Here is a 171,340-nt window from a genome sequence, read left to right as displayed (position 1 = left end):
GTACCGGGATGACCCTCCGCCTTGCGATCGCACGCACCAGACGCCGCGAGGCCGCCCTCCGGGCGAACGACGCGAGTTTGACGACAGGGCCTAGGACGGCACGGCCGCCGGAACCACGGAGGCGAAGAGCCCCAGCAGCCGGGCGACCTCGGTGGCCATCGCCTCGCGGCCCCGGCTCACATAGCGCCGGGGGTCGACGACAGGACCGGCGTCCAGGACGCCGCGCACGGCCTCGGTGAAGACCGCGTTGAGATGCGTCGAGATGTTGATCTTGCGGATACCGGCGGCCGCCGCCGCGGCCAGGGTCGCGTCGTCGGCGCCCGACGAACCGTGCAGGACGAGCGGCACCGGCACCGCGGCGCGCAGCTCCCGTACGAGTTCCAGGTCGAGGCGGGCGGTGCGTTCCGTCATGTGGTGCGAGGTGCCGACCGCCACCGCGAGGGCGTCCACGCCGGTGTCCGTCACGAACCGGGCGGCCTCGGCGGGGTCCGTGCGCACTCCGGGCGCGTGCGCGCCGTCCTTGCCGCCGATCTCGCCCAGCTCCGCCTCCAGGAACACGCCGTGCTCCCGGCAGTGCCGCGCGATCCGGCGGGTGTGGGCGACGTTCTCCTGCCAGGGCAGGGCGGCGCCGTCGTACATCACGGACGTGAAGCCGAGGGCGACCGCCTCCTCGATCAGCTCGGGGCGGGTGGCGTGGTCCAGGTGCAGGGCCGCGGGCACGCACGAGGCCGCGAGAGCGGTACGGGCCGCTGCCGCGAGAGGAGCCAGGGAGCCGTGATGGGCGACGGCGTTCTCGCTGATCTGCACGATCACCGGAAGCCGCGTGCGCTCGGCTCCGATGAGGATGGCCTCCAGCTGCTCGATGAGGGCGACGTTGAAGGCGCCCACCGCCGCGGAGGTGGTGTGGAGCATGTCGTACGGGGTGACCAGAGGCATGGCTGAGTTCCAGGGTCGGTGGCCGGCCGGACGAGCCGGCCCGCCGGGCACGGGGGAGAGGCGGGGACCGCCGAGTCGGGGGAGAGGGGGGCGGCCCCCGCCGGTCATGAGGTCCGGCCTCAGGCGAGGACGACGGACCGGCTCAGGTGGGCGGGGCTGTCGGGATCGCGCCCCGCGTCCTCGGCGAGCCGCACGGCCACGCGCTGGGCGAGCACGAGTTCCGCGAGCGGGTCGAGGCCCGGCCGGCGCAGATGGGCACCCGTGGCCTCGATCCGCTCGGCCAGCTCCTCGGGCAGCGGGGACAGGCTCCACACGGCCCGCCCGGGACCCGCCACGGCGATGGGCCCGTGCCGGTACTCCGGGACCAGGTAGGACTCCGTCCAGTGGGCGGCGGCCTCGCGTACCTTCAGGGCGGCCTCGTGGGCGAGGCCCGCGTGCCAGCCCTCGCCGAGGAACGTGATCTGCTCGGCGCCGAGCAGCTCCGGATCGAGCGGGGCTCCGAGCGCGGTGACGACGTCGGCCCGTGCCTGTTCGACGGAGTGGCCCAAGTGGGCCAGGAGCAGGATCAGTTGCGTGGTCGGGTAGCGGGTCTGGACGACGGACCGCTCGTCGGCCTCCGCCAGCGCGATCACGTCGTGGGCGACGCGGGCGGCCGGGGAGCCGGGCACCGCGGTGATGGTGGTGACGCGGGCGGCCGGGTCGGCGGCGGCCAGCGCGGTGAGGATCTCGGTGGTGGTGCCCGAGCGGGTCAGGGCGATGATCCGGTCGTAGCGCCGGTGCAGCCGGGCCGCCGACGCGGGGAAGGCGTCGGTGGGCCCGTGCCCGGCTTCCTCGCGCAGGTGGGCGTAGGCCTGTGCCATGAACAGCGAGGTGCCGCAGCCGATCACGGCGACGTGCTCGCCCTTGGCGGGCAGCGCCGCGGCGACGTCGGGGAGCAGGGCGAGCGCGCTCTCCCAGCACTGCGGCTGCGTGGCGATCTCTTGGCTGGTGAGGGACATGTGCGTCGGTTCCTGTTCTCGGTCGGAGTGCGGTGCGCCTTGGTGAGGGGGTAACCGGGTCAGCCGTCGGCCAGCGCGGCCCGAAGCGACGGCTGGAGGAGGTCGGCGTGGGCGCGGACCATGTCGTCGCAGAGGCGCCAGATCTGATCCACGGTCAGGGCGGCGGCGGTGGCCGGGTCGGTCATGGCCGCGTGCCGGATGTGCCGCGGTTCGTCGTCGACGGCGGCGCGTACGACGAGGTCGTTCATGCTCAGATACGTGCGGTTGAGGGCGGCCAGTTGCGGCGGCAGGGCTCCGGCGCGGGTCGGCTGGACGCCCGCCGCGTCGACCAGGCAGGGCACCTCGACCACGCCGTGGGCCGGGAGGTTGTCGATCAGGCCGCGGTTGGGGACATTGCCGTACACCGTGCGCGGGGTGCCGGTGACCATGCTGTGGATGATCTGCGGGGCGTACTCCATGGTGCCCTCGACGGTGAGCGGGTCCCCGGCGGCGAGGGCGTCGCGGGTGTGGCGGTACTCGGCGACGTTCTCGTCGACGATGCCGAGGTAGGCGCCGATGGGGAGGCGCAGCCGGTCGACCTCGCTGTCGTGGTGCAGGTACCAGGGCACGTACTCCGAGGAGTGCTCGCTGGTCTCGGTCGGGTAGTAACCGAGCCGCCGGTACATGTCGACGCGCACCCGGCGCCTCAACTGCTCGTCCCGCGCGATGAGTTCGTCGAGGCGGGGGTAGAGGTCGGTGCCCCGGTGCTCGAAACGCAGCACCCAGGCCTGGTGGTTGACTCCTGCGGCCCGGTAGGTGACCTCCTCGTAGGGGACGCCCACGAGCTTGGCCAGGTCCTGCATGGTCCAGTACACCGAGTGACACAGGCCGACCACCTTGGTCAGGCCGGTGGCCTCGGTGAGGTACTGGACGTTCATGGCCATCGGGTTGGTGTAGTTGAGCAGCCAGGCGTCGGGGCAGAGTTCGGCGATGTCCTCGCCGAGCCGCTTGAGGAAGGGGAAGGTGCGCAGGGCGCGGAAGATGCCGCCGATGCCGAGGGTGTCGCCGATGGTCTGCCGCAGCCCGTGGCGGGCGGGGACGTCGAAGTCGGTACGGGTGGACTCGCCCATGCCGATCTGCACGATGTTGATGACGAAGTCGGCGCCCGCCAGGGATGCGCGGCGGTCGGCGTGGGCGGTGATGTGCGCGTCGGCGCCCCGTTCGCGCGCTATGTAGCGGGCCGCGGCCTCGGCGGTGGCCAGCCGCTCGGCGTCGATGTCGTGCAGGGCGATGTGCGCGTTCTTCAGCTCGGGGAAGGCGAAGAGGTCCGCGAGCAGCCCCTGGGTGAAGACGACGCTTCCGGCGCCGATGAAGACGATCTTGGGCTGGGTCATGATGCGTGTGCTCCGGTGCGAGAGATGGCGTGGGTGAGGGCTTCGTCCCAGGTGGGCTGGGCGGCGGTGCCTCCGTGGGCCCGCGTGGACAGAGCTCCGCACACGGCCGCGAACCGCAGGGCCTGGTGCGGGGGCTGGTGCCGGAGCGTGGCGGCGATGAATCCGGCGTCGAAGCTGTCTCCGGCGCCGACCGCGTCGACGGGCGTCACCGGGATGCTGTCCGCGCTGATCAGCGTGCGGCCGTCGTGGCACAGGGCGCCCTGGGGGCCGTTCTTGACGACCACGAGGGGGACGCGCGCGGCGAGGCGCGCGGCGGCCGCCTCGGGGGAGTCCTCGCACCCCGCGAGGCGCATCGCTTCCCGGGCGTTGGGCAGCAGGATGCCGGTCTCCGCGAGGACCGCGTCGAGGGCGGCCCCGTCCCAGCGCCCCGACGGGTCGTCCTGGGTGTCGAGGGACGTCGTGGCGCCGTGCGCCCGGGCGGTGCGCAGCAGTTCCGGCAGATCCTCGGCGAGCTTGGGCTGCAGGAAATACGAGGCCGCGTGGACGTGCCGGCTGGCGGCCAGCAGGTCGGCCGGGACGTCACGGCCGCAGGTCGCGGTGAGGGTGCCGGGCGCGGTGAGGATGGCCCGGTCGTCGCCGCGGGTGAGGACGACGGTCAGCGGAGTCGCACGGTCGGGGTCGAGGGACAGGGCCCGGGTGTCGACACCGTGGGCGGTGAGGGCGTCGCGTATGTAGCGGCCGGCGTCGTCGTCGCCGACGCGCCCCGCGAAGGCCACGCGCAGGCCGAGGCGCGCGGCGCCACAGGCCATGATCGCGGCGGATCCGCCGATGACGAGGGAGCCGGATGGGGTGAGCTGTTCGCGCTGGCCGAAGGCGAGCGGTTCGGTGAGCGGGCCGAGGACGACATCGGGGTTGGCGTCCCCGATGACGAGCAGGTCGTACGCGGTGGGCATCGCGGTCCTTTGAACGGGTGCGGGCGGCGGGTGGTCAGCCCTTGAGGCCGCTGGAGGTGACGGAGCGGATGAAGGCCTTCTGGGCGAAGAGGAACGCGACGAGCACCGGCAGGACCGTCAGGACGTTGCCCGCCATCACCGCGGACCAGCGGGTGTGGTGCTGCCCCTGGAAGGTGGTCAGGCCGAGTTGCAGCGTGTACTGGGTGTCGTGGTTGATGGCGATCAGCGGCCAGCTCAGGTCGTTCCACGTGGTCAGGAAGGTCAGCACGGCGACCGTGGCGAGCGCGGGGCGGGCGAGGGGCAGGACGATGGAGACGATGACCCGCAGCCGGGAGCAGCCGTCGATCCAGGCGGCCTCCTCCAGCTCCCTGGGCAGGGACAGGAAGAACTGCCGCAGCAGGAACACCGCGAACGGTGTGACGAGCGCGGGCACGATGAGCGCGCCGAGCGTGTCGATGAGCCCGAGCTTCTTCATGACCAGGAAGGTCGGGATCATCGTGAGCTGGAACGGGATCGCCATCGTCGCCAGCATCAGCACGAGCAGCAGCCGCGACCCGGCGAACCGCATCCGGGCGAACGCGTAGCCGCCGAGCACGCCGAACACCAGGTTGGAGGTGACGGCGACCGCGGAGACGATCAGCGAGTTCAGCAGCCAGCGAGGGAACATGGCGTTGCCGAGGACGTAGCCGTACCCGCCGAGGTCGATCTTGGAGGGCCAGAGCGCCGGCGGGAAGCGGTTGATCTCGGCGTTGCTCATCAGCGAACTGAGCAGCAGCCACACCAGCGGCACCGCGAACAGCGCGGCCAGCGGCGCGAGCAGCAGGTGCCAGGCGCTGAACGGGAGCCGGACGTGGCGCCGGGCGCTCGGCACCGCCGTCGGACGGGAGGTGACCCGGGACGGCTCGGTCGTGGTCGCGGTCATGAGGCGGCTGCTTTCGTACGAGGGGTGCGCTCGCGGCGGACCACGCGCAGCAGCACGGCCACGGCCATCAGCGCCAGGGCGAGGACATAGGCGGCGGCCGCTCCGTACCCGGCGGTGAACTCCTTGAAGGCCTGCTCCCAGATGAAGTAGACGATCACGGTGGTCGAGCCGAGGGGCCCGCCCTTGGTGGTCACGTAGACGAGGTCGAAGACCTGCAGGGACTGGATGGTCTGCCAGAGCAGCAGGAACACGCTGACCGGTGTGAGCGCGGGCAGTGTCACGTGCCGCAGGATCTGCGCCCGGCCCGCGCCGTCCAGACGCGCCGCCTCCACCAGGGAGTGGTCGACGTCCTGCAGCGCCGCGAGGTAGATGACGGTGCACAGCCCCGTACCGCTCCACAGGGTGATGACGACCAGGATGCCAAGCGCCTGCGAGGGGTCGGTGAGGAAGCCCTGCGGCGAGATGCCCAGGCGGTGCAGGAGGGAGTTGGCCGCGCCGAACTCCGGGTCGAGGATGAAGGAGAACAGCACGCCCTGCGCGGTGGCGGAGATGACGAAGGGGATGAAGAACAGCGTCCGGTAGAGCCCGACGAAGCGGATGCGCCGGTTGAGCACGAGGGCAAGGGCGAGCCCGATGGCGATGCTCAACGGCACGTACAGAACCGTGTAGAGGACGGTGTTCCGCACGGCCTGGTGGAAGTTCGGGTCCTGGCGCAGTGCGTGGTAGTTGTCGAGGCCCACCCAACGGCTGGGCGTGACGAGGTCGTTGGCCTGGAAGGACAGCAGCAGCGACCAGATCACCGGCAGCACGCTCAGGCCGAGGATGACGAGCACGGCGGGCGAGACGAACGCCCAGGCGGTGGCCGCCTCCCTGCGGCGCCGGCGGCGCAGGGCGCGCGGCTCCGGCGGGTGCTGCGGCAGGGTCAGCGGGGTGGGAAGTCGGGGCATGTCAGGTCCTCAACGCGGTATCAGCAGGGCGGCGTTGGACTCCTCGGCACAGGAGCGCACCGCGTCGGCGGGGCTCTTGCGGCCGAGCAGCACGGCGACGATGGCTTGTCCCAGGGCGCGCGAGACGCGCGGGTAGGCCGGGTGCACGGGGCGTACGCGCGCCGAGGTGACCGCCTCGGTGAACACGGACAGGCCGCGCGTACGGGTGGCGTGCTCGCGCCAGGCCGGGCGGTCCTCGCTGCGCCGGCTGAGCGGCAGGCTGCCCGCTTCCGTGTCCCACCGGCTGTCCTGGGCGGGCTGGGCCAGCCACGTGACGAAGGTGCGCGCGGCCCGCACGCGGGCCTCGCCGTTGTCGAACAGCGTCCAGGTGTCGGGCCCGGAGATGGTGATGGGCCGGCGGCTGAAGCTCGGCAGGGGCACGACGTGGTAGTCGACCTTCGCCTGTCCGATGTCCGGCAGCTGCCAGGGGGCGGTCGCCACCATGCCCATCCGGCCGGAGAGGAAGACCTGGTACATCTGCTCGCTGCCCGGCTTGGGGTCGATGTAGACGCTTTCGTCGCGCACCAGGTCCTGGACGACCTCCAGGGCGCGCACGCCCTGCTGCTGGAAGCCGATGCTCCGCCCGTCCCCGGCGATGACGTCGCCGCCCAGGTCCCAGATCAGCGGCCACAGCCGCCACACGGTGTCCTCGTCGCCGGTGCCGGGCCAGCCGGTGCCGAACCGTCCCTCGGCCGCGTCGGTGAGGCGGCGCGCGGTGTCGGTGAACTCCCGCCAGGTCCAGCCCGCCTCGGGCAGGTCGACCCCGGCCTCGGCGAACACCTTCTTGTTGCAGACCACGGCGAGGGCGTCGAGGAGGGCGGGCATCGCGCGGACCCGGCCGTTGACGGTGACGGCCTCGCGGGCCGGCGCGTGGTAGTTGCGCCACGGCGTAGGGCCCTGCCGCACGTGCTCGGTCAGGTCGACCACCTGCGGACTACGGGCCACGCTCGCGAGGTCGGAGCCGAAGACGTACGCGATGTCGGGGTAGGCGCCGGAGGCGAGCGCGGCGGTGATCTTCTGCAGCATGGCGTCGGCCAGCACGCCGCCGCCCATGTCCACGCGGATCTCCGGGTGGGTGCGCTCGAACTCGGCGGCCAGGCTTTTGATGACCTTCGCGGCGGTGTCGTTCTGGCCGTGCCACATCTGGATCGTGACGCGGCCGTCGGTGCCGACCCCGTCGGCGGTGCCCGCGCCGCAGCCGGTCAGGGCGCCACCGGCCACCGCGAGCGCACCGGCGCCGCCGGCGCGCAGCACACCGCGCCGCGACGGTGGGCCGGGCGCTCGGGGGACTGCTGTCATCACTACCTCCAGGTGGGGCGCCCGCGTCGGGCCGGTGGCGGGGAACAGATGAGGTCAAGCGGGAGCGGGAAGGAGCCGCGGGCGTGGAGCGCCGGGTTCCGGGTGTCCGGAACCCGGCGTCCCGCTCAGAGCCCGTCTTTCAGCAGGTCCGGCGGAGGTATCCGCTGCTGCCGACGGGCGAGACCCCGACGTCACGGCGGACGATGCTCAGCCGCTCACCCCAGCCGGCACAGGCCTTGCGCAGGCCATCGGCCGAGTACTCGACGACCAGGACACGATCGCCGAACGCCGCCGTGTACTTCCCGCACTCGTCCCACTGTCCGCACTCCTCGGCGACGGCGAAGTCCAGTCCGGTCTGCTTGCGGTCGGCGGCAAGCTCCGGCGTGTTCTTCTGCGCGATGGCAAGGCCCTTGTCGTGGGCGTGCGCGGACAGGAGCGAGATGAAGGCCTTGGCCTGGCTCGCCTTCAGGTGCTCGGGGAAACGGGTGTAGGTGTCGTAGTTGTCGGGCTCGACGGCCTGGAAGCCCTTGTCGGCACAGGAGTCGATCCACCCGTTGACCTTGGCGGCGATCCGCTTGCGCTTGCCCGCGGTACGGATGTCGAGGACGGCCTCGCCCCAGTCGCCGTCGTAGACGACCTCGCCGTTCGCGTCCCGCAGCAGCAGGTCGGAGTCCCACTCCTTCTCCGCGCCGGGCTGCGCCTGGAAGGCGTTGACGTAGCAGAGGTTGTACAGGCCGCGGGCGGGGGCGGCGCCGCGGTCACGGCTGACGGTCTTCACCCCGGCGGGCGGGGTGTAGGCGCCGCCTATCTGGTAGTCGAACCCGGCATGCGGCGACGGCAGTCGGACGGCGGGCGGTCCTGCCGAGGCGGTGGAGGGGGCGAGCAGGCAGGCCGCCGCGGTGGCCGAGAGGACCGCGGCCGCCGTCATACACCTGCGCACAACACGATTGAGGCTCATCGGTGAGCTCCAGCTGTGGAGGGCACGTCCCCGCCTCGGAACCCGCGAAGGGCCCTGGCGACTCAGTCCGGGCTTGTGGCGGGGGCCACCTACCGGCTGGGCGTACCTCTGCGCCGAGTGCTCGACACCGGCGTTGCCAGGGAGTAAATCGAGCGCGTTCAGCCATGTCAAGGGATCGGTTTTGACTGAACTGCCGTGGACCCGCGCATCGGTACGCGTGTTCTGTGCGCGAACCGTGAGCGAACGTGCTCGTCACGGCTATGCTCACCGCGTGCTCAGAAGCGACCGCCACGCGCGGATACTCGACCACGTCGCCGTGCACGGCAGCGCCGACGTGACGCAGCTCGCGCGGCTGCTCGGCGTCTCACAGGCCACGGTGCGGCGCGATCTGCGGCACCTGAGCGAGCAGCGGCTGCTCGACCGTACGCACGGCGGGGCGCTCCCCAGCGGGCTGAGCATCGAAGTGCCGCTCCAGCACCGCGCGGACCAGCGCTCCCCGCAGAAGCGGGCCATCGCGAGAGCCGCCGCCGCTCTCGTGCCCGAGGGGGCCGTGGTCGGTCTGACCGGCGGCACCACCACCACGGAAGTGGCCCGCATCCTCGCCGACCGGGGGCCGGTCACGATCGTCACCAACGCCGTCAACATCGCGGCGAACCTGGTGCTCCGCCCCACCGTCACCCTCATCGTCATCGGCGGCACCGCCCGCAGCCAGAGCTACGAACTGGTCGGTCCCATCGCCGAGAAGACCCTCGCCGACCACCACACCGACATCGCCTTCCTCGGCGTGGACGGCATCAGCGCCGCCCACGGCTGTACCACGCACGACCAGTTGGAGGCCGCCACCGACCGCGCCTTCGCCTTCCACGGCAGCCGGACCGTCGTGGTCGCCGACCACTCCAAGATCGGCAGGACCACCTTCGCCAAGATCTGCCCGACGAGCGACGTGCACACCCTGATCACCGACTCCGAGGCGCCCGCGGGGGAGTTGTCGGTCATGGGCGACCTCGGGGTCCGGATCACCGTGGCCGGCTGAGGCGCGGCCGGCCACGGCGCGGGCGGTGGCGTCAGTTCTGGCGGGTGAGGGTCGTCGTGGTGCGGAGCCCGAAGCCGTTGTCCTCCGAGGACGTCAGGGTTTTCGGAGCCTGGCTGCCGGCCGCGCAGTTCTTGGCTGCGAGCTCGAAGCCGTAGCGGTACTTGCCGACCGAGTCGAGCTTGTCGATGTGCTTGAACTCGCCCTTGACGTTGCCCCAGGCCTCGTGGAGCACGGGCTCGTGCATCTTGGCGTTGAATTCGACCTTGGGCGAGGGCCGGAGGTCGAGCGTGTACGCGCTTCTGCTCTTGACCTTTCCGTCCGTTGTGGTGCTCGCCCAGTAGCCGCCCTTGGCGTCCTTGGTGAACTTGACCTCGAGCTGGGCCTCGGCGGTGACGCGCGGGGCGGCCTTGAGCGGCGCGAGGGGCGTATCGAGACGGGGCGGGGTGACGCCTTCCTGGTGGAGGGGCGTCAGGGTTCCTGTCGTCCTGGTGGTGCCGCGGTAGGTGCTGCCCACGTAGGCGTCGCGGGTACCGCCGCAGGCCGACGGGGCCTGCGCCGCTGCCAGGCTCGCGCCGGGCAGCGCGACGAGCAACGGGGCCGCCAGGATCGCCGAGGTCATGAGGCGCAGCGAGCGGAAGGTATGGGGGGCCATCGAAGTTCTCCCGTGGGGACGAGGTCGGGTGGACGGGCGCACCGATGAGAGGCCGCGCCGGATCGGCACGGCCCTCACCGGCGGGCCGCCGCACACGTTTCCCCGCGTCCCTGCGGGAGTCACGAGACGTCGGCGCCGTGTCGCCGGATGCGACCCGAACAGAGGTGCGGTGCTACTCCAACGGGGGAGAGCACGGGTCAGCCCTTCAGCGGACCTCCGTTGATCGCGACGCGTCGGCCGTAGCGGGTCCGCGGGTAGTAGTCGTACGTCGCGTGGTGCTGGACGCACCGGTTGTCCCAGAAGACCAGGGTGTTCGGGGTCCAGCGGACGCGGCAGGTGAGCAGCGGGCGCTGGGTGACGAGGGCGAAGAGCATGTCGAGCACCGCACGGCTCTCGTCCTGCGACAGCTGTGGGATGCGCGAGGTGTAGGCCTGGTTCACATAGAGGATCGGGCGGTCGGTCTCGGGGTGCCGGACCACGAGCGGGTGCTCGTTGACCGGGACCTCGTAGTTCGCCGGCACGCTGTAGCCGCGGAAGCTCTGCAGTCCGTCGTGGACGGCGGTCAGGCCGTCGAGGAGGCCGCGCCAGGTGGGGGAGAGCATCTCGTAGGCCAGGTGCATGTTGGCGAACAGCGTGTCGCCACCGCTGCCGCCCTCCGGCGTCTCGGTGATGTAGAGCATCGAGCCGAGGGAGGGCTCGGCGTCCGCGGTGCCGTCCGCGTGCCAGGCGTTCCCGGCGACGTTCGCCGCCGCCGCGCCGGTCTTGATCTCCAGGACGTACGGGTCGCCCTCCGGCGGCGGCGGATTGACCGGGCGCAGCTCGCCGAAGTGGCCGGCGAAGCGCTTGTGCTCCTCGACGGTGATCTCCTGGTCGCGGAAGACCAGCACGTGGTGGTCGAGGAAGGCCGTCTTGACCTCGGACAGCTGCGTGTCGGTCAGCCGGCCGAGGTCCACACCGGAGACCTCGGCGCCGGTGAGAGGGGTCAGGGGAGCCACGGTGATCTCCCGGTAGTCCCTCGGCGGCCTGGTCGTGACGGCTTCGAGGGCATCCAGCTCGTACTGCTCCACAGCGTCCTCCTGGGGTGCGGCGGTTCGGGGTGTGTACGGAAAGTTGGGGCGGGGTGGGCCCTCATGGGTGACGGGTTGTCAGGGGCGTGGCGGCGCGTCCTCGCTCGCGGCGTTGATCGCCTCCGCCACCGCCCCGGCGTGCGGCGGCCGGACGACGCCGTAGTGGTCCGTGGCCAGCACGCGCCACTCCAGCGTCGTTGGCAGGTGGGCATGCCACCGGGCACGCTGCTCCGCCGGACTGCCGAGCGCAGGCAGCCCGGCGAGCGGCTCCCCGGCCTGCCACAGCTGGGTGGCGGTGGAGTTGATCGCGGGCACCTGATGGGTGGCCAAGCTGCGCAGGTTGGCGCGGCAGCACCGGGCGAGCCGGTCGGCGTACGCGCGGGCCTGACGACCCGCCAACTCGCCTTCACATAGCCCGAGTTCGGCGGCGAACACCGTGCTCAGCTGCGTGTCGTCGTACTCCTCGAAGACCGGGCCGCTGCCGGGCGGCGGCGGGTCGACCAGGTGCAGCGAGCGGGCCGGGGACCCGGCCGTCTCGGCTTCGGCCGCCATGTCGGCGGCCACCCAGGCTCCGAAGGACCAGCCCGCCAGGTGCCAGCGCCACGTGGTCTGCGGGAAGCGGGCCCGCAGCGCCGACGCGTACCGCCGGGCGCGATCGCGCAGCGTCCACCCGGGAGGGTCCGCCTGCCGCAGGCCGGGGTCGGCGATCAGGGCGACGGTCAGCCGCGGATCGAGGGCGGCGACCAGGGGACGGTAGGACTGGATGTCCCCGCCGACCGGGTGGACCAGGCACACCACGTCGGCGCCGGTGCCCTCCTGCCACACCTCCAGCGTGACCCCGTCCTCGTCCGCGTCCGGGTCCGAGTGCGCCCCCGTAGGTCCGCCCCGTTGCTCGGCCAGCAGCTCCAGGATCTCGGCGAGGCCGGCCCGGTGGCCGAAGGAGGCCAGGTCCAGTTCCACGCCGTAGTGCCGGTCGATCTTCTCGATGAGGTCGAGGAGAGTCAGCGAGTCGGCGCCCAGGTCGTACAGCGACGCGTCGGGGGCGAGGTCGTCGACGTCCAGCGCGGCCCGCGCCCACCGGGCCACCAGCTCGCCGGGCTCCTCGGCGAGGCTCTCGACGGGTGCTGCGGGGCGCGGAGCGCCGGGCACCGGTCCCGCGTAGAAGGCGCGCGACCTGGCGAGGTCGGTGGTGGACACGAGCACATGCGGCAGCCTGAGTTCGAGCGCCCGCGCGAAGGTGCGCAGGCCCTCGGCCACGGTCAGGCCCACCCCGAGGTGTGCCCGGTGCCGGCTGTCGCCCTGCGGCGCGCGCAGGGCCATGCCGGTCTCCCGCCACACGTCCCAGTCGATGCCGATCCGCGCGGTCTGCTCCGTCCCGGCGCCCCCGTACTGCGCGAAGGCGGCGAGCAGGGCGTTGGCCGCCGCGTAGTCGTACTGGCCGACGCCGCCGAGCTGCGCCGACATCGAGGAGCAGTAGACCGCTACGTCCGGCCGGAACTGCTCGACGAGGAGTTCCACCAGCAGGGCGCCGCGCACCTTGGCGGCGTGGGCCAGGTGCGCGGAACCCGCCTCACGGCGGGACAGCAGACCGCCCGCCGCCACCCCGGCGGCATGCACCACGGACGCCAGCGCCGCCGTACGGGCGGCGATCAGGGCCGCCACCTCCTTCGGCGGCGTGAGGGCGAGGTCCGCCTCGACGAGCTCGACGCGGTCCGCCCAGCGGGCCAGCTCCTCGGGCAGCCGGGGCCGTCGGGACAGCAGCAGCACCCGCCCCTCGGTGTGCTCCAGGAGCCAGGCCGCCATGCCGGTGCCGAGGCCGCCGGTACCGCCGAGGACCACGTGGTCGCCGCCCGCCGGAGCCGCCGCGCCCGCCGCGTCCCCGGCTGCCGGAGCCGCCCCGCGCAGGGGCAGCGTCACCTGTTCCCACCAGTAGCCCGCGCGCAGCGCCAGATGGCGCGGCGGCGGCGCGGCGGCCGACGCGGCAAGCAGCGCGGACAGGTGCGGGGCCCAGCCGTCCGGGTCCACGACGTCCACCCAGTGCCCGTCCGGAGCGCCCTCCTGCGGCGCGACCTCGGTGACACCGGCGAGCAGCGCCGCTTCCGGGCGGCTGACCGTGCCGTGCACCGGCCGTGCTCCGCACGACAGCCACCACGGTCGTACGGTCAGCTCACGCGGCGCTCCCTGGAGGGCGCGGGTCACGGCGGCGGGGGTGTCCAGGCAGGCCCAGACCGCCCGGTCGAGCGCCTTGTCGCCGACGGGGCCGTCGATGCCGAGCGGCAGCGTGTGCAGCCAGTCGACCTCCGTGCAGCCCTCCTCCGCGAGCACCCGCATGACGCGCCGCAGCTGCCCGGGGTCGGCCGGGTCGGCCTCGAACCGATCCTGGTCCCGGCGGTCGAAGTGTTCCGCCGCCCTGATCCACACCACGCGGCGGTGGCCCGCGGCGAGTTCGGCGGGGGCCGCGCCGTCCGGCGGGCCGTCAGCGACGACGACCAGGGTTCGCGCACACGGCTCCGCGGCGTCCGTCGCGGCTCTCCGCAGCCGCGTCCACTGCGGCTGGTGCAGCCAGTCGGTCTCCGGCAGCCGCTCCGGCAGCTGCTCCGGCACCGCCACGGCGTCGGGCCCGGCTTCTTCGCCGGCCGGCCGCGGCGGCGCGGGCCGGGCGGCCGTGCGGGGGAAGTCGTAGTCGGCGAGGTCGAACGCCGGGGCGGGGAAGTCCCACGGCGGCTGCGCCGGGCCGTCCGGCCAGGCGAGCGTGCGACCCGCCAGCCAGGCGGCGGCCAGGTCGGCCGCCGCACGGCCGCGGGTCTCCAGGGCGGGCCCGGGGACGGGCTCGGGGCGTGACGCGGCCGTGGCCGCCGTGCGCAGCCAGGCCACCGCCTTCGCCGCGTCCCGGCAGACAGCGGCCGCCCGCAGTGCCCCCTGTGGCCTGCCCGCCTGAAGGTGCCGCAGGGTGCGGGCGTAGCTGTCGGGGTGCCGTGTCAGATGGGTGGCGATACGCGCGGCGTCCGCGGCGAGTTGGGCCTCGCTGACGCCGGAGAGCACGACGAGCGGCACCGTGTCGGACGCTTCCCCCGCCATCGTCCCGGGGGCCGGCGCTTCCACGATCACGTGCGCGTTGGTGCCGCCGATGCCGAAGCTGCTCACCGCGGCGACCCGGTCCCGGCCCGCCGGCCAGGGAAGCGCCCGCGTCGGTATGTAGAAGGGCGCTGGGTCGGGGCCGATCTCCGGGTTGAGCGCGCGGAAGTCGCGGGTCGGCGGTATCCGGCCGTGGTGGACCGCGAGCACGGCCCTGATCAGGCCCACGGCGCCCGCGGCCGCGCCCAGGTGGCCGATCTGACTCTTCACCGAGCTGAGGGCGCAGCGGTCCGGCTCGTCCACCCCGAGGGCCTGGCGCAGCGCGCCGGCCTCCACCGGGTCGCCGAGCCGGGTGCCGGTGCCGTGCGCCTCGACGTACGCCACATCGGCGCCCGTACGGCCGCTGCGGGCCAGCGCGCCGCGGATGACGGCCCGTTGCCCCGCGATCGAGGGGGCGCTGTAACTGAGCTTGGCCGCCCCGTCGTTGTTCACCGCCGAGCCGCTGAGCACCGCGTAGACGGTGTCGCCGTCGCGGCGCGCGCGGTCGAGCGGCTTGAGTACGAGCACCGCGGCACCGCTGCCCCCGACGGTGCCGCCCGCGTCGTCGCTGAAGGGCCGGCAGTGGCCGTCGGCGGAGAAGATGTGCTGAGGCCGGTAGCGGTAGCCGCCGGTCAGTTCCGGGTCGACAAGGACGCCGCCCGCGAGCATCACGTCGGCGTCGCCCTGCCGCAGCAGGGACGCCGCGAGGTGCACGGCGACGAGCGAACTGGAGCACGCCGTCTGGCTGGTGAACGCGGGCCCTGTGAGCCCGAGATGGAAGGCGGCCTTGGTGGCGAGGAAGTCCTTCTCGTGGTGGAGGGCCAGCTGGAAGTCGTCGGGCAGCGCATCCGGACCGCTCTCGCGGAGCATCGCCCGGAAGTAGGTGTTCTCGCCCGCGCCCGCGATCAGGCCGGTCCGTACGGCGCCGGGGTCCGCGATGCCCGCGTGGGCGAGCGCCTCGACGCAGGTCATGAGCAGGTGGCGCTGCTGGGGGTCCATCAGCCGGGCTTCCTGACGGCTGATGCCGAACCGTGCGGGGTCGAAGGAGAGCAGCCCGTCCAGTTGGCTGCGCGCGCCGACCAGGCCGTCGGGCGCGTCGAAGTACTCGATGCCGCTCCGCCCGGATTCCACCAGGTCCCAGAAGGCCGCGAGGTCCGGTGCGCCGGGTGCGCGGACGGCCATTCCGACGACCGCGACACCGTTGTCCGCCGCCGCGGGGGAGCCGGCCGGCCATGACGTGGCCGCCGCCGGATCCGTACGGTCCAGGAAGCCCGCCAGCTCCCTGGGGGTGACGTGCTCGAAGAGGTCGGCGACGGTGAAGCGGAGCCCGAGGCCGGCGGTGCAGCGCAGCTGGAAGTGCATCAGGCCGAGACTGGAGGCGCCCGCCGCGAAGTAGGTCTGGTCCGGCGCGATGGGCACCCCGGTCACCTCCTCGAAGACGGCGGTGAGTTGGGCCTCCCTCGCGGACGTCGGCGACGCGGCGGCCTGGCCGGGGCCGTCGGCGAGGTCGCGGCCAGGCGCGCGCAGCGCGGCATCGCGGTCGAGCTTGCCGCTCGGGGTGCGCGGCAGCCGTTCGAGCAGCCGGAAGCGCTCGACGCGGACGTGCCCGGGAAGCAGCCCGGCCAGGTGCTCCCGCAGCTCCGCCGGTGCCGGTGCGTCCCCTCGGCACTGGAGGCAGGCGACCAGCGCGGACCCGTCGACGGCCACGACGGCGCCGAGGACGGCGTCGTGCCGCAGCAGCGCGGCCTCGACCTGGCCCAGTTCGAGCCGGTGGCCGCTGAGTTTGATCTGCTCGTCCGCGCGGCCGAGGCAGTGCAGCAGCCCCGCGTGGTCGAAGCGGGCCCGGTCGCCGCTGCGGTAGAAGAGGCCGTCGCCGGGCAGCCGGACGAACCGGTCCCGGTTCAGTGGCGTCTCGCCCAGATAGCAGGGCTCGTCCAGCACGCCGCCGATGAGGAGTTCACCGGCGCAGCCGGGCGGCATCGGGAGGTCCGCCTCGTCGACGACGCGCAGCACCGCGCCGCTCACCGGGTGGCCGATCGCCGGGCGGTCCGGCCAGTCGGCCGGGTCGCCGTCCAGGCACAGGGCGCTGACGACGTGGGTCTCGGTCGGGCCGTAGTGGTTGAACAGCCGTGAGCCGGGCAGGCCGGCGAACCACCGCCGTACGGCGTCGGTGCAGACCAACTGCTCGCCCGCGGTCACGACCTCGCGCAGCCGCGAGGGGTAGCGGCCCAGGTGCACGGCGTGCTCGGCGAGCAACTGCAGGGCCACGTACGGCAGGAAGATCCGTTCGACGCCGTCCGCGTCGAGGCGGTCGAGGAGCGCGGGGACGTCCCGCCGCAGGTCGGGGTCGATCAGCCGCAGACAGCCGCCGGTGCACAGGGTCGCGAAGATCTCCTGGAAGGAGACGTCGAAGGAGAGCATGGAGAACTGCTGGGTCAGCGCGGGGGCACCCAGACCGCCCGAACGGGCCTGCCAGTGCAGCAGGTTGCACAGCGTGCGGTCGAAGACCCGCACGCCCTTGGGTCGGCCCGTCGAGCCGGAGGTGAAGAGGGTGTACAGGGGCCGGGCGCCCCGGTGCGCGGGGAGCGGCAGTCCGTGGATGGCGGGGCCGGGCTCCGCGTCGGACAGCGTGACGTGCAGGCGGGGCACGCCGCCCGGGTCCACCGGGTCGAACTCCGTACCGTCGCCGGGCGGCAGCAGCACGCACAACGGGGCGGTCTGATCGAGGACTTGGCGCAGCAGCGCGGGCGGGTACGAGGGATCGAGCGGCACCGCCGTTACGTTCAGCCGGGCCAGCGCGAGGAGCGCCACCACGTGCTCGACGGAGGGTTCAAGGAACAGCGCGACGTGGCTCTGCGCGGCCGCGTCGGGCGGCTGCGGCAGCGCGGCCAGTTCCGCCGCGAGCGCGGCGGCGTACCCGTCGAGTGCCGCGTAGGTGACGGTGCCTGTCCCCGTCCGCAGCGCCGGAGCCGATGGGGTGCGGGCAGCCTGCCGGGCGAAGCCTTCGGCGACCGTCGTCCACGGCGGTTCGGCGGGCGTGCCCCGGCCCGGTTCGGCGGGCGTGCCGCGGCCCGGCTCGGGCAGCGTGGCGCGGTAGGGCGCGGCCAGCTCCGCCGGCGTGGTGTCCGAGGCCCGGGCCAGCGCGGTCAGACCGTGCCGGAAGAGACCGGCCAGGGCGGCGGCCTGATCGGCGTCCAGGCGGTCGTCGGCGTACTCCCAGAGACATTCCAGGCCGCCGGGGCGGTCGACGACCGTCAGGGCCACCGGGCACTTGGCCTCGGCGGGGACCGGCCACAGCGGACGAACGGCGCATCCCGGCAGCGCGAGGGAGTCGTAGTCGGTGTTCTCCAGTACGAGGAGGAAGTCGAACGGCGAGGCGTCCGCTGCGCTGTGCGAGCGTGCGGCCAGGGCGTCCGTGAGCGCCACGTCCTGACGCTCCATCAACTGCCGTATGGAGGCGGCGGTTCGGGCCACCTCGTCCCGCACGGTCGCCCTCGGGTCCACGGACATCGGGAGGAGCACGGTGTTGGCGAACATGCCGACGCTGTCCGCGAACTCCCGCACGGGCCGGTGCGCGACCGGCGCCGCGACGCGCAGCCGGGTCAGGCCGGTCACGCCGTACAGCGCCCAGGCATAGACAGCGGCCAGCAGCTCGAAGCGCGTCAGCCCGAACTCACCGCAGAGCCGGTCAAGTGCGGTGCGGTCGGCTCCGTCGAGCGCGTCGCACAGCAGCCGGCCCGTGGCGTCGTGGCCGGGGCGGGGCAGCGGCAGCGGCTGCGCTCCGGAGGTGCTCGCGGCGTCGGCGGCGTACAGGGCCGACAGCTCGTCGCGCTGCGCCGCGTACGCGGGGCCGGCGTGCCAACGGTGCTGCCAGTCGGCGAAGTCCACGGGCGTGGGTGTTTCGACGGACCGTGTCTGCACCGCGTCGCCGGTGACGGCCGCGGCGTACCCGGTGGACAGGTCGCGCAGCAGCACGTTGACCGACCAGCCGTCCACGGCGATGTGGTGCAGGTGCAGCAGCAGCGTGCCGCCGTCCCGGGACGGCAGCCAGCACGCGCGCAGCATCCTGGGGCGGGACAGGTCGAACGGCACGGCGAAGAAGACGTCGTGCGGATCGCGTTGCCCAGCGGTTTCTCCCGCCGCGTCCCCTGCCGCACCCGGCGCCGCTTCCTCCCACGGGTCGTAGGGCTCGCCCACCTGCTGCCGCAGCCCGTCGGCGGTGGCCGCGAACGCGGTGCGCAGCGCCGGGTGTCGGGCGACCAGCGCGGAGAGCGCCGTGCGCAGGGCGTCCTCGGACACCGGGCCCGTGAGGGCGAAGGCCAGCCGGACGTCGTAGGCCCGGGAGTCCGGGGACCGCTGCTGAAGGAACCACAGGCGTTCCTGCTCGCCGGTGGCCGGTCCGGACAGTTCGCTGGCCGCGACGGCCTCCGGCAGGGCGGCGGGAGCTTCGTCACGACGTGCTTCGCGCACCGCTTCAGCGACCTCGGCGAGGTCGCCGTGGAGTACGCGGTGCGCGGGCACCTCGCAGTCCAGGCGGCGCCGGATCCCGTAGCGCAGGCGCAGCGCCTTCAGGGAGTCGCCGCCGCACGCGATCCAACGGTCGCCGGGCCGGAGCCCCGCCAAGCCCAGGATCTCGCCCGCGAGGTCGAGGACCACACGTAGCGCTTCGTCCACCGGCTCCGGGCCGGTGGCCGTCGGGTGGCTGACGGCCTCGGGCCGCCACGGAGCGGCGCCGCCCGCGCGAAGGGCCGCCTCGTCGACCTTGCCGTTGGCGGTGAGCGGCAGCGCGGGGACGCGGTAGAGGTGGTGCGGGCGCATGTAGCCGGGCAGGCCGGCGGCCAAGTGCTCCTCGAACTCGGCCCAGCTCAGGTCGGGTTCGGCGACGAGGTGGGCGAGCAGCTCCGCCGGTCCGCCGTTCTCGTCGCGGCGGGCGCACACGTGGACCTGCCGTACGGACGGGTGCTCGGCGATGTGCCGCTCCACCTCGCCGGGCTCGATGCGGAAGCCGCGGACCTTGACCTGCCGGTCGGCGCGGCCGACGTAGGTGAGGTCGCCGTCGGCCGAGAGCCGTACCAGGTCGCCGGTGCGGTAGTACGCGGTGGCCGTGCCGTCGTCGTCGGGCAGGGTCACGAAGCGGCGGGCGGTCTCCTCGGGCAGGTTGCGGTACCCGGCGGCCAGACCGGCGCCGGAGAGGAGCAGTTCGGCTTCCTCGCCGAGGGCGGCGGGACGGGTGGTGCCCGGCGCGCGCAGGGCCACGCCGGTCCCGGGCAGCGGACGGCCGAGCGGTACGACGGCGGCTTCGAAGTCCCGCGGGATCGGGTGGTGCAGCGCGAACGTCGTGCACTCGGTGGGGCCGTAGATGTTGTGGACCCGGGTGCTGCTGCCGGCGTTGTGGCGGTACCAGCGCCGGACGAGCGGCGCGTTGAGCTGCTCACCGCCGACCAGCAGCTCCGTCAGCCCGGAGAAGCAGCCGGGCTCGGTGTCCACCACGGCGTTGAACAGCGCCGTGGTGACGAAGGCGCTGTGGACCCGCTCCCGCCGCAGCACGGCGGCGAGCCGCTCCGGGGACTGCACGTCCTCGTCGCCGATGACGACGCAGCAGCCACCGGTAAGCAGCGGCGCCCACACCTCGAAGCTCAGCGCGTCGAAGGCCGGGTTCGACAGACAGGCGAAGCGGGCGCCCGCCGACTCCGGGAGGAAGCCCGGGTCGGCCAGGCGCATGATGCCGGCGTCGCGTACCTCCACGCCCTTGGGGCGGCCGGTGGTGCCCGAGGTGTAGAAGACGAAGGAGACCGGTGCGGGCGTCGCGGGCGGGGGCCCGTCCGCGGTGTGGACCGGCGCGTCGAGCAGGGTGTCGACCGGCAGCGCGGTCACCCCGTCGGGCAGGCCGGACGAGAAGGCGCTGTCGTACACGTCATGCGCGTCATGTACCAGGAGCCGGGCGCCGGAGTCGCCGAGGATGTGCGCGAGCCGGTCGGCGGGGCTCAGCCGGTCGGCGGGGACGACTTGTGCGCCGAGCCGGAGCACGCCCAGCATGACGCAGACGAGCTGCCAGGACCGGGGCAGCCCCACGGCGACGGCGTCGCCGGGACCTACCCCGCGTGCGCGCAGAGCGGCCGCGACGGCGGCGGCCGAGGCGTCGAGCGTGGCGTGGCTCAGCGTCCGGTCGCCGTCGCTGACGGCAGGTGACCCGGGGGTCCGCAGGCTCTGTTCGTGCACCGCCTGGGCCAGGCCGGCGGAACGGGATGAGGTGCGCATCAGTCCTCGGTGGTGGCGGTAACGGTGGTGACGGCCGCAGTTGTGGTGGTTGTGGTTGTGGTGGCTGCGGATGTGGTGGCCGCCGCGGTGACGGCCGTGGCGGCGGGCCGGGTGAGCCGCTCCGCTATCAGTCCGGCGATCCGAGGTATTCGCTCGCCCTCCAGGACGTCCCAGTGGCCGCCGTCGACCATCTCCACGGTGAGGCCGGCGTCGGCGCGCTCACGCCAGAACCGCCGTAGCGCCTCACCCGCCGCCACGGGGTCGCCGCCCTCGGCGACCTCCGCCTCCGCGGCCTGTACGAGGAGCAGCGGGGCGGCCGAGGAACCCGGCACGTAGTCGCGGGCGGCCTCCCTGTTGTGGTTGTAGATCCGGAAGTACCGGTCGATCTGCGCGTCGTCGATCCCGGGGTACATGCCGTTGAAGCGGACCAGCTTGTCGCGGAACTCGGCGAAGTCGACCGGTGCGAACCGCTCCCGTTCCGCCGGGTCGTCCGTCCCGTGCGTGTCGAGGAGCACCACGGACACCCCGCGATGCCCGGCCAGCGCGAGCCGTCGCCCCATCTCGTGCGCGACGAGCCCGCCGAAGGAGAGGCCGCAGATCACCAGGGACTCGTCCGGCTCCGGCCGCAGCAGCGTCAGGTAGTGCTCCGCCATCGCCTCCACCGAGCGCAGCGGCTCCTCGCCCGGATCGATGCCTTGCGCCTGGATCCCCTGCACGCGGATCCCGTCCGGCAGGGCTCCGGACAGCGGGAGATAGCAGAACGCGGTGCCGCCCGCCGGGTGGACACAGATCACCCGCTGTCCGTCCCGGCCCGCCCGGAACTCCACGAGGCCGTCGTCGGGCGCCACCGGTGCCTGCCCGCGCAGCCGCGCGGCGAGCCGTTCCACGGTGGGGTACCGCAGGACGTCGCGGGTCGCGAGCGCCTGGCCGAACTCCTCCCGGATCAGATGCGCCACCTTGATGGCCGACAGCGAGGTACCGCCCACCGCGAAGAAGTCGTCGGTGATGCCGATGTCGCGGTGCACGAGCACCTGCCGCCAGATCCGGTACAGCGCCATCTCGACCCGGTCGCGCGGCGCGAGGGTGTTGACCTGGTCGGAGCGCGACGCACGGGCGCGGTCGATGACCGCCTCGCGGTCCAGCTTCCCGCTGCGGTTCAGCGGGAGCCGCGGGAACTCGGCGAAGAGCGCCGGAATCATGTAGTCCGGCAGCCGCTCGGCGAGGGCGGCGCGCCACTGCGCGGGGGTGGACTCCGGGGCCTCGCCCCGGCCGATACCCGCCACCAGGCACAGCTCGCCGGCCTCGTCCCGGTCGGCGAGGACCGCGGCCTCCTGGACGCCGGGCAGCTCCCGCAGGGCCGCCGCGACCTCGCCGGGCTCGATGCGGAACCCGCGCAGCTTGACCTGGTCGTCGGCGCGGCCCACGAACTCGTAGTTCCCGTCGGGCAGTCGGCGTGCCAGGTCGCCCGTCCGGTAGACCCGCTCGCCGGGTACGAACGGGTCGTCGGGGTAGCGCTCCCGGGTCAGGTCGGGCCGGTTGAGATAGCCCTGCGTGACGCCGGCACCGCCGATGTACACCTCGCCGACGACGCCGGGCGGCACCAGCTCGCGCCGCCGGTCAAGGAGATAGATACGGGTGTTGTCGACCGGCCGTCCGATGGGGCTGCGCCGGTCCAGGTCCCGCGGCTCGTTGTGGGTGATGCTGTAGACGGTGGTCTCGGTCGGCCCGTAGACGTAGCAGACGCGCAGACCCGGCAGGGCCTCGCGCAGTCGCCACAGCGACCGCTCCGGCAACGGCTCGGCGCCGGTGGCCAGTTGGCGCAGCGAGAGACCCGCGAGGCGGGCGCCCGGGTCCTCGTCGATCCAGGTGATGTACGAGGCGGGCAGCCACGCGTGCGCGATCCGGTGCTCGCGCATCCAGTCGAGCAGCGCCTCGGGGTCGCCCCGCCGTTCGTCGGGCACGAGGTGCAGCACGCCGCCGGTGGTCGGCGGAAGGAACAGTTCGTGCACGGAGGCGTCGAAGCCGATGCTGGCCCACGCCGACGACGGCTCGCCGGGCAGGGCGCCGTAGGCGGCGAGCCAGTTCTCCAGCAGATTGGCGATGTTGCCGTGGGTCGCGGCCACGCCCTTGGGGCGTCCGGTCGAGCCCGAGGTGTAGATCACGTAGGCGAGCTGCGACGGCGAAGGCTGCTCCCCGGGCGCGTCCTCGCGGTCCGCCTCCGCCGCCACCTCGGCCAGGTCGGGCCACGGCCCCGGCGGGTCCGCCACATCGCCGAGCACCAGGGCGGGTTCGGCCTCCTCGACGATGGCCCGGAGCCTCCCGTGGGGCTGGCCGGGGTCCAGCGGCAGATATGCGGCGCCGGCCTTCAGGACGCCCCAGATGCCGACGATCAACTCCGCCGTGCGGCCGCAGTGCAGGCCGACGACCTGCCCGGCCCGCACGCCCCGGGCGCGCAGGGCGTGCGCGAGCCGGTTGGCCCGCCGGTCCAGTTCGGCGTAGCTCAGGCGGGTGGCGCCGCAGACCAGCGCCGGCTCGTCGGGCCGCAGACGTACCTGCTCGGCGAAGCGCTCGACGGGTCCCACGACCGGGCCCGAGGTGACCCGTCCCCGCCCCTCCGCCAGGAGCCCGGCGCGCTCGTCTGCGTCGAGCAGCGCGTACCCGGTGATCTCGCGCTCGGGGTGCTCGGCCAGCTGCTCCAGCACGCGGGTGAGATAGCGGGCGAACCGCTCCACCGTGGCGTGGTCGAATAGCGCGCGGGCGTAGTCGAGGTGCCCGGCGACGCCGCCGTCCTCCTCGTGCAGCGACAGCGTGAGGTCGAACTTCGCGGCGGCGTACGGGATGTCGAGGGGCTCGACCCGGGCTCCGGGCAGTTCGAGCCAGCCCCACCGGGTCGTTCCCCACGCGAGCATCGTCTGGAACAGCGGAGTGTGGGACAGGTCGCGGCGCGGATTCACCGCGCCCACCACCCGCTCGAAGGGCAGGTCCTGATGGTCGAGCCCGCCGCGCAGCGCCGCGCGGACCCGGCCGAGCGCCTCGGCTCCGGTCGGGTCGCCGGACAACTCGGCGCGGATGGCCAGGGAGTTGACGAAGAAGCCGATCAGCCGGGCGTCCTCCGGCCTGCGCCGGCCCGCGACCGGGATCCCGACAACGGTGTCGGACTCCCCGGAGAGCAGACCGAGGAGGATGTGCCAGCCGGTGAGGAGCGCGGTGAACAGCGTGCCCCGCTCCGCGTGGGCGGCCCCGCGCAGCGCGGCCGTCAGCTCGGGGGAGAGGCGGACCGGGACCCGGCCGCCCGTGTGGTCCTGGCGCAGCGGACGCGGCCGGTCGGTCGGGAGCGCGAGCAGCGCCGGGGCGCCCGCCAACTGCTCCCGCCAGTAGGCGGCCTGCGCGGCGGCCTCCTCGCCCTCGACCCACGCGTGCTGGCGCGCGGCGTGGTCGGCGAACTGCGCGGGCAGCGGCGGTACGGGGTCGGGACCGCCGCGCAGCAGGGCGGCGTACACGGTGCTCAACTCCGTCAGCATGAGCACCATCGACCTGCCGTCGTAGACGGAGTGATGGGCCGTCAGCAGCAGGGCGTGGCGGTCCGGCGCGAGCGTGAGGAGCCGTCCCCGGACGAGCGGCCCGGAGCCGAGGTCGAAGGGGGTGTCGCACTCCTCGCGCTGCCGGGCGAGGAGCAGTTCTTCGCTGTCCTCCCGGCCGGTCAGATCCTCCGTGCGCAGCGCGAAACCGGTCGCGGGCGGCAAGATGTCCTGCCGTGCCTCGCCCTCCACCGCGACGAACCGGGTGCGCAGCGTCTCGTGCCGCGCGGCCACGGCGTCGAGGGCCCGCGCGAGCACCGCCCGGTCCAGCTTCCCCTCGATGCGGTAGGCCATCTGCTCGTTGTACGCCGTGTGCGAGCCCTCGGCCTGCTCGAGCGCCCAGAGGCGTTGCTGGCCCAAGGAGCAGCGCGGCGGCGCACCGGATTCCGGGGCGGGGGAGGAGACATCGCGGGAGGTGTGTGTCGCCGTCAAGGGGGCGGTCCTTCTGCCGTGAGGTGAACGATCGATGCCGACGAGAGCCGGACGCGGTGTCGCCGTCGCGGGGCGGACGGAGCAGGGGATGCCGGGGCGGCAGCGGAACATGGACGGCCGGGCGGGGCTCCCGACGTCTACGCGTCACTGGTCTCTCGTGGGGGACAGGTTCTGTTGCGCGAAGGTGGGCGGCGTGCGGAGTCGCGGGCTGTCGTCAGGCCTGGTCAGAGGGTCAGGGGGGCCGGCCGGTCACCATCATTGGCCTGGGTTGTTCACTGTGTCAACGGCCGCCTGTGCCCCGGTTGGTGCCCGTTTGGGCAGACCGGGCAGCGATCCGGGCATCCAGGACTGCCCTTCGGGCGTCGAGGCCGGTGACCGCGACGGATCGCGGAGCACCGGCCAAGGAGCGCCGTCACCAGCTGATCCTGGCCGCCACCGGCAGGTGGTCGCTGCCGGTGGCCGGCAGCACCCATGCGCTCGTCGGTTCCACGCCGCGGACCAGGATCTGGTCGATCCGTGCCACCGGGAAGCTCGCTGGCCAGCTGTAGCCGAAGCCGTTCCCCGCCCTCTCCTGGGCCGAGTCCAGGCGCGCGGTGAGGCCGTCGAGCGCGCGGTCGTCCGTGGTGCCGTTCAGGTCGCCGAGCAGCACCATCCGCTCGTTCGGTTCGGCCGCGACGGCCTTGGCGAGCGCCGCCGCGTTGCGGTCCCGGGTACCCGTCCCGAAGCCGTCCCCGGGGACCACGCGCACGGACCCCAGGTGGGCCACGTACACCGCCAGTGGCCCCTGGTCCGTGGCCACCGTGGCGCGCAGCGCCCGGTTGTCGGCCATCGTTCTCCCGACCGGTTCGGTGGCGGCCAGCGGCCCGTAGTCCGTCTCGATGTCGACCGGCCTGGTGTCCGAAAGCGGCAGCTTGCTCCACAGCCCGACCGTGCCCCGCACCACGTGGTACGGATACGCCTTCGCCAGCCCCTTCTCGTACAGCGGCTTGGCCTGCTCGGAGATCTCCTCAAGGGCCAGCACGTCCGCCGTTGAGGCGGCCAGGTCGCGGACGGTGCCGGCCGGGTCGGGATTCCCGGCGCCGACGTTGTGGCCGACCACGGTGAGGTCACCGCCCGGGCGGGACTTGTCGGTGAGCAGCCCGCCGAAGAGACTCAGCCACACCGTGACCGGCAGCAGCAGCGCGACCAGCGCGGAGGCGGAGCGGCGCCACAGCGCCCCGGCCAGCAGCACCGGAACGAACAGGCCGAACCACGGCAGGAAGGTCTCCACCAGGCTGCCGAGTCCCCGGCGGTCCGTGATCCGCGCGTGCAGCAGCATGAGCAGGCCGAGCAGCACCGCCAGCGCCGCGAGGACGAGGCCGCGCTGCCAAGGGCCCGGGCGGGTGGCGCAGTGGAGCGCCCGGCGGACGCGGGTCCGCCAGGTGCCGGTTCGCACGCCGGTGCTGAGACCGGCTCCGGTGTCCTGGCGGACGGCACACTCCTCTCCCGCCTCCGCCGCGTCCACCTGCGTCATGGTCCGTTCTCGCGCACTGCCGGTCACTGCTGCATCCTCGGGTCCTGGGTGGGGTCGGCATACATACGTCGGCAGCCGTGCTCGATCGCGTCGGTGCGCAGTTCGTAGTGCCAGGGTTCGTTGCGGTAGATCTGGCACAGCCCGTACGCGGCACCGTGCCCGGACAGCCACGCCGCCGCGTCGGAGCGCCCGATGTCGACCGCGTCCCCCGACACGTGCGGGGACGTCGCTGTGGTGGCCACCCAGCGAGCGGCCTCCTCTTCGGAGCCGTACTTGGCGACGGCCTTGCGGAAGAGCTGCTCCTGGTACTCCGGGGAACGCCAGCCGCTGTTGACGTAGAACGTGGTTCCGTCGGCCGCGGCGGCCTTCGCGCCCCGGCGCAGGGCCTCGCGCAGCTCCGGATCGAGACGGGTCACGGCCGGAGTCGTGTCGTCGAAGACCGTCACGTCGTCGGGAACGACACCATCGGCCTCGCCTGCCCCACCGCGGTCCTCACGGTGCCCACGGTCCTCCCGGTGCAGAGAGTTCGAGGGCGAGGCGGCCGAGAAGGGCGAGTCCTTCGACACCTGGTGGAGGAGGGCCACGGTGACCGCGGCTATCGCAGCCATCGCGGCCATCAGGACGACGACCAGGACCGGGCGGATCCAGTGGGTCGCTGTCCGTGCGGGCCTCGGAGCTAAGGGCGGGACTGCCGGTGGGATTCGAGTCATGCCGCCAGTCAAGGGAGCGCGGTGTTGCCGGGGCGTATGTCGTTTTCGATACGCCGGCGATATGTACCGGCTCGTAGCATCGACGACATGCGTGTGCTGATCGTCGAGGACGAGCCCTATCTGGCGGAAGCAGTCCGTGACGGCCTGCGCCTGGAAGCGATCGCGGCCGACATCGCGGGCGACGGCGACACCGCGCTGGAACTGCTGAGCATCAACACGTACGACATCGCCGTACTCGACCGGGACATCCCAGGACCCTCCGGCGACGAGATCGCCGAACGCATCGTCGCCACGGGCAGCGGCATGCCGATCCTCATGCTCACCGCGGCCGACCGGCTCGACGACAAGGCCTCGGGTTTTGAACTCGGAGCCGACGACTACCTCACGAAACCCTTCGACCTCCGAGAGCTCGTGCTCAGGCTCAGAGCGCTCGACCGCAGACGCGCCCACAGCAGGCCGCCCGTGCGGGAGATCGCGGGGCTGCGGGTGGACCCGTTCCGCAGGGAGGTCTACCGGAACGGTCGCTACGTCGCGCTGACCAGGAAGCAGTTCGCCGTACTCGAAGTCCTGGTCGCCGCGGAAGGCGGTGTCGTCAGCGCCGAGGAGCTCCTGGCGCGCGCGTGGGACGAGAACACCGACCCGTTCACCAACGCCGTGCGCATCACCGTCTCGGCCCTGCGCAAGCGGCTGGGACCGCCCTGGATCATCGCCACGGCGCCGGGCGTCGGCTACCGCATCGACACGCGGCCGGCGGCCGGACACGAGACCAAAGACGGGGGTGCCGACTGTGGATAGGGCGCCTGGCTTGAGCGTTCGCGTCAAACTCACCCTCAGCTACGCGGGGTTCGTGATGGCCGCCGGTGCCCTGCTGCTGGCCGCCGTATGGGTGTTCCTCCTGAAGTACGTCCCTGACGACTGGGACCGCCGAATGCTCTACGAGAACCCCAACCGTCAACTCCTCCTGGGCAGGTTCGCCCCGGCGGCGGCCACGATCATGGCGTGCCTCCTGGTGTTCGGGCTCCTGGGGGGATGGATTCTCGCCGGCCGCATGCTCGCTCCCCTGACCCGCATCGCGGACGCCACACGCATGGCCGAGAACGGCTCTCTCTCCCACCGCATCCGGCTGCCGGGCCGAAAGGACGAGTTCCGCGAACTCGCCGACGGCTTCGACGCGATGCTCGTACGGCTGGAAGCGCACGTCGCCGAACAGCAGCGCTTCGCGGCCAACGCCTCTCACGAGCTGCGCACCCCGCTGGCGACCTCGAAGGCGCTTCTCGACGTGGCCCGCACCGACCCGGACCGCGACACCGCCGAACTCATCGACCGGCTCCACGCCGTCAACACCCAGGCGATCGACCTCACCGAGGCCCTGCTCGTCCTCACCCGCGCCGACCAGCGTTCCTTCACGCGAGAGCGCGTCGACCTGTCCCTCCTGGCCGAAGAAGCCACCGAAACCCTTCTCCCGCTCGCGGAGAAACGCGGCGTCACCGTCGAGACCAGCGGCGACATCACCCCCACGAGCGGATCCCCGGCGCTCCTGCTCCAGCTGACCACGAACCTCGTGCACAACGCGATCGTCCACAACCTGCCGGGACAGGGCACGGTGTGGGTCACCACCAGTATCCGCCCCGGGACGGTGGTGCTCACCGTCGAGAACACCGGCGAGCAGATGACCCCGGAGCTGGCCGCGACCCTCACCGAGCCCTTCCAGCGCGGTACCGAACGCGTCCGGACCGACCACGCGGGCGTCGGCCTCGGCCTGGCGATCGTCAAGACCATCACCCAGGCACACGACGGAACCCTCGTCCTGACCCCGCGCCCAACCGGCGGGATCCGCATCACCGTGGAGCTGCCCGCGGCGCCCGGGACACTCGAAGGCGGAGGGCAGTAGAGGCGAGCGCCGTGCCGTTTCGGGCCCGTCGTCGGTGCCGCTCACCAGCTCCGCTCCGCCGTCCTCCGTCCGTCGACCCACGCCCGGATCGCCGACGTGGTGGTCCCCGCGTGCTCCCGGCGAGGCCGACCGGTGCCCGGCCCAGGTGTTCCAGGCGGTGCGTCACCAGGTGCGCGACGTTTCCGCCCGCCGACCGGCCCACGATCACGAGAGGTCCGTCCCCGGCATGCCGCAGGACGTTCTCGGCCTGGGCGCAGGCCAGTGCGGCACGATCCGCCGGTACGGCGGAACCGGCGCCGATCCCGGGATGCGGGAACTCCAGGACGTCCCACGCGTCCGAGTCGTCACGGAAGGCGCCGTGGAAGCGCGGGAAGTCTCCGCCCACCGACGCGAACGACGGGTGGTACGCCGGGAAGTAGACGACCGTCGGCCTGCCGGAGCGCGGGCGGCCGTGGGAGCGGCGGACCGGGGGCGGGCCGTGCCGGGAGCCCTGGGCGGCGGTGAAGGTGGGCAGCGCCCAGGACGCCGTGACGAGCAGGTGCATCGCCGCCACCGGCTGTCCGGCGGAACTGACAGCCCGGAACAGCGAGGAGAGGCTGTACGCGGGCCGCTCGGCGGCTGTGGTCCCGGGGGTATCTTCGGTGACTGCCGCAGGAGTCGCTCCGATGGGTGCTTCTCCCTCCAACCGGCCCAGCAGAACCAGCAGGTGACGTGCGAGGTCCCCGACCGTCCGGTGCTCGAACACCACTGCCACCGGCAGCCTGAGCGTGAGCGCGATGCTCAAACGGTTGCGGAGCTGCACCGCCGTGAGGGAGTCGAACCCCAGCTCGGCGAGCGACCTGCCGGCCGGGAGCGCGTCGGCGTCCGGATAGCCGAGCACCTCGGCCACGGCGGCTCCCAGCAACTCTCCGAGCGTCGAGTCCCGTTCGTCGACGGGCAGTCGGTTGAGCTTTTCCCGCCAGGCTCCGGACGCGTGGGCCTGCTCGGTGCCGGAGTCGCTTCCGGAGGTCGTCGTCGCCGCAGCCGTCGGGCGGGTCCGGCGGACGAGTCCGTGCAGCAACGGCGGCACCACGTGCCCGGCGCCCGACCGGAGCGCGCCCCGGTCGATGAGGACCGGCGCGAGGACCGGCTCGGACGACCCCAGCGCGGCATCGAACAGGGCGAGGCCCTGCCGGGTGGACAACGGTACGAGCACGTCACGCGTCTGTGGGCGGGGCCGGGGTGATCCCGGTGCCGGTCCCGCCGCCATACCGTCGGCATGCTCCCACGGGCCCCACGCCAGCGACACCGTCGGCAGCCCTTCGGCGGTGCGGCGCCGGGCGAAACCGTCGAGGAACGCGTTGGCGGCCGCGTAATTGCCCTGGCCCGCCGGACCGAGCAGACCGGAGACGGAGGAGAACACGACGAACGCCGAGAGCGTCATGTCGCGGGTCAGTTCGTGCAGATGCCACGCGGCGTCGGCCTTCGGCCGCAGCACGGCCGCCATCCGCTCGGGGGTCAGCGAGTCCAGCACGCCGTCGTCGAGCACTCCGGCGGAGTGCACCACGGCCGTCAGTGGCGGTTCGCAGCGCTTGATCACCTCGGCAAGGGCCGCACGGTCGGCCGTGTCGCAGGCGACGATGTCGACCCGCGCCCCCAACTCCGTGAGCAGCGCGCGCAGTTCCGCGGCACCGGGCGCGCGTGGCCCACGGCGTCCGGTCAGCAGCAGATGTCGTACGCCGTGTTCCGAGACGAGATGACGCGCCAGCTCCGCGCCCAGCGCACCGGTGCCGCCGGTGATGAGCACGGCGCCCTCCGCGCCGAAGGAAGTGGCCGTCACGTCGGCCTCGCCACCGCTCGCGGACAGTCGCGGGACCGTCACCCGCCCCTCACGTAACCGGAGTCGAGGCTCTCCGGTGGCGACCGCCGCCGCAAGCAACCGCAGTGACTCCGACCGCCCGTCCACATCCACCAGGACGACGCGGCCGGGCAGCTCCGACTGGGCCACGCGCACCAGCCCCCAGACCGCCGCACCCGCCAGGTCGGGCACCGGGGCGGTGGCATCCCGTGTCACCACCACCAGCCTGGAGCCTGCCGCGCCCGGATCGCTCTGCCAGTCCCGCAGCGTCTTGAGGACCCTGCCGGTCAACTCGTGCACGCCGGGCAGCGGATCGGAGTCCGACGCGGAAGGGACAGCTGTGACAGCGACGAAGTCGGGGTCCGTGCCGCCGGGCAGAAACGCGTCGAGGCCGAGCTGGTCGGACCCGCTTGTCGCCCACACCCGCCCAGCCGCCCTGCCGGACGGACCGAGGACGTTCAGAGGCGCCCACTCGGGGCGCAGCAGAGCCCGTCGTACGAGGTCGTCATGTGCCAAGCCGACGTGCTCCGACGGGAGTTCCCTCGTCGTCAGTGATGCCACGCGGGCCACGAGGCGGCCCGACGGGTCGGCAAGGATGAGGGAGACCGTGTCCGTGCCCGTACGTGTCACCCGGACCCGCAGTTCCGTGGCGCCGCAGGCGTGCAGGATCACCCCGCTCCACGCGAACGGAACCCGGAGCGCGCCCCGCCCGGCGGGCGCGGCGAGCAGCGGCGCGTGCAGCGCGGCGTCGAGCAGTGCCGGGTGGAGCCCGAAGCGGCCGGCCTCCGAGGCGTGCGACGCGGGCAGGCGGACCTCCGCGAAGACATCGCCGTCGCGCCGCCAGACCGCGCCGACCCCCTGGAAGGCGGGCCCGTAGGCGAGTCCGGCGTCGGCGAGGGCGGCGTACGCATCGGTGAGGTCGACCGACTCGGCCCCATGCGGGGGCCACTGGGCGGCCCCGTCCTCCCAGGCGCCCCCTTCCGCCTCCGAAGGACGCCCCCGTACCAGCTGTCCGGACACGTTCCGGGTCCACGGCGTGTCCTCGGCGGAGTCCTCCGGCCGGGTGTAGACGTCGACCGGGCGTCGGCCCGCGTCGTCGGGGCCGCCCACCACGACCTGGACGCGTGCCGACGAGGAATCGGGCAGGGCGAGCGGACGCAGCAGCACGAGGTCGTCGACCGTCCCGCAGCCCACTTCGTCCCCCGCCCGCACGGCCATCTCCACGAACACCGTCCCTGGCACGATCACCTTTCCGGCGATGACATGGTCGGCGAACCAGGGGTGCGCGGGGAGGGACAACAGCCCCGCGAGTACGGTCCGTTCCGTGCCCGGCACCGGGAAGGCCGGACCCAACAGGGGTGGGGCGTGCTCGGTGGCGGCTGTGCGCGGGACGTCCAACCAGTACCGCTGTCGCTGGAAGGGGTACGTCGGCAGGTCCACGCGCCGCGCGCCGGAACCCGCGTACACCGCCGCCCAGTCGACGGCGGCCCCCGCCACATGCAGCCGCGACACCGCCGACAGGAGGGTCTCCGGTTCGTGCTCACCGCCACGGGTGGCGACGGCGAGAGCGCAGCCGCCGCCGTCCGGTGCCTCGGCCAGACAGTCGGTGACCGCCGCGGTGAGGACCGGGCCGGGGCCGAGCTCCAGGTACGACGAGACGCCGTCGTCCGCGAGCCGGCGCACGGCGTCGGCGAACCGCACGGGCAGCCGGGCATGCCGCACCCAGTACTCGGGCGAGCACAGCTCGGCGGCCTCGGCGAGCCGTCCTGTCACGGTGGAGACGATCGGGATCCGCGGCGACCGGAAGGCCGACTCCCGCGCGACAGCGCGGAACGCGTCGAGCATCGGCTCCACCAGGGGGGAGTGGAAGGCGTGGCTCACCCGCAGCCGAACCGCCTTGCGGCCACGTGCCCCGAAGGAGGCGGCCACCGCGAGGACCGCGTCCGAGACGCCCGAGACCACCACCGAGCGGGGCCCGTTGACGGACGCGATCGCCACCCGCCCACCGAACTCGGCCAGCACAGGCAGGACTTCACCCTCGGCCGCGTCCAGTGCCACCATCGCGCCACCGCCGGGCAACGCCTGCATCAGCCGTCCGCGGGCGGCGACGAGCATCGCCGCGTCGGGCAGGTCGAGCACACCGGCGACGTGCGCCGCCGCCAGCTCACCGACGGAGTGGCCGACGAGATGACCGGCCCGGACACCCCACGACTCGAGCAGCCGGTACAGCGACACCTCGAAGGCGAAGAGCCCGGCCTGCGCGAAGTCCGTACGGTCCAGGAGGGCCGCGACCGGTGAGCCGGGCTCGGCCGAAAGCACCTCGCCGAGCGGCCGGGGGAGAGCGCCGTCCAGGTGCCGGCAGGCCTCGTCGAAGGCTTCGGCGAAGACGGGGAAGGCGGCGCGCAGTCCGGCGCCCATCCGGGGGCGCCGGGCGCCCTGCCCGGTGAACAGGAAGGCCGTACGGATCTCCGGGGACGCCAGGCTTCGTACGACTCCCGGTGCCTCCCGGCCCTCGGCGAGTGCGGTCAGCGCGTCGAGTACCCGTGTCCGGTCACCGGTCGGCACCATCGCCCGATGAGCGAGGGCGGGGCGCGAGACCGCCAGCGAGCGCGCGATGTCGGCGGACGACAGGCCCGGTGCGTCCGCCACTTCGGTGGCGAGCTGTCGTGCCCGGGCGCGCAAGGCGGGGGCATCGGCGGCGGAGAGCAGCCACGGAGCGGGCGGTGCGGAGCGGGCATCCTGGGAGAGGGCCGTCCCCACCCCGTCCTCCGGCGCCTCCTCCAGGATCACGTGCGCGTTCGTCCCGCCGATACCGAAGGCCGAGACCCCCGCCCGCCGCGGCCGGTCCGACGCGGGCCAGGGCCGGGCGGCGGTCAACAGCTCCACCCGGCCCGAGTGCCAGTCCACGTGCGGTGTCGGTGAGTTGGCGTGCAGCGTGCGGGGCAGCTCGCCATGGCGCATGGCCTGCACCATCTTGATGACGCCCGCGACTCCGGCGGCCGCTTGCGTGTGTACGAGGTTGGACTTGACCGACCCGAGCCGCAGCGGCACTTCGCGGTCTTGTCCGTACGTGTCCAGGATGGCCCGCGCCTCGATGGGGTCGCCGAGCCGGGTGCCGGTGCCGTGCGCCTCCACCGCGTCGACGTCGTCGGCGCGCAGTCCCGCGTCCGCGAGGGCGCGCGTGATCAGCCGCCGCTGGGCCGGGCCGTGGGGCGCGGTGAGGCCGTTGGACGCGCCGTCGGAGTTGACGGCGGAGCCGCGGAGGACGGCCAGGACCGGATGGCCGCCCCGCCGCGCGTCGGACAGCCGCTCCAGGAGGACGAGTCCCGCGCCCTCGGCCCAGGCCGTGCCGTCGGCCGCCGCCGAGAACGACTTGCAGCGCCCGTCCGGCGCGAGGCCGCGCTGCCTGCTGAAGGCGAGGAACGGGTGGGGCGTCGCCATCACCGTGACCCCGCCCGCGAGCGCCAGCGAGCACTCGCCCGAGCGCAGCGCCCGTGCCGCCCAGTGCAGCGCCACCAGCGAGGAGGAGCAGGCGGTGTCGAGCGTGATCGCGGGTCCGCGCAGCCCGTACACGTACGAGATCCGTCCGGACGTCACGCTGCCCGCCGAGCCCAGACCCAGGTGGGCCTCCAGCTCGTGGCGGCGCGTGAAGCGGCCGGCGTAGACGGCGTACATCTGGCCGACGAAGACGCCGGTGTCGCTCTCGCGCAGCGACGCCGGGTCGATCCCGGCCCGCTCCCACACCTCCCAGGACGTCTCAAGGAGCAGGCGCTGCTGGGGGTCCGTCGCGAGTGCCTCGCGCGGCGAGATCCCGAAGAGACCGGCGTCGAACTCCGCGGCCCGGTGCAGGAAACCGCCGTGACGGGTGTACGAGGTGCCGATGCGGTCGGGATCGGGGTCGTACAGCGCGGCCAGGTCCCAGCCGCGGTCGGTGGGGAACGCGGAGATGGCGTCCCGGCCCTGAGAGCCTGTCTTTGAACCCCCGCCTGCGCCCCGACGCTCGGCACGCACGCTCGGCGCACGGAGCCCCAGGACAGGTGGCTCCGCCACATGACCTGGAGCTCCGCACACCGATCGCACGCTTCCCCAAGCTCTCGGCTCCGCTCGAGCAGGGGAGGCCCCAATCCGCCGCTGCGCCCACGCTTCGCGCGGACGACGAGGGTTCAAAGACAGGCTCTGAGACACCAACTGCCACAGCTCTTCGGGCGAGTTGACATCACCTGGGAACCGGCAGCCCATGGCGACGATCGCGACGGGATCGTCCTCGTGGTTACGGTTCCCGACGTCGTACGGCCGCCGCAGCCGTGTCCGCCGTCCCGAGGAGGCGCTCGCGAAGAGCGTCGCGTGCAGGTACCGGGCCGCCTCGGCCGGTGTCGGGTGGTCGAAGACCAGCGTCGAGGGCAGCCTCGCCCCGGTCAGCGCTCCGAGCCGGTCCACCAGCTCGACCGCGGCCAGGGAGGTCAGGCCGAGGTCGGCGAACGGGCTGTCAGCGGCGGGCAGATCATCCGGCGCGCGCCCGCAGGCCTCGGCCGTCGCGGCCAGCACCGTCTGCCGCAGCGCGCGGTCCCGCTCGTCGGGGGAGAGCGCGAGGAGCCGCTCGCGCGGGGCGCTGCCGGCCGGCGGGGCCGGGGCGGGGACGACCAGCCGGTGCCGGGCGATCTTGCCGGACGCGGTGCGCGGCACCGCGGCGATCTCGCGGACCTCGGCCGGCACCTTGTACGCGGCGAGGCGGGCCCGGCACTCGGTGAGCACCCGGCGCGCGTCGAACCCGTCAGGACCCGGTACGACGAGGGCGACCGGCACCTCGCCGAGCACGTCGTGCGGCAGCCCCACGACCACGGCGTCGGACACGCCGGGGCACCGCGCCAGGACCTGTTCGATCTCCGTCGGATGGATGTTCTCGCCGCCGCGGATGATCAACTCGACCAGCCTGCCGGTGAGTCGGAGGTGGCCGTGGGCGCAGAAGCGGCCGAGATCGCCCGTGCGGTACCAGCCGTCCCGCAGTGCGGCGGCCGTCGCCTCGGGCTGCTCGTGGTACCCGGTCATCAGGCTCGGCCCCCGCACCCAGACCTCGCCCTCGGCCCCGCCTGGAAGTTCTGCGAGGCTTTCCGTGTCGACAACGCGTACGTCCATGCCGGGAATGGGAGGGCCGCAGGAGCCGTCGACCCTGGCCCCCTCGGGGCGGTTCGCCGTGATCACGCCGCAGGTCTCCGTGCTGCCGTACGCGTCGAGCAGCGGCGCCCCCAAGGCGCTTTCCACGGCCGCGCGCAGTGCGGGGCCGCTCGGCGCACCGGCCACGACGCACATCCGCAACGCCCGTGGGGGCGGGGCTCCACCCGCCGACTCGACCAGCCGGTGATACGTGGCGGGCACACCGCCCAGCAGGGTGAACGGCCCGCCGAGACCCGCGTCCTGCGAGGCCAGCACCTGCCGCAGGCCGCCCGGCGGCAGCGGCTCGCCCGTGAGCCGGGCGCTCGCGCCCACGGCCGTCACGCCCAGGATCGCCAGCGAGTGGCTGAAGCTGTGGAACAGCGGAAGCGGCCAGAGCAGCCGGTCCTCGGGACAGAGGCCGAAGAGCGGGGCGTAGCAGGCGGCGACGGACCAGAGCGCGGCCCGTTGGGTGGACAGCACGCCCTTGGGGCGGCGAGTGGTGCCGGAGGTATAGAGCATCCAGGCCGGTTCATCGAGGCCGAGCCGGTCGATGGCCGCGCCGCGCGCGCTCGTGACGGCGGCCGCGTGTTCGAAGAGGTGCGCGCCGTCCGGGGCCGGTCCGGTGCCGGTGATCAGGGCGCGGAGGCGGTCGTGCGGCGGGCCGGGGCGCCGCATGCGTGCCAGGTGTGCGGCGTCCGTGACGACGTATGCGGCGCCGCTGTCCTGAAGGAAGTGGGCGAGTTCGGCGTCGGACGACCGAGGATCGAGCGGGACGCCGACCATCCCCGCCCGCAGGACAGCGAGGCAGCTCTCCACCGTTTCCACACAATTGCCCAGGCAGATCGCGACGCGATCACCTCGGTGGAGTCCCGTCCCGGCCAGATGTGCGGCCAGCGCGCGGGTGCGGCGCTCCAACCCGGCGTAGGTGACGCGTCGGGAGGCGTCCGCGTAGGCGACACGTTCCGGTGATCGCTCGGCGTGCTCCTTCAGCAGCTCCGGAACCGGCCGGATCAGGTCGTCGCGTCTCATGGGTCCCCGCCCCTCAAAAGCCCAGCTCCGTAACGATGTTGAGCCTAGGCGCGGGCGGGCGGGAAGCGGGGCTGAACATCCAGGTCGGAGAGAGGAGCGGCAGATGAGACAAAGCAGGCCCAGATTCAGCCCAGTTAAAAGTGCCCCTTCGCCTCGCAGTCGCCGCTGACGGCATTCCGTAAAGACATCGTCACCCCAGGTCACGAGGCCTGTCGTCGCCGTCCGGGGCCTCGCGGGCGGTCACCGGCCGATAGATCGAGGTTCAAAGGTTGAGCACAAGTTGCACACATCCCCTCTCCAGGGCGGCTTCGATGGTCTAGATTGACCGTGCTTCACATGCGGACACGAGGCGACAAATAATGATCTATAGGTCCGATGTCCTGGACAGCCATGTTGTGCGTCCTTGGCACCCGGCCTGGGGGAGAGCAATTCCTGGAGCCCTGGAGAGGGCCTCGGGTGCGGGGAGCACTCGGGGTTCGGAAGGGTTTTCGCGTACTTCGAGAGTCCGGTAGCACCTGCACGTCTGCTGCCGCCTGGGTGGGTTGTCGAAGTAGCGCTGACACAGCGGATTGCCATGCGCGGGGGGCGGGGGCCTCCCGAGGGGAGGAACAGCACGGCGCGGGGGGCAGGGGTGCCTCCCGGGAGAAACGTGTCAGGCGAGCACGTCGAACCATTGGTGACCTGGGGGGTCCTGTGCAACAGGGGGAATTAGTCAACCCGTTTCCGTCGGCGCGTGTGGCGAGCGGGGCAATCAGCCGGCCGGCCAGCGACTGGGAGCAGCGCTACCGCCGCACCGTGATAACCAGCGACACCGTGGCCACCGCTTTCATAGTGGGGGCGATCGGCAACTTCTTCGGAGTCCGGGACGCGGCCAACTGGCACGAGAAATGGGGAATTCTCGCATTCGGCACCGAGCTCCTCATATTGGGAGCGCTTGCGATGAGCCGGGCGTGGGCTCCGGCCGTACTCGGCCAGGGCGCCGAGGAATTCCGCCGGCTCGGGCGCTCACTGTTCACGGCGGCCGTCGTCCTGGCACTCGGCGGTATCGCTCTCACTTCGCGCAACATCAAGCTCTGGATCTTCGTCGCGATCCCGGCGATCGCACTCGTCACCATGACCGAGCGATATCTGCTGCGCCTCTGGCTGCACAAGCAGCGGAAGGAAGGACGGTGCCTGCGCCCGGTGCTCGCGGCCGGCAGCCTGGACACCGTGCGCGACCTGATCACCCGGGCCCGCAAGCTGCCGCACCTCGGCTGGCGGGTGGAGGCGGTGTGCACGGCCGACGGTCTGGGGCTCGACGGCGACCAGCTGGAGGGAGTGCCGGTCGTCGGTCGCCTTGCGGACGTCGCGGGCCACGTCAGCCGCGACGGGTACCGCGTCATCGCGGTCACACCCGACCCGCACTGGTCACCGGAGCGGCTGCAGCGGCTGGCCTGGAACCTCGAAGGCAGCGATGCCGAGATGGTCGTGGCCCCCGTCCTGATGGAGGTGGCGGGACCGCGGCTGCACGTCGACGCGGTGCTCGGCATCCCGCTGCTGCGGGTCAGCATGCCGACGTTCACCGGGGGCCGCCGGGCGGTCAAAGGCGTCGTCGACCGGCTGGGCGCGGCGATCCTGCTGCTGCTGTTCGCGCCGCTGATGGTGCTCGTCGGGCTGCTCGTCCTGGCGGACAGCCGGGGCGGGGCGCTGTACAGACAGCGCAGAGTCGGCAAGGACGGCCGCGAGTTCACGATCTTCAAATTCCGCACCATGGTCACCGGCGCCCACAAGGCACGCGCCGATCTTGCCGAGCTCAACGAAGGCGCGGGGCTGCTGTTCAAGGTCCGCCGGGACCCGCGGGTGACCCGGGTGGGAGCGGTGCTGCGCCGGTACTCGATCGACGAGCTCCCGCAGCTCTTCAACGTACTCACCGGTTCGATGTCGCTCGTCGGCCCGCGGCCGCCACTGCCGGAGGAGTCCGCGGCGTACGGCCCGGACATCCGGCGGCGTCTCCTGGTGAAGCCCGGGCTCACCGGTCTGTGGCAGATCAGCGGACGCAGCGATCTGCCCTGGGAGGAGGCGGTCCGCCTCGACCTGCGGTACGTGGAGGACTGGTCGCTCGCCCTGGACACAGTGATCCTGTGGAAGACGCTGCGCGCGGTGCTCCAGGGCCAGGGGGCCTACTGATGTACGGGGGGCTGATGAACGGGGGGCGCCGTCCGATCGGCGTACGGACGGCAGGCCCCAAGGGCCTGTCCGGGGGGAGGAGCGGTTCATGAGAATAAGCGTCTTAGGGCTCGGCTATGTGGGCTGCGTGTCGGCCGCGTGTCTGGCGAGCCTGGGTCACGAGGTCATCGGGGTCGACGTGAACCCGGTGAAGGTCGACCTGGTCAACGACGGCAAGGCACCGGTGGTCGAGGAGCGGATCGGCGAACTCACCGCCGAGGTCGTGGCCTCCGGAAAGCTGCGCGCCACCGGCGACGTGCGCGAGGCGATCATGGGAAGCGAGGTGTCCCTCGTCTGCGTGGGCACGCCGTCGGCGCCCAACGGCAGCCTGAGCACCAGGTACTTGGAGCGGGTCACCGAGCAGATCGGCGCCGCGCTCGCCGAGCGGGACGGGCGCCACACCGTCGTGTTCCGCAGCACCATGCTGCCGGGCACCTGCCTCAACCTGCTGGTGCCGATCCTGGAGAAGGCCGTCGGCGGAACGGCCGGGGTGGACTTCGGGGTCGCGGTCAACCCGGAGTTCCTGCGCGAGGGCACGAGCGTGCGGGACTTCTTCGACCCGCCGAAGACCGTCATCGGCGAACTCGACACGGCGAGCGGCGACGCGGTCGCGGCGCTGTACGGGGGACTGCCCGGCGAGACGTTCAGGGTGCCGGTCCCGACGGCCGAGGCGATCAAGTACGCGGACAACGCGTTCCACGGCCTCAAGATCGGCTTCGCGAACGAGCTGGGCGCGGTGTGCCAGGCGCTCGGGGTGGACTCGCACCAGGTCATCGACGTGTTCCTGGCCGACCGCAAGCTGAACATCAGCCCCGCCTATCTGCGGCCCGGCTTCGCCTTCGGCGGCTCCTGCCTGCCCAAGGACCTGCGCAGCCTGGTGTACGCGGCGCAGCGGGCCGACGTCTCGGTGCCCATCCTGTCCCACGTACTGCCCTCCAACTCCGACCATCTGCAGCGCGCGGTGGAGCTGGTCGAGCGCACGGGCAAGCGCCGGGTCGGCCTGTTCGGGCTCTCCTTCAAGCCCGGCACCGACGACCTCCGCGAGAGCCCGCTCGTCGAGCTGGCCGAGCGGCTCTTCGGCAAGGGGTACGACCTGCGGATCTACGACGCCAACGTGAGCCTCTCGCGGCTGATGGGCGCGAACCGCGAGTACATCGAGACCCGGCTTCCGCACCTCGCGCAGCTGCTCGCCGACTCCGTCGAGGAGGTACTGGAGCACGCCGAGGTGTGCCTGGTCGGGACCAAGGACCCGGCCGTGCTCTCGGCGCTGCCCCACGGCGACGCCCCGGTGATCGTCGACCTCATCCACCTTCCCGACGCCGAAACGCGCCGAACTGAACCGGGGTACATAGGCCTTGCTTGGTGACACGACCAGTAACGACCGCCAGGCACGGCGCGCGCTGATCCTGGTGGAGAACCTGTCGGTGCCGTTCGACCGGCGGGTGTGGCAGGAATGCACGACACTGCGCGACGCGGGCTGGCAAGTGCACGTCATCTGTCCGCAGGGGACCAAGCGCGACACGGAGCCGGAGGCGGAGATCGACGGGGTGCGGATCCACCGCTACCCGCTGCGCGCCGCCACCGGCGGACCGGCCGGCTATCTGCGGGAGTACGGATCGGCGCTGTGGCACACGGCCCGCCTCGCCCGCAAGGTCGGACCGGTCCACGTGGTCCACGCCTGCAACCCGCCGGACCTGCTGTTCCTGCCCGCGCGGTGGCTGACGCGGCGCGGCGCGCGGTTCGTCTTCGACCAGCACGACCTGGTGCCCGAGCTGTACCTCTCCCGGTTCGACCGCGGTCAGGACCTGCTCTACCGGGGCGTGTGTGCGCTGGAGCGGATGACCTACCGGGCCGCGGACATCGTGATCGCCACCAACGAGAGCTACCGGGACGTCGCGGTGCGCCGCGGCGGCAAGCGGCCTCAGGACGTCTTCGTGGTGCGCAGCGCGCCCCAGGTCGACCGGTTCCAACCCGTGGCACCCGAACCGGAGTTGAAGAACGGCAAGCCTCATCTCCTGTGCTATCTCGGAGTCATGGGGCCGCAGGACGGCGTCGACTACGCCCTGCGTGCCCTGGCCAAACTGCGCGACGAGGCCGGACGGACCGACTGGCACGCGGTGTTCGTCGGCTCCGGGGACGCCTTCGACGCGATGGTGGAGCTGTCCCGGCAGCTCGGGCTCAGCGACCAGGTGCGGTTCACCGGCCGAATACCCGACGCCGACCTGGTGCGCTACCTGTCCACCGCGGACGTGTGCCTCTCGCCCGACCCGCGCAATCCGCTCAACGACGTGTCGACCATGAACAAGGTCCTCGAATACATGGCGATGGGCCGGCCGATCGTCTCCTTCGACCTCCGGGAGGCGCGTGTCTCCGCCGGCGACGCCGCCCTCTACGCGCCCGCCAACGACGAGGCCGAATTCGCCCGTCTCATCGCACTGCTCCTTGACGATCCGGAGCAGCGGGCGAGGATGGGCAAGACCGGCCAAGAGCGGATCACGGGGCAGCTCTCCTGGCAGAACTCCCAGCGCTCGCTGCTCGCCGCCTACGCCGCCGCCTGTGGTGGCCGCACTCCGGCGGCGCCAGGCGGCCCGGCCCGGTCAGGGAGGAGGCCGCGCCGTTGAGCGACGACACGATACGCCTGGTCACCGTCGGGCGGATTCTCCGTCGGCGCTGGCGGCTACTCGCCGTCGTCGCCGTGCTTGGCGCACTGGTGGGCTACGGCGCCTCCCTGCTGTTCCCGCCCAGTTACACGACATCGGCGTCGGTGCTGCTGCCGGGACAGTGGGAGGAGCGCGAGCTGCTGACCCAGGCGGAGATCGCGACAAGTTCGGAGGTCGTCGACCGCGCCGCCGACACGCTCCACTGGTCCGGCGTCAGCGCCACCGACCTGCGGGACCAGGTGAGCGCCAAGGCCGCCGACGGAAACATCATCAAGATCTCGGGCACGGCCGAAACCCCGGCACGGGCGCAGCGGCTCTCCGACGAGGTGGCCACCCAGTTCGTCACCTTCGCCGGACGGATCGCGGGCGACACCTCCGACCCCGAAGCGGAGTCGGGGCCCGAGGCACTGAGACAGAAGGTAATGCAGACCAATCGCCGCATCACCGACCTGGCCAACGCGGCCGACCCGGGACAGACCGTGGAGAGCGTGCAGGCCCGCACCGAGCTGGAGAAGCTGCGGACCGCACTGGCGGAGGCCATGAAGAAGCTGGACGAAGCCGACCCGGCGTCGAACAAGGCCAACATGGTCGTGATGGGGCCCGCGGCCCGGCCGACCGGCGAGGCGCCGCCGACGAGGACGCAGCTCGTCGTCGCGGGGGCGCTGCTGGCCTTCCTGTGCGCGGTCATCGGCCACCTCGCCGCCGCGCGGATGAATCGCAGGCTGCGCACCGAGGCGGAGATCGCCGCGGCGCTGGGCTCGACGCTCCTCGGCACCGTCGACGTACCGGGTGACCGGTCCGCGTACCGGCCCGCCGGCCATGGACCGCGGGCCGTGATCCGGCGACTCCTCGGCGTCGACACGCGATGGGACCTGCCGACCCCTCAGGCGGCCGGCGACGAGGCCAGCAGACGCACCCGCTACCGACGGGTCTGCGCCCGGCTCCGCAACCAACTGAGCGCCCCCCGGCCGCTGCTGGTCGTCGTACCGGACGGCGACGAGATCGCCCGCCGGGCCGCCGAGCAGCTCGTCGCCGAAGCCGGCACCGATGCCTCCGCCTCCTCTTCGAGCAGGGGATACCCCACGCTCCGGGCGGTGGAGGTACCGGTGCTCCGGCCGATGGTGCCCGACCGCGGCACCGAGTCCGGCGCCCTGGTCGTGCTCAGCGCGGGCAACTGGACCGCGGTGGAGCTCGGCGGCATCGCCGAGGCGTGCGCGGACGCCGGGCACGAGGTCGTCGGCATCGTCCTGGCCGGCCCGGTCCGGTCCCGTCCGGAGCGCGCCACCCGCCGTCCTGTGCAGCACGCCGCGCCGGCGGTCGCGGTGGGCGACGACGCGAGGGGCGGTGCGGTGTGACGGCGGACAAGACTTCGGAGTCGTCGGGCGGCTCTCCGCTCTTCGACCTGCAGGCTCTGGTGGTGTCGGTGCGCAGGCGCCGCCGCCTCTGGGCGACGCTGGCGCTGGTCGGGGTGCTGGCAGGCGCGGCGCTGGCGGTGCTCAGGCCGCCGCCGCCGAGCGCGGTGACCAAGGTCCTCGTCACGCATGCGGAGGACCAGGCGAACGACACCGGCACGCTGATCCGCACCGACGTCGAACTGCTCGGGACCACGCGGATCGCCGCCAAGGCCCTGCGGGCCCTCAAGTCCTCGGAGAATCCGGAGGACTTCATGCAGGACTACCGGGGCACGGGCGTCACCAACAACCTGCTGCAGATCGACGTGACGGCCGACAGCGACGCGGCGGCGGTGGCCCGGGCCAAGGCGCTGGCCGACGCCTTCGTCGCGGACCATGTGCGGCGGATGCGGGAGACCGCGAAGGCCGAGGCCAAGGCCCTGACCGAGCAGCGTGACCGGATGCGGGACGAACTCACCGCGGTCAACGAGTCGATCGGCGGCCGTTCGCCGGGTGCCGACCCGAAATCGTCGGCGAGCATCGAGTCGCTCTTCGCCCGCCGGGCCGAACTCAACTCGCGGATCGCCGACTTCGACCAGCGCGCCGCGGAGGCACGCACCGGCACGCCGAAGATCGTCTCCGGCACACAGATCGTGGACGCCCCCCGCGCCGTGCGCCACTCCCTTCCCAGGGCCGCCGTCACCAATACCGGGATCGGGCTCTTCCTCGGACTCTTCCTCGGGCTCGCGGTGGCCGCGGTCGGCGCGGTGGTGGCGGACCGCCCCGTGCTGCGCCGGGAGATCGCGGCGCACCTGGGCGCCTCGGTCATCGCCGAGCTGCGCCGCACCCCCCGCTGGCCGTCCAGACTCTGGCAGCGCCGCCGGAGCCGGACGGCGCACGAGCGGCTCACCACGACCCTCGCCCGCACCGTGCGCGGCTCGGCGGAACCGGTCTCGTTCCTCGAACTGGGCTGCGCGCGCAGCACGAGCGAGATCGCCCTGAACGTCGCAAGGGAACTGGCGACGGAGGGGCATCCGGTGGTCATCGTCGACGGTCTGCCGGGGCCGCAGCTCGCCAACCTCCGCCGGGGGCCCGACGACCCGGCCGTGGTCAGCGGCGAGCGCGCCGAGGCCGAGGCGCATCAGGCGCGCAGGCTCGGCGTCGGCTCGGTGGCGCCCGGCACGGCGTGGACCGACCTCCAGTACCTCGGCGGCCAGACCGTGCTCGTCGTGCGTGCCGGGCACGGCAGCGCCTCCTGGCTGCACACCGTGGCGCGGCAACTCGCCGACCAGCGCATACCGGTGATCGGCGTGGTGCTGATCGACCCCGATCCGCGGGACAGGACCGACGGCACGCTGTGGGACGGGCTGCACATCGCGCTGCGCGGCCACAGCGAGCGGCTGGACCGGCGGAACGGGATCAGCCAGATGTGGACGGAAAGGCTGCCGATGTGGGCCGCACACGTTCCGAACAGCGAATAGGAGGCACGCAAAGACATGTGTGGCATCGCAGGCACGTACCGATGGCCGGACGGGAAGGCCGTGACCGACCGGCTCACCGATACCCTCGCCCACCGCGGCCCGGACGGAGCGGGCCGCTACAGCCACCTCGCCGGTGACGGCGAAGTGCAGCTCGGGCACCGCCGGCTCGCCATCATCGACCTGTCCGAGACCGGCGCCCAGCCGATGGTCTCGGACGGTCTCGCCCTGACGTACAACGGCGAGCTGTACAACGCGCCCGAGCTCCGCGCCGAACTGGCCGCCTCCGGGGTGCGCTTTCGCGGCACCTCCGACACCGAGGTGCTCCTGGAGGCCTGGCGGCGCTGGGGCACCGACTGCCTGCCCCGGCTGCGCGGCATGTTCGCGTTCGGGATCTTCGACGAGCGCACCGGTGAACTGGTGCTCGCCCGCGACCAGTTGGGCATCAAACCGCTGTTCCTGCTGCGGCGCGGCGGGGGCCTCATGTTCGCCTCCGAGCTGAAGGCGCTCGCCGCGGTGACCGGCGGGACCCTGGAGGTCGACCACGCGGCGCTGGTGGCCTCGCTGCTGTACTACTGGGTGCCGGACTCGCGCTGCGCGTTCCGCGAGGCGGAGAAGCTGCCGCCGGGGAGCTGGCTGCGGTTCCGGCCCGACGGCCGGGTGGACCGCGGCCGGTACTGGAACCTGAAGGACGTCGCCGCCGAGGGCCGGGAGCGGGCCCGCAGTGGCGAACTGCCGGACCTCGCCGCCATCATCGAGGATTCGAACCGGCGGCACCTGCTCTCCGACGTCCCCGTGGCGACCTTCCTCTCCGGCGGTCTCGACTCCAGCTACCTGACCGCGCTCGCGGCCCGCGAGCGACCCGGGATCTCCGCCTACACGATCGGGTTCCGTGCCGAGGACGCCAAATTCGAGGCGATGCCGGACGACCTGCGCTACGCCCGGCAGGTGGCCGAGCAGTTCGGCGTCGACCTGCACGAGATCGAGATCGCCCCGAACGTGCTCGACCTGCTGCCGCAGATGACGTACCACCTGGACGAGCCGATCGGCGACCCCGCAGCGATCAACACCTATCTGATCTGCTCGGCCGCCCGCGAAGCCGGGGTCAAGGTGATGCTCTCGGGGATGGGCGCCGACGAACTGTTCGCCGGTTACCGCAAGCACCTGGCCAACCTCCTCGCGCTGCGCTACCAGCGCGTCCCGCGGCCCCTGCGGCGCGGGGTCTCCGCGGTCGTGGACCGGCTGCCCGTCGCCACGGCCCGCCGGGGGTACCGGTCGGTGCGCTTCGCCAAGCGGTTCCTCTCCTTCGCCGATCTCCCGGAGGAGACCGCGTTCCGGCGCAGCTACACCATGTACGACCAGGCCGAACTGCTCGCCCTCGTCAATCCGGACCTGGCCGGAGCGGTCGACGACGTGCTGACCGAGCACGCGGACGTCTACGAGGACAACGAACTCGACGACTTCGTCAACCGCATGTGCCTGGGCGACGCCCGCATGTTCCTGCCCGGACTGAACCTCGCGTACACGGACCGCTCCAGCATGGCCGCGTCGACCGAGGTGCGGGTGCCGTACGTGGACGTCGAGGTGGTCAGGGCGGCGTTCGCCGTGCCCGGTGACCGCAAGATCGCCGGACGGCAGGGCAAGGCCGTTCTCAAGGAGGCGGCAGGCTCGATCCTGCCCAAGGAGATCGTGTACCGCCCCAAGGGCCTGTTCAGCGCCCCGCTGCGGGCCTGGATGAGCCGGGACCTGGCGCCGCTGGTGCGCGAGGTGGTGAACGACGGCGAGCTCGTCCGTTCCGGGCTGCTGCGACGTGACGCGCTGGCCCGGATGGTCGCCGAGGACGCCGCGGGGCAGCGGGACTTCTCCAAGCACCTGTGGCACGTGCTGACCCTGGAGTACTGGTATCGCGACGCGATCTCTGGCTCCGGCCAGAGCCAAGCGGCTTGACAGCATTGCAAGTTGAAACAAGAGGAGCTCGGGTGAAACAGGTCGTTCAGAACTACAAGAGTGGCGAACTGGCGCTGCTCGACGTGCCCGTGCCGGGCTGCAAGCCGGACGGTGTACTGGTGCGGAGCGCCTACTCGCTGATCTCCACCGGGACCGAGCTCATGAAGGTGTCCGAGGCCGGCATGTCGATGGTGGGCAAGGCCCGCTCCCGTCCTGACCAAGTGGCCAAGGTCATGCAGAGCGTGGCCACCAACGGAGTGCCCGCCACCTACCGCAAGGTGATGGGCAAGCTGGACTCCTACACGCCGCTGGGCTACTCGCTGTGCGGTGTGGTCGAGCAGGTCGGCGCCGGGATCGACGACGTGAAGGCAGGCGACCTGGTGGCCTGCGCCGGCAACGAGCACGCGTTGCACGCCGAGCTGAACTGGGTGCCGAAGAACCTCTACGCCCCGGTGCCGGACGGCCTCGCGCCACGGCACGCGGCCTTCGGCACCGTCGGATCCATCGCGATGCAGGGCGTGCGCCAGGGCGAGCCGCAGCTCGGCGAAGTCGCCCTGGTCATCGGCCTCGGCCTCATCGGACAGCTGGTGGTACAGCTCCTGACCGCCTCCGGAGTGCGCGTCGTCGGGGTCGACCCCGACCCGGTGCGCTGCGAGCTCGCCGAGCGCTCGGGCGCCGCGGCCTGCGGCGACCCGGAGTCCGCGGCCGTGGAGAGCGCCGTCGCCGAGCTCACCGGCGGCCACGGCGTGGACCAGGTGTACCTGGCCGCGGGCGGCGGCACCAACCAACCCGTCGAGCTGGCGGCCAAGTTGAGCCGGGACCGCGGCCGGGTCGTCGACATCGGCAAGTGCCGCCTCGACCTGCCCTGGAACGCGTACTACGAGAAGGAGCTCGACGTCCGGTTCTCGCGCTCGTACGGCCCCGGGCGCTACGACCCGGCGTACGAGCTGGAGGGGCGCGACTACCCGATCGGCTACGTGCGCTGGACCGAGCGCCGCAACCTGGCGTGCTTCCTCGACCTCGTCGCCCGCGGCCGCGTCGACGTGGAGCCGTTGATCTCCCACATAGCCGACTTCGACGACGCGGTGGACACCTACCAGCGGCTGAAGGACGGCGACCTGAAGGCCGTGGCCGTGCTGTTCCGCTACCCCGGCCCCGCCGAAGCCGAGGACACGGCGGAAGCGGTCGCCCCGGAAATGGCCGTGCCCGCGGTCAAGCGGCCAGGCGGCACAGCGTCCGCCCCGGCCCGGGCCGCCAGGACACCGGTGCGCCTCGCCTTCGTCGGCGCGGGCAACTACGCGACGTCGATGCTGCTGCCGCACCTGGCCCAGCGTGACGGCGTCGAGCTGTCCACCGTCGTCACCACGACGGCGCTGTCCGCGGCCAACGCGCAGCGCAAGTTCGGCTTCGCCGAGGCGACCACCGACCTCGACGCCGTGCTCGGCGACCCATCCGTCGACGCGGTGTTCGTGGTCACCCGGCACAGCTCGCACGCCGAACTGACCCGCAGAGCCCTCCTCGCCGGCAAGACGGTGTTCGTGGAGAAGCCCCTCGCCCTCACCGAGGACGAGCTGGCCGGGGTGCTCGCGGCCGTCGAGGAGTCCGGCAACGACCGGCTGCAGGTGGGCTTCAACCGCCGCTTCTCGCCGCTGCTGCAGGAGGCGAAGAAGCGGTTCGGCGTCCGGACAGGACCTGCGAACCTCCGCTACCTGGTCAACGCGGGGCGGCTCGGGCACGGCAGCTGGTACCTCCAGCAAGGCACCGAGGGCTCGCGGTTCGTCGGCGAGGGCGGCCACTTCATCGACACGGCGAGCTGGCTGCTCGGCGCCGACCCGGTCTCGGTGTACTCGCTCGCCACGTCCGGCAACGAGGACCTGCAGGTCGTGCTGCGCTACCCGGACGGGTCCACCGCCACCATCAGCTACGTCACCACGGGCCCCGCCGGCTTCCCCAAGGAGACGCTGGACATGGTCGCGGACGGCCGGGCCCTGCGGCTCGACGACTTCGTCCGTGCCTCGGTCTACGGCCGCAAGCGGTGGGTGAGTTCGCGGCTGCCCAAGGCCCGGGACAAGGGGCAGAACGCCGAGCTGGCCGCGTTCGTCAGAGCCGTGCGGACCGGCGGGCCGATGCCGGTGCCGCTGGAGTCCCTCGTCGCCACCACGGCGGCCACCCTCGCCGTGCAGCGCGGCCTGGCCGGCGGCGCGCCGGTGATGCTGGCGAGCGCGCGATGACCCTGAGTGCGGGCTGGTACCTGCGACGCCTTTCCCGGATGGGCCCGCGGGAGGTCGGCGGCCGGGTGGGCGACGCGGTGCGCAGGCGGCGGTGGAAGTCGGCCCGCCCGGACTGCCCGGACGTGACCGGCGCCCGCTTCACCGCGGTGCTGCCCCCAGGGGCCATCGCCGCGGTGCCGCAGGACGCCGCGAAGCGACTCATCGCCGAGGCGGACCGGCTGATGGCCGGGCAGACCGAGTTCTTCGGGGTGGACCGCGACGACCTGGCCGACCCGGACTGGTGGTTCGACCCGAAGACCGGGCGCCGGGCTCCGTGGGGCTACGCCTTCGACCTGCCCTACCGCGACGAGGAGGCGGTCGGGGACATCAAGCAGATCTGGGAGCTGTCCCGGCACCAGTACCTCACCGTGCTCGCCGCCGCCTACGCGATCACCGGCGACGAGCGGTACGCCGAGCGCGTGGCCGAGCACCTGCGGCTGTGGTGGACGGCCAACGCGCCGCTGCGCGGCGTGCACTGGATCAGCGGCATCGAGCTGGGGATCCGGCTGCTCTCCTGGGTGTGGATCCGCCGGCTGCTCGACGGCTGGCCGGGCGCGGCCGGCCTCTTCGAGGACAACCCGGTGGCGGTGAACCAGATCTGGCACCACCAGCGCTGGCTGGCCGCCTTCCCCAGCCGGGGCTCTTCGGCGAACAACCACATCATCGCCGAGGTCGCCGGGCTGGCCGCCGCGGCCTGCGCGTTCGGCTGGTACCCCGAATCGGCGCGCTGGCGGGACGACGCGCTGCGCTCCCTCGAACGGCACCTGCGCGCCAACACCTTCCTCTCCGGCCTCAACCGCGAGCTGGCCACCGAGTACCACGGGCTCGTCCTGGAGCTCGGCCTGGCCGCGGTGGCCGAGGCGGATGCCGCGGGCGTGCCGGTCCCCGGCGCGACCCGCCTCGTGCTGCTGCGGATGACCGACGCGCTCGCGGCCGTCGTGGACAACCGGCTGCGGCCGCCGCGCCAGGGGGACGCGGACGACGGACACGGGCTGGTCGTGGACGGCACGGGCACCGACCGCTGGGGCTCGCTCCTGGCCACCGGCGACGCCGTGTTCGGCCGCCTCGCCTGGTGGCCGAAGGTCACCGGCACCGACGTGCGCACCCCGCTCCTCGCCGTGCTCGTCCGGCCGTACGCGAAGGACGGCACCGCACCGGCCGTCGCCCGTCCGGCGAGCAGGCCGGGCCACTTCGCCGACGCGGGCATGACCATCCTGCGCGGGCCGGAAGAGATCTGGTGCCGCTGCGACGGCGGGCCGCACGGCTTTCTGTCCATCGCCGCGCACGCCCACGCGGACGCCCTGTCCGTGGAGGTCCGCCACGACGGGGTCGACGTGCTCGCCGACCCGGGGACGTACTGCTACCACGGGCAGCCCGAGTGGCGGCAGTACTTCCGGTCGACCCTCGGTCACAACACCCTCCAACTGGACGGCGCCGACCAGTCCGTCTCCGGCGGCCCGTTCCTCTGGACGCGGCACGCCCGCAGCCGCGTCCTGGCCGCGGACACGACCCGGTGGTGCGCCGAGCACGACGGCTACGAGGACTCCGTGCACCGCCGCCGGGTCGAGCTGACGGCCGAGAGCCAGGAGCTGAAGGTGATCGACGAGGTGCACGGCCCCGGCCGGTCCGTGCGCCTGGCGTTCCACCTCGGCCCGGCCGTCACCGCGGACCTGGTGCAGAACCGGGCCGTGCTCACCTGGACCCGGGACGGCGAGGACCGCTCCGCGGTGCTCGACCTGCCCGGGGAGCTGTCCTGGCGGGCGCACCGCGGCGAGAGCGGCCCGCCGCTCGGCTGGTACTCCGCGGGCTTCGGGCGCAAGGAACCCACCACCACGCTGGTCGGCAGCGGATTCGCCGAGGGCGTGCAGGGGTTCACCACCGTGCTCAGGTTCCAGGGCTAGGGGGCACGCGTGGCGATCAACTGGCGGATATGGACGGGGCCGGCGGCGGCCCTCGCCCTGCTGGCGACCGGCTGTGAGAGCACGTCGGGCGCCCCGGCGGCGGAGCCGGCCACCCAGCCGTCCACGTCCGCGGCCCGGTCGGTGGCCCGGGTGTGCGCCAAGCCGGAGGCCGGTCCCGCGAAGGCGCCGGCGGGTGCGGTGGCGGTCGACCCCGGGGTGGTCGGCGATCTGGCGGCGAAGACCAAGAAGAGCCCGGCGCACACCACGTTCTGGCTGCGGCCGGGCAAGCACCGGCTCGACCCGGACCGCTACGCCCAGGTCATCCCCAAGAAGGGGAACCGCTACCTCGGCGCGGCGGGCGCGGTGCTCGACGGCCGCAAGACCAACCAGTACGCGTTCGGCGGTTCCGCTCCCGACGTCACCGTCAGCCACCTGACCGTGCAGCGGTTCGTGGCGCCGCCGGACGAGGGCGTGGTCAACCACGACTCGGCCGACGGGTGGGTGATCGAGCACGCGACGATCCAGCGCAACTCCGGTGCCGGGCTGATGGCCGGTGCCCGCCAGCGGGTCCGCGCCAGCTGCCTGCGCGGCAACGGTCAGTACGGCATGAACGCGTACAAGGCCAAGGGCCGGATCAGCGGCCTGGTGGTCGAGGGCAACGAGATCGTGGGGAACAACACCGGCGACTGGGAGCGCCGGCGCAAGGGCTGCGGCTGCACCGGAGGCATCAAGTTCTGGGCCGTCGACGGCGCCGACATACGCGGCAACTGGGTGCACGACAACCGCGGAACCGGACTGTGGGCGGACACCAACAACAACGACTTCCGCATCGAGAACAACGTCCTTGAGACCAACGACGGGGCCGCGCTGATCTACGAGACCAGCTACAACGCGGTCATCCGGAAGAACACGATCCGGCGGAACAACTGGGTCGAGGGCCGCAGATACGCCGACAGCGACGACACCTTCCCGTACGCGACCGTCTACTTGTCCGAGTCCGGTGGCGAACCACGGGTCAAGGCCCGCACGAGCAAGATCGAGATCGACCGGAACGTGCTGGAGAACAACTGGTCCGGCATCACCCTGTGGGAGAACGCCGACCGCTTCTGCAACAGCCCCGCCAACACCTCGTCCGGTGACTGCACGCTGCTGGTGCCGGACACCGACCGCTGCACGAGGCCGAAGATCGCCGACGAACCGCTCTACTCCGACTGCCGGTGGAAGACCCAGCGGGTGGACATCCACGACAACCGGTTCGTCCTCGACAAGGCCGTCGTCGAGTGCGCGGTGAAGTGCGACCGCATGGCCCTGCTCGCCAACTACGGCACCTATCCGGACTGGTCGCCCTACCAGGGCGAGCAGGTGGCCGAGTCGATCACCCGTGACCAGCACAACCGCTGGCACGACAACGTCTACGTCGGACCGTGGAAGTTCGTCGCCCACGACCCGAGCCGCGTGCTCGACCCGGGGCAGTGGCAGGGCATGCCCTACCGGCAGGACACGGGCAGCACCTTCCGCATACGGGGCGGTGGCTGAGATGCACGCGGACCACACGTCGAAGATCGTCGGGACGGTCTGGGGCCTCCTGATCCTCAACACGCTCGGCTCCGCCGGGGCGCAGACCATCGTCCCGCTGCCCCGCTCCCTCATCCAGATGGTCACCATGGGCGCGCTGGTCGCCGCGTTCACGCTGGCGCTCGCGGTCAATATCCGGTTACGCATCCGGCCCAGCGCCTACGTGTTCCTGCTCACCCTGCTCCTGGTGCCGAGCGTGATCTCCAGCGCGAATCTGGAGGCCGGGTTCGGCGCGCTGTTCCGCTGCACCCGGCTGGCCCTCTTCGTCGGCACGCTGTGGCTGCTCAGCCGCTGGTGGGACGGCGGCCTCGCCTTCGTCCGGCACCACATCCGGATGTACTTCGCGGTGCTCGGCTCGGTCGCCGCGGGCCTGGTCATCTCACCGGGCGCGGCCCTGCCCGACCTCTACGGCGGACGTCTCGTCGGCGCCCTGTGGCCGCTCACCCCGCCGCAGATAGGGCAGTACGCCGCGGTGATCATCGGCCTTACCGTGCTGCTCGTACTGGGCCGCCGGGTCGACCGGGCGGGCGCGACGCTGGTCATCGTGCCGTCCCTCGTCCTGCTCGCGCTGACCCATACCCGCACGGCCACGCTCGGCCTCTTCCTCGGTCTCGCGCTGGCGATCGGCTCGCTCATCCTGACCAGCGCCGCCGCCCGCCGGTTCTTCGTCTGGACGGTGGTGATCGCCACGGTGGCCGCGGTGGGGTTCGCCTCCGCGCTCCAGGCGTGGTTCCTGCGCGGACAGAGCGAGGAGAACTTCTCCAATCTGACCGGCCGGGCCAAGGTCTGGGACGCCCTGCTCGCGGCGCCCCGGTCGACCTCGGAGCAGCTGTTCGGCATGGGCCTGGGCGACAAGTCGTTCGGCGGGCTGCCGATCGACAACAGCTGGCTGGCCGTCTACAACGAACAGGGCCTGACCGGCACCGCCATCGTGGCGGCGGTCATCCTCGTGCTCGGCGGCGTCGCGCTGCTGCGCCCGCCCTCGCTGCAGAGGGCCTGCGCGATCTTCCTGATCAGCTACTGCGCGATCGCGTCGTACACCGAGGCCGGCCTCGGCGACGCCTCGCCCTATCTGCTCCACCTGGCGCTGGCCGCCTCGCTGCTCGCGGCGCCCGCCGCGGCCACGCCCCCCTCGGCGCCCGCGGTCCCGCGGCGACGTGTCCCGCGCTGGGCCAAGGATCGGAGGTGACCCCAGGCATGCACGTTCTCGTGGTGCACAACCGTTACGCATCGGCGCAGCCGAGCGGGGAGAACAAGGTCGTCGACCAAGAGGTGGCGCTGCTGCGCGCGGCCGGCCACCGGGTCGAGGTGTTCGAGCGGCGCAGCGACGACATCGCCGGCATGTCCCTGGCGAGCAAGGCCAGGCTGCCGCTCCTCGTGCCGTGGAACCCCTCGGTCCGCTCGGAGCTCGCCGCCCGCCTGCGCGCCGAACGGCCGGACGTGGTGCACGTCCACAACGTCTTCCCGCTCCTGTCGCCCGCCGTGCTCGCCGCGTGCGCCGACGCGGGCGTGCCCGCCGTCGCCACGCTGCACAACTACACCCAGGTCTGCCCGCCCGGCACGCTGCAGCGGGACGGCCGGCCGTGCACCGAATGCGTCGGGGCGGCGGCGCCGCTGCCCGCCGTCCGGCACGGCTGCTACCGCGACTCCCGCCTCGCGACGCTGCCGCTCGCCCTCAGCCTTGTCGTCAACCGGCGCCGGTGGTGGACCGGCGTGGAGCGGTTCTTCTGCATCTCCGCGGCGCAGCGCGACGTCCTGGCGCGGGCCGGCATGCCGGCCGAACGCCTCGCGGTCAAGCACAACTTCGTGCCGGACCCGGACGAGCGGCGAACGGGCGCCGGCGAGCACGTGCTCTATCTCGGGCGGCTCGCGGAGGCCAAGGGCGTGCGGCTGCTCATGGCCGCGTGGGACGAGATCACCGCGTCCGGCGGGGTGGGCGTGCCGCTCGTCATCGCCGGCGCGGGACCGCTGGAACACGAGGTGACCGCCTGGGCCGCGGGCCGCGACGACGTGCGCTGCGTCGGCCTGTACGACGCGGCGGAGTGCCGGGGGGCGATCGCGCGGTCGGTCGCCGTGGTGGCTCCCTCGACGTGGCTCGAGGCGTTCGGCCTGGTGGTCGTGGAGGCGATGGCGGCCGGGGTCCCGGCCGTCGCCGCCGGTCACGGCGCCTTCGTCGAGCTCGTGGCGGACGGGGAGACCGGGCTGTTGCACCGGCCGGGCGAGGCCGCCTCGCTCGCGTCCTGCATACGCCGGATCGCGGTCGACGACGACCGCAACCGGGAGATGGGCCGGGCGGCCCGACGCCGGTACGAGCAGGGCTTCAGCCCTGCCGTCGGCCTCGAACGCCTGGTGGAGGGGTACCGAACCGCGATCGCGGGTCGGCCGGGCGGCGGGGACAGCCCGCCGCCGCTGGGGAGCAAGAGCAAAGGCTCGCGCCGGGGCATCCGCGCGGGCAGGGATGGGGACAGCAAATGACACGATGCCGACTCTGCGGCTCCGCGACGCTGGCCAGCGTCGTCGATCTGGGGGCGACCCCGCCGTGCGAGAGCTTTCTCGCCGCGGACCAACTGGACAAGCCGGAGCCCGCGTACCCGCTGCACCTGCAGGTCTGCACCGACTGCTGGCTCGCGCAGATTCCACCGCTGATCACGCCGGAGGAGACGTTCAGCGAGTACGCGTACTTCTCCTCCTTCTCGACGTCCTGGGTGGAGCACGCGCGCACGTTCGTCGCCGACGCCGTGGAGCGGGTGGGCCTCGATCCCGAAGCGAAGGACACCTTCGTCGTCGAGGTCGCGAGCAACGACGGGTACCTGCTGAAGCACGTGGTGGACCGGGGGATCCGCTGCCTCGGCATCGAGCCGTCGGTGAACGTCGGCGCCGCGGCGCGCGACGCGGGCGTGCCCACGCTCACCGAGTTCCTCAGCCCGGAGACCGGCTCGGCGGTCCGCGCCGAGCACGGTCCGGCGAACCTGGTCGTGGCCAACAACGTGTACGCGCACATTCCCGACGTCGTCGGATTCACCCAGGGGCTGCGCACCCTGGTCGCCGACGACGGCTGGGTCTCCATCGAGGTGCAGCACCTGCTGACCCTGATCGAGGAGAACCAGTACGACACGATCTACCACGAGCACTTCCAGTACTACACGGTCGCGTCCGCGATCCGCGCCCTGGCCAGCGGCGGACTCACGCTCGTGGACGTCGAGCTGCTGCCCACGCACGGCGGCTCCATCCGGCTGTGGGCCCGCCCGGCCGAGGTCGCAGGCGAGCCCTCCCAGCAGGTGGCCGAGGTCCTCGACCGGGAGAAGGCCGCCGGACTCCAGGAGCTGGCCGGGTACACCGAGTTCTCCGCCCGCGTGGCCAAGGTCCGCAGGGACCTCCTCACGTTCCTCATCACGGCGGCCGAGCGCGGCGAGACGGTCGTCGGCTACGGCGCCCCCGGCAAGGGCAACACCCTGCTCAACCACTGCGGCATCCGGCCCGACCTGCTCGCGTACACGGTCGACCGCAACCCCTACAAGCACGGCAGGTTCACACCGGGCACCCGCATCCCGATCCTGCCGCCCGAGCGGATCGCCGCCGACAAGCCCGACTACGTCCTCGTCCTCCCGTGGAACCTGCGGGCCGAGCTGGTCGAGCAGCTGTCCTTCGTGCACGAGTGGGGCGGCCGCCTTGTCTTCCCCATCCCGGAACTGAGCGTTGTCGAGGCCGCGCCTTCGAAAGAGGTCACAGCATGAAGGTCGTACTGTTCTGCGGCGGTTACGGGATGCGGATGCGCAACGGCGCCGCTGACGACGTGCCCAAGCCGATGGCGATGGTCGGACCGCGACCGCTGATCTGGCACGTCATGCGCTACTACGCGCACTTCGGGCACAAGGAGTTCATCCTGTGCCTCGGATACGGCGCCCATCACATCAAGAACTTCTTCCTCACCTACGAGGAGACGACGTCCAACGACTTCGTGCTGCGCGGCGGGAAGGCCGAACTGCTCTCCACCGACATAGCCGACTGGACGATCACGTTCGCCCAGACCGGCATCGAGTCACCGATCGGGGAGCGCCTGCGCCGGGTGCGGCACCACCTGGACGGCGACGAGATGTTCCTCGCCAACTACGCCGACGTGCTCACCGACGCGCCGCTGCCCGAGATGATCGACTCCTTCTCCCGGCGCGACGCCGGTGCGTCGATGATGGTGGTGCCGCCGCAGTCCTCGTTCCACTGCGTGGAACTGGGCGATGACGGCCTGGTGGGGGGCATCACGCCGGTGAGCGAGCTGCCGATGTGGGAGAACGGCGGCTACTTCGTGCTGCGGCAGGAAATCTTCGACCACATCCCCGAGAACGGCGACCTGGTCGCCGACGGATGCGCCCAACTGGCCAAGCAGAACCGCCTCGTGGCACACCAGCACCGCGGCTTCTGGAAGCCGACCGACACCGTGAAGGAGCGGGCCGCGCTCGACGAGGCCCACGCCCGCGGGGAGCGCCCGTGGGCCGTGTGGGAGCGGGACAGCGCAGGGGTGAGCGGGTGATCCGGCTCGGCGCCGGGCGCCTGGACAAGATCGTCGCGGTGGGCGCGCACTGCGACGACATCGCCATCGGCGCCGGCGGCACGCTCCTCACGCTGTGCCACGCGCGGCCGGGCATCCGCATCGACGCGCTGGTGCTCTCCGGCGGCGGCAGCGGACGCGAACAGGAGGAGCGGGCCGCGCTCGCCGCCTTCTGTCCGGGCGCCGACCTGCGGGTCACCGTGCTCAAGCTGCCGGACGGCCGGATGCCCGTGCACTGGGACGAGGCCAAGGCCGCCGTCGAGGAACTGCGCGGGGAGAGCGAGCCGGATCTGATCCTGGCCCCGCGCACCGACGACGCGCACCAGGACCACCGCGGCCTGGCGCAGCTGATACCCACCGCGTTCCGCGACCACCTCGTGCTCGGCTACGAGATCGTCAAGTGGGACGGCGACCTCGGCCGCCCGTCGGCGTACCAGCCGCTGTCGCCGGAGACCGCCGAGGAGAAGGTGCGGCTCCTTCAGGAGCACTACCCCTCGCAGCGGCACCGCCCCTGGTACGACCGTGAGGCCTTCCTGGGTCTCGCCCGTATCCGCGGCATCGAATGTCACGCGCGCTACGCCGAGGCGTTCGCCGTCACCAAACTCACTCTGAACCTGGGAGATTGAACCTTGCGCGTACTACTGACCGGACACCAGGGCTACTTGGGCACCGTGATGGCCCCGGTCCTCGCCGCCGCCGGGCACGAGGTCGTCGGTCTCGACGCGGGCCTGTTCGCCGACTGCGTCCTCGGCCCGACGCCCGCGGACCCGCCCGGGCACCGGGTCGACCTGCGCGACGTCACGGCGGAACACGTGGCCGGGGTGGACGCCGTGATCCACCTGGCCGCGCTCTCCAACGACCCGCTGGGATCCCTCGCACCCGAGCTCACCTATGACATCAACCACCACGCGTCGGTCCGCCTCGCCCGGCTGGCCCGCGAGGCCGGCGTGCGGCGCTTCCTGTACGCGTCGACCTGCTCCGTCTACGGCGCCGCGGGCGGCGGCGAACTGGTGGGCGAGGACGCCCCGCTGCGCCCGGTGACGCCGTACGCGGAGTCCAAGGTACGGGTGGAGGACGACCTGCACGCGCTGGCCGACGGCGACTTCAGCCCGGTGTACATGCGCAATGCCACCGCCTTCGGCTACTCGCCCCGGCTGCGCGCCGACATCGTGCTGAACAACCTGGTGGGCCACGCGCTCCTGTCCGGCGAGGTGCTCGTGCTCTCGGACGGCACCCCCTGGCGCCCGCTGGTGCACGCCGCCGACATCGCGCGGGCCTTCACCGCCGCGCTGGCCGCGCCGCGGGACGCGGTGCACGACCGGGCGTTCAACATCGGCAGCGAGGTCAACAACGTCACGGTCGCCGAGATCGCCGAGCAGGTCGCCGAGGCGGTGTCGGGATCGCGGGTCGTGATCACCGGGGAGAACGGCGCCGACCCGCGGTCCTACCGGGTGGACTTCTCCCGGTTCCGCGCCGCGATTCCCGGCTTCGACTGCGAATGGACCGTGCGGCAGGGCGCGTTCGAACTCGCCGACGCCTACCGCAAGCACGGGCTGACGCGGGAGAACTTCGAGCGGCGCTTCACCCGCCTCGCCGTGCTGCGTACGGCCACCGAAGCCGGTTCCGTCGACGACACCCTGCGGTGGCGCCGATGACCGAGACGGGCGCGGACATGCACGAGCTGGTGGAGCGGCTGTACCCGCTCTGCCGGAGCATCACCGGCGACGGCGTACGGGCCACCCTGCGCATCGTCGACGAGTACCTCCCGCTGACGATGCACGAGGTGCCGACCGGGACGCAGGTGCTCGACTGGACGGTGCCGCAGGAGTGGAACATCCGGGACGCGTACGTCGCCGACAGTGCGGGAAACCGTGTCGTCGACTTCGCCGCGTCCAGCCTGCACGTGCTCGGCTACAGCGTGCCGGTCGCGGCGACGATGCCGCTGGCCGAGCTGCGCGAGCACCTGTACACCCTTCCGGAGCACCCGAGTTGGGTGCCGTACCGCACCAGCTACTACAAGCCGGAGTGGGGGTTCTGTCTGGCCCAGGAGACCCTGGACGCGCTGCCGGACGGCGACTACGAGGTCCGCGTCGACTCCACGCTCGCCGACGGCCACCTCACCTACGCCGAGCACGTCGTCCCCGGGCAGGTCTCCGACGAGGTGATCGTCTCCTGCCACGTCTGCCACCCGTCGCTGGCCAACGACAACCTGGCGGGCATCGCGGTGGCGACGTACCTAGCCCGGGCCCTCGCGGAGGAAACCCCGTACTACACCTACCGGTTCATCTTCGCCCCCGGCACCATCGGGGCGATCACCTGGCTGGCCCGCAACGCGGAGCGGGTGGCACAGGTCAAGCACGGACTCGTGCTGGCCTGCGCGGGCGACTCGGGCCGGCTGACGTACAAGCAGAGCAGGCGCGGCGACGCGGAGATCGACCGGGTGCTGCGGCACGTCCTGCGCGCCTCCGAACGCCCGCACCAGGTCAACGAGTTCACACCGTACGGCTATGACGAGCGGCAGTACTGCTCGCCGGGGTTCGATCTCGGCGTGGGCTCGCTCAGCCGGACCCCGTACGCGGGCTACCCCGAGTACCACACCTCGGCGGACAACCCGGACTTCGTCTCCCCGGCGGCGATGGCGGACACGCTCGCGGTCTGCCGCGAGGCGTTCACCGTGCTCGACCGCAACCGGCGGTACGTCAACCTCAGCCCCTACGGCGAACCCCAGCTGGGCCGCCGCGGGCTGTACGACGCGCTCGGCGGCCGCAGCGACACCAAGCAGGCCCAGATGGCCATGCTCTGGGTGCTCAGCCTCTCCGACGGCGAGCACAGTCTCCTGGACGTCGCCGAGCGCGCCGGGCTGCCGTTCGACACCGTCGCAGGCGCGGCCGACGCCCTGCACGGCGCCGGACTGATCAAGGCATGACGCCCATGACCACCGAGGGGGAGCAGCCCACGCCGGCGGCGGTCCCGGCCGGCCCCGCCCGGCGGACCGCCCGGCGGGCCATCGTCGGCCGGCTGTCCTGGGGCCTCGCCGACCAGGCGGCCTCCAGCCTGTCCAACTTCGTGGTGGGCATGTACGTGGCCCGCTCGCTCGGCCTGACCGCGTTCGGCGTGTTCAGCCTGGCGTGGGTGACCTACGGCGTGGTGCTCAGCGTCTCCCGCGGCCTGGCCACCGACCCGCTCGTGGTGCGTTTCAGCGGCGTGCCGGACACGGCCTGGCGCGGGGCGGTGGCCCGGTCCTCGGGCACCGCTCTCGGCGTCGGCGCCGCCGTCGGCGCGGCGTGCCTGGTGGTCGGGCTCGCTGTCGGCGGGCGTGTGGGGCCCGCGTTCGCCTGCCTCGGCGTCATGCTGCCGGGGCTGCTGCTTCAGGACGCCTGGCGGTACGCGTTCTTCGCCGCGGGCGCCGGGCGCAAGGCGTTCGTGAACGACGTCGTGTGGGGCGTCGCGCTCGTCCCTGCCATGGTCGTGGCGGCCCGCGTCGGCAGTGTGTCCGCCTTCGTGCTCGCCTGGGGCGCGTCCGCCGCGGTGGCCGCGGTGTACGGCTGTTTCCAGTCCGGCATCCGGCCCCGGACGACCGGCGCGCGCCAGTGGCTGCGCGAGCATCACGACCTCAGCTACCGCTACCTGGCCGAGAACGTCGGCGTCAGCGGTGCGAGCCAGCTGCGTGCCTACGGGCTCGGCGTGATCGTCGGCGTCAGCGCGGTGGGCGTGGTCCGGGGCGCCGAGCTCCTGCTCGGCCCGTTCATGGCCGTGTTGATGGGGCTTTCGCTGGTCACCGTCGCGGAGGCGGCACGCGTGCTGCGGCAGGCCCCGCACCGCCTCGGCGTCTTCTGTCTCCTGCTCGGCGGCGTGCAGGCCGTCGCCGCGCTGCTCTGGGGCGCCGCTCTGCTCCTCATGCCGGACCGGCTCGGCGAGCTCGCGCTCGGCGACGTCTGGAGCTCCGCCTCGGAGCTCATCGTGCCGGTCACCCTCGGTGTCGCGGGCGCCGGCCTCGGCACCGGCGCGGCGGCCGGACTCCGCGCGCTCGCCGCGGCCCGGCGCAGCCTGCGCAGCCAGCTGTTCGCCTCCGCCTGCTACGTCGCGGGCGGACTCGGCGGGGCGGCCGTGGGCAACACGGTCGGCTCGGCCTGGGGCGTCGCCTCCGCCACCGTCTGCAGCTCGGCCGTGTGGTGGCTGCAACTGCGGTCCGCCCTGCGTGAGCACCACCAGAACACGATCCCTGAAGTGAGGACCCCATGACCGCCCACCCCCGGTTGAGCATCGGCCTGCCCGTGTACAACGGCGAGGAGTACCTCGCCGAGTCGCTCGACGCCCTGCTCGGCCAGACCTACGAGGACTTCGAGCTGGTCATCACCGACAACGCCTCGACCGACGGGACCCAGGACCTCTGCCGCAAGTACGCCGCGCGGGACTCGCGCATCCGCTACATCCGTCTGCTCCGGAACATCGGCGCGGCACCGAACCACAACTACGTGTTCACCCAGTGCCGCGGCGAGCTGTTCAAGTGGGCCTCGCACGACGACCTGTACGCCCGGGACCTGCTGCGGCGCTGCGTCGAGGCGCTCGACGAGCGGCCGGACGTGGTCCTCGCGCACTCCGGCCAGGCGGTCATCGACGGCGAGGGACAGGTGAAGGTCCCCTACGAGTACGGCATCGCCACCGACTCGCCCCGCGCACCGGAGCGCTTCCGCAGCTTCCTGTTCGAGCCCGGCGGCGACGACTTCTACGGGGTGATGCGCGCCGACGTGCTGCGCCGCGTGAAGCCGCACGACAGCTACCACCACGCGGACCGCACGTTCGTCGCCGAGATCGTCCTGCACGGCCCCTTCCACCAGGTGCCGGAGCTCCTCTACTTCCGCCGCGACCACCCCACCCGCGCCGAGCGGGCCAACCCGGGCAAGCGCTCCCGGTGCGTCAACCTCGACCCGCGCCGTGCAGGGGCGCTGCACCCGACGCCCCGGCTGCTCGCCGAGTACGTCTGGGGGTTCGCCTCGGCGATCCAGCGGGCGCCGCTGTCCGCGGCCGACCGGCGCGCGTGCTACGTCCACCTGGCCGCGTGGATGACCAGCCGGGCCCGCCCCGGCACCGGCGAGCGGGTCGAGGACCGCGCCGCGGTCGACCCGGCCGAGCTCACGGTCTCCGTCGACGAACTCGTCGCAGGCCGTGAAGGTCGTCAAGGCCGTGCGGGGAGGCAGGCGTGAGCGCCGCCCGCGTCGGGGTGTTCGGGCTGCTCGGCTCCGGCAACCTCGGCAACGACGGATCGCTCGAAGCCGTGCTCGGATACCTCCGCGCCGAGCACCCGGAGGCGGCCGTGGACGCGCTGTGCGGCGGACCGGAAGTCGTCGCGACCCGGTACCGGATCCCCGCGACCCGGCTGCACTGGAACCGGGGGGAGTACCGGACCGCGTCCCGTGCGGGCGCGATCGCGGCGAAGGGCCTGGGCAAACTCGTCGACGTCGCCCGCACCGCCGCCTGGGTGCGCCGCCACGACGTGGTGATCGTCCCCGGCATGGGCGTCCTGGAGGCCACCCTGCCGCTGCGGCCGTGGGGCTTCCCGTACTCGCTGTTCCTGCTCTGCGCGTCCGGCCGGCTGTTCCGCACCCGGGTCGCGCTGGTCGGCGTGGGCGCGGCCCCGATCACCGACCGGCCGACCCGGGCCCTGGTGCGCTGGTCGGCACGGTTCGCCACGTACCGCTCGTACCGCGACACCCTGTCCCGCGACGCGATGCGGGAGATGGGCGTGGACACCGCGCGCGACGAGGTCTACCCGGACCTCGCGTTCGCCCTGCCGACGCCTCCCGCGAACGGACCCTCGGATTCGCCGGGCCCGGTCTGCGTCGGAGTCATGGACTTCCACGGCGGCAACGACGACCGCGACCGGGCCGAGGAGATCCACCGGCGCTACCTCGAAGGCACCACCAGGTTCGTCCGCACGCTCGTCGAGGACGGCAGGCGAGTCCGGCTGCTCACCGGCGACGCCTGCGACGCGACGGTGGTCGAAGCGATCCTCGACGCGGTGGACTCGCCGCTGGTCACCGCCTCCGAGGCGGCCTCGCTCACCGACCTGATGAAGGAGATGGCGGCGGCCGACACCGTAGTGGCGACCCGCTACCACAACCTGGTCTGCGCGCTGAAGGCCGGCACACCGACGCTCGCCCTCAGCTACGCGGCGAAGAGCGACGCGCTCATGGCCGAGATGGGCCTCGCCGCATACCGCCACCCGGCGCACGAGGTCGACGCCGACCAACTGCTCGTACAATTTCGCGAGTTGGAGAAGCGGTCGGCCGGGCTGCGGCGGACCCTCGCCGAGCGGAACACGGCCGTCGCCGGGCGCCTGGAGCGCCAGTTCACCGCGCTGACGGCGGCCCTGTTCCCGACGGCCGCCCCCACTCATACGCACACCCCCACTCACACCCATGCCATGCGGGAGACTCCATGAAGGCGACCGAAGTCCCGGCGATCGACGGCGCGTTCCTCTTCGAGCCGACGCCGTACGCCGACGAGCGCGGCTTCTTCTGCCGCACCTTCGACGCCGACGTGATCCGCTCGGTGGGTCTCGACCCGGACGCCTTCATCCAGGACAGCGTGTCCCGCTCGGTCCAGGGCGTGCTGCGCGGCCTCCACCTGCGCTCCGGCGGCGGCGAGGCCAAGCTGGTGCGGTGCTCGTACGGGAAGATCTTCGACGTCGTCGTGGACCTGCGCGAGGACTCTCCCACCTACCGCAACGTGGCCTCCTTCGAGCTGTCCGGCGAGACGCAGGTGACCCTGTACATCCCGGCGGGCTGCGCGCACGGCTTCCAGGCGCTGACCGAGACGGCCGACACCTCGTACCGGATCGACCGCCCGCACGATCCGGCCGAAGACGTGACGATCGCCCACGACGACCCGGAACTCGCCATCGCGTGGCCGCTGCCGCCCACATCGATGTCCCGGCGGGACCGGGAGGCGCCGAGCCTCGCCGAAGCACTGAAGCAGAAGTCCTGAAGCACAGAGAGAGCTGAGGTCGTCGTGGACACCGAAGAATTCCAACTGCCCCGGTCACGGGAGGCGAACGAGCGCCTGCACGCCATGATCCCCGGCGGCGCGCACACCTACGCCAAGGGCGACGACCAGTACCCCGAGAACCTCGCCCCGGTCATCAGCCACGGCAGCGGCGCACACGTGTGGGACGTCGACGGCAACCGCTACATCGAGTACGGCTCCGGCCTCCGCTCGGTCAGCCTCGGCCACGCCCACCCACGTGTGACCGAGGCGGTGCGGCGGGAGATCGACCGCGGCAGCAACTTCGTCCGCCCCTCCATCGTGGAGGTCGAGGCCGCGGAACGCTTCCTGGCCACGGTGCCGACCGCCGAGATGGTGAAGTTCACGAAGAACGGCTCCGACGCCACCACCGCCGCGGTGCGCCTCGCCCGCGCCGTGACCGGCCGCCCGCGGGTGGCCATCTGCGGCGACCACCCGTTCTTCTCCGTCGACGACTGGTTCATCGGCACCACGCCGATGTCCGCCGGCATCCCGACGGCGGTCACCGACCTCACCGTGGCGTTCCCCTACGGGGATCTGGCCGCCACGGAGGAGCTCCTGACCCGCCACCAGGGCGAGATCGCCTGCCTGATCCTCGAACCCGCCGCCCACACCGAGCCTCCGACCGGATACCTCGCCGGTCTGCGCGAACTCGCCGACCGGCACGGCTGCGTCCTCGTCTTCGACGAGATGATCACCGGCTTCCGCTGGTCCGAGGCGGGCGCCCAGGGCCTGTACGGCGTGGTCCCCGACCTCTCCACGTTCGGTAAGGCGCTGGGCAACGGCTTCGCCGTCTCCGCCCTCGCCGGGCGACGCGACCTGATGGAGCGCGGTGGACTGCGCCACTCCGGCGAGCGGGTGTTCCTGCTGTCCACCACACACGGCGCGGAAACGCACTCCCTGGCCGCCGCGATGGCCGTGCAGACCACGTACGTCGAGGAGGGCATCACCGCGCGGCTGCACGCCCTCGGCGAGCGGTTGGCCGCCGGAGTCCGCGACGCCGCGGCGGGGATGGGCGTCGGCGACCACGTCGTCGTCCGGGGCCGGGCCAGCAACCTGGTCTTCGCCACCCTCGACGGGAGCGGGCAGCCCTCGCAGCAGTACCGCACCCTGTTCCTGCGCCGGCTCCTCGCGGGCGGCGTCCTCGCCCCGTCGTTCGTGGTGAGCAGCGCGCTGAGCGACGCCGACATCGACCGCACGGTGGAGGTGGTGGGCCAGGCGTGTGCGGTGTACCGGAAGGCGCTGGACGCCGGTGATCCCACCCCGTGGCTGGCCGGGCGACCGGTGAAGCCCGTGTTCCGCCGCTTGGTGTGAGGCGACCTGACCCGCTGGGGTGACGTGGGCGTATGACGTCACGTCAGCGGGGCTGCCCCCGTCCGGCGTCGGCCGTCCGGCGGCCGAGCCGGTCGGCCGTCCGGTCGACCAGCCACGCGGTCGCGGGTATCACCCCGAGCGCGGTGCACCAGCCGCCGAGGACGTCGGTCGGATAGTGCGCGCCCAGGACGACCTGCGCCCAGCCCATGACGGAGCCTGCGACCAGCGCGGTGGCGAGCACGAGAAGCGAGCCGGCCGGCCTGCCGAGGCCGAACCGGCCGACCGCGAGCAGCGCTCCCACGACGGCGACCGCGGTGAGGAACGCGGTGTGCCCGCTCGGGTAGGACAGGTTGCCGTCGCCGTGGATGGTGCGTCCCACCAGTGACTTGAGCAGCGTCGCCGTCACCACGGTGATGCCGACCCCGGCCACGAGGAACACGGCCGCGCGACGCCACCGAAGTCGCAGGCAGACCGCGACGGCCGCCACGACGAGGACCGCCGATCCGGCGGGCTCGCCCAAGAAGTCCGTGGCCAGCGCGACGGACCGCCACGGCTGCCCCACGCTGTCCGCCGTCGGATCGATGACCCACCTGTCCACCGTGCCGGGCTGGCTGTGACCGGCGTAGAGGACTCCGAGCGCGATGACCCCCAGCGTGGCGAGGGCCACGGTCAGCCCGAGCCACGCGCGCAGTGACGCGGGCAGCACCGTGCTCGCCGGCCGGCCGGTCACACGTCCACCGCGTCCGACCGAGGCGCGCAAGCGCACTTCTGATCCACCATGAGCAGGCGATCCAACGCGAGCCCCCCCCGTCGTGTCCGACCCACCCTGGATCCGTAAGCCTGTCTCGCCCCGGATGCCGGTCCGTCGCCCCGTAAGCCTGGGCCCGACCCGAACACCCCTACCAGACAGTCGACTTGACCAGGCATCGGGACCACTCCCGGCTTGTCACCCTAACCAACAATCCGCTCCCGCGACGCACCGCCGTCGGGAGTCTTGCTCAGTGGAGTCCGGTCAGGGCTTCACGGCCACGGCGCCGAACTGGGGGAGTACGGGGGCGGACGCCGACTCGGCGCGCCACTGCGAGCAGGACACGAGGCCCGGGGTGAGCAGGTCGAGACCGTCGAAGAACGCGCTGATCTCCGCACGGGTCCGGGCGGTGATCGGCGGCGTGGCGTTCTCGTTCCAGAACTTCATGGCCTCGACATTGCCCTCACCGCCGAGGTCGGTGTCGGTGGTCGGATGTGTCATGGCGAGATAGCTGCCGGAAGGCACCGAGGCCATGATCCGGCGCACGATGTCCAGCGCCTGGTCCGTGTCGAGGATGAAGTTGAGGATGCCCAGCATCATGACCGCGACGGGCCGCTCCAGATCAAGAGTCGCCGAGGCGCCCTCGATGACGCGGTCCGGCCGGTGGACGTCGGCGTCGATGTAGTCCGTGGCCCCCTGCGGGGTGCCGACCAGCAGGCTGCGGGCGTGGACGAGCACGATGGGATCGTTGTCGACATAGACGATGCGGGATTCGGGCGCGATCCGCTGGGCGATTTCGTGGGTGTTGTCGAGCGTCGGCAATCCGGTGCCGATGTCCAGGAACTGCCGTATTCCGCAGCCGGCGGTCAGGAAGCGGACCGCGCGGCCGAGGAAGTCGCGGTCGGCGCGGGCCACGTCCCGGATCACGGGGAACATCGTGGCGACCTGGTCACCGACGTGCTGGTCGACCTCGTAGTGGTCTTTCCCGCCGATCCAGTAGTTCCACACCCGGGCGTTGTGTGCGACCCCCGTGTTCAATCTGCCCGACACGTCCGACGGATGCTGGCTCCCGCTCACGTCTTCCCCTTACTCATTTCTCCGCGCGCATGCACGTGCTGTCCTCGGTACGCGGCCACCGTGGCGACCACGGACCGCATTGCCATTGTGCTGGTCATTGTGGTGGTCCGTGGATCACGGTGTCCGCGAATTCAGCTTTCGGGGAGCTCCGGCGGCTGCGGCGGTACGGGCCGCAACCCGTCCAGGGTGAGGTCGAGAAGGCGTTCGGCCTGGTCCCGTTGGTCGGGCTTCGCCGACGTGAGGGCGATGCCTGCGAGGGCGGCGAACACGTCGGTCGGGCGGATGTCGGTGCGCAGGACGCCGGCTTCGGTACCGGCCGCCATGAGGCGGGAGATGGCGGCCTGGATCATGTCGCGGCTGTGGGCGTAGGGGTCGCCTCCCGAGGCGACGACGGCCCGCAGGGCGTCGGCCATGCCGAGTTTGGCGGTGGCGTAGTCGATGAAACGGTCCATCCAGGCGCGCAGGGCCTCACGGGGCGGCATCGTCGCCAAGAGGCCGGGGACGGCGTCGCACAGCCGCGCCACTTCGTTGCGGTAGGCCGCCTCGATCAGGACCTCCCGGGTCGGGAAGTTGCGGTAGAGAGTGCCGGTTCCCACCCCCGCCTCTCTGGCGATGCGTTCGAAGTGGGCGTCCAGCCCCTCTTCGGTGAACACCCGCACCGCGGCGGCCAGGATCTTGTCCCGGTTGCGCTGTGCGTCGGCCCTCAGCGGGCGTTCCGTATCCCGTGCCATCGACGGCTCGCTCCTTCGTCCCCGGTTGCTAAGTGGAGGCGACTCCACTTAAGGTCGAGTCAACTGGCGGCGCCTCCACTTTCAGTTTAGGGGGTGCGCTGCCCTCATCCATTCTTCGGAGGCTCTTGTGTCGGGTGCGTCGGGAATCGAAGGCAAGGTCGCAGTGATCACGGGCGCCAGCAGCGGGATCGGCGAGGCGACCGCACTGCTGCTCGCCGAGCGGGGCGCGAAGGTCGTCCTCGGCGCACGCCGGCCGGAGCGCCTCGAGGCGCTGGCCGCCCGCATCGAGAAGGCGGGCGGCCAGGCCGTCCACGCGCGCACGGACGTGAAGCGCCGGGAAGACCTGTCCCGGCTGGTCGAGTTGGCCCGCGACCGGTACGGCAAGATCGATGTCCTCGTCAGCAACGCAGGCATCGGTTTGCTCTCCCCGCTGGACGACCTGCGCGTCGAGGACTGGGAGGAGATGATCGACGTCAACCTCAAAGGAGTCCTGTACGGAATCGCCGCGGCGCTTCCCGTCTTCCGCGAGCAGGGCTTCGGCCACTTCGTGAACACGGTCTCCACGGCCGGGCTGCGCATCGTGCCGCAGCAGGCGGTGTACGCCGGAACCAAGAACGCGGTCCGCACCATCTCCGAGGGCCTGCGCCAGGAGGCAGGCGGCAACCTGCGCGTCACGGTCGTCTCGCCGGGCGCCACGCGCACGGAGTTCACGGACTCCATGGCACCGGAGATGAAGGCCCAGGTCCTCGACAGGATGGGCGACATCGGGATCCCGCCGGACGCCATCGCCCGCGCCATCGCCTTCGCCATCGAGCAGCCGGCCGGCGTCGACGTGGGGGACATCGTCGTCCGCCCGACAGCGCAGAACTAAGAGCCTGTGGCATATCCCCGGTCGGATGAGCGGGCGTCGTCTGGTGCGTGCGATCGCAAGGCGCCGGGAAGTCCTCGTAGCGGAGCTACTAGGGCTTTTCGGCAACGCGGCGAGCGTGCGTGCCAGACGACGGCCGCCCGGCCGGGGATATGCCACAGGCTCTAAGGCCTGGGTCGGAGGCCCCGGGCGGCGCTACCCGTCCTCGTTTCCCGCGCCGCCGCGGCGCCCGCCCTCCTCCCGTGCGTACAGGTGCAGGAACGAGCAGAGGCCCGCGGCGCCCGCGATGACGCACACCACGTCGGTGACGTCGGTGCCGAACAGCTCCATCAGCTGCCGGTCACCCGCGGCGAGGGCGGCCAACTGCCCGGCCACCACGGCGCAGCCACCCAAAAGGAAGGCGACGAGGAGCACGCGGGTCGCGCCCGAGAGGAACGTACGGAACAAGGCGTGCATGGAACTCTCCGTTTCTCCGTGCGCCGATCGACTTCTCTGTGCGCCGCTCAGCCCGGGATCCACAGCGCGCCCACCGCTATCAGCACGCCGAACAGGTAGGACGGCACCAGGTAGTAGAGGGCGACCGGCATGAAGATGCGGGCCGGATTGATGTCGGCGATGCCGGCGGCCACGTACAGCGGTGCGGCGCCCGGCGGTGAGCACCCCTCGGAGGAGGCCCACACGATGACCGCGGCGAACGCCACGTGGGCGGGAATCCCCGCGGCCATCAGTGCGGCGAAGGCGACGGGGCCGACGGCCGCGAGGGTGGAGGTGGTGTTGAGGGGGCCCGCGACGATGACGATGACCAGACCCACCACGAGCGCCGCCACCACCGGCGGCACGCCCTTCAGGTCCTCCAGGTACGGCGCGAGCTGCTCGCCGAGGCCGAGCCGGTCAAGGACCTCCGAGGCCGCGAACGCGGACACCATCGTCACGCCCACGAGGCCCAGCTTCGGGCCGATCTCGCCCAGCATCCGCCACCAGGCGCCGACACCGTGCGGCAGCGCCCGCCGCTCCACCAGGAGTCCCGCGATCAGCATCATCACCGGCAGCCACACCAGCAGCGGCACGGCGTCGGAGGCGTCGAGGCCGCCGAGCCGGTCCGTCGCCCAGTCGCTGCCCGGCCCCGTCGTGAGCACGACCGGCACCGCGACGGCGGCGAGGACGAGCAGCGAGGTCCAGCCCGCGCCGAACGACTGACGCAGCGGCCTGATGTCCTGCGGAGCCATCGTGCCCACCCCGCGCCGCCGCACGATCACATACGCGATGACGAGCCGCATCGCGACCATCCACGCCCCGGTCACGAAGAGGGTGGCGACCACGTCGTGCGAGGTCAGTACGGGCACCACGGTCGGCGCGGCGAGCAGCACGAAGAAAGCGCCGCTGAACGGGAAGGTCGCGCCGACGCCCGCGTTGCCGGACAGCACGAGCGCGGCCGTCTCCCCGCTGGCCCGTGACCGCTTCATCCACGGGATGGCGAGCGAACCGACGGTGGCGACGATCGCCGCGCCGTTGTGCGCGACGGCGCCGAACAGGCCGGAGGCGACCGTCGCCGCGTACGCGGAGCCGCCCCTGCGGCGGCCGAGCAGCGAACTGAGGATGTCGATCATCCGCTGCACGAGCCCCGTACGCGTGAGCAGTTCGCTGACGAAGACGAACGCGAGGGCCGCGAACGTGATCTCCGACTTCAGGCCCTCGACCAGACACTCCCAGGCCACCCGCGCCGCGTCCGCGCCCGCGAACACGGCGCTCGCGAGGAATCCGAGGATCATCGCCTCGCCGATGTTCCGCTCGAACGCCACGTTCCACACGATGATGACCCCGATGAACGCGACCAGGGCGAGGATCGCGTTCACCGCCGTGGGTCTTCCAGGCCGGCCGCGCGGTACGCGTCCCGCGCGGCATCGCCGGTGAGATGCCGCAGCAGCGCGGCGGCTTCCGGCAGGCCGACGGCGTCCGCGCCCAGCGCGATGGACAGATCGGTGTAGTGCTGGACGCCCTCGGGCAGCGGGCCGACGACCCTGGCGCCCGGCACGAAGCGCAGCTCGCTCAGCTGCTGCACGGCCAGGTCCGCCCGGCCGTCGAGCACCGCGAGCGCGGTGAATCCCTTCTCGACCACCGTGGCGCGCGAGTTGACCGCGTCCGCGATGCCGAGCCGCTCCAGGAGCCGCGCGAACGCGACGCCGCTCGCACCCGTACGGGAGTACGCCACCGAGCGCGCGGACGTCAGCGTCCGCACGAGCGCGTCCGTGCTCGCGATGTCCACGTCGGGGGCGCCCGGCGGCACGGCCACCCCGATCCCCACCCGGGCGAGCGGGCGCAGCGAGGACGCGTCGATCACTCCGGAGGCGGCCAGCTTCTCCAGTGCGCCTGTCACGCCCACCAGCACGTCGGGGCGGGCCCCGGCCTCGATCCGGTCGAGGAGGACGTTCGTGGGCTCGTAGACGCCGTCGATCTCGATGCCGGAGGTGCTGGTGAACGCCTCAAGGACGGTGTCGTCCAGCGCCTTCTTGATGGCCAGAGCGCTGAACAGCGCGACAGGGCGGGCGAGTCGGGGAGATCGGGGAGATCGGGGAGATCGGGGAGAGAGTTCCATGCGCTGCTCCTCGGTGAGGTGTGCGTGGTCCGTGCCGTGCAGCAAGAGGTGGATCCGTGCGGTCTGTTCCAGTTCCTCGACGGCCTCCAGGGCCGCGTCGAGCCCGGGGGCCGCCACGACGGGTCCGTGGTGGCGCAGGAGCAACGCCGCGTGTGTGCGGGCCATTTCCTCGGCGGAGTCGGCGAGACCTACGTCGCCGGGTGCGAAGTAGGGCAGCAGCGCGAGCCGTCCGACGCGCATCGCGAAGTAGGCGGTGAGCGGTGGCAGGGCGTCGTCCGCGTCGAGGCCGTTCAGGCAGGAGACGGCGGCGGCGTGCGTCGAGTGGGTGTGGACGACGGCGCGTGCGCCGGGGCGCGCCCGCAACACGGCCGCGTGCAGGAACGCCTCCTTCGACGGCGGCGGTCCACCAAGATGGGCTCCGTCGGCGTCGATGACGGACAGCTCGTGTGGGCCCACGGTCGCGAGGTCGGCGCCGGTCGGGGTGATGAGGATCCGGCCGTCGTCGGTGCGCAGCGACACGTTGCCGGTGCGGCCGTGGACGAGTGAGCGGGCGGCCAGTCGCCGGGCGGTGGCGACGAGCGCCGCGCGCCCGGCCGGGTGTGGGGCGAGCGAGGTCATCGGCGGGCTCCTCGGTGCGGTGCGTGGGGGCCGGGGGAGTGGGGCGGGGGCGGCGCGGAGGCGGTGGCGAGGAAGTCGGGGCCGCCGAAGTTCCCGGACTTGAGCAGCAGGGCGAGCGGCGGGCCGGACGTCGGGCGGATCCAGGGCACGCCCGGCGCCGCGGCCCGGCCGATCCAGCCGCCGCTGACGTCCAGTGCGGCCACCACGGCGCCCGACGTCTCACCGCCCGCCGCGATCACCCGCCGCACCCCCCGTGCCACGAGCCCCGCGGCGATGCGGCCGGTGGCCTCCTCCAGGACGGCCGCCGCCCGGTCCGCGCCCAACGCGCGCTGGATCGCCCGCAGTTGCGCGGGCGGTACGGAGGAATGGAACACGGGCGCCCTTCCTGGCGAGCCCGCCGAGAGCGCGTCGTACCAGTCGAGTGCGCGGCCGGCCAGCGCCGCCGGGTCCGGCTCGGCGACGGGATCGAGCCGGTGCACGGGACGGCCGAGGGACCGCAGGACGTCGAGCTGTTCGAGCGTGCGCGCCGAGCAGCTCCCGCACAGCACGGCCGCGGGCCAGGAATCCAGCGGATCGTCGTCCTCGTCCGCCTCCCGGGCGCCGCACGCGAGCGCGTGGGCGAGTCCTCCGGCGAGACCGGCGGCCCCCGCGGCCAGCGGCGCTTCGGCGGCGACCCGGCCGAGGACACGCAGGTCGTCCGCGGTGAGCGCGTCGGCCAACAGATAGCGGACCTCACGGCGGGCGGCGTCGGCGACGGCCGCTCGGACCGCTCCGGTACCCGTACGCACCGTGTCCCACCGAAGCAGCTCGACCGTCTGGCGGGTCTGGGCACCGAGGAGCCGGGGCAACGACGAGTCCGTCATCGGCGTCACCGGGTGGTGCCGCATCGGCGACTCGGCCAACGGCACACCGTTCACGAAGAGTTGCCCCTCGTACTGGGTGCGGCCGTGCTGCGGCGAGCTGGGCGTCAGGAGCACCGTCGGCGCGTCCAAGGCGTCGGCGAGCGCGTCGAGGACGGGCCCGATGTTCCCGTCGGCGGTGGAGTCGAAGGTCGAGCAGAACTTGAAGTAGACCTGCCGCGCCCCGTGCCCGCGCAGCCTGCGCAGCGCCGCGAGCGACTCCTCGACGGCCAGGGCGGCCGGCGCCATCCGGCTCTTGAGCGCGACCACCACCGCGTCGTGCCCACCGGGCGCCTCCACGTCCGGCCGCGGCACCCCGAAGTACAGAAGGGTCCGCAGGCCGCTCTCCCGCAGCGCCAGGGCCACATCACTGGCGCCGGTGACGTCGTCGGCGATCACTCCGAGCATGGCGTGGCTCCTTCCGCGGTCTCGGCTTCCACGACCTCGGCTTCTACGACCTCGGCTTCCTCGATCTCGGCGCGCAGCGCGTGGGCCGCGGCGCGCGGTCCGGCGTACACCGGAAGCCGCAGCGCGGCCGACAGTTCGTCGGCCCGGGGCGCGAGCGAGTACTGGGCGAGGAGGACGGCGTCCGCTCCCACGGGATCCGGGAGTTCACCGGGGCGGATCACCTGCCCGACGGCTTCGGTGCGCGAGCCGTCGGCCGCCGCGACCGCGCGGAACCGGTCCAGGGAGTCCCCCAGGGCCGCGTCGAACGTGGCGAGGACGAGGACCCGGCGATGACCGCCCGCGAGCGCCGCGGCGAAGGCCGCGGCATCGGCCGCCAGCACCGGCACCCCCGCATCGGCGCGCTCCGCCACCGGCCCGTACAGCGAACACGTGAGGAGTACACCCCGGGCCCCGCCCTGGACGGCGTAGTCGATGAGCCGCCGCATCCGTCCGGCGAGGCCAGGGGTGAGCCCGCCCTGGACCTCGGCATCGGTGAGCAGCGCGTCGTCGAGCAGGTTCCAGGGTTCGGCCCGCGGAAAGGCTTCGGCGAGCCCGGCGACGGCGGGGCCGGCCGCCGCCGGTGTGGCACTGATCAGCGCGATGCGCGGACGAGCGGAGACCGGGCGAGCGGAGACCGGGCGAGCACCCGGGGCAGCGGAGGCGCTCATGCCGTCACCTCCGCGGGCCAGCCGAGTCCGGCCACCGTGCCGTGCGCGGGCCGGTACTCGCAGCCGATCCAGCCCTCGTACCCGCCCTCGCGCAACTCCTCGAAGACGCGCGGCCAGCGGATCTCGCCGGTGCCCGGCTCGGTGCGGTCGGGCGGGTCGGCGATCTGCAGGTGCAGGGCGTACGGCAGACAGGCGCGCAGGGTCCGCAGCAGATCCCCCTCCGTGACCTGGGCGTGGTAGAGGTCCAGGAGCAGACCGGCGCGATCGGGGCCGACCGCTTCCACGACGGCCCGGGCCCGGGCCTGGGTGCGCAGGAAGTATCCGGGCGCGTCCCGCTCGTTCTGCGCCTCGACGACGAGCCGGACGCCGGTGCCCTGCGCGAGGTCGGCGGCCCGGACCATGTTGGTGACATACGTGGCGAAGGCGCGCTCGGAGCCGACGTCCGGGGGTGTGACGCCCGCGAGGACGTGCAGGAGCCCCGCGCCGAGTCCGATCGCGTACTCCAGACCGCGCTCGATCCCGGCGAGGAAGTCCGCGGCGCGTCCCGGGTGGCAGGCGAGCCCCGAACGTTCCGGCGAACCGGCTTGACCGGCAGGGGAGTTGATGAGTACTTGCCGGAGCCCCGAGGCGTCCAGCAGGGTGCGCAGCCGTGCCACGGGATACGGGTAGGGCGCGGCGTACTCGACACCGGCGAAGCCCGCGTCGGCGGCGGCGTCGAAGCGCCGTTCGAAGGGCAGCTCCGTGAAGAGCCACTTCAGGTTGGCCGCGAGCGGCGGCCCGCCCGGTATCCGCAGCGCGGACCTCCCGGACGGGTCCTGCGAAACGTTCCGCGCCGAGAACGTCCCGCACCGCTGAGCGGGCACCCGTTCCGCGGCCCCCATCACAGCGCCCCCGCCCGGGCCGTCACGTACTCCGGGTTGACCAGGTGCTCCGGCGTGCGGCCGCGGAGCACGTCGAGCACCTGCCGGGCCGCCGCGAGGCTGGAGCGTGCCCTGGCCTCGGCCGTCGCGCCCGCGATGTGCCCGGTGACCAGCACGTTGTCGAACGCCCTCAACGGAGAGTCCGGCGGGAGCGGTTCCCGCTCCGTCACATCCAGGGCCGCGCCCGCGAGCAGGCGCTCGCCGAGCGCAGCGGCGAGCGCCTCTTCGTCGACGATGCCGCCCCGCGCCGTGTTGATCAGATAGGAGCCGGGCCGCATGCTCCGCAGCGCCGCGCCGTCGATCAGGTGCCGGGTCGACTCGTCGAGCGCCAGGTGCAGCGTCACGAAGTCGGCCTCGCGCAGCACCTCCTCCAGCGGCAGCGCGGCGACCCCGGATTCTTCGAGGAAGGCGGGGTCCAGGTGCGGGTCGTGGCCCACGACGCGCATGCCGATGGCCAGCCCGAGCCGGGCGACGGTCCGTCCGATCGAGCCGAGCCCGACGACGCCGAGCGTCGCACCCGCCAACTCCCGCCCGCTGGGCTGCGACCAGCCGCCCGCCCGTACGTCGGCCACGCTCTGCGGAATGCCCCGCGCGCAGCCGACCATCAGGCCGAGGACGTGCTCGGCGACCGACTGCCGGTTGGCGCCGGGGGTGTGGGTGACCGCGATGCCGCGCCGGGTGGCGACCGCCACGTCCACGTTGTCGTATCCGGCCCCGCAACGGCCGATCACCCGCAACCCGGGGGAGGCCTCCAGGACTTCGGCCGTGAACGGGTCCGTCCCGGCCACGATGCCGACAGCCGCGGCCTCGCCGACGGCCGTGCGCAAGGACCGGTCCGGCTCACGCCGGTCGACGGGCCGGGCGAAGACGGTACGGAATCCGGCCTCCCGGACCAGGCGGTCGACCGCGCCGCCGGGTTCGAGATACGCCGTGGTCACCAGAACACACGCGTCGTCATCACGCATCGGGATCCTCCTTGATCCATCGCTATACTATAGCGATCTGCAAAATAGTATAGGATTCAGCAACGATCAAGAGGGGCGAGGAGCTGCGCTAAGGTCGGGCATCGAAGGAGGCACGATGGCTACGACCCGCCCGCCCGCCCGGCAACCCCTGGCCGACAAGATGTACGAGGTGCTGCTCGGGCAGTTCATGGACGGACTCTGGTCACCGGGCCAGTCGCTCAACATCGGGGCTCTCACCCGCGAGCTGAACGTCAGCCAGACTCCGCTCCGCGAAGCACTCGCCCGCCTCGAACACACCGGTCTGGTACGGCGCGAGGCCCTCAAGGGGTACCGCGTGGCACCGCTCTTCACCGAGCGCGAACTGATCAAGCTGATGGACGCGCGTCTCGTCCTGGAACCCGCGATGGTCCACGAGGCCGCGCGCCGCACCACGCCGGAGTTCCTGGCCGAACTCAAGGCGAGCATCGACGACTTGGAGCGGTACGCGACCGCGCCCCGTTCGGCGTCCGTGCGCGCCTACTGGGCCGCCGACGAGCGCTTCCATCTGCGCATCGCCGCCCAGTGCGACAACCCCTTCCTGGAGGCCGCGTACCGCTCCCTGGGCGGGCATGTCCAGCGCTTCCGGCTCTTCACCGAGCTGGGGTCGTCGGAGGCGGAGTCCCCGGCCCGCGAACACGGAGCCGTCCACGCGGCGATGGTGGCGGGCGACGCGGAGGGCGCGGCCAAGGAGATGCGGCAGCACATCGAGAACGCCAAGGCGCGCGCCCTGACCGACCGTCAGGCGGTCGGGGAGGGCTGAGAGCCTGTCTTTGAAGGCAGGACGGTCCGCGTGGGCCGCCGGTCAGGCGGCGGCGCAGTCGGAGCACCGGCCCAGGAAGGCCACCTCGGCCGTCCGTCCACGCACCATCCAGATGTCGGTCACCACGCCGTCCGACGCTGTTCATGAGCCGCTGGGCAACTCCGTTCTCGGACCCCTTGTCTAACCGGGTGACCAAAAGCACCACTGCACACGCACACCCTGAAGGGGCACTTCCGCATGCGCATTCACCGGACCATGGCAGCCACCGCCACCCTCGCCCTGACTCTCGGCACGGCCGGCTTAGCGGCGTCGGCCGCCCAGGCCGCCCCGTCCGCCGCTCGGGCCACGGCCTCTGTCGTCGTTGCCGACGGAGAGCTCTGGTACAAGGCGGCGCCGGGCCAGCAGAACAAGGTGACGGTCGACGAGAAGATCGAGCACCGCGGCGAGCACGACTCGTACTACATCGTCACCTTCCACGACCGGTACGACATCGCCATCTCCGCCGACGCGGCGGACGGGGACGAGTGCGCGTACCCCGAGGAGGGCGACCACGCCGCCGTGCGGTGTGCGTTCAAGATCCCGGAGAACTCGGACGACTCCGACACCTACCGCATCGACCTCGGTGACAAGGACGACACCGCGACCCTCGCGCCCACCAGCCAGGCCTGGGCCGGGATCTACGGTGGCAAGGGCAACGACGTCATCAAGGCGTCGGAATCCGCGCTCCTGCACGGCGGCGACGGCGACGACCGCCTCGACGGAGGCGGCGGCCCGTTCGGCTTCGGCCCGTGGGGCGACGCGGGGAACGACACCCTCACCCACTGCAGCCAGGACTGCTTCGGCGGCCCCGGCAACGACTCCCTGACCGGCACCGGCGAGGAGAACAACCTGCACGGCGAGGACGGAAACGACGTCCTGCACGGCAAGGGCGGCGCCGACATCCTCTACGGCGGCAAGGGCAACGACAAGCTCTATGGCGAGGCGGGCAACGACACGCTGTGGGGCAACAGCGGTGACGACATCCTGTGGGGCGGCACGGGCACGGACAAGCTCTCCGGGGGTCCGGGCCGCAACGAACTCCACCAGGACTGAGCTCTCCTGGGGATGAGCTCGACCGGGGCTGAACAGTCCCGGGAGCCGGGGTTCCGGCCGCGTCCGGACCGCGGGTCACCCCTCGGCCCGGGCCATCGGGCCGAGGGGTGACCCGCCCGTGCCCGGCGGCGCACAGGCTTCGTTTCGATCACTTGCCCGTTCCCGGCAGGGCATGTTCCAGAAGGACCTCCGCTGCCGCCCGTGCGTGCATGCCGTAGTCCGCTTCGCCAAGGACCATGGCCCGACTGGCCGCCCCGTCCGCGAGGGTGGCCAGTTGCTCGGCGAGTGCCGCCGGTTCGCGGCACCCCAGTTCCGTCAGCAGCGCGGCGATGAGATGGGCCATCCGCAACTTCTGTTCGCGCGCGTAGGCGTGGACCGCGCTCGCGGGGTCGGGGAACTCCGCGGCGGCGTCGATGAACGGGCACCCGCGCACCGGGGCCGCTTCCGTCGTGGGCTGGTCGAACAGCTTGAGGAGCCGCTCCCGCGGGGGGATGTCCTCGCGGGTCAGCGCGTTCTCCAGGGTGGCGCCCGACGTCGCGAGGTCCCGCAGATGAGCGATGACCAGGTCGTCCTTGGTCCGGAAGTGCGCGTAGAGCGTGCGCTTGGACACCGGGGCCCGTTCCGCGACCTGCTCCATGCCGGTCGCGTTGATGCCCTGTGTCCCGAACAGCTGGGCGGCCGCGGCCAGGATGCGCTCCCGGCCGCCACGTCCCCGCCGCTGAACTGACGTAGCCGTCGTACTCATCCAGTAAGTATACGCCTGCGTTTACTTAGGTTCCGGCGTCCTGTTAAGGTCGCCCTCGTAAGTAAACGCAACCGTTTACCTGACTGTTGACGAGGAGCTGCCATGAACAGGCCCTTCCCCACCGAACTGAGTGGTTGCGCCGAGAAGTTGATACGCGGTCGGCACGCGACCCGCGCCTTCCGGCCCGATGCCGTGCCCGAGGACACGATGCGAAATGTCTTCTCGCTGGCCGGCGCCGCACCGTCCAATTCCAACGCGCAGCCCTGGCAGATCGAGGTGGTGAGCGGAGCGGCGCGTGAGCGGCTGGCAGCCGCTTTGCGGGCGGCCCACACGGAGCAGCGCACCTCGGTGGACTTCCCGTACTCCGAAACCATGTACGCGCCGGTGCACCGCACGCGCCGGGCCGCGTTCGGCGCCGGACTGTACGGAGCGCTGGGTATCGGCCCCGACGACCAGGCGGCACGCGCGGCCTACGACGAGGAGAGCCTGGGCTTCTACGGCGCACCGCACGCCGCGTTCCTGTTCGTCACCGGAGACGGCGGCGCACGGCTGGCCGCGGACGTCGGCGCCTACATGCAGACCCTGCTCCTGGCCATGACCGCGTACGGCGTGGACAGCTGCCCGCAGGGGCTGCTGTCCTTCTACGCCGACACCGTCCGCGCCGAACTCGGCGTCACGGAAGGGAAACTGCTGGTCGGCATCTCCTTCGGCTACGCCGACGAGAGCGCACCGGTGAACCGGGTCGTGGCGGAGCGGGCCCCGCTCGGCTCGACCACGGCCTTCCACGCCTAGGGAGGAGGGTACGAGTTCCGCGCGGGTCAGCGTGACTTGGGGAAGGCGGCGCCCGGTGCAGAGCCACGGATGACGAACGCGACGTGGATGACGGGCAGCATGCAGACGACCTGCACTACCGCGTACCACGGCGGGCAGACACCCGGGATCAGGTCGGCACCGATGATCGCGATCGGCATGATCACGGCGAGGGCGCTGACGCGCTCGAAGGCCCGTCGGGATCCCCGGGAAGCGGAGACGATCATCCGGTGGATCAGCACAGCGACCACGGGCAGCAGGACTGCCCGGACCCACATGAACGTGTTCACCATATGACCGCTGCTCGACGCCGCAATGACCGCCAGCAGGGCGAGGGTGCTGAGGGCGCCGTAAACCTTGGTGCCGCGCTTCGCCGTGCCGAAGGCTCGTCGGGTGTGGGGGTGGTCGTGGTGGGCGGCCGCAGGCGGGGTGTGGAGGTTGGATTCCATGCTCACCGACGCTACGAAGCGCCCGGTCGACGCGGTATCCGTCTGGACGCACGGGCGGGTGGGGATAGCCCTACTCTCCGGCTGACCAGGGCGGTAGCGCGCTCCGCGCAGTGCACAGTGGGAGCACCGGACGGAGAGCGAAGGAAGAGACATGAGGCAGCTGGGTTCGTGGCTGGCGCGCGCCGGCGTGGGGTTCGTACGGGCGTGCGTCGTGGTCGGCATCAGCATGCTGGTCCCGGCCTTGTGGGCGGTCGCCGTGGCGCTGGGGATCCGGTGGGGGGCGGGAAACCCGTGGTCGTGGGTCGCGCCGGGCGTATTGGTGTGCGGGGGCACGCTCGCCCTGTCCCGCCCGGTCTGCCGGATGGTCCGCTTCCTTGTCACGAGGTGGACGGCCACCGTCATCCCCGCCGGATACCGGGAGGCCGGGCCGGTGTCGCGGATGTCCACCGGGTACTGGTGGAACGGCTTCAGTTACGAGCGCACCCGCCGCGACGCCCTCCTGGATCAGAAGTGGCGCCTGCGGTGGAGGGACCCCGCCAACTGGCGCGATCTGAGGTTCACGGCGATCGCGCCGTTCACCGCGGGCGTCGTCGCTTCCCTCCCGCCGGCCGGGGTGGCCGTGGCGGTCCTGGGGCTCGGCAGGACGGAGTCCGCCGCTCGCGCCATCGGGGCGCTCGGCCTGGTCGTGGCCTTCGCCAGTGCCCCGTATGCCTGGCGGTGTGTCGAGCCAGTGGCCGTCCGCTTCCTACGCCCGTCACCCGCTATGGCGTTGGCGGACCGGGTGGACGAACTGACCGCCCGGCGCGCGGACGCGACGGTCGCTCAGGCCGCCGAGATCCGCCGGATCGAGCGCGACCTGCACGACGGGGCGCAGGCCCGCCTGGTCGGGCTCGGGCTCTCTTTGGCGACTGCGGAGAGACTGATGGAAACCGACCCCGACCAGGCCAAGGCGCTGATGAGGGAAGCGCGGGCCGGTGCCACCGCTTCACTGACCGAGCTCCGCGAACTGGTCCGGGGAATCAACCCGCCCGTGCTGAACGACCGCGGTCTCGTCGATGCCGTCCGCGCTCTTGCCCTGGACAGCCCGCTGGAAGCAGTTGTCAGCGCCGACCTTCAGCTCCGCCTGGACCCGCCGATCGAGTCCGCCCTGTACTTCGCCGTCGCCGAACTGCTGACCAACGCGGTCAAGCACGCCCGTGCGACCCTGGCCCGGATCTCCCTCACCCGGGACGACACCGGCATCGTCATCGATGTCGAAGACGACGGCCGCGGCGGAGCCGGCGTGCGAGCCGACGGCGGACTCGCGGGGCTGCGTCGCCGGCTTGCGGTCTTCGACGGCACCCTGGAGATCACCAGCCCGGCAGGCGGCCCGACCCGGGTGAGGATGATGGTGCCATGCGAATCGTAGTAGCCGAAGACCTCTACCTCCTGCGTGACGGAATGGTCCGCCTCATCGAGGCGTGCGGGCACCAGGTGGTGGCGACGGCAGCCACTGGACCCGAGACGCTTGAGGCACTGCTGACGTGGCGGCCGGACGTCGCCGTCATTGACGTCCGCATGCCGCCGACCCAGTCGGACGAGGGCCTGCGCGCTGCTCTGGCCGCCCGCAGAGAACTGCCCGGACTGCCGGTCCTCATTCTTTCCCAGTACGTCGAGCAGTTGTACGCCCGGGAACTCCTGGCCGACGGCGCCGGTGGCATTGGCTATTTCCTCAAGGAGAGCGTCTTCGACGCCGATCAGTTCGTGGATGCCCTGGAACGCGTCGCCGGTGGCGGGACCGCAATGGACCCAGCCGTCATCGCCAAGTTGCTGTCCAGCGGGTCCTCGAACCGGCGGCTCGAACGGCTCACCGAACGCGAACACTCCGTACTCGGCCTCATGGCCGAAGGTTTGTCCAATCAGGCCATCGGCCGGCGGCTCTTCCTCAGCGAAAGCGCCATCAGCAAATACACGACCTCCATGTTCGGCAAACTCGGCATCACCGATGACGACACCAACAATCGCCGCGTCCTCGCCGTCCTCACCTACTTGAATAACCCCTGACGCCCCTCGGCTCCACCACAGTCGGCGTTATATAAGGGGCCTCCGTTTCAACACCGGACGCCGATGGCATCGCCGCGGGCCGACTCGAACTCCGCGGACAACGTCAAGGAGACCTGCACGGGACCTGCACGGTCAACGCCTCCTCGGAGGTCGCCAACGGCGCCTGGAAGCTGAAGGTCCAGGGCAAGGCCGCGCAGGACACGGGCTGCGCCCACAGCGGGAAGGTCACCTTCCCGTAAACCTCACCCCGCACAGAGCCTCCGCCCTCACCGAGCCACGCCGCCGCCCCGGGTGGTCAACTCCCGGGGATGTCGGGCGTGTTGCCGAGGCCGCCCGCGTTCACGACCTGTTCGCATTGCGTATGTCGACCATCGCTCAACGGACCGTATCCGGCCAACATCCGGCAAAAATGCTGACATGTACCTGGCTCGAATGGCACGCTTCCTCGCAACACGCTGCACGTACAGCACCACGCTGCACGCCCGCATCGCGTCCTTTTCTGCCTCGGGCGGCCCTTCATGCCTCCCGGGCCCCCACAGATGGAGCCCGCGTGACCCCTCATATATCCCGTAAGCGTTCGACGCTCGCGATCGCCACCGCTGTCGCCGCCGGAGCGCTGCTCACCGCCGGACTGACCACCGGCGCCTCCGCCCAGCCCGCCAAGGACACCGAGCCGTCCGGCTCACCCGTCGCCCTCTCGGCATCGGCCCGCGCGGACCTCCTCCAGGGTGCGAGCGCCGACAGATCGGCGACCGCCGAGCGGATCGGCCTCAGTGCCAAGGAGAGACTCGTCGTCCGCGACGTGGTCAAGGACAGCGACGGCACCACCCACACTCGCTACGAGCGCACCTACGACGGCCTGCCCGTCCTCGGCGGCGACCTCGTCGTGCACACCGCCAAGAGCGGCGAGTTGAAGGGCGTCACCAAGGCGACCGAGGCCACCGTCAAGGTCGCCTCCACCGACGCGAAGCTGGCCAAGTCCTCCGTCGCCAAGTCCGCGGAGTCGACCGCCGCGAAGGCGAAGACCGCCGAGGCCGACGCGCAGTCGCCGCGCAAGGTGATCTGGGCCGCTTCCGGCAAGCCCGTCCTCGCGTACGAGACCGTCGTCACCGGAACGCAGAAGGACGGCACGCCCAGCAGGCTCCACGTCATCACGGACGCCGCGACCGGCAAGAAGCTGTACCAGTACCAGGCCATCGAGAACGGCACCGGCAACAGCCAGTACAGCGGCAAGGTCACGGTCGGCTCCAAGAAGGTCACGAGCGGCTACGAGCTGACCGACAAGGCCCGTGGCGGCCACCGCACCTTCGACCTGAAGCACGCGGAGAACGGCACTGGCAAGCTCTTCAAGGACGCCAACGACGTCTGGGGCAATGGCAATCCCTCCAGCGCCCAGACCGCCGGCGTCGACGCCGCCTACGGCGCCCAGCTCACCTGGGACTACTACAAGTCGGTCCACGGCCGCAAGGGCATCAACGGCGACGGCAAGGGCGCGACGTCGCGGGTCCACTTCGGCAACAACTTCGTCAACGCCTTCTGGGACGACAGCTGCTTCTGCATGACGTACGGCGACGGCGAGGGCAACAAGAAGCCCCTCACCTCGATCGACGTCGCGGCCCACGAGATGACGCACGGCGTCACCTCGGCCACCGGCAACATGGAGTACAGCGGCGAGTCGGGCGGCCTCAATGAGGCCACCTCGGACATCTTCGCCACCGCTGTGGAGTTCAAGGCCAAGAACTCCAAGGACGTCGGTGACTACCTCATCGGCGAGAAGATCGACATCAACGGCGACGGCTCCCCGCTGCGTTACATGGACAAGCCGAGCAAGGACGGCGGCTCCCTGGACAACTGGAGCACCAACGCCGGCAACGTCGACGTCCACTACTCCTCGGGCATCGCCAACCACTTCTTCTACCTGCTGTCCGAGGGCAGCGGCAAGAAGCGGATCAACGGCGTCCAGTACAACTCGCCGACCGCCGACGGCTCCAAGGTCCTTGGCATCGGACGCGGCAAGGCCGAGAAGATCTGGTACAAGGCCCTGACGACGTACTTCACGTCGACCACCGACTACAAGGCGGCCCGTAAGGGCACGCTGCGCGCCGCGAAGGACCTGTACGGCGCGAACTCCACCGAGTACAAGCGCGTGGCCGCCGCCTGGACCGGCGTCAACGTCAAGTAACCCCCGGTCAGTAACGCAAGGGGCGGCGTCCGGCACGGACGCCGCCCCTGTCGCGTTCACCGCATCGTCCCCCCTGACCGGTGCGGCCGCCGCCGACAACGCCCGGGCCACCCGCATGACGCTGAGCCTGCTCGCCCAGCGTATCGAGCAACTCACCAGGTTGTTCGCGGAGTTGAATTCGCGTCCGGCCCGCCTGGGTCGTGCAGCGGACCTGGTGCACCGAGAGGGAAAGGAAGAGCGAGCCGAACGCCCCCGCGGCCGCGGACCCTTGGCCCGTGAAGGAGATGCCCCGGAATTCTCGGCCCACCAGGCGCGCTGCGGCCAGGTGTGCCGGAAGGCGGGCGGTTACTCATGGGGATGTGCAGTAGGCCGTGGGGCAGAAGGAGTTCACGGCGTTCTGCAGTATCTCGAACTGCGTGGTCCGTTCGTCGACGGGCGCCGCGACCAGCACGGCGTACATGACGTCGTCGGCTTCCGTGCCGCGGTAGTCCATGATGCGCCGATCGCCCGCCTGGCTGTTGGTGTAGGTGTATTCGAGGTAGGCGTTGGAGTCGGTGTCCGGTCCCTGGCGGTTGAGGCTCACAGGGCTGAAACCGGGGAGTTGCGAGGCGAGCCGCTTGGCCTCGGCGGCGGAGTCGTACGGGGTTGATTCCGGGCCGTTCAGCTGGAAGATCTGGAGGAAGTGAGTCTCGTCGAGTGAGGTGTAGAAGACGCTGGCGCCGCGGGTGGTGCGCTGCCAGCCGTCGCGGACATCGACGGTGAATCCGGCCTCGTCCTCGACCCGGGTGTAGCCGGGGGCGGGCTGGCCGCCGTCGGAGACGGGTGAGCTGGCAGAGGCGGTGGGCTCGGTGGCGGTGGGTTCGGTGGTGGGTTCGTCGGTCGTCTCGGTGGTTGGCGCGTCGGTCGGGCTGTTGGTTGCCGTCGGGCTGGCCGGGCCCGACAGCGTGCCGGAACCGTTGTCGCTCGAGCGGTCCACGAGCAACCAGGTGCCGACGCCCAGGACCGCGCACACGACGATGGCGATCAGGCTGAGGATCAAGCGGCGTTGGGGGTTGGTGACCACGGAGTCGGGCTCGGGTGAGCGCGGAGGGCCGGGGCTCGGTGCGGTCGCGTCCGGTGGCGGTGTGGGCTGCGGCCCGTACGGAGACGGTCCTTGTAGTGGCGGCTCGTACTCCGGCTGCCCGCGCCGCGGTCCTTGCGGAACCCAGCGCTGGTTGTCAGCGTCCCATTGGCTCATGGTGCACCCCGATGCGTTCGTTCGCGTGCTGTTCAGCCGCCCAGCAGCTGGGCTATCGCCTGGACCACAGCCACCGCCGAGGCCAGGCCACCGGCCGCGCTCGTGCCTGTCTCCAGGTAGGCGCGCAGCCGCTCCAGTCGGCCTTGCTCCGGCCGCCCGGTGGTGGCTATCTCCTCCTCGACCAGGGCCAGTTGGCCGTCCAGCTCGGCTGCCGGGTCGACCCTGTCCGGGTCCGGAGCGCCGGGCGCGAGCAGCGGCAGCTGGTCGCGCAGGGTGCGGACGGCCGTCAGCAGGGCCGCGATGTCGGGGCCAAGCGTCACACCATCGCGTGTGGTGTGCACAGCCTGGGCGCCGGGACCGGAGGCGACCGCGCCGCCGTGCATCGTGGTGATGGTGATGTTGCCGGAGGAGGAGCCCGCGACGCGGCGCGGTGGTTCGTCGGTGCCGCCCGGGTCAGGGCCGTGGGGTGGTGCGGTGCCGGTCATGCGGAACCTCCTGGTGTCCCCTGGGGTGTGTTGCCGTGGGCCGGTCCCGGCCGCGCGGAGTGATGGGCCCTGGCATGGTCGCCGGTGGCGACGGCCCCGCCGCTCATGGCTCCGACGAAGACGCCGCCACTGCTGACGTTGACGATCTGCTGCTCGAACTCGCCCGTCTCGTAGCCCTGGGTGCGCAGGGCCTCCCGTACGCCGCTGATGATCCGGTCCTGGACGGTCTTCACGTAGCGGCTGATGTCCATCTCCTGCATGAGTGAGACCTGCTCGGCGCTGCCCTGTTCCCGGACCGATGTCTCCGGGCCGTCCGGAACCGCGCGCCGGGGGTCGGCCAGCCAGACGCGGAAGAGCGCGATGACCGTGCGGATGGCGGAGGCCCCGGCTGCCACGGACGCGGAGGGCGCGGCGAACAGGGCACGGACCGCGTCACGCCCCAGGTCCGGGTGTTCGCGGGCGGCGACGACGTCCACGATCCTGAACGTGTCGCTCAGCGGCATCAGGATGTGCGGGATGACCTCAAGGACCAGCATCTCGCCCTGGGTGTGCACCCGGACCAGGATGGAGACGACCACCTGCTCGTCCCAGGCGCCGATCCGGATCCGCAGGAAGTGCCGCCTGGCCTCGCCGCCTTCGTCGACGGCCTCGGCCAGGTGCCCGTGGACGGAGCGGGCGTCGTAGGAGACCTGAGCGCGGGCCGGACCGACCGGCAGATAGACGAACTCGTCGATTTCCAGCTCGCGCAGGCGGTCGCGGCCGGTGGCGGCGGCGGAGGCGCACAGCCGCTCGAGCCGGGGCACGATCAGATCGAGGACGGTACGTGCCAGCAGCCGGTCGGCAGCGGGTCGGCTGCCGTCATGAGCGACGCGTCGGCGCAGTTCGAGGGCGAAGGACCAGGGCTCATAGGGGCGTCCGGCGCCGACGAAGGGGCGGTAGGGGTCGTAGAAAGTGAGCGGGGCGTACTGCTCACGGTCGATGGCGGCGGTGATCCGCCGTAGCCGCAGCGTGCTCTGCGGCAGCGCGCGGGGCACCCTCGAAAAGGCGTCGGACGACAGCTCCCGACGCATGATGTCCTCGACCCGCCAGCGGTGCAGCCACACCGGCAGGACCAGCAGCGCCGGGAAGAGCAGGGCGAGCAGTGTCGCGGAATCGAAGAAGGCGAGGGAGAGCGCCGTACCCCAGTAGGCGAGGACGAACAGACGGGGCCCGATCGGCGCCAGCACGGTGAGCCGGCCGCTGCTGGCGCGGCGCAGGGTCGCGCGGTCCATGGTGTAGACGGACAGGCTGCGCGCGCCGAGGGTCAACCGGGCGCTCCACACCAGCAGAACGATCACCGCGTACAGCACGAACCACGGAACCAGCAGCGACGGGACATCGGCGTTCAGCTCGACCACGATGAACAGCACCCAGATGAAGAGGACCTGCGCCGCGGCCTGCGCCTCCAGGCGACGGGCGCGCAGCGCGTGGGCCAGGACCGGGACCACGTCGATGCCGAGCGAGGGAGCGACGGACCGCTCCTCGTGCTCGATGAGTTCCTCGATGACCTTGCGGCGGAACATGCCGTGGACATAGGCCCCGGCACACAGCAGACGCGTCGCCTCGCTGCGCGAGTAGTCGTGGGAATGTCCCTTCACCGGCATGCCCATGCACCCCCTGATGCCCGAACTCACCATCTGACACAGGGAGTTGGCGGTATGCGGTTACTGGACAGCGTACGGCGGTGGAGAGGAAGGAGCGCCGCTGCGGCCATGACGAAATGGCTGGTCCGGCATCCGGCATCCGGCGTCCGGCGTCCGGCATCCGCCGGCAGCCGAGCGGCGCGAGCCGCCGCCCTGGCGGGAAGGGGCCCCAGGCCAGGCGCCTCTCCGGCCTTGAGCCTCCTGGGGTATGGACCGGTCACGGCCGTTCCCGGGACCGGCGTCGGCCCGCTGGAAGCGGCACGGGGTCCGCGCCGGGCACGATGGTGTTGGCCACGCTGCCGATCGCTTCCACCGTGAGGGTGACGGTGTCACCGGGCTTCAGCGGTGGCGGGGTCTGTTCGCCGCGCAGGCCCCACAGTTCGGCGAGGCAGCCGCCGTTGCCGCAGGTGCCGGAGGCGAGGACGTCGCCGGGGGCGACGCGGGTGCCGCGCGAGGCGTAGGCGGCCATTTCCTCGAAGGTCCAGCTCATGTTGGAGAGCAGGTCCTTGCCGATCGTCTCCCCATTGACCTCGGCCGTCAGCGCGAGGCGCAGGAAGCCGTCGGCGTCACGGTACGGCTCCAGCTCGTCGGCCGTGACCAGGTACGGGCCGAGCGTGGTCGCGGTGTCCTTGCCCTTGCAGGGGCCGAGGCCGACCTTCATCTCGGCGGCCTGGAGGTCGCGGGCGGACCAGTCGTTGAAGACGGTGTAGCCGACGATGTGGTCGCGGGCCTGTTCGGGCGTGAGGTCGAAGCCCTCGCGGCCGATGACGGCGGCGACCTCGAGCTCGTAGTCGAGGACGGACGAGCCGGGCGGCATCGGGATGTCGTCGCCGGGTCCGTGGATCGCGTGCGGGTTGGTGAAGTAGAAGGTGGGAGCCGTGTACCACTGGTCGGGTACGCCGCCGACGCCGTCCACGGAGCGGCGTACGCCCTCGACGTGTTCCTCGAAGGTCACGAAGTCCCGTACGGAGGAGGGCTGGAGCGGGGGAAGCAGCCGTACCTGGGAGACGTGCGGCCCTGGTGGTGCGTCGAGCGCGGCGGCACCGGCGTCGAGGAGGGCGGGCAGTCCGCCGCCGGAGCGGACCAATTCGGTGAGTGAAGTGGTGTCGGGCAGCGGGTGGAGGGTGCCGTCGGCCTCGACGACGGCGACGCGGGCGCGGTGCCGGCGGGCGTAGGTGGCAAATCGCATGGGGGCTCCTGGCGCGGGCGGGGGCCGGGGGCGCGGAGGGACCGGTCAGGGCACGGACAGGGCCGCCGCGCCCCCGGGGCGGGCGGGTCAGACGGGCGGGGCGATGAACACGCCGCGGTCGACGTCGTTGAAGGACTCCTTGGCGACCAGCTCGTTCATCGGGTTCGCGGTACCCCACTGGTCGGTGACCTCGGGCTGCGAGAAGTCGTAGACGTGCGGGTGCCAGGTGTCCTCGTCGAGCTCCTCCAACTCGGTCGTGTACTCCACGGTGTTGCCGTGCGGATCGAGGAAGTACGTGAAGGTGTTGTCGCCCGCCATGTGGCGGCCGGGGCCCCAGATCTTCCGGAAGCCCGCGCGCATGACGCGGCCCGATCCGCGCATGTACTCGTCGAGGCCGCGCATCTCGAAGGAGACGTGGTGCAGGGCCGTGTGCGGGCCCTGCGCGATGGCCATCGAGTGGTGCTGGCTGGAGATCCGCATGAAGTGCATGACCTCACCCATGTGCGGCGAGGACAGCGTGTCGGACAGGGCGAAGCCGAGGTGGCGTTCGTACCACTGCCGAGTCCGGTTCAGGTCGGGGGAGTTGAGGACGACGTGGGAGAGCCTGACCGGGACGGCTTCCTTCTCCTCGATCTTGCGGTGCCGCCTGACCTCGACGTCGGCGGAGACCTCGATGGTGCGCCCGTCGACGTCGAAGAAGCGGAAGCCGTAGCCGCCGCCGGGAGTGTCGACCTTCCCGGGGCGAGAGATCAACTGCGCTCCTCCAGCCAGGAGTTGCTCGGCCAGGGTGTCCACGTCGGTCGGGGATTCAGCTCCGTAGGAGACGAGGTCGAGGCGCTTCTCCTCGGCCTTGCGCAGGCGGACGGCGTAGTTCTCCGGGCTGCCCTCGGCGGCGAGGAAGGAGATGCCGGAGTCCTCGGCGACCTTGGTCAGGCCCCAGATGCCGGAGTAGAAGTCGAGCTGCTTGTCGTAGTCGGGCACGGCGAGGTCGACGTGCCGCAGGTGGGTGAGCAGACGGTTGCTCATGACGGGTCAGTCCTTCCGCAGGAGGGCGGTCGCGGTGCCGCCGCGCACCGCCTCGAAGTGGGCCTCGGGCAGGCGGGCCGCGCGCAGCGCGCCGAGCGGGTCCTCGGTGCCCATGTCGAAGGGGAAGTCGGAGCCGAGCAGCACCCGGTCCGCGCCGACCGCCCGCACCAACTCCCGCAGCACGTACGGATCGTGGACCAGTGAGTCGAAGTAGACCCGCTTGAGATAGCTGCTCGGCGCCTCGCGGCACCGCTGTGCGTCGGGGCGCACCCGCCAGGCGTGGTCGGCGCGACCGATGTGCGTGGGCAGATAGCCGCCGCCGTGCGCCGCGATCAGGGTGAGCGCGGGGTGGCGGTCGAGGACTCCGGAGAAGATCAGGTGGGAGAGGGCGACGGCGTTCTCGGTGGGCTGACCCACCGAGTTGGACAAGTACCACTGATCGAGGCGCTCGCCGAGGGTGCAGCCGAAGGGGTGCAGGAAGGCGAGCGCGCCCGTCTCCTCGGCACGCGACCAAAACGGTTCGTACGCCGGGTCGGACAGCTCGCGCCCGGGGGCGTGGCTGGAGATCTCGACACCTGCGAGGCCCTGTGTCATGGCGTGGTCGAGGGCGCGCCTCAGCTGCTCAGGGTGCTGGAGCGGTACGAGGCCGAGGCCGCGCAGCCGGTCCGGCGCGGCCGAGCAGTGAGCCGCGGTGGCCTCGTTGGCCAGCCGGTACACCTTCTCGGCCGTTTCCTCGTCCGCCCAGTAGTGATAGTGCGAGGGGGAGGGGCTGACGAGTTGAACGTCCACGCCCTGGGCGTCCATCGCCGCGAGGCGGACGGCCGGATCGGTGAGGCGGGCGATGCGTTCGCCGATCATCGGGCCGTTGACCTCGAGCGCTGCCGGGCCGTTGCGGCGGGTGTCCAGAGCACGCGCATCGGCGAGGCCGGGCAGGCCGTCGACCAGGGCGTCGATCTCGGGCAGCAGGACGTGCGCGTGTACGTCGACGGTCGGCGGCGACGCCGTCACGGCAGCTCCCGCAGCATGGTCATGGTGCGGCCCATCAGGCCCGGCACGTCGGCGTCGCGGACTCCGTCGAGCTGCCACCGGCCGATCTGGACGGAGGCTTCGACGACGGGACGTACGCGCGAGACGCGTCGCTCGTAATACGCCTGGAGGAGGGCGTCGTCCCAGGTGTCGGTGGCGGTCAGTATCTGGGTGAGCACCCAGGCGTCCTCCATCGACAGGGCGGCGCCCTGGGCGAGGGTGGGCGGGCAGCAGTGCGCGGCGTCGCCGACGAGGACGACGCGGCCGCGGTGCCACGGGCCCTCGACCAGCAGCCGGTCGAACCAGGTGTAGTTGACCTTCGCCGGGTCGGTGATGTGCGCGGTGATCTCGGGCCAGTGGCCGCCGTAGTGCTGTGCCAGGGCGCGCATCTCGTCCGCGTACGAGGCCGCCGCGATGCCCGCCCGGTCGCGGTTGGCCTCGACGACGTACGCGTAGAGGGTCTCCTCGCCGGTGGGGCAGTACCCGGCGATGTAGGCCGGGCCGCCGTACGCGAGGTCGGTGCGGGTCACCCCCGCCGGGCGGGGGGCGGCGATCCGCCAGATGGCCATGCCGGTGGGCTCGGGCCTGTCCGTGATGCCGATCGCGGCGCGGGTGGCGGAGCGGAGTCCGTCGGCGGCGATCACCAGGTCGTAGCGGGATGCGGTGCCGTCGCTGAAGCTGACCGTCACACCGTCGTCGGCGGACTGGTCCAGGGATACGGCGCGAACGCCGAGGCGGACGGCGGCGCCGCAGGCGCGGACCGCGTCGATGAGGACGCGCTGCAACTGGGGGCGCTGCATGCCGACGGTGGCGGGCAGGTCGTCGCCGCCGGTGCGCAGGTCCTCGGCGACGTGCAGGACGGTGCCGTCCGGGGCGGTGATGCCGACCGAGCCGAACCCGTAGCCGGACTTCTCCACCTGCTCCCACACGCCGAGTTCGCGCAGGACGCGCAGGGCGTTGCCCTGGAGGGTGATGCCGGACCCGGCGGTGGCGTTCCAGTCGTCCCTGGCCTCGATCAGGTCGACGGCGATCCCGGCGCGGCGGAGCAGGACCGTGGCGGCGTTGCCGGCCGCGCCACCGCCGATGACGAGGACCGTGCGGAGTGTGCTCATGAGGGGTGCTCCTCTGTTCCTCTCTGTTCCTCAAAGGCAGGCTCTGAGGGCTACTTGACGGCGATCGGGTTGACGGGCGAGCCGACCGCGCCGGTGATCGGCAGGGGGGCGGCGGTGAGCCAGAAGTCGAAACGGCCGTCGTCCGCGCAGTCCGCGGCGAGCCCGTCCAGATCCCACATCTCGCCGATCAGCAGCCCCATGTTGGGGATGGCGACCTGGTGGAGCGGCTGGAAGGCGTGCTCGAACTCATTCGGGCGGACCTCGAAGCCCCAGGTGTCGGTGGCGACCGCGGCGATCTCCGCGCGGTGCAGCCAGCCCGCCGTGGTGAACGACAGACCGGGCGCGGGTCCGCCCGCGTAGTCGCCCCAGCCCTCGCGCCGGGCCCGGGTGAGGCGGCCGGTGCGTACGAGGACGATGTCGCCGCGGCCGACCGTCACGCCGTGTGCCTCGGCCGTCGTGGTGAGGTGGTCCTCGGTGATGGCGAAGCCGACGGGCAGTTCGCCGTCCTCGCCCACTACCCGGCCGACGTCGAGCAGGACGCCGCGCCCGGCGACGTACGGGGCCATGTGCTCGATGCCGGTCACCAGGTCGCCTTCGGAGGTGACGGTGGTCGCCGCGTCCCGGCCGTTCCACGCCTTGCCGTGGTCGAAGATGTGGCCGAGGCCGTCCCACTGCGTGGAGCACTGCAGCGGCATGGCGACCACGTCGTCGGCGCCGCCCAGGCCGTGCGGGAAGTTCTGGTTGCCGAGGGCCGCGTCCGTGCCGGTGTCGAGCATCGTGTGGACGGGGTTGGTGCGGCGCCGCCAGCCCCTCTGCGGCCCGTCCATGTCGAAGCGCTGGGAGAGGGAGAAACTGGCGCCCCTTCGGACCAGCGCGGCGCCCTCGCGACGCTTGGCCTCGTCGAGGAAGTTCAGCGTGCCGAGCACGTCGTCGGCGCCCCAGCGCCCCCAGTTCGAGTACGCCTTGGCGGCCTCGGCGATCGCGCTCTCGGGGTCGCCGCGGTCCAGGCGTCCAGTGGTCACGACGTCACCTCCGCGACACAGCGGGTGCGCTGGGCACCGAGCCCGGTGATGGAGGCGTCCATCACGTCGCCGTCGCGCAGCAGCCGGCCCCAGTGCATGCCGTTGCCGGCCGGTGAGCCGGTCAACACCACGTCGCCGGGCAGGAGTTGAGCGGTGTGTGAGGCGTAGGACACCATGCGGGCCACGTTGAAGATCATGTCCTTGGTGGACTCGTCCTGCATCGGCTCGCCGTTCAGCTTCAGGATCAGACGCAGATCGTCGGGGTCGGCGATCGACTCCGCAGGCACGAGCCACGGGCCGAGCGGGGTGAAACCGGGGGCGTTCTTGCTGCGCAGCCAGTCGGTGCCGATCTGCGGCATGTCCCGGCGGAAGACGGTGGCGCGGTCGGTGAGGTCGTTGGCGATCGTGTACCCGGCGACGTGCGCCAGGGCCTGTTCGGCCGACACCCGATGGGCGGGCTTGCCGATGACGGCTGCCAACTCCAGCTCCCAGTCGGGCTTTTCGGCCCATGCGGGGAGTACGACGTCGTCGTACGGGCCGGTGATGGCGCTCGGCAGGCCGATGAAGACGTAGGGAAGATCCTCGGCGGCCCGCCGGTCCATGATCTCGGCGGCCTCGGCGCGCCGCTCGTCCTCGGGGCGGTCGTCGCCGGGCGCGCGGTGGGCCACGTGCAGGTCGATGACGTGCTGCCGGTAGTTGGCGCCGGACTGGAACACCTGGCGCGGCTCCACCGGAGCGTGCACCCGGAACTGTGACAGCGGTCTGCGCTCCACCGCGTCGTCGGCGGCCAGCAACCGCAGCCGCGGCAGCACCCCCGGCCAGTCCTCCAGGAGACGGCGGACGGTCAACCGCTCGTCGCCGAGGGCGTCGCGCAGATCGACGACGTGCTCCTCGGGCGTGACCAATGCAGGGAATGCCGGTCCCGCCGGTCCCGCGGGTTCCGCCGGGGCGGAGAGGGTGGTGAGGGCGAACGGGCCGACGAAGGGCGCGGACGCGGGAGCAGGTTTCACGGACATGTCCTCCTGATTGCGGTGGGACTAATCTGGACGCGCCACCGTTGATCTGGGAAATAGATTGTGTGGATGTCAGTCATCCGCCAGGTGAATGCGCCCTGGTCAGCGCCGACCCACGCGCCGTACAGCAAGGGAAAGCCCGTGAATCTGGCCCGTCTGGATCTCAATCTCGTCGTCGCGCTGCGCGCCTTGCTGGAGGAGCGCAACGTGACCCGTGCGGGGCAGCGCGTCGGACTGAGCCAGCCCGCCATGAGCGCCGCCCTCGCCCGGCTGCGCCGCCACTTCGACGACGACCTGCTGGCCCGGGTCGGCGGCCACTACGAATTGACCGCTCTCGGCCAGGTCCTCCTCGACCGCACCTCCACCGCCTACGACGTCCTGGAACGTCTCTTCTCCAGCCAGGCCGAGTTCGACCCGGCCAAGGAGAGCCGTGCGTTCAAGCTGGTGGCCTCCGACTACGCGGTGTCCGTGTTCGGCGCCGAACTCGCCCGCGTCGTGCACGAGGAGGCCCCCGGCATCCGGCTGCATTTCGCGCAGACGCCGCCGACCGTGGTCGAGGACACCGCGACGCTGCTCAGCGCCGTCGACGGACTGCTCATGCCGCACGGAGTCATCAGCGACTTCCCCGCCACCGACCTCTACGACGACCGGTGGGTCTTCGTGGTCGCCGACGACCACCCGGCCATCACGGACCGGCTCACGCTGCAGGACCTCGCGGACCTGCCGTGGGTCACCTATCAGCGCACCTACGACGCTCCGGCCGTGCGCCAGCTCGGCATGCTCGGGGTGGAGCCGCGCGTGGAGGTGTCCGTCGACAGCTTCCAGCTGCTGCCGCTGCTGGTGGCCGGAACGCGGCGGATCGCCATGGTGCAGGCGCGGCTCGCCCGCCGGCTCGCGCCGATCGCCTCCGTGCGGGTCGTGGAACCTCCCTACGAGGCGGTTCCGTTGCAGCAGGCTATGTGGTGGCATCCGGTGCATACGCACGACGCCGCTCACATCTGGCTGCGGGAGACCGCGGCGCGAGTCGGGGCGCAGCTGTCACCGCCGCACGCTGTACGACCCGGCGGCCTGACGGCGTAGGAGGAAGGACCCTGGCTACGACGCCGGCAAGGCCCTCAAACGCCCCGCGACCCTCACCGAACGTGGCCGCCGAGGGTAAGAAGTTCAGGGCAGGAAGACAATCGAGTTCTGGAGGAAGGGTACGCCGGGCGGCCAGTGAGGATGGCCGGTGGACGGCTTCTCTGCCTTTTGCCAGCTCCGTAGCGTGCCGCCCAGGTGACCATCCAGGGAGCGGGGGGACGTTCAGGGTGGGACGCAGGGAGAAGCCGATCGATCCGGCGACGGGGCCGGTGGCGCGGTTCGCGGTCGAGTTGCGCAAGCTGCGCGAAGAGGCCGGGGGGATCGCGTATCGGGCGCTGGCCGAGCGCACCGGTTATTCGATCACGGCACTTTCTCGGGCCGCCGCGGGGGAGAGACTCCCTTCCCTGGCTCTGACGCTTTCCTATGCCAAAGCCTGCGGAGGCGATGAGCAGGACTGGGAGCGGCGCTGGCGTGCCGCTGCCCGTGAGGAGTCCGAGGCCGCGGCCGCCAGTGAGAGCACCGCTGCGGCCCCCTACCGGGGCCTGGCCCGTTTCGATACCGGCGACGCGCATCTCTTCTTCGGCCGAGACCACCTGACCGACCTCCTGATGCAGCTGGCGAAGCGGCATCGGGTCACGGTTGTCTTCGGGCCTTCCGGGAGTGGCAAATCATCGTTGCTGCGGGCCGGGGTCATCCCGCGCCTGCTCCACCCCGATGCCGGCGGGCCGTGTCCGGTGGCGGTCCGGATCCTTACTCCGGGCGCACATCCCCTGCACGCCCACACCGACATCCTGGCCCCCGCGCCGGCCGACGGAGACACGTGGCTGGTCGTGGATCAGTTCGAGGAGGTCTTCACTCTTGCCCACGACTCCTCCGAGCGAGGTGAGTTCATCGCCCGCCTGCTGGCCGCCCGCCATCCCGAGAACCGGCTGCGCGTACTGCTGGGCGTACGTGCCGACTTCTACGCACGCTGCCTTGAGCATCCCGAACTCGCCGCGGTCATCCGGGAGTCGAGCCTGCCGGTTCCTCCCATGTCCTCCAGTGAACTACATGAGGTCATCGTCAAGCCGGCTGCGGGTGTGGGCCTGCTCGTTGAACGCGCGTTGACGGCGCATCTGATCGAGGAGGTGGGACAGGAGCCGGGGGCGTTGCCGTTGCTGTCGCATGTGCTGCTGGAGACCTGGCGCCGGCGCCGTGGTCACACTCTGACCATGGAGGCGTATGAGGCAGCCGGTGGTCTGCACGGCGCCATCGCCCAGACCGCCGAGACCGTCTACACCCAGCTCCCCGCCCCCCAGGCCGCCACCGCCCGGGGCATCTTGCTGCGGCTGATCACCCCGGGCGACGGCACCCCCGACACGAGCCGCCCCGTCGACCGGAACGAGATCGACCCGAGTCCGGCCACCGAACTGGTCCTGGAACGGCTGGCCCGGGGACGGCTTCTCACCTTGAACGGTCGGTGCATCGAGTTGACGCACGAGACGCTGATCGCCGCTTGGCCCCGGCTCCGTGCCTGGATCGAGGAGGAGCGGGAGAGCCTGCGTCAGCAGCGGCGCCTGACGGAAGCGGCCCGGACATGGGACGAACTCGCCCGCGACAGCGGCGCGCTGTACCGGGGCGGTCGGCTCGCCACCTGGCGGGAGACGGTGCGGCGCGAAGGCTCCCACGGCGACCTCTCGTTGATGGAGCGGGAGTTCTTGGACGCCAGCATCGCCGGGGAGGAGGCCGAGCGGGCCGCAGCCTCGCGACGTAATCGCCAACTCCGGGTGTTGGCCCTCTGCCTGGCCGTGCTCCTTGCGGTGGCCGCAAGCGTGGGGGTGATTGCGTTCCAGCAGCGGGAAGACGCCGTACACCAACGACAGGTGGCATTGCACCAGCGGCAGCTCACGATCTCGCGCCAACTGGCCTCCCAGGCACTGGGACTGGCCCAGCACCGGCCGTCGCTGGCGAAGCTGCTGAGCCTGGCGGCGTTCCGGACCGCGCCGACAGCCGAAGCGCGCGGTGCCCTCCTCTCGATGTCCACTTACCAGTACCACCAGGGTGAACTCACCGGGCACGGGGATGCCGTATCGGAGGTCGCGTTCAGTCCGTCGGGCACGTTGGCTTCCGTGAGCCGTGACCGTACGGTCGCTTTGTGGGACACCCGGCGTCATGCGCGCCTGGCTACGCTCAGAGGTCATCGCACCTGGCTGCGGGCGGTGGCTTTCAGCTCCGACGGGCGCATGATGGCTACCGGTGGCGACGACAAGAAGGTCATGCTCTGGGACGCCGGACGCGGTACCCGACGGGCCGTCCTCACCGGCCACATCGGATCAGTACGCGCCGTTGCCTTCAGCCCGGACGGGCGTCATCTGGTCTCGGCCGGCCTCGATCGTTCCGTCATCGTGTGGGATCCGGCACGCGGCGTCCGCCGCGCCACACTCACCGGTCACGGCACCAACGTCTACAGCCTGGCTTTCTCCCCCGGCCCGAAACCTCTGCTCGCCTCCTCGGGGGAGAACGGGACGGTCACGTTGTGGGACGTGGGGCGGGTCGCTCTGACGGGGCACCGCGACCGGGTGAACAAGGCCGTGTTCAGTCCGGACGGCCGGACGCTGGCCACCGCGAGCGACGACGGGTCCGCGGCGTTGTGGGATCTACGCGACGGAACGCGCAGTGCCACGTTCAACCGCCATACGGGCGCAGCGAATTCGGTTGCTTTCAGCCCCGACGGTCGCGGCCTCGCGGTCGCCACCGGGGCCGATACTCACCCGCCCACGCCGGGGGTTCTGCACCTGTGGCAGGTGGCGAAGCCCCCCAGACACGCCGCCGCCTTCACCGCGCGTGCCGATCGGTTCCTGGACGTCGCGTACAGCCCCGATGCCCGTACGGTGGCAACAGCCGGGGCCGACGGCACCGTGGTCCTCTGGGATGCCGTACGGCGGACGCGGCTGGCGAGCCTCTCCCACAACGCGCCCCCAACGGCAGGAGGCGTGTCCAAAGCCCCCGCAAGGACGGCATCGGGGGCGGTCTTCGCGGTGGCCTTCCGCCCCGACAGCCGCACCTTGGCCACCGCCGACGCCGACGCCTCCGTCCACCTGTGGCGCGTCTTTGACCGCCACCTGCTGGCCGTGCTGTCCGGTCACAGCCGACAAGTACGGACCCTGGCCTTCAGCCCTGATGGCCGGACTTTGGCCAGTGGTGGCGTGGACGGCACGGTGCTGCTGTGGAACACGAATGCCGCGCGCACGGCCGACCAGCTGTGCAGGACGGTCGCACGCGACCTCACCCGCGAGGAATGGTCCAACTTCGCCCCCGACACCGCGTACCGCAGGATCTGTTCCTTGCCGCGACCCGCACCACGTCCTCACCAGTCGCCCAGCAGCGCCGGGACGGATCGCACGATGGTGCGGTGAGGACGCAGTGATGGACAGGGGCCAAGACACGCGCCCGCGGTCGACCAGGTGCACAAAGCCCTGCTGCGGACCTTGTTTCTCGGCCAAGTGCTTAAGGGCGCTCCTTCAGCACCGCAGCAGCGAGACGCTGCCGCAGGAGCACATCCGCCCTGATCCGCGCCAGTTCGTCAGTGTGCTGCTTGACCACACGAAGCTGATAGGCGAGTTCCACGGCGTACCACACACCCACCAGATTGGTCTGTGCCTTGCAGCGCGCATCGGTGGCGGCAACGGCACGTTCGTGGGCCAAGGCCGTCGCCGTACGCCAGGCGGGATCCGCCGCAGCTTCGTCCGGGCTCGCGTAGCGGTAACCGTGCCTCTTCATGCAGCCAGACCACCTGCCGTACGCCCTCAGCACCCGGTCGTCCCGCTGGGATGCCTGAAACGTCTCGACGTTGATGCGGTCGACGAGCGGGGCGTCACCACCCGCCTGACGGTCGTCGGAACGCAGCGCCCGCAGCGCCTCGCCTCGGCACCCGCCCGCCGGCACCGTCCGGCCGGCGACCCGCGTACCGCTGTAGGCACTCGTTGAACCCGGCTTGACGTGGGGGTCGTTCGTGCCGTTGAGCACGAGAGTCTCCCGGGCGGGCAGTGACTCGGCCGGCACCCGGTGCGGCTGCTGCCGGCCGGCACCGGCCGGGGTGTACCCGTGGCGGGCCGCGGCGGCGGCATCGGTGATGCCGTACCGCAGCTGGGTGAGCGTGCGGGGCCTGAACTGCTGCGGCACGGCCGGGGCCCGGTACGCGAAGCCGAAGCGGGCCATGCACCGCTGGACGAGCACCGCCTTGGCCAGGTCGAGGCGGTCCTGTTGCGCGTTGGTCAGGAGAAAGTCCTGGACTGGCAGCCGTTTGTCGGCCGCAGACACGAGCTGCGGGATCGCGGCGGCCTTCGGCGCGGCGGCGGTGGGACGCGCGCCACCGGAGGGATGCCCGGGGCCCCCGCCGGCGCATCCGGCGGTGAGCACCAGCACGATGAGCCCTGCCACGGCCGTACCCCGCGTCCTGGGGGCGGCGCCGATCAGCGTCATGAGGTACGGCCCCTTTCGAGTGCGATGGGTGGTGCGCCGCCCGCGCGAGCGGACGGCGCACCTGGGGCACCTGGCTGGGTCAACTGAACTTTCCGGACGCGTTGTTGTTGTGCAGGGACGAGTTGAGGTTCGCCTTCCCGCCGGCGGAGATGGTCTGATGGGTTCCCGCGTAGTTCGGGCTGTAGTAGATGGTGATGGAGTTGTTGAAGTCCCAGTTGTCGACCGAACCGGCGTTGTTTCGCACGACTTGGCCGGCCCCTTCGCTTCCGTGAGAGGACGTGCTGGTGACGAAGCGGTTGTTGCCGTAGTTCGCGTCGTTGTTGTACTGCTTGTAGATGGCTCCGGTGTAGCCGGGGTGGTAGAAGAGGCAGGCGTAGCCGGTGGAGCAGCTGGCTGCGGTCGGCGCGGAGGGTGCGGCGGAAGCGGGCGTCGACAACGCCAGCCCGCTGCCCGCGGCGGCCAGCGCCACGGCTGCGGCGACCATGGAGCGCTTGAGGTACATGGGTCCTCCCGTTGTGTGAGAGCGGCCGTCCTGCCGCCCTCGACCATCGTGCTGGGAGCCCTAGGGCGCCGGGAACCGTCTTCCAGCAGCATCGAAACGCCCAGGTAAGTCCCAGGCCCATGGCCGGAGTCGGTCAATGGACGTCCGCGGGGACCGGGGTGGAGGTTTCGACGACGGCCGTCCTGACCAGCGAGGAACCGGTCGGCGTGCGGACGTGCAGCACGACCGATCCGTGCCTGAAGGACCGCAGCAGTCCGCAGTTGCGCAGGGCCGAGAGGTGATGGCTGACCGCGGGCGCTGACACCCCTGCACAACGGCCCAGTTCACCGGAGGTGGTGGCGGTTCCCGCCGCTATGAGGATGGCGGCACGTGTACCCCCCAGTAGCCGGGCAAGTGCTCTGTTCGCTGCTTCTGCTCCGGGGGTTGACTGTGCGGCGGGGTGGATGAGGACGGCGGGCCTGCCGGGACGGCAGCGCAGGTAGGTTCTGCCACCGCAGAAGTGCGAAGGGACCAGGAGCAGGCCTCTTCCGTCCAGATACAGGTCGTGGCCCGCGTCCCCCGGAACGTGCAACACCGGTGGCTCCCAGCGCATGAACGGTGCGTAGCTGCGCAGGTGCCCGTGGATGCCGCCGTCCAGGAAGGAGCGGGCACGCAGCAGCCGGTCGCTCTCCACGCTGCTTCGGATCTCCTCCCAGTGCGGCCTGATCGCACACGCGTAGTAGTCCCACAGGAGTGACCGCAGGTCGTCTCGGCCCGGCCTCCTCTCCTTGTGCTGCGGCCGTTCCTGACGTGCGATGCGGGAGGCGACTCGCTCCTGGCCCGGCCGGCCCAGGAGCCGGTCGACGGGCACAGGGGCGATCGCCGCGATCCGGGCGTCGACGCTGTCCCGCGCGTCGCCGTCCGGGACCAGGAAGTCCGGTACGGACCCGGAGCCGGGCAGTAGCGGCATGAGGACCCGGCGCACGCGTCCCAGAAGATCGCCCCTGTGCGCCGCCTGGTGGCGCACCCGTTGCCGCCAGATGCCATGGCGGGAGGCGGGAGCACCGTCGCGTAATCGCTGGACGCTCAGGACCAGCTCCCACATCGGATCGGGCGTGGACGCCATCCGGATGCACAGCAGGTCGTCGCTCGTCATGTTGATACGCACGTCCTCACCCCTGTTCGACGCGCCCGGTTCGGTGCCCACGACGGGCGACAGGTCACGGAACTGATCGCCTGAACCGTCGGCCGCGGGATGAAGTCTTCGGCTCGGTTGTTTGTTCCGCATCCCCGAACCGGTGCGTGGAACAATCCCGGCTCCCTGGCTGAGCGGGACCCGCGCGTGTGCCGTACCGCAGGTGTGTCTTGACGCGAGGGAGGGGGCAGGGCCGGCGCGCGATGTTCCGGTGAGCGGAACAAAACTTGGAGAGCGCCTTTCACGCGCGCATCGTGAACGTAGGAGGAAGGCTCAGTAAGCGGCTTCCTCCATCCCGTCGCTGCTCAGACATGTGCACGCGATTTTCTCTGGTCGACGTATCGAAGGTGCGTACGTCGAGAGTCATCGATTACCGGAGGGAGGGAACGGCATGCAGATCGAGGTGTTCGAGCGCGCATCCGAAGCGGGTGCGGTGGTGTGCGGGGCATACGGGGGTCGTTAGCGGCCATCCGCGCCCAAGGTGCAATGCCACCCCCGCCCGAGGTGTGCGACTGCCTCACTGGGCTGGCGGACGACAACTGCCGCCAGCCCACCCGTATGTCGACGCAAGGGCACCGGGCCCATCGGTGCGGCCATGCGCTCGGGCACGTTTTCCGGGTAAGGAGGAAGTTTCCATGCGCGTCATCAAGGGGGACGGCTGTTACTGGGCTGTGGGCAGCCACAGCGTCGCCAGGCTCCCCAGCACGGCGGTGGACGCAGACGGCGCTCTCGTCGAGGAGGCCAGTGAACTGCTGCTGAGTTCCGGAATCGACCGGAACCGCGACACAGGCATCTACCACGTGACCGTACTGATCACCACCAAGTGCAATCTCGCCTGTTCCTACTGCTTCCAGAACACGGAGATACCGCCCGCGGGCACCAAGGGCATCCCCGTTCGGATCGCCGGCACGACCCTGGACGACACCCGTATCGGCGACATCCTCTCCTTCGTCCAGCGGCAAATGCGCCAGTACGCGGCTCAGGAACTGGACGTGATGCTTTTCGGCGGCGAGCCGACCCTGCACATGGACCTGTGCCTGCGGTTGCTCACGGGAGCGCGACGTCTCGGTCCCGTCACCGCCTCGATGATCTCCAACGGCACGCTCTTCACCGTGGCGGACATGCGCCGGCTCGAAGAGGCCGGACTGCGGTCCGTGCAGGTCACGTTCGACGGTGACGCGGGCACGCACGACCGTTCACGGATCACCATCGGCGGGCACGGCACCTTCGACAGGATCATGCGCAACCTCCAGGCCGTCTCCGATCACACCGAGATCGCCTGGCAGTTGCGGGTCAACCTGACGGCGGAGTCGATCGACGGCGCGGACGCGCTGATCGACCGGGTCTCCGCCCGGCTGGATCCCGTGAAGTGCGCCTTCTCCTTCGCGCTCGTCAATGACCCCGGCCTCGGGTACGCCGACGCGATGGCACACTCACCGGCTCTGGCCCGGCGCGTCGGCGCGCTGTACGAGCACGCCGTCGACGCGGGGTTCGTGGTGCCGGTACCGAGCACGGCGGCATGCATGGCCTGCGGGGAGGTGGGTGGACGCAGCGGTGCCGTGGTCAACGCGAACGGAACGCTCTACAGCTGCTGGGAGTCCGCGGGGCGCGACGGAATGGAGGTGGGCACGGTGACCGAGGGGTACCTGTCGGAGGAACTCGTCGTCTCCCGCTGGGTGGCCTGCGAGTACAACGCCCGTCAGAGGACCGATCCGGAGGCCGAGCGTGCCTACCGCGACACCCTGGACGCCCTCGTCCTGGACAGCCTCTACCGCAGGGGTCGGCTCGGTGCGGCAGCCGCCCACCGGGCGGCCGGGATGAAGACGGCCTGACGTGCCGCGCACCACGCGGAACCTGCGCCTGCTGGTCACCGCCAGAACGTGTTCGCTGTGCGGGGACCTGGCCGTTCCCATCGCCGTCCCTTTCGCCGTCCTTGACGTACTGGACGGGGGCCCGACGGAGGTCGGGATCGCCCTGGGAGCCCAGTTCACAGGGGTGCTCGTCTTCCTCACTGCCGGAGGGGTGTACAGCGACCGCTTCGCGCCCCATCGCGTGATGGTCGCCTCCGACTGCGCGTCCGCACTCGTCCAGACAGCCGTCGCGGTACTGCTCGCCACGGGCAGGATGAGCGTGCCCCTGCTGGCCTCGCTGATGTTCGCCACGGGGGCCGCCTCCGCCTTCCACCGGCCCGCCACCCGAGCCCTGGTGCCCCGGATCGTGGAGCGTGACGCGCTCCAGGCCGCCCACGCCCGCCTGGGCACGACCACCGCGGGCGCCGTCGTCCTCGCCCCCCTGGCCGCCGGCGGACTCGTCCCGGTCCTGGGGGCCGCCGGGGTCATCGCCGTCGACGCCGCCACCTTCGTCGGCAGCGCGCTGCTGATCGTACGGATAGCTCCCCGCGTACCGTCGCGTCCACCGGGCACTGACCACCCGGGCATGGCGGAAGAGGTCGCCGAGGGGTGGCGGGAACTGCGGTCCCGGCCGTGGCTCTGGGGATCGATCGCCTCGGCAGCCGGGGTGGAACTGCTGCTGTCCGCCCCACCGGCCACCCTCGCGCCCGTCGTCGCGGACCAGCTCTACGGTGGCGCCCGGGGCTACTCGTGGCTCGTCGCGGCCTGCGGCCTGGGGGCCGTCACCGGCGGCCTGACGGCGGCCCGGCTGCGTCTGCACCGCCCGGTCCTGGCCGCCAACGCACTGGTTCTGCCCATGGCACTGGCTCCACTCGCCCTGGCCCTGGGCGCGCCGCTGATCGGCGTCCTCGTGGCGTACGGCGTGACGGGCATGTGCCAGGGCCTCTTCACCGCCCTGTGGTACACGGCTGTGAGCCGGGCCGTTCCGCAGGAGGTGCAGGGGCGGATCAGCGCGTGGGACCAACTGGGCTCCTTCGCCCTGCGTCCCGCCGGCCACGCCATGGCCGGGCTCGCCGCCGGCACGGTCGGCATCGCTCCGGTTCTGGGCACGGCCGCCGCCGCGGGGCTGTTCCTTCCCGTGCCCGTCCTGCTCCTGAAGGACGTCCGGGCGCCACTGAGCACATCCCCGGCACAGCACACCGTCCTGTCACCGACACCTCCGAGGTAGCGCCATGCGCGTCGTTCTCGTCAACATGCCCTGGGCCTCCGCCGAGGTGCCCTCCCTGGCGCTGGGCATCCTCAAACGGGCCGTCACCGCCGCCCTGCCCGACGTGACCGTCGAGGTGCTGTACGCCAACCTCGACTTCGTCGACTGGATATGCGGCCGCCGGTCCTTCACCGCCGAGGACTACCAGTTCTTCTCCCACGGCTCCTACTTCGACGGCGCCGGCGACTGGGTCTTCTCCTCCGCCCTGTACGACGACCCCCGATGGCGTACGGAGGAATTCACCGCCGCCAAGAAGGACCGGCTGCCCGGCGGCCGCATCGACCTGTGCCGCGAACTGCACGACGTCGTACCGGACTTCATCGACGACCTCGCCGCCCGGATCTGCGCGGGACCCGCCCCGGACGTGGTCGGCTTCACCACCACCTTCCAGCAGAACACCGCCGCCCTGGCCGCCGCCCGGCGCATCAAGCGTCTCTCCCCGCGCACGCTCACCGTCTTCGGCGGCGCCAACTGCGACGGAGCGCAGGGCGAGGCACTGCACCGCAACTTCCCCTTCGTCGACTATGTCCTGCGCGGCGAAAGCGAAGTCTCCTTCCCCAGGCTGCTCGACGCCCTCCAGCACAGCAGGGCAACCGACGACATACCGGGACTGTGCCACCGCCTGGCCGACAGTTCGTCGCAGTCCGCCCCCATGGCGGCCGAGCCGCTGCCCCCCGCCGCGGTACCGGGCCCCGACTACCAAGGCTACTTCGAACGGGGCGCCGCCTCCGAGGCACGGCGCTGGTCCGACCCCCAGCTGGTCCTCGAAGCCTCCCGGGGCTGCTGGTGGGGAGAGAAGCACCACTGCACCTTCTGCGGACTGAACGGATCCTTCATGCAGTTCCGCAGCAAACGCCCCGAGGTCTTCTTCAACGAGATCACCGACCTCGTCGCCCGGCACCGCGTCCTGGACGTCGTCGTGGTGGACAACATCCTGGACATGGGCTACCTCACCTCGCTCCTGCCCCGCATCAGCGCCAGCGGCTACGACCTGCGCCTGCACTACGAGATCAAGTCCAACCTGCGGCGCGAGCAGCTACGCGTACTCGCCAACGCCGGGCTGCTCCGTGTCCAGCCAGGGATCGAAAGCCTCAACAGCCACGTCCTGAAGCTGATGGACAAGGGCGTCACCGCCTGCCAGAACGTCCGCATGCTCCGCGATGCCGCCACCGTCGGACTCGTCCCCGAGTGGAACTACCTCTACGGCTTTCCCGGTGAGACCGAGGCGCACTACGAGCCCGTCGTCGCCCAACTGCCCGCACTGCACCACCTCACCCCGGCCGAATCCGTCGGCCGGATCGCCATCGAGCGGTTCAGCCCCTACTTCGACCGCCCCGAACTCGGCTTCGCCGACCTGCGCCCCGACACCCAGTACGAACTCATCTACGACCTGCCTCCAGCGGAACTCATGGACTTCGCCTACCTCTTCGAAGCCACACCGCAGGGCATCAACGAGCACACCGCCGACGCCCTGCGCGCCGCCATGCGCGAATGGGAGGGTGCCTGGTCCTCCAGCCACCTCGACCACGTCGACCTGGGCAGCCATGTCGTCCTGACCAACAGGCGCCGCCACTTCGACTGGAGCGTGCACCAACTCCGGACCCCCCTTGAGGTGAAGCTCTTCCATCTCCTGGACCAGCCGCGCACCACCGCCTCCCTCGCACGCCGGACCGGAGCCGGCGCCCAGGAGATCTCGGCACTGCTCGCCCAATGGCGGGAGCTGGGCCTGCTGTTCACCGACGACGAGCACGTCGTGCACGTCGTGCCCGCCGCCGCCAACCAGGAACTCCTGCGTCTGGAACCCGAACGCCTGCAAAACGGCGGCCCCTGGCCCATGCCCGCGATCACCGGAAGGAACGGATGACATGGTGCAGTGCGTCCTGCGGCGGCATTACGCGGCCGACACCGCCGAGCTGCCCGGTATGGGCCTCGGAACGCTCACCGTCAACGCCACCGGCTCGGCCGAAGCCGCGCGCGGCGCGTACGAGAGCGGAGCCCGGCATGCCCTACTGCGGCAGCCCGTCGACCTCGACGGAGACGATCCTGCGGGCACCATCGCCGCCCTCGTCCTCGTACGGGACCTGACCAGCTACGGCGTGGTCGTGGACTGGAGGCTCGTCCACAGCGACGCCACGGCAGCCTGGCGCCGCCTCGTCCACCTCCACCCGCCCCGTGAGCTGCTCGCCCCGGGTGGCGAGGACGCCTTGAGCCAGTGGCGTGCGAGCCACTGCATCGGAAAGTGCTTCCACCGCAACGGCCCCGGCTTCGTCCAGGTCCGCGATTGGCGCACCGGCCAGTTGCGCAAGATCACCATCGACGAACCGCGTCACAGGGCGGCCGTCCCCCAACTCCTCGAAGGCGCCCGTGCCCAGGACATCGATCAGGAGGTACTGGCCAACTATACGGCCGCCGGGCTGGTGGACATGCTGGGCACCCACGCATGGTGGATGCCCTACCAGGTACGTCGGTGGCCGCAGTCGCACACCGCGGTGTGACCCCTCCCCGGCGTGGTCGGCAACTCCTCCGTCACCGGCGCGGCAGAGGCCGCGCGGTAGCGCGAAGGCGCAGCGTGGCAGGGGCGAGTGAGGTGTGCGCGACGGCCCGCACCTCGGCATCCGACAGCGCGGACAGCTGCCAGCGGCTGCTGAAGGTCGCCAGGGCCAAGGCGGCCAAGGCCGTGCCGTACCGGTCGCCGATGCATTTGCGGGGGCCCAGGCCGAAGGGGATGAAGGCGTAGCGGGGCGGCTGTGGGCTGTGCGCGCTGTCCCAGCGGCCGGGGTCGAAGCGCTCGGGGTCCGGGTAGACGTCGCTCTGGCGGTGCAGGAGGTAGGGGCTGAGCATGATGGCTGAGCCGGCCGGGATGACGTGAGCGGCCAGGGTGGTCTCCGCGGTCACCTCGCGGGTGACCATCCATACCGGCGGATAGAGCCGCAGTGTTTCGCGCATCACGCGGTTGAGGAACGGAAGCCGGTTCAGGTCGTCCAGGCATGCGGGGGGTGAGCCGGCCAGGACGGAGTCGACCTCGGCGTGCAGGCGCTTTTCGATCTCCGGGTGCCGGGAGAGCAGGTGCAGCGCCCACGACAGGAGGTTGGCCATGGTCTCGGACCCGGCGGCGAAGAAGGTGATGAGCTGGTCACTGATCTCGGCGTCGGCCAGGGTGCTCTCGCTGCCGTCGTCGGCGGTGTCCCGTGCGGACAGCATGGCCGACAGCAGATCTCCGTGGTCCCTCCCGGCCTGCCGTTGACCAGCGATGACCGTCTGCAGGTTGCGGCGCAGGCGCTGTCCGGCCGCGTGATAGCGGCGGTTGCCGACGGTGGGCAGCCGGTTGAGGGCCGGGGGCAGCACGGTCCTGCGGTGGATGGCGTACAGGATGGTGCCGAGGTCGTCGATCGCGTCCTCGGCCGTCTGCGGGGGCAGGGTGCTGGAGAACAGATTCTGCAGCAGTGCCCTCATGGACAGGGTGAGCATGAGCGGGGGCACGTCGATGACCTGGCCGTCGTGCCAGCCGTCGCTGAGTGCGGTGGCCCGGGCGATCATCGTCCGGGCGTACCCGGGCAGGCGGGAAGGGTGGAAGGACGGCTGGATCAGCCGTCGCTGGCGGCGGTGCACGTTGTGGGGGCAGGTGACCAGCCCATTGCCGATGGTTTCCCGGATGCGGTCGTACCAGGGGCCGCCCTTGTCGCAGGTGTCGTCCGCGAGCAGCAGCTGACGGGTCAGTTCCCTGTCGCAGACCACGGTGACCTTCATGGTGCCCAGCCGGACGTCGACCAGGTCGCCCTGGGCCGGAAGGGACGACAGGAACCTGAGGGGATCGCGCAGCATGCGCGGAGCATGCCCGGCGAACGGCAGTGCGCCGGGGGCACGGGGCGTCGTGTGGATTGCCATGAATCTCCTCGGGAAAGCTGACGTTCGGTGGTGGCCGACGGTGTCCGGTGGTGGCCGGCGATGTCCGGAAACCCGGCGCCGCGGACTGGTCGGTGACCGTACAGTGCTGTCTCTCCGTCCGGCATGCGTCGGCTACAGATCAACTCCACTGCCTCATAAGCCCGTTGAGGCGTGAACGTGTTATGTCTTGTCCAGTGTGTGTGCGTGCCGGCGACGCACGCGTACGCGGTTCCGCTCACCGGAACCCGTGATGCCGCAGCCGGGCCGGGGACCGGGGTTGAGGCATGGCCGTGGAGCAGCACCAGTGGACAGATCACCCGCACAACGGGACCAGGAACCCGGCAACGGGGCGTGGGGTGCTGGAGGGGGCTTTCGCGTTACTAACGGAGCTGTCCCGCCTCGGCGAGGCGCGACTGACTGATCTGTCAGTGAACACGGGGCTGTCGAAGTCCACCGTGCACCGCCTGTTGTCCCAACTGTCCGCTCTGGGCGCGGTGGAACAGTGCGGAGGCCGCTATCGCGTGGGCTCGACGATCGCGCGCATGAGCCCCTCCCGTCACCACCACTTGCTGAGCAGAGCCTCCGATCTGCCTCTGCGCCAGCTGACGGCGGACACCGGGGCCACCGTCTGCGTGGTCGCGCCCTCCGCCACCGGCCTGACCGTCGTCCACGGAATCCCTGGAGCGGTCAGCGAGCTCTTCCCCTTCCTGCGGGGGCAGACCCTGCCCTCCGACAGTGCGGCAGACGTCGTGTTCGGGGCTTTTGCACCACCTGCGGAACCGGCCCCGGGGTATTCCACGGCCCAGTGGAAGCGCCGCCTGAACCGGGCGCGCGAACGCGGCGCGGAGGTCCATGAGTACGAGGGGGACGCGCGGCACGTGTGCCTGGCGACCCCGGTCCACGCCTTTTCGGGCCGGGTCGTCGCAGCGGTCGGGGTGGGGGTCCCCGACACCCGCCGCCTGCCCGCCGTCGTCGCCTCCGCCCAGCGCACTGCCCGTACGCTCGGCACGAACCTGCAGCGGATGCACCGCGCCCGCCAGCGCTGAGCTCGTACCTTCGATCCCAACCGGCTCGCGACCAGGACACCGTGCAGCAGGCCGTGATGCCCGCCCTCGACGACAGCGAGCCCGCGCCGGTCGCGGGCTCCGTACGCGACCTCGGCAATGCCGTCGTCGAAGGGGGTGGCGGGCGGCGTCGACAGATCGCGGATCACGACCCATGGTCGGTTTCTTACTGGGGTCCCTGCCAAGGCCTGCCCGGGCGATCGTTCATGAACCGGAAACTGCGGCCCGGACCCCGTGCCACGGCGAAGTGGCTGTACGGATCGGTCATCGACGACGCGGCCAGCGTCATCAAGACGGCCTTCGACCAGGCCGAATCACCCGACCGGGATCACCGGCGTCCCTGGGGCGTCCTCGTCGACGGCGCCCGTCACCAACTCGACCTCATCCAGACCGAAGCCGCCTCGCGGGGAGCCACGGTCACATCGCCATCGGCTTCGTCCACGTCTTGGAGTACCTCTGGGAACCTTCCTCGGCAAAGCTCGCCACGCCCCGGGCAATAGGCATCACGAAGCCCGGCGCGCCTGCCCTGCGGCGGCGAGCGGCCTCGCTACCCCCGGCGACAAGCTGCGCCTCGACCCGCTCGATGCACTCGGCGAGTGCGGCATCGCAGAAGGAGCAATCGTTCGGTGTTCACGCTCGGAGCCTAGGGCTGGGCCCGCACAGGTTGACCGGGTCGTCAGGGTCTGTCTGAGGCAGAGGTTCGGGTGGGCGAGTTCACGTTGTCTGTCGCCCTGAAGGCCGAAGCGAGAGCCTGGGACCAAATCTGGGACCAAATCCACCCCGGGCCTACCCACCGCACAGGATCGCCATGAGTTCATCCCGGCTGTGGGTATGCGTTTTACGGAAGACTGCCTTCAGGTGATCACTGACGGTGTACGGCGACAGACCGAGCCGATGCGCGATCTGCTTCTGCGCCAGCCCGGCCTGAAGATGATCGACGATGCACCGCTCCCGTGGCGTGAGCCCGTACCAAGCGGCGAAGGCAGGCAGCAACAACTCTCCGGTAGCGGCCTGGACCACGACGGCCATATCCCCGCTACCCCCCTCAAGGGGCTGGGCATGCAGGGCCACCCACCGCCTGGCGTGGGCCGCGGGCACGCAAATCCTCGGCCGCGCACCGTACTGCGTGTCCAGGGTGGGCGACGTCTCGCTGGCCAGCGACACCGCGGCCCACTCCGGGGAGAACAACCAGTCCGAGGCCCCGGCGTCCCGCAACTCCGCGAGCCAGGCCCGAGCCTGCGCGGTGACCCCCCGTACGACGTGGTCACCGCCGACCACGATCACGCCCGGCGGCAGCGCCGGCCCGACCGGCGCTGGTCCCGCCTGCACATACCCACGCAGGGCCGCCGTGAGCACCGGCGAGAGGCGCACCAGCCGGTCGGCGTCGTCCGCCCCGAACAACGAACGGCCCTCCTCCCGGAACAAACAGAGAACCCCCCATAAGTTCCGGCCACTGCGCAGCAGCAGCCGCAGCTCGCACGCGGCCCCGTGCGCGGACAGGATGCTCTCCGCCCGCCTCTCTTCGGCCCGATGGCGGCTCTCGACGCGCACCATTCCGATCGGTACCCGGCGCCGAGCGAGATCAATGGGCCGCATCGAGTCGTCCCCGAGGAAGCAGTTGAGCATCTCCGCCCGTGCCAAATCCCGCGGATACCGATGCCAGAAGCCGAAAGAAACCGTGCCCGACACGGGATTCAGCCCGACCAGGTTCAACGCGTCGTGCGGCACCCACAGCGCCACCTCGCGAGAAACCAACGCCCCCATCGCGTCTCTTGTCAGCCCCTCGCCGACGGCACTGGTGAGTCGACGCAATGACACACCCGGATCCGGTGCCATACGGCCGACTGTAGCGGCCACATTTCTTGCGTATGGGTTCTCCGACAATGTTCATCCGTCTGTGTGAATGCCATGTGAGACAAGGAGGCATCGCCTACTGCGGGTTGTGGGGTGAGAGGCTGGGACTGGGTGTGTCAGCGGGGCGAGTGAGCACGGTATTGGGGGAGTACAGCCAAGTCCCCCGCCATGGCCCGGCCTCGTTGGTTTGCGTGCACGGACTGGGCAGGCCAGAGGCCGTCGCACAACTGTGGCAGTGAGCGCGGGCGGTACACGCGTGACGAGCATGCCGCCCGGCCCGCCGCCATCAGCCGAAGTAGAGGCTGACGCGGATGAGAAGGTCGTCGTCCCAGTCGACTTCCCCGCGGATCAGCACGTGGCCGTCGCCAGGAACGACGTTGTAGGTATGCATGGTCGCCGCCCCCAGGAACGGGGTGTTGCTGCCGACCGCGCACTCCGTCAGGGACGCGAAGACCAGGTTCCCAGGCACGGTGCCGGGGATGTTGATCTGCCGGTTGAAGATGCGGTGCGCGGTGATGAAGGCCCACCATGCGCCCGAGGCGGCCGCGGAGGCCGCCTCGTCGGGGGCCCGCTCCGCCTCGACCGTGATCACGCCATCGGCCTCGGTCACCTGTTGTGGCTTCTCGGGTGCCATCTTTCTCTTCCCCTTTCAGGGCAGATCTGCCCTCTGTGCGCAGGCGCGTTGACGGGTGTGTGATGTCATGCGCGGCGCCTTGTGGTTATGAGGGTGGACCGCACAACGGCGAGGGAGTATCCCGAAAATTAGGGAGTGCCCGACTGCGATCAGCGCAGTACTCTCCTGGCCAACCCACCTGGCCAACCCACCGCGTCTACGGACGGCGCGACCTCATGCCATCGGCGGCTGCTGCAGCTGACTGACATCCACGCTGGGCCATGAAGAACTTCCCGACAGGGCTTGTGAAGCAGTCACAAGACCACCAAGTTCGTCCGGACGCCTGCTGGCTGGAGGATGAGCCGAGCCACCTCCAACTGGCCACTGACAGCCGATCCATGACCCTGCAAAGCGGTCGACCTCACTACCCCCCTCGCGCCGCCCCTGCCCCGGCGACCGAGCAGGCTGCCGCCCTGGAAGGATCCGCCCGTGTCGGACATCCCTGCCGCGAAGTCGTCGGCGCTGTTCGTCTGCGTGCACAACGCCCGGCGCATCACCATGGGTTGCGGCGACACCTGTCCCGTCTTTCCCGGCAAGCGGTACCCCGATCGAACGGCGCGTCCACGCACCCATCGACGGGATCGCCTAGCACCGCGCCTGTCGCCTCGTACTCGTGCTTGCGTTTGGCGACGGCCCGAGAGGCCGTGGGCAGTAGGGCCGTCAGCTCGTCGACGGTGTCCGCTGCGGTGCGGATGGCAGGTCAGCTGCCGTAGACGTTGGAGACATGCAGCAGTCCGTCCTCGTCGGTGACCTCCTTGGTGGTGCTCGACCTGGTCACCGAGATCGAGGTCGACACCGCACAGGAACGGGAGCCTGGAGACATCCGGTACGCCTCGCCCGACTGCGCCCCGATCTGAGCCCCTCGGAAGTACCGCTGTTCGGTGCTGGCGCCGCCCCGGCTGCGGGCTGAGCTCTGCTCCAAGATCCCCAACGCGGCATCCGGGCTTGCAGTGCGTGCAAGCTCGGATGCCGTACGCCAGCTGCCAGTCCCCACGGTGCACCTCAAGCGGTGGCGCGCTCTGCCCGAGTCCCAAGCTCGACGACCCACTCAGCAGTTTCAAGCGAGCCGGGTGGTCACCGTGGCGGGCCGGTGACGAACGGGTCTGGGAAGGGGGGCCGTCGGGGACGGGCGCTGCTGGTCGACCCGGGCGCGGCGGTCGGACTCCTCGTCACGGTGGAACCAGATGCCCACCGCGCTACTGGCCAGGACGATCAGTACGATCGACAGCGCTGTCAACAGGGCCGTGCGGGTGCGGTTGCGGCTGCTCACAGTCCCCCAGCACTCTTGCCGACATAGCCACGGCGACCTCCCGAGCGCCCTCGGGGGTGCTCGGCTGGGCAACGTATTCGACGTTGAGGACGTCCTTGCCGAGAAGGGCGGTCAGCTCGGCCTTGGCCCGGCGTCCGGGTCGGCCGCTGGAGGCGGACTCGGAGCGGGACTCTGCGTATGCCTCCTCGCCAAGGCCGGGAACGTCGCTCCAGCCGTCGCCTTGGCGGGTGAGGTTGATGTGCAGTCGGCCGTAACGACCGCTGTCCTTTGTCCACGCTTTACCGCTCGTCACCTTGCACTCGGCCTCGGTCGTGTCAGAGAAGGCTTGCCCTGCCGCTTTGTCGGGTGGGTCCAGCCCAGGGTGCATGGCGGCGCGGCAAGGAAGAGGTTTCCTGACGCGGCGCTACCGTCATGAGGGTGACAGGAATCAATGCCGACCAGCGATGGTCCGAATCCATGCCGGCAGCCTATGAGCAGTACCTCGTGCCAGTGGTCTTCCGGCCGTTCGCCGAGGACCTGACCGCCCGGGCGGCGACACTCCACCCTCGGCGAGTCCTCGAACTCGCTGCAGGGACGGGCGTGTTGACAGCGAACCTGCTCGCAGCGACACCCTCGGCCGAGGTGACGGCCACCGACCTGAATGAGGCCATGGTCGCTTTCGGGTCGACCCGGGCTCCGGGCGCGGTATGGCGGCAGGCCGATGCGCAGCAACTGCCGTTCCCGGACGGGGGATTCGACCTGGTGGTCTGCCAGTTCGGTGTGATGTTCTTCCCCGACCACATCGAGGCCTTCACCGAGATCCGCCGGGTGCTGGCCCCGGGCGGTCGATTCCTGTTCAACACCTGGGGCCCGTTCGGGACGCACGCCTTCGAAGTCGCGCTGCAGGCTGGGCTGGAGCGGGCCTTTCCGGTCGACCCGCCACGGTTCTTCCAGACGGTTCCGCACGGCTATGCCGACCCCGCTGTCGTAGGGGCTGATCTGGCGGCCGCCGGGTTCACCGTCGAGGACGAGCAGGAGCTGACGCTTCAGGGCCAGGCCGCGTCGACCGCCGACCTTGCCACCGGGTACCTCACCGGGACGCCGGTGCGCGCGGCCGTTGAGGAGCGCGGCGACGGACCGGCTGTCCGGGCCACTGTCATCGAGGAGATGACGGCACGGCTGGGCCCTGGGCCGGTCACCGCCCCGATGACGGCGTACGTCTTCCGTGCCGCGGCCTGAACGACGGACGCGCCTGTACAGAGGATTGGCGTGGGTCGATCTCGACGGGGCGCCTAGTACGGACGCCTTGTGCATCGTCTGCGACAACTACTCGCCGCACCTGACAACGAAGCGATGTCAGCGGGTCGGGGCCTGGCCCGCAGTGAACAACGTCGAGATCGCTTACACCTCCGACCAACAGCTCCTCGCTCAACCGGATCGAGGCCCAGTTCACCGCACTCCGCTACGTCGCCCCCGACCACGCCAGCCACAAAGAGCAGGGCAGCATGATGGGCTCGGCCTCGGGGCGCCGGGGCAAAGAGCTTCAGGGCGATGTTGTCCGGGTCGCGGAACTCCAGGATGCATCCGGCGCCGGTCTCCCCTTGATGCCCTTCGGGTCCGGGACGTGATCCACAGCTTCAACGCGGACGGCTTCGGCTCGCTCTACCCGAGGTACGGGGGTGGGCGGCCGAGGGCGTTCCCACTGCCGGAGCGTCGGGAGATCAAGAAGATCACCACGTCTCGCCTACCTCATGGGCGTCGCCCTTGGCCCGGCCCTCGCCACCATGCTGATCCTGAGCTGTTCGCGGCGGGCCGCGCGGGGTCACGTACGAGGTGCCCGTTGGAGCAGCGCAACGATCTCGACCGTCTGCTGTCTGCGGTCCGCCCGGCTCACTGGAGGGCCTCAAGACGCTCCATGTGCTCCTCGCCTCACTGGCCAGGTCGGCCGAGAGCGGTGATGAACGAGTGGCCGAAGCTTCCATGCGGCACCCGTCAGGCCGGGACGTCGTGCACGCTCGGCGCACCTGCACCCAGTGACGGTGAGGCTCTGCCGGGAGCGACTACGGCGGGCTACCTGGAGGCGATCGCGCAGTGCCGTCCCACGGTGACACCTCAGATGATCAACCAGTTCGAGCCGGACATCACCACGCACGCCCGGTTCTGAGCCAGTACAAGCCTCCGGGACTCTGTCGCTTTCCGGAGGCTTCGACTGGCCCGCCGCGTCCCGCTCAGCTGGGATTGACCGCGCTGTGCAGACGAAATAGGCCGACAGTGTCGTCTGGAGCGGCATGTACGTGTACTGAGACCGGGCCGGGAAATGTGTAACCCTGCTCAGCCGCGTGCCGGCAGACCTGAGCGCCGAGCTGGCGTTGCATTTGTGCCTTGTACTTGGCCAGCCGCCGGTGAGCAGTTGTCGGGAGCTCAAGTGTGTAGATGTTGGGTGCAAGGACGCGCTGCCGATCGACGATGATCGTATTGTCATCGCATGTCTGGCGGAGCTCGGCCAGCACTTCTGGCTGGTCCCGCTGCGCAGGCAGCAGGCGCTCCCACAGCGGGTCGGTCAACTTCTCCAGGGCCTTCTCCACCTTACTGATGCTTCCCATACTGAGGCGAGTTCCCGACCAGACGCGATGCACGCATTCAAGCGGGCGGTGGAATCGACTCGCCGCGTCCCGAGCCGGGAATCAGGCCGCGACGAGCTCCTGCTCGCGGTCCAGAGTCTTGACCTTGGGCTTCTTGTTCGGCAGCGAGAGCCGGAAGACCTTGCGCCACGCGGAGGCCACCTGCTTGGGCAGCGGCCCGGTGACGTATTCCAGCTCGTACTTTTCGAACAGCGCGCGCACCTTCACCGCGACCTCGGCGTACCGGTTGCTCGGCAGGTCCGGGAACAGGTGGTGCTCGATCTGGTGTGACAGGTTGCCGGTCATGAAGTGCATGGCCTTGCTGCCGCTGATGTTCGCCGAGCCCATCATCTGGCGCAGGTACCACTGGCCGCGTGTCTCGCCCTTGATCGACCGGCGCTCGAAGACCTGCACGCCCTCGGGGAAGTGCCCGCACATGATCACCGAGTGGGTCCAGATGTTGCGGACCAGGTTCGCGGTGAACGTGGCGCCGAGCGTGGGGAGGAACGACGGGCCCGACAGGAGCGGGTGGATCACGTAGTCCTTGAGCACCTGCTTGCGGATCTTGCGGCCCACGGCCTTGGCCCGCGCGCGGAACTTTGGGTTCTTGCGGCGGCTCTTGGGCAGGTTCTTGCCGAGCTCCAGGTCGTACGCTGCGATGCCGTACTCGAAGAAGCAGGCGTTGATGAAGTTCCACAGCGGCTGGCCGAGGTGGAACGGGTGCCACTTCTGGTCCTCGTCGACGCGCATGATGCCGTAGCCGAGGTCGTTGTCCTTGCCGATCACGTTGGTGTACGTGTGGTGCAGCTCGTTGTGCGAGTGCTTCCACTGCTCGGACGGCGAGACGTGATCCCATTCCCAGGTGGTGGAGTGGATCTTCGGGTCTCGCATCCAGTCCCACTGGCCATGCAGGATGTTGTGGCCGATCTCCATGTTGTCCATGATCTTCGCCACGGACAGCCCGGCGGTGCCGAGCAGCCAGGCGGGCGGGAAGATCGAGAACAGCAGCACGCCCCTGCTGACCAGTTCGAGCTTGCGCTGCGCTGAGATGACTTTGCGGATGTAGGCGGCGTCTTTCTCGCCGCGGTCGGCGATCACCTCGTCGCGGATCGCGTCCAGCTCGCGGCCCAGCTCCTCGATCTGCTCCGCGGCCAGGTGGGCAGTGGGGTCGATGGCGGTCAAGGTGCTCCTACCGTTCGATGTCGCAGGGGCCCGCCGCGGCGGACACGCAGGTCTGGATGAGGACGCCCGGCTCGGCCTCGGTGATCTCGCCGGTACGCAGGTCGCGAACGGCGCCCGCCTTGAGTGGCGTGACGCATCCGAAGCAGATGCCCATGCGGCACCCGGAGGGCATGAGCACGCCGGCCTCCTCGCCGATGTCCAGCAACGGCGTGGCACCGTCCGCGTCGACGGTCTTGCCGGTGGCGCTGAACGTGACCTCGCCGCCGTCGCCGGTGACGACGACGCTGGGGCGGAAGCGTTCGGTGTGCAGGCTCTCTTGGACGCCGTGCTCGGTCCAGTGCTCTTCGGCGGCGTCGAGCAGGCCCGCGGGCCCGCAGGCCCAGGTCTCGCGCTCGGCCCAGTCGGGCACGAGTTCGTCGAGACGGGCGATGTCGAGCATGCCATCTGTGGTGGTGTGCACCTCGGTGAGCCGCAGCTTCTTGTCCGCGACCAGGTCGTGCAGTTCGTTGCGGAAGATCACGTCTTGCGGCTGTGGCGCGCAGTGGACCATGACGACGTCGTCGAACTCGGTGTCGCGCAGCATGCCCATCACGGGCGTGATGCCGCTGCCGGCCGTCAGGTAGAGCACCTTGGCGGGCTTGGCCCGCGGCAGCACGAAGTCACCGGTCGGCTGGTCGAGCTGGATCAGCGTGCCCGGTCTGGCCTTGCGGACCAGGTGGTTGCTGACCTTGCCGTCCGGGATCGCCTTCACGGTGATCGTGACGCGGCCGTCCTGGCGGCTGGTCGGCGAGGTGAGGGAGTAGGCACGCCACAGGCGCACCCCGTCGACGTCGACTCCGATCCGCACGTACTGACCGGCCGTGTGGCCGCGCCAGCCCCGTCCCGGCCTGATCACGATGGTCGCGGCGTCACGCGTCTCGGGGTGCACGGCCTCGATGCGCCCACGCAGGTCAGCGCCCGCACGCAGCGGGCTGACCAGGTCGAGGTAGTCCGACGGCAGCAGCGGCGTCGTGGCCATCTCCAGCAGTTTCCACGCCCTGCTGCGCAGAGCTGTACTCGTCATGACTCCAGCTTGCTGCGCCTCAAGGTGTAAAGTCCTGACCGCAGGACGTAAATCTGGTCGGCTGAATTGTTCGCAGGGAACAAGAACGTGAACGATGCAATCCGGAGGGCCAGCGGACTGGCCCTGGATGAGACGACGGTCACCGCACTTCGGGCCGCGCTGAAGACCACCGCCGACGAGGTCGTCCAGGCGATCATTGACGAGGTCCCTTCCTACGCCAACGCCCTTTCGGGCAGCATGGGCGCCACCATCCGCCGAGCCGTCCGCACCGCCCTGGGTCACTACCTGGACCTCGCGAGCGGGAACGCCACAGGCGGCGACGCCGGTGACGCAGCCTACGAGCTGGGCCGCGGCGAGGTGCGCGACGGCCGTTCGATGGACGCCCTGCTCAGCGCCTACCGCGTCGGCGCCCGCGTGGCCTGGCGATGTCTGGCGGCGGGTGCCGTACCCGCAGGCCTGCCTGCTGCCGAGGTCGCCAAGTTCGCCGAGCTGACCTTCGCTTACATCGACGAGCTCTCCGCCGCGAGCGCCGCGGGCCACGCCGACGAACTGGCCGCCCGGGGCAGGGACCAGGAGCGCCACCTGGAACACCTGGCCCGCGACCTCCTCGCCGGCGCGAGCCCGGACGTGCTGCTGGCCTCTGTTCAACGAGCCGGGTGGCAGCCTCCGGGTTCGCTGACCGCGGTCCTGCTGCCCGCCGCCCAGGCTCGGCCGGCCTACCGCGCCCTCGACCCGAGCACCCTCGTCCTCGACGATCTGCCGGATGCCACCGGTGTGCTGCTCGTCCCCGATGCCGACCGATCACGTCTCTTGCGGCATCTGACCGACCGCACCGCCGTGGTCGGCCCGGCCCGGCCATGGACCCGTGCGTCCGCCTCGTACGCACGAGCCGTACGCGCGCGCTCCCTCTCCTCCGATATTCGCGACACCGAGGCCCACCTGCCCGAGCTGGTGCTGAGCGCCGACGCGGACGCGTTCGCAGACCTGCGTGCCCGAGCCCTCGCACCGTTGCGGACCTTGCCTGTCGCGACCGCACGGCGGCTGGAGGAGACGTTGCGGGCCTGGCTGCTGCACCAGGGCAGGCGGGACGAGGTGGCGGCGGCGTTGTTCGTCCATCCCCAGACAGTCCGGTATCGGATGTCGCAGGTGCGGGAGCTGTTTCCGGATCTCGCATCGCCACACCGGGTCCTTGAACTGACGCTGGCGGTCGGTCTTCGCGTCAGCTGACGCTTACTTCGACCGTTTACGACCGCCTCCGCGAGCGGTCCAGGAATCATGCCTCGTTCTCGGTGTCATCAGCTGGCTCATGCGGCGCGGGGAAGAGCGGTATGAGCCAGCTGAGACCGGGGGGTGATGTGAAGACCAGACGAGGCCTCCACAAGCCCGTCGGGGACGCTGTCTCTGAGAAGCGCGGTGGTGGATTCGGCTCTACTGGATCCGGTGGACGATGCGCACCGACCCGCTCATTGAGCATCTGGGCGGCGATTTGGACCGCTATGCCTCGGAAAACAGCTTTCATGTCCTCGTAGAGGACGCTGTTCTGGCACGAGTTGACCCACGGGCGCGCGGCGGGCTGCAGCTGGGCGACCGGCGGGGCGGTCAGGCCGGGTCACCAGTGGGGCCAGGCCGCTCGCGCTGGGGACCACCGTGGTTCTGTGACGGCCCCGTGCCTCCCTTCCGGCAGGTCAACCGGACGAGCGGCCGGGCCGGCCTGGCACACCGCGCGAGGGATGACGGGGATGGAATGACGGAACGTGAGGTCAGGAGCTTTCATGGCGAACCGGGTTCACCGACCCCGTGAGGACGCAGAGTTCAATTTCATCCTCGGGATGAGCGGAGTTCCGGTCCTCGCATACTTCACCGGGACATGGCCCAAGGCAATCGAGCCCTGCCGGGTGATGGACTTTGTCGTGGGAGGCATCGCCGACGACTACACGGGCCGCCTGACGGCCGTCCGCACCGACATCACGCGATGCCCGGCCGCAACCGAGCGGTACGGGATCACCGGAGCCCCTTCCTACGTCCTGCTGAAGGAGGGAGAGGCGGTGGCGCACGGCACGGGACCTATGACCAGCACCGAGGTACGGGAGCTCCTGGACGGCCACCTCTGAGCGGCCACGGCGGCAGGTGGCCGCGACGCCCTCCACGTCTCGTCTCTGGGAACTGCGCCGCCTGAGACACATTGGGGCTGAGACACCCCCACAAACTCCGGCGCATGCCTCTCTGCGCGTCCAACCAGGTGACCGCAAGGGACCCCGGCGGCGTCGCGTGCGAGGCCGTCATTATGCGGTCGCGGTCCACTGACCAGATGGCGCCGATTGAGGCTCCTTCGTGGGCGATCCAGTTCCGGGCCTGCCTGGCCTTGTGCAGGGTGTCCATGTCCATGGTGCTGCCCATGGCGTGTGAGGCCAGACTGTGCAGCGTGCCGCCCGGCAGTCTGTCGGCAGGGACTGAGGCGACAGCCTCTTCGAAGGTGCACCACCAGGACGGCCCCGGGGCGATCGATGCCGTAGGTTCGCAGGTCGCCCCGAAGCGGCTCGGACAGCGGGTGTGGATCTGGGAGGCCGCGTGGGAGCGGCCCTGGGGGACGGCACAGCAGTACACACTCGTCCCCGACCGGCATGCCGTCGCCCTGCCCGACCACCCTTCGTTCGAACTCGGCGCCGCCCTGGGCCTCCCGGCCCTGACCGCCCACCGCGCGCTGACCGTTCATGACGGCGGACCGGGGCGTATCGCGCCCGGCACCGTGCTGGTGGCGGGCGGCGCCGAGTCGACATCGTCGTGGAGGTCGCACCGGGCGCCAACACCGAGCTCGACGTCGCCGTGGCCGCCCGGGTGCTGTGGTGGCCTACTACTCGGGTGGCGAGGGCGAGACCGCCGAGGGCCGCGCCGACGGCCAGGCCCGCGTTGAGGGTGGACTGGAGGTGGGCGAGCGCACCGGTGCGTTCTTCCTTGGCGATCAGCCCGGCGAGGAGCGCCTGTCGGGCGGCGGCCAGGCCGGACTGCGCGGTGGCGTAGAGACAGGCGGCCAGGAGGAACGGCAGGAAATCCCGTGCGGCCCTCTTCCACGTACCGCACGACTCCGTTTTCGCGGGCCTGCCGGGCGAGCACAGGGATCTGCACGCTGTCGCGTGCCGTGCCCCGGCCGTGGCCGTAGACGAGGGAGTTGCACAGTACGACCGAACGCACGCCTCTGTCCGCCGCGTCCAGGACGAAACGGTCAAGGGCGACACGGTCGGCCTTCTCCTCGATAGGGCGCCAGCTCGCCCCGGGGGCGGCGATCTCCTCGGTGAACACCTCGTCCGCGACAGCACCGCGCGAGTCGGTGCTGACGATGCTGGAGCCGCTGGTGTGCACCAGGGCGCGGCCGGTGTCGGCGAGTCCTTCGACGAGCGCTTCGACGGCGCCCCGGTGGTCGCTGTCGGCGGCGTTGACGACGGCGTCGGCAGCGCGGGCTCGCGCGGTGAGCAGTGCGCTGTCGTCGAGAGTGCCGAGGACGGGGGTGATGCCTCGCCGCTTCAGCTCACGGGTCTTGTCCTCGGTGCGGACGAGACCCTCGACCTGGTGTCCGGAACGCAGCAGCAGATCGGCGACAGAACCTCCGATGTAGCCGGTGGCCCCGGTGACGAAGACGCGCATGGGTGAACTCCAATTCAAGGACGGGGGAGGGGTGGTGCATCTCTTGCCCGGGCAGGGTCGTGGCGGCGGGCTCCGGTGGCTTCCAGGCGACATGGACCGGAGCGCCTTCGAGTACGGTGCCGACCGACTATGACCGAGGGGCATGTGGACCCGGGCGGCTCGTGTCGGTCACTTGGGTCATCGCCTTGCGGTGGTCGACTGTTGATCGACGAGGGTGACTTCCCCGTCGCGGAAGACGCGGTAGGGCACTCCTTCGCGGTCGTAGCGCTCCACGACGCGCTCGATCGGCTCGCTCTCGGGGATCGGCGAGCGGTAGTGGGGGACGAAGGCGTAGTCCAGCAGGCCGAGGCCTTCCCAGAGCGCGGGTCGGCCGTAGGCGGTGACGGCGTCTGCGGGGTCGTCGACGAGTTCGAGGCCGCGCAGACCGGGCGACAGGACGCACGCGCCGGCGCTCCAACCGGCGTAGACGAGGGCGTCGCGGCGCAGCATGCCGCTCAGGATCTCGTCGGCACCGCTGAGGGCCATGGCCAGCCGCAGGACGAACGGGTTGCCGCCGTGGACCCAGACGACGCCGAAGCCGGACAGGCGCTCGGCGAGCGTGTCCGCATCACCGAAGTGGTCCCGCAGGTCAATCTCGGTCGCCTGATAGCCGCGGTCGCGCAGCATCGTGACCTCACGGCCGGTGGCCTGCTGTCGTTGCGGGGCGGGGAGGGCGTCCAGTGCGTTGCCGATGACGGCCGCGGTCCGGTCGCCCTTGACGAGGTCGTCCAGTAGCTCCGGGGCATCCCCGAGTTTCCAGGAGGAAAGAAACAGACGCATGGTCCTGCTCTCGTGACAAAGGGTTCGTGACAGAGGGTTGGTGACAGAAGGGGGATCAGCCGTTGACGGTGAGAACGATCTTTCCGGCGGTACGGCCGGTCTCGCCGATCTCGTGGGCCTTGGCAGCCTGTTCGAGCGGTAGGACCGTGTCGACGCGTACCCGCAGCCGGCCGGATGCGGCGAGGGAGGCGATCTCCTTCATCCCCGCCTGGTCGGCTTCGGTGATCATGAAGGTGGAGCGGAGCCCGAGAGTTCGGGCCTGGTCGGCCAGGTGCGCCTCGGCGGGGGAAGCGAGCGAGACGAGGATGCCGCCCGGGCGCAGGGTCTTGAGGGAGCGCGGTCCGTAGTCGCCGCCGATGGTGTCGATCACGACGTCGATGTCGCGGGCGGTGGTGGTGAAGTCGGTGCGGGTGTAGTCGATGACCTCGTCGGCGCCCAACCCTCGTACGAAATCGTGGTTGGTGGTGCGAGCCGTGCCGATGACGTGTGCGCCACGCGCCTTGGCGATCTGTACGGCCATATGTCCGACGCCACCGGCTGCGGCATGGATCAGCACGCGTTGCCCGCGACGGACGTCGGCGGTGTCGACCAGGGCCTGCCACGCGGTGAGCGCTGCCAGGGGGAGGGCAGCTGCCTTCACGTGGGAGAGGTTTGGCGGTTTGGGGATCAGGTGCCTGGCCGGGGAGGTCACGTACTCGGCGTAGGTACCGGCGGGAGTCGGCTGGCGTGGCATGCCGAATACTTCGTCGCCGGGCCCGAACAGGGTGACCCCCGGCCCGGCGGCTTCGACCACGCCGGATACGTCCCAGCCAAGGCGGATCGGAACATCGCCCGCCAGCCCTCCGGTGGACCGGTGCCACCAGTCGGTCGGGTTCACCCCTGCTGCACGTACATGGACAAGAACTTCGGCGGGGCCGGGCACTGGGCGCGGCACCTCGATGATCTTCAGGACGTCCGGTCCGCCGAAGGAGTCCTGGCCTATGGCGCGCATGGTGATGTTCCTTGTCTGTGCGGCACGCCGTCCGTCGTGGTCCGGCCGTGCGGGTGGAAAGTTCGGAGGCTCTGCGTTCGGAGTGCAGGGCCTGGTCGGAGGGACGGGTTCGTCCGTCGGTCCGGCACGGAGAACGGGGATGGATTGGGTACGTCCTCACGGCTTCCGGCGTCAGCCGGAAGGCAGTTCAGGCTCTTACGGGCCTGACGCGCCAACAAGCTGGCATAGTGCAACGGTCGTTAAGGTGGATTTAACGTTCGGGGGGTCGAGTGCTGGAGCGGCTTGAGTGGGAGGCGTTCCTGACGCTGGCGGAGGAGTTGCACTTCGGTCGCACGGCCGAACGTCTGCATGTGAGCACCGCCCGGATCAGTCAGACCGTCAAGAGGCTGGAACGCAAGATCGGCACGCCGCTGTTCGAACGCAGCAGCCGTCATGTCTGCCTCACCGAGGCGGGTCGGCTGCTCTACGACGACGTACGTCCTGCCTACGATCAGATCGTGGCGGCCTTGGAGAAGGCGACGAACGCCGCGCACGGTGTCGACAGCGTGCTCCAGGTCGGCTTCCTCGGCGCGGCCGCCGGACAGCTCATGGTTCAGGCCGCCCAGCAGTTCGACCGACGTCATCCCGGGTGGCGGGCTCGGCCCAGGGAGATGCAGATCGTCGATGGCCTCCGGCGGTTGCGCGCGGGTGATGTCGACGTTCTGGTCGTGAGCCTGCCGCACCACGAACCCGACATGGTGACCGGGCCGGTCCTGTTCTCCGAGTCCCGGGTGCTGGGGGTGTCGTCCCGCCACCCGCTCGCGCGCCGTGCCGACGTCTCGCTGGAGGACCTGGCCGCGGTCAAGATGCTGCAGGTGGCCGGAGCCTTCCCCGACTACTGGCGTGCGGACCGCACCCCCTGCATGACGCCGAAGGGCCGCCCCGTCGAACCGGGTCCGCAGTTCGAGACGCTCCAAGAGGCCCTGGCCCTGATCGACGCCGGCGAGGGGGCCTTCGTGATGGGCGCCCAGGTGTCCCGGTTCTACGCACGCCCCGGCGTCGCCTATCTCCCGCTGAGCGACGCACCGCCCCTGGAGTGGGCGCCCACCTGGCTCGTCGCCAATACCGCACCCCAGATTCACGCCTTCAACCAGGCTGCCCAGAACGTCGCCTCCCGAATCTCTCCCGCAGTTCGCAGCTGACGCCATCGTGCACCGCCTCCGAAGGGGCGTACTTCTTGAGCACGTTCGGTCGCATGTCCCGGTCGCGGAGTCGCGGAGTCGCGGAGTCGCGGAGTCGCGGAGCCGAGGCGGTCTCGGTGAGCGGGAGGGCAGTACGCGTTCCGCTGTCCAGGTCCGGCCGCTCAGACGTCGCGACGCCGGACGAGGACCACGGCCGGCGTCAGGCCGATCAGCGGCCAGAGTGCGTACACGAGCCAGGAGCCGGGCACGGTGGGCATGAACGCAAGGTCGTCCGGTGTGGGCCCCCAGTTCTGGACCAGGCGCTTCCAGGCGGCCAGCAGCGTGCTGTGGTTGACGGTGGCGGACCAGCGGGTGCTCGTCGAGAAGAGCGTGGGCAGGATCAGCAGGACGAAGGTGCTGGCGATCATGGTGGCGGCGCCGTGGCGGAGCAGGAAGCCGAGGGCGAGACCGATCAGCGCGCAGAGTGGCGTCAGGAGGGCGGATGCCACCAGTGCCCGCAACACCCCGGGATGGGTGAGCGGCACTCCGGCCTGTTCCGTACTCAAGACGGCCTGAGCGGTCAGGAAGGAGCCGAGCGAGATGAGCGCACCCACGGCGGTCCACAGCCCGGCGGTGGTCACTGCCTTGGCCAGTACCGCGGCGCCGCGTGCGGGGACGGCCACTGTGGTGGTGCGGATCATGCCGTTGCTGTACTCGCTCACCGCGCCCAGGGCGCCCATCGCGCCTGCGACGAGCATGAGCGTCATGTAGCCGGCCGTAGGGAAGGCGGTGAAGGGCCGGAATACAGGGGGTTCCTGGCCGTCCCGCCCAGGGGAGGTGAGGTTGTTGTCCGCGATCGCCGCCACGGCTGCGGAGCCGATGACGAACAGGGCGACCAGAGCAATGGTCCACCAGGTGGAACGCAGGGAGCGCATTTTGATCCACTCGGAGCGGATGAGATCGGCGAAGCGAGGCGGGTGCCCGATGCGGGCGGAGGAGGGGATCGCCGTGCTGCGGCTGACAGTGGTCATGAGGTGTGTCCTGCCGTGTATTCGACGCTGTCGGCGGTGAGTTCCATGAAGGCGGCCTCCAACGAGGCCGTCCGAGTGGTCAGTTCGGTCAGCACGATCCGGTTGTCGAGGGCGAGTGCGCCGATACTGTCCGCGGACAGCCCGGTCACCGTGAGTCTCTCGGTGCCACCGGAGCCCTCCGGTGCGACTGCCGCGCCTGCGGCAGTCAGGAGGCCGGTCAGCTCGGCGGCCTGAGGCGTGCCCACCACCACCGTGCCCCGGGTGCCGCGGGCGGCGAAGTCCGATACCGGTTCGGCAGCGATGAGGCGGCCTCGCCCGATGACGACCAGGTCGTCGGCGGTGTTCTCCATTTCCGACATCAGGTGGCTGGAGAGGAAGACGGTGCGGCCCTCGGCGGCCAGGCGGCGAAAGAGGCGGCGCATCCAGAGCACGCCTTCCGGGTCCATGCCGTTGACCGGTTCGTCGAACATGAGCACCGGCGGGTCACCCAGCAGGGCGGTGGCCACACCGAGACGTTGCTTCATGCCCAGGGAGAACCCGCCGACGCGGCGGTCGGCGGCGCCGACGAGCCCCACCTCCTCAAGCACCTCGTCCGCTCGGCGCGGTGCGATCCCGTTACTGGCTGCGAGGGCGCGGAGGTGGGACCTGGCGCTGCGCCCACCGTGCACTTGCTGGGCGTCCAGGAGGGCGCCCGCGTGGTGCAGTCCGCGTGCGTGACCGCGGAAGCGGACACCGGTGACGGTGGCCGTGCCGCCGGTGGGTGCGTCCAGACCGAGGATCATGCGCAGGGTCGTGGTCTTGCCCGCCCCGTTGGGGCCGAGGAAGCCGGTGACCCGGCCCGGCCGCACGGTGAAGGTCAGCCGGTCGACGGCTGTCTTGTCGCCGTAGCGCTTGGTGAGTTCGTTGACTTCGATCATGAGGACAACACTCGGGGAGGGGCTCCGTACGGGCATCGGGCCGGAGATGGCAGTTCGGTCGTGCATTCCATCCCCGGGTGTAAGCCCGGGGGATGGAGACCGCCCGTCGCGGGATGGCTAATCTCTCGGGATGAACATCAGATCGAACACCTCCTCGCAGCACCGCGGCGCGGACCGTGACCGCACGTCGGAACGGACCCGCGCACGATGAGGACGAGAGCCACGGTGTGGGCCGGAGGTTTCCTGCACGTCATGGTGCACGGGTTGTTGGTGGGGACTGCCACGCAAACGTCCGCCACGATGCGTGCCGTGGGGTCCCTGCTGGCCCTGGGGCTCCTCACCGAAGTGGTGCGGCGCGCGCCCGTGGCGGCTCTGACGCTGGTGCTGTGGGGGGTCTCCTTCATGATCGCGGGCGACCCGAGTCCCGCCGGGGCGCGGTCGTCGGTCGCTCACCAGGGACAGTTCCTCGCCTATCTGGCGGCCGACTTCATTCTCGTACGTATCGTGGCCACCCGCCCGCGGCGGACCGCGGCCACCGCCGCGACCGGCGTCGTCACCGTGCAACTGCTGATGGCTGCCGCCTTCTCCCACGGCAACAGCATGATCGTCAACGTGTTGATCGCGCTGCCGGCTCTGGTCGCATCGTGTGCGGTCGGTCTGCTGGTCCGTGAGCGGCGCGAGCACGCGGTGGCCCTGCGGGCGCAGGAGGTGACCGAGGCTGTCACCGCGGAACGGCTGCGGATAGCCCGTGAGTTGCACGACATGGTCGCGCACAGCGTCGGCATCATCGCCATCCAGGCAGGCGCGGGCAGCCGGGTGATCCGCACACAGCCTGCGAAGGCGCAGGAGGCCCTGCAGGCCATCGAGGCCACCAGCAGGGAGACGCTCTCCGGTCTCCGGCGCACCTTGGTCTCGCTCCGCCGCGCAGATCGTGAGACGGCGGCCCCACGCACGTCACCGCTCCCGCCGGCGCCGGGACTCGCCGACGTGGAGCGGCTGGCGACGAGCACGGCCGCCGCCGGGGTCCACGTCGACGTACGCCGCACCGGTGAGCCGCGCCCGCTGCCGCCCGACATCGACCTGTCCGCCTACCGCATCGTGCAGGAGGCACTCACCAATGTGGTCCGGCACGCCCGCACCGGGCACTGCCGGGTGACCATCGGACACGAGCACCGCGAACTGACCGTCGAGGTCGTCGATGACGGGGCCGGCCCTACCGGGGGAGCGGGCTCCCGTCCCGCCGGTCCGGGCCCGCACCACACTCACGGATTCGGTCTCGTGGGCATGCAGGAGAGGGTCGCCCTGCTCAACGGTCGCTTCAGTGCCGGACCGCGTCCCGACGGCGGCTTCCGGGTCTCGGCCCGGATGCCGCTGCCGGAAAACACCTCGCTCGTGCTGGAGAGCCGATGACCGTACGCGTGGTGCTCGCCGACGACCAGCCGCTGGTGCGGTCCGGCCTGCGCATGATCATGAGCGAGTACCCGGAACTGGAGGTCATCGGCGAGGCCGCGACCGGTGCCGAAGCGGTCCGGTGTGTCGCGGAAGTCGGTCCGGACGTCGTGGTGATGGACATCCGCATGCCCGGCATGGACGGCATCGAGGCGACCCGCCTGATCACCGACGCCACGACCGATACCCGGGTCCTCGTCCTGACCACCTTCGACGAGGACGACCACGTCTACGCAGCGCTGCGTGCAGGCGCCAGCGGCTTCGTGGTCAAAGACATGGCGCTGGACGACATCGTCGCGGCGATCCGCGTGGTCGCGGCCGGAGACTCACTGCTCGCACCGGGGGTGACGCGGCGCCTGATCGCGGACTTCGTCGGACACCGCGAAGACGCCCCGCGGCGCTCGGTGCGGCCGGTCGAGGGCATCACGCAGCGCGAACAGGAGGTCCTCACCCTGATCGGACAGGGCAGGTCGAACACCGAGATCGCGGAAGACCTCTTCATCACGGTGGCCACCGCCAAGTCACATGTGTCGCGGCTGTTCACCAAGCTCGGCGCCCGGGACCGGGTCCAGCTTGTGATCACGGCGTACGAGTGGGGGCTCGTTGTGCCGCCACGCTGAGTGCGTCACGACGGACTGACGACGTCGTTGGCGTCGCCCGGTGAGACGAGGCCCGTCTCGTAGGCGAGGACGACGGCCTGGGCGCGGTCGCGCAGGGCCAGTTTGGAGAAGATCCTGGCGACGTGGGTCTTCACCGTTGCTTCGCTGAGTGTCAGGTGCCTGGCCAGTTCGGTGTTGGACAGGCCCCGGCCCATCAGCGTCAGCACCTCCCGCTCACGTGGTGTCAGTGCCTCCAGGTCTCGGTGGACGGCTGGGACAGCGGGGCCCGGGCCCGGGTTGGTGCCCGGCGTCCGGGTGTCGGAGGCGAAGCGTTCCACGAGGCGGCGGGTGATCGCGGGTGCGAGTAGGGCGTCACCGGTGTCGACCAGGCGTACCGCGGCGGCCAGGTGTGCGGGGGTGACGTCCTTGAGGAGGAAGCCGCTGGCTCCGGCGGCAAGGGCGGCGTAGACGTATTTGTCGAGGTCGAAGGTGGTCAGCATGATCACCCGGCATTCCGGGGCCTGGGCGAGGATGCGGCGGGTGGCTTCCAGGCCGTCCATGTGCGGCATACGGATGTCCATCAACACGACGTCGGGCCGCAGTTCCCGTACGGCGGTCACGGCCTGGACGCCGTCGGAGGCTTCGCCCACCACGTCGATGCCGCGGGCGGTGAGGATCATGCGGAAGCCGGTGCGCAGCAGTTCCTGGTCGTCGGCGATCACGACGCGCGGGGCGGGCCCGGTGGGCGTGGTCACGGGCGGTCCAGGGGGATGCGGGCGCGGACGCGGTAGCCGCCGCCGAGGCGGCGGCGGGCGTCGAGGTCGCCGCCGTAGACGGAGACGCGTTCGTGCAGACCGAGGAGGCCGCGTCCGGTGCCGTCCGCTCGCTTCCGGACCGGCGCGGTCGGGGCGGCTGCCGTGCCCGACAGGACGCTCGGTCCGCTGTTGAGCACTTCGACGCGCAGGTGGTGGTCGGCGTATCGCACTGTCACTTCGGCTTTCGTCCCGTCTCCGTGTTTGAGCGCGTTGGTCAGGGCTTCCTGGATGATCCGGTAGGCGGTGACGTCGATCCCGGTCGGCAGCGGGCGCGGCTCGCCGGAGATCCGTATCTCGACGGGCAGGCCGGCGAAAGCGATCTTGTCGATGAGCGGGGTCAGCCGGCTCAGGCTGGGCTGCGGCGACAGGTCCACGTCGTAGGGCTCGTCCTCGCCGTCCTGGGCGGGGGCCAGCAGACCGAGCAGGTGCCGCAGCTCGGTCATGGTGTTGCGGCCGGCGGTCTCCACGGCGCTCATCGCCGCGGCGGCTTCCTCGGGCAGGGTGGTGAGCACCTCGCGGGCGGCTCCGGCCTGGACCACCATGACGCTCACGTTGTGGCTGACGATGTCGTGCAACTCCGCGGCGATCCGGGCCCGTTCGGCATCGACCGCGGCCCGTGTCGCGCTCTCGCGCTCGCGTTCCAGCAGCCAGCCGCGTTCCTCGATGGCCTTGCGGTACCGGCGCCGCGCCCGCGCCGCGGCCACGGCCAGCCATCCGGTGGTACCGACTGCCGCAGCCACGGCGATGATCAGCACTGTCGTCAAAGTTTCCCCCACGTGATCATCTTCGCAGGTGTACGACGCGGCAGGCATCGGCCTCCCGGACGGGGCTCGCCCCTGCCCCTCGTACATCCCCAGGATGACCCGCGCCCACGGATACATCCGGGGGGCGACGATCAGTGATCGCCACCGGGCCTAGGTTTCGGGGCATGAGAAACGATCACGACGGAGCCCGGCCGACAGTGGTGTGGCTGGACGGCGTACACAAGGAGTTCGGCGACGCGAAGGCCCTGGACGGGCTGTCGCTGGAGATCAAAGCGGGCGACGCGGTCGCGGTGATGGGGCCCTCCGGCTGCGGCAAGTCCACCCTGCTCAACATGGTGGCCGGCCTGGACCGGCCGACCTCGGGCACCGTCGAGGTCCAGGGACACGACCTCGGCAATCTGAACGAGACGGGCCTGGCACTGTTCCGGCGGCACCACATCGGCATGATCTTCCAGTTCTTCAACCTCATCGACGACCTGCCCGTCCTGGACAACGTGGCACTGGCCGCGCAGCTGACCGGCACGCCGGCCCGGCAGGCGCGCCGCCGGGCCCTGGAGCTGCTGGACGAACTGGGTGTCGCCAAACGCCGCAACAACTATCCCGCGACGCTCAGCGGCGGCGAGCGCCAACGCGTAGCCGTGGCACGGGCCTTGATGAATCGCCCGGCCCTCCTCCTCGCGGACGAGCCGACCGGCGCACTGGACAGCCGGTCGGGCGAGCAGGTGATGGACCTTTTGATCGACCTCAACCAGATCGGCCAGACCCTGCTGATCGTCACTCACGACCCGCAGCTGGCCACCCGCTGCGCCAGCCGGCTGATCGAGGTCGCAGACGGCCGCATCGCCCGCGAGCGCACGCTGGATGTGTCGGCATGAGGGCCGTGTGGAGAGCCTCGCGCGCCGCGGTGAAACGCCGCCGGGTCCAGACCTTCGTGATCGGTCTTGTGGTGCTCTGCTCCACCACGACGATCCTGCTCGCCCTCACCCTGTTGACCGCCGCGTCGAGCCCTTTCGACAAGGCGTACGCCGAACAGCGCGGAGCCCACACCGTGGCCTCCTTCGACACCAGCAAGGTCACCCCGGAGCAGCTGGCGGGGTCCGCGAAGCAGCCTGGAGTCGAGGCCGCCGCCGGACCATTCGGACAGGCCGTCCTCGACATCCCCAAGAACTGGCTGTGGATGGCGGGGGGCACCCTGAGTGTGGTGGGACGGGCCGATCCGGCGGGCCCGGTGGACCGCATCGACCTCCTGGAGGGGCACTGGGCCACCAAGCCCGGTGAGATCGTCGTCAACTGGTCCGTCCAGGGATCTCCCGGCACCGAACTCCTCGGCACGAAGCTGAAGGCGCCCGGCGGAACGACGCTGACCGTCGTCGGGTTCGCCACCAGCATGAGCAAGTCGGCGAGCGCCTGGGTCTCACCCCAGCAGATGACCCGACTGCACCCCACCTCCGCTCAGATGCTCTACCGCTTCACCCACTCCTCGACCGAGGCCGAGCTGAGCACCTCTCTTGCGCGGGCCACCAAGATGCTGCCCAAGGAAGCCCTCACCGGGGCGCAGACCCACCTCACCCTCAAGCAGGCCTTCTCCGCGCTGGCCGACTCCTACCTCCCCTTCATGACCCTGTTCGGCATCCTCGGCCTGCTGGTCTCGATCCTGATCGTCGCCAACGTGGTCAGCGGGGCGGTCGTCTCCGGCTACCGGCACATCGGCGTCCTCAAGGCCCTGGGCTTCACCCCTAACCAGGTCGTCGCCGTCTACCTGACGATGCTCTCCGTACCGGCCCTGGCGGGCTGTCTGCTGGGCACACTGGCCGGCAACGCTCTGGCCGGACCGATCGTGAAGGTCGCCTTCACCGGGATCGACGTGGGTCGGGCGACGGTCGGCGAGGTCAGCCCCTGGGCGACCGTGGCCTGCCTCGTGGGCATGCCCGCCCTCGTACTCCTCGCCGCACTGGTGCCCGCCCTGCGTGCCCACCGGCTGCCCGCCGCACGGGCCATCAGCGCCGGCGGCGCACCCCGCACCGGGCGCGGACTGCGCGTCCAGCGCATGCTAGGTGCCACCCGGCTGCCGCGCCCCGTCAGCCTGGGCCTGGGCCAGCCCTTCGCCCGCCCCGCCCGCACCCTGCTGACCCTGGCCGCCATCGTCCTCGGCGTCACCACCGTGACCCTGTCGACCGGACTGACCAGCACCCTGGTCGCCTACGGCAACGTCGCCAAGGAGGACGGCGCCCGCATCCAGGTGACCACCGGCGGAACGGACGGCACCGAGAAGGTCCCCCGCCTCGGCGACGTACAACTGGAGGAACGGCTGCGCGCCCTGCCAGGCGCGAAGGGGGTACGGGCCCGCGCCTTGTCCCAGGCGAACATGATCGGCCAGACCCAGCCCGTCTTCGCCGACTTCTACCGCGGCGACAACTCCCTCTACGAGCGCACCATCGTCAAGGGCCGTGCCCCGAAGGCGGCGGGTGAGATCGTGGCCGGACCGGCGTTTCTCACCCAACGCGGCCTGAAGATCGGCGACCGCACCATCCTGGAACTGAACGGAAAGAAGATCACCGCGACCGTCGTGGGCCAGGTCATCGAAGGCAACGCCCGCGCGTTGGAAGCAAGTTGGGAGACCCTGACCCGGATCGCACCCCACGCCCACGCCACCGAGTACACGGTGCGTCTCGCCCCCGACGCCGACGCCCGCGCCTACGCCGACGCGGCCGGGAAACTCGACCCGGCCGTACACGCCTCCGTGCTGGACCCAGACAACGCCGGCACCACCACCGTCATCACCTTCTCCGTCGTGTTCACCGGACTGCTGACCCTTGTCGCCTCTCTCGGTGTCTTCAACACTGTCCTGCTCAACACCCGCGAACGGCGCAGGGACCTGGGCATGCTCAAGTCCATCGGCATGACACCCCGTCAGGTGATCCTGATGGCGGTCACCTCGGTCGCCGGACTCGGCGCCATCGGCGCCCTGCTCGGCATCCCCCTCGGGGTCGCCGCCCACCGCCTCGTCGTGGACCACGTCGGTGTGGTCGACTTCCCCGAGTACATGAAGGACGTGTGGCACGCGCCCCAACTGACCGCGATGTTCCTGGCGGGCGTGACGATCGCCGTTCTCGGTGCACTGATCCCCGCCCGGACGGCGGCCCGCACCACCATCGCCACGGTGCTGCACACGGAATAACCGCCACGGCGCGGTGGCCGGACTCCATGAGGATCACACTCATCACCCACAACCCGTGCGGCAGTCCTGGATCGCCCTCAGCAGCGGCCTAGCTGGGACGTCGCCGTGCCCGACGGCGCAACGCGCATGCGCCGGTGGCCCGGCAACCTCGGGCCGCGGAACGGGAGCCCCCGCTCCCGGGGATGGAGATCCAGGGGTTCGCGGACGGCCGGCTCGCCGATGTCGTCGTCCTGGCCATTGTGTTCGGCGAGCCGACTGGTGGGGTCAGCCTCGTTGCAGGGTGCGGGCTCACCTTGATGTCAGGCCGGCAACAGGGTGCATAAGGATACCGAGCGGCGAAGCCATATGCTGAGCCGGACGAGGCAGGCGCAGCTCGTTCTGTGGCCATGCCCTTTGTAACCGGGTGACCCTGCTTCGTAGGGGCTTCCCGGCGAACTATCGGAGGTCGACCGGTGATCACTCTGACCGCAGCCGGAGGAGTGGCCCTCATCGAACTGGGCATGGCGTTGACTCCCGGGCCGAACATGATTCACCTCGCCTCCCGGGCGATCACCCAAGGCCGAAGGGCGGGTCTGGTGAGCCTCAGTGGGACCGCCGTGGGGTTCGTGTGCTACCTACTGGCCGCGGCTGCGGGCCTGTCCGCGTTGTTCGCCGCGGTGCCGGTGGCATTCACGGTGGTCAAGCTGGCCGGGGCCGCCTATCTGGCGTACCTCGCCTGGGACATGCTCAAGCCTGGGGGGCGTTCGCCCTTCGCCCCGGCCCAGGACCTGCCTCCGGTTTCCGACGCCCGCCTGTTCTCGATGGGGCTGCTGACCAACCTGCTCAACCCCAAGATCGCTCTCATGTATGCCGCACTACTGCCCCAGTTCCTGGACCCGCAGGCCGGCCCGGCCTGGGGGCAATTGCTTCAGCTCGGTGCCGTGCAGATCATCGTGGGAGTCTCTGTCAACGCTCTCATCATGCTGGGCGCAGCGCGCATGTCGAAGTCTCTGGCCACCCGACCCCGCGTCCTGACCGCCCAGCGGTTCACGGCAGGCGGCCTCCTTGGCGTCTTCGCTCTGCACACCGCACTGTCCCGCACCGCTGCCTCCACCTGAGCCGGCCCCAGGATCCCGACGAGCCCAGCGGCGCGCCTGCGAGGGCGCGGTTGGCCGTTCCGATCAGAGCGCACTTCGCCCGCGTGCGTCAGATTCCCGCATCTCACGCACACAGGGCACGCAATGCATGCGTGCGATCTGCCCTGCTTCGCCCGCGCAAGTCGCTGACCTGCAACCACTTTCACGTGTTTCTGTTCCACATGTTTCGCGATGACCCATCACGTCGAGTGTGTCGCGATCCTTGAACCCGCCGGGAAGGGGCGCTGACCTGCGGTTTCGCCTGGTGTGCATTATGGGTGTTGTGTGCGTTACGGGCGATATCTTGACGCGCGAGCGACGCACGTGATGCACGTATGGCGCACGGTCACGGCGGTTTCTGATGGAGCGGCAGGCGCATGGAAGCCGCCCCCTGCTAACCAGGTCATCTGGGAGCCAGGGGCGGCTTTCATGTGTTCAGCGAGAGCTTCGGCGCGGACCGTTGTGGCGGTCAGGGTGTTGGCCGAGCCGGTCCGCAGTGCCGGGTTTCCAGCGCGGCAATGTTCGCCGCGCACCATTCGGCTATCTCTTTGCCGATCAGCAAGGTGGGCGAGGAATCGAAGGTGAGGAGCAACTTGGGGGCCTTGCCGCTGTCTGCCAGCCATTTGACGTACTGTTCGGCCCGTTTGGCGACATCGGTCGGCTGTCCGTCCAGCGGTAGCGAGCGTGCCCACTCCAGCACCGGGCGGCGGCTTTCCCGAGTCGGGTACGGCGTCCGGTAGACCTGCATGTCCGCCTCGCTGACTGGGTTCAGCACGCCACCGGTGAAGGCCGACTCCAGGAAGACGTTTTGATCCAGCACCAGCGTCTCGCCCTGGGGTCCGCGCATGGCCTGGGCGCGCGAGCGCGGTCCGTCGCCCAGCTCGCTCCAGGACATCGGCCGAACAATGGTTTCGAAGAAGGCCATACCGCGGATCCGGTCAGGGTGGCGAGTCGCCCAGTCGAAGGCGAGTGCGCCGCCCCAGTCGTGGCCGACGAGCACCACCCCGTCCAGGCCCAGCTGGTCGAACCAGTCGTCCAGGCAGCGGGCGTGGTCAGTGAACCGGTACAGCACGTTGGGCTTGCCGGAGCGGCCCATGCCGATCAAGTCCGGGGCGAGCAGGCGGGCGGGCAGGTCGATTTCGGGCAGCACCTTGCGCCACAGGTGGGATGAGCTCGGGTTGCCGTGCAGAAAGACGAGGGGGATGCCGCTGCCGGCCTCTTCTAGAACATCGTCGAGTCCAGCACGTTCGCCACCGGCATGGCATCCCCCAATTGGTTCGTCACACTAACATTCCATGGCCGGGCAGAGTATTTTGTTAGTGTGACTAACGCAAGGGATGCGGGCATGAGCAACTACATGCCCGACACGGCTCGCTCGGCCGACCGGCAGGCCACTGCCGCGCGGCTGCGGAATCTGCGGACCCGGCTCCTGTCACTGGCCGCGATCCAATCGGACCGTCTAGTGAACGAGAAGCTGGTGCGGGCGGATGCCCGCAAGTGGCATTACGCGGTACTCGCCACGCTGGACGAGTTCGGACCCGCAAGCCAGGCAGAACTGGTCTCCCACACCGGGATCTACCGCAGTGACATGGTCACGGTCATCAACGAGTTGGCCGACCGCGAACTGGTGGAACGCTCGCCCAACCCCGCCGACCGCCGGCAGAACGTCATTACCCTCACCCGGCAGGGCCACCGCCAACTGCTGAAGCTCGACAAACTGCTGACCCAAGCGGAGAGCGAGGTGCTTGCGCCACTTACACCGTCGGAACGCGAGCAGCTGGCGCGGCTCCTCGCTGTCCTTGTGCACCACCACGGCCAGGACGTATGAACGAGCTGCGGCCCTCACCCGGATCGAAGCGGTGCACGGACCTACGCATCCCTGTGTCCGCCCACCCGTACTCAAGGACGCACGTCAAGCCGTACACCGGTATTCCCCTTCTTCTCCCGCTCGTCGGCCTCGTCTTCGGCTCGGGCGGCGAGGTATTCGGCCCAGTCGCGTCTGGCGTAGGTGACCCAGCGGAGGGCGGTGTGGCGGTGCATCCCGGTCACGTCGGCGAGGATCGGGCTGGGGAGATCAGCAGCGAGAGCGGCCAGCGCCCCGTTGCGCGCGGTGCGAACCGGGATGCCGTGCCGGTTGAGCTTCTGAGCCATGCCGTGCGTCGAGATCGGCTTGCCCGGGACCATGCCCGGGAAGAGCCACGGAGGACCTGAATGGGCTCGCGAGAGTTGCGGCCGCAGTTGGGGCTGTTCGGCAAGTTGCCGAACAAGCTCGGCGAGCCGTGGAGGCAGCAGGACGGGGTGGCGGCCCAGGACCAGGTGGGCGTGCTTGTCACCGAACTTGAGGTGTCCAGGCGTCAGGTGGCAAAGACGTTCGGTGGACAGGCCGAACAACAAGGTGATCGCGCCGCCGGCCCGCACGTCCGTCGGCAGGGCATCGTCGGCCAGACAGCGTTGAAGGAGCCGCCAGCGAGCGTCGTCGAGCAAGTCCTGAGGCTCCTGGCTCGGGATGGAGGGGACGGTCAGTTCGCGGGTGAGCCGGCGGCTCGTGGCCCATTTCAGGAAGTAGCGGATCAGGTAGCGCCGCTGGCTGGTGGCTCCGGCGATCCAGCCGTCGATGTGCTCCTGGGCGAGCGTGTTGAGGGTCAGGCCGCGTTGGTCCATCCAGACCAGGAAGTCCAGGGCGACGCTGACGCGGCGCCGCAGATCGCGGTCGGCGGAGGCGGGGTGGCGGCGCGTGGTGGCCCGCTGGCGGGCGCGCCGGAGCAGGAACCAGTGCAGGAACGGGCGGGCGAGGTTGGCGTGCGCGGCCGGCTTGTCGGCGAGTTCGTGCTCCAGCCAGCCCGATATGCGTTCGAGGTTTCCTGCGTTCTTCCAAGGCTCCGGTGTGGACGAGGAGTTGGCGGATGTAGCGTTGGTTCCGGCTGGGCGGGAGCTCATCCAGCAGCTCGTGGCTGAGCTCGTGCCCTTCGGAACGCCAGCCGGGCGAGGAGCTTGGTGTTCGGGCTCTCCTTGAGCCACTGGATGGCGGGGAACGGTGAGGGAGCGTCCGCCAGCGGTTCCAGCTGTGGGGTGACCGTGCCGTCGGGCCCGGCCAGCAGGGCGCGTGCAGGCCGTCAATCCCGAACACGCCTGCAGGCAACACGGCCGGAACTACGTCGTGCGCACCTACTTCCGCGGGCCTGCCAAGCACACGTTGCACACGTTGCGCTGTGGCACCCGCACGTGGGGCTGGAAGCACATCAAGAGGAGGCACGGCTGGAACAGCACGATGGATAGGAGGACCAGCGCCGCCATATGGTCCGGCAAGTGGAACGGGGGCGGGCACTCGACCTAGAGCGATTCCTGCCCTAGCCGTGAGGTGTGGCGTGCTGCTAGTGACTAACGTGGGCTGTCCGTAGGCGAGATGAGAGGTCCACATGGTGGCTCACACGTCGGCTGAGCGCGTCCTGGCCGACTCATTCACCTCCGATGACGGCGCGACCAGGTTCAATGTCACCGACCTGACGGTGGATTACCACCCGGACCGCAGCATCACGTTGACCTACCGGCTCAGCGTCGCACGCGAGGGCCAAGCCGACGAGTGCTGGGTGTTCACACTGCCATGGAGCGACAAATCCTTCGCAGACGTGTTCACCGCGCCTACCCCCGATCCTGAGCGTCTTCGCCAACTGGTCCAGCTGGTGCGCGGCCTCATGGGCGACTGGTGGGACCTCAAGAGGTCCAACCGCCACTTCGCGAAGATGGGACACCGGTGTCCCTGAGTGGGGGCACCGTCCGAATTGGGTAAACCAATGACATCCATGCACGACGAAATCGTGGAGCAGCAGGCGGATATCACCCGCCTGCTGCTCCACCATGTCCATGCGCCAGTCACCGGGACACACTTCATCCGGGGCATCCTGCCCATATCTGCGCCCTCTGCGGTCATCCGCGTTGTTTTGGGTGAAGCGGGCGCTTACACGCCGGACGAGTTGATCGCCTACGAGATCCCTCTGCAATGGGACGACGAACCAGCGACGGCGCAGGACATTACGGCGGTTCTGCGCACCCTCGTCACGGGCACCCACATTTACTCAAGTGATCACATCACCCAGGTGATGGGCATGGCCCTCGTCCGCGTAGAACCCTCAGCCCTGGACACACCGGGCCCCACCACGGATGACCGCGCCCTCGGAATCCTGCGCTGCTTCACTCAGCCATACACGGAAGAGAAGCCGAGCCTTCTGCTGCGCGGGTTCTGCTTGCTGGACGAGGACCGACTACGTCTTTACCTCCACGCCGCAGAGGCCCCCGAGGCCGTCGCCGTCGATGTGCGCCCTTCAAACGCCACCACCGCCTGGCTTGCATCCCTGCCGTCGCTGCTCGACGAGGAGCAGTACTGGACAGAGGATGACTCCGATCCACACTGCACCCGCGTCGTGAACCTCACCGGCTGGTAGCCCAGACGGTGCTGGGGCGGGCTGCGGCTTGGCCTACTCCGCGGGGTCCTCGTCAGCGTCCGCGACCTGGCCGGTGGCTTTGGCGTGCGCAGTGACGGCGGCTGGAAGACGACACCAGTGCGCGATGGTGTCACCGCAGCGGTCGGTCGGGCTGTAGGGACAGGTGACGCGGTTGGCGACCTCCGCGAGAAACCGGTCCTGCTCGGCCCCTGTCTGGTGCCGGTGCAGGCTGCGGTGCAGGGTGCCACTGACCAGCCGACCTGTTCAAGGCCGAGTTCTTCCACCTCGTCGTGGACGACCGCGCCGACGTCCACATCAGCAGCAAGGACGGCCGCTTCTACCTCAGATGATTCCCACTCGGCCGCCCCGGCGCCGACGGCGACGGCTGGACCCTCGCCGTCACCGGCACCGCCAAGGTCCCCGGCTACCGGATCCGCTTCGACACCGAAACGTCGGCAGAGATCGTCGCTGCCACGGTCCAGCGCCTCCTGGCCACCACCACTCCCGGCCTCTGTGAACCGACCGCAGCCCCTGCGCGGATCAGAGCCGCTGCTCACCTACGACACGTACCCTGCCCTCGGCCCCTGCGGGGGCGCCCGCTATTGCCTGGAGATGCGCCGCAGTTCGTGCCGATCCTGCGCGCGCACATCAAGCGGTTCGGCGTGGCGTCGGACGGGCGGCTCTTCCGGAACCAGGCCGGCAACTACGTGGACGCGTCCGCGTATGGCATTACGTGGGCGCGTGCACGGAAGCATGTCCTGACCCGCACGGAACTCGCCGCCGGTCTGGCCAAGCGGCCCTACGATCTCCGGCACGCCGGGATCTCGTTCTGGCTGTACTCCGGTGTGGACCCCGCCGAATGCGCTCGCCGCGCGGGCCAGAGCATCGAGGTCCTCTTCCGGCACTACGCAAAGTTCCTGGACGGCGTCCGGGAGCAGGCCAACCGGCTGATTGAGCAGTCCATGCAGGAGTGGGACCGCGTCAGCCTGGGCGGGGCACCTACGGGGCGAGTGGGGTTTCGGTCCGTGACTGGTCCGGAAAAGCTGGTCAGAAGCGGGATAGCGGTGGGAGGAACGGGGAGTTACGCCGTAAATCGGGCCCTGCTCTGAGCGGGCCGAGCAGAAGGCGCCTGACCGGCAAAAGCCCAGGTCAGGCGCCTTTTTTCGTGCGTCTAGAAGAAGCCGAGCTTCTTCGGCGAATACGAGACAAGGAGGTTCTTCGCCTGTTGGTGGTACAGGCTCGTCTCAGCCTCTGGCCTGTGGCTATGGGCGGAATGGTGTCTGCTGAGCCGAGCTGGTCGCGCCTGGTCCGGATCTTGGCCCGTGGCCTGGGGCGTTGGCGTGCCAGGCCCGGGGCCCGGGGTGAGGCGGACGCCACCGCTCTGGTGCAGGACCGGCGGGCGCTCTGCATCGGTGCCCCCAGCGCCCTCCCGATCAAGCTGAACGACTGCCCCTCGCGCCGGCGCCTCCAGGTCTCATCCTGTCGAGCTGGCGAAAACCCGTAGTCACGCACCTGTGCCCCCACGATCACATGATCGTCCGTGGGTGGGGCGTTGACCACTTGAGGGTGCCGTCGTTTGCCGACACTTAGGAGCCGCTCAGCTAGCACGGGAGGTTACGGCCTCGATGTGGGCGAGTTGGGCGGTGATGATCTCTTCGAAAGCGGCCCTGCGATCCACCCCGAGGGGGCGGACATCTCGGGCGAAGTGCGCCAGCGTCGGGAAGCGTTCGGGGTCGGCCCCCATAACCGCCACACGGAACAGCTCCATGCCCTGTTCGTACTCTTCGGGCGTGACGGTGCTTACCCCGGCTTCGGAGGCGATCAACGCAGCGATGAGGACCGCGATCCGGTGGTAGCGCGTCGGGATCTCCTCATCGGACAGTCCCGCAGCGCGCAGTGCCTGCAGCACCTCCTCCATGACCAGCCGAGAACCGGTGCCGCTCGACGCATAGCGCCCCCACACCGCGGCGAGTTGGGGCTGCTGACCGAACGCCTCTCTCACCTTGAGGGCCAGGGCCATGATGCGCCGCTTCCAGTCGCCCTCGGGGTGGTGGTCCTCCATGACGGCCAGAAGAATCCTGTCGGCGACCGCGCGCAACAGTTCGGTCTTGTTGCGGAAGTGCCGGTAGAGGCTGGAGGAATCGGTCCCGAGGGCTGCAGCCAGCTTGCGCACGCTGAAGGAATCCGCGTCGCTCGTGCGCAGCAACTCCTCCGCCGCGTCCAGGATCTCATCGGTCGACCAACGCCTGCGGCCTGCCATCTTGCTCCTTTCGCTGGGCCTCATTCTACCTGTGCACTTGGCGTTGCACGCACCGCGTGCATAATGAGTGCATGAGCGTGCCGGGAGGGCCGGCACGCCACTCGTGCCCTGTTGCCCGGGCCGGGCGAACGACGCGGCGCTCGCCCCGGGGAATTCGAAAGGACGCATGACGTGAAGAACCCACTGGACGGCGCGGCACTGGACGCGGCCGTCGAAAACGTCCACCGTGCCGGGATGCCCGGCCTGTTCGCCGAGGTGCGGGACGGCGACGAGGTCTGGCGCGGCGCCGCCGGGGTCGCCGACGTGGTCACCGGCCATCCCGTCACCGCCGACATGCGCCACCGCGTCGGCAGCATCACCAAGACCTTCACCGCCGCCGCGATCCTGCAGCAGGTCGAGTGCGGCGCGATCGGCCTCGACACACCGATCGGCCAGTACCTCCCGAAGCTGGTTCCCGGAGAACGCGGTGAGGCCATCACGGTCCGGATGCTGATCAACCACACCAGCGGCCTCGCCGAGTACCTCCCGTACGCCTATCCCTCCCTCAAGGCGTTCCCCGACCTCGCCGACGCTGGGCCCCAGAGCCTGGAGGACCACCGGTTCACGCGGTTCGACCCCGTCGACCTGATCGAGAGGGGAGTCACCGCGCCTGCCGTCGGCACACCGGGCGGCACCCCGGGGGTGTACTCCAACACCAACTACCTGCTCCTCGTCCAACTGCTGGAACAGGTCACCGGCACCACCGCCGAGCGGTACATCACCCGCGCCGTCATCGAGCGCGCCGGGCTCCGCGACACCGAACTTCCCACTGGGCCCTACGTCGACGGGCCGCATTCGAAGCTCTACGAGGCGTGGTTCGGAATGATCGATCCGCCGCGCGACTACAGTGTCTACGACATGTCATGGGTAGGGCCTTCGGCCTCCCTGATATCGACCGTCACGGACCTCAACCAGTTCTTCCGCGCGCTGCTGGCCGGGAAGATCGTCAGCGCGACCTCGCTGGCGCAGATGCAGCACACCGTCCCGGTCGTCTCCCAAGAGGGGAAGACGATCGACTACGGCCTCGGCCTGCACCCGATGCAGGGGCCCGGCCAGGCCATCTTCTGGGGCCATGGCGGCACGGTCTGGGGCGGCGGCGCACTGGCCATGATCCGTGCCGACGGCCGGCGGCAGATGTCGGTCGCGGTAAACCTCCAGAGGTGGAACAGGCTCGACTCCGCCGGCAGGCCGCAGCCGCATCCCATCGACGACGCGCTCGCGGCTCTCTTCCGCGTGGCGATGTACGGCTGACCGGGCTGGAGGGTGTCTGCCAGGGCCGGGGGCAGGGCACCGTGCGCCACCCCGGCCGGGGCCGACGGCCTGTCCAACTCCCCCCGGCCTACACCGCCACGCCGAGTTGGACCCGCTCCGCGGCGAGGGCATCACCTACGCGCTCCGCATGCTGCAGGCATGCGTCTCGGTCGAACTGAACCAGTGGCCGGGCACCTTCCATGGCTCACTGGCGGTCATGTCCGCCGAAGTGTCTCAGCGGCAGCTCGCCGAACTCACCGCCGCCCTGCGCCGCGCCCTGGCCGAGTGAGACGGCCGGCCGTGCCCACGCGCCGAGCAGCCCGTGTTCGACTTTGAGTGGGACGGCTGGCAGTTGATGGCCTTTCATGTGGAGACTGACGCGGACGTCCACGGCGACCATTGGGAAGTCCACTTGGCCGCGGACGAACTCGTGTCCTGCCTCACCGGCGGGATACGTCTCTGCTTCCGCCCGGAGCAGCCGGGAGGGAAGGAGGAGGAGATTAAGCTGGTGGCCGGAAGGGCGGCCATCGTTCCGCGCGGGCGATGGCACCGCATCGCACTGGACGGCCTCAGCGACATCATGTCCGTTACCCTGCCGCGTGGTAGCCGCCTGGAGAGGCGGACCGAAGGCTAGCCAGGCCTCACATCCGTTCCACGTCAACAATGAGGCTCGGCACCGCCCGCCGCTGATGTCCGCGCCCACCCATCGCCCACCAGCCTCGCCGAGCGCGCGACCGTGGAAGTGGACCAGAGCCCAAGCTCAGGTTCTGGCTCAACTTCTGTGAAGCTACGCTGTCCGCGCTCATGCTCGCTTCGGAGAACGGACTGACCTGCTGGTAACAGGCGTTCAGCGTCTGGTGCACCAGTCGTCGAGCTGTCACCACGGAAGTTGAGTCAGAACCCAAGCTCGCCGACTGCTCCACCCGCATCATCTACCCCCAGGAGACCGACCAACTCATCGTCTTCGGCCTGTTGGCCTTGTTCATGAGCACACGAACAAATCGCCGATCTCGAAGCCTCGGAAGCCGGAGACCGTCATCACCGACACAGCGTCGTACTCCGAAGCAGGCCCTCGGCGAGGGCTCGTCCACGGGATCCGGCGTCGCCGGCGGTGAGCAGGTCGGACAGACGGTGGATCACCATGAGGTTGGCGATGCCCAGGCCGCGGCTGAGCTTCCACTGGGACTGCATGCGTGCGAGTAGTCCCGGGTGGCGCATCAGGCGCCAGACTTCGTCGTGGACGATCCAGCGCCGGCCGACGCCCGGGTCGGAGAGCGCGGATTCCACCCAGGCTGACGCGCACGTCATCGCGAGGACGAGGGCAGTGTCGTCGCCGGATCCGCCCAATCGTGGCAGGTCGATGGTGAGCATCGGGCTGTTGGGGTCGAACGCCTCGGTGGAGGGGGCGCGTCGAACATGCCGGCGAGGTCGCCGTGCACCAGGCGGCGCATGGCGTGGGCGAGGTCGCGCGAGGCGTCGACGAGGCGGCCGGACGTCAGGCCGCCCGCGGCATCGAGGTCGTCGGGGCTGTTGAGCATGGTGGCGATGTCGCCGAGCAGTGGGGTGCGGCCGGTGGCCACAGCACGGGTGACCACGGCGTCCAGGGCGACGTCGAGTCCGGTGTGCTCCATCGGCAGCAGGTCCCGCCCGAGTACGGTGCGAGCCAGTGAACCGAGCAGCAGCAGGCGCCGTTTGCGGATCTCGCTCGCCCAGTCCGTCTCGGAGACCGACGGCGGGCGCGGAGCTGCGTCCAGGGGATTGAGCTTGCCCGGCAGCCCGGGGCCGAGCGCGATGGAGGTGCCGCCGAGCGCGGCGGCCACCGGCGGCCATTCTCCCTTGGGGCCACACGGCACGTACACGCGGTAGCCGAAGGCTGCCGACCGCAGGGCGAAGGACTTTGCCAGGGCGCTCTTGCCCTGGCCGATCACGCCGGCCAACAGGACGTTGGGGTTCGTGAAGCCTTCGATCTTGCCGTACAGGGCGAACGGGTCGAAGCAGAAATTCGCTTCGGCGTGGACGTCGCGGCCGATGTAGATGCCCTCAGCGCCGAGGCCACCTTCGGCGAGGAAGGGGTAGGCGCCCGCGACGGTCGCGGTGGTCATGCGGTGCGCGGGCAGTTTCAGTTTGCCGCCGCGGGCGGAGGCGGGGCCGGGGCGACCGCCGGGTGGGAAGAGGGGGAGCGGCATCTCCTCGGACGCCACCAAACCTCCTCTGGCGCCTGCGGCTCACCCACCCGCAGAGCACCCAGATCTGGGCGAGCACCGCACGCTGTTCGACCCCGACCGTGCCTTCGCACAAGCCATGGATCTAGCTGCCTGAGCGCCTACTTGCCCCGCCAGCGACATGAGATGTCTTCGACTGGTCGGCCACCGTACGGTCGCGGGTGGGCACCAGGGTGCCGTCCGCGATGAGCACGGTGTCCTTGCGGAACTGCTTTTGGGGCTTGAACGCGAGCAGGGGGCCGAGGTGGTTGATGATGCGGTCGGCCGCGGACTTCGAGACACCGAACAGCGGGGTGAGCCGGCGCAGGGTCAAGGTGGTGCGCCAGTACCCCGCGACCAGCATCACCTGCTCCTCCAACGGCAAACCCCATGGTCGGCCCCGCCGGGCCGAGTCCGCCCCTTCACGGCGCAGTGCGCTCACCAACTTGCCAGAGCAGCGCGGGCTCAGCCCGGTGAACGGGGCTGTCCAGGACGGCTGCGACGCCGTGATCACACCAGCCACGCCGTGATCATTTCACTGCGGCGGAGCGGGCAGAAGGCCGTCATCCGCCCTCCTCGCCGTCGGCGAGACGGCGACGCCACCACAGATCAGAGCGCCACTGTCGCTGATGGGCGAATGGATCGGGCAAGCTGCGCCCGAGGTATGCGGCGTCCAGGAACACCACGTGGCGTTTCAGCTCCAGGCGAGGTCGGGGAGGCAGCTCCTGAAGGACCTGTTCCAGTACGTCGCGTGCATGCCGCACGTCGTCGAAGGAACAACCACGGCATGAGCACCGCGCGTACCGCGGATAGAGAGGGCCGCATCCCTGCGGTGCCAGGAACTCTTGATACCGCCGCAACGCGCGTTCAGTGGCGCCGGGGTAGACGTAGTAGTCGCCGGAACGCCACTCCACCCGATGTATCGCAAGGCTGGTGGGGGCAGAGAGGCCGTGGATCCGGTCGGAGGACAGGGCCTCCCAGATACGTGGGCCACATCGTTCGGCGCGCAGGGCGCCTGGCCGTCTACGCGGCATCGGCCTTTCGGTGTGCAGTCATGGAGGTCATCATGCCAGCCTCCACGCCCCTGCCATCGCCGGGCGGGAATAGCGGGACGGACCTTAAAGGGTGTTGCACAAGGCTGTGAACTGGGTATTTCCCTTGTATGGCTGGGGTGTTGAGTGCTGAACGGGTGGGGTGGAGACGTTCACCGGGCTGCGGGTGACGCAGTTCGCACGGCTGCTGCGGGCGGTGCGGGAGCGCGGTGGCAACGGCACGATGCAGGGTCGGCCGCGGAGCCTGCCGCTGGCGGAACGGGTGCTGCTGGTCGCGGCGTACTACCGGACGAATCTGACCATGCGGCAGCTGGGGCCCCTGTTCGGCGTCTCCTCCGCCACCGTGTGCCGGGTGATCCAGAGGCTCGGGCCGCTGGTGGCGCTCGAGCCCGTCTCCCGGCCGGCGGATGCCGCCGACCGGCTGTGGATCGTGGACGCACTCTGAGGCACGGCGCACTGGGCGCGCCGTGCCCCGACTCTGCATCAGCTCCGAACTCCTCGGCTTAGAACTCCTCGTTGGTGACGAGGGCGTTGCCGAAGACGTCGTACACCGAGACGTAGCCCTCCTTGGAGTCCTTCCAGTCGTCGAAGGCCGCGGCGAGCGCGCGTGCGGTGGCCATGGGCTCCTTGACCGGCGTCGTCCCACCGTTGATGTCGGTGGAGATGTAGGCGTTGCCGGTTTTGTCGTCCCACTCGCCGATGACGTGCCGTACGCGGGACACCGCCTTCTTCTGCTTCTGGGTGCCGTTGGCCTCGACCCACGCGCGGAAGTCGTCGGCGTTCTTCCTCGACTGCTTCTTGTCGGCGTCGGGCGGCAGGGTCTCCTGCTCGGTGGCGGTGCCCTGGGCCGTCGTGTCGGTCCACTCGCAGCCACTCGTGAGGCTGATGGCGACGCACGCGCCGAGGGCGAGCGCCGCGGATCGGATCAGCCGTGGGCGCATCACGCGCTCCTCCCTCTCAGAACTTGATCGCGTCGGCCTTGTCGTTCCAGTTACCACCGTAAGCGTAGGAAATCTTCTTGAAGTTCGGGTACCGGGTGTATCCGGCCCCGAGGAAGAGGTGCGGGTCGGGCATGCCGGTGCGGAAGTCGTACAGCTCCACACCGCGCTGGGGGCGGTTGACGTACGCGGAGGACGCCTTGTCCCGGAAGCTCGGGCTGTACTGGTCCAGGTGGCGGGTCTTCGCGGTGTCGTACGTCGGCCACTGCAGGCGACGGCCCTTGAAGTCCGCGTCCTGCCACAGGCACACCCAGCTCTTGGGGCAGTCCAGCCAGCTGCTGCGCAGGGCGGTGGCGGCCGGCGCCGCCTTCGGGGCGCTCTGGGCGGCCGCGCCCTCGCGCGCCTGCGGAGTCGGCGCGTGCTCGGCGAGGTAGGCGTCGGCCTCGGCCTGGTCGTCGAAGCACTCCATCGTGCCGTCCTGCGAGACCTCGGCGCAGACCTGCGCGCCGCCGAGGTCGTCGGACCGGGAGTCGATCTTCTCGCCGTGGTAGTACATCTCGACCTTCGGCGCGTGCTCCACCGCCTGGTGGACCTGCGCCTCCTCTTCGGCGGTCGCGGTGCCGGAGACGGCGCCGGGCACCTCGGGGAGGGAGCTGTCGGCGAAGGCCGGAGCGGCGGTGATGCCTGCGGTCGCGAGGGCGAGGGCGGCGGCGGCCATGGTGGTGCGGGCGCTGAAGTGCACGGGTGTTCCCCAGAAAGACGTCATGTTCGAGCGGACCCACGGAGCTCCGGGTTCTCCGGAGCGCGGATCCGATCAAGGAACGTATTGCGTGGAGCGCGCACCGATCTAGCGGATGAATCTGCTTAAAGCCGACAAGTGCCACCCACCCCATCTGTGGCGTTAAGCATGGTTGTACGGCGAGGGATAACAGCCCCATCAAGATCGACTCACGGCACGGACAAGCACGTCGTGACGCGGCGTCACGTCGTGATGAGTCCTCATATGTCCGTCGTGGCACCCGGTTTACGGCCGCCCTTATCCACGCCTTACGATGATCAATCCCATTTCCCCCACACCTCACAGCTTGACCGGCAACGCACCGACATCACGGGAGAAGACCCGTAACACACCATCGGTGCTGCTTTGCCATGCGCCAACTGTGAGAGGAAGAGCATGAGTTGACATCGCACATACGGAGACCGGCACGCGCCGGGATCGCGGGCCTCGCGGCCGCCGCTGTCCTGGCCGGGCTGATCCAGACCGGCACGGCCCACGCCGCGCCCGACGGCACGACCGTCGCCTCCCGGCCGAAGTCGGCCGGAGACGGACCCGGTTCGGGTGCCGTCGCCGACCCCGACGAGAAGCTCGGCAAGGACTGGGACACCTCGAAGGACCGGGCCGTCACCGCCGCCGCCGACTCCGAGGGGCTGCGCATCCTCGCCGCCGCGTCGGACGAGGCGTACGCGTGGAAGACCGCCGCCGTCCTCAACGAGCCCGGAATGCCCGCCGATTCATGGATCGGCAACCAGTGCGTCATGGACGACTCGCATGTCGCCGCCGTGTACGCGCCGCGCGCGTTCACCAACAAGCCGGACCTGATGCAGGGCGGCGCGTTCACCGCGATCGTGAACACGAGGACGGGGGACGTGACGAAGCTGCCGTTCACCGGCACCCTCGCCTACTTCGACCCCACCTGTAACACCACCACGCACACCGCGGCCTTCACCCAGTACCGCGACATGAACGACGTGTCGCAGGTGAAGACGCAGGTGATCACGGTGGACACGGCGGGCAAGACCATCGCCAAGACCGGTGAGCTGCGCGGCCAGGTGTCGTCGGCGGCGCCCGTGAAGGACGGTGTGGTCGCCGGTCTTGGCCGCGACCTCGTCCACGTCGACGGCAAGGGTAAGATCCGCAAGGTCGCCGAGGGCGACAGCGTCCCCTTCGACATCCGCCCCATGGGCGGCGACCGCGTCGGCTTCGTGGACCGCAAGGGCACGAAGACGGCGCAGGCGAAGGTGTACGACGGGCACGGCGAGCCCCGCACGATCGCCACCGGCCGCCTCGGTGACCTCGGCCTCGAACCCGGCGCGCGGGGCCGCACCTTCCTGACCGGCGAGGCCAAGGACGTGCGACTGCGGGACAGCGGGGTCACCCGGGTCGACGCGCCCGCCGACACCGACCTCTCCTCGCACGGCCGGCTCGCCGTCGAGCCCGTCCTCACCCCCGGCGTCCGCGCCGGACTGACCCGCATCAAGGGCGCGGGCAAGGGCTTCGACAAGGCGAATGAGCCCGAGGCGGGCGTGCGTTCGCGCTCCGGCCAGGCCCCGGGCACCGCGGACGACGAGACCGCCATCACGGTGACGTCGACTGCGACGACCACCGGCGAGGAGGTCGAGCAGCGGGTCGAGTCGGCGCAGCCGCGCACCACCGCGGGCCTCTCGCCCGCCCTGACCGGCGACAGCAAGCCGCGCACGCTTACCCGCGCCTCGACCGTCAAGACCGCGGCCGCGTCCGTCTCGCACGATCCCGTCGACACCGACCGCTGGTGCTCCGTCTCGCGCAACGACATGAGCGCCCAGGCGTTGCAGCCGACGCCGAACCAGGTGGAGTGGGCGGTGGACATGGCCGTACGCGGTGAGCTGCGCGCCAAGTGGATCCGCCAGGGCGACTACCGGGGCCAGGCGGGGCTCGGCACGATCGACCCGCAGGGCCTGTTCCCGCTGCCGAAGCTGAACGGGGGCGGCCGGATTCCGGCGAGCGTGCTCCTCGGCATCCTGGCGCAGGAGTCCAACCTGTGGCAGGCCGAGTCCGGCGCGATCCCCGGCCAGATGGGCAATCCGCTGGCCGCCGTGGACGGCTACTACGGCCACAAGGCGAAGGACACGCTCCTCGGCTACTGGCGCATCAACTGGGACAAGTCCGACTGCGGTTACGGCGTCGGCCAGGTCACCGACGGCATGCGCCTGAAGGGACACGAGAAGAAGGACGAGACGAGCCTCGACCCGAAGCTGCAGAAGGTCATCGCGGTCGACTACGCGACCAACATCGCCGCCTCCATGAAGATCCTCGCCGACAAGTGGAACGAGGTCCACAAGGACGGGCAGAAAATCACGGTCAACAACGACGATCCGTCCCGCATGGAGAACTGGTTCACCGCCGCCTGGAATTACAACCTCGGCTTCAACCCCAAGTCGGAGTCGGGCAAGAACGGCGGACACTGGGGCCTCGGCTGGTACAACAACCCGGCCAACCCCATGTACAAGAAGGGTGCCTGGGACCACCCGTTCATGGATGTCAGCCTCAACGCGAACAACATCCGTGACGCGGCGCACCCGCAGGACTGGCCGTACGAGGAGAAGGTGATGGGCTGGTCCGCCTGGTCCATCGACACCGGCTTCTCCTACGGCACGGACGGCAAGCAGGACTGGAAGGGCGAGTCCGGCTTCAACACCGCCGGGTTCCGTCCCGCGTGGTGGGCGAGCATCGCCGACCGCTCCCGCGTCAGCCCGCCGCTGGACACGTTCTGCAACAAGAAGAACAACTGCGACCCGGCCAACCCGGTCGACTGCCCGGACGAGGCCTGCTACCGGCAGTTCTGGTGGACGCAGGAGAAGGCGGTGTGGAAGCCCGACTGCGACCAGACGTGCGGGCACGAGAGCATCAAGTACGTCACGCTGCGCTCCGAACCGGGCCGCGGCTACCGGCTGAAGAACGGCGACCCGGTGTGCGGAGGCGCCCCCGCGGGCTCCGACGTCGTCGCCTCCGTACCCAACGGAACGCCGACCTGGTCCACTTGCGGCAAGGCGTCCTCGACGGGCTCGTTCCAGTTCACCTTCCATCCTGACTGGGACAAGCACTACGAGGCGAAGGCCGATCTGCACTCCATCGGCGGCGGCCACGGCGGCCACTTCTGGTACACCCACACCCGTAACGAGGACCACCTCGGCGGCGATGGCAACCGGATGACGGTCGAGGGCGAGTGGACGGCGGGCAAGAAGTACGACCTCGCCGCCGTCTACGCCTACGTCCCCGACACCGGGGCGCAGACCAGGCACGCGACGTACGTCGTCAGCGGCGCGTCCGGCGGCCCCTACGAGCGGGTCGTCGACCAGAACGCGAACAACGGCAAGTGGGTGCCGCTGGGCGCCTACAAGTTCACGGGCACGCCGAAGGTGAAGCTCACGAACTACACGAAGACGGGCACCGCGGACCGCGACATCGCCTGGAACTCCGTGGCGTTCAAGCCGATCAAGGGCAAGTTCGTGCACCGCTCGCTGACCGCTGCGGCGATCTTCGACCCGAACCAGGAGCTGAACTCCAACTGGCCGGTGTCGACGGAGATCAACTCGCCGGTGCAGTCGATGAAGTCGCTCTACGACTGGGGTCTCGGCCTCGCTGACCACGGTCCCCTGTGGAACAACCCGGAGGGCGCCGACGCCGTCGGCATGTCCTCCAAGGCGCGCTGCCCTTCGGCGAAGGCCGTCGGCGAATGCACGGGCCAGAAGACGTGGGACGCGGCCGACAAGTGGGCCAAGGAGATCAAGGCGGGCGGCTGGAAGCCGCGCGCCGACGGCTCCGCCCCCGCGCACTCCATCCCGCGCTGGATGGCCATGTCCAACGAGCGGCCCGACCCGGCCGAGCCCGCGTCCAAGGCGTACGCGGACCCGAACAGCTACAAGATCAAGTCTGATGTGAACGTGACGTTCGTGGTCGGTGAGGACGGGAAGATCGTCGACGGCAGCGTGGGGTCCGACTACCGCGCCCGCGTCGGCAACGCCCACCTGCCGCACTTCGTCACGGACATCATGCAGGCGATCGAGGCGGACTACGGCATCCCGGCGCCGGACATCGACTACACCACGCAGGACGCGCTCGAGTACGGCAACGTCCACACGTCCCACCCCTACAAGGACGGTGACACCCCTGGTCAGGCGTACTTCCCGCACTTCCGCGGCGCACGTCTGGACGACGCCAAGCAGTGCGTCGACTTCCGCGGGGTCGGCGGCGGCGTGCACGGCTACCGGGCGATGATCGGCCACAAGTCCGTCAACGACAACGTCAAGGCGTGGGTGGACCAGGTCAACAACGACCTGGAGACCAACCACACCGTGCGGCGGTTCGCCGGGGACGTCTACTCGATGTTCTTCAAGAACACCGGGAAGTGGAACAACAACATGTTCGGCTCCATGATCGGCAACGCCCCGCCGATCTGGCAGGACATCGCCGCGGCCTTCTGCGCCGACGGCTCCGTGAAGCCGACGCACCTGCAGAAGAACAAGGACGCCAACCCGTCCGACGGCATCGTCTTCCAGTCGTACATGCCGGACCTCTATCTGTACGTGGACGACCGGCTGACCGACAACCTCGGCCGGAAGTCGAACCACCGCATCAGCGGCGGCGACTGGCGGAACTTCTCCAACTTCCCCGCCACCGCGCCGAACGGCAACGCCTACGCCTCCTGCTCCGCCTACCACCGGGGCAGCGGCGGTAATCCGTGGGGCGTGGACGCCCCCGTTCCGTTCCTCGGGGACGGGCCGGGGAACCGTCCCGGCAGTGTGGTGCACTGTGACGAGCCGGCGAACAAGTTCACCGAAAACCTCACCCGGTGACCCGGAGTGGGTGAGTGAGCGCATGACCGCCGACTGATCCGATGCACGAAGAGGGGGGACGGACCGGCCCGCACCGGCCGGCCCGTCCCCCCTCCGCACGTCTAGGGAGAAATCCTCATGGGCTTTCTGTACTTGGCCTTCTTCGCCGCGTTCCTCTACCTGGTGCCCGTGGCCCTGCTGTGCAGGAAGGTCGCGATCAAGACAACGGCGAAGATGGGCTGGACCATGGCTTTCCTGCTGATCGTCTTCCCCGTCATCCTGCTGGTCATCGGCGGCGTGGTGGACGCCAAGGGAGCCGCGTCGTAGGCATCCGCCGCACCACGCACAGAGGGAGCACGGCATGCGCATTCCTGGACCCGAACCGAGGGCGGACGGCGCAGCTTGTCGCCGGGGCAGCGAGGCCGCTCGCCGCCGCAGGGCAGGCGCGCCGGGCTTCGTGATTCCTGTTGCCGGGGGCGTGGCGAGCTTTGCCGAGGAAGGCTCGCCGCTGAACAAGATCGCCGGTCTTGGCTTCGGCGGTGTCCCGAGTACGGCCGCCACGGATGAGATGGAGCGGGCCTTTGCCGCCTGCGGCAGCCCGGTGCAGATCAGCCCTGAACCCCTGCTCCGCCTGCCGCCTGGGCCTGTCACGGCACACCCTGAACGAGCATTTCACTGGGGTCTCCTTGACGCGCGGGCAACCCGAGACAGACCAGCAGCACGAGGGTGGGGCGGCAGAGCCCAGAAGTTGAGCCAGAGCGCGAGTTTTGACGCCACGTAGGGGCTCGCGGTGGGGCCGTGAGGTGTGCTCCGCGTCGCCTGATGGCTCTCGCCCACCACGCACAGCGTCACCCGTGCGAGTGAAACCCTGCCCGGTGGGTGTCCTCAGTCGAGGATTCGCAGTCGGCTGCTCCCAAGGCGCCCCGAAGTCAAGGTGCCCCGCAGTCCGCACACTTCGACGAGTCCGGAGGAACCCATGAAGACAGCAGTGGTCGCGGTCGACGTCCAGGCGGGCGACGTGCTCTGCTCCGCGCTGGATCCGAAAGTCCCGGAGACGCTGACCAAGGCGACGTCCGCCGCGCTCACCGCGGGCACGATGGTCACCGGGGTCGCCGCCACCGCGGCGGCGGCCGGCTCCACGGTGAGCTATTACGCGCAGCCGGAGGTCGTGCCGTCGGGCATCGCGGGGCTCGGGGCAGGGCCGTCGAGCGCCGTCGTGGCCGACGAACGAGGCCGGTGCGCGCGCCAGTTACCGGTGGTGCGGGGCGCGTTCGTCGTCGGCGAGTGCGACGCGCAGGGGAACGTGACCGTGGCGCCGAAGCACGACTTCGCGAACGTCCTCGACTTCGGCGCCAAGGGCGACGACCAGAGCGACGACTGGGACGCCATCACACGTGCCATGCGGTCCCTGCATCCACTGCAGCCCGGCGTGGTCTACTTCCCCGCGGGCTACTACCGGATCGGTCGCCCGCTGGTCGTCGACCGCCAGGACGGGAAGATCGAGCTGCTCGGCGAGAGCGAGCACACCACCACCATCAGGTTCTTCGGGGGACACGGTCCCGCACTGTGCATCTCGTCGAAGTCGCTCGGGCATCTGCCCACAGGGGACGCCCTGCTCGCCGGGAACGGCAGGGCCGGTGCCCTCAGCGCGGGCAACAGGAGCACCATCAACCTCCGCGACAGCCCGGCGCTCGACATGGACGGCGCGCCGTCGTTCTCGGTCTCATGCACGGTGCGGCCCGAGGTGCTTCCGGGGCTCGGGGGCAGTGAGCCGGTCATCTCGAGTTCGGGCCGACGGCTGGACAGCGAGCCGGCGACCTGCGCGTTCGGCATCTTCCTCAGCGACTCGACGACAGGACAGATCAAGGTCACCGCCACCGCCAGGCTCAACGGCGTGGATTACCCCATCACTCATCCCGACAGCTTCCCGGTCGGGCAGACGTTCCATCTCTCCCTTGTCTGGGACGGGAAGCATCTCGATCTCTACGCCGGGCCGCCCGGGACGGTACTGACACCCGCGGAGCCACGGGAGGGGCAGCGTCCTCCTGTCGGCGCGAAGCTGACCCAGCCCGTCGAGGAAGGGGTCTACCTCGGCGCCAGGAGCCAGCAGCGCTGGCCGGAGTACTACGACCTCACCCGTCCGTTCACCGGCCGCGTCGACTCCGTCCGGATCAGCGACTTCGTGGTCGACCGGAACGCGGACACGCGCGCACTGACCGCGCCCACGGCGAAGTTCCCCGCCGACTTCGCCACCAACGTCAGGCCGGACCCGGCCCACGCGGACAAGCGCCTGGTCACCCGCATGCTGATCAACTTCGACCGCGACGTCGACGCCTTCACCGTCGGATCGACCTGGGTACGCGCGACCGCGGACCCCGCCCCGGTCTACCTGATGTACCAGTGGAGCGGACCGCCCACCGGGGCCGCGCTCACCACGGTCCGACGCCTTGAGTTCCAGTGCCCCCTCGGCACGGGGATTCACGCGCAGCTCACGACCAGCTCGGTCTTCAGCCATATCCGCGCCACCGCGGTACGCGACGGGGTGCGGCTGCGGAACAACTCGTATCTCTGCGAGATCGAACATCTCTACATCAACGCCACCAGGCTCGGCCTCACGCTCGGCGGCAGCGCGCTGGCCAGGATCAACCGCTTGCAAGTCATCGGGACCCAGTACGACTTCGTGGCGACCGACGTCGTCGGCGTCACCGCTCGCGACTGGTACATCGGCAGCTACCGCTCCATCGTGCCGCTCCTGCTGACCACGGCGGCGCCGTACGGCACCTTCCACGGCATCGGCGTGACCATCACGTCGGAGGGGACCCAGGGTTTCCCGGAGACGTGGCAGGCCGCGGTGGCGACCTCCGATCTGCACCATTTCGTGCTGGAGAGCTCGGTGCTGGAGACCGGCTTCCTCAAGAACAGCGACTGCCCACCAGTGATCATCGACAACTCCCGGCTCCTCGTCGCCCAGAAGCCGCCCAAGCCCCCCCTGGAGATCCCCACCGCGTCGACGTTCGTGAACTGCGAGTTCCGCCCGAGCGAGAGCACACGCGCGAACATCGTGTTCTCCGGCCTCCGGGGGCCGACACCGGTCCGGATCATCGGCAGCACCACGAACCCCGAGAAGCCCTGGACGCTGCCCCAGGACGAGAACATGGTGTCCCACCTCGGTGGCTGCGTGTCCACGACGGACCGGGGGCAGACGCAGTGGCAAGGCGGGCGGGACTGGGTGTTCGCCCTCGACGCGGCGACGGGGCGGATCGGGGCCCGCGAGCGCGAGACCCAGGGCAGCGGCGTCGCCGCGGCCAGTCCGGTCCGGCTCGCCGGGGTGCCTCTGGCGGCCGGAGCGAGCCGCTACCGGGCCGAGGTCATGGCGACCGACGCGACAGGCCGGGCCGCGACATGGGTCGTCGAACAGGGCCTGAGCAACATCGGCGGCACGGTCACCCCGTGGGCGCCGAAGACCCGCGTGCTCGACTCCTTCGGAACCGCGGAGGGTTCGGTCCCGGCCGGGTGGAACCCGCCACAGATCGTCCCGTTGGACTCGAACGCCGTCGTCGAGTGCTCGGCGCCGCAAGGGCTGAGGCTGGCCTACACGGTCAAGCTCCAGGCGGTCGAAGGACTGGGAGCTTCCTGACTGGCCGGCCGGGTGAGTTCGATGTCCGTGAACCCCGCTGCCGTCAGCTGTCCGAGCGACTGCTACTGGCCGGGCTCGGCCAGCCTCTGCGGTCACGAGCCGCAGCACCACCACGGCTTTTCGTTGACCTTGGCGAGGATGACGGCGGCGGCCTACCTCTGCGGCGCCGAACCGCAGCACCGTCACGGCTGCTGGAACAGTCCGACCGAGTCGCCAGAACCGTGACTGCTTCTGTGATCCGGTGGTACATGCATCTGTGGAGCAGGCGGACGGCAACATAGCGGAGGATCCCCGGCAGAGACTCTTTTGCCCGATTCGGTGGTGTGTTCCGCTCAACCAGCCGGACCGTCATTGTGGTGGTAGATGCGGGGAGGTCAGGAGGTCGAGGTGTCCATGTGTCCGTGCCCCGTCCCCGCCGTGCCCCGAGGCCACCGCGCGGGTGGCCCGCATGGCGTTCCGTAAGGACTGCCTAGCCATGCGGCTACGCGATGAAGTCGGCGTGCTCTTCGAGGACGAGCAGTTCGTCGAGGCATTCCCCAGCCGTGGCGGCCCCGGCCTGTCTCCCGGCATGCTGGCCTTGGTCTCGGTGCTGCAGTACGCCGAGAACCTGACCGACCGGCAGGCTGCCGAGCAGGTCAAAGGCCGGATCGACTGGAAGTACGCCCTGTCGCTGGAGCTGGAAGACCCCGGCTTCGACTTCTCAGTGCTGTGCGGATTCCGGGCCCGTCTGATCGAGCGTGGTCTGGAGGAGAAGATCCTCGACATCCTCCTGCAACGCGCGAGGGAATTGGACCTGCCTGGCTGGCCCAGGTGGTGCCCCGGCCCTGGTTCGAACGCTACGGCGGCCGCGTCGACGCCTATCGGCTGCCCTGCGGGGAAGGTGCCCGCCGGGACTATCTGATCACGGTGGGGCAGGACGGGTGCGCCCTGTTGGAAGCCGTCTGGGCGCCCGAGGCGCCGGTCTGGCTGCGGCAGTTGCCCGCCATCGAGGTCCTGCGCCAGATCTGGGTGCAGCGATACCACCGAGATCAGGACAGGGGGGTGCGTCCGCGGGAGACCAAGGACAAAGACCTGCCGCCCGGCAAACCCCTGGTCTACTCGCCCTACGATCCCGAGGCCCGTTACTCGGTCAAACGCGGCTACGAGTACATCGGCTACAAGGTTCACCGCCGTAAAGCCCGGCGAACACCTCGTCGATGCCGGATACACCAGCGCCGAGCACCTGGTCTCCGCCCGCGCCGAGGGAATCGACCTGGTGGGACCACTGCGGTGGGAGAAGCGCACCTGTAGTCCGCCGGAGCGGCCAGTGGTGCTGTGTGCGTAGACACGGCATCCGTACCTGTCCGCGGACGGGAGGTGGCAGGCGGCGCGGCCGAGCGGGCCGCGGCGCTGTTCCGTGTGCTGACGCCCGGCATCGTCGAGGTGTCCGACCTGGAGACGGCGGAGCTCGCCAAGCTCGCCTGCAACGCCTACCGCTACTCGGTCTTCGCCTTCGCCAACGAACTCGCCCGGCTCTGCCGGAGCGTGGGGGCGAGCGCCCGGGAGGTGCGTGACGCCGCGGCGGCCGGGTACGACCGCGCGGCGATGCCCTTCGCCGGGCCGGTCGGCGGATCCTGCCTCCCCAAGGACACGGCCATCCTCTCCCGGGCTTTCCTGGCGCACGGGGCACCGGCCTCCGAGCTCCTGAACGGTGTCCGCACGGCCCATCGCGGGACCGCGGCGCAGGTCGCCGACGAGCAACTCCGCGCGCTGCACGGCGACATGACGGACCGTTCGCACGACCCGACCGTGCCGGAACACAGGCAACGAGCCCTCGGCTACCAGCCGTGCGCGGAGGCCAAGGAGGCCGTCTAGGGCGCCAACCTGGTCATCATCGGCACCAATCACCGGGCGTACGCCGACCTTTCCCTGCAGTGGCTCACCGAGCGGATGGCGGGCCCCGGCCTCGTCCACGACGCATGGGTCCTGCACGCCGGGGCGGGCGCCCAGCTGAGCGGGCCGGTGCGGTATCTCGCCTTCGGCCAGGGCCAGTTGGCCGCCCCGCGTGGGGCGGACCGGCTCCCGGTGCGCGTCCGATCGGCGTCAATCTTCAGAAATACGTCGCCGACCACCGGTCAAGCACACTGCCAAGATGCCGGTCGGCTTCGGTGACTACCGGCTCGCGGGCAAGGGCGACAAGTCGCTGTGGGCGGCGACGCGCGGGGGCGGCAATCTCGACCCGGCCAAGGAGACAGCTCACGCGGCATACGTGTGCCCGGGCGGCTTGCGTCTGGGGCAACAGCACGGCCACCGTCTTGCCCAGCCGGTGATGGTGCAGAGATGGCCTCGGCCGGGACCTTTCGGGCGGCTGACGGCTCCGGGTCCCCGACGTACGATGCGACGTCATGAAGATCCTCAGCGTCAACGTCGGGCGGGCCGAGCGGGTCGACTACACCGATGCCCCGTCCGGGACCACGGGCATCGACAAGCGGCCGGTCGACGGTCCGGTACGGGTGGAGCGACCCGGCCCCGCGGGTGTCGGCGCGAGCGGGGTATCCGGGGACACGGTGTGCGACCTGCGTTTCCACGGCGGCGACGATCGCGCGGTCTACGCCTTCGCGCGGGAGGATCTGGACGGCTGGGAGCGGGAGTTGGGCCGCGAGCTCTCTCCCGGCGCGTTCGGCGAGAACCTCACCACGCTCGGTGTCGACCTGCGCGACGCCCTGGTCGGCGAGCGCTGGCGCATCGGCAGCGAGGCCGTGCTCGAAGTGACCGGAGGGCGCCTTCCGTGCCGCACCTTCGGTGCCTGGCTCGGGGAGCGGCGGTGGCTGCCGCGCTTCACCCGCGCCGCGTCCCCGGGGGCGATGTTGCGTGTGATCGCGCCCGGTGAGGTCGGGGCAGGGGACTCGGTCTCAGTGGTGTGCCGTCCTTCTCATGGGGTCACCGTCTCCCGCCTCTTCCGTGCCCTCACGGTGGAGCGCACGGAGCTGCCCGGTGTGCTGGTGGCCGCCGAGTGGATGGAGCGGGAGCAGTTGGAGATCGCTCGCGCGTACACGGATAAGTACGGGTCCTGACGACCCGCTGTTTTCCTGCCCTTCTCGGATCGGATTTCGGCCAGGCGGAGGTGGCGTACCTGTGGCGTACCCAGGTGTCGGCCGGTCGGATTTCGAATTTCACCGCAAAAAACCCCGGTAATTGATAACCGTCTTCATTGCAGCCTTTGAAATCGCGTGATCCATGCGCTTCACTTTGCTTGTCCACGACCCGCGGAGTGATGGGAATTCGATGAATCATCGTCGTCAGCATGCCGACGGCACAGTGGCGAACGGAAGCGGTGACCATCGTGACCACGCGCATGCACACGGCCACGAGCACGGGCACAGCCATGCCGGGCACAGTCACGCCGGGCACAGCCACGCGGTGGCCGAGGACGCGGACCGTAAATGGTTATCGCTCTCGCTCGCCCTGATCGTCGGCTACATGGCGGTGGAAGTCGTCGTCGCTTTCGCCGCGGATTCAATGGCCCTGCTGGCGGACGCGGCGCACATGCTTTCGGACGCGGGTGCGATCGCACTCGCCCTGTGGGCGATGCAGCTCGCGAGCCGCCCGGTACGCGGCCGCTTCACCTACGGCTTCAAGCGCGCGGAGATCCTCTCGGCCCAGGCCAACGGGCTCACCTTGCTGCTGCTCTCGGCGTGGCTGACGTACGAGAACATCGACCGGCTGCTTGACCCGCCGGAGGTCGGCGGGGGCCTCGTCCTGGTGACCGCGCTGGCGGGGGTGGCGGTGAACATCGCCGCCGCCTGGTGCATGTCGAAGGCCAACCGGTCGTCACTGAATGTCGAGGGCGCCTTCCAGCACATCCTCACCGACCTCTACGGCTTCATCGCGACCGCTGTGTCCGGTGCCGTCGTGATGACGACCGGCTTCGCCAGGGCAGACTCCATCGCCTCCATGATCGTGGTCGTGCTCATGGTCCGCTCGGGAGTCTCGCTGGTGCGGGCCTCGGGACGGATCTTCCTGGAGGCCGCGCCCGCCGACCTGGACCCCGGCGACGTGGGCAGGGGAATGGTCGGCCTTGACGGCGTCGTCGAGGTCCATGACCTGCACATCTGGGAGATCACCTCCGGTCAGCCCGTCCTCTCGGCCCATGTGCTGGTCGAACCCGGCGGCGACTGTCACGCGGTACGCAAGAGCATCCAGGCCCGGCTGCGCGAGGACCACGGCATCACGCACGCCACGCTTGAGGTGGACCACGCCTCGGAGCGGCCCGCCGCCGACGCGGAGGCCCGGCACTGCGAGGAACCGCACGGCACGGTGCTGCGCAAGGAATCCCCGGTCCACTGATTCTCCCCGATCCGGACCGCCCCGGCCATCCCCCGACGGGGCGGTCCATCCTTCGCCCCCTCAGCCGTGTCCGTACGGCTCAGGGGGCCACGGGCTTCTCGTCGAGCGGTGCCCCGGCCGCGGGGCGTGCGGGCGTGCCCGATCCCCAACGGCGCGTCGCGGGCCGTTCCACCAGGACGTTCACCGCCCACGAGGCCAGCAGGGAGAGTCCGAAAATGAGCACGGCGGAACCGGCCTGTACCGCCCCGGATGCCGTGTGTTCCTCGTCGATCAGACGGTAGACGTGCGTCAGTACGAGCATGTGGACCATGTAGAACGCGAACGAGATGTCCCCGAGCCACACCATGGGCCGTGACCGGACCGGCGAGCGCGAACCGCGGATGTCGGCCCCCGCGCCCGCGAGCACAAGCAGCGACATCGGGACGACGAGGACCGCGGATATCGCGTAGAGGAACGGCACCTGGAGTGCGAGGGGATAGCCGATCGCGAGTGCCGGCAGGGCGTGCCGGAAGCGGACCGCCACGCGGGTGCCCTCCAGGACCGCACGGGCCAGCAGGATGCCGAGCACGAATTCGAGCAGCCGCGTGAGCGGGAAGGTGTAGATGAACCAGTACTGGTGCAGCGTCACCGGGAACGTGAAGAACGTGGGCTCGGAGGAGAATGCGACCGTGGCCACCAGCGGCATGGCGACGACCGCGAGGGCGGCGGCGGCCGCACATCCCCACAGCATGCGGGCGGGTATCCGGCGGACGAGATGGATGAGCAGCGGGAAGGCGAGGTAGAAGAACGCCTCGCAGGACAGCGACCAGGACACTCCGTTGACGCTGTCGTAGACGTCGAACGTGGAGGTCCAGGACTGTACGAGGAGCAGATTGGGAACGGCCTGACGCGCCGCGACCTGGCCGCCCGTCCAGTTGATGAGGACGAGCGCGACGAACCAGGTCACCGCGTGCACCGGGTAGATCTTCGCCGCGCGCCGTCGCCAGAAGGACACCGCCTTGTCGCCGGGCCGCGCGGACCAGGCGAGGACGAACCCGCTGAGCAGGAAGAAGAAGCCGACCCCGGAACGCGCGGTGATCAGCGCGACCATGGCCGGAGTGTTGCCCTCCCACACCCCGTCGAACCAGATCGCCAGGTAGGCGTGGGAGGCGAAGACGGCGAACGCGGCGACGAAGCGAAGGCCGGTCAGCGAGGGCAGTCTCGCGGCGGATGGAAGGAACGGCACAGCCGTTGCCACGGCGTCTCCTGACATGTTCGAAGCGTCAAAACGCGCCGAACGTATCAACGGACATGGCCGGATGTATGCCACCCCGGGATGGCACCGTGCCGTCCAACCCCGGTTGCACAAGGACCTCTTGGGGCGGGGCGCGGTCCGTGCCCCGCAGGCCTCAGACGCCTGCGAGGCGCAGCAGCGAGGCCTCTTCCACGGGCGTCATGCCCGCCACCGGGGGAGTGCCCGCGCCGCGTTCGAGGCGGTCGCGCAGCACCGCCTGCGCGGTCTCGGCGACCGTCCTGACGCGCAGCCCGGCGTCGAAGGACGACGTGACGTCACGGGCGAGCGCGCCATGCAGCTCGCGGGGCGGCCACAGCGGCATCGAGGGGCGCCCCGTCCACGGCCGCACTCCGGCGTCCCGCAGCACGTCCTCGGGCACCGGCACGAGTTCCAGACTGCTGTGCCCCACGGCGTCGGCGACCTCGTGGAGCAGGGACTCCAGGGGCACCGGCGGCCCGGCCGCGTCGTACACCCCGGACGCACGCGCCGCCGCCCGGTCCAGGATCCAGGCGGCGAGGTCCCGCACGTCGACGCACTGCGCGGGCAGGGCGAGACCGTCGGCGCCGAGCGCCGGCGGCACGGCGGTGGTGCGGCCGCGCGCCATGCGCAGCGGCCAGTAGCCGAAGGGCCCGACGTCGTCGCCGGGGCCCACGACCAGGCCGGGGCGGACCACGAAGGCCGCGTCGTCGGTGGCTTCGCGCACGGCCTGCTCGCAGGCGAGCTTCACCCCGCCGTACGTCGCCTGGGAGGGCTCCGGGTCCACGGCGGGGTCATACGCGCCGACGTCGGACAGGGCGGGGCGCAGCCGTGCGGTGCGGGCGGTCTGGCCCCGGGTGTAGGTGTCGGCGTACACGCTGATCGAGGAGACGAACGTCCAGTGGTCGGCGCTCACGTCGCGCAGCGCCCTGCGGACCCAGGGCAGGGCGAGCGTCGCGGTCTCGACGACCGCGTCGAAGCGGGCGCCGCGCAGCGGGGCCAGGCCCTCCGGCGCGTTGCGGTCGGCCCGGAGGAGCCGTGCCCCGGCGGGTGGCCGCGCGCCGCCGGTGCCGCGGGCGACGCAGGTGACGTCGTGGCCGCGTGCGACGGCCTCCGCCGCCACGGCTCCGGACACGAAGCCGGTACCGCCGAGGACCAGCAGGCGCAGCGGACCTGTGGGGAGACTGGGGGACATCGCGGGGCTCCTGGCGGACGGTCGTACGTCGGGTGGGGACGGGCGAGGGGCGGCCCCGGAACCGGGACCGCCCCCCACGTCAGGCCGGTTCGGGCGCCGCCTTGTCGTCCTCCTTGGCGGGTTCGGGGGCGCCGGTGAGCAGGTCCTTCTTGCGAACGAGGGTGAGCGCGACGGCCGCCGTGCCGACGCAGACCACCGCGGCCCACATCATCACGGACGAGGCACCGTCGGCGATGGCGGACTCCAGGGTGCTCCGCGCCTGCCCTGCGAGGTCGTCGGGGACGTGCTTCAGGGCCCGCGAGATGTCGCCCTGGGCCGCTGCGGAGACCACGGCGTCATGGTCGGCCGAGCCCGTACGCAGACCAGTGCTCGCCTGGTCCTCGATCCGGCTGCGGAACAGGACGCCGAAGATGGCGGCGCCGATGCCGGCCCCGAACATGAACAGGCTGTTGATCGCGCCGGATGCCATGCCCGCGCGCGCCTTGGGCACCACGTTGACCGCGAGCGACATGGACGGGCTGCCGGCGAGACCGCCGCCCACTCCCCACAGCAGGAGGCCGGGCAGGGCCAGCCAGATCGCCCGGTCCAGGTCGAAGGACCAGGACATGGCGAGCCCGCCGAGGGCCAGGATGCCGAAGCCGGCGCCGATGATGTGCGAGGGGGAGTACTTGGCCTGCAGCTTGCCCGCGACCAGGCCCATGCCGAGCTGCGGCGCGAAGATGGCCATCATCATCAGGCCGGTCTCCAGCGGGCTCAGCCCCCGGGCGCTCTGGAAGTACAGGATGTAGTACACCGAGCCGCCGATGGTGGCGAAGCGGGAGAAGAAGGCGATCAGGGTGGCCGCCACGAAGGTCGGCACCTTGAACAGGGTCAGGTCCAGGGTCGGCGCGGCGACCCGCCGCTCCAGGACCAGGAAGCCGGCGAGGAGCGCGGCGGAGACACCGAGTTGGACGAGAGTGGTCGCCGAGCCCCAGCCCTGGTCCTCGCCCCGGGTGAGCGCGAAGTTGACCAGGCCGAGGGTGAGGACCAGCAGAGCGGCGCCCGTCCAGTCGATGCCGGCGAGCGAGCTGCGCGGGGGGTCCAGGGGCAGCCGGGTACGGCAGAGGAACAGTGCCACCACGCCGATCGGCACGTTGATCAGGAAGAGGTAGCGCCACTCGGTGAGGTCCACGAGGAGACCGCCGATGACCGGGGCGACGGCACCGCAGGCCCCGAGCGTGGTGCCCCAGACCGCGATGGCCATGTTCCGGGCCTGGCCGTCGTAGACCTGGGCGATCAGGGGCATCGCGTTGGCGAGCACGAAGGCGGCGCCCATGCCCTGAACACAGCGCGCGATGTCGAGCGAGATGGCGTTCGGCGCGAGGCCGCAGGCCAGCGACGACAGGGTGAACAGGGCGATGCCGCCCATGAACATCGACCGTCGGCCGAGCCGGTCCGACAGGGAGCCCGCCGCCTGTTGGAAGGCGCCGAAGGTGACCGTGTAGCCGATGATGATCCACTGCAGGGCGGCGAGCGAGCCCCCGAGGTCCGACTGGATCTCGGGTAACGCTACGGAAACGATGGTGATATCGATAACCAATAGCGCCGACGCTACGACGGTAATAATCAGGACGATACGAGCCTGGGGGCTCGTCGTGGTATCCGTGGCGCTCACGAATTCCTCTTCCGAAGGCGTGGTGCGGCGGCCCCGTCCAACCGTGCGCGGTGCATTGAAAATCGTTTCCGATTCAATTCCGGAGTGGTGCCGCCATTCAGGGTAAGGCTTACCTTACCGCGCATGGTTGCGTGAGTGTAGCACTCGTTTTCCGGCGCTTTGAAGTGCGTATCGGAATGAAATGGTTTCCCCTTGTGTGCTGAAATTGTGCAGGCCATCTGTCAGTCCACGGTGGCGGGCAGCGCCCCGACGTCGACCTTGCCCGTCACCGTGAGCGGGATGGACTCCACCGGCACGAACAGCTCCGGCACCATGTACGACGGCAGCCGGTCCCGCAGGAACCTCCGCACCGAGGCGAAGTCGGCGCTCTCCCCACTCACCACGTAGGCGACCAGGCCGACTTCGTCCGCGCTGCCGGACCGGGCGAGTACCGCCGCGCGCCGGATGCCGGGGTGCTCCATCAGCACCCCCTCGATCTCGCCCGGTTCGATGCGCAGCCCCCGCACCTTCACCTGTTGGTCGGCGCGCCCCAGATAGTCGAGCTCGCCGTCCGGAAGGCGGCGCGCGAGATCACCGGTCCGGTACAGACGCGCACCCGGACGGTCCGAGAACGGGTCGGGGACGAAGCGCTCCGCGGTCAGACCGGGCCGCCCCAGGTACCCCCGCGCGAGGCCGTCGCCGCCCAGATGCAGCTCCCCGGTCTCACCGTCCGCCACCGGGTGCCCCTCGGCGTCCAGAACGTGGGCGGTGGTGCCCGTGATGGGCCGGCCGATCGACGGCTTGTCCGCGTCCCGCCCGACCAGGCTCCAGGTCGAGTACGTGGTGTCCTCGGAGGGCCCGTACAGGTTGTGGACCTGCCGCACCGTACCCGTCGCGTACAACTGGCGGGCCAGCGCGGCGGGCAGCGCCTCGCCGGCCAGATTGACCGTCACCACCGAGGGCGGCAGCGATTCGCAGGACAGCACGTCGAGCAGCAGGCTGGGCACGGTGTTCACCAGTGTCACCGGCCGGTCCGCCGCGGCCACCGGCAGATGGAACACCGTCTCCGCGAGGACCACCGTGCCGCCGGCCGCCAGCGGCGCGAACAGCTCGAAGACCGACAGGTCGAAGCACATGGAGGTGGAGGCCAGCGTGTACCGCAGCTCGTCCGGCGAGAAGAGCTCAAGTGCCCAGTCCAGAAAGGCCGCCGCGCTGCGGTGCTCGACCGCGACGCCCTTGGGCCGGCCGGTGGACCCCGAGGTGTAGAGCGCGTACGCCAGGTGGCTGTCCTTGCCCGTGCTCTCCCCTGACCACGGCCGCGCCGCGGTGATGCGGTCCCAGTCACGGTCGAGCGAGACCACCGTGCACGGGCGGTCCGGCCACTTGTCCCGCAGCGACTCCTCGGTCACGATCAGCCCCGCCCCGCTGTCGCGCAGGATGAACTCCCTGCGCTCCAAGGGGAAGGCGGGGTCGATCGGCACGTACGCCGCCTCCGCCTTCAGGACCGCGAGCATCGCGACCAGCATCCACGGCGAACGCCCGAGGCAGATGCCGACCAGGGTCTCCGGACCGGCGCCGAGGGCGCGCAGATGCCCGGCGAGGAGCCGCGCCGCCTCCTCCAGCTCGCCGTAGCTCAGCCGCTCCCGGCCGGCCACGACCGCCTCCGCGTCCGGCGTCAGCGCCGCCTGCCGGGCGACGCGTTCGTGGATGAGGGGGCGGCGCGCCGCAGCCGCGCTCACAGGCCCGCCCCCGTTCCGGCCGCGGCCCGCCGGGCCGACAGCTCGCGCTCGACCGCCTCGGGCGACATCCGGGCGACCCGCAGGTGCACGTGGGCCATGGCCTCGGCCCGGCCCGGCACCTCCTCGGCGGCGACCACGCCCGCCGCGAGCCCGGCCACCGTCGGCGACAGGAAGACGGTCCGCAGCGTCACCGCGTCCGAGGCGAACACCTGACGCAGCCGGGTCACGATCCTGGTGGCCAGGACGGAATCCCCGCCGAGGGCGAAGAAGTTGTCCTGTTCGCCGACCGCCTCCACCTCGAGGACCTGAGCCCACACCTGCGCACACACCTCGGCGACGGCCGAGCGCGGCGCGCCGCCCGCGGTGCGGGAGAGCTCGGGACGCGGCTCGGGCAGCGCCGAACGGTCGACCTTGCCGTTGGCGTTGAGCGGCAGCGCGTCCAGCGTCACGAACACCGACGGCACCAGGTGCGGAGAGAGCCGCGCGCGCAGGTGTTCCCGCAGCGCGGCGTCGCCAGGGGCCGCGTTTCCGGCGCCCGCCACGACATACCCGATGAGACCCCGGTGCCCCGCGCGGTCCGCGCGCCGCTGTCCGGTCACGACGGCGGCAGCGACGTCCGGGTGGGCGAGCAGCGCGGCCTCCACCTCGCCCGGCTCGATCCGGTGCCCGTTGACCTGGACCTGGAAATCGGCCCGGCCGATGAACTCGATGGTCCCGTCCGGCAGGAAGCGCCCCAGGTCACCGGTCCGGTACAGGCGTTCCCCGGTGCGCGGATGCGTGACGAACGAGGTCGCGGTCCGCTCCGGGTCGCCCCAGTAGCCGCGGGCCACGCCCACTCCCGAGCAGTACATCTCGCCGGTCGCCCAGACGGGACGGTCCCGCATGCGGTCGTCCAGGATGCGGTAGCGGGTGTTGGCGACCGGCGTGCCGTAGGGGATGCTCCGCCGCTCGGGGTCAAGCCGGTCCACGGGGTGCCAGATGTTCCAGAGCGTGGTCTCGGTGGGTCCGCCCACGCTCACCACGCGCACCCCCGACTCCTCGCCGAGGCGGCGCACCGTGGCCACGTTCAGCCAGTCGCCGCCCAGGAAGGCGAGCCGTAGTCCTCTCAACGGGCCTTCCTGCGAGCCCAGATGCTCCACCAGCATCTCCATCATCGCGGGCACCGAGTTCCACACGGTGACGTCGTGTTCGCCCATGAGGTCGGCCCAGTGCGCCGCCTCGCGCCGCTCCGAGGCCCGCGGCACCACCAGCGTGCCGCCCGCGCCGAGCACTCCGAAGAGATCGAACACGGACATGTCGTGGTGCAGCGCGGTCAGTGCGAGGGCCCGGTCATCGGGGCCGATCGCGAAGGTCTCCACGGTCTCACGCAGGGCGTTGACCACGCCCCGGTGCTCGACCATCACGCCCTTGGGCTGCCCGGAGGAGCCCGAGGTGAACAACACATAGGCCAGGTCGGACGGTTCGGCCGAGCGGGTCGGCAGCGCCGGGTCCGCCGCGCGCACGTCCTCGGGCAGCGCGTCCAGGCACAGGACGCGCCGCTCGCCCGCGAGGTGCGCGAGGCCCTGCCGGGTGACGACCAGCTCGGCCCCGCACCGGTCGAGCAGTCCCGCCACGCGCTCTGGTGATGCCTCCGCGTCGAGGGGGAGATAGGGGGCGCCCGCGTACAACACGCCGTAGACGGCGACGACCTGCTCCCAGCCCTTGTCCAGGACCACACCGACCGGCTTGTCCCGTGAGGCGCCGCCCGCCCGCAGCCACGCGGCCACCCGGCAGGCCTCGCGGTGCAGTTCCCCGTAGGTGAGCGTCCGGCCGTCGGCGACGACCGCCACCTGGTCGGGGCGGGTGGCCACCTGGTCGAGGAAGTCGTCCTGCACGAGGCGGTCCGGCAGCGGCCGCAGGCCGCCGTCGCCGAGTTCCCTGCCGCCCGGACCTCGTGGCGCGGGTACCTCCAGCGGCTCCTGCGCGTCCCAGACGGCGGGATCGTCGGCCAGCGTGCTCAGCAGGGAGCTCAGCCCGGTGAAGACCTCGTCCACCATGCCGGGGTCGAACAGGGCCTCGTTCACGTCCCAGTTGACCACCAGGGAGCCGTCCTGCACCTCGGTCAGGAGATCCATCCAGACCTGCGGTGTCTGGGTGATGCCGCCCGTCTGCTGGAGCAGACCGTCCAGGAGCGTGCTCCTGCCACCGCTCAGCGGGACCGCGCTGGTGAACACCACGGGCATCAGCGCCCCGTCGAACCCACCGCGCAGCCGCATGAGTTCACGCAGTAGATGAACGCCGCTGACGTAGGAGTGCGTCAGGTCGCTCCACAGCTGCTCCTGCACGCGGCGCGCCCGGTCGAGGAAGCCGCCGGGCGCGGCGGAGTCCACCTCCACGAGGGCGAACGAGGCGAACTCGCCGACGGTGTCGTCGACATCGGGATGCGCGCCGATCCGGTTCAGGTTGGTGACGTTGAGCGTGAACCGGGACGCCTGTGCCCAGGGCGCCAGGGCCTCGGCGTACACCGCGAGCAGCAGACCCGCCGGTGTCAGCCCCGTCTCGGCGGCCCGGTCGGTGACGCGCTGCCAGCGCTCGGCCGTCAGCCGAACCGACCGCCGGACGAACCGCGGGTGCTCCACCGACTCGGCGGCGCGCACCATGGGCAGCCGGGGCGCGGGCGCGAGATCGAGCAGCCGCCGCTCCCAGTACGCCGCCGAGCGCCGGTGCGCCTCCGTGCCGGAGAGGTCCGCCGTGGCGAGCACGTAGTCCCGGTAGGCCATGGCGGGCGGCGCCGGATCCGCGTCCGCATCCCCGTAGAACAGGGTCAGGTCGTCCCAGAGCACCCGGATGCTGGCGAAGTCGGCGCAGAGCGCGTCGATGCTGAAGTGCACCCGGAACCGGTCGCCGGGCAGCTCGGCCACCACGACGTCGAACAGCGGCCAGACGTCGACGGGACGCACCTCGTGCGAGTAGCGCTCGCGGATCTCATCGAGCCCCCGGCGCACCTTGTCCTCGTCCGCCGTGCGCAGGTCGACGACCGGCATCTCGTACGGTGGCACCGTGTCGAGGACCCGCTGGGTCATCGACTCGGGCAGCACCACCGCGCGCAGCATCGGATGCCGGTCCACCACCCGCTGCCAGGCGGCCCGGAACCGTGGCACATCCAGGTGCTCGCCTTCGAACTCCAGGTACATGTGGGCGGAGACGTTGCCGGACGACAGTGAACCGGTGCGGCCCACGACGTAGGCCTGCTGCTGGTCGGTGAGCCGGAACGGCTCGTGTGCCGCCGCCGGGTCGGGCTGTACCACGGGCAGCGCGGCGCCCTCCCGGCCGTCCGCGGAACCCTCCCGCTCCGACTCGATGGCCCGGCTCAGCTCGGCCACCGTGCGGTGCCGGAAGACGCTGTGCGGGTCGAGGTCCAGGCCGAGCCGCTCGCGCAGCCGGTTCATCACCCGGATCCCGAGCAGCGAGTTGCCGCCCAGCTCGAAGAAGGTGTCGTGCACACCCACCCGGTCCACGCCGAGGAGCTCCGACCACAGGCCGGCCACCAGCTCCTCCAGCTCGGTGCGCGGCGCGCCCGCGCCCGCCGCCGCGGACGGCGCGGTGCCCGGCCGGGGCAGCGCCGCGCGGTCCACCTTGCCGTGCGCGGTCAGCGGCAGTGCCGCCATGACGAGGAGGTGCGCGGGCACCATGTAGTGCGGAAGACGTGCGGCGATGTGCTCGCTCAGTTCCGCCGCCGAAGGCTCGGCGCCCGCGGCGGGGGACACGTACCCGGCGAGCGCCTGGTTGCCCAACTCGCCGTCCTGGCGCGGCAGGGCCACGACCGCCGCGGTGCCGACCGCGGGGTGGGACCGCAGCGCCGTCTCGATCTCGCCCAGCTCTATCCGATGGCCGTCCAGCTTCACCTGGAAGTCCTCGCGGCCGAGGAACTCCACGTTGCCGTCCGGCAGGAACCGGGCCACATCACCGGTGCGGTACAGGCGTTCGCCGGTCACCGGGTGGACGGGGAAGCCGCGGTCCGTGCGCGCGGGGTCGCGCCAGTAACCCAGCGCGAGCCCTGCCCCGCCGATGTACAGATCACCGGGCACGCCCACGGGCCGGGGGCGCAGCGCCGTGTCGAGCACGTGCAGCGTCTGGTTGGGCAGGGGAGTGCCGTACGGGATGCTGGGCCACGCCGGGTCGACCTCGTCCACGTCGTACGTACTGGAGAGGATCGACGCCTCGGTGTTGCCGCCGAGCCCCACGAACCGCACGTCCGGCGCGATGTCCCTGGCCCGCTCGGGCAGGGAGAGCGGGATCCAGTCACCGCCCATGATCAGCAGGCGGAGCGAGGCGACCCACGGCTCGGGGTCGCGCTCCACCTGTTCGCAGAACAACTCGAACAGGGCGGGAGCGCCCAGCCAGGTGGTGACACCCTCCCGGCGCACGAGGTCCAGCCAGTGACCGGGGTTCCGGTCGGTGCCGGCATCCGGCAGGACCAGGGTGGCGCCCGCACACAGCGTGCCGAGCATGTCCCAGATCGACAGGTCGAAGCTCATCGCCGAGAGGCCGATGGCCCGGTCCCGCTCCGTCACGCCGTATCGCTCGATCACATGGACCAGCGTGTTGAGCGCGCCCCGGTGCGGCACCACGACACCCTTGGGCGTGCCCGTGGAACCCGAGGTGAAGAGTATGTAGGCGGGGTCCTCCGGACCCTGCGCGGCCGTCAGCGGGCCGTCGTCGGCATCCGACCACGGCGCGTCGTCGTCCACCGCGAGCACGGTGACGTCCCGCGGCCACTCCCACCGCCCCGCCACCTTGCGCTGGGTGAGGACGAGACGTACGCCGGTCATGTCGAGCAGCCGCTCCCGGCGGTCGGCGGGCAGCCCGGGGTCGAGCGGCATCCAGGGAGCCCCGGACTCCAACACGCCCAGCAGCCCCACGGGTTGCTCCCAGCCGCGCTCCATGCAGATCGCGACCGGCTCTCCGGGACGAGCCCCGAGCTCCCTGAGTCGCCGCCCGATACGACGGGACCGGCTCATCAACTCGCCGTAGGAGATGCGGTGTTCACCCGAGACGATGGCGGTGTGCCCCGGGCGGGGCTCGGCTGCGCGGGCCACGGCCTCCTGCAGCAGTCCTTCGGGCAGCGGCGCCGCGGTCGCGTTGACCTGCGCACGCTGCCTCTCCTGCGCGCCGGGCAGCCGCACCGGTGAGAGTGCCGCCGTCCAGGCCGGGGGCCGCCCGGCCAGCGAGGCCAGCAGATCGAGCCAGGACTCCGCCATGTCGGCCACCATGCCGTCGGGCAGCGCGCCGTCGGCATACTCCCACCGGGCCTCGACCCCGCCGTCCGTCGCGGCCACGCGCAGCGCGAGGACCGGTGGCGGCCCCGCGGGCAGTGCCACCGGGTCGGCGCCGAGGGCGTCGGTGAACTCGACGAGAGGACCGCAGTCCGCGTCCATGGCGTCGACCGCCGGGGACAGCGCGGCCGCACGGCCCGCGAACCCTCCGTCCCCGAGCGTGTCCGCCACCAGGACCCGGCATCCGCTCGCCGCGCGTTCCCGCAGCGTGAACCGGGGGTCGCGCGACCACAGGCCGAGGACCTCGGTGAACGCGGTGCGCAGCACGGCGGTGGTGTTCACGCCTGTGGCGCGCGCCCCCTCGGTGACTCCGCGCCACACGCCGGGGTCGACGTGTACGAGATGGTCGGCGCGGGCGCCTTCGGACGGCTGCGGCAGCAGGGGCAGGCGGGGGCCGCGCGGTACCGCGGCGCCGGTGTCACGAGCGAGGCCGGTGCTCATACGGTGTTCTCCGATCGGAAGTCCTGGGCCGCGCGGGGGGCCGGGAGAGTGCCGGGGGGCTGCGGGGTGGGGTCCGGGGGGGGGGGGGCGGGCCCCCCGCCCCCGGGGGGGCCCAAACGGGGGGTGGGGGGGGGGGGCCCCCCCCGGCGGGTAAAAAAAAAAAAAAAAACACCAAAAAAAAAACAAAA

The 171,340-nt window shown here is 70.9% G+C and carries 125 protein-coding genes and 6 pseudogenes; 66 read left to right on the top strand and 65 right to left on the bottom strand.

Annotated elements, in window-relative coordinates:
• Window positions 1-90: 90 nt before the first annotated feature.
• From ACFVYL_RS24500 to ACFVYL_RS24465, 8 genes are all read right to left on the bottom strand, one after another.
• Entirely contained in the window at window positions 91-936 is an 846-nt protein-coding gene (locus tag ACFVYL_RS24500; protein ID WP_389719445.1) for a class II fructose-bisphosphate aldolase, read from the bottom strand.
• A gap of 119 nt (window positions 937-1,055) precedes the next feature.
• A complete protein-coding gene (locus ACFVYL_RS24495) occupies window positions 1,056-1,934 on the bottom strand; it encodes an SIS domain-containing protein (protein WP_389719444.1) in 879 nt (292 codons plus the stop codon).
• A gap of 59 nt (window positions 1,935-1,993) precedes the next feature.
• Window positions 1,994-3,307 (bottom strand): alpha-glucosidase/alpha-galactosidase, encoded by a 1,314-nt coding sequence (locus ACFVYL_RS24490; protein WP_389719443.1) that lies wholly within the window; start codon window positions 3,305-3,307, stop codon window positions 1,994-1,996.
• Window positions 3,304-4,260: a carbohydrate kinase family protein gene (locus ACFVYL_RS24485; RefSeq protein ID WP_389719442.1), complete on the bottom strand. Its 957-nt coding sequence runs from the start codon at window positions 4,258-4,260 to the stop codon at window positions 3,304-3,306. The genes ACFVYL_RS24490 and ACFVYL_RS24485 overlap by 4 nt, the downstream gene beginning before the upstream one ends.
• A gap of 34 nt (window positions 4,261-4,294) precedes the next feature.
• A complete protein-coding gene (locus ACFVYL_RS24480; protein ID WP_389719440.1) occupies window positions 4,295-5,182 on the bottom strand; it encodes a carbohydrate ABC transporter permease in 888 nt (295 codons plus the stop codon).
• Window positions 5,179-6,129, bottom strand: coding sequence for a carbohydrate ABC transporter permease (locus ACFVYL_RS24475; protein ID WP_389719439.1), 951 nt, complete (start codon window positions 6,127-6,129; stop codon window positions 5,179-5,181). Before ACFVYL_RS24475 ends, ACFVYL_RS24480 begins: the two co-directional genes overlap by 4 nt.
• A gap of 9 nt (window positions 6,130-6,138) precedes the next feature.
• Window positions 6,139-7,467, bottom strand: coding sequence for an ABC transporter substrate-binding protein (locus ACFVYL_RS24470; protein ID WP_389719437.1), 1,329 nt, complete (start codon window positions 7,465-7,467; stop codon window positions 6,139-6,141).
• Between the two features lie 139 nt (window positions 7,468-7,606).
• Window positions 7,607-8,395 carry an endo alpha-1,4 polygalactosaminidase gene (locus tag ACFVYL_RS24465; RefSeq protein WP_389719435.1) on the bottom strand — a complete coding sequence of 263 codons (789 nt, stop codon included), beginning with the start codon at window positions 8,393-8,395 and terminating at the stop codon, window positions 7,607-7,609.
• A gap of 301 nt (window positions 8,396-8,696) precedes the next feature.
• On the opposite strand from ACFVYL_RS24465, the gene ACFVYL_RS24460 reads away from it, so the two are divergent.
• Window positions 8,697-9,458 (top strand): DeoR/GlpR family DNA-binding transcription regulator, encoded by a 762-nt coding sequence (locus tag ACFVYL_RS24460; protein WP_389719434.1) that lies wholly within the window; start codon window positions 8,697-8,699, stop codon window positions 9,456-9,458.
• A 31-nt stretch (window positions 9,459-9,489) separates the two neighbouring features.
• On the opposite strand, the gene ACFVYL_RS24455 is transcribed toward ACFVYL_RS24460, so the two are convergent.
• From ACFVYL_RS24455 to ACFVYL_RS24430, 6 genes are all read right to left on the bottom strand, one after another.
• Entirely contained in the window at window positions 9,490-10,110 is a 621-nt protein-coding gene (locus ACFVYL_RS24455; protein ID WP_389719433.1) for a hypothetical protein, read from the bottom strand.
• A 197-nt stretch (window positions 10,111-10,307) separates the two neighbouring features.
• Window positions 10,308-11,177 (bottom strand): TauD/TfdA dioxygenase family protein, encoded by an 870-nt coding sequence (locus tag ACFVYL_RS24450; RefSeq protein ID WP_389719432.1) that lies wholly within the window; start codon window positions 11,175-11,177, stop codon window positions 10,308-10,310.
• 78 nt (window positions 11,178-11,255) lie between these two features.
• Complete coding sequence (locus ACFVYL_RS24445) at window positions 11,256-20,549, bottom strand: amino acid adenylation domain-containing protein (protein ID WP_389719430.1); 9,294 nt, start codon at window positions 20,547-20,549, stop codon at window positions 11,256-11,258.
• A complete protein-coding gene (locus ACFVYL_RS24440; RefSeq protein ID WP_389719429.1) occupies window positions 20,549-24,559 on the bottom strand; it encodes an amino acid adenylation domain-containing protein in 4,011 nt (1,336 codons plus the stop codon). The genes ACFVYL_RS24445 and ACFVYL_RS24440 overlap by 1 nt, the downstream gene beginning before the upstream one ends.
• 412 nt (window positions 24,560-24,971) lie before the next feature.
• Window positions 24,972-26,072: an endonuclease/exonuclease/phosphatase family protein gene (locus ACFVYL_RS24435; protein ID WP_389719427.1), complete on the bottom strand. Its 1,101-nt coding sequence runs from the start codon at window positions 26,070-26,072 to the stop codon at window positions 24,972-24,974.
• A gap of 23 nt (window positions 26,073-26,095) precedes the next feature.
• Window positions 26,096-26,680, bottom strand: a complete 585-nt coding sequence (locus tag ACFVYL_RS24430) for a M15 family metallopeptidase (protein WP_389719426.1) — start codon at window positions 26,678-26,680, stop codon at window positions 26,096-26,098.
• A gap of 189 nt (window positions 26,681-26,869) precedes the next feature.
• Between ACFVYL_RS24430 and ACFVYL_RS24425 the strand changes: the two genes are divergently transcribed.
• Both ACFVYL_RS24425 and ACFVYL_RS24420 read left to right on the top strand, forming a co-directional pair.
• Window positions 26,870-27,577 (top strand): response regulator transcription factor, encoded by a 708-nt coding sequence (locus tag ACFVYL_RS24425; protein ID WP_389719425.1) that lies wholly within the window; start codon window positions 26,870-26,872, stop codon window positions 27,575-27,577.
• A 10-nt stretch (window positions 27,578-27,587) separates the two neighbouring features.
• A complete protein-coding gene (locus ACFVYL_RS24420) occupies window positions 27,588-28,673 on the top strand; it encodes a sensor histidine kinase (RefSeq protein WP_389719424.1) in 1,086 nt (361 codons plus the stop codon).
• On the opposite strand, the gene ACFVYL_RS24415 is transcribed toward ACFVYL_RS24420, so the two are convergent.
• Window positions 28,621-36,690 (bottom strand): SDR family NAD(P)-dependent oxidoreductase, encoded by an 8,070-nt coding sequence (locus tag ACFVYL_RS24415; RefSeq protein ID WP_389719423.1) that lies wholly within the window; start codon window positions 36,688-36,690, stop codon window positions 28,621-28,623. The two genes, ACFVYL_RS24420 and ACFVYL_RS24415, sit on opposite strands and share 53 nt — an antisense overlap.
• A gap of 693 nt (window positions 36,691-37,383) precedes the next feature.
• Between ACFVYL_RS24415 and ACFVYL_RS24410 the strand changes: the two genes are divergently transcribed.
• The 21 genes from ACFVYL_RS24410 (at window position 37,384) to ACFVYL_RS24310 (ending at window position 64,997) form a co-directional block, all read left to right on the top strand.
• The gene (locus ACFVYL_RS24410) at window positions 37,384-38,856 is read left to right on the top strand and encodes a sugar transferase (RefSeq protein WP_389719421.1); all 1,473 of its coding nucleotides are present in this window, start codon (window positions 37,384-37,386) and stop codon (window positions 38,854-38,856) included.
• Between the two features lie 88 nt (window positions 38,857-38,944).
• Window positions 38,945-40,261, top strand: a complete 1,317-nt coding sequence (locus tag ACFVYL_RS24405; protein ID WP_389719419.1) for a nucleotide sugar dehydrogenase — start codon at window positions 38,945-38,947, stop codon at window positions 40,259-40,261.
• Complete coding sequence (locus ACFVYL_RS24400; RefSeq protein WP_389719418.1) at window positions 40,251-41,516, top strand: glycosyltransferase family 4 protein; 1,266 nt, start codon at window positions 40,251-40,253, stop codon at window positions 41,514-41,516. The genes ACFVYL_RS24405 and ACFVYL_RS24400 overlap by 11 nt, the downstream gene beginning before the upstream one ends.
• Complete coding sequence (locus ACFVYL_RS24395; protein WP_389719416.1) at window positions 41,513-42,910, top strand: Wzz/FepE/Etk N-terminal domain-containing protein; 1,398 nt, start codon at window positions 41,513-41,515, stop codon at window positions 42,908-42,910. The genes ACFVYL_RS24400 and ACFVYL_RS24395 overlap by 4 nt, the downstream gene beginning before the upstream one ends.
• Window positions 42,907-44,427 (top strand): Wzz/FepE/Etk N-terminal domain-containing protein, encoded by a 1,521-nt coding sequence (locus ACFVYL_RS24390; protein ID WP_389719415.1) that lies wholly within the window; start codon window positions 42,907-42,909, stop codon window positions 44,425-44,427. The genes ACFVYL_RS24395 and ACFVYL_RS24390 overlap by 4 nt, the downstream gene beginning before the upstream one ends.
• A gap of 15 nt (window positions 44,428-44,442) precedes the next feature.
• Window positions 44,443-46,371 (top strand): asparagine synthase (glutamine-hydrolyzing), encoded by a 1,929-nt coding sequence (gene asnB / locus ACFVYL_RS24385; RefSeq protein WP_389719413.1) that lies wholly within the window; start codon window positions 44,443-44,445, stop codon window positions 46,369-46,371.
• A gap of 32 nt (window positions 46,372-46,403) precedes the next feature.
• Window positions 46,404-48,602: a bi-domain-containing oxidoreductase gene (locus ACFVYL_RS24380; protein WP_389719411.1), complete on the top strand. Its 2,199-nt coding sequence runs from the start codon at window positions 46,404-46,406 to the stop codon at window positions 48,600-48,602.
• Window positions 48,599-50,542, top strand: coding sequence for an alginate lyase family protein (locus ACFVYL_RS24375; protein WP_389719410.1), 1,944 nt, complete (start codon window positions 48,599-48,601; stop codon window positions 50,540-50,542). Before ACFVYL_RS24380 ends, ACFVYL_RS24375 begins: the two co-directional genes overlap by 4 nt.
• Window positions 50,543-50,551: 9 nt before the next feature.
• Entirely contained in the window at window positions 50,552-52,078 is a 1,527-nt protein-coding gene (locus ACFVYL_RS24370; protein ID WP_389719408.1) for a right-handed parallel beta-helix repeat-containing protein, read from the top strand.
• 1 nt (window position 52,079) lies between these two features.
• Window positions 52,080-53,306, top strand: coding sequence for an O-antigen ligase domain-containing protein (locus ACFVYL_RS24365; protein ID WP_389719406.1), 1,227 nt, complete (start codon window positions 52,080-52,082; stop codon window positions 53,304-53,306).
• 8 nt (window positions 53,307-53,314) lie between these two features.
• Window positions 53,315-54,592, top strand: a complete 1,278-nt coding sequence (locus ACFVYL_RS24360) for a glycosyltransferase (RefSeq protein WP_389719404.1) — start codon at window positions 53,315-53,317, stop codon at window positions 54,590-54,592.
• The gene (locus tag ACFVYL_RS24355) at window positions 54,589-55,851 is read left to right on the top strand and encodes a class I SAM-dependent methyltransferase (protein ID WP_389719403.1); all 1,263 of its coding nucleotides are present in this window, start codon (window positions 54,589-54,591) and stop codon (window positions 55,849-55,851) included. Before ACFVYL_RS24360 ends, ACFVYL_RS24355 begins: the two co-directional genes overlap by 4 nt.
• The gene (locus ACFVYL_RS24350) at window positions 55,848-56,642 is read left to right on the top strand and encodes a glucose-1-phosphate cytidylyltransferase (protein ID WP_389719402.1); all 795 of its coding nucleotides are present in this window, start codon (window positions 55,848-55,850) and stop codon (window positions 56,640-56,642) included. Before ACFVYL_RS24355 ends, ACFVYL_RS24350 begins: the two co-directional genes overlap by 4 nt.
• Complete coding sequence (locus tag ACFVYL_RS24345; RefSeq protein ID WP_389719454.1) at window positions 56,639-57,286, top strand: PIG-L deacetylase family protein; 648 nt, start codon at window positions 56,639-56,641, stop codon at window positions 57,284-57,286. The genes ACFVYL_RS24350 and ACFVYL_RS24345 overlap by 4 nt, the downstream gene beginning before the upstream one ends.
• A gap of 3 nt (window positions 57,287-57,289) precedes the next feature.
• Entirely contained in the window at window positions 57,290-58,315 is a 1,026-nt protein-coding gene (locus ACFVYL_RS24340) for an NAD-dependent epimerase/dehydratase family protein (protein WP_389719401.1), read from the top strand.
• Window positions 58,312-59,586 carry a DUF4910 domain-containing protein gene (locus tag ACFVYL_RS24335; protein WP_389719400.1) on the top strand — a complete coding sequence of 425 codons (1,275 nt, stop codon included), beginning with the start codon at window positions 58,312-58,314 and terminating at the stop codon, window positions 59,584-59,586. Before ACFVYL_RS24340 ends, ACFVYL_RS24335 begins: the two co-directional genes overlap by 4 nt.
• Window positions 59,587-59,591: 5 nt before the next feature.
• Complete coding sequence (locus tag ACFVYL_RS24330; RefSeq protein WP_389719399.1) at window positions 59,592-60,902, top strand: hypothetical protein; 1,311 nt, start codon at window positions 59,592-59,594, stop codon at window positions 60,900-60,902.
• A complete protein-coding gene (locus ACFVYL_RS24325) occupies window positions 60,899-61,864 on the top strand; it encodes a glycosyltransferase family 2 protein (RefSeq protein WP_389719397.1) in 966 nt (321 codons plus the stop codon). The genes ACFVYL_RS24330 and ACFVYL_RS24325 overlap by 4 nt, the downstream gene beginning before the upstream one ends.
• Complete coding sequence (locus ACFVYL_RS24320; RefSeq protein ID WP_389719396.1) at window positions 61,861-63,102, top strand: polysaccharide pyruvyl transferase family protein; 1,242 nt, start codon at window positions 61,861-61,863, stop codon at window positions 63,100-63,102. Before ACFVYL_RS24325 ends, ACFVYL_RS24320 begins: the two co-directional genes overlap by 4 nt.
• Window positions 63,099-63,647 carry a dTDP-4-dehydrorhamnose 3,5-epimerase gene (gene rfbC / locus ACFVYL_RS24315; protein ID WP_389719395.1) on the top strand — a complete coding sequence of 183 codons (549 nt, stop codon included), beginning with the start codon at window positions 63,099-63,101 and terminating at the stop codon, window positions 63,645-63,647. Before ACFVYL_RS24320 ends, rfbC begins: the two co-directional genes overlap by 4 nt.
• Before the next feature lie 24 nt (window positions 63,648-63,671).
• Complete coding sequence (locus ACFVYL_RS24310) at window positions 63,672-64,997, top strand: glutamate-1-semialdehyde 2,1-aminomutase (RefSeq protein ID WP_389719393.1); 1,326 nt, start codon at window positions 63,672-63,674, stop codon at window positions 64,995-64,997.
• A 43-nt stretch (window positions 64,998-65,040) separates the two neighbouring features.
• Here ACFVYL_RS24310 and ACFVYL_RS24305 read toward each other — a convergent pair whose 3' ends face one another.
• The 3 genes from ACFVYL_RS24305 to ACFVYL_RS24295 form a co-directional block, all read right to left on the bottom strand.
• Complete coding sequence (locus tag ACFVYL_RS24305; protein ID WP_389719392.1) at window positions 65,041-65,727, bottom strand: phosphatase PAP2 family protein; 687 nt, start codon at window positions 65,725-65,727, stop codon at window positions 65,041-65,043.
• Between the two features lie 282 nt (window positions 65,728-66,009).
• A complete protein-coding gene (locus ACFVYL_RS24300; protein ID WP_389719391.1) occupies window positions 66,010-66,822 on the bottom strand; it encodes an SAM-dependent methyltransferase in 813 nt (270 codons plus the stop codon).
• A gap of 131 nt (window positions 66,823-66,953) precedes the next feature.
• The gene (locus ACFVYL_RS24295; RefSeq protein WP_389719390.1) at window positions 66,954-67,553 is read right to left on the bottom strand and encodes a TetR/AcrR family transcriptional regulator; all 600 of its coding nucleotides are present in this window, start codon (window positions 67,551-67,553) and stop codon (window positions 66,954-66,956) included.
• Between the two features lie 163 nt (window positions 67,554-67,716).
• Between ACFVYL_RS24295 and ACFVYL_RS24290 the strand changes: the two genes are divergently transcribed.
• Complete coding sequence (locus ACFVYL_RS24290; RefSeq protein ID WP_389719389.1) at window positions 67,717-68,424, top strand: SDR family oxidoreductase; 708 nt, start codon at window positions 67,717-67,719, stop codon at window positions 68,422-68,424.
• Between the two features lie 192 nt (window positions 68,425-68,616).
• Here the strand turns inward: ACFVYL_RS24290 and ACFVYL_RS24285 are convergent, their stop codons facing one another.
• The 7 genes from ACFVYL_RS24285 to ACFVYL_RS24255 are packed head-to-tail and all read right to left on the bottom strand — an operon-like array spanning window position 68,617 to window position 75,531.
• A complete protein-coding gene (locus ACFVYL_RS24285; protein WP_389719388.1) occupies window positions 68,617-68,877 on the bottom strand; it encodes a hypothetical protein in 261 nt (86 codons plus the stop codon).
• Window positions 68,878-68,924: 47 nt separating this feature from the next.
• The gene (locus ACFVYL_RS24280) at window positions 68,925-70,274 is read right to left on the bottom strand and encodes an SLC13 family permease (RefSeq protein ID WP_389719386.1); all 1,350 of its coding nucleotides are present in this window, start codon (window positions 70,272-70,274) and stop codon (window positions 68,925-68,927) included.
• Window positions 70,271-71,632, bottom strand: coding sequence for a class II aldolase/adducin family protein (locus ACFVYL_RS24275; protein WP_389719385.1), 1,362 nt, complete (start codon window positions 71,630-71,632; stop codon window positions 70,271-70,273). The genes ACFVYL_RS24280 and ACFVYL_RS24275 overlap by 4 nt, the downstream gene beginning before the upstream one ends.
• Window positions 71,629-72,939 carry a 3-oxo-tetronate kinase gene (gene otnK / locus ACFVYL_RS24270; protein WP_389719384.1) on the bottom strand — a complete coding sequence of 437 codons (1,311 nt, stop codon included), beginning with the start codon at window positions 72,937-72,939 and terminating at the stop codon, window positions 71,629-71,631. Before otnK ends, ACFVYL_RS24275 begins: the two co-directional genes overlap by 4 nt.
• Window positions 72,927-73,646, bottom strand: coding sequence for a hypothetical protein (locus ACFVYL_RS24265; protein ID WP_389719382.1), 720 nt, complete (start codon window positions 73,644-73,646; stop codon window positions 72,927-72,929). Before ACFVYL_RS24265 ends, otnK begins: the two co-directional genes overlap by 13 nt.
• Complete coding sequence (locus ACFVYL_RS24260; protein ID WP_389719381.1) at window positions 73,643-74,527, bottom strand: hydroxypyruvate isomerase family protein; 885 nt, start codon at window positions 74,525-74,527, stop codon at window positions 73,643-73,645. The genes ACFVYL_RS24265 and ACFVYL_RS24260 overlap by 4 nt, the downstream gene beginning before the upstream one ends.
• Entirely contained in the window at window positions 74,527-75,531 is a 1,005-nt protein-coding gene (locus ACFVYL_RS24255) for a phosphoglycerate dehydrogenase (protein WP_389719380.1), read from the bottom strand. Before ACFVYL_RS24255 ends, ACFVYL_RS24260 begins: the two co-directional genes overlap by 1 nt.
• A 115-nt stretch (window positions 75,532-75,646) precedes the next feature.
• Between ACFVYL_RS24255 and ACFVYL_RS24250 the strand changes: the two genes are divergently transcribed.
• Together ACFVYL_RS24250 and ACFVYL_RS24245 are read left to right on the top strand one after the other, a co-directional pair.
• Entirely contained in the window at window positions 75,647-76,330 is a 684-nt protein-coding gene (locus tag ACFVYL_RS24250; RefSeq protein ID WP_389719379.1) for a GntR family transcriptional regulator, read from the top strand.
• A gap of 237 nt (window positions 76,331-76,567) precedes the next feature.
• Window positions 76,568-77,422 carry a calcium-binding protein gene (locus ACFVYL_RS24245; RefSeq protein WP_389719377.1) on the top strand — a complete coding sequence of 285 codons (855 nt, stop codon included), beginning with the start codon at window positions 76,568-76,570 and terminating at the stop codon, window positions 77,420-77,422.
• Between the two features lie 148 nt (window positions 77,423-77,570).
• On the opposite strand, the gene ACFVYL_RS24240 is transcribed toward ACFVYL_RS24245, so the two are convergent.
• Window positions 77,571-78,167, bottom strand: coding sequence for a TetR/AcrR family transcriptional regulator (locus ACFVYL_RS24240; protein WP_389719375.1), 597 nt, complete (start codon window positions 78,165-78,167; stop codon window positions 77,571-77,573).
• A gap of 102 nt (window positions 78,168-78,269) precedes the next feature.
• On the opposite strand from ACFVYL_RS24240, the gene ACFVYL_RS24235 reads away from it, so the two are divergent.
• The gene (locus ACFVYL_RS24235; protein ID WP_389719373.1) at window positions 78,270-78,959 is read left to right on the top strand and encodes a nitroreductase family protein; all 690 of its coding nucleotides are present in this window, start codon (window positions 78,270-78,272) and stop codon (window positions 78,957-78,959) included.
• A gap of 26 nt (window positions 78,960-78,985) precedes the next feature.
• Here the strand turns inward: ACFVYL_RS24235 and ACFVYL_RS24230 are convergent, their stop codons facing one another.
• Window positions 78,986-79,426: a hypothetical protein gene (locus ACFVYL_RS24230; protein ID WP_389719372.1), complete on the bottom strand. Its 441-nt coding sequence runs from the start codon at window positions 79,424-79,426 to the stop codon at window positions 78,986-78,988.
• A gap of 151 nt (window positions 79,427-79,577) precedes the next feature.
• Between ACFVYL_RS24230 and ACFVYL_RS24225 the strand changes: the two genes are divergently transcribed.
• From ACFVYL_RS24225 to ACFVYL_RS24210, 4 genes are all read left to right on the top strand, one after another.
• On the top strand, window positions 79,578-80,834 hold the full coding sequence (locus tag ACFVYL_RS24225; protein ID WP_389719371.1) for a sensor histidine kinase: 1,257 nt from the start codon (window positions 79,578-79,580) through the stop codon (window positions 80,832-80,834).
• Window positions 80,822-81,469 (top strand): LuxR C-terminal-related transcriptional regulator, encoded by a 648-nt coding sequence (locus ACFVYL_RS24220; protein WP_389719370.1) that lies wholly within the window; start codon window positions 80,822-80,824, stop codon window positions 81,467-81,469. Before ACFVYL_RS24225 ends, ACFVYL_RS24220 begins: the two co-directional genes overlap by 13 nt.
• Window positions 81,470-81,537: 68 nt before the next feature.
• The gene (locus tag ACFVYL_RS24215) at window positions 81,538-81,708 is read left to right on the top strand and encodes a proprotein convertase P-domain-containing protein (RefSeq protein ID WP_389719453.1); all 171 of its coding nucleotides are present in this window, start codon (window positions 81,538-81,540) and stop codon (window positions 81,706-81,708) included.
• 311 nt (window positions 81,709-82,019) lie between these two features.
• Window positions 82,020-83,651, top strand: coding sequence for a M4 family metallopeptidase (locus ACFVYL_RS24210; RefSeq protein ID WP_389719369.1), 1,632 nt, complete (start codon window positions 82,020-82,022; stop codon window positions 83,649-83,651).
• A 349-nt stretch (window positions 83,652-84,000) separates the two neighbouring features.
• Here the strand turns inward: ACFVYL_RS24210 and ACFVYL_RS24205 are convergent, their stop codons facing one another.
• From ACFVYL_RS24205 to ACFVYL_RS24165, 9 genes are all read right to left on the bottom strand, one after another.
• Complete coding sequence (locus ACFVYL_RS24205; RefSeq protein WP_389719368.1) at window positions 84,001-84,888, bottom strand: hypothetical protein; 888 nt, start codon at window positions 84,886-84,888, stop codon at window positions 84,001-84,003.
• Between the two features lie 32 nt (window positions 84,889-84,920).
• On the bottom strand, window positions 84,921-85,373 hold the full coding sequence (locus ACFVYL_RS24200; RefSeq protein ID WP_389719366.1) for a hypothetical protein: 453 nt from the start codon (window positions 85,371-85,373) through the stop codon (window positions 84,921-84,923).
• Window positions 85,370-87,016 carry a hypothetical protein gene (locus tag ACFVYL_RS24195; protein WP_389719365.1) on the bottom strand — a complete coding sequence of 549 codons (1,647 nt, stop codon included), beginning with the start codon at window positions 87,014-87,016 and terminating at the stop codon, window positions 85,370-85,372. Before ACFVYL_RS24195 ends, ACFVYL_RS24200 begins: the two co-directional genes overlap by 4 nt.
• Before the next feature lie 256 nt (window positions 87,017-87,272).
• Window positions 87,273-88,244 carry a fumarylacetoacetate hydrolase family protein gene (locus tag ACFVYL_RS24190; protein WP_389719364.1) on the bottom strand — a complete coding sequence of 324 codons (972 nt, stop codon included), beginning with the start codon at window positions 88,242-88,244 and terminating at the stop codon, window positions 87,273-87,275.
• Between the two features lie 87 nt (window positions 88,245-88,331).
• Window positions 88,332-89,270: a VOC family protein gene (locus ACFVYL_RS24185; protein ID WP_389719362.1), complete on the bottom strand. Its 939-nt coding sequence runs from the start codon at window positions 89,268-89,270 to the stop codon at window positions 88,332-88,334.
• Between the two features lie 6 nt (window positions 89,271-89,276).
• A complete protein-coding gene (locus ACFVYL_RS24180; protein WP_389719361.1) occupies window positions 89,277-90,278 on the bottom strand; it encodes an amidohydrolase family protein in 1,002 nt (333 codons plus the stop codon).
• Window positions 90,275-91,408, bottom strand: coding sequence for an FAD-dependent oxidoreductase (locus ACFVYL_RS24175; RefSeq protein ID WP_389719359.1), 1,134 nt, complete (start codon window positions 91,406-91,408; stop codon window positions 90,275-90,277). The genes ACFVYL_RS24180 and ACFVYL_RS24175 overlap by 4 nt, the downstream gene beginning before the upstream one ends.
• Before the next feature lie 50 nt (window positions 91,409-91,458).
• The gene (locus ACFVYL_RS24170) at window positions 91,459-92,415 is read right to left on the bottom strand and encodes a cyclase family protein (protein ID WP_389719451.1); all 957 of its coding nucleotides are present in this window, start codon (window positions 92,413-92,415) and stop codon (window positions 91,459-91,461) included.
• 11 nt (window positions 92,416-92,426) lie between these two features.
• Window positions 92,427-93,446, bottom strand: a complete 1,020-nt coding sequence (locus ACFVYL_RS24165) for a fumarylacetoacetate hydrolase family protein (RefSeq protein WP_389719358.1) — start codon at window positions 93,444-93,446, stop codon at window positions 92,427-92,429.
• Window positions 93,447-93,584: 138 nt separating this feature from the next.
• Here ACFVYL_RS24165 and ACFVYL_RS24160 point away from each other — a divergent pair, with 138 nt between their 5' ends.
• Together ACFVYL_RS24160 and ACFVYL_RS24155 are read left to right on the top strand one after the other, a co-directional pair.
• Window positions 93,585-94,523: a LysR family transcriptional regulator gene (locus ACFVYL_RS24160; RefSeq protein ID WP_389719356.1), complete on the top strand. Its 939-nt coding sequence runs from the start codon at window positions 93,585-93,587 to the stop codon at window positions 94,521-94,523.
• A 227-nt stretch (window positions 94,524-94,750) separates the two neighbouring features.
• Window positions 94,751-97,918 (top strand): hypothetical protein, encoded by a 3,168-nt coding sequence (locus tag ACFVYL_RS24155; protein ID WP_389719355.1) that lies wholly within the window; start codon window positions 94,751-94,753, stop codon window positions 97,916-97,918.
• Window positions 97,919-98,009: 91 nt separating this feature from the next.
• On the opposite strand, the gene ACFVYL_RS24150 is transcribed toward ACFVYL_RS24155, so the two are convergent.
• The 3 genes from ACFVYL_RS24150 to ACFVYL_RS24140 form a co-directional block, all read right to left on the bottom strand.
• The gene (locus tag ACFVYL_RS24150) at window positions 98,010-98,984 is read right to left on the bottom strand and encodes a hypothetical protein (protein WP_389719354.1); all 975 of its coding nucleotides are present in this window, start codon (window positions 98,982-98,984) and stop codon (window positions 98,010-98,012) included.
• A gap of 79 nt (window positions 98,985-99,063) precedes the next feature.
• Complete coding sequence (locus tag ACFVYL_RS24145) at window positions 99,064-99,486, bottom strand: peptidase inhibitor family I36 protein (RefSeq protein WP_389719353.1); 423 nt, start codon at window positions 99,484-99,486, stop codon at window positions 99,064-99,066.
• 133 nt (window positions 99,487-99,619) lie between these two features.
• On the bottom strand, window positions 99,620-100,633 hold the full coding sequence (locus ACFVYL_RS24140) for an ArsR/SmtB family transcription factor (protein WP_389719352.1): 1,014 nt from the start codon (window positions 100,631-100,633) through the stop codon (window positions 99,620-99,622).
• Between the two features lie 662 nt (window positions 100,634-101,295).
• Here ACFVYL_RS24140 and ACFVYL_RS24135 point away from each other — a divergent pair.
• The 4 genes from ACFVYL_RS24135 to ACFVYL_RS24120 are packed head-to-tail and all read left to right on the top strand — an operon-like array spanning window position 101,296 to window position 106,272.
• Window positions 101,296-102,492, top strand: coding sequence for a radical SAM protein (locus ACFVYL_RS24135; protein WP_389719350.1), 1,197 nt, complete (start codon window positions 101,296-101,298; stop codon window positions 102,490-102,492).
• A gap of 1 nt (window position 102,493) precedes the next feature.
• Window positions 102,494-103,738 carry an MFS transporter gene (locus ACFVYL_RS24130; RefSeq protein WP_389719349.1) on the top strand — a complete coding sequence of 415 codons (1,245 nt, stop codon included), beginning with the start codon at window positions 102,494-102,496 and terminating at the stop codon, window positions 103,736-103,738.
• Between the two features lie 4 nt (window positions 103,739-103,742).
• Window positions 103,743-105,641, top strand: coding sequence for a RiPP maturation radical SAM C-methyltransferase (locus tag ACFVYL_RS24125; protein ID WP_389719348.1), 1,899 nt, complete (start codon window positions 103,743-103,745; stop codon window positions 105,639-105,641).
• Between the two features lies 1 nt (window position 105,642).
• Window positions 105,643-106,272, top strand: a complete 630-nt coding sequence (locus ACFVYL_RS24120) for a DUF5825 family protein (protein WP_389719346.1) — start codon at window positions 105,643-105,645, stop codon at window positions 106,270-106,272.
• A gap of 31 nt (window positions 106,273-106,303) precedes the next feature.
• Here the strand turns inward: ACFVYL_RS24120 and ACFVYL_RS24115 are convergent, their stop codons facing one another.
• Window positions 106,304-107,662, bottom strand: coding sequence for a cytochrome P450 (locus tag ACFVYL_RS24115; protein ID WP_389719345.1), 1,359 nt, complete (start codon window positions 107,660-107,662; stop codon window positions 106,304-106,306).
• 284 nt (window positions 107,663-107,946) lie between these two features.
• Here ACFVYL_RS24115 and ACFVYL_RS24110 point away from each other — a divergent pair.
• Together ACFVYL_RS24110 and ACFVYL_RS24105 are read left to right on the top strand one after the other, a co-directional pair.
• Window positions 107,947-108,153: pseudogene (locus ACFVYL_RS24110) on the top strand (helix-turn-helix domain-containing protein); the annotation flags it as partial.
• Window positions 108,154-108,204: 51 nt separating this feature from the next.
• The gene (locus ACFVYL_RS24105; protein ID WP_389719458.1) at window positions 108,205-108,708 is read left to right on the top strand and encodes an IclR family transcriptional regulator C-terminal domain-containing protein; all 504 of its coding nucleotides are present in this window, start codon (window positions 108,205-108,207) and stop codon (window positions 108,706-108,708) included.
• An 804-nt stretch (window positions 108,709-109,512) separates the two neighbouring features.
• Here the strand turns inward: ACFVYL_RS24105 and ACFVYL_RS24100 are convergent.
• From ACFVYL_RS24100 to ACFVYL_RS24090, 3 genes are all read right to left on the bottom strand, one after another.
• Window positions 109,513-110,562: a helix-turn-helix transcriptional regulator gene (locus ACFVYL_RS24100; protein ID WP_389719343.1), complete on the bottom strand. Its 1,050-nt coding sequence runs from the start codon at window positions 110,560-110,562 to the stop codon at window positions 109,513-109,515.
• A 304-nt stretch (window positions 110,563-110,866) separates the two neighbouring features.
• Window positions 110,867-111,214 (bottom strand): hypothetical protein, encoded by a 348-nt coding sequence (locus ACFVYL_RS24095; RefSeq protein ID WP_389719342.1) that lies wholly within the window; start codon window positions 111,212-111,214, stop codon window positions 110,867-110,869.
• 1,096 nt (window positions 111,215-112,310) lie between these two features.
• Entirely contained in the window at window positions 112,311-112,523 is a 213-nt protein-coding gene (locus ACFVYL_RS24090; RefSeq protein WP_389719341.1) for a hypothetical protein, read from the bottom strand.
• 456 nt (window positions 112,524-112,979) lie between these two features.
• Between ACFVYL_RS24090 and ACFVYL_RS24085 the strand changes: the two genes are divergently transcribed.
• Window positions 112,980-113,741 (top strand): class I SAM-dependent methyltransferase, encoded by a 762-nt coding sequence (locus ACFVYL_RS24085; protein ID WP_389719339.1) that lies wholly within the window; start codon window positions 112,980-112,982, stop codon window positions 113,739-113,741.
• A gap of 70 nt (window positions 113,742-113,811) precedes the next feature.
• A pseudogene (locus ACFVYL_RS24080) lies at window positions 113,812-114,013 on the top strand (IS630 family transposase); the annotation flags it as partial.
• Between the two features lie 717 nt (window positions 114,014-114,730).
• Here the strand turns inward: ACFVYL_RS24080 and ACFVYL_RS24075 are convergent.
• The 3 genes from ACFVYL_RS24075 to ACFVYL_RS24065 all read right to left on the bottom strand — a co-directional run bounded on the left by ACFVYL_RS24075 (window position 114,731) and on the right by ACFVYL_RS24065 (window position 117,368).
• Window positions 114,731-115,087, bottom strand: coding sequence for a DUF3662 domain-containing protein (locus tag ACFVYL_RS24075; RefSeq protein WP_389719338.1), 357 nt, complete (start codon window positions 115,085-115,087; stop codon window positions 114,731-114,733).
• Between the two features lie 99 nt (window positions 115,088-115,186).
• Entirely contained in the window at window positions 115,187-116,305 is a 1,119-nt protein-coding gene (locus ACFVYL_RS24070) for a fatty acid desaturase family protein (RefSeq protein WP_389719337.1), read from the bottom strand.
• A 7-nt stretch (window positions 116,306-116,312) separates the two neighbouring features.
• Window positions 116,313-117,368 (bottom strand): ferredoxin reductase, encoded by a 1,056-nt coding sequence (locus tag ACFVYL_RS24065; RefSeq protein ID WP_389719335.1) that lies wholly within the window; start codon window positions 117,366-117,368, stop codon window positions 116,313-116,315.
• 87 nt (window positions 117,369-117,455) lie between these two features.
• On the opposite strand from ACFVYL_RS24065, the gene ACFVYL_RS24060 reads away from it, so the two are divergent.
• The gene (locus ACFVYL_RS24060; RefSeq protein ID WP_389719333.1) at window positions 117,456-118,595 is read left to right on the top strand and encodes a PucR family transcriptional regulator; all 1,140 of its coding nucleotides are present in this window, start codon (window positions 117,456-117,458) and stop codon (window positions 118,593-118,595) included.
• 545 nt (window positions 118,596-119,140) lie between these two features.
• Entirely contained in the window at window positions 119,141-119,479 is a 339-nt protein-coding gene (locus ACFVYL_RS24055) for a thioredoxin family protein (protein ID WP_389719332.1), read from the top strand.
• Between the two features lie 598 nt (window positions 119,480-120,077).
• Here ACFVYL_RS24055 and ACFVYL_RS24050 read toward each other — a convergent pair.
• The 3 genes from ACFVYL_RS24050 to ACFVYL_RS24040 form a co-directional block, all read right to left on the bottom strand.
• Window positions 120,078-121,007 (bottom strand): NAD-dependent epimerase/dehydratase family protein, encoded by a 930-nt coding sequence (locus ACFVYL_RS24050; RefSeq protein WP_389719331.1) that lies wholly within the window; start codon window positions 121,005-121,007, stop codon window positions 120,078-120,080.
• 177 nt (window positions 121,008-121,184) lie between these two features.
• On the bottom strand, window positions 121,185-121,826 hold the full coding sequence (locus ACFVYL_RS24045; protein ID WP_389719330.1) for a Type 1 glutamine amidotransferase-like domain-containing protein: 642 nt from the start codon (window positions 121,824-121,826) through the stop codon (window positions 121,185-121,187).
• A 55-nt stretch (window positions 121,827-121,881) separates the two neighbouring features.
• Window positions 121,882-122,817: an NADP-dependent oxidoreductase gene (locus ACFVYL_RS24040; protein ID WP_389719329.1), complete on the bottom strand. Its 936-nt coding sequence runs from the start codon at window positions 122,815-122,817 to the stop codon at window positions 121,882-121,884.
• A gap of 269 nt (window positions 122,818-123,086) precedes the next feature.
• On the opposite strand from ACFVYL_RS24040, the gene ACFVYL_RS24035 reads away from it, so the two are divergent.
• Window positions 123,087-123,998, top strand: coding sequence for a LysR family transcriptional regulator (locus ACFVYL_RS24035; RefSeq protein WP_389719328.1), 912 nt, complete (start codon window positions 123,087-123,089; stop codon window positions 123,996-123,998).
• Window positions 123,999-124,159: 161 nt separating this feature from the next.
• Here the strand turns inward: ACFVYL_RS24035 and ACFVYL_RS24030 are convergent, their stop codons facing one another.
• Both ACFVYL_RS24030 and ACFVYL_RS24025 read right to left on the bottom strand, forming a co-directional pair.
• The gene (locus ACFVYL_RS24030; protein ID WP_389719327.1) at window positions 124,160-125,008 is read right to left on the bottom strand and encodes an ABC transporter permease; all 849 of its coding nucleotides are present in this window, start codon (window positions 125,006-125,008) and stop codon (window positions 124,160-124,162) included.
• Complete coding sequence (locus ACFVYL_RS24025) at window positions 125,005-125,925, bottom strand: ATP-binding cassette domain-containing protein (protein ID WP_389719325.1); 921 nt, start codon at window positions 125,923-125,925, stop codon at window positions 125,005-125,007. The genes ACFVYL_RS24030 and ACFVYL_RS24025 overlap by 4 nt, the downstream gene beginning before the upstream one ends.
• Before the next feature lie 300 nt (window positions 125,926-126,225).
• Here ACFVYL_RS24025 and ACFVYL_RS24020 point away from each other — a divergent pair, with 300 nt between their 5' ends.
• Window positions 126,226-127,335 (top strand): sensor histidine kinase, encoded by a 1,110-nt coding sequence (locus ACFVYL_RS24020; protein WP_389719324.1) that lies wholly within the window; start codon window positions 126,226-126,228, stop codon window positions 127,333-127,335.
• A complete protein-coding gene (locus ACFVYL_RS24015) occupies window positions 127,332-127,994 on the top strand; it encodes a response regulator (RefSeq protein WP_389719322.1) in 663 nt (220 codons plus the stop codon). The genes ACFVYL_RS24020 and ACFVYL_RS24015 overlap by 4 nt, the downstream gene beginning before the upstream one ends.
• 5 nt (window positions 127,995-127,999) lie before the next feature.
• Here the strand turns inward: ACFVYL_RS24015 and ACFVYL_RS24010 are convergent, their stop codons facing one another.
• Window positions 128,000-128,653 (bottom strand): response regulator, encoded by a 654-nt coding sequence (locus ACFVYL_RS24010; RefSeq protein ID WP_389719449.1) that lies wholly within the window; start codon window positions 128,651-128,653, stop codon window positions 128,000-128,002.
• Between the two features lie 71 nt (window positions 128,654-128,724).
• The gene (locus ACFVYL_RS24005; RefSeq protein WP_389719447.1) at window positions 128,725-129,543 is read right to left on the bottom strand and encodes a sensor histidine kinase; all 819 of its coding nucleotides are present in this window, start codon (window positions 129,541-129,543) and stop codon (window positions 128,725-128,727) included.
• Window positions 129,544-129,716: 173 nt separating this feature from the next.
• Here ACFVYL_RS24005 and ACFVYL_RS24000 point away from each other — a divergent pair, with 173 nt between their 5' ends.
• From ACFVYL_RS24000 to ACFVYL_RS23990, 3 genes are all read left to right on the top strand, one after another.
• Window positions 129,717-130,427: an ABC transporter ATP-binding protein gene (locus tag ACFVYL_RS24000; protein ID WP_389719320.1), complete on the top strand. Its 711-nt coding sequence runs from the start codon at window positions 129,717-129,719 to the stop codon at window positions 130,425-130,427.
• Entirely contained in the window at window positions 130,424-132,730 is a 2,307-nt protein-coding gene (locus tag ACFVYL_RS23995; protein ID WP_389719319.1) for an FtsX-like permease family protein, read from the top strand. The genes ACFVYL_RS24000 and ACFVYL_RS23995 overlap by 4 nt, the downstream gene beginning before the upstream one ends.
• A gap of 452 nt (window positions 132,731-133,182) precedes the next feature.
• Complete coding sequence (locus ACFVYL_RS23990; protein WP_389719317.1) at window positions 133,183-133,827, top strand: LysE family translocator; 645 nt, start codon at window positions 133,183-133,185, stop codon at window positions 133,825-133,827.
• A 487-nt stretch (window positions 133,828-134,314) separates the two neighbouring features.
• Here the strand turns inward: ACFVYL_RS23990 and ACFVYL_RS23985 are convergent, their stop codons facing one another.
• Window positions 134,315-135,007, bottom strand: a complete 693-nt coding sequence (locus ACFVYL_RS23985; protein WP_389719446.1) for a haloalkane dehalogenase — start codon at window positions 135,005-135,007, stop codon at window positions 134,315-134,317.
• A gap of 183 nt (window positions 135,008-135,190) precedes the next feature.
• On the opposite strand from ACFVYL_RS23985, the gene ACFVYL_RS23980 reads away from it, so the two are divergent.
• The gene (locus ACFVYL_RS23980; protein ID WP_389719316.1) at window positions 135,191-135,673 is read left to right on the top strand and encodes a MarR family winged helix-turn-helix transcriptional regulator; all 483 of its coding nucleotides are present in this window, start codon (window positions 135,191-135,193) and stop codon (window positions 135,671-135,673) included.
• Between the two features lie 71 nt (window positions 135,674-135,744).
• Here the strand turns inward: ACFVYL_RS23980 and ACFVYL_RS23975 are convergent, their stop codons facing one another.
• Window positions 135,745-136,782: a hypothetical protein gene (locus tag ACFVYL_RS23975; RefSeq protein WP_389719314.1), complete on the bottom strand. Its 1,038-nt coding sequence runs from the start codon at window positions 136,780-136,782 to the stop codon at window positions 135,745-135,747.
• Window positions 136,783-137,261: 479 nt separating this feature from the next.
• Between ACFVYL_RS23975 and ACFVYL_RS23970 the strand changes: the two genes are divergently transcribed.
• The 4 genes and pseudogenes from ACFVYL_RS23970 (at window position 137,262) to ACFVYL_RS23955 (ending at window position 139,393) form a co-directional block, all read left to right on the top strand.
• Window positions 137,262-137,606, top strand: a complete 345-nt coding sequence (locus ACFVYL_RS23970) for a hypothetical protein (RefSeq protein WP_389719313.1) — start codon at window positions 137,262-137,264, stop codon at window positions 137,604-137,606.
• A 39-nt stretch (window positions 137,607-137,645) separates the two neighbouring features.
• A complete protein-coding gene (locus tag ACFVYL_RS23965; protein WP_389719312.1) occupies window positions 137,646-138,284 on the top strand; it encodes a hypothetical protein in 639 nt (212 codons plus the stop codon).
• A 257-nt stretch (window positions 138,285-138,541) separates the two neighbouring features.
• A pseudogene (locus tag ACFVYL_RS23960) lies at window positions 138,542-138,784 on the top strand (DUF317 domain-containing protein); the annotation flags it as partial.
• 126 nt (window positions 138,785-138,910) lie between these two features.
• Window positions 138,911-139,393, top strand: coding sequence for a hypothetical protein (locus ACFVYL_RS23955; protein ID WP_389719456.1), 483 nt, complete (start codon window positions 138,911-138,913; stop codon window positions 139,391-139,393).
• A gap of 488 nt (window positions 139,394-139,881) precedes the next feature.
• Here ACFVYL_RS23955 and ACFVYL_RS23950 read toward each other — a convergent pair whose 3' ends face one another.
• Window positions 139,882-140,544, bottom strand: a complete 663-nt coding sequence (locus ACFVYL_RS23950) for a TetR/AcrR family transcriptional regulator (RefSeq protein ID WP_389719310.1) — start codon at window positions 140,542-140,544, stop codon at window positions 139,882-139,884.
• Window positions 140,545-140,715: 171 nt separating this feature from the next.
• On the opposite strand from ACFVYL_RS23950, the gene ACFVYL_RS23945 reads away from it, so the two are divergent.
• The 3 genes from ACFVYL_RS23945 (at window position 140,716) to ACFVYL_RS23935 (ending at window position 142,468) form a co-directional block, all read left to right on the top strand.
• Window positions 140,716-141,834 carry a serine hydrolase domain-containing protein gene (locus tag ACFVYL_RS23945; RefSeq protein WP_389719309.1) on the top strand — a complete coding sequence of 373 codons (1,119 nt, stop codon included), beginning with the start codon at window positions 140,716-140,718 and terminating at the stop codon, window positions 141,832-141,834.
• A gap of 106 nt (window positions 141,835-141,940) precedes the next feature.
• On the top strand, window positions 141,941-142,123 hold the full coding sequence (locus tag ACFVYL_RS23940) for an alpha/beta hydrolase (RefSeq protein WP_389719308.1): 183 nt from the start codon (window positions 141,941-141,943) through the stop codon (window positions 142,121-142,123).
• Between the two features lie 33 nt (window positions 142,124-142,156).
• Entirely contained in the window at window positions 142,157-142,468 is a 312-nt protein-coding gene (locus ACFVYL_RS23935; RefSeq protein ID WP_389719306.1) for a cupin, read from the top strand.
• Window positions 142,469-142,896: 428 nt separating this feature from the next.
• On the opposite strand, the pseudogene ACFVYL_RS23930 reads toward ACFVYL_RS23935, so the two are convergent.
• Window positions 142,897-144,020 (bottom strand): annotated as a pseudogene (locus ACFVYL_RS23930) (ATP-binding protein); the annotation flags it as partial.
• 166 nt (window positions 144,021-144,186) lie between these two features.
• Window positions 144,187-144,558: pseudogene (locus ACFVYL_RS23925) on the bottom strand (transposase family protein); the annotation flags it as partial.
• Between the two features lie 639 nt (window positions 144,559-145,197).
• Here ACFVYL_RS23925 and ACFVYL_RS23920 point away from each other — a divergent pair.
• Window positions 145,198-145,523: pseudogene (locus ACFVYL_RS23920) on the top strand (transposase family protein); the annotation flags it as partial.
• A 67-nt stretch (window positions 145,524-145,590) separates the two neighbouring features.
• Here ACFVYL_RS23920 and ACFVYL_RS23915 read toward each other — a convergent pair.
• The gene (locus ACFVYL_RS23915) at window positions 145,591-146,028 is read right to left on the bottom strand and encodes a hypothetical protein (protein ID WP_389719304.1); all 438 of its coding nucleotides are present in this window, start codon (window positions 146,026-146,028) and stop codon (window positions 145,591-145,593) included.
• 16 nt (window positions 146,029-146,044) lie between these two features.
• Window positions 146,045-146,767, bottom strand: coding sequence for a peptidase inhibitor family I36 protein (locus ACFVYL_RS23910; RefSeq protein ID WP_389719302.1), 723 nt, complete (start codon window positions 146,765-146,767; stop codon window positions 146,045-146,047).
• 437 nt (window positions 146,768-147,204) lie between these two features.
• On the opposite strand from ACFVYL_RS23910, the gene ACFVYL_RS23905 reads away from it, so the two are divergent.
• The 7 genes from ACFVYL_RS23905 to ACFVYL_RS23875 all read left to right on the top strand — a co-directional run bounded on the left by ACFVYL_RS23905 (window position 147,205) and on the right by ACFVYL_RS23875 (window position 159,580).
• Window positions 147,205-151,638: a hypothetical protein gene (locus ACFVYL_RS23905; protein WP_389719301.1), complete on the top strand. Its 4,434-nt coding sequence runs from the start codon at window positions 147,205-147,207 to the stop codon at window positions 151,636-151,638.
• Between the two features lie 117 nt (window positions 151,639-151,755).
• Window positions 151,756-151,944: a hypothetical protein gene (locus ACFVYL_RS23900; protein ID WP_268769297.1), complete on the top strand. Its 189-nt coding sequence runs from the start codon at window positions 151,756-151,758 to the stop codon at window positions 151,942-151,944.
• Window positions 151,945-152,593: 649 nt separating this feature from the next.
• Window positions 152,594-155,254 carry a glycosyl hydrolase family 28-related protein gene (locus ACFVYL_RS23895; protein WP_389719299.1) on the top strand — a complete coding sequence of 887 codons (2,661 nt, stop codon included), beginning with the start codon at window positions 152,594-152,596 and terminating at the stop codon, window positions 155,252-155,254.
• A 448-nt stretch (window positions 155,255-155,702) separates the two neighbouring features.
• Window positions 155,703-156,155: a transposase gene (locus ACFVYL_RS23890; RefSeq protein ID WP_389719298.1), complete on the top strand. Its 453-nt coding sequence runs from the start codon at window positions 155,703-155,705 to the stop codon at window positions 156,153-156,155.
• A gap of 455 nt (window positions 156,156-156,610) precedes the next feature.
• Complete coding sequence (locus ACFVYL_RS23885; protein ID WP_389719296.1) at window positions 156,611-157,108, top strand: hypothetical protein; 498 nt, start codon at window positions 156,611-156,613, stop codon at window positions 157,106-157,108.
• A gap of 530 nt (window positions 157,109-157,638) precedes the next feature.
• Entirely contained in the window at window positions 157,639-158,307 is a 669-nt protein-coding gene (locus tag ACFVYL_RS23880) for an MOSC domain-containing protein (RefSeq protein ID WP_389719295.1), read from the top strand.
• A 211-nt stretch (window positions 158,308-158,518) separates the two neighbouring features.
• Window positions 158,519-159,580, top strand: coding sequence for a cation diffusion facilitator family transporter (locus ACFVYL_RS23875; protein ID WP_389719293.1), 1,062 nt, complete (start codon window positions 158,519-158,521; stop codon window positions 159,578-159,580).
• A gap of 79 nt (window positions 159,581-159,659) precedes the next feature.
• Here ACFVYL_RS23875 and ACFVYL_RS23870 read toward each other — a convergent pair whose 3' ends face one another.
• The 5 genes from ACFVYL_RS23870 to ACFVYL_RS23850 all read right to left on the bottom strand — a co-directional run bounded on the left by ACFVYL_RS23870 (window position 159,660) and on the right by ACFVYL_RS23850 (window position 171,152).
• Window positions 159,660-160,817 (bottom strand): acyltransferase family protein, encoded by a 1,158-nt coding sequence (locus ACFVYL_RS23870; protein WP_389719291.1) that lies wholly within the window; start codon window positions 160,815-160,817, stop codon window positions 159,660-159,662.
• A 151-nt stretch (window positions 160,818-160,968) separates the two neighbouring features.
• Window positions 160,969-162,024: an NAD-dependent epimerase/dehydratase family protein gene (locus ACFVYL_RS23865; protein ID WP_389719289.1), complete on the bottom strand. Its 1,056-nt coding sequence runs from the start codon at window positions 162,022-162,024 to the stop codon at window positions 160,969-160,971.
• 79 nt (window positions 162,025-162,103) lie between these two features.
• Window positions 162,104-163,678, bottom strand: coding sequence for an MFS transporter (locus tag ACFVYL_RS23860; protein WP_389719288.1), 1,575 nt, complete (start codon window positions 163,676-163,678; stop codon window positions 162,104-162,106).
• A 221-nt stretch (window positions 163,679-163,899) separates the two neighbouring features.
• The gene (locus ACFVYL_RS23855) at window positions 163,900-165,396 is read right to left on the bottom strand and encodes an amino acid adenylation domain-containing protein (protein WP_389719286.1); all 1,497 of its coding nucleotides are present in this window, start codon (window positions 165,394-165,396) and stop codon (window positions 163,900-163,902) included.
• Window positions 165,393-171,152, bottom strand: a complete 5,760-nt coding sequence (locus ACFVYL_RS23850) for an amino acid adenylation domain-containing protein (RefSeq protein WP_389719284.1) — start codon at window positions 171,150-171,152, stop codon at window positions 165,393-165,395. Before ACFVYL_RS23850 ends, ACFVYL_RS23855 begins: the two co-directional genes overlap by 4 nt.
• Window positions 171,153-171,340: the final 188 nt, after the last annotated feature.

The sequence above is a fragment of the Streptomyces sp. NPDC058308 genome, assembly GCF_042880275.1.
Lineage (GTDB): Bacteria > Actinomycetota > Actinomycetes > Streptomycetales > Streptomycetaceae > Streptomyces.
This window is presented reverse-complemented; position numbering and strand designations above follow the sequence as displayed.

What these genes read in the sequence shown, in the direction of transcription:
- ACFVYL_RS24500 (WP_389719445.1), bottom strand. Translation starts at nt 936, where the DNA reads ATGCCTCTGGTCACCCCGTACGACATGCTCCACACCACCTCCGCGGCG.
- ACFVYL_RS24495 (WP_389719444.1), bottom strand. Translation starts at nt 1,934, where the DNA reads ATGTCCCTCACCAGCCAAGAGATCGCCACGCAGCCGCAGTGCTGGGAG.
- ACFVYL_RS24490 (WP_389719443.1), bottom strand. Translation starts at nt 3,307, where the DNA reads ATGACCCAGCCCAAGATCGTCTTCATCGGCGCCGGAAGCGTCGTCTTC.
- ACFVYL_RS24485 (WP_389719442.1), bottom strand. Translation starts at nt 4,260, where the DNA reads ATGCCCACCGCGTACGACCTGCTCGTCATCGGGGACGCCAACCCCGAT.
- ACFVYL_RS24480 (WP_389719440.1), bottom strand. Translation starts at nt 5,182, where the DNA reads ATGACCGCGACCACGACCGAGCCGTCCCGGGTCACCTCCCGTCCGACG.
- ACFVYL_RS24475 (WP_389719439.1), bottom strand. Translation starts at nt 6,129, where the DNA reads ATGCCCCGACTTCCCACCCCGCTGACCCTGCCGCAGCACCCGCCGGAG.
- ACFVYL_RS24470 (WP_389719437.1), bottom strand. Translation starts at nt 7,467, where the DNA reads ATGACAGCAGTCCCCCGAGCGCCCGGCCCACCGTCGCGGCGCGGTGTG.
- ACFVYL_RS24465 (WP_389719435.1), bottom strand. Translation starts at nt 8,395, where the DNA reads ATGACGGCGGCCGCGGTCCTCTCGGCCACCGCGGCGGCCTGCCTGCTC.
- ACFVYL_RS24455 (WP_389719433.1), bottom strand. Translation starts at nt 10,110, where the DNA reads ATGGCCCCCCATACCTTCCGCTCGCTGCGCCTCATGACCTCGGCGATC.
- ACFVYL_RS24445 (WP_389719430.1), bottom strand. Translation starts at nt 20,549, where the DNA reads ATGCGCACCTCATCCCGTTCCGCCGGCCTGGCCCAGGCGGTGCACGAA.
- ACFVYL_RS24435 (WP_389719427.1), bottom strand. Translation starts at nt 26,072, where the DNA reads ATGACGCAGGTGGACGCGGCGGAGGCGGGAGAGGAGTGTGCCGTCCGC.
- ACFVYL_RS24430 (WP_389719426.1), bottom strand. Translation starts at nt 26,680, where the DNA reads ATGGCTGCGATAGCCGCGGTCACCGTGGCCCTCCTCCACCAGGTGTCG.
- ACFVYL_RS24425 (WP_389719425.1), top strand. Translation starts at nt 26,870, where the DNA reads ATGCGTGTGCTGATCGTCGAGGACGAGCCCTATCTGGCGGAAGCAGTC.
- ACFVYL_RS24415 (WP_389719423.1), bottom strand. Translation starts at nt 36,690, where the DNA reads ATGAGACGCGACGACCTGATCCGGCCGGTTCCGGAGCTGCTGAAGGAG.
- ACFVYL_RS24405 (WP_389719419.1), top strand. Translation starts at nt 38,945, where the DNA reads ATGAGAATAAGCGTCTTAGGGCTCGGCTATGTGGGCTGCGTGTCGGCC.
- asnB (WP_389719413.1), top strand. Translation starts at nt 44,443, where the DNA reads ATGTGTGGCATCGCAGGCACGTACCGATGGCCGGACGGGAAGGCCGTG.
- ACFVYL_RS24375 (WP_389719410.1), top strand. Translation starts at nt 48,599, where the DNA reads ATGACCCTGAGTGCGGGCTGGTACCTGCGACGCCTTTCCCGGATGGGC.
- ACFVYL_RS24365 (WP_389719406.1), top strand. Translation starts at nt 52,080, where the DNA reads ATGCACGCGGACCACACGTCGAAGATCGTCGGGACGGTCTGGGGCCTC.
- ACFVYL_RS24360 (WP_389719404.1), top strand. Translation starts at nt 53,315, where the DNA reads ATGCACGTTCTCGTGGTGCACAACCGTTACGCATCGGCGCAGCCGAGC.
- ACFVYL_RS24355 (WP_389719403.1), top strand. Translation starts at nt 54,589, where the DNA reads ATGACACGATGCCGACTCTGCGGCTCCGCGACGCTGGCCAGCGTCGTC.
- ACFVYL_RS24350 (WP_389719402.1), top strand. Translation starts at nt 55,848, where the DNA reads ATGAAGGTCGTACTGTTCTGCGGCGGTTACGGGATGCGGATGCGCAAC.
- ACFVYL_RS24335 (WP_389719400.1), top strand. Translation starts at nt 58,312, where the DNA reads ATGACCGAGACGGGCGCGGACATGCACGAGCTGGTGGAGCGGCTGTAC.
- ACFVYL_RS24330 (WP_389719399.1), top strand. Translation starts at nt 59,592, where the DNA reads ATGACCACCGAGGGGGAGCAGCCCACGCCGGCGGCGGTCCCGGCCGGC.
- ACFVYL_RS24325 (WP_389719397.1), top strand. Translation starts at nt 60,899, where the DNA reads ATGACCGCCCACCCCCGGTTGAGCATCGGCCTGCCCGTGTACAACGGC.
- rfbC (WP_389719395.1), top strand. Translation starts at nt 63,099, where the DNA reads ATGAAGGCGACCGAAGTCCCGGCGATCGACGGCGCGTTCCTCTTCGAG.
- ACFVYL_RS24295 (WP_389719390.1), bottom strand. Translation starts at nt 67,553, where the DNA reads ATGGCACGGGATACGGAACGCCCGCTGAGGGCCGACGCACAGCGCAAC.
- ACFVYL_RS24285 (WP_389719388.1), bottom strand. Translation starts at nt 68,877, where the DNA reads ATGCACGCCTTGTTCCGTACGTTCCTCTCGGGCGCGACCCGCGTGCTC.
- ACFVYL_RS24275 (WP_389719385.1), bottom strand. Translation starts at nt 71,632, where the DNA reads ATGACCTCGCTCGCCCCACACCCGGCCGGGCGCGCGGCGCTCGTCGCC.
- otnK (WP_389719384.1), bottom strand. Translation starts at nt 72,939, where the DNA reads ATGCTCGGAGTGATCGCCGACGACGTCACCGGCGCCAGTGATGTGGCC.
- ACFVYL_RS24265 (WP_389719382.1), bottom strand. Translation starts at nt 73,646, where the DNA reads ATGAGCGCCTCCGCTGCCCCGGGTGCTCGCCCGGTCTCCGCTCGCCCG.
- ACFVYL_RS24260 (WP_389719381.1), bottom strand. Translation starts at nt 74,527, where the DNA reads ATGGGGGCCGCGGAACGGGTGCCCGCTCAGCGGTGCGGGACGTTCTCG.
- ACFVYL_RS24255 (WP_389719380.1), bottom strand. Translation starts at nt 75,531, where the DNA reads ATGCGTGATGACGACGCGTGTGTTCTGGTGACCACGGCGTATCTCGAA.
- ACFVYL_RS24250 (WP_389719379.1), top strand. Translation starts at nt 75,647, where the DNA reads ATGGCTACGACCCGCCCGCCCGCCCGGCAACCCCTGGCCGACAAGATG.
- ACFVYL_RS24245 (WP_389719377.1), top strand. Translation starts at nt 76,568, where the DNA reads ATGCGCATTCACCGGACCATGGCAGCCACCGCCACCCTCGCCCTGACT.
- ACFVYL_RS24240 (WP_389719375.1), bottom strand. Translation starts at nt 78,167, where the DNA reads ATGAGTACGACGGCTACGTCAGTTCAGCGGCGGGGACGTGGCGGCCGG.
- ACFVYL_RS24235 (WP_389719373.1), top strand. Translation starts at nt 78,270, where the DNA reads ATGAACAGGCCCTTCCCCACCGAACTGAGTGGTTGCGCCGAGAAGTTG.
- ACFVYL_RS24230 (WP_389719372.1), bottom strand. Translation starts at nt 79,426, where the DNA reads ATGGAATCCAACCTCCACACCCCGCCTGCGGCCGCCCACCACGACCAC.
- ACFVYL_RS24225 (WP_389719371.1), top strand. Translation starts at nt 79,578, where the DNA reads ATGAGGCAGCTGGGTTCGTGGCTGGCGCGCGCCGGCGTGGGGTTCGTA.
- ACFVYL_RS24220 (WP_389719370.1), top strand. Translation starts at nt 80,822, where the DNA reads ATGCGAATCGTAGTAGCCGAAGACCTCTACCTCCTGCGTGACGGAATG.
- ACFVYL_RS24205 (WP_389719368.1), bottom strand. Translation starts at nt 84,888, where the DNA reads ATGAGCCAATGGGACGCTGACAACCAGCGCTGGGTTCCGCAAGGACCG.
- ACFVYL_RS24200 (WP_389719366.1), bottom strand. Translation starts at nt 85,373, where the DNA reads ATGACCGGCACCGCACCACCCCACGGCCCTGACCCGGGCGGCACCGAC.
- ACFVYL_RS24195 (WP_389719365.1), bottom strand. Translation starts at nt 87,016, where the DNA reads ATGCCGGTGAAGGGACATTCCCACGACTACTCGCGCAGCGAGGCGACG.
- ACFVYL_RS24190 (WP_389719364.1), bottom strand. Translation starts at nt 88,244, where the DNA reads ATGCGATTTGCCACCTACGCCCGCCGGCACCGCGCCCGCGTCGCCGTC.
- ACFVYL_RS24185 (WP_389719362.1), bottom strand. Translation starts at nt 89,270, where the DNA reads ATGAGCAACCGTCTGCTCACCCACCTGCGGCACGTCGACCTCGCCGTG.
- ACFVYL_RS24175 (WP_389719359.1), bottom strand. Translation starts at nt 91,408, where the DNA reads ATGAGCACACTCCGCACGGTCCTCGTCATCGGCGGTGGCGCGGCCGGC.
- ACFVYL_RS24165 (WP_389719358.1), bottom strand. Translation starts at nt 93,446, where the DNA reads ATGTCCGTGAAACCTGCTCCCGCGTCCGCGCCCTTCGTCGGCCCGTTC.
- ACFVYL_RS24150 (WP_389719354.1), bottom strand. Translation starts at nt 98,984, where the DNA reads ATGACGCTGATCGGCGCCGCCCCCAGGACGCGGGGTACGGCCGTGGCA.
- ACFVYL_RS24145 (WP_389719353.1), bottom strand. Translation starts at nt 99,486, where the DNA reads ATGTACCTCAAGCGCTCCATGGTCGCCGCAGCCGTGGCGCTGGCCGCC.
- ACFVYL_RS24135 (WP_389719350.1), top strand. Translation starts at nt 101,296, where the DNA reads ATGCGCGTCATCAAGGGGGACGGCTGTTACTGGGCTGTGGGCAGCCAC.
- ACFVYL_RS24125 (WP_389719348.1), top strand. Translation starts at nt 103,743, where the DNA reads ATGCGCGTCGTTCTCGTCAACATGCCCTGGGCCTCCGCCGAGGTGCCC.
- ACFVYL_RS24120 (WP_389719346.1), top strand. Translation starts at nt 105,643, where the DNA reads ATGGTGCAGTGCGTCCTGCGGCGGCATTACGCGGCCGACACCGCCGAG.
- ACFVYL_RS24115 (WP_389719345.1), bottom strand. Translation starts at nt 107,662, where the DNA reads ATGGCAATCCACACGACGCCCCGTGCCCCCGGCGCACTGCCGTTCGCC.
- ACFVYL_RS24105 (WP_389719458.1), top strand. Translation starts at nt 108,205, where the DNA reads ATGAGCCCCTCCCGTCACCACCACTTGCTGAGCAGAGCCTCCGATCTG.
- ACFVYL_RS24100 (WP_389719343.1), bottom strand. Translation starts at nt 110,562, where the DNA reads ATGGCACCGGATCCGGGTGTGTCATTGCGTCGACTCACCAGTGCCGTC.
- ACFVYL_RS24095 (WP_389719342.1), bottom strand. Translation starts at nt 111,214, where the DNA reads ATGGCACCCGAGAAGCCACAACAGGTGACCGAGGCCGATGGCGTGATC.
- ACFVYL_RS24085 (WP_389719339.1), top strand. Translation starts at nt 112,980, where the DNA reads ATGCCGGCAGCCTATGAGCAGTACCTCGTGCCAGTGGTCTTCCGGCCG.
- ACFVYL_RS24065 (WP_389719335.1), bottom strand. Translation starts at nt 117,368, where the DNA reads ATGACGAGTACAGCTCTGCGCAGCAGGGCGTGGAAACTGCTGGAGATG.
- ACFVYL_RS24055 (WP_389719332.1), top strand. Translation starts at nt 119,141, where the DNA reads ATGGCGAACCGGGTTCACCGACCCCGTGAGGACGCAGAGTTCAATTTC.
- ACFVYL_RS24050 (WP_389719331.1), bottom strand. Translation starts at nt 121,007, where the DNA reads ATGCGCGTCTTCGTCACCGGGGCCACCGGCTACATCGGAGGTTCTGTC.
- ACFVYL_RS24045 (WP_389719330.1), bottom strand. Translation starts at nt 121,826, where the DNA reads ATGCGTCTGTTTCTTTCCTCCTGGAAACTCGGGGATGCCCCGGAGCTA.
- ACFVYL_RS24040 (WP_389719329.1), bottom strand. Translation starts at nt 122,817, where the DNA reads ATGCGCGCCATAGGCCAGGACTCCTTCGGCGGACCGGACGTCCTGAAG.
- ACFVYL_RS24030 (WP_389719327.1), bottom strand. Translation starts at nt 125,008, where the DNA reads ATGACCACTGTCAGCCGCAGCACGGCGATCCCCTCCTCCGCCCGCATC.
- ACFVYL_RS24025 (WP_389719325.1), bottom strand. Translation starts at nt 125,925, where the DNA reads ATGATCGAAGTCAACGAACTCACCAAGCGCTACGGCGACAAGACAGCC.
- ACFVYL_RS24020 (WP_389719324.1), top strand. Translation starts at nt 126,226, where the DNA reads ATGCGTGCCGTGGGGTCCCTGCTGGCCCTGGGGCTCCTCACCGAAGTG.
- ACFVYL_RS24015 (WP_389719322.1), top strand. Translation starts at nt 127,332, where the DNA reads ATGACCGTACGCGTGGTGCTCGCCGACGACCAGCCGCTGGTGCGGTCC.
- ACFVYL_RS24010 (WP_389719449.1), bottom strand. Translation starts at nt 128,653, where the DNA reads ATGATCCTCACCGCCCGCGGCATCGACGTGGTGGGCGAAGCCTCCGAC.
- ACFVYL_RS24000 (WP_389719320.1), top strand. Translation starts at nt 129,717, where the DNA reads ATGAGAAACGATCACGACGGAGCCCGGCCGACAGTGGTGTGGCTGGAC.
- ACFVYL_RS23995 (WP_389719319.1), top strand. Translation starts at nt 130,424, where the DNA reads ATGAGGGCCGTGTGGAGAGCCTCGCGCGCCGCGGTGAAACGCCGCCGG.
- ACFVYL_RS23980 (WP_389719316.1), top strand. Translation starts at nt 135,191, where the DNA reads ATGAGCAACTACATGCCCGACACGGCTCGCTCGGCCGACCGGCAGGCC.
- ACFVYL_RS23975 (WP_389719314.1), bottom strand. Translation starts at nt 136,782, where the DNA reads ATGAGCTCCCGCCCAGCCGGAACCAACGCTACATCCGCCAACTCCTCG.
- ACFVYL_RS23970 (WP_389719313.1), top strand. Translation starts at nt 137,262, where the DNA reads ATGGTGGCTCACACGTCGGCTGAGCGCGTCCTGGCCGACTCATTCACC.
- ACFVYL_RS23965 (WP_389719312.1), top strand. Translation starts at nt 137,646, where the DNA reads ATGCACGACGAAATCGTGGAGCAGCAGGCGGATATCACCCGCCTGCTG.
- ACFVYL_RS23950 (WP_389719310.1), bottom strand. Translation starts at nt 140,544, where the DNA reads ATGGCAGGCCGCAGGCGTTGGTCGACCGATGAGATCCTGGACGCGGCG.
- ACFVYL_RS23915 (WP_389719304.1), bottom strand. Translation starts at nt 146,028, where the DNA reads ATGCGCCCACGGCTGATCCGATCCGCGGCGCTCGCCCTCGGCGCGTGC.
- ACFVYL_RS23900 (WP_268769297.1), top strand. Translation starts at nt 151,756, where the DNA reads ATGGGCTTTCTGTACTTGGCCTTCTTCGCCGCGTTCCTCTACCTGGTG.
- ACFVYL_RS23895 (WP_389719299.1), top strand. Translation starts at nt 152,594, where the DNA reads ATGAAGACAGCAGTGGTCGCGGTCGACGTCCAGGCGGGCGACGTGCTC.
- ACFVYL_RS23890 (WP_389719298.1), top strand. Translation starts at nt 155,703, where the DNA reads ATGGCGTTCCGTAAGGACTGCCTAGCCATGCGGCTACGCGATGAAGTC.
- ACFVYL_RS23880 (WP_389719295.1), top strand. Translation starts at nt 157,639, where the DNA reads ATGAAGATCCTCAGCGTCAACGTCGGGCGGGCCGAGCGGGTCGACTAC.
- ACFVYL_RS23875 (WP_389719293.1), top strand. Translation starts at nt 158,519, where the DNA reads ATGAATCATCGTCGTCAGCATGCCGACGGCACAGTGGCGAACGGAAGC.
- ACFVYL_RS23865 (WP_389719289.1), bottom strand. Translation starts at nt 162,024, where the DNA reads ATGTCCCCCAGTCTCCCCACAGGTCCGCTGCGCCTGCTGGTCCTCGGC.
- ACFVYL_RS23850 (WP_389719284.1), bottom strand. Translation starts at nt 171,152, where the DNA reads ATGAGCACCGGCCTCGCTCGTGACACCGGCGCCGCGGTACCGCGCGGC.